This is a genomic window from Vibrio nigripulchritudo (assembly GCF_027924785.1).
Taxonomy (GTDB): domain Bacteria; phylum Pseudomonadota; class Gammaproteobacteria; order Enterobacterales; family Vibrionaceae; genus Vibrio; species Vibrio nigripulchritudo.
The window spans coordinates 3,457,975-3,688,660 of the sequence record NZ_AP027049.1; the positions used below are offsets into that span (position 1 = coordinate 3,457,975).

Sequence of the window (230,686 nt, forward strand, 5' to 3'; positions counted from 1 at the left end):
GCGCGCTCGACAAATTTCTCGACTACATCATCGGCATAATGACGGTAGCCCAGTAAGTTTTGACCACGCAATAGCATCTGCATTGGCGTATTTGGCATTGCCTTTTTTAGTTCGCGCAGGCGCTCCCAAGGATCTTCCCCTAAAAAGCGGATACACGCATCGAATGTTGCGCCACCCCAAGTTTCCAGTGACCAGTACCCAACTTTATCTAGTTCCGCCGCGATGGGTAACATATCTTCAATACGCATGCGCGTGGCAAACAAAGACTGGTGTGCGTCGCGCAGCACCACGTCAGTAAGAGCAAGTGGTTTAGACATGCTGATTAACTCCTTTTAATTTTTATCCGACATTACTTCGCAGCGGACGTACGATGCTGGTGAATTGCAGCGGAAATAGCAGCAACCACTTGCGGCTGTACGCCAGAAGTACAGGATTGAATTTTTTTTGCTTGTACTGGTGCAATATTCGGCTGGGGTGCTTCTTCAGGCACCAACTTGGACATTAGCCGAACAAGAAAAACGAGAATGGTTAGGAAGATAAATACCACGGCCATGCCAGTAAGCATAAGAACCGCTGCATCTCCTAGCAGGCTTCCAATATTAGTCATGTTGCTTCCTTTCTATGTCATCCTGACAATGCTTATGCTCACCTTCCCTCAATATGGTGGACATAAGTGGTCTAGGATTATCGCGATTGGTAAAATTTTGTCAATTTTGTTTAATAATGTAACCAAGATCCTGCACAAACATGCGACTTTTTTGAGTACTTATTACATACAAATACGCCACATATCCGGAATTTCACCATAGTTACTATGGCTTTTACCAAACATAATGAAATTCTGTATCGAATACTGAGAGGAAGTTAAAAAAATAATTTTTATTCTTTTAAAACAATAAGATGTAATAATAAAGATAAAAAAATGCTACAGAATTGTTAAAGAGACATAAAAAAAGCCTCGCGATTGCGAGGCTTAAGAAATGATGGCGCGCTCGGAAGGATTCGAACCTTCGACCGCCTGGTTCGTAGCCAGGTACTCTATCCAGCTGAGCTACGAGCGCGCTGTTTTCGATATCACATGAAGTAATATCAGGACTGTAAAGCCCTAAATAGTGGCGCGTCCTGGAGGATTCGAACCTCCGACCGCCTGGTTCGTAGCCAGGTACTCTATCCAGCTGAGCTAAGGACGCGAAGTTTGTATGACAGATTGTCAGACAATTAAATTAATGGCGCGCTCGGAAGGATTCGAACCTTCGACCGCCTGGTTCGTAGCCAGGTACTCTATCCAGCTGAGCTACGAGCGCGCTGTTTTCGATATCACATAAGCAATATCAGGACTGTAAAGCCCTAAATAGTGGCGCGTCCTGGAGGATTCGAACCTCCGACCGCCTGGTTCGTAGCCAGGTACTCTATCCAGCTGAGCTAAGGACGCGAAGTTTGTATGACAGACGTCAGACAATTAAATAATGGCGCGCTCGGAAGGATTCGAACCTTCGACCGCCTGGTTCGTAGCCAGGTACTCTATCCAGCTGAGCTACGAGCGCGCAGGTTGTGAACTATATCACATTTCATTTCATCAGAAACAAAAAAATTGACCTCAGGCCAATAAATGGCGGTGAGGGAGGGATTCGAACCCTCGATACGGCTACAAACCGTATACTCCCTTAGCAGGGGAGCGCCTTCAGCCTCTCGGCCACCTCACCGACGTAGTATTCCAAATAAGGAATAATGGCGCGCTCGGAAGGATTCGAACCTTCGACCGCCTGGTTCGTAGCCAGGTACTCTATCCAGCTGAGCTACGAGCGCGCTGATTCTTATTTTTGTGTTGAGAGTATCAACTTTATAAGAAATGCAAGAATGGCGGTGAGGGAGGGATTCGAACCCTCGATACGGCTACAAACCGTATACTCCCTTAGCAGGGGAGCGCCTTCAGCCTCTCGGCCACCTCACCGTCTTGCGGAGGCACATATTACGATTTACCGAAAATATGTCAAACATTTTCTTGGCAAAAATAGCAAAAAACAGCTTAAGCGTTGGGTATTTAATCAAAGTGGCGGGAAATCAAACTTTTCCCTGAACGCGTGATTTTGATGCCTATTAAAAAGGCCAGCTTCTGCTGACCTTCTTAGTGTTAGTAGTTACCAGAAACTGAACCACCGTTGCCCTTCTCGGCTTGTATACGCATGTAAATTTCTTCACGGTGTACAGATACTTCTTTAGGTGCATTAACACCGATTCGAACCTGGTTACCTTTAACACCAAGCACGGTGACAGTTACTTCATCACCGATCATAAGAGTTTCACCTACGCGGCGAGTCAAAATTAGCATTCTTGTGCTCCTTGAGTAATCTCTGAGTTATTTTTCTCTATGATGTCACCATCTTAGAAAATTAACAATTCCATAATCCCTTCTGACTATGAAACCATTAGCTTTTGATGACCATCAAGCTCTAAATGTCCAGCTACTATAAAACTGTGAAGAAGATTGGAAATCTCTTCTATTCTCTCAGGTTCAATAAAGTAAGTGCAAGAACGGACGTCCTTTACTTCACCTAAAAGTGGAATTTGGTGCTGTTCAAACACATCTGTCAATAAAGGTTGTGCTTGTTGCGCTTTGCAACCAACACAGCTTACCGCAGATACAGGTGTGGACTTAGCTATGCTATCGGCAGCAATCAGTGAAAGCTTAGCCAAAGATGAGTTTGGAATCACAATATCGGTTACACCGGATTCGTCCGCTGCTGCCCATACCTCAATACCAAGCATCTGACACTGATCCAGAATAGACTGCTTGGCACTGGATTTGACTTCCACTACCACCAAATCACGCTGGATCGCTAATCCACTGATTGGACTATCAGACTCTTCTCCAACCACCAAAGTTCCAGACTCTTCAGAAAATGAAGACAGGACTCTCAGAGGGACGCCATGTTTCCATGCATGTATCACAGATGGAAGATGAAGCACTTTCGCTCCTTTTCTTGCCATCTCTTCCATGCTTGGGAAATCAATCACATCCAGTTTTAACGCATCTTTAACGACACGAGGATCGCAGGTATAGATCCCATCCACATCTGTAAAGATTTGGCACTCGGACGCACGCAGTTCACCTGCCAGTGCTACCGCAGATGTATCCGATCCTCCCCGACCCAGGGTTGTGATATTTCCGCTTTCAGACATCCCCTGAAAACCAGCAACTATCACCACGTGATCTTTCTCTAAATAGTTCAGAATCGTTTCTGTTTCTATCGATTCAATTTTCGCATCATTGTGAACATTATTGGTTTTCACACCAGCTTGAGCACCTGTCAAAGAAACGGCATTAACACCTTTCTTATTCAGTGTCATGGCTAACAACGCCATCGAAACCTGTTCACCTGCTGACAACAGCACGTCTAACTCTCGGGCAGTTGGTACAGCATCAACCTGATGAGCCAACCCTAATAAGCGGTTTGTTTCGCCTGACATGGCCGAAACCACAACCACCAATTGTTTTCCCTCTTGCCTGGTTTTAATGATTCGATCCGCTACCGCTTCAATGCGCTCGATAGATCCAACTGAAGTTCCGCCGAACTTCTGAACTACTAGAGATTCACGTAATGACTGTGTCACCTTTCTTCACCTTCCTGGGGCTTAATCCCCGTTGTCGTTATACACAAATGCCACTGACTTTATCAGCCAGTGGCATTCAAAAAAATAAAAGTTACAAACGCTCTTCTAGCCAGGCATCAACTGAGTCTAGCGCTGCTGGAAGTGCATTGGCATCCGTACCACCGGCTTGTGCCATATCAGGACGACCGCCGCCTTTACCACCAACTTGCTGAGCAACCATGTTAACCAGTTCGCCCGCTTTCACTTTGCCAGTCAGATCTTTGGTCACGCCCGCGATCAAACCAACTTTGTCGCCAGCAACATTACCCAGCATGATAATGCCACTACCAAGCTGATTCTTAAGTTCGTCAACCATGCCACGCAGTGCTTTGTTGTCTGCACCGTCCAGTTTAGACACAAGTACTTTCACGCCAGCAATTTCTTTTACCTGACTAGTCAGGCTTGCACTAGCCTGAGAAGCCAGCTTGTCTTTCAGCTGTTGGATCTCTTTCTCAAGAGCTTTCGCTTTGCTTGCTGCTTCAGAAAGCTTCTCTTCGTATTTGTAGTTTTCAGCTTCGATCGCGTCCAGCGCACCTTCACCTGTCACAGCTTCAATACGGCGGATACCTGCTGCGATACCACCTTCTGAAGTAATCTTGAATAAACCAATATCACCCGTGCTTGATGCGTGAATACCACCACACAATTCAGTTGAGAATTCGCCCATGGTCAGAACACGCACTTGGTCGTCGTATTTCTCACCGAACAGAGCCATCGCACCTTTCGCTTTTGCGTCTTCGATGTTCATGATGTCTGTCTGGATATTATGGTTTCGGCGAACGTGAACGTTCACCAAGCGCTCAACTTCTTTGATTTCTGTAGGTGTCATTGCTTCAAGATGAGAGAAGTCAAATCGTAGACTTTCAGCTTTTACAAGTGAGCCTTTCTGAGCAACGTGGTCACCCAGTACATGGCGAAGCGCCGCGTGCAGTAGGTGAGTCGCTGAGTGGTTAAGGATAATCGCTGCACGGCGAACAGCATCAACGGTTGCAGCAACGCTATCACCTTTGGCAAAAACACCTTCAACCAACACACCGTGGTGCGCAATTGCGTTGTTTAGCTTTTGAGTATCTTCAACTTGGAAAAGACCAGCGTCAGTTTTCAATGTACCTGTGTCACCACACTGACCGCCTGACTCGCCATAAAATGGTGTTTCTTCAAGAATTACGATTGCTTTGTCGCCCGCGGACAATGCTTCGACTTCGTTACCTTCAACGAACAGTGCCGACACTGTGCTGCTGCCTTCGGTGCCCGTGTATCCACAAAACTCTGTAGACGCATCCACTTTGATGGCAGCATTGTAGTCTGTACCAAACTGACCTGCTTCACGTGCACGCTGACGCTGAGCTTCCATTGCTTTCTCGAAGCCTTCTTCGTCGATAGCAAAGTCACGCTCACGCGCTACGTCGTTGGTTAAATCTGCTGGGAAGCCGTAGGTGTCGTAAAGTTTGAATACTGTTTCGCCATCAAGTACTTTGCCTTCCAAACCATCTAACGCTTCGTTTAGGATAGACATGCCACGCTCTAGCGTGCGACCAAAGTTCTCTTCTTCAATGCGAAGTACTTTTTCAACCAGTGCTTGTTGCTTCTTAAGTTCAACACCCGCCGTACCCATCACCTCTGCCAGTACACCAGCCAGCTTATGGAAGAACGCACCTTGTGCACCCAGCTTGTTACCGTGGCGAACAGCGCGGCGGATAATACGGCGAAGCACGTAACCACGACCTTCGTTTGAAGGCATCACGCCATCAACGATTAGGAACGCACATGAACGGATGTGGTCAGCAACTACGCGAAGCGATTGGTTAGACAGATCTTCATGACCAGTCACCTCAGCAGCGGCTTTAATTAAGGTTTGGAAAACGTCGATTTCGTAGTTGGAATGCACGCCCTGCATGATGGCAGAAATACGCTCGATACCCATGCCCGTGTCTACCGATGGTTTTGGTAGAGGCTCCATCGTGCCATCGGCATGACGGTTAAATTGCATGAATACGTTGTTCCAAATCTCGATAAAACGGTCACCGTCTTCTTCTGGTGTGCCCGGACGACCACCCCAGATGTGATCGCCGTGATCGTAGAAGATTTCTGTACATGGACCACATGGACCTGTATCACCCATTTGCCAGAAGTTGTCTGATTCGTATGGCTTACCGCCTTCTTTGTCGCCAATGCGAACGATGCGGTCAGCTGGAACGCCTACTTTTTTGTTCCAGATATCAAAAGCTTCATCGTCGGTTTCGTATACAGTCACCAGCAGACGGTCTTTCGGAAGTTGAAGAACTTCTGTCAGAAATTCCCAGGCAAACGAGATCGCATCTTCTTTGAAGTAATCACCGAAGCTGAAGTTACCCAACATTTCGAAGAAGGTATGGTGGCGAGCTGTAAAGCCCACGTTTTCAAGGTCATTGTGCTTACCGCCAGCACGTACACAGCGTTGGGCCGTAGTCGCTCGAGTGTAGGCTCGTTTTTCTAAGCCTAAGAAACAATCTTTAAATTGGTTCATACCTGCGTTAGTAAATAGCAGGGTTGGATCGTTATGTGGTACTAACGATGAACTGTCTACGATTTGGTGTCCTTTGCTTTCAAAGAACTTGAGGAACGCGTTACGAACCTCATCTGTGCTCATGTACATGCAGCTCTTCCTGAAAATAGTCGAGTTAGAATTTTGCCACATTGTATACCCAACCGACCTCAAGATGCGAGATTCCACAAGAATTTATTCTTGTGTGAAATCGCTATTTATAAAAGAAACGTGAAAACAGGATCTTAGGCGGTTTGATTCAAAAGAAGATGGACAGAAAAATCCGTTTTTTCATGAGGGAAGAATAGAAAAAGATGGGGAAGCCAAAAAAGGCTCGTTTAACTCGGTAGTTCAAGGCTTAGATAAGACTATTCCTCATCACTTAAGGCGTAACTGATCTGGTCAAAGCTGTAGCCCCGATATTGTAAAAACCTGACTTGCTTGGCGTATTCTTTCTGATCTTTGGCTTTTATGCCTTTGAACTTTTTTTCCGCCGCCGCTTTGGCAAGTTCAAACCAGTCTTGTGGTTCTTCTTGCAACGCTTCTTCAATCACCGATTCTGATACACGTTTTTGGCTAAGTTCCTGGCGAATTCGACGTTCACCATGCCCTTTGTAGACATGTTGTCTGATCTGGCTTTTAGCATAACGAAGATCGTCTAAGTAATTATGATCAATACAGAAATTCACCGCATCTTGGATCTGCTCTTCATCGTATCCTTTAAAAGCCAGCTTTTGGTAAAGTTCGTACTCACCATGGTCACGTCGGCTGAGTAACTGAATCGCGGCTTCTTTACTTGAGAGGGCTGGAGGATTTTTCTTTGGATACATACTCAAAATTTCAATAAAAACAGTGGATATGGTTTTTAGCTAGATACGCAAAAGCCCTGCAATGCAGGGCTTTTGGTAATTGAATGAGTGATTAAAACTCTTCTTCTTTTGGCATTTCGCCTTGTTCTGGCTCTTCAGGCTGAGCCGTCGTAAGTAGCATCTCACGCAGTTTGCTATCGATTTCTAGTGCAATATTCGAGTTTTCACGAAGGAATTTGCCTGCGTTTGCTTTACCCTGACCAATTTTGTCGCCGTTGTAACTGTACCAAGCACCCGCCTTTTCAACCAGCTTGTGCTTCACACCCAGATCAATCAGTTCACCTTCACGGTTGAACCCCTGACCATACATGATTTGTGTTTCAGCTTGCTTGAACGGTGCAGCAATCTTGTTCTTAACGACTTTAATACGGGTTTCGTTACCAACAACTTCGTCACCATCTTTGATAGAACCCGTACGGCGGATATCAAGACGAACAGATGCGTAGAATTTCAGTGCGTTACCACCAGTGGTGGTTTCTGGGTTACCAAACATCACACCAATCTTCATACGGATCTGGTTGATGAAGATACACATACAGTTAGACTGCTTTAGGTTACCTGTTAGCTTACGCATAGCCTGAGAAAGCATACGTGCTTGCAAGCCCATGTGGCTGTCGCCCATTTCGCCTTCGATTTCCGCTTTTGGCGTTAGAGCTGCTACGGAGTCAACTACCATTACGTCGATAGCACCAGAACGTGCCAGCGCGTCACAGATTTCCAGCGCTTGTTCACCTGTATCAGGCTGGGAAACAAGCAGAGCTTCGATATCAACACCAAGCTTCTTCGCGTAGATAGGGTCTAGCGCGTGTTCTGCATCGATAAATGCACAGGTTTTACCTTCACGTTGTGCTGCTGCGATAAGCTCCAGAGTTAGCGTAGTTTTACCCGAACTCTCAGGACCGTAGATTTCTACGATACGTCCCATCGGCAAACCACCAGCACCCAAAGCGATATCCAGTGACAGAGAACCCGTTGAGATGGTTTCAACATCCATCGCGCGGTTGTCACCAAGGCGCATAATAGAGCCTTTACCGAATTGCTTTTCAATTTGACCAAGTGCTGCGGCTAACGCCTTTTGTTTGTTATCGTCCATCCGTATCTCCACACAACGTGTTCGTGATTATGCTGGCTATTATACTGTTGATTCATACAGTGTCTATACCTGTATGAAAAAATTTTTCGATTCTGGCTTTATCCGCCAAATTACTCTGTTAGGTACTGTAGCAAAACCTGAAGAGCATGAAGGACTGCTTGTCTGCGGACTTGAGCCCGATCACCCTCAAAGTAGCAAGTTTCAATTTTTTGCCAGCCCTGCTCCGATTGAAATCCGAAACACACTGTCCCAACTGGTTTCTCTTCGCTACCGCCACCCGGCCCTGCAACGCCACTAATAGAAACGCCTATTGAAGCTTGGGAATTCGCCAGTGCTCCTGTCACCATTTCGGTTACGACAGGTTCACTAACCGCACCGTGAGCCTCTAGTGTCAACGCATTTACGCCCAGCATCTCCATTTTGGCTTCATTGCTGTAGGTTACAAACGCTCTGTCAAACCAGGCGGAACTGCCCGCAATGTCCGTCACCGCCGTCGCAACGCCGCCGCCAGTACACGACTCAGCAGTGGTCATGACCAGCCCTTTATCGAGCAACGCTTCACCCAATTGCTGGCTTAATTGATTCATCAACGCCATGTTTTCTCTCCATAACCTGAACTCAGGTTCCATTAAAAAGCCGAGAACATCGGTTCGATATTCTCGGCTTTTAGGATATCAGCGACAAGCCTTAGCTTTCGAGAGTTTGCGACAGCGCGTCTTTCAGCTCTTGCTCTGCCTGCTCAATCACCGTCTGAGCATGCGCACGTTGTTCTCTGCCCTCTTTCACGCGAGATAACGTGTTATTCAGGGTTTCGATGGTCAGTTGGTTGACCGTTTCCAGAGATTCCAGATCCAGAATGCCACGCTGATAGTTTTCAGAAATTTGCTCTTCCAGCACTTTCAGCTTTTCAGCGTTCTTCACGTATTGCTCATTGGTGTAGTCTTTCACCGCACGCGTCACTTTTAGTGCTTTCTCTTTCTCGTAGTTGGAAATCGCAATCAGGAACTGGCGCTTCCACAATGGGAAGGTGTTGTGCACGATGTCCTGAATGTCTTCCATCAGCATCTTATTGCCTTCCTGAGAAAGACGAATCTGAGGAGCGGTTTGAATCGCCGCCATTCGAGTTAATTCAAGGTTGTGAATCCGTTTTTCCAAACGAGCGACTGCCTGAACGGCGTCACGGTGCTTTTGTGCATCCAGAGCATCTGCGGACTTTTCGGCTTCAGCCAGTAGCGAAGGCAATACGTCCGTATTCATCTGATTCAGTTTCCACTTACCCGCGGCGATGTAGTTGTCCAGCCCATTGAGCAGGTTCAGGTTCTCATCGTACAAGGTATCCAGACGATTGATGTCGTGTCCCAGTTTCAGTTCCTGCGCTTCCAGCTTATCGGAAAGCTGCTCCAAGCTGCTCTTTACGGAATCAAAGCTGTCAGAGAACTTTTTGAAGGAATCAAATAGCTCGCCGATAAGCGGCAGGCTCGCCAAAAAGCTTTTGTCTTTGAGATAATCAAATTCCGCACTGCTCATGGCGCTGACCATGGATTGCAGGATTTCTCCAGCTTCTCCGCTGTCTCGCACTCTTACTTGCTCAAGCACGCTATCAGAAAATGCGGTAATACTTTCCAGTGCTTCTTTACCGAAAGTGATGGTCGCTACCGTATCAAACGGGTCGAAATTTTGCGCCAGCTCCAGTACCTGAGGACTCAGGGCTTCTTCTTTTAACTCTTCGGTTTGAACCATGTCTGTCATTGTGAATTTTCCTTATGCTAGCTCAGGTTGATGGAACGGGAATTTCTGCCAAAGCTCTTCAAACTGCTTTTGGAAAGGCTGTACAAAACGCATGTCATCAGTCAGCGTGATGTCTTCCTCATTGTACTTAGACGCGCTTCGGGTCCAGTTAAAGCTACCGTTTAGCATGCGTACGCCGTCAAAAATCGCGAACTTATGATGCATGTGATAAGACGTGGTATCGACTTTAACCTCTACACCTTGTTCCACCAGATAATTCACGTCGTTGCCTTTATCGAAGATCTTATCGTTGTCGGTCACGACGCGCACTTTAACGCCACGTTTGTGTGCTTTCACGATGTGCGCCGTTAGGTTGTCGTCGGCTATGGTAAATACACAGATATCAATAGTGTGACGTGCCTGATTTAGCTGCTTAATGATGCCTTCTGCACAAGAGCGCCCCGGAGAGAACCAGCACCCAACCAGATCACCACCCGCATCTGATTTTGCGTTGTCCAACACTTTGATGGTTTTCTCTAACCAACGAACGATGTCACTGGCGTCCGCCCCCTCTTTGAGGGATTGTTGCGCCAGTTTGAAGCTCTGATTACGCAGAAATGAACGGTCTTCCTGTTTTAACTCAGCGTTGCTCAACTGGTCGTTAAGTTCGCGCCTTTCAGAATCATCCAGGCGATGGTCTTCAATGGAAGATTGAAGGAGTTGTTGCAGTTGTTCCCTATTCATTATTTTCTCCTAGCCCTTGAGTCACTCGACTCATGGTTTGGTTCAATGCCGCCAGTTGCTGGACAACCTGCCCTGCTCTGTCTTCTGAGTCACCCATCAACTGATTACGCTGATACCCTTCACGAATTTCATTCCAGCGAGCCTGCTGCTCATCAGTCATGTCCCCTCGAAGTTCAGCCAGTTTCAATAAGTTTTCTTCTGTACCATTGGTCAGTGTTTGCGCTTCACCCTGATAGTGATCTTGCAGAAGCGTTTGCAGCTCTTCTTCAGTCATGACAGACGAAATCTTCTCCGCCAGCTTATTCATGTTTCGATAAGAACCCTGAAGCTTAAACGGTGGTTCAACACGATACTGATCCGCAGTTGCCGCTGAGGCAATGTACTGTTGGTTAACTTTGAGTACGGTCTGCTGAACCGTCAGAAGCTTCTGCAAGGTCGAGACAATTTCGGAAGACTCGGTTGCTGAATACGAGTGAGACATGTCACTCAGCGGTATGCCTTCACCGTTAGCCATCCGAACGAAGCGATACAGATCGTTCAGGTCACGAGTCGCCAGCGGTGCCAGAACAGGATGCGACGTCAGGGAGTTCTCGACGAAGCTGAGCTCAAACGCGGCTTTCTGATCCGACAACATGTCACCCAAGTTGTAGATGTCGGCACGGTTTGCCAGCATGTCTGGGATTCGGAACATATCTCCCGATTCGGTGTACGGGTTACCCGCCATCACAACGGAGAACTTCTTGCCACGCATGTCGTAAGTTTTGGTTTCGCCACGCCATGTCCCTTCGATTCGACGAGTACCATCACACAGAGAAATGAATTTCTGTAAGAACTCGGGATGGGTATGCTGAATATCATCAAGATACAGCAAGACATTGTTACCCATCTCAAAGGCTAAGTTGATCTTCTCGATCTCACGAGCGGCATTCTGATCCGGCGCATCTTTTGGATCGAGCGATGTTACCTGATGGCCAATGGAAGGACCGTTGATCTTCATGAACACAAGACCAAGCTTGTGCGCCACGTATTCAATCAGAGTGGTTTTACCGTAACCCGGAGGTGAGATAAGCAAAAGCATACCCATCAAGTCGGTACGTTTGTTGTCGCCAACGGTACCCATCTGTTTGGCGAAGTTGTCACCAATGAGTGGTAAGTAGCTCTCGCTGATCAACTTGTTACGCACAAACGACGTTAGTGGACGTGGTTTGAATTCATTCAGACGGAAATTCGATTTCGCGTCTTGCAGCAGGTCTGCACGTTTATTGAGGTACGATTCAAACTGAGGAATCGTTACGCTTCGGTGCTGTTCACAACGCTGTAAAAATCCATCCAATACCAGATTCAGTTTACCCTGCTCAATATTGAGATGCTCCCCCAGTAGACCTTCCACTTCACAAGTGAGTGAGAAATCAACCGGGCTCAGAGGCGCATTGTCCTGCTCTTTCCATACTGCTATCGCAGCCGCTTCAGTCACAAACGCTTTGCCCAGCGATTTTTGCTGAGCGTACGCTGTTAGCCATTGAAGGTGATCTTGCATACTGACACTTGGAGAGTGTTGATTGCCAGACCAGCCAAGGCTTCGGCGGAACTGAAGGTAATCATCGCACAGCTCCATGGCATCACGGCTGACCTCGATTCGAGATTCACTTTTGGCGAGCAGCTGAATCAGGTAATCACTGGCGTCAGACAACAATCCACTGCCCGACTCGCCAAGTTCTTTTTCTAGCTCGGATTGCAGACTTTGGTATGCGTCTGGCGACTGAAGGTGCACTTTGAGCAGGTTGGCGTTGTTAGCTTTGCTCTTCCAATCTTCAAGCGATTTACCATCTTGGGCTATCAACCACATCCAAGCGGTGGCTCGCTCTTGCTGACCAAAGCGCAGCGACCCCGCCTGTTCAAAAACAGGGAGAAGCTGGTTCAGTATTTTCTCTGCATCGTGATCGTGAATACCTTTGATATAGCCTTCTTTGTACCTAGGCGAAGCAAAGCGTTGTACTAGGCTTAATAGCTCACCCGACTTTCGCGCGTGCAGCAAGGCTTCGGTATCGAAGTCATCACTGAGGTTCATGGCAGAATGCAGAATCAGATAAGCCAGGTATTCCGAGCGATAAATGTCGTCGGTTTCGGAAGCGATATCCAGCTTCGAAATGTTCTGAAGCGCCAGAAACGTTTCGTCTTCAATCGGCTGATAGAAATCGGTGCCTGAGATGTGGGTACAAAGCTCGTCATCGTGCTCAACCAGCGTCACATCCAAAGGCTGCTGGTTCACGCTGAATCGATGCTTACCCAGTCGCAGGATTTTACCGCCATCTTCGAAGATATCCTGATTATCACGAAGCGATCTCAGTGACTGGTCCTGAACGGATTTGAGTTTAGCGTCGACGCTGTCGGCCTTCACGCTGTCACCCAGTTCACGGATGGATTCCGACAACTGGCGCAGCTTCATCACCATGGCGTCGGTGGCAAAATAGCTGTTCAGAGATGCAACATCATCGAATCGTGCTACGCGCTTTTCGATGCTGTTAAAGGTAACATTTGCCGCTTGAAGCAAATTCTGAATGCGTCGTTGCTGAGCACTCACCAACTGCTGCTTGTGGTTTTCTAGTGTCGACTGAATTTCATCGCGCTTGGTGTAAATTTCTCCCAGAAACTCGTCGAAATCTGCAAAGCGAGACTCCAGCTTCTCTAGCTGTCCAATCAACTTCGCAAGCTGGTTATCACACTCATCGGGGGTGGTAGCCTGCTCCATCGCGCTGTTTACTGACTGAGCCAGCAGCTTAAACTGCGCCCCAAATTCTGCTTTCGCTTCGTCGCTGCGTAGCCCGCTGTTTTTGTTGCGCAGCTTGGCAGACACGGCATTCAGCATGGACGACACTTCGGTAGTCAAATCCAGAATACGGGTCGACTGTGTTGGATCTTCAGTTTCGATGTCAGTGACTTCTTCGGTCACCAATTGCAGCTCAGCACGAAGCTTTTCAATCTGCTCCTGAAGCTCCTGAATATCAGAAGTTTTCTCAACCGTTTCCAACTGCTCTTCTACGGTATGGATTTGCTTTTTGAATGGCTGATAGGCTTTTTCATCCTGCAGCAACTCAAGTAACTGCTGATTGAGATACTGGCGTTGTTCGTCCAGCGAACCAAGCAACTCATCGACTTTGGCAATATCGATGTAATGTTGCTGGCGCAGAGCCATGGTGTTGCCGACTTGCGTTTTCACTTCTGAAAGCAGAGTTAGCAAACTCGCCGCCTGATCTTTGGGCGCCAGTTTTACTTTGCCAATCAGAGTAGCGACGGATTCGGATTCTTCTTCAATCGCATGCTGAGCATGAGCCTGAAGCTGCTGAACTTTGGCGAATTCATCGATGATCTTGTCAGAAGTAGACATTACATCCTGAATCGCATCCCCCAGCCCCATCGCATAATCGTGAGCGAGCCAGTGGTAGTGATCAAGAGTCGCCTGACACTGTTTCAACAGCGCTTCATACGCGGCTTGCGTAACTTCTTCGGTTGAGGCGAAGTGGCAAATCGACAGTACGGAAGACAGTGCACGTACCAGCTCTGCATTGCCTAGATTAAACAAGGGGCTGGAGGCATCGCTTTTTGCACTGTGGCGGCTGTAGTGTTCCGGGGTGGAAAATGGCGTGTCCCAGATTCGCAGCGGATGAATGGTAGACGCTTCTGCGTTTTCAGACAGTTGGAATACCAGCATGCGACCATCTGGATACAAACTGTAACCGTGGCTGTCCATTGGGGCAGAAAACGACTTTTCTATCATGTTGTAGGTATAAACAACGTAATACCCTTTCACCATGTTAAAGAAGAAGTACATCAGGTCTTCGCCGTTTGGTGAGGCGATTTTCTGGAAAAACTTAAGATCTGCCCACGGCATATCAAAGTGTTTGGCTTCTCCATTCGCCAGTACGTAACCATGCGAATACAAAATTCCGTGCTCTTCAGGCAGCTCTTTGGCACTGACGCCAAGCGCATCGGCACGAGTCACGGTCTGATTTAATGGGTTGTACAGGAAGTAACGTTCTGTTTTTTCACGGTTCGGCAAAACTCGAAGGGCAATCAAATCACCGACAAATGCGTAGGCAATGCTGGCATCTGCCACACTTTGGTGTGGGTCTTCGACTTCTTCTCGGTAAACCCCTTTGCCTTCTTCGGTGTTGTCTTCCACCTTAATAGTCAGGTCACCACCGACACACTCGACAAATAGCTTGTCTTTGATAGACACATGGGGGTGCTTACCAAGCACGTGGTCTTCTCGTGTGGTTTCAATCCAGTCAAAGTCACGCTGAACCGCCGACTCCAACGACTTATGTCCGAGAGAATCTATGTACTCAATCGAATGCTCGTTCAGTTGAAAGCGAAATACTTTGCGGTCTTCGGCGCGCATGCCGATTTGAAATGCGATATAGAGGGTGCTTTCCTGACGAGAGATCTGAGAGAGCTTGGCATCCTGATAATAGGTAAACAGCTCGGTAAACTCGTGAACAAAACGAGTGTCTGACAGGAAGCTGCCTTCCAGGCTGACGGGTTCAATGCGGAAGGTGCCATCTTTTTCATGAAGTTGATACAGCCCGAATACGTCTTCTAAGGAAGGCTGGGCTTTCATTCCCACATGCACTTCGTAACCAAACAGAAGTTGCTCGTTGACCTGCGCCATGTCGACAGGCACACAACGCGCTTCGGTTTGCACATTGGCTTTACCGATAAGGGAAAGCTCCTGGCCACCGAAAACTTGCTGTCTTTCCTGATTGAACTGGTGGGAAATGTCTTTAAGTTTGCTGCCTTGTTGCGAAAGGCGTGACTTGAGTACCTCGTAGGCACCGCCTTCTGTGACAGCCTGCTGGGTTGATTCTGACATGCTTATACCTTTAAAACCCACACTTACGGGTGGTAAGTGTGGGTGTATGACTCAAGATGGGCGATTAAGACTCAGTAGAATCTGAGCTGCTGACGGACTGCTGAATTTTCTTCAGAAGTTCTGTCGCGCCACCTTGTGAATTCAGCAGGCTTGCCAAAGCTACGTTGCTTAGGTCACTGCTTTTCAGTTCGGTATTTTCAAGGATGTCCTTGATGTCTTGCGGTAGGCTGCGGTTTCCATTCACGTACTCAGACACCAGTGGGTTAAGGACTTTAGATTCCTCAAACTTGGTATCCATTGAAGCAGAATCAATAACCGTGCGGCGGATTTGCTCCATACCGTCGCCACCAAACAGTTTGATGTCTGCGGCTGCCAGTGCCTGTGCCAGTGCTTTCGCGTTTTCTGATGCCACGTCTTTTTGTGCATCGATACGCGCCAGATCCAGTTCTTTCTCTTGCTGCAACTGCATAACCCACTTATCGTGCTCACGCGTTTGGTCATCGTATTTCTGAGCTGCATCGAAACGAGCGGTTTGCGCTTCTGCTTCCGCCAAGCCTTTCGCACGTAGTGCCTGTGCTTCTGCTTCACCTGCGCTTTGCAATGTGTATGCTTCCGCTTCACCCGTTTCACGAATCGCTTGTGCACGCTCACGATCCACTTCCACTTGCGCCAGACCAGTCGCACTGATTTGTTCTTTCTCAGCGTGAGCCATGCGCTCTTTCGCTGCTGCTTCACGCTCTTTCAGCATGTATCGTGCTTCAGCTTCTTTGGCTGCCGCTTCTAGCTCTGCCTCAGCCTGACGCTGACGAACCACTTTCTCGGCATCCGCTTGCTTGGTCGCAACAATGTGCGCCGCTTCGGCTTCACGAGTTTTCACTGCCAGATCATTTTCAGCATCGCGCGTCTTCACTTTCAGTTCAGCGTCTTTCTCGATCAGCAGGCGCTCGGCTTTTTCTTTGGCTGCGTCTTTCTCGGCACGGGCTGCCACCAGAAGCTCCAGCTGTTTCGCTTCAGCTACCGCTTCGGCTTCTACCATGGACACGCGCTTCTTACGGTTCACTTGCTCGTTCACTCGAAGGTTTTCAGTTTCTTCTTCTTCACGAGCAATCTTACGTTCAATTTCAACACGTTGAGAACGCGTTTCTGCCACAGATTTCAGCGCTTCTTCAACCGTGGTTTCTTTTTCCATCTCTTTCTGAGCCACTTCAGAAGAAGTACGAACCTTCTCTGTCTCAACAGCACGGCTCAGTTCTTCCTCCTGAATCGCGACCTGACGCTTATTGGCAATACGCGTCATTTCGACTTCCATTTCTACGCTTTCACGCTTTTTCGCCACTTCTTCTTCGGTTTCCAGTTTCGCCAAAGAGGAAATACGCTCGTATTCCTGACGCTTTTCTTCAGACAGGGCATTCTCTTGCGCTTCGATGATTTCGATTTCGCGCTGAGTTCGGGCGATGCTTTCTTTCTCTTGCTTATCCAGTTGCAGACGATTCGCTTCCGCTTCTACGTCTTTCTTCTTAATGGTGGTGCGCTCATCCTGACGGATCGCGTTGGTTTCCGTGTTCTTCTGCGCTGTAATGGAAGAAATTTTACGGATACCTTCTACATCAAGAATGTTGTCTGGGTTGTGAGCTTCCAGGGAAGTCTGGTCAATTTTGTCGATTACCACGTCGTAGATTTTGAAGCCATCCATTTCGCTACCGATAACCTGAACAACAGCATCACGGAACGCGCGGCGGTTGGTCAACAGCTCTTCAAATTCGAACTGCTTCACTGCGGTTTTTAGTGCTTCGGAGAATTTAGGCTGGAAGTGCTCTTTCAGACGTTCAAGGTTTGATGCTTCAACTGCCGTAAACAGTTTTGCCACACGTACAATGTCGTCTTCTTCGTGATTTACACCGATGTAGAAGTCTACTTTTAAGTCCGCACGAATATTATCGCTGCAGTGAAGACCTTCATATTCTTCGCCTTCCTGATCTTTGCGACCACTGCGGATGACGGAAATCTTCTTACGAGTAATATCCATATACTCGAATCGGTTCACGACCGGCCATACAAAGGTACCGGTTAGCGACGCTCGGGTGCGATCCACACCGTTCACAATAAGCGCTTCACCTTCAATTCTTACCTTCTTGTAACGAGAGGTAAGAAAAATCAGAACCAATAAAAATAGTGCAACACCAGCTAAGATGAACATCATACTGGGGGATAAAGCCATGACCAACTCCTTGAGAGGTTTAATTGTATTTATGCTTTCGCGACGAAATAACGCTGCGATTCATTATCTTTAGAGACGATGACGACTTCGTCGCCGTATCGGATTTCCTGAGTGCTGTGTGACATCACGTCTAGAAGCACTTCATTGCCATTGTGTACGACAATGACTTCACCGCCCGCTTCCTGACTAACCTGACTGCTGTGCACTTTGGCACGCAAACCAACGTAATCGATTGAAGCAAACGCATTGTTCTTATTGAAAAATGGAGCCAGAGGCTTAAGCAAAATAGCGGCGATATACAAGGCTATGTACGCCACGACAGGAAGAGATATAACGCCTGAAATCAGTGACAGCGTTTCAGAGAGAGAAGACAGAAGATAGGTGTCGAGATAAAACTCAATAATAGTCGCGATAAACAGGCTAACGCACAGCGCAATAGGCAGTGGTACCTTGGTTAATATCGGCGGTAATATCAGGCTGCCACCGGTTATATTGTCTAAATCAACAATATCTAACTCACCCAAAAGACCTTCGAATACATCGAAGATCAGATCGATAAGCATGATGACAAAAAATATTATAAAAGGAATAAAGAATACGTTTGTCGGGAACGAAAGTAACACCGACAAAAACAGTTCAAAAGCCATGTCCCTATCCAACTTGTATTTCAGTCACAATCAAGCCGAATCGTGCTGAAATTTTTCTATCTATGATTTTAATATCAAAAAGATACAGAACGCTTTGGAAAAATAAAACCTGCTTTCAGGGTTTATTGATGCGCTTCAAAAAAATTAATGAAATTATTATCAATGAGAACTCAACATAAATAACTTAATAAGTATTTGCTGATGCATAATTTCAATAAAGTCCGCCATTCTGTTTGTAAAATCGAATTTTGGTAAAGCGTTTTTAACCCGTGAAGTACGACCTCTGTGCAAGATTGCGACCCACACCAAAACTCCATTGCTTTCTGACGGTCTGATTAATATCATTTGCCTTTGCTGAGAATTCACTTCAGCTCAGATATAACTAAAACAAGGATAATTCAGTGACCACCAGCACCGCGACGCAGAAACACACGCCGATGATGCAACAGTATCTTAAGCTCAAGGCGGAAAATCCCGATATCTTGCTTTTCTATCGTATGGGGGATTTTTACGAGTTATTTTACGACGACGCGAAACGTGCTTCTCAGTTACTGGATATCTCCTTAACCAAGCGTGGTTCTTCTGCCGGTGAGCCAATTCCAATGGCTGGCGTACCTTTTCATGCAGTAGAAGGTTACCTGGCGAAGCTGGTTCAGCTTGGTGAGTCTGTCGCGATTTGTGAACAAATTGGCGACCCAGCCACCAGCAAAGGTCCGGTGGAAAGAAAGGTTGTACGCATTGTCACCCCAGGTACAGTAACCGACGAAGCCTTACTGGCTGAGCGTGTTGATAACCTGATCGCAGCCATCTACAGCCACGATGGTAAATTTGGCTACGCCACGTTAGACATGACTTCGGGTCGCTTCCAGTTAATGGAACCAGAAACCGAAGAAGCGATGTCAGCAGAATTGCAGCGCACCTCTCCTAAAGAATTGTTATTCCCAGAAGATTTCGAAGCGGTGCATTTGATGGCAAGCCGAAATGGCAATCGCCGCCGCCCTGTCTGGGAATTTGAATTAGATACGGCGAAACAGCAGCTTAACCAGCAGTTTGGCACCAAAGATCTGGTCGGTTTTGGAGTAGAACACGCTGAACTTGGTCTGTGTGCCGCGGGCTGTTTGATTCAGTATGTCAAAGACACGCAACGCACGGCCTTGCCTCACATCCGCTCACTGACATACGACCGACAAGACCATTCGGTCATTTTAGATGCTGCCACGCGCCGCAATCTAGAAATTACGCAAAACTTAGCAGGCGGAACCGACAATACACTGGCAGAAGTGCTTGACCACACTGCAACGGCAATGGGCAGCCGGATGCTGAAGCGTTGGTTACACCAGCCAATGCGCCAGCTCGATACTCTTAACCAGCGCCTTGACGCCATTACCGAAATCAAAGACACCGCGCTGTTTGGCGACTTACATCCAGTGCTCAAACAAATCGGTGATATTGAGCGTATCTTAGCTCGCTTGGCAATTCGCAGCGCTCGCCCACGTGATTTGGCTCGCCTACGTCATGCCATGCAGCAGCTTCCTGAGCTTTCGGAGATTCTTGGTCAGGTTAACCACCCATACCTTGGCAAGCTTGCAGGTTTTACCGCGCCGCAAGATGAACTTTGCGACTTGCTAGAGCGTGCCATTAAAGAAAACCCACCTGTGGTGATTCGTGATGGCGGAGTGATTGCAGAGGGTTATAACGCCGAGCTGGACGAATGGCGAAAACTGGCTGACGGTGCAACTGAATACCTTGAAAAACTGGAAGCTGATGAGCGCGATCGCCACGGCATTGATACCCTAAAAGTGGGATACAACAATGTTCACGGTTTCTACATTCAGGTAAGCCGAGGTCAGAGCCACCTTGTTCCTCCTCATTATGTACGTCGCCAGACACTGAAAAATGCCGAACGCTACATCATCCCAGAACTGAAAGAACACGAAGATAAGGTCTTAAATTCTAAATCCAAAGCGCTGGCGATTGAAAAGCAGCTTTGGGAAGAACTGTTCGATCTTCTGCTTCCACATTTAGAATCGATGCAAAACCTAGCTTCTGCCCTGTCGCAACTGGATGTTCTACAAAACCTAGCGGAGCGCGCAGAGAGCTTAGATTACTGTAAGCCAACACTGAACGAAGACATTGGCGTTCGAATTCAGGCTGGTCGCCACCCGGTGGTAGAACAGGTTATGGAAGAGCCTTTCATTGCCAACCCTATCGAGTTGGGTGAACAGCGTAAAATGTTGATCATCACTGGACCAAATATGGGCGGTAAATCGACCTACATGCGTCAGACCGCACTGATTGCGTTGATGGCACATATTGGTTCTTACGTGCCTGCTGAGTCTGCCACCATCGGCTCTATTGATCGTATATTCACTCGTATTGGTGCATCGGACGATCTGGCATCTGGTCGCTCTACCTTTATGGTGGAGATGACCGAAACCGCGAATATTCTGCACAATGCCACAGATCGAAGCCTGGTTTTGATGGATGAAATTGGTCGTGGAACCAGTACTTACGATGGTTTATCACTGGCGTGGGCGAGTGCAGAGTGGCTGGCTAAACAGATCAGTGCGATGACCTTGTTTGCTACTCACTATTTTGAGTTAACCGAATTGCCAAGTCAGATCCCAACATTGGCGAATGTCCACTTAGATGCGGTTGAGCACGGTGATACCATCGCCTTTATGCATGCTGTACAGGAAGGGGCAGCAAGCAAATCTTATGGTCTGGCAGTGGCTGGGTTGGCAGGCGTACCTAAAACCGTGATCAAGAATGCACGGGCGAAGTTGAACCAGTTGGAACAACTTACTAACGATCAACCAACGACGCCAAACCAAGTGGATGTAGCCAATCAATTAAGCTTGATTCCGGAGCCGAGTGATATTGAGTTGGCGCTTGCGGATATCGATCCTGATGATCTCACACCAAGACAAGCACTGGATGCACTATACCGATTGAAAAGGATGCTTTGATTGAAGTAGCGGCAGTAATTTGACAAACAAAAAGGGCGAGATGTTTCTCGCCCTTCTTTATATATCAATGAACTAATTTTGTTGCTTTAGTCATTTTCAACGTTGAACAATGATTCCATGTTCAGACCCTGTTTCACCAGGATCTCACGAAGTCGACGAAGACCTTCTACTTGGATCTGACGTACACGCTCTCGAGTCAAATTGATCTCACGACCCACTTCTTCCAGTGTTGAAGGTTCATACCCCAGAAGACCAAAACGGCGTGCAAGTACTTCTTTCTGCTTAGGATTCAAATCATCCAGCCAGTCGATCAGAGAATGTTTGATGTCATCGTCTTGAGTACAGACTTCAGGATCAGAGTTGTTGACGTCTGGAATGATATCAAGAAGCGCTTTCTCGCTTTCACCACCGATTGGGGTGTCCACGGAACTGACTCTTTCATTCAGACGAAGCATTTTGCTGACATCATCAACGGGCTTATCAAGTTGCTGAGCAATTTCTTCTGCCGTTGGTTCATGATCCAGTTTTTGCGATAGCTCCCGAGCCGTTCTTAAATAGATATTCAGCTCTTTCACTACGTGTATGGGCAAACGAATAGTGCGAGTTTGGTTCATCAATGCACGTTCGATGGTTTGACGAATCCACCATGTTGCGTACGTTGAAAAACGGAAACCTCTTTCAGGATCAAATTTCTCAACTGCACGGATCAGTCCTAGGTTACCTTCTTCGATCAGATCGAGCAGTGCCAGCCCTCTGTTACCGTAACGGCGAGAGATTTTAACAACTAAACGAAGGTTACTTTCGATCATGCGTTTGCGTGCAGCTTCGTCTCCTCGAAGTGCGCGACGTGCATACAGGACTTCTTCTTCTGCTGTGAGAAGAGGTGAGAAACCGATCTCTCCGAGATACAGTTGAGTGGCGTCTAAACTTTTTGCACTTACCTCAAATTCTTCTTTCTGTTCAGACTGTTTTTCTTGAGTGAGAGTAGATTCTTCCCTGGTGGTTTGTTCCATACCTACCGCTTCGTAATCAAACTCTTCTTCGACTTTCGTTACTGCATTGCTGATACTCATAGTGCCTCCCCCTGGCGAGTTCGCAAGACATTACTACTATCAATGTCGTTGAAATGTTTTAGGGTAAGTAGCGCTTTGGATTCACTGACTTTCCCTGATAGCGAATTTCGAAGTGCAATCTCACACTGTTAGTACCAGACGATCCCATGGTAGCAATCTTCTGACCAGCTTTTACACTTTGTCCTTCTCTTACTAGCAAGCGTTCATTATGGGCATAAGCACTGAGGTAGTTGTCATTATGTTTGACGATGACAAGATTGCCATATCCGCGCAGCGCATTACCTGAATAAACGACTGTTCCTCCCGCAGTGGATACTATGGATTGACCTCGCTGTCCCGCAATGTCGATCCCTTTATTTCCTTGATCCCCTGTGGAAAAACCTTTAATGATCCGACCCTTTGTAGGCCATAACCATTTGGAAATTTTAGTATTATTCTTTTTTGTTGTTTGAGCAGGTTTGTTAACAACCTGTTTACTTTTATTTTCAACATACTCCTTTGATCTGGATTGATCAAGCTTCTTTGTTGATTCTTTTTTAGACGATGCTGATTCTTTCTTTTTCGGCTCAGAGCTTTTCGTTTTCGGTACAGAAGACGCTGTCGATGCCGTACTTGTTGCTGCTACTGCTGCCGTTGATGCTGTGGTTTTTGTGGCAGCCGTTGCGACGCCAGCACCTGTACCCGAAAAATCGGGTGCAGAATACGCAGGTCTCCAGAGACTGATTTTCTGACCGGGATGAATGGTATAAGGAGGAGAAAGTCGATTGTATTTAATCAGTTGGTTAACGTCTTTCCCTGTTACGTAAGCGATAAAGTAGAGCGTGTCACCTTTTTCCACTTCATAGTAGCTGCCACGATAGCTACCTCTTTCAACCTGATCATAGTTCTTCCCTAAGCTAGTAACGGGTGCGGGATTATGCGCAGCACATCCAACCAGCGTTGTAGCGAGAATAACTTGAACAAGAGACGCTTTTCGTTTCAGTGACACTCAATACCCTTAAGCCAAATCACCTGCGACCAAAGGTACAAATCTAACCATTTCAATCAGTTCTGTAACTACATTGCCATTCATTTTTTGTACTTTGATCAAAGTTTGTTCGGCTTCACCGACAGGGATCACCATGATCCCACCTTCATTTAGTTGATCTACCAATGCTTTTGGGATCTCACTGGCAGCTGCTGTAACAATAATGGCATCAAATGGGGCTTTCGCAGACCAGCCCTGCCATCCATCACCATGTTTTGTGGATATGTTGTAGATATCCAGTTGCTTCAGGCGACGTTTTGCATCCCATTGCAGAGATTTGATTCTCTCTACGGAGTATACATGGTCAACGATCTGCGCCAGCACCGCGGTTTGATAACCGGAACCTGTGCCAACCTCAAGCAACTTACTATCAGGTTTTAGCTGAAGCAGTTCTGTCATCTTCGCCACAATGTAGGGCTGAGAAATGGTCTGACCCGCCCCAATAGGCAATGCATTATTATCGTAGGCTTGGTGCATCATGGCTTCAGAAACAAAAGATTCCCGAGGCAAGCGCTTGATGGCTTCCAATACCTTGTGGTCTTGGATTCCCATTTCTTGCAGAAATTCAATTAATTTATGGGCTTGCGGATGGCTCATTCAATTGCTCCCTTTCAACCAATTCTCCATGCTTGGTAAAGATTCATGCGCCGTCAGGTCCACCTGTAATGGCGTCACTGAAACCAGACCACTGGTAATCGCATGGAAATCCGTCCCCTCTCCGGCGTCTTGCTCCTTACCCGGAGGACCAAGCCAATAGATATCAAGCCCTCTTGGATCTTTCTGCTTAATCATGTCTTCAGCATGATGACGTGCACCAAGGCGTGTCACCTTGTAAGGCTTTAATTCGGAAACTGGAATATCAGGCACGTTGACATTAATCAGGCGATTGGTCGGGATAGGATGAGAAAGATGTTGTTCGACCAACTGCTTAGCAACATGAGCTGCGGTTTTGAAATGTTGCTTGCCAGCTAGGGAGATGGCGATGGCCTGAACACCAAGAAAATGTCCTTCCATCGCGGCAGCCACGGTTCCTGAATACAGAACATCGTCGCCAAGGTTAGCACCGTGGTTAATGCCAGACACAACCAGATCAGGTTTATCGTCCTTCATGAGTTCATTCAGAGCGAAATGAACACAATCTGTTGGTGTACCCTGTACAGAAAAGACATTGGGCTCCAGTTCGATAACCCTTAGAGGACTTTCGAGTGTCAGGGAGTTCGAAGCCCCTGAACGATTTCGGTCCGGAGCCACCACTACAACTTCGGCGATGTCTTCCAAAGCTGATTTGAGTTCATGTATTCCTTGAGCATGAACACCATCATCATTGCTCAATAATATTTTCATCGGAATCTTTTCCTGACATTCAGAAGGTTAAAATTGTCGCTCATCTTCTACCGCATTGACTAATTCACGCATAATAGATGTAGCAAAACATCCCGAAGGTAACCAGAATTTGAGTACGATCTCATTATCCTGAACTTCCCACGCTAAATCTTTCGCAAAGAGTGTGGATGCACGGCGCTCATGACGCATTCGGTTCCCACGGATAAGCGCCATCAAATCAGGCTCTTTATCCAGACACGGCTGCTCCAATGCCAAAGCTTCACCGCTGGTTGGTAATGCGTTGTCGCCAGCCATCGCGATGCTGATATCTGCACTGCCGCCGAGTACCTGAGCCTGGCTCTGGTCTAAATTCTCGCTTGTGACTGTTAGCTGCTCACCCTGTGTTAACAGGATGTCGCCATCAACGGGAGTCGTCCAGAGCTGTTTTTCAATACGAGAAGACAGGATGTGATTGAAAATCCACGAACGGGCAGAAGACAAATACAGGCTGCGTTTGTTTTGGTTGCGAGTTCGAACGTTTTCTCTGCCCCAGCGACGCGCTTCATCAACATTGTTGCCATCGCGTCCAAATCGCTGAGCACCAAAGTAATTAGGCACACCTTGTTTTTCTACTTTCTCCAGACGAGATACAATGTCTTGAACCTCTGTCACTTCTGTTAGCGTGATTTCAAAGTAGTTACCACGGAGATCGCCAGGACGCAGTTTCTTGTTGTGTCGCTCTGTAGCCAGAACTTCAATACTTGGATACTGCGCTAGAAACTCGGAAAGATCAGGAGTTTCCCCTTTCGGTAGATGAACACTTAACCATTGCTCTGTTACCGCGTGCCTGTCTTTTAAGCCCGCCCAGCTTACGTCTTTTGATTTAACACCGCAGGCTTTTGCCAGTTCATTCGCTACAAAACTGGTGTTCTCACCCGTTTTGCGAATGCGCAGCATTAGGTGTTCGCCATCGCCTGAAAAATCAAACCCTAAGTCTTCTTTAACGATGAAATGCGCCGGCTGAGCTTTCAACTTGGCATCGGATTTTGGTTTGCCGTAGGCATACGCAAAGGGTGCGAGAATATCTGTCATGGTTTATTTCTTGATAATTAAGGCAACCGCTTCAGTCGCAATGCCTTCTTTTCTACCAGTAAAGCCCAAACGTTCAGATGTTGTGGCTTTTACGTTCACATTCGTGATGTCGGTTTCTAAATCTTCTGCAATGGTTTTGCACATGGCTTGAATGTGAGGAGCCATCTTTGGAGCCTGAGCAATGATGGTGACATCTACGTTACCGACGACATACCCTTTCTCTTTCACCAAACGGTAGACATCACGCAGAAGAGCTCGGCTGTCAGCACCTTTCCATTTATCGTCAGTATCCGGAAAGTGACGACCAATATCACCTTCCGCGATGGCACCTAAAAGGGCATCTGACAACGCATGCAAAGCAACGTCACCATCGGAGTGGGCAACCAGACCCTGTTCATAGGGAACGTTAACGCCACCTATGATAACCGGACCTTCTCCACCAAATTTATGTACGTCAAAACCGTGTCCAATTCGAATCATGTTGTTTCCTTAACCATTTCGGTTCAAATAGAACTCGGCAAGCGCCAAGTCTTCTGGTTGTGTGATTTTGATGTTGTCAGAACGACCTGCCACCAACAATGGCTGATGACCCAGCCATTCCATTGCCGACGCTTCATCGGTAATCGCAACGCCTTTTTCTAATGCGTCTTGCAGAGCATCTTTTAGATCCTGGCAGCGGAACATCTGGGGTGTCAGGGCATGCCACAAGTTTTCACGCTCTACCGTTTTTTGAATAGAATTTGTAGCGTCGCTGCGCTTCATTGTGTCTTTGACATGTGCTGCCAATATGCCCCCAACGGAATGACTGCGGCATTCGCTGATCAGCTTGTCGATGTCCTTATGGGTGACGCACGGCCTGGCGGCGTCATGTACTAATACCCATTCGGTACCGGCGAAATGTTCATTGACGTGTTTCAGGCCCGATAACACCGAATCCGCACGCTCTGTGCCACCCGCCACTTGCGTAATTTGAGGGTGATTTGCCACCTCTAGCTCAGAGAAATACTCGTCTCCCTCGCTAATGGCAACGACTACGTGCTCAATCTCTGAGTGCGACAATAAGAGTGTTAGCGTGTGTTCTAAGATCGTTTTTGAGCCAATGGTGAGATACTGCTTGGGGCAATCTGCCTGCATTCGGCTACCCACGCCTGCCGCAGGAACGATGGCAACAATGCCATTCTGATTAGAATCTGTTTTGTTCATTACTTCGTTTAGGGTCTGTTTTCATCACCGATGATTCGGTAGAAGGTTTCGTCGTCTTTGATCAGTCCGAGCTCATTGCGTGCCCGCTCTTCGATGGCATCGAGACCTTGTCGTAAATCATCGATTTCAGCGTACATTTCTTGGTTTCGCTGGCGCAGCTTCTCGTTTACTTCTTCCTGGATCTGAATATCTCGCTGAGTGGTTGCCAAATCGAGTTCTCCGTTTTTGCTGAACCAGACCGCGTATTGCAACGCAATCAACAATCCAACTAAAACTATGGCAAATATTCTCATGATGTCATCCAAGAAAAAAGAAAGGTGCATTGCCTGATGTCTTCGCATTCAGGTCAACGGGCTATATATACCATATTCAGACGCTTATCGCGAAGTCGGTCACATGAAAACAGAATACATCCGATACAAAAATGCCCTGCATTTGCAGGGCATTTTTTAAAGCATAAAAGCTAAGCTAATCATTCAATTCAGAATTAAGCTTGACCTTTTACTTCTTTAAGACCGTTGTAAGGAGCTTTCTCGCCTAGTGCTTCCTCGATACGGATAAGTTGGTTGTACTTAGCAACACGGTCAGAACGGCTCATAGAACCAGTCTTGATTTGACCTGCAGCAGTACCTACCGCTAGGTCAGCGATAGTTGCGTCTTCAGTTTCGCCAGAACGGTGAGAGATTACAGCTGTGTAACCTGCGTCTTTAGCCATCTTGATTGCAGCTAGAGTCTCAGTAAGAGAACCGATTTGGTTGAACTTGATAAGGATAGAGTTAGCTACGCCTTTCTCGATACCTTCAGCTAGGATCTTAGTGTTAGTAACGAATAGATCGTCACCTACTAGTTGAAGTTTGCTACCTAGTAGTTCAGTTTGGTGCTTGAAGCCATCCCAGTCAGACTCGTCTAGACCGTCTTCGATAGAAACGATTGGGAATTGGCTAGCTAGTTCAGCAAGGTAGTGGTTGAACTCTTCAGAAGAGAAAGTCTTACCTTCGCCTTTCATGTTGTAGATGCCAGCTTCTTTGTCGAAGAACTCAGATGCAGCACAGTCCATAGCTAGAGTTACGTCTTTACCTAGCTCGTAACCAGCATTAGCAACAGCTTCTGCGATAACTTCTAGAGCTTCAGCGTTAGACTTAAGGTTAGGAGCGAAACCACCTTCGTCACCAACTGCAGTGCTGTAGCCTTTAGACTTAAGAACTTTAGCTAGGTTGTGGAATACTTCAGCACCTACACGTAGAGCTTCTTTAAGAGTCTTAGCGCCAACTGGCTGGATCATGAACTCTTGGATGTCAACGTTGTTGTCTGCGTGCTCACCACCGTTGATGATGTTCATCATTGGAAGAGGCATAGAGAACTGACCAGCAGTACCGTTTAGCTCAGCGATGTGCTCGTATAGAGGCATGCCTTTCGCAGCTGCTGCTGCTTTAGCGTTCGCTAGAGAAACCGCTAGGATTGCGTTTGCACCGAAGTTAGATTTGTTCTCAGTACCGTCTAGGTCGATCATTACTGCGTCGATAGCAGCTTGGTCTTTCGCGTCTTTGCCAGTTAGAGCTTCAGCGATTGCACCGTTTACTGCTTCAACAGCTTTAAGAACACCTTTACCTAGGAAACGTGCTTTGTCGCCGTCACGTAGCTCAAGAGCTTCGCGAGAACCTGTAGATGCGCCAGATGGAGCTGCCGCCATACCTACGAAACCGCCTTCTAGGTGTACTTCAGCTTCTACAGTTGGGTTACCACGTGAGTCGATGATTTCACGACCTAGAACTTTAACGATCTTAGACATTAATGTTTCCTCTCGTTCAAATATAAATGTCAAATTTAAAGGGCAGTAGCACTACACTCGCTACTGCCCGTATCCTTTTACTTCTCTAATTCGTCGCGCTGATATTCACCAGCGGCTTTCACGAAACCCGCGAATAGTGGGTGACCATCGCGAGGTGTTGAAGTGAACTCTGGGTGGAATTGAGCCGCTACAAACCATGGGTGAGCTGGGTTCTCAATCACTTCGACCAACTTCTTGTCTGCTGACAAACCAGATACTTTCAGACCTGCTTTTTCGATTTGTGGACGAAGGTTGTTGTTCACTTCATAACGGTGACGGTGACGCTCATGAATCTTCGCGTTGCCGTACAGTTCACGAGCTTTCGTTCCTTTTTCAAGGTGACACAGCTGTGAACCAAGACGCATAGTACCACCAAGGTCTGAAGTTTCAGTACGCTCTTCGACTTTACCTTCACCATCAACCCATTCTGTGATCAAACCTACCACAGGGTACTTGGTCTCTTTGTTAAATTCTGTTGAATGCGCACCTTCCATACCCGCAACATTACGCGCGTATTCGATCAGTGCCACTTGCATCCCCAAACAGATACCCAGGTAAGGTACGTTATTTTCACGAGCGTATTGTGCTGCACGAATCTTACCTTCTACACCACGATCACCGAAACCACCAGGAACTAAGATTGCATCTAAACCTTCTAGTGCTTCTTCGCCTTTGCTTTCGACGTCCTGAGAATCAACGTACTTGATCTTAACACTCAGGCGGTTCTTAAGACCTGCGTGTTTCAGAGCTTCGTTCACCGATTTGTATGCGTCTGGCAGTTCAATGTACTTACCAACCATACCAATGGTCACTTCACCTGTTGGGTTTGCTTCTTCGTAGATTACCTGCTCCCACTCAGACAAGTCTGCTTCTGGCGCATCAATGCCAAAGCGAGTACATACAAGATCATCAAGACCTTGAGACTTAATAAGCTGAGGGATTTTGTAAATGGAATCTACGTCTTTCATTGAGATAACCGCTTTTTCTGACACGTTACAGAAAAGCGCGATCTTCTTACGCTCGTTCGCTGGGATCATGCGATCTGAGCGACAAACAAGGATGTCTGGCTGAATACCGATAGAAAGCAGCTCTTTAACAGAGTGCTGAGTCGGCTTAGTTTTCACTTCACCTGCTGCTGCCAGGTAAGGAACCAGAGTCAGGTGCATGAACATTGCACGCTCACGACCCAGCTCAACAGCTAACTGACGAATCGCTTCCATGAATGGCAGAGATTCGATATCACCAACCGTACCACCTACTTCAACGATAGCCACGTCGTGACCTTCAGAACCTGCGATTACACGGTCTTTGATGGAGTTAGTGATGTGCGGGATAACCTGAATAGTAGCGCCTAGGTAATCGCCACGACGTTCTTTACGTAGAACGTCAGCGTAAACACGACCTGCAGTAAAGTTGTTACGCTTAGTCATCTTGGTGCGAATGAAACGCTCATAGTGACCAAGGTCAAGGTCAGTCTCTGCGCCATCTTCTGTAACGAACACTTCACCGTGCTGAGTTGGGCTCATTGTGCCTGGATCAACGTTGATGTAAGGGTCAAGCTTCATCATAGTCACTTTAAGACCACGAGCTTCAAGAATGGCTGCTAGAGATGCTGCAGCAATACCTTTACCTAGAGAGGATACGACCCCGCCAGTAACAAAAATGTAATTTGTCGTCATGTTTAACCTGAAATTGGTTGAATGAGGGAAATGGATTTCTTCTGGACGGGATGTAAATATACCAGAAGCCAGTTACCGCCACAACGTGAAACTTATCACACTCAAAATTTTTATTTTTTGCTTCAAATCAAATCAGCAAAGTTCAACAAGTTAGTTAATTTCACGTGCTACTGCAAAAGAAATTTCCCTTTTGTGGCAATGGTAAAACCAGTATTTACGCTTAAGAGTTCTCAAGCGCCTAGGGTCACTTTTTATTTTTTTTCGGCGATTTTGACCTGATCCCAAATAGAATCAAGCTCTTCCAGCGAGCAGTCCTCCAGTACCTTGCCGTTTTGGCGCACCTGCTCTTCCACTTGTCTGAAGCGGCGCTCGAATTTGGTATTGGCTTTGCTGAGTGCCGATTCCGGATTGGTATTCAGGTGGCGGGAGAAATTTACTACCGCAAAAAGCAGATCACCCATTTCTTCTTCCACCAAATCCGAATTCGGTGAGACTTGCAGTGCTTCATCCATGACTTCATCGATCTCTTCACGCACTTTGTCTACAACAGGACCTAAGGTTTTCCAGTCAAAACCGTATTTGGCGCATTTCTTCTGAATTTTGTTGGCTTTGGCCATGGCGGGAAGCGCGACGGGAACCGCATCCAGAATACTGTTTTCGGTAATCCCTTTTTCTTCTTTCTCTTTGGCTTTTTCCTGCTCCCAGTTGGCATTGATTTCAGCGTCATTTTCAAACTCAGCATCGGAAAATACATGAGGGTGACGGCGGGTGAGTTTTTCATTGACCTCTTCCACGACCTCATCAAAATCGAACAGATCTTTTTCGTTTGCCAGCTGGCTGTAGAAAATCACATGAAACAACAAGTCACCCAACTCTTCTTTCAAATTGTTCCAGTCGCGCTTATTAATGGCATCCACCACCTCATAGGTTTCCTCAATGGTATGAGGCACGATGGTGTCAAAGTCCTGCTTCAGATCCCAAGGGCATCCACCATCAGGATTTCTTAGCTGCGCCATAATTTGCTTAAGCTGTTCAATTGGATGACTCATTTATTAACCCTTAATTCCTTTAATGCAAAAAGGTGAGTAGTCAGCCCACTCACCTTCAAATACAAATACGACGTGAAAATTAGCCTAAACGTTTCACCGTCATCACATCTTTGATCTGTTCAACACGCTTAGTAACTCGCGTAAACACTTCCACGTTAGTGACTTCCAAATCAAAATCCATCACCGACATCTGCTTTTTGTAGTCCACCCGGCTACGCATGCTGGTGACCTTGATTTTTTCGTTGGCAAACAAGGTGGTGATGTCTTTTAGCAGACCACCACGCTCTAATCCTTCCACTCGAACTGTAATGATGTAAGACCCAACAAAACCGCTGCCCCAGACGGTATCAATGATACGTTCTGGCGCATGGTGACGTAGCTCTTCAAGCTGTTCACAGTCGCTTCTGTGAACTGAGATACCACGCCCTTGAGTGATGTATCCGGAAATCTCATCTCCTGGGATAGGCTGACAACAACGCGCAAGGTGCGTCATCAGGTTATCGACCCCTTCGACGACAACGGCATCTTTCTTCGGTCGACTTTGCGCTGGCGTTTTGTTCTCGGTTTCTTGAAGGCGTTCAAGCGCTTGCTGATCTTCTTCTTCCGCCGTGGGTTTATTTACCAGTGCATTGATGTGGTTGACGATCTGGTTGATACGCAAATCACCGCTTCCCACACCGGCGTAAAGCTCGTCTGGCGTGTTTACGTTGAATCGTTTTAGCGCGTACTGGTCAGCGTCTTTCAACGATGCACCTATCTTGGCAAGTTCGGTTTCTAAGATCTCTCGACCCGCTTCTAAGTTCTTCTCGCGACTTTGCTTACGGAACCACGCGTTGATTTTTGCACGTGCTCTGCCTGATGTCACAAAGCCCATGGATGGGTTTAACCAGTCACGAGATGGATTCGGCACTTTCGAGGTGATGATTTCCACCTGATCGCCCATGGTCAGTTTATGGGTGAATGGAACAATTCTCCCTGCTACTTTGGCACCGATACAGCGATGACCCACTTCAGAGTGAATGTGGTAGGCGAAATCTAGTGGGGTTGCGCCCATCGGCAAATCGACGACATCGCCACGAGGGGTAAAGGCATACACACGATCATCGAATACCTGACTACGAAGCTCATCCAGCATTTCGCCAGAATCGGACATCTCTTCCTGCCAGTCGATTAGCTTGCGAAGCCATGTAATTTTTTCATCGTAACCGCTGCGACCGCTTGAAGAGCCTTCTTTGTATTTCCAGTGCGCCGCAACCCCTAGCTCCGAGTCTTCATGCATCTGCTTAGTTCGGATCTGGATTTCAATGGTTTTGCCTTCCGGACCAAGAATCACCGTATGGATCGACTGATACCCATTGGGTTTAGGATTCGCGACATAGTCATCAAACTCGCTCGGAAGATGTTTGTATTTGGTATGCACCACACCTAGTGCGGCGTAACAGTCTTGCAGTTTGTCGGCAATGATTCGCACAGCACGGACATCAAACAGTTCATCAAACGCGAGACTTTTCTTCTGCATTTTTCGCCAGATACTGTAGATGTGCTTAGGGCGACCACTCACTTCTGCGTTGATGTGTGAGGTCTTCATTTCACTAGCTAAGTCAGAAACGAAGTCTTCGATGTATTGCTCACGCACAATTCGGCGTTCAGAAAGCTGTTTGGCGATCTGTTTATAGGTTGTCGAGTGCTGGTAACGGAACGCGTAATCTTCGATTTCCCACTTTAACTGACCAATACCCAGACGGTTGGCAAGTGGTGCGTAGATATTGGCACACTCTTTTGCGGCAGCCTGACGCACTTCGTCGGATTCATCTTTGACTTCACGAAGGTTGCAGATTCGCTCTGAGAGTTTGATGACCACACAGCGGAAATCATCCACCATCGCCAGTAGCATACGACGAACATTATCCACCTGACTGGAAGCAGCTTCACCGTCGAGCGTGACATTCAGCTGCCCGATGGCAGCCATTTCTTCAACGCCATCAATCAGCTTGACGGTTTCTTTGCCATACTTTTCTTCAAGCGCTTCGCGTTCATAAAAGCCAGATGTCACAACAGGGAAAAGTTGAGCAGAAACTAAGGTCGCGGTATCCATGGACAGTGTGATCAGAATTTCGATCATTTCACGCCCACGCCACAGCAGTAGCTGAGCCTGTTCGTTTTCACCAAGCAAGTCTTCACAGTGACGATATACGTCCAGCAATTTTCGGCTGGTTTTGTCGTCCTGTTTCAGACTGGTAATCCAAGTGTCCAGTTCAAATTCTTCGGTATTTAAATGTGCACCGCGTACTGCGACCATGTTTTTTTCCTAATTTCTAGCAACAGACATACAAGCTTTTTTGCCCGTAAGTTCTTCTCTAGGGTCTGTTGACCTTTCGCGGTTAAATTTTGTTCGAGATAAAAGCGTTTTAATCGCGGCGAGAGGTTTTTCGCCTAGTCATTCTAAGCAAATACCTCTCAACAAAGAGTAAAACGCTTTTAGCCGAACCCTTTGGGCAGCATTTGTGGCTCCTTTCTACTGCGTTACCGCTTATTGATGTAGAGCGACTACACCGAATAAACGCTGCCTTGTATAAAGAACCCACAAATGGCTGCAAAAATCAGCTCGAAAGGCCAACAGACCCTAAGTTAGAGAAGTTAATCTTTTTCAAATAACGCCATACTTTCCAGATGGCTGGTGTGTGGAAACATATCAAGCATGCCCACTTTTTTTAATTTGTAGCCTTGATTCAGCAGGCTTTGGCTGTCACGTGCAAGCGTAGCAGGATTACAGGAAACATACACGACTGCTTTCGCTCCCAAGCGCGAAAATTGGTCGACGATACCTACTGCGCCAGCGCGAGCCGGGTCGAGCAAAATCTTATCAAACTGTTTCTTTGCCCAAGGTGAATGGGTCATGTCTTCTGCGAGGTTTGCCTGATAGAAACTCACATTTTCTATTCGGTTTAACTGAGCGTTTCTGGTCGCGACATCGACCATCTCCTGCACACCTTCAACACCAATCACGGAGCTTGCTTGTTTCGCCAGTGGCAAACTGAAATTCCCCAATCCACAAAAAAGATCGAGAATGTGTTCATCGGGTTTGGCGTTTAGCCACTCCAAAGCCTGCGCCACCATTTTCTGATTGACCTCTTCATTCACCTGAATAAAGTTGGTGGGTTCAAACGGCAATTCAACCCCTACTTCATCATAAATGGGTTGCTCGCCACGTACTCGCTCCAATTCATCGGCTGAAGGCATTAAATAGAGAGTCAGATCGTGCTCGTCCGCGAAAGTAAGAAGGCTCTGTTTGTCTTTATTTTTGAGTGCCGCGGTATGCCTTAAAAGCAGCACGCGAGTATTTGACGCTTTAACCAATTCGACATGACCCAGATTTTCCTGACCTGCAAAGTCAGCCAATAGCTGTTTAACAGGAACAAGTAAGACTTCCAGATCGGGATGTAGCACCGCGCAGTTGTCGATATTGGTGATCCGCTTGCTCATTTTTTCTCGAAAGCCAAATTGCAGTTCTCGGGACTTTTTATCGACAAATAAGCTGATTCGGGCACGACGTCGGTAACCGAGGTTGCTTGCAGTCACTTCTTTTTCAGCCGTTAATTCGCTACCGGAGAATTTCTTCATCAATTGCTGAAGAGTCTGATTTTTATGCTCGACCTGACTATGACGGGCTAAGTGTTGCAAATTACAGCCACCGCAGGTTTGATAATGCTGGCAGAAAGGCGTTACGCGTTGCTCACTTTCTTTTTGGATTTTAATGAGCTTTGCACGGGCAAACTTGCTTTTCTGCTCGGTAAACTGCCCAATGACAGATTCTCCGGGAAGCGCACCATCAATGAAAACGGGCTTCTTATTGTGATAGGCAATGCCTGCACCATGATGATCCAGTTTTTCGATATTGAAAATCTGATGCTTGGTATTCACTGCGGACTTTTTCTTCGGCTGATAAAAACGCGCCATATTTTATTTGCTCATTTTGCTTCAGTGTTTTCTCATTCAGGGTCACTATTTCACCCCAGAGAGATTGTCGAACATAGCAGACTTGATTAAGCTAGCCGCTTATTCGTTTATAATGTTAGTAATCAAGCCATTCACGCTTGTTAGAGCTCGCGGCTTGAATAATTTGCCGCTATTTTCCCATATCCAGACAGTAATGAGAACATGACACGATACGGCTTAAGAGCACGCGTAATAACTCTCACCCTAGCCCCTACTCTTATCGTTGGTTTGCTGCTCAGCGCCTTCTTTACTTCAAATCGTTATAACGATCTGGAATCTCAGTTGATTTCGACGGGTAAAAGCATCATCGAACCGATTGCGATTGCCAGTGAATATGGAATGACTCAGCAAAGCCGTGAAGCCGTGCGAAGGCTGATCAGTTACGCTCACAGAAAGAACTCAGACATCGTGCGCAGCATTGCAGTATTTAATGCCCGGCACGAACTGTTTGTAACGTCTAACTTTCACCCAAATTTCGAGTCTCTTACTTTTCCGAAAGACCAGCCAATCCCATTACTCAGTACAATAAAACTGGTGGATACCGATTTGGTCATCCGCACCCCCATTTTGGCAGAAGGGCAGTTCACCAATAACGTCGGGAACAAGACCGAGCTGAATCAGGCATTGGGTTACATTGCGATTGAGCTGGATTTATCCGCAGTACGCTTGCAGCAGTATCAGGAAATTTTTGCGGCACTTCTGGTATTGCTTCTTGGCTTAGGTTTATCTGCCCTTTTTGCTTATCGACTGATGCGCGATGTGACATTGCCGATCACTCATATGAAAAACATGGTGGACCGCATTCGCCGCGGTCATCTGGATGTCCGAATTGAAGGCAAAATGCACGGGGAACTGGATGCTCTGAAAAACGGCATCAACGCGATGGCGATGTCACTGTCTGAGTACCATGTGGAAATGCAGCACAGTATTGATCAGGCCACATCTGACTTGCGTGAAACCCTAGAGCAGCTTGAGATTCAAAACGTAGAACTGGATATCGCCAAGAAGCGCGCTCAAGAAGCGGCGCGGGTGAAATCAGAGTTCTTAGCAAACATGTCTCACGAGCTGCGTACGCCGCTTAATGGCGTGATTGGCTTTACCCGACAAATGCTGAAAACCCGTTTGTCTTCCAGCCAACAAGATTACCTGCAAACCATTGAGCGCAGTGCCAATAACCTGCTTAGCATCATCAATGACATTCTGGACTTCTCCAAACTGGAGGCTGGAAAACTGGCACTGGAAAACATTCCATTCGACTTCCAGGAATGTCTGGAAGAAGTCGCCAGCCTGCAAGCCACCAGCGCGCATGAAAAAGGTCTGGAACTGACACTTAAGATCGATCCTAAGATTCCGGCTGGCGTGGTGGGTGACCCGCTTCGAATTCAGCAGGTCTTGACCAACCTTGTTGGCAACTCCATCAAGTTTACTGAGCGAGGCAATATCGACATCAGCGTCGAGCTACGCACTCAGAAAGAAGATTTCATCGAGTTACAATTCATGGTTCGGGATACTGGCATCGGTATTTCTGAGCGCCAGCAGGCGCAATTGTTCCAGGCATTCAGTCAGGCGGATGCCAGCATTTCGAGACGCTATGGCGGTACCGGATTGGGTCTGGTTATCACTCAGAAGCTGGTCGGACAGATGGGAGGCGAAGTCAGCCTGACCAGTCGTCTGCATCAGGGATCGACCTTCTGGTTTACACTCAGACTGGCAACCAGCGATATGCCTGTAGCCAGCGATGTGGATACGCACCAGCTCAATGGCAAGAAGATCCTGCTGATAGAACCAAATATGCAGGCTGCCTCTGTGATTCAGCAGCAGTTGATCAACGAAGGGTTACTGGTGACCTATCGCTCAAACATGCCAGAACATATAGAACCTCACGAATTTGTGCTGCTTAACCTGCCGCCGAACCAACGCTTTGATATTACGTCTGTCGAGCAATGGATCAGCCGGGCTAAAGAGATTGCCAATAACATCGTTTTGGGTTTGCCAAGCACCGAGCTAGCCCTTTCTGAACAGCTGGTGTCTGAGCATCAGGTACAGTGCATCACCAAGCCTCTTTCTCGCAGAAAGCTGCTCCAGTCGCTAACCCAATGCCATATTACTGAAGACACTGCACTCCCTCTCATTGATCAGTTGGACTCTGAGAGCAAGCTGCCACTCAAAGTGATGGCAGTGGACGACAATCCTGCCAACCTGAAGCTGATTTCCGCACTATTACAGGAACGAGTTGAACAGGTCGTAACTTGCAGCAATGGTGAGCAAGCTGTCGCGGCTGCTCAGCAACAGGCTTTCGATATGATCCTAATGGACATTCAAATGCCCAAAATGGACGGCGTGACTGCGTGTCAGGAAGTGAAAAACACCAAACTCAACTCTCATACTCCGGTTATCGCCGTCACCGCTCACGCTATGGTGGGTGAACGCGACCGACTACTTAAAGCGGGTATGGACGATTATCTGACCAAACCGATTGAAGAGCACATTCTTCAGCAGGTTCTGGTGCACTGGAGCCCTCACACCGATGAACAGCAGGTCGACAAACTGGAGATCAGTGAGCAGGCGTCACCGGAAGTAACTCAGGACGAAAGCAATAACAACGTCATTATCGATTGGAACCTAGCCCTGAAACAGGCAGCGAATAAGGAAGACTTAGCCAAAGAAATGCTGCAGATGCTGGTGGATTACATTGGCGAGGTTGATCAATTTGTCGAAGGTGTTTTGAACGATGACAGTCAAGACAGCGATCAGCTTATTCATCACATCCATAAGCTGCACGGCAGTTGCTCCTACAGTGGCGTTCCCAGATTGAAGCAGGTTTGCGCAACCATTGAGAAAGCCCTTCGTTCTGGTTCAGATGTGGAGTCCATTGAACCGGAGTTGTTTGAACTTCAGGATGAAATGGAAAAAGTCACTGCCAGCGCGCAACACTATCTGGATAGCGAAACAAGCTAAGCGCGGCGAAGTTCCGGGTTATAAAACGCATAGCCATTTTTGCCGTTTTCCTTAACCTGGTACATGGCTTCGTCAGCTTGCTGAAGCAAGGCATCAAACTCAATATCATTCACTCCAGCGTAGGCGACACCTACGCTGCCGCCAATCCGAACGGTTGAACGGGAAGGTAGCTCAATCGGTCTGGCGCAAATCTCTACAATCTGCTCGGCAATGCCTGCCAGAACATCTGGATTGATCTGCTCCAAGGCGAGAATCACCAACAGTTCATCGCCCCCTATCCGCCCAATGACATCCTGCCCGCCACGCGCGACTTTCTTCAAACGCCTGGCAATGGTGCAAAGCACTTCGTCCCCTGCCGCATGTCCATGAGTATCATTAACATCCTTGAAGCCATCCAAATCCAGCATCATGGTCGCGATGTATGCGGCTTTTTTCTGACTTGCGAGAGTGGCAACGAATCGTTCGCATCCTCGACGGTTTTTGAGACCTGTCAGATTATCTTCTAACGCAAGCAGCAAAGTATCCCTCTCTTTCTGCACTCGCACCGTGATGTCATACATAATGCCTTCAATGAGCCATTCACCACTGTGCTCATCCTTATGAGCTGAGAGCAGTAGGTGCACCCATTGATCCGCACTGTAACGTTTGTTAATACGCAAATCACCCGACGCCATATCACCACTGGATATGGTCTGTTCTGACATTTGCCACGCAAGTTCGGGGTTCTGAAAAACGTGTTCAAAAAATGGCTGAGTTTCGAGAATAGCCGTCAGCTCAAAACTCTCTTTGATTAATCGACCAAACAGCGTTGGGTTGCTATGAATTAAATGCCCATTTTTATCGAGAACCAGAATTCCAACCTGCGTGGTTTCGAATATATGTCGATAGTGGCGCTCCATGCGTTCGATAGTGGCTCTGAGGTTGCGCTCGGTTTCTATAGCCTGATGCGAGGCTTCAACAAAACGGTTTACGCTGGCGGTAACCAACCCGATTTCGTTGTCGCGGTTTTCGTTATTATAAGGAAGTAATTCATCTTTACCCGGCTCCACTTTAGACAGGTTTTCAGCCAGCTTCTGAAGCGGAAAACCAATGACTTTTCGAACCGCAAACGCCGTCACAATCAGCAGCATCAGCAACTGGCTAATCAGCATCACTAGCTGGATGAAAACTTTCTCCTGAGTGACCGAATCCAGATACTCCTGATTCACATCCAGAATCAGATGACCAATCACTTCATCTTTCACCGGAGAAACCAACGGAAAACGTTCCAGGTTTTGCCATTGCTCTCGATTGCTGGTGAGCTTTGACAAGCTAAACTCAATACCATCGATTCCTTTGAGTTTTACCCCATTGAATTCATCGTGAAGAAGCAACGAGCTCATGACTTCGTCTGCAATTTCAGGGTTATCGACATATAAGGCGATAGAAGCCGAGTTGGATACCGTCAGGACCAGTTTCTCTTCCATATCACGAACATTCAGACTGGCTCTCTCAAAATAGAACAGAGTCAAAAAACTCGCTGCCAGTACCAGGTACATGAGTGAGAATATGACAACGGTAACTAAAAGCCGATTAGCAAGCGCTTGTTTATTCATCATTTTTAATCGTTAATATCACTCTTATATCTGAACCGACAGGTTTCTGAGTTACGTAACTGAGCGCGTTTTTGTCTACCCTTAAGCGCTCCACCAATTGCTCGTCGCTCTTCATCACCAAAGGTGCACGGACGCGACCAGAGAACTTCAACTTTGCCCAGTGTGCATTTACCTGACTGATTGAAAGCCCTGTCACCTGATCGAAAAAATCTTCTCTCAACGAACCGTCTCTATCCAATATAGTGATTCGCTGCTTTTTCATCCCACGGCTGTTTCCAAGGTAAAGCTTACCGAGCTGCTCTTTTGTAATACTTTGCAATTTACTGTTCGCCCCAACCACGACATAAATGTCTGCAAGGGCTGCAGGTGACATCAGCAGTAAAACAAAACTCAGTAATCTCATTTCACCACCTAGAATAAGAAGCTAGCAGACAACGAATAAACCTGTGCCCGCGTATCTGGTTTAGGCTCTAGTAATCGAGTTGCCCACAAACCGTGACCGTTTTCGCTTATGTGTACCCAATCCACCTGGGCTTTGAGGCTTATCTGATTGGTCACGTCCCAACGAGCACCTAAAGACCAGACCGATTGATCGATCCGGGTTGCATTGATTGAGGTAATCGCTGCATTCTGGAGTTGTGCTAACTGAGGGTCGGGCAAGACACTCCAGTCGTTTTGAGCTTGCAACGTGTCTGTACTTGGCTTGAACCAGGAACGGGTCAGATATGGCGTCACGGTATCAAAACGCTTGCCCACGGTAATGTATCCACCCTGACCCGCGGGTAGAACGGGCTTGTCGGTTTTTACTTTGACGAGTTCACTCAGAACCTGCCAGTTGCCGTCATTATATTCGAGTCCAATCTGACCGTAGCGCACCATGCTACCGATAATGTCCAAACCAGCATTCAGCTCATTTGCTTCACGGCTAATGGGACCCAACCCTGAGTTACCGACATTAGTTAGACCGTTTCGCATGACATTAACCTGTTCAGGGAATCCAGAGTCTACTCTGAGCTGTGCGTAAGAAATTCTTGTTCGCCATACATCCCAATTCGCTACAAGGCTCAGAGATAAAGCACTGTTGCTGTAAAAGCGATTGGGTTCATAACCTTCTTGCAAGTCGGTGGTCGCTTGAGTTGACCCGTACTGGAAAGCGGCTGAAAGACTGATGTCGTCGACATAAAACCGGTAAGTGATATCAGCACCATCGATATTTTGAAGTGGGATCCAACTGTAGATTTCCTGAGGCAGTCGGACCCATAAATGCCCGTAATCAACTCGCCGGGTTTCGGCAAACCAGAAAACATTGTACCCAAGACGACCGAGACGAATATCCAGATCCGGGTTTGGACGATAAGCGAGAAATGCCAGTTCAAGCCCATCTAGCGCATTATTTCCTGCCCGTTCGGCGATCACATATTGTGCAGATACATCCCATTCATAATTAATGTTGTAGTTGACCTGAGCACCAATTTTAGAATCCGGCAGGAAAGACCCATTGCTATCGGGGTCCGCTTTTTGGGTGAGATCACGCATATAGCCAAAGCTATCACTGGTGTCATAGCTATAGCCGACGTTACCAAACCCTGAAAAACTCCAGTCCTCAGAAAGAACCGGAAATGAAAGCAATGCGAATAGTAAACTTGTCCCTGTTAACCTCATACACTCTTCTCATGGCAATGTGTTTTCAGCTCAAGTGCTTAAGGAGCCACTAATATGAGTGTAGAACAGTGATGGAATTATCGCTCAAAGATTACGGTTGCTACCGCATAATGACGTTCATCGGAAATGGAAAGATGAACCTGAGTTACGCCGTTCTCATTGGCGTAAGTGAGAGCTTGGTTATGCAGTGATAAGAGGGGTTTACCATTTTCATCATTGGTAATGACAAAATCGTGGAAGGTTACGCCTTTGGCAATTCCAGTGCCAAGTGCTTTTGAGGCCGCTTCTTTGGCGGCAAAGCGCTTTGCCAGAAACCGGGCCTGTTGCTTGGTTGAATTGTATTGCGACAACTCTATTGTGGTCAGAATCCGCTTAGCGAAAGCTTCACCAAGCCGGGATAAGGATTTTTCAAATCGCTCAATTTCTGCGATGTCTGTCCCTAATCCAAATATGGACATCTTTACTCCGCTCCGCTTGTAAGTAGCCACCGTGTTTCCACAGTGGCTAAAAGTGCATTGCCTAACGGCGAGCTTCAACCATTACGGCTTTCATGTCGGCAACAGCTTTGTGTAAGCCATCAAACACTGCACGACCAATAATCGAGTGACCGATGTTCAACTCATAGATCTCTGGCAGTGCCGCGATAGGCGCAACGTTGTGATAGGTTAAGCCGTGACCCGCATTCACCTTGATGCCAATGCTGTCTGCGTAGCTTGCACCTGCGGCAATCTTTTTCAGCTCGTTAACCTGCTCGGCTTCAGATTCTGCATCCGCATAGTGACCGGTGTGTAGCTCAATGTAAGGCGCACCGCACGCTTTTGAAGCGTCAATCTGTTCGCGGTCAGCATCAATAAACAAAGACACTTTGATACCTGCTTCAGACAGCTTTTGTGTTGCCGCTTTTATTTTCTCAAGCTGACCAACTACATCCAGCCCGCCTTCTGTTGTGAGTTCTTCACGTTTTTCTGGTACCAGACAAACAAATTCCGGTTTCGTCTTTAGCGCGATTTCGACCATTTCGTCAGTCACCGCCATTTCCAGATTCATACGTGTTTGTAGTGTTTCACGCAGAATTCTAACATCGCGATCCACAATGTGACGGCGATCTTCACGCAGGTGAATGGTAATGCCATCTGCCCCCGCACGTTCTGCGATCTCTGCAGCATGAACGGGATCCGGGTATTTTGTGCCACGTGCGTTACGCAAAGTAGCAATGTGATCGATGTTTACCCCGAGTAAAATTGAGCTCATTTTTCAATACTCCGTGCTCCGGGAAAGCCTGTTCTTGGGAGAAACAGTTCCCTGCTTTTTAGTGGTTTGCCGCCAAGATAAGGCTTTAATGCCATGCGTGTAAAGCGTTTTGCGGCTTTTAGTTGTTCTTTGGTGGTGAAGCGTCTTTCACTAATGGCAATCAGTTCATTTCCAAGAAAAGTGAGGTTGTCTTTTCGCACGCTGGCGATGAAGCCTTTTTGCTCGCGATAGCGATAAGTCATATCAGGTTCGACCATTTCTCCGGTGCCCGCACAGTGGAGAAAATCGACGCCATACCCCATTGCTGACAACAGGGCCAATTCAAAACGACGCAGTGCTGGCTCGGGGTTATTGGCCTGAGCCAGCTCAGTCAGAGCAAAGAGATAATCATGAAACAATGCGGGATATGGTGTTTCGCTTTCCAGTACACGCCCGACCAATTCGTTGACGTACATGGCCGAATAGAGGTGAATACCTGCCAACGGAAGCCCCAGACTGATGGGTTCGGCCTGCCTTAACGTTCGCATACTACCTTTACCAGACCATTTCATCAGCAAAGGAGTAAAGGGCTGCAACGCACCTTTCAAATTAGAGCGTTTGCTACGGGCACCTTTCGCCATGATCGACATCCGACCATATTCTTCACTGAATACATCCAGTATCAGGCTGGTTTCACTGTAAGGTCGGCGATGCAATACAAAACACCGCTGTAACCCGTCAGACATACACGACTCTCTTCATTATTACTTTTAGTCGAATCCTTTTCGCCACGATCACATTATGTGAAATTCAGGTACAAAAAAGGGAGTGCAACACTCCCTTTAACTTACACCAGAATGGCGTTACAGGTCATCAATGTAACCTAAGCTGCGAAGCGCACGTTCGTCGTCTGCCCAGCCAGATTTCACTTTCACCCAAGTCTCTAAATAAACTTTACGCTCAAAAAGCGCTTCCATATCTAAACGAGCTTCACGACCAATGGTTTTGATCTTCTCGCCGCCTTTACCGATGACCATTTTCTTCTGACCATTGCGCTCAACCAAAATCAGCGCGTTGATGTGGAAGCCATCAGTCTCGGGGTTGTAGTCGAAACGTTCAATCTCAACCGTTACCGAGTAAGGCAGTTCTTCACCCGTAAAGCGCATCAGCTTTTCACGTACGATTTCAGACGCCATAAAGCGTTGAGAACGGTCAGTGACATACTCTTCAGGGAAGTGATGTGTTGCTTTGGGTAAGTGCTCACGTACGTGCTTGCGCAGCACATCAATGTTCTTGTCGTGCTTCGCAGAGATAGGAACGACGTCAACAAAATCCATCTTTTCAGACAGCGTTTGCATGTGAAGCATCACTTCATTGCGGTCTTTAACGTTGTCAACCTTGTTAACGCAAAGCACAACAGGGAAGTTCGACTTGTTCAGCTTGGTGAAAACCATCTCATCATCGCTGGTCCAGTGCGTGCCGTCTACCAGGAAGAAAACCAAGTTTACATCACTTAAAGAACTGTTCGCAGCACGGTTCATCAAACGGTTGATGGCGCGCTTCTCTTCAATATGAAGACCCGGCGTGTCCACGAATATCGCTTGATAATCGCCTTCGGTATCCACACCCATGATGCGGTGACGTGTCGTTTGTGGTTTGCGCGATGTGATGGAAATCTTCTGACCAAGAAGCTGATTAAGCAGTGTCGATTTACCCACGTTTGGACGACCAACAATGGCGACAAAACCACAGTGCTGGTTTTCAGTAGAGGTTTCCTGACCTTCTGACGCGAAATACGCGTCCAGGTCGAATTCTTTTTCATCAGACATTGGTAAGTTGTCCTAATGCCAGTTCAGCCGCTGCTTGCTCCGCTTTACGACGGCTGGTGCCTTTACCGATTACAGGCTTTTCCAGTCCTGCTACTTCACACGTGACAGTGAATTCCTGATTGTGTGCTTCACCCTTAATTTTAGTCACAGAATACGCTGGCAGAGGTTTTCTTCTGCCCTGCAAGAATTCCTGTAAACGAGTTTTCGGGTCTTTTTGCGATACGCCAGGCTGAATTGCATCCAAACGAGTCTGATACCAGCTCAGAACAATGCCACGCACCACTTCGATGTCACTATCCAGATAGATAGCGCCGATGATAGCTTCAACTGCATCCGCTAAGATCGAATCACGACGGAAACCGCCACTCTTCAGTTCACCTGGACCTAATTTTAAGTACTCTCCCAGGTCAAACTCGCGACCCAGTTCAGCAAGGGTATTGCCACGAACCAATGTTGCACGCATGCGGCTCATATCACCTTCGTTCACCTTAGGAAAACGATGATACAAATCATCAGCAATGACAAAACTTAAAATTGAATCGCCCAGAAATTCAAGACGCTCATTGTGCTTACTGTTGGCGCTGCGATGAGTCAGCGCCAAATGAATCAGCTCAGCATCCTGAAATTGGTAGCCGAGCTGTTTTTCTAACTTACTAATAGGAGTATTCATACTCTCTCGATTAATGTATACCACCGACGCGACTGAATCGTACGCCAGTTGGGATCCAAGACGGCAGAACGCTGTCTGAATCACGTTCAAATTCAAAGCTGATCCAAATACCGACCGCTTTGCCTACTAAATTGCCTTCAGGGACAAAGCCCCAAAAACGGCTATCAGCACTGTTGTCACGGTTATCGCCCATTACAAAGTACTGACCTTGAGGTACAACCCACTCACGAACACCTGGGCGAGGTTGGTAAGCTCTCACATCATCACGAGTCAGTGGGTGAACCAGAATCTGGTGAGTTTCCTCACCCAATTTTTCATCCATCTGAATCATCGGTACACCGATGCGCTCATCCTTGAAGATACTTTCTTGAACATTAGACAACTCAATTGCTTCACAGCTTGAGCCACCTTTACGTTGCACACAAAGCTCTTTCTTTTCGCTGTAGCGAACTACATCACCCGGTAGTCCGACAACACGTTTGATGTAATCAATACCCGGGTTAGGTGGGTATTTAAACACCACAATATCACCACGTTCTGGCTTACCTGTTTCCACTAACTGGGTACGCCAAACCGGGTCTTTTAAGCCATACGCGTATTTTTCCACCAAAATGAAATCACCTACCAGAAGGGTAGGCATCATTGAGCCCGATGGGATTTGAAATGGCTCGTAAATGAATGAGCGCAATACCAACACGAACGCAATAACAGGGAAAATGGAGACACTGTTTTCTACCCACCAAGGCTGAGCCGCGACTTTCGCTTGAAGAGAGGCGTCTAAACCTTCGTTTGTCTGACCTTCAATCGCACCAAGCTTTTCCTGACGTTTTTTTGCCAGAACCAACTTCTCAAGCGCCCATACAATGCCTGTTACCAAGGTAACAATCACAAGGATGAGTGAAAATGTATTTGCCATTTACTTCCCTTCGTATTCTTTAGTGGAAAAAGAAGAAAGGGTATCCGATACCCTTTCTGCCTAAGTCTTTGTTTGAGTGCAAAAGTACGAAAAAGTTTAGTCTTTTCCTACATGAAGAATGGCAAGGAATGCTTCCTGAGGCAGTTCCACGTTACCAATCTGCTTCATGCGCTTCTTACCTTCTTTCTGTTTCTTCAGAAGTTTCTTCTTACGGCTCACGTCACCACCGTAACATTTTGCGATTACGTTCTTACGCAACTGCTTAACCGTTGAACGAGCAATGATGTGGTTACCTATCGCAGCCTGAATCGCAATATCAAACATCTGACGAGGAATGAACTCTTTCATTTTCTCTACAAGCTGGCGACCACGAGTCTGAGAATGATCTTTGTGCGTAATCATCGCCAGTGCATCGACAGTATCGCCATTCAGCAATACGTCTACACGAACCATGTTCGATGCTTCAAAGCGCTGGAAGTTGTAATCCAGAGATGCGTATCCACGAGATGTCGACTTCAGACGGTCGAAGAAGTCCAGAACCACTTCTGCCATTGGAATATCGTAAACAACGGCAACTTGATTGCCGTGGTAAACCATATCTACCTGAACACCACGCTTCTCTACACATAGGGTAATCACGTTACCCAGGTAGTCCGAAGGCACAAGGATGTTACAGCGTGCAATAGGCTCACGAATTTCTTCGATGTCGTTCACCGCTGGCAGTTTCGCCGGGCTGTCAACATACAGCACACCGCCATCAGTTTTTTCAACTTCGTATACCACGGTTGGCGCAGTAGTAATCAGATCCAGGTCGTATTCACGCTCCAGACGTTCCTGAATGATTTCCATGTGCAGCATGCCAAGGAAGCCACAACGGAAACCAAAACCAAGTGCTGCTGAGTTCTCTGGCTCATAGAACAGAGACGCATCATTCAGGCTAAGTTTGCCCAATGCATCACGGAAGCTTTCATAATCGTCTGAAGAAACAGGGAACAGACCTGCGTATACCTGAGGCTTAACTTTCTGGAAACCCGGTAGTGCTTCTTCACAACCGTTTTTTGCTAGAGTCAGCGTATCACCAACAGGGGCACCAAGGATGTCCTTGATACCACACACTACCCAGCCTACTTCGCCAGTTCTGAGAACTTCAGTGTCAACCTGCTTAGGCGTGAAAATACCCAAACGGTCAACGCCCCAAACCTGACCAGTGCTCATTACTTTGATTTTGTCGTTCTTCTTCAGCTCGCCGTTTTTGATTCGAACCAAGGAAACAACACCAAGGTAGTTATCGAACCATGAATCAATGATAAGCGCTTGCAGAGCCCCTTCAGGATCACCTTCAGGTGCCGGGATTGAAGAAACGATATTTTCAAGAACATCATCAACACCGATACCGGTTTTCGCACTACAACGCGTTGCTTCCATCGCATCAATGCCGACGATTTCTTCGATTTCTTCTGATACACGCTCAGGATCGGCTGCTGGCAGGTCAATCTTGTTCAGGATTGGCACAACTTCCAGATCCATTTCTATAGCGGTGTAACAGTTTGCCAGGGTTTGTGCTTCTACACCTTGCCCGGCATCGACAACCAATAATGCGCCTTCACACGCAGCCAGAGAGCGAGATACTTCGTACGCGAAGTCGACGTGTCCTGGAGTGTCGATAAAGTTAAGTTGATACGTTTCACCATCTTTTGCTGTGTAGTTTAGGGTCACACTTTGAGATTTAATGGTGATGCCACGTTCACGTTCAAGATCCATGGAATCAAGAACCTGGGCTTCCATCTCGCGATCACTGAGTCCACCACATACTTGGATCAAACGATCAGATAGGGTCGACTTACCGTGGTCGATATGGGCGATAATCGAAAAGTTACGAATGTGCTTCATAGGTTGGTGTGACTAAACTCTTACAAAAATGGATGGGAGAAATACCGATCATTTGTTGGTATTTCGATCAAGTTGGCAGATTCTACCCAATTTCAGGGCTTGCCGCTATCCTGAAATGTACCAATTCCTGTCAAAGGCTTTCCCAGCACTCGAATCAACGATACTTTTTCTTCTGATTCTTGCTCAAGTTTGCCTATCCAGTGCTTAGCACAGAGGGTACCTATCCATGCAAACAACACAGACATGCCAATGACAGCAAGCTCACCAGCGCCAAGCAGTGGCTGAAGCCAGAAATGACCAAGCGCCGCACCAATAAATAGAAATGCGATGGGTGACAAATAAATCAATGCCGCAGATTGCAGCAGTTGCTTTTCAGGTAAGCCAATTTCAACAACCTGACCTGGAACAAGAGCTTTTTGGCTTTCTAGATACCAAGCGTGCGCTTTGTTTCCAAACGCTTTGCTCACCACACCTGTGCCGCAACTTTTTTGAGATGAACAACTGGAGCAACTGGTTTGTTGCTCACAGCTGAGTTGGATACGAAATCCTGATTTAGAGGGGTGACTTGCGACCACAGTCGCCAATGCCGTCATCATAGGAATTATTGGGTTGTCGTTGCCTTCATGGTGACAGATTGTGCCACACGTTTGGCGGTAGAGGGAGGAATATCCCCGACAACAGATATTTCAACGTTACCGTTTACAAAGCTGTGCAGAGTTCTGCGCCCCTGACGAACCAATTGCCCTTTCAGTGAAAGCTCATCTTTTTCAGAAATGTAAACGGAAAAGCTGAACAGACCATCGCTGAACATCTGGCTCTCAACCACTTTGTTGGTTCTCGCCATTCGATAACGATTCATCGGGTTAGCTTTAAACCCATTAGGTACCCAGCCAACCTGCCAGAAAGAATTGTCTGTATGATTTTCTGGAAGCGTGATGACATCAGGTAATTTGACATCGTTCAACCCCGCCAACAAATCAAAGATTTTATCGTTCACCGCATAAGAAATGGTGCGGTACTGCTCTAAAACTTCGCCATCGCGATCGACCAGATCGGCTCGCAATGGTAAGTGGCTACGTTCATCTACCCAAAGGACATAAGAGTAACGCTGACCATCTTTTGGCACGACACGAATCACCTGACAAGGAGTGCCCGCTTCACGAGCTCGCCCGAGTTTGACGAAATCATAGTGCTCTTCGAGTGTGGTTATCTGGGTGTTCAGCAGTGGAATCAGCGGTGCGACCATTTGCCCAGATTCGATAGAAAACGGATCTACATCTGGCTCGATATAGCTGATTTCATTGTTGCGCTTGATGACCTCCCGAGAAGGTCCACTTAAATACACTAAATGCGCGAGTTGCTGTTTGTCACGACGACCGTGACGATAAAGAAGGGGTTCAATACTGTTTTTTTTGATTTGAATATAAGACAGCTCATAGCTCAATTGCTGGCTTGCTTCGTTCATTTGATGCAACAACGCCTCAGCAGAGTCTTCTTCTGCAGAGGCGGCGTATCCATTCAAACTGAACAGTGCCAACACACTGATCAGGATTTTCTTCATTCTATATCCGACTTAGTTGGGTGTACGGCTTCTTCTATTTCTGCGCTGTTGAAGCGAAGCTGCATGTTGTAATCCTGCAGCAATGCATTAACGCGTTTACGTTGCTCCATAAGCTGAGCTTCGTTAGAAGAAGGGGTTGCAGATTCACGTGCTAAGCTTACTGGTTCTGCACTGCCAATCACTGGAATGGTTTGCAAAACAGGCAATTCACTTTGAGATTGATCGCCATTTTCACCGTTATATTGCTGGACACCAAGAATAACGACCAGCGACACACACGCCGCCATAGCAACCTGACCAAACTGATTTAACCAGCCAGGCATGCTGACACGTGCAACATCAGGTGTTGGCTGTGACTCAACCGCCGGCGTGACGACTTGTTCACTCACATGAACAGGAGAGTGAGCAGGCTCATTCTCTAACGCGAGTGCTACGCTGTTTGCAATGTCCCAATCAGTGCGCTCTGGGGCTTCCCCTCTCATCACATCACCAATTAAGTGATAGTTCTGCCAAGACTTCAGACCTTCCGCATCGTGTTCAAGCTCAGAAATTAAAGCCTGATCCACGCTTTCTCCATCCATGAGTGCTGAAAGTTGTTCTTTGTCAGCCATTATTTTCACCATTTAACTCATTGACCTAACGCTGTAAAAGTGGCTGAATTTTCTTTTCAACCGCTTCACGAGCTCGGAATATACGAGAACGAACCGTCCCGACTGGGCAATCCATAACCTCGGCTATTTCTTCATAGCTAAGACCATCCAGTTCTCGCAATGTCATTGCTGTTTTCAAATCTTCTGGTAGTGCTTCAATCGCATCAAAAACAACGCTTTTCAATTCTTTGGACAACGTAATGTTTTCTGGGTTCGATATTTCTTTTAATGCACTACCGGTTTCGTAATATTCTGCCTCTTCAGCATCCAAATCGGTTGCTGGCGGTCTGCGCCCTTGGGCAACAATATGATTTTTAGCTGTATTAACGGCGATCCGATATAACCAAGTATAAAAAGCACTTTCTCCCCGAAAATTCGGGATGGCTCTATACGCCTTAATAAAAGCCTCTTGTGCTACGTCTGCGACATCACCAGAGTTGTTTATGTATCGAGAAATCAAGTTGCAAACTTTGTTTTGGTATTTAATGACCAAAAGATTGAATGCTTGTTTATCTCCTCGTTGGACCCGCTCAATTAGTACTTGATCAGTTAACTGCTCGCTCATTCGAGCGTCCACTCCTATTGTTATTTGCACTTACCTTCGCAGGTATGAACATTAAGTTCTGTCAATTGTAGTATTGACACCACCGCCTACATGAGCACTATTGTGACTGATATAGTCAAAGAAAGTTCAACACGACGAATTTTTTTTGCCAAATTTATCTAGCAATGTGATGTAACCTTCATTGTATTTGCCCAAGCAGGTGCAGATAAAGATAATAAACACCACCAAGAAGAAATATTTAATCAGGGGATCGGCGTAGGCTGATTGCCGTAAGAGAGTCAATTTGGGCAGGCTCTAAGATAACCTGGGATTTTTAAAGTTATATGAACGATATCCGAGAACATGAGTGCGACGTGCTGGTGATTGGCAGCGGTGCAGCGGGTCTATCGCTTGCATTACGAGTGGCGCCACACGGGAAAGTCATCGTACTGAGTAAAGGACCGCGCAGCGAGGGAGCAACCTATTATGCTCAAGGTGGTATCGCTGCAGTATTTGATGAGTCCGATAGCATCGAATCACATGTTCAAGACACCCAAATTGCTGGCGGTGGCATTTGTGAAGAAGACACAGTCAAATTCATCGCCGAAAACGCAAAAGAGTGTGTGCAGTGGCTGATAGACGGTGGTGTTCCGTTTGACCGCGAAGAAGATGACTCCGATGAAAGCCCACGCTATCACCTAACCCGTGAAGGGGGTCATAGTCACCGACGCATTCTGCACGCTGCTGATGCGACAGGCATGGCAATGCAGACATCACTGCAAGATAACGCACACAGTCATCCGAACATTCAGGTTTTAGAGCGTCACAATGCGCTGGATTTGATTACCGAAGACAAAGTCGGCGGTGATAAGAAGAAAGTAATTGGTGCCTATATCTGGAATCGCAACCAAGAGCACGTTGAAACAGTGCGAGCTAAGTTTGTTGTGCTGGCTACAGGTGGAGCGTCCAAGGTATACCAATACACCTCTAATCCGGATGTTTCCTCGGGCGATGGTATTGCGATGGCCTGGCGTGCAGGTTGTCGGGTAGCCAATATGGAATTCAACCAGTTCCACCCAACTTGTCTGTTCCACCCGGAAGCGCGAAACTTCCTTTTAACCGAGGCTCTTCGCGGAGAAGGCGCTTATCTAAGACGCCCTGACGGTTCTCGCTTCATGAAAGATTTTGATGAGCGTGAAGAACTTGCGCCACGTGACGTGGTTGCTCGTGCCATCGACTTCGAAATGAAGCGTTTGGGTGCAGACTGCATGTACCTCGACATCAGCCATAAAGATCCTGAGTTCGTCACTAAGCACTTCCCGACTATCGATATGAGATTGAAAGATCTGGGTATCGATATGACCAAGGAGCCGATTCCTATCGTGCCAGCAGCCCATTACACCTGTGGTGGCGTGATGGTCAGCCAGCAGGGAGCAACGGATCTTACTCATCTTTATGCGATCGGAGAAGTCAGCTACACCGGGTTGCATGGCGCAAACCGTATGGCTTCTAACTCACTGTTAGAATGTGTGGTTTACGCTCGTTCAGCAGCAGACGACATTATCAGCAAGCTGGATGAGGCAGAATTAGCCGTTCGCTTACCAGCGTGGGATGAAAGCCAGGTCACATGCTCAGATGAAGAAGTCGTCATCCAGCACAACTGGCATGAACTGCGCCTGTTTATGTGGGACTACATGGGCATCGTTCGAACGGATAAACGTTTAGAGCGAGCACTACGTCGTATTCAGCTGCTTCAGCAAGAAACACACGAGTATTACAGTAACTTCCGCGTATCCAATAACCTTTTGGAATTGCGAAACCTGCTTCAGGTTGCGGAATTGATGGTTCGTTGTGCGATGGAACGCAAGGAAAGCCGTGGGCTCCATTACACTCTGGATTACCCGAATCTTGCCGAAAACAGCGGCCCGACGATTCTGGTTCCGGAAAAGTTTTAATCTGAATATAAAGAATTGCACTCAAAGAGCACTCCGGTGCTCTTTTTATTGCTCGTTAGGATTTGTTGTTCCCAATAATCCAAGGCTGCGTAACAGCGCTCGATATTCCTCATCGCTGCATGCATCTCGCCAGACAAATAGCCTTGATTTGTCTTCGAAAATCAAAAGCACGCCTACAAACGCTACCTCTGTCCAGGCATGGCTTAACACTCGTTTGTCGCGATTAACATAGAATGTTCGCTCATTCTCCCAGCGCAACAAACCGATCGGTTCACGAGCCGCAAGAACCCTTCGAAAATAAGGAAAAAGCGTTAAAAATACAAAACAGGTGAGGAGAAGTGGAGCAGGTGATGCAACAAATGCCCAGCTTAAGTATGCCAAAAAGGTCAGTTGGCAGAGCCGGGCATAAAATGAATACGAGAGGTTAACGGACTTTACTGAGGTTGTAAGCAACGACTTTGTCTACCATTGCTGCGTGACTCAAATTGTCACTCCTGCCATGCCCCATTATCCACGTAAACAGATCAGGATCATCGCACTCCAAAAGGGAGACGAAATCTTTTTGTTCTTGTTCTGATAGGCTTTCAAACTGCTCTTCATAAAAAGGCATGATCACCACGTCGAGTTCCAACATTCCACGTCGACACGCCCATTTAATCCGTGCTTTTTCTTCGGCGGTGTACATTATTATTCCTTAGCTGACTCCTTTGTGGGTGAAGTGTACCAATCTCATCAGGTCACAACTATTATGCGAGTCACAGAGTGTGATTTGCTTTGTTCATTTTGGAGGCTGACAAACCGTCACACTCCGATTACCATACTCTCATCAAACATCTTTTAAGGTTCTGAAACAATGGATTGGCTTGAAACGTTAACGCCCTTTACCCTCTCTTCACAATCCGAGCTGCCCGAGTTAGCCATTTGTCCGCTTTCTTCTTGGGGTACCATTACCATGGTCGGTGATGACAAGAAGTCGTACCTGCAGGGTCAGGTAACGTGTGATGTTGTCTCACTGGAAGCCAATGAGTCGACTTTCGGGGCACACTGTGATGCTAAGGGAAAAATGTGGAGCATTTTCCGTATTTTCCACCACAATGATGGTTATGCACTGATTCACCGAAAAAGCGCTTTGAAGACCGAGCTGCATGAAATAAAGAAGTATGCCGTGTTTTCAAAAGTCACGATTGAAGAAAGTGACGAGTGGCTTGTAGGCGTAACAGGCATTAATGCACAAAGCTGGATTGATGCTCGTACGGAATCTCGTGACGATGTTCGTACTATCGAAGGTGGAACCGCGGTAAAGGTCAGCGATGTCCGTTGGGTTCTTTTACTGAACCAAGATGCCGCGAAAGCAGTTTTCGATGCCGAGAAAGCACACTGCGTATCTGACACAATCTGGGACAAATACGATATTTCTGAGGCGCATCCTCGAGTCGATGAAGAAGAGCAGTCTCAACATATTCCTCAAGCAATGAACCTTCAGGCACTAGGCGGTATCAGCTTCACTAAGGGCTGTTACACAGGTCAGGAAATGGTTGCACGCGCAAAGTATCGCGGAACAAACAAACGGGCACTGTATAAAGTCTCTGGCAGCACCGAAGAAGCCTTACCAAAACACGCAGAACTAGAGCGTGCGGTAGGAGAAAACTGGCGTGGTGCTGGCAAGCTAATCGTACAATTTGAGTACGAAGACAACGCGGCTGAAGGCTTGCTGATATTGCCAAATAACTTGGAAGCAGACACTGTTCTCCGAGTTAAAGGTCAGGAAAACTCCAAATGGACCATTTCTGCACTGCCATACTCTCTTGATGACGAATAACTTCCACACTCAGGTTACCGAGTATCTAGATAGACAGCAGGTGAGCTTTCGCCTGCTGCCTCACCAGACTCCAGCCGTCAGCATTGAAGACGCAGCGCAGCAGCGTGGAATCGATCCTCGCATCATGGTCAAATGCATTCTGCTCAAAGACATGGGCGGGCAATTTGCTCTAGCTTGCGTTCCCGGAGATAAGCAAGCAGACCCCAAAAAAGTGCGAGCCGTTTTGAGCTCAAGACGAATGACATGTGCATCCGCTCCCGAAATTGAAAGCCTGACTGGCTATTCACTTGGATGTGTCACTCCCCTCTTACTCGCAACCCCCATGCCTATCATTTTTGACAGGCAAATCACTTCTTTAACACGTGTCACAATTAGCAGCGGCTCCAACATGGCAGGTATTGAATTGCTCACAAGCGATCTTTTGTCTCTTTTATCGCCAACTTTTGCTGAAATTACGCGCTAATTTCTTACTCAAAGTTAATAAACACGTTTCAGAAATCAAAAATAATTGACACAAGTCACATTTAGTAATTTTACTAAGTGAATTTTTATTTTATTTTTATGAATAAATAGTGATCTCAGCAATTATGATGTAGTGTAAATGTTACTTGTTAATATGAGTTCCCCTTGCTCATTTGAGCTTAAAGCCCTCATTTAACAAGGAAAGTGAATCCGCTGAATCAATCAGTTAAATCCACTTTTTGTGTAATGCATCTGTGACTATTCGCCCGATTTTCCTATCGGGCATTTTTTTGCCTGAAACTTTTTTATTTCTGACATGGTCTATTCTTATAAATGTCATAAAACTATGGCAAAGCAATGCAGTTCTTGCTGAAGGGGTTTGTGGCATAAAGTGAGGAGAGTGTCACAGATGAAAGGCATTTATATCATCGAAATGCCGACGGCGGCACAAAACGCTAAAAACATCGCATTAAGCTGTGTTTAACCCCTGTTCAGTCACAATACTGTCACACGAAGTTTCGTATAATTCGTGGCGCAACAAATAATAAGGATAAAAGTATGAGACTGTTTAAGCGCTATACACCTAGTATGATAGCTAAACACATAAGTCGGTTGTTTAAAGGTAGAATTTATATATATGGCGTAGGGAAATTTGAATTCGACAATGGCAAGTTGATTCTTCCTGAAAAAGCAGAAAAGCGTCATTTCCAGGCAGTAAAAGAAATCAATAAGGAAATCACGCGGTTAAGATGCGCTCATGCATAATTATTAAATGCATAACAGAGAATTTTAAAGGGTCGGATTACCGACCCTTTTTCATTGCTTTAACTTGGTGAGGTTATTTTTTAAGCTTAGTCGCTTCAGGCAAGTGCCCTTTCATTCCCATGGCGTGTTGTATCAGTTCATTTTTGACAACCGGAACCGCATTACTCACAGACAGCCCCACTCCACGGACAAACTTCTTAAGCGGATTGTCACCAGAAAATAGCTCTTTAAACCCTTGCATCGCTGCAATCATTTTTGCGGCTTCTGCTTTTCTCCATCGCTCGAACGGTCGAAGGTTGCGTTTCAGTCCAATATCTTCGCCCTTTTGCCATAGCTGCATGATCTCCTGCACCAGGCTAGCAGCGTCGAGTAAACCCAGGTTCACTCCCTGACCAGCAAGCGGGTGAATGGTGTGTGCAGCATCGCCAACCAGAACAATTCGATCACGTACAAAGTCGCGAGCGTAACGCATTTTAAGTGGATAAGCCTGACGCTCACCTTCTACCTGACATAAGCCAAGCTTGCCATCGAATGCACTGGTTAGAGCTTTGTTGAACTCTTCTTCCGCCATGTCCACCAGCAATTCGGCTTTGAGTGGGTCGATAGACCACACGATCGAACATAAATTGGCTTCCCCTAAAGGAAGGAACGCCAAAGGTCCATCGGGCGTGAAAACCTGCCTCGCTACCCCTTGATGTGGCTCTGCTGTGCGAATATTGGCAACGATGGCTGAATGACCATAATCCCAATGCGTCAGCGGAATGTCGATTTTGTTTCTCAACCAGGAATTCGCGCCATCCGCTCCTACCAGTAACTTGGTGGTCAGTGAGCTTCCTGACTCTAAGGTGACCCAAGCTTCGCTCTCACCCAGCACCACGTCTTTACAACGTTCAGGGGCAAACAGAGTAACGTTATCCTGTTTTTCAACCTGCTCTAGCAGAGCAAGTTGAATGACGCGGTTTTCAACGATGTGCCCTAAGTTTTTCTGATAAATATCAGCGGCATCAAACTCAATCTTGGCAAAGCTATCCTGTTCCCATACATTCATCGCTTCGTAAGGCGCAGCACGTCGGTTTTCAATACCCTGCCATGCTCCAACATTTCTTAAAATGTTTTCACTCGCCCTGCTTAAAGCGGAAACGCGCACATCCGGCAAATCATATAGCTTGGTATCTGGCAATCGACCTTCAATGACGGCGATTCTTAAATCTGTATCCTGCAACAGCGCGGCAACTGATAGGCCGACCATGCCACCACCAATGATGGTGATATCAAAACTTTGCATCATTATCTTTCTACCATTCCTAGCGCTCTGGCGAGCAAAGATGCTTTTGCCGCCCCTGAGGCTTCAAATGCCATTAATCCTAGATTACGACCGACACGCATCGGCACGTAGTCGTTAGAAAACAAGTGAACCAGCCCGGAAGTCAGATCCATGGTTTTGTTTCTGTCTTGTTCGCGTCGGGTCCGATAGGCGCTCAGCACCGAGTAGTGACCTGGGTCTTCCAAATGTTTGGTGATTTGTTCAGCCAGTGATGCCACATCACGGATACCGAGGTTAAAACCTTGTCCTGCGATTGGGTGAAGTGTCTGGGCAGCATTGCCGACAGCAGCAAAGCGATGGGATATGATTTGATCACGAGACCGCATCAACAACGGGTACGACGCCCTTTCCCCCACTTTGGTAAATTCGCCAAGTCGCCAGCCAAAGCTTTTTTGCAACGCAGTAAGAAACGCGTCATCAGGCATGCTCAATACTTCTTCGACCTTGTCTGGTCTGAGACACCAGACTAATGACATCCGATTGTCGGACATAGGTAACAAAGCGAGCGGTCCCGAGTCAGTGAATCGTTCAAATGCCTGACCCTGATGTGGCTGCGACAAGCTGATATTAGCGATCAAAGCCACCTGCTCAAAATCGTGCTCGCTGAGCGGCAAGTTCAAGCTTTGTGCCGACGGCGACAAAGCACCATCAGCCGCAACCAACAGTTTGGCTTCAATGTTTTCACCAGATGCCAGTGTAATGATGACTTTTTCGGTGTGCCTTTCGACAGCTTTGACCGATTCAGGGCATAAGAAATCTACATTTGGAGCGGCATCTAGCCTTGACTGATAAATACGACCAACATCAGCTAATTCAACCACATACCCTAAAGCAGGGAGGCTAACGTCGCTTTTGTCAATGTTCGCGATACCCGCATGGCTACGGTCAGAAACATGAATATGTTCGATCGGGGTCGCCTGAGGACGTACCTGTTCCCACAGGCTCATCTTTTCAAGTAAAAGTGAGGTGCCATGGGATAAGGCAATAGAGCGCGCATCGTAACCAGGATGGCTGGTATGCTCGACTTTATAGGGCTCAATAACAGCAATCGACAAAGATGAATCGCTGTGTTGCTCCAATGCCAGAGCCAGAGTGGCTCCCGCCATGGCTCCACCAGCGATAACAACATCATACTGCTTCATAACTAGTTCCGGTTAGTGGATCGTCGGCTTTTTCACTTCACTCGGTTTTACGCCAAATTCAGCGTGAACGGTCAATACACATGCTTTGACGTGTTCAATCACCTGTTCCAGCAAAATAGCTTGCTCATTCAAGTCGTCTTCTTCGTCAATACCAAGCTTGGAGATCTCTTCCAAATCACCCAGCGCTTCTTTTACGTCTGTGGGAACCTTTTGCAAAGCCTGATTTGCTAAACCAAAACCAGAGATGAAATGGTTGATCCAATCAGATAGACCGTCGGCAGTAGCAAACAAGTCACCCTCTTGATCAGCAAGCAGTAAAGTGAGTTCAAACTGATTAGCAGCAAGCTCTTTCAAGGTTGCTTTTAGCAGATTTTCAGCAGTACCAACCGTACTGATTGGCCAGCCCATACCGTCATTTGTGTAATCAAAAAGAAGCGGTTGCCAGCTATTGTCATTCGCCGTTAACCCACCACTTAGCATACCTGTTAACAAACCGTGCAATTCCGCAGGAGAAACCGCCAGTTGTGCCGACTTGAGCTCATTGGTGAGTTGTTGATAGGTTGGATGGGTCACGTCACTCATAAAGTATTCGCTATAATTAAGTTAATTGGGCTAATCGTATCACTTAAGCTGCTGAGCGAAAATGTAAAGCGTCAGGTATCTGGACATCCAGTCACCAAATTGACGATTTCGTGTGTAGTTAGTCCCGCAATCTGGGGAAACGATCATGGAAAGGCTTGAATCTTATAGTCGCTTTACCTATAGTTTCCTCCCTGACAGACGCGTTCAGTCGCGCTCTGTTTTTGGTTTGGTCGAGAGTGTACCGTAATGAGTAATCAGGCAGTTGAAGTTGAAATTCTGGGAAAGCTGACGCGAGTGAATTGTCCTCCGGGGCAAGAAGAGTCCTTGCTTAAAGCCGCTGAAGATCTGAATACGCGATTGAATGAAATGGCGGAAAGAACTAAGGTAACCAATACAGAAAAACTTCTCACTATTGCTGCATTGAACATCTGTTACGAACTTCAGCTCTCCAATCAGGAAAAGCAAGGTCAAGCCAGCGAAATTACAGAGCGAATGGAACTGCTCTCGGCGTCACTAGACGGTGCGCTCAAACAGCTAGGACGCGAATAACGATTTTACCCTGGGGTGTGCGTCAGCGGATTTAAGTCCCTGAGCCGATAAGCAATACTTAAGGGTTAGTACTTGATAGCTATTGAGCAAGCTCGGCTCGAACCGAGAAGCCTACGGTTACCATTGCTGATCCGCCTTGAACCAGCTGGTTCAAGGGCCACAATCCTCAACGGCACCCTGGGGTTCCTCAATGCAAAACTTCTCTCTTTCCGCTGAATCTGCGAAGCAAAGACAAACCATACGCAAAGAAATCCGTCAGAAAAGACGTAGCCTTTCGGCACAAGAACAACAACACGCCTCTGATGACCTTTTGTTCCAATTCCAACAACTTCCGATGGCAACATCAGCCAACACTGTCGCTTTATACCTTGCCGTTGACGGTGAGCTGGATTTATCGCCCGTCATTGAGTGGTATTGGCAGCAAAATAAAACGGTCTGTCTACCAGTTATCCACCCTTTCTCAAATGGTCACCTTTTATTTTTAGAATACACGCCAACAACCATTATGGTGCCAAATCAGTACAACATTGATGAACCAAAACTCAGAACTCAGGACATTATTCCTGCCTCTCAAATAGACGTGATTTTCACGCCGCTCGTTGCCTTTGACGACAGCGGACAACGTCTAGGCATGGGTGGTGGCTACTATGATCGCACCTTATCGACGTGGCAGTCCACATCCGGTAGCCATGCCATTGGTTTGGCACATAACTGCCAGCAGGTTGATGCCCTTCCTGTTGAGGCGTGGGACGTTCCTCTTCAAACCATCATCACCCCCGCTAAAACCTGGCACTGGCAACAGAACTAAGCTTTGAAATTTAAATGATCAAAAAGACAATATATTCGCGCTGATCACTGCATATCGCGTTGGAATGAGTATATAATCGCGCGGATTTCATTAGTTCACTAAATTCTGGAGATAGGCATGACTCAAGATGAAATGAAAAAAGCCGCGGGCTGGGCAGCACTTAAGTATGTTGAAAAAGGCAGTATTGTCGGTGTTGGTACTGGTTCGACCGTTAATCACTTCATCGATGCGCTAGGCACAATCAGAGAAGAAATCAAAGGTGCTGTATCTTCTTCAGAAGCGTCTACCCAGCGCCTGAAAGAACTCGAAATCGAAGTTTTTGAATGTAATGACGTTTTTGAGCTGGACATTTATGTCGACGGCGCAGACGAAATCAACCCAAACCGCGAAATGATCAAAGGTGGTGGCGCGGCGCTAACACGTGAGAAGATTGTCGCAGCCATCTCGAAAAAATTCATTTGCATCGTCGACGGTACGAAAGCGGTTGATACTCTAGGCGAATTCCCACTGCCTGTTGAAGTGATTCCAATGGCACGTTCTTACGTAGCTCGCGAATTGCTGAAGTTGGGTGGCGATCCGGTTTACCGAGAAGGTGTACTTACTGACAACGGTAACGTGATTTTGGATGTATACGGTATGAAAATACAAAATCCGAAAGAAATGGAAGATAAAATCAACAGCATTGCAGGTGTCGTCACCGTAGGTCTGTTCGCCCATCGCGGTGCTGATATTGTTATCACTGGCACTCCGGAAGGTGCAAGAATCGAAGAGTAAAAGTGCATACTTTGATTGGAGATATTTGCATTTTTATGCGCCCTCAATCATGCATTTCCGTCATTTGATTACAAACGGCACCAAAAGGTGCCGTTTTTGTTTCTTTTCATAGAAGAAATTATTCCTTATTCCGTAATTTTCTTACCCAAAGCGAATATTTTTTGTTACTTTATTGTTCAATACATACATAAGGAAAACGTTTGCGTCTCTCCTCTGTGTATCGCTTTTAGCCCGAAGTTTAAGGACGATAATCAATGGCCAAAGTTTCACTGCAAAAAGATAAGATTAAAATTCTCCTCCTTGAAGGTCTTCACCCTTCTTCTGTAGAAGTATTCCAAGCGGCTGGATACTCCAACATTGAATACATCAAAGGTTCTCTTGCCGAAGAAGACTTACTCGAAGCAGTAAAAGATGTACATTTCATTGGTATCCGTTCCCGTACTAACCTGTCAGAAAAGGTTTTTCAGGCTGCTGAAAAGCTAGTAGCAGTTGGCTGTTTCTGTATTGGTACAAACCAGGTTGATCTAAAAGCGGCTGCAAAACGCGGTATTCCAGTATTTAATGCCCCATTCTCCAACACGCGTAGTGTTGCGGAGCTTGTGCTTGGTCAGATTTTGCTTCTACTTCGTGGTATTCCAGAGAAGAATGCTCTTGCTCACCGCGGTATCTGGAAGAAGAGTGCAGACAGCTCTTACGAAGCTCGTGGTAAGCGTCTTGGTATTATTGGTTACGGGCACATTGGTACTCAGCTAGGTATCATTGCTGAAAACCTGGGTATGCGCGTTTACTTCTACGACATTGAAAACAAGCTGTCTTTGGGTAACGCAACCCAAGTTCACACAATGAGTGAACTGCTGAACAAGTGTGACGTGATTACACTGCATGTACCAGAAACAGATGGTACTAAGAACATGATGGGTGAAGCGGAATTTGCTCGCATGAAGCCAGGTTCAATCTTTATCAACGCCGCTCGTGGTACGGTAGTAGACATTCCAGCCTTGGCTTCAGCTCTGGATACGGGTCATCTTTCAGGTGCGGCCATCGACGTATTCCCTGTTGAGCCGAAAACTAACGCTGACCCGTTCGAATCTCCACTTATTCAGTTCGATAACTGTATTCTGACACCACACGTTGGTGGTTCGACTCAGGAAGCGCAGGAAAACATCGGTGTGGAAGTGGCAGGTAAGCTGGCGAAATACTCAGACAACGGTTCGACACTATCAAGTGTGAACTTCCCTGAGGTATCACTTCCTGAACATCTGGACGCATCTCGTCTGCTTCACATCCACGAGAACCGCCCGGGTATCCTGACTCAGATTAACACCATCTTCGCTGAAGAAGGCATCAACATCGTAGGTCAGTATCTACAAACCAACTCAGAAATGGGTTATGTAGTTATTGATGTTGAATCTGATCGTTCAGAAGAAGCTCTGAAAAAGCTGAAGAGCATTGAAGGCACAATCCGTGCCCGCATTCTTCACTAATTCAACTCGTATATAACTAAACGGGGACGCTTGATGCGTCCCCGTTTCTATCTCACTCGATTCACTTAAAGACGTCAGTTCAGTCTTTAAGCTTGTATACCACGTCCACTCTGTCACGAATGACAATACTGGAATCCTGATAACTGTTAGACGCTTTCTCGGCACCCAATGCCATGCTGCGCATCAAAGCCGGGCTATGAGAACTGTTGTTGTAACTGATTCGCCAGACGCTATCGACATCAAGTTCAAAACCTTCTGCCAGTGAGCGCGCTTTATCATTGGCATCTTTTATCGCAGCTAAACGGGCTTGCTGCTGATACTTAGACTCATCTTTTACTTTGAGCTGAATATCATCGACACGGTTAATTCCATCGCCCAAAGCGCCATCTAGATAGCTGTTGAGGTTCTCCAACACCTCAACAGTAACCGTCACACTGCGCGACGCCTGATAACCCACCAACTCCACTTTACCGCTTTTGGGATAGTGATATTGAGGTGCCAGATAGAGGTTAGTGCTGGAAATGTTGTCTCGCTTCACACCTGCCTGAGTTAGACGTTCAACAAACGAGCTGACTGCCTTATCTACTGCTTGCTTCGCCTGCTCCGCGGTCATCATGGTTTCCACTACCTGAACGGTAAATTCTGCCATATCAGGGACTGCCGTCACTTCTCCGTATCCCGATGTAGAAATATGTGGGAAAGAGAGCTCTTCTGCGTTGACGGGTGTCATTATCACGCCCATCAACAATACGCCGATCATCGATAGTTTTTTCATGCCGTTCTCCTCGGTTGCTTCGCTATAATAGACGCACAAGTGTTAATTTGATTCCACTCTGAATCATAATTGACACAAACTTTACTGAGGCAAATGCGTACGCGCATAGTCAATGATCGATTGAGACACTTCTTTTAACACCCCACTCTCTAATTGCCAGTGATGCCAGTACATTCTGTGAGACAGAAAGAACCCAGGCGTAATGTCTATCAGCACACCTTTCTCTAATTCGGCTTCAATTTGCTGCCTTGGAATTAAGCAATACGCTACGCCACTCAACGCTAACTTAACAAATGCCTCTGAGCTTCGGACTGTGTGCTTTAACACGCTACCCGTAGGCAAATTAAAGTGCTGGTGAACAAATCGCTCGTGCATGTCGTCATGCTGATCAAAAGCAACGGCGGGGGCACGTTTTAACGCTTCGCGATTGACGCCTTCTGGAAAATAGAGTGCGCAGAATTCTGGGCTTGCGACACAAAGATAATCGACACGTCCCAGATAATCGGCATCACAACCGGGAATAGGCTGAGCTTCCAAGCTGATGGCTCCGACCACTTCCCCACTTCGCAACTTGTCTATGGTTCTCCCCTCATCATCCACCACCAAATTCAGTTCCACACGCTTTTGCCTGAGCAAAGGAGAAAGACTTGGCAGTAACCAAGTTGCCAGGCTATCGGCATTCGTTGCTAACGCCACAGACAAGGGACGCTCACTGTTTTCGGTACTAAGTTCGGGCAGCAGCTCTTCTTCAAGCAGACAGACCCGCCTGTAGAGACCCAACAACTTCTTGCCAGCCTGAGTCGCTCTGGGCGGCTGCTCACGAACCAATACTGGCTGCGCTAGCCATTTCTCAAGTTGTTTAATTCGCTGTGATACCGCAGACTGAGAAATACAAAGCTGTTCAGCGGCTCTCTCAAATCCGCGCTGAGTAATCACACAGTCCAGTGCCTCAATCCATCGATAATCTAATCCGCGCATCACTTTTTCTCCTGGTCCTCTTCACTACATAAGTCTAACTTATCTATCATTAAAATTATTAGCTTAATTTATTTTGCGCAAACAATTATCCTCGCCACTCATTTTTGATATTTCTATTTTTTGGTAAGGGTAAAGCTGTGAACTTCTGGGTGTTATTACAAGGTTTTGGGTTGGGAGCAACGATGATCATTCCTATCGGTGCGCAAAATGCCTACGTACTAAACCAAGGCATTAAACGTAATCATCACCTGACAACAGCGACAATTTGCAGTTTGCTGGATGTCTTTTTTATCTCGCTGGGTATTTTTGGCGGCGGCGCCATTCTGTCACAAAATGAAGTATTGCTGACTTCAGTCACTCTTGGTGGTATCGCTTTCCTGACGGTCTATGGTTTAATGTCCCTGAAGAGCGCATTTGCACCTGCTGAGAAAAAAGAATCCACCGCACAAATTACGGCTCGCGGAAAACGTGCTGTCGTTTTGGGCGCATTGGCGGTAACTGTTTTAAACCCGCACTTGTATCTGGATACGGTTGTAATACTGGGCTCCATCGGTGGGCAATATGAAGGGCACGACCGCATTGCCTTCGCTATCGGTACTATTCTGGCGTCATTCGCCTGGTTCTACAGTTTATCGATGGGTGCAGCCAAATTGGGACCAACGCTATCAAAACCTAAGGTGAAAAAAGGCATTGATATTGGCGTCGCGGCTATGATGTTTACCATCGCCTTTATTCTTGCTAAAGGCTTGTGGCAACAATACATGATTTAACAGCACACGAATTGCACTCTCTGAAATCAAAAAGCGCTTAACTTTCGTTAAGCGCTTTTTTAGTTTTCGAGTAACCCTAAAATTGAGTTCGACAGCTAGTCGGCTTTGTTTAGGTTTACATCCATTTGTGGGAATGGAATTTCGATGCCAGCTTCATCAAGAGCTTCTTTGATTGCTTGCAGAGAATCGAAGTAAACATTCCAGTAGTCTGCGGTTTTCACCCATGGACGAACCACAAAGTTAACCGAAGAGTCAGCCAGCGCAACCACACCAATAGTCACACCTGGTTCTTTCAGGATACGCTCATCTTTTGCCAGAGTTTCAGCAATGATCTCTTTGGTTTTCTTCAAGTCAGAACCGTAAGAAACACCAATAACGTGGTCGATACGACGTGTCTGATGGCGAGAGTAGTTTGTGATTGGACCACCGATAACACCGCCATTAGGTACTACAACCATCTTGTTGTCTGGTGTAGTAAGAACGGTTTGGAAAATCTGAATGGAATCAACAGAACCAGATACGCCGCCAATTTCAACGTAATCGCCCGATTTGAATGGACGGAACGCTACAATAAGCACACCCGCAGCAAAGTTAGACAATGAGCCCTGAAGTGCAAGACCAACGGCCAAACCAGCCGCACCAATTACAGCAACAACTGAAGCGGTTTGTACACCAAGGCGACCTAACGCCGCAATAAGAACGATAACGAACAACAGGTAACGAACCAGCGCGTGGATAAACTCCACTACCGCTTTATCCATGTTCTTCTTCTTCATTACCTTAGCAACGCTGTTTGCGATTGCTTTAACAATGATGTTACCGATAAACAGTATCAGAACTGCTGAAAGAATATTCACACCGTACTGGATGATCAGATCCGAGTTATTTGTCAGCCAAGATTCCATTTCACTGACTCCTCCTGCTAAGTTTAAGTTATCAACCACTGATGGTTCGCTTGCCATTCCTATTTACCTCTAGGTTTTATTTTGATTTGTTGTGTTTCATTCCCCGTCAGCTATGAACTGCTAATTTAGGGAACGACGTCTCTGCGACAGAATTTCGACAAAATATCTTACAATTGAACGTATGAAAAGTCATAGTCTCGTTAATATTGAGACAGCGGCTTAAAAATTTGGTCTTTTTAAGAAAGACTTATGCAACCCTACAGATAAACCCTCATCAACTTTAGCTGGCTTTACCAAGATCGCAAGCATAAAAAAACCCGCTCGAAAGCGGGTTTTTGAAGTAAGTAAATGGCTATCTTATAGCACGTCTACAGCGTTAAGGTCTTTAAATGCCTGCTCTAGACGAGTAACCATTGAAGTTTGTGCTGCACGTAGCCATACACGTGGGTCGTAGTACTTCTTGTTAGGTGCATCTTCGCCCGTTGGGTTACCGATTTGACCTTGTAGGTAGTCGCGGTTTTCTGCTTCGTACGCGCGGATACCGTCCCAAGTTGCCCACTGAGTATCAGTATCGATGTTCATTTTGATAACACCGTAGCCGATTGACTCTTGGATTTCTTCTTGAGAAGAACCAGAACCACCGTGGAATACGAAGTTTAGAGCGTTTGGAGCAATACCAAACTTCTCTGCACAGTAAGCTTGAGAATCACGTAGGATAGTTGGAGTCAGTACAACGTTACCTGGCTTGTATACACCGTGTACGTTACCGAAAGAAGCAGCGATAGTGAAACGTGGGCTGATAGCGTTCAGTTTCTCGTAAGCGTACGCTACGTCTTCTGGAGAAGTGTAAAGCTCAGACGCATCCATGTGAGAGTTGTCTACGCCGTCTTCTTCACCACCAGTACAACCTAGTTCGATTTCTAGAGTCATGTCTAGCTTAGCCATGCGCTCTAGGTACTTAGCAGAGATTTCGATGTTCTCTTCTAGAGACTCTTCAGAAAGGTCAATCATGTGAGAAGAGAATAGAGGCTTACCAGTTTGCTCGTAGAACTCTTCACCAGCGTCCAGTAGACCGTCGATCCATGGAAGCAGTTTCTTAGCAGCGTGGTCAGTGTGTAGGATTACTGGTACACCGTAAGCTTCAGCTACAGCGTGCACGTATTTCGCACCAGCAACAGCACCAAGGATTTGAGCACCTTGACCTTCAAGTTTTACGCCTTTACCAGCGAAGAAAGCAGCACCGCCGTTCGAGAATTGAACGATAACAGGCGCTTTAACTTTAGCTGCTGCTTCTAGTACTGCGTTTACAGAGTCAGTACCAACACAGTTAACCGCTGGAAGTGCAAAGTTGTTTTCTTTAGCAACTTCAAAAACTTTCTGAACGTCATCACCAGTAATAACACCTGGTTTTACGAAGTCGAAGATCTTAGACATGGATGTAATCCTATTTATCTGTCGTTTTAAAAATAAAACTGGGTAAGTTTAAATTCTTGCAAACGTTTGCTCACAACGCGGGGTATTCTAACAGAGAACCATTCGGCATGCAGCAAACAAGAAAGCGGGAGAATGCTCCCCCGCTCTCGGTAATTCTTTACTTAGCGCGCTCTTCTAGCATCGCTACTGCAGGCAGAACTTTGCCTTCAACGAATTCAAGGAACGCACCGCCACCTGTAGAGATGTAAGAAACGTCGCCCTTGATACCGAACTTGTCGATAGCGGCTAGTGTGTCACCGCCACCTGCTACAGAGAAACCTGCAGATTCAGCGACTGCTTTAGAGATACCCGCTGTACCCGCTTCGAAGTTCTTGAACTCAAATACGCCAACAGGACCGTTCCAAAGGATGGTTTTCGCGTTACCGATGATTTCAGCAAGAGCAGCTGTTGAGTCTGGACCCAAGTCGAAGATCATGTCGTCGTCAGCTACTTCTGAAACTGGCTTGATTTCCGCTTCTGCATTTTCGTCAAACGCTTTTGCACATGCCACATCAGTCGCTACCGGGATAGAACACTCTTTCATTAGTTTCTGTGCAGTTTCAACCAGGTCTGCTTCGTATAGAGACTTACCTACGTTGTGACCATCAGCTGCGATAAAGGTGTTTGCGATACCGCCACCAACAACAAGTTGGTCTGCAACTTTAGACAGAGACTCAAGAACAGTCAGCTTAGTAGAAACTTTAGAACCACCAACGATAGCAACCAGAGGACGCTCTGGGTTATCCATCGCTTTACCTAGTGCTTCCAGTTCAGCAGCAAGAAGAGGACCTGCACATGCGATTGGCGCGTTCATGCCAACACCGTGAGTAGACGCTTGTGCACGGTGAGCTGTACCAAATGCATCCATTACGAAGATGTCACAAAGTGCCGCGTATTTCTTAGACAGTTCTTCTTCGTTTTTCTTTTCGCCTTTGTTGAAGCGAACGTTTTCCAGAACAACTAGCTCACCAGTGTTTAGCTCAAGACCGTCAAGGTAATCTTTTGCCAGTTTCACGTCGCAATCTAGTGCGTCGTTTAGGTAGTTAACTACAGGTTGTAGAGAGAACTCTTCAGCGTATTCACCTTCAGTTGGACGACCTAGGTGAGATGTCACCATTACTTTCGCGCCTGCTTCTAGGCAGTGCTTGATAGTAGGCAGAGAAGCAAGGATACGTGCATCAGAAGTCACTTTGCCTTCTTTTACCGGTACGTTTAGGTCAGCACGGATGAATACACGTTTACCTGCTAGTTCCAGGTCAGTCATCTTGATTACAGACATGATTTGTCCTCTCAACGTTCAATTTATAAAGTCTGAAAGCTCAGCTTCTTGCTAAGCCAATAAATTCTAAAACTGCTTGCATAAATTGGGGCGAATTGCATTTATTTCAAGCCCCAAAATTAAACTTTTACTGCGTTGTATAGCCCAATTTGTGCATGGTCAACGCCGTATCAAGCATCCTGTTAGCAAAACCCCATTCGTTATCACACCACACCAGCATCTTCACAAGATGTCCGTTGCTCACACGCGTTTGTGAGCCGTCTACAATGGCACTGTGGGAGTCGTGATTAAAGTCGATGGAAACTAACGGCGCCTCAGTATAGTCAACAATGTTGTGTAATGTACACCGAGATGCGTTAATAATGGTTTGATTTACGTCATTAACTTTCACATTCGTATTTATTGTTACACTTAAATCCATTGCGGTGACGTTTACTGTGGGAACACGCACCGAAATTGCTTCAAATTTGTTGGAAAATTTCGGAAATATACGTTCGATTCCCAAATGTAACTTAGTATCGACAGGAATGATAGATTGGCTCGCAGCCCGCGTACGACGTAGGTCCGAGTGGTACGCATCAATGACCTGCTGGTCATTCATAGAAGAGTGAATGGTAGTAATGGTGCCAGAGTCGATGCCAAAGGCTTCATCTAACACTTTGATAATTGGGACAATACAGTTCGTGGTACAAGAACCATTCGAAACCACATTGTGTTCTGCCACGAGAGATTCGTGGTTCACTCCATAGATAATGGTGTTGTCTAAATCACTTGCACCCGGGTGTGAAAACAGCACTTTTTTAGCACCTGCTGCAATGTGCTTCTGGCCATCTTCCTGAGAACCATATACGCCAGTACAGTCAAGCACGACATCGACCTCAAGATCACGCCACGGTAATAAGTTGATGTCTTCCAAGTGTAGGATTCGAATAGAGTCATGTTCACCACTTTCGTGATGAATAAACAGATGCTCTTGATCGTGAGAAACTTTTTTGAAAAACCGACCGTGAGAAGTGTCGTATTGAAGTAGGTGTGCCATGGCTTCAGGCTGAGCCAGTTCATTCACCGCAACCACTTTGATCTGCTGGTTCTTATTGCTTTCATAGACTGCACGCAAAACATTGCGTCCAATTCGACCAAATCCGTTGATCGCGACTTTTAGCATCACCGCTGTCCTCACATAAATTGCGTGGAACAGATAGTAACTGATATTACTAAAACTTCACAAGCTAACTGAGGTTAACCTTTGTCTGAACCTGCTTTCATCGCCCCAAAACCGCACCTGATGCCTTGCTGTGAATGGCACAAATAATAGGATTCAATTTTGACTTACTTGGAACTTGCAAAGCAACAAGTTAAAAACATGAAGTCACTCGCATCAAATCATCTAACCCTTTGAACATTAGAAACTTATTCTAGTACATTAATCACGTGCAACTTTTGGCGCTTTCTAAAATCATTTTTTCACCAAAAGGACACGCACATGACAGAATGGCCAGCCGAACAGTATTGTGATACCTGTAGGACGACCACCAGCCACAAAGAAATGATGGTACGTAAGCCAAGCCGCTACGATACCGACTATTCTATATCCGGCAGAATAAAGCTGTTTCTCCATTCATGGATAAACGCAGGTGAATACCACGATATGAATCGCTACGTCACCTGTAAAGCGTGTAACACCAAATCGCTGGACAATCGCGGAAACGAATTCGAGTGATAAAAAAACCGAGCCACTGGCTCGGTTTTGTCTTTTAGGCTACTCGATTAAGCCAGCAATTCGTTTGCCGTCTCAACCACGTTTTCTACAGTGAAACCGAACATCTTGAACAGTTCGCCTGCTGGTGCAGATTCACCGAATGTTGTCATACCAATGATACGACCGTCGAAACCTACGTACTTGTACCAGAAGTCAGCGATGCCCGCTTCAACAGCGATACGCGCCGTCACGTCTGATGGCAGTACGGATTCACGGTAAGCCGCGTCTTGCTTGTCGAATGCGTCCGTAGAAGGCATAGATACGACGCGAACTTTCTTGCCCGCTTCAGTCAGTTTCGCTGCTGCTTCTACAGTCAGCTCGACTTCTGAACCCGTTGCAATCAGGATAAGCTCAGGCTTGCCATCGCTGTCTTTCAGGATGTAACCGCCTTTTGCGATATCAGCAACCTGTGCTGCGTCACGCTCTTGCTGGTCAGGTTCTGACGAGAGAAGATAAGCGATGTTGGACCGTCTTTGCGCTCAATCGCCAGTTTCCATGCGACTGCAGATTCTACCTGGTCACATGGACGCCATGTGCTCATGTTTGGTGTCAGACGAAGAGACGCAATTTGCTCAACTGGCTGGTGAGTCGGACCGTCTTCACCCAGACCGATGGAGTCGTGCGTGTATACCTGAATGTTCTGCACTTTCATCAGTGCCGCCATACGCATTGCGTTACGCGCGTATTCCATGAACATCAGGAAGGTGGCACCGTAAGGAACGAAACCGCCATGTAGCGCGATACCGTTCATGATGGCGTCATACCGAACTCACGCACACCGTAGTGGATGTAGTTACCGGACGCGTCTTCTGCCGTCAGTGACTTAGAGCCAGACCACATGGTCAGGTTTGAAGGCGCAAGGTCAGCGGAGCCACCCATGAAGTCAGGCAGGATAGCGCCGAAGGCTTCCAGTGCGTTTTGAGACGCTTTACGTGATGCGATGTTGGCTGGGTTTGCCTGAAGGTCAGCAATGATTTGGTTCGCTTTCGCTTCCCATTCTGCTGGCAGGTCGCCGTTTACTCGACGCTTGAATTCAGCGGCAAGCTCTGGATACGCTGCTTCATAAGCTGCAAATTTCTCGTTCCACGCTGCTTCCTTAGCTGCGCCTGCTTCTTTCGCAGACCACTCTGCGTAGACTTCCTGCGGAATTTCAAAAGGACCGTGCTCCCAACCTAAAAACTCACGTGCTGCTGCAATTTCTTCATGACCCAATGGCGCACCGTGACAGTCGTGCGAACCGGATTTGTTTGGTGAACCGAAACCGATGATGGTCTTAGTACAAATCAATGTCGGGCGAGGGTCGGCTTTCGCGGCTTCAATCGCTGCATTAATGGCTTCAGCGTCGTGACCGTCGACCGCTGGAATCACATGCCAGCCGTACGCTTCAAAACGCTTAGGCGTGTCGTCAGAGAACCAGCCTTCCACTTCACCGTCGATAGAGATGCCGTTGTCATCCCAGAACGCAATCAGCTTGCCAAGACCCAATGTGCCTGCAAGAGAACACGCTTCGTGCGAGATGCCTTCCATCAGACAGCCGTCGCCCATGAAAGCGTAAGTGAAGTGGTCAACAATGTCGTGACCGTCTTTGTTGAACTGCGCCGCCAGAGATTTCTCTGCCAGTGCCATGCCTACAGCGTTGGTGATGCCCTGACCCAGAGGACCCGTCGTCGTCTCAACACCTGGTGCGTAACCGTATTCTGGGTGACCCGGCGTTTTAGAGTGCAGTTGACGGAAGTTCTTCAACTCTTCGATTGGCAAATCGTAACCCGCCAGATGAAGCAGAGAGTAAATCAGCATCGAGCCGTGACCGTTAGACAGCACAAAGCGGTCGCGGTCTGCCCACTCAGGGTTCGATGGGTTGTGGTTTAGGTGAGAGCGCCAAAGAACTTCAGCGATGTCTGCCATACCCATAGGTGCGCCTGGGTGACCGGAGTTCGCTGCTTGAACGCCATCCATGCTCAGAGCACGAATTGCGTTAGCCAGATGTTTACGAGAGGACATGTCTGCTCCTGAATGCATTAAGCGAATTGAAAGTAGAAATTGTGAGGGCGTATTGTCGCAAAGCACAATAGGTGCTGCAATCGATTTACCGACCATTTTCGTGACGTTCACTACTCTTTTTCTACAATCTGCGCCAACGTCTTCGAAAATACGCAACATTGCGCAATCGATTGGTTATGAGATATGTACAAAATTTGCTTGAAATCTGCCTTTTCGAAATTAGAATAGACGTCTAGATGTAGAAACACCTACAAAAAATACTGTATTTAAACGAGATGGGTTACATAAAACCGGTCTCTTCACCTTTTTTAGTGGAGCTATCATGGCAAAGCACCTATTCACTTCTGAGTCTGTTTCAGAAGGTCATCCAGATAAGATTGCAGACCAAATTTCTGATGCAGTTCTTGATGCGATTCTGGCACAAGACCCAAAAGCTCGCGTAGCGTGTGAAACCTATGTGAAGACGGGCATGGTAATGGTGGGTGGTGAAATCACCACTTCAGCATGGGTAGACATCGAAGAGCTGACACGCCAAACGGTTCGTGATATCGGTTACGTTCACTCAGACATGGGTTTCGATGCAGATTCCTGTGCAGTTCTGAACACCATCGGTAAGCAGTCTCCAGACATCAACCAGGGTGTTGATAAGTCTGACCCTAAAGAACAAGGTGCGGGCGATCAGGGCATCATGTTTGGTTACGCAACCAATGAAACTGATGTATTCATGCCAGCTCCAATCACTTACTCTCACCTACTGGTTCAAAAGCAAGCGGAAGTTCGTAAAAACGAAACACTTCCTTGGTTGCGCCCAGATGCAAAATCTCAGGTAACGTTCCAATACGATCAAGGTAAGATCGTAGGCATCGACGCAGTTGTACTTTCAACTCAGCACTGTGATTCGGTTTCAACGCCTGACCTTCGTGAAGCAGTAATGGAAGAAATCATCAAGCCAGTACTGCCTTCTGAGTGGCTGAACAAAGAGACTAAGTTCTTCATCAACCCAACCGGTCGTTTTGTTATCGGTGGTCCTATGGGTGACTGTGGTCTGACTGGTCGTAAGATCATCGTTGATACCTACGGCGGCGCAGCTCGTCACGGTGGCGGTGCATTCTCTGGTAAAGATCCATCAAAAGTTGACCGCAGTGCCGCTTACGCTGCACGTTACGTTGCTAAAAACATCGTTGCTGCAGGTCTGGCTGACCGTTGTGAGATTCAGCTTTCTTACGCTATCGGTGTTGCTGATCCAACGTCTATCATGGTGGAAACTTTCGGTACTGAGAAAGTGTCTCACGACATCATCATCGAAGCCGTTCGCCAGAACTTCGACCTACGCCCATACGGTCTTCAGGAAATGCTGAACCTGCTTCAGCCTATCTACCAGAAGACAGCAGCTTACGGTCACTTCGGTCGTGAAGAATTCCCATGGGAAGCAACAGATAAAGCCGTAATTCTGCGCGAGTTTGCTGGTCTGTAAGGTTCTTACCTTTCCAGACAAATAACGTATTCGAAAGCCTCTGATTCTCAGAGGCTTTTTTACATCTATTTCACCCCTCGAATACCTGCTACATCATTAATTTAATTTGAATTTGTGGGGATTTTACGTGCCTAGATCAAAGTCACGCAAACGTTAACCCGATAGATTGCAGAGACGCACTAAATAACTATCGTTCTCTGCTGCTCATGCTCCATTGCCACAACCTTTCTGTCCAGTTACAACAGGCACTTGTGCTTCATCCTTTGGATCTTGAAATTCAAAGAAATGAGCGCTGGGTGATCATCGGGCGTAATGGCTCTGGAAAAACTTCGTTACTGAAAGCCATCACCAATTTACTCCCGTTTACTGGTGACGTAACCTTTAATCAGAAGTCGCTCAGTCGCATGAAGCATGAGGAAAAAGCGAAACTCATCAGCTATGTCCCTCAACACAGTAATGTTGATGGTCGATTAACGTTGCGAGAGTACATTCGACTGACTTCCTCACCGCCACTCCCCTGCCAGTCAATCATCGAGACAGTGACCAGAGCACTGAAAATCGATTCCTTACTGGATAAGAGGCTCGGGCAATTATCGGGTGGTCAGAAGCAGCGGACACATATCGCCAGAGCGCTATGCCAGCAAACCGAATTTATGGTTTTGGATGAACCGCTTAATCACCTGGATCCATGCGCACAAGGTGAAGTGCTATCACTACTCAAACAAAAGAACACCACTCTGATTTGTTCACTCCACGACATTACCCTTGCCGCTAAATTTGCCACTCACATTGCCATACTGGAACGCGGTAGGCTTATCGCCAAAGGTCGCTCTGAAACCTTGCTTTCTCAACAGCAGCTTCAATCTATTTTTGATGTGGACGTCATCCATGCCACCAACACACGGACTTTAAACACCAGCCCTTTTCTTGATATAGAACTGGTCCAAGGAACGACTTAAGATGAAAAGAATCTTCGCCTCAGCGCTCTGCTTACTCTTTACTGCGCCCATTCACGCTCAAATCACCGTCGATAACTGCGGAACACCGCTTACTCTGGATACTCCTCCGAAAACCTTGATCACCCACGATATCAATATGTCGGAGATGGCGTTTGCGCTAGAGCTTAATGAACACATGATTGGCGTAACCGGCATCAGTGGGTACTACAAAACCACTCCAGCTTTTAAGCAGTTGCAAGGCAGTATTCCAGAGCTGGCGCCGAAGTACCCTTCCCTGGAAGTTTTGGTCAATGCCAAGCCCGATGTGTTTTTTGCTGGTTGGAATTATGGAATGAGACTTGGCGGCTCCGTAACACCTGAAGCACTGAAAGAGTTTGGCACCGATACCCTTATCCTGAATGAAAGCTGCAGCCACATTCTGAAAAACAAAAAGCCCGCCACCATGGAGCAGATGTTCGATGATGTGAGCCGCCTTGCCACCTTATTCGGTAAACAGGACAAAGCAACACAGTTGATCTCGGGCTGGAAAAGCCAGTTAACCAAGATTCAGAACAGCACCAAAGGACAAAAACCTCTCAAAGTCTTTCTTTACGATTCAGGCGAAGACAAGCCTTTTACCGCAGGCAAATACGCCATTGTCAGCGCCATGATTGAAGCAGCGGGTGGCGATAACATTATGAAAGATCTCGGCATCAGTTGGGGTTTAACCTCTTGGGAATCCGTGGCATTGCATAACCCAGATTTGATTATTCTTTTGGATTATCAAAATGGTACGGGAGCCAAAGGAATGCAGCGCTTCCTAGAAAAGCACCCGGCAATGAAAACCACAACTGCGGTGAAACTCGGTCAATACGTACCCTTGCGCTATGAGGAAATCACACCGGGACCAGCTAATCTAGATGCCATTGAAAAACTGGCGACTCGTATTCAGGCAATCAATGAACAGCCGTAGCCTTCTTTTCAATCCAGTCACGCTGAGCACCGCAATGTTCAGTGTACTGTTCATGGCGTTAGCCTTGCTTTCCCTGAGCCTGGGGAGCGTTAACCTTTCTCTGGCGCAGGTTATCGAGGTTGTCTCGAAAGCATTGGAATCCAATGCAGAAACGCCTATCGCACAAGTTGTGTTGCATTTGCGCCTTCCCAGAACTTTAGTAGCAATGATCTGTGGCGCGGGTCTGGGGGTTGTCGGGGCGCTGTTGCAAACCGTCACTAAAAACGATCTTGCCGACCCTTTTATCTTTGGCTTGTCATCTGGCGCAGCGACCGGAGCCGTATTTGTCATCACCGTTATCGGGAGCACTATAGGCGTCTGGACGCTTCCCCTCGCCTCATTTATCGGTGGCATAGTTTCCGCCACCGCAGTTCTGTTTCTGGTCAGAAAAGTACGTGGGCAAGTGTCATCTCAGATCGTTCTGGCAGGGCTAGCGATTTCGTTTCTGTTCACGGCACTCACGAATTTCTTAGTTTTTAATGGCGACCAACGTGCCGCTCACTCCATCCTTTTCTGGTCGCTGGGCGGTTTAGGCAGTGCACGTTGGGACAACCTTCTCATTGTGATTACCGGACTAGCAGTGTTGGGGATATTGGGGGTGCTCTGCTACCGCCAGCTCGACTGTTTACTTGCCGGAGATGACGTTGCTCAAACCATGGGCGTCAATACCAAAAAGCTGCAAACCGTGGTGTTTGTTGTCTGTGCTTTTGCGACGTCATGCTTCGTCTCAATCATCGGCGTCGTGGGGTTTATCGGTCTGATGGTGCCGCACATCGCAAAGAAAATAGCCGGACCATTACACAAAAAGCTGCTCATAACATCGGCACTGCTAGGTGCGCTGGTGATGCTGCTTAGTGACATTCTCGCCAGAACGCTTGTTGCACCACAAGAATTGCCTTTAGGCGTCGTCACCACCGCATTTGGTGCCTTGTTTATTATCTCGATTCTGATGGAGAAGCGAGATGGTAACTAGAAAACGGAGAAGACAGTAAAACGTAGACTTTAATGTAAACAACCCTCAGGGAATCAGGTGTAACTCCTGAACTGTACCCGCAGCTGTAAGCGATGAGCGTTTTACAAGCCACTGAATCAAAGGATTTGGGAAGGAGTAAACCGCGGCGAGTTCCTCGACATCGTAAGTCAGAATACCTGAACACACATGAATACCGAGCGGGATTACTCAAATACCTTTTACTTCCTTGTGACCTCAGGGGAGCGCTCTGTATTCAAAAAAGTTCGCTAGTTTAGATGAGAATACAGTGGTCACGAAAGTTAAACGCTCAAAAAACAAGTCAGAACTCCGAAGTGGATTTACCACAGGAGCTTGCGCCGCAGCGGCGAGCAGAGCAGCGGTTCAGACTCTGTTGACAAGCCACCAGCCTGACTACATTTCCATCACCTTACCTAACGGTGAACCCGCTACGTTTAAAGTGGCTTTTATCCACATAACGAAACAAACGGTAACCGCCAGTGTTATTAAAGACGCGGGTGACGACCCTGACTGTACTCATGAAGCGCACATTCAGTGTATTGCTCGATGGCAACCCACCCCTGGGTTCACCATAGAAGGAGGAGTTGGCGTAGCGCGGGTAACTCTGCCCGGTCTGGAGCTTCCAGTTGGAGAAGCTGCCATCAACCCGGTTCCACGCAAAAACATTCTGGATATGGTGATGCTGGAATGGAATCAGTCCACCTCATCGCAAAGACAAGCTGCGGGCATATCTCTGGAAATTTGTGTTCCAGATGGTGAAGAGCGGGCTAAGGAAACGATTGGTCCAAGGCTTGGGCTCATCGGGGGTATCTCCATTCTGGGCACTCGCGGCACGGTGAAGCCCTACTCAACGTCCGCGTTCTCGGCGTCTGTCCGTCAATCGGTTCAGATCGCTCGGCAGAATGGGCAGAACCATTTAGTGCTTACTACCGGGTCGCGAACGGAAAAATCAGCAATGACCATGCTCCCCGACTACCCTTCAATGTGTTTTATTCAGGCTGGGGACTTTGTCGGCGTGGGGCTTCGCTCTGCCAAACGCTATCAGGTGGATAAAGTGACCGTCGTTGCCATGATTGGCAAGCTAGGAAAAATGGTTGCAGGGCACATGATGACTCATGTTTCAGGCAAAGCGATCGATTTTTCACTGCTGGCTGATCTCGCCATTCAGGTTGGCGAATCGAGCGACTTTGCCAACCAGATCAGGCAAGCCAATACGGGAAGACATGTGCTTGAAATCTGGAAAGAAGCACAAAGCACTCGCTCAGTTCCCAACCCACTGTTTTTATCCGTTCTGTGCCAACAGGCGGCGGAACATGCCGCCATCTACGTGAAACACGCAGTGAGTATCGAATTCAAACTGATCGACTTTAATGGCGATTTGCTGGCGGAACACGCCTGTCCGAAAGGGGATATACCGAAAACCCCAGACTCATCAAATACCCATGCCACTCAACAGGAGGCTCAATGACCAACGATATGCGTCAAATGACCAAGCAAGGTCAGCAAATAGAAAGTGACTCGTTCTCGATCATCGACCATGAAATAGAGACGCTTCACGGAGGGCATTCATTTCAAAAGGGTGAGTGGAATGTCGTTCGTCGCGCCATTCATACCACAGGCGATTTCGAATACGCGCAGCTCTATCGATTCAGCGACAACGCCATCGAAACAGCCATTTCAGCACTTAAATCTGGCGCCAATATCATCACGGATGTCAGTATGATCGTCACAGGCCTGAATCAGACCCGACTAAAGGTTTATGGTAATCAGGCACACTGTTTTATCAGCCACCCCGATGTAATCCAAACCGCAAAAACGACTGGAGAGACACGTGCGATTCACACCATGCGTTATGCACGAGATAGTGGGCAACTTGACGGTGCCATTGTCGGGGTCGGGAACGCTCCAACTGCTTTGTTGGAACTGCTTCGAATGATAGAAGCTGGCGAGGCAAAGCCCGCATTAATCATTGGTATCCCCGTGGGTTTCGTTAAAGCCGATGAATCCAAACAGGCACTGACAGAGCAAAATCAGGTGCCTTACATTGCGAGCCTGGGTCGCAAGGGGGGCAGCCCGCTGGTGGTGTCCACCATCCACGCGCTGCTCGCGGAGTCGATACAATGACTTGCGCGACATTACCAAATGCCGCTGTCACGGTGGTTGGTGTGCCCGAAGACGGATGCCTGAGCTTAACCAGCCGAGCAGTGAATGCCGTGGAATCGGCAAGAGTCATCGCAGGTAACGACCGTCTTCTGGAGTGGTTCCCACAATTCAAAGGGGAACGTTTGTCCATGAATCAGGGCTACCAGCCTTGGTTTGCTCAGGTATTAGAAGAAAGTGAGGAAGGTGGCGTTGTTGTGCTTGCCTCTGGCGACCCGCTTTTCTTTGGTATCGGTCAGTCGATATTGAATAAGTTGCCTCATCACGAAGTGCGCTTTATTCCCTCCCCGTCATCCATGCAACTGGCCTGTAGTCGAGTCGGGCTCCCGTGGCAGAACATGAAAGCCATCTCGCTGCATGGTCGTAAACAGCATGACAACGTCATTCAGGGGCTCGCCAGCCAAATCCAGTGGGGAACAAGTTACTGCCTGTTAACTGATGCTCACAACCACCCCGCACGAATTGCAACACATCTAATCAACTACACCCAGCAAGGCTGGCTGGGTTGGGTTTGCGAGAATCTGGGTTCAACCGAAGAAAAAATCACGAAATGGTCGTTAGACGATCTTGCCAGATGCGCTTCAGGGGACTTTTCTTCGCTCAATGTACTGATTTTACACAGAGCAGAACCACATGCCTGGGGGATAGCCGGTCAGTACGCCAGTGATGATGATTTTATGAAGCGAACCCCCAAGCGTGGGCTAATCACTAAACAGCCCGTTCGCCATTTAGCTCTTGCGTCAATGCGCATACAGCCTCATTCCGTGGTATGGGATATCGGTACTGGTTCAGGTTCTGTCGCTATCGAAGTGGCGAAACAATGTTATTTGGGGCAGGTGTTCACCATCGAGTCCAACCCGGAATGTTACGAGTCGATCGAAGCCAACCTAAAAGCTCACGGCACGGACAATGTTAGGTTGATTAAGGATAAAGCGCCTAACCAGCTTGAACATCTCCCGGCACCCGACAGCATCTTTGTTGGCGGAAGCCGAGGCAATATGACGTCGATTCTGGATACCTGCTGGGAAGCATTGAAACCCGGAGGTGTCATTGTTGGCTCTGCCGTCACAGTCGACTCTACCTGCGAACTTCATCATTGGAGTAAAGGGAATCAAGCACCGACTCACGTTCAGTTGGTCAACGTTTCTAATGGAGTTCCTCTGGCGCATTACACACGTTATCAGGCAGAGAACCCTATTCACTTATTCACATTCACCAAACCGCTGGCTGAATAAATACTGCGGTCAGGAAAACACAACATAAAAATACAATAATGAGAAAGTCAAAATGAAATTAGGAACTATGTATGCGGTCGGTGTGGGTACCGGTGACCCGGAGCTATTAACGCTAAAAGCACACCGCATTTTAAGCCAGGCTGATGTTGTTGCCTTCCCAGAAAAAGACGCCGGGAGTCAGCAGTCCTTTGCTCAACACATTGTCGATGGCAGCCTGAGAAGAAGCGACATGCGAGGCGAAGTGATGTTTCTCCACTTCCCGATGACGCGAGATCCCAATGTCAATATTCCCGCCTGGCAAAAAGCCGCTGAGACTATAGCTTGCCTGCTAAGGCAAGGTAAATCCGTTGCGTTTGCGACCGAGGGCGATCCTTCCGTCTACAGCACCTGGGCTTATATTCAGGAAGAACTTTCTGAGATTTTGCCCGAGCTCGACCCAGTAATCATTCCGGGCATTACCTCGGTTACGGCAATCCCGTCTCAGACCAAAATCCCTCTGGCAGACGGTCAGGAGCGTTTCTGTGTGGTCCCCGCCACTTGGGGGCTGGAATGTCTTGAGAGGCTGGTACTGGATTTTGACACCATCATGCTCATCAAAGCCGGTCGGGTTATTCCTAAGCTCACTAAACAGCTTCAGGCGATGAACATGCTGGACTGCGCAACGTATGTTTCTCACGCCACCACCGAGCAGCAAGAGGTGTACACCAATCTCAATGATGTGCCGAATGAGCATCGTTATTTTTCTATGGTTCAGCTCTCTGTCCGCTCGCGTCGCGGAGTACTTCGAGGCACAACACAGTCACAACCCTGTGCCGTATTGGAAAGCAGGAGAGCCTGATGAAGATTGCGATTTACGCCATTACCTTGCACGGCGCAAGGCAAGCTCAAAGGCTGGCACAGACCTTTCCGTTTGCAGACGTGTTCGTCGCACCTGTGGGGAAAGAAGAATACCCAGATGCCAATAGTCTTACCCTGCCTTTATCCGGCTTCTTTACCGAAAAGTTCGCCGATTACGATCACCATATCTGCTTTTTCGCAGCAGGGATCGTTAGCCGAATGATAGGTCCCCTTCTTCGGGACAAGCGAACCGACCCGGGGGTGATTTGCATTGATGATCACGGGCAGTTTGTGATTCCAATGCTTTCAGGTCATCGAGGCGGAGCAAATGCCATTGCACTGCAAATATCACAAGCGCTTAGTGCCACGCCCGTGATTACTACCGCATCGGATGTCGCTGGCAGCCTGTCAGTTGATATGTTGGGAGCGCCCTTTGGCTGGACGCTCGATCCTGAATGTGAGCCAGCCATCACGGCAACCAGTGCCGCCGTCGTCAACGAGAAACGTGTATTGATTGTTCAGCATGCTGGTGAACAAAACTGGTGGCAGCACAAACGCTCTATGCCCCGACACATCATGACGCACCCGGATTTGTCTCAGACAGATCTCACAAAAGTGGAACCTGCTGAGTGGGATGGACTGGTGCTTATCTCAGATGAGGAGACCCCAAAGGGCTATGCGTTGTGGCAAAGCAAAACGGTACTGTGGCGACCTAAGTCATTAGTTCTCGGTATTGGATGCGATCGCAATACTCCGTTGCAGGTGCTTCTGGCAGGCATTCATCAATTTCTTGAAGAGCATAACCTGTCTAAATACAGTATTTCCGCACTGGCAAGCATCGCGTTAAAAGCCGACGAACAAGGTATTCTGGCGCTTTCTGAGCAGGATCAGATTCCATTTCATACTTATCCCGCCAGCGAGTTAGATTACGTGGAAGGCATTGAGAACCCTTCGGATTACGTAAAGAAAATTACAGGCGTTTCATCAGTGGCGGAAGCGTCTGCGCTCAAACATTCTGCCCGTACTCAACTCCTCGTCCCTAAATGGAAGTTCAAGCAGGATGGCTTCAACATGACTCTTGCGTGCTGTCGAATCACTTATGATGAACCTCTTGCCAAAAAGAAATGGAAAAACTGGCTCGACAAAGACGTCAAAATCAATCTGCATGGTAACGAAGTGGTTGATGGATTCCAGTGCAAACCCAAACACGTCGATCTCAACCGCCCCATGCTTTATCACCGCCACCACATTCTGCTCTGCGAGGGAGGGCGCTGCGCCAAAGAAGGCAGTAAGAACCTCGCCCATGACCTACGGCAAGTACTCAAATCAATTGGTTTTGCCAGTGGGGAGCAGCGAATCAAAATCAGCCGTACGCACTGCGCAGGCACCTGCCGAAACCGTGCTGCGATGGTGATCTACGAACGCCTTCAACCCAATGAAACACCCATCAACAACGGCTTATGGGTGAAAGGGATTGATCAGTTTACCGAGCAGACCTGGAAAGAACTTTTCACACACCTGGTCGAGCGTAAGCCACTCAAACAATGGCTCGATCCACAATACATCGCACCTATCGAAAGTGCCGATGACCAAAACACGCTATAAGACCAAAACAAAAAATAAGGATAGTTAACCCATGAAACGACTTCGTCATTACAATCAAGGCACCGCCATTGTTCTTAGCTGCTTTGGCAGTGTGATTGAACAGCAGCGGTATGAAGACTTGGCTGAGCGTGTTCGCGAGACCTACCCGGACACCCATGTTCGTGTCGCCACCAGCTCGAAAATGGTGGTCAAAAAGCTGGCGCGTAAAGACAATCAATGTTTTAGCCTTCCGCAAGTTCTGGCTGATCTCGATACACAAGGTTATGAGCGAATTCTAGTGGTTTCCGTGTACCTGTTCCCGACCGATGAACACCGATACCTGACATCCATTGTCGACGGATTCAAACAATTCTCCTTAGCCCGTATCGAACAGACACCAGCCATCATGCACCACAGTCAGCTCGCCACCCGACTGATTTCTGCCCTGCACGAACGTTTCATGCCTAGAGAGCATTTTAATGTGTTCATTCATCACGGTGCCCCTATGCTCGACAACCCGGGGCATCAGGCGATTCACTACAGCGCTGACTTTCTGAGTAGCCTGTCTGAACGCAACTTCGCCTGTTCACTCGAAGGAGCGTGGCCTTTCCAATTGCTGAAAGATGAAATGCTTCGCCGCATAAAAACGCTCCATACCGGCGGTGGCAAGCCAGTACTTAACTTAGTTCCGTTACTTTTGGTTTCCGGTAACCACTTTATTAATGATCTCAACGAGATCAAAGAGGCTTTGTCTCAAGATGCTGAAGTGAAAATTGCCGAACCTGTTCAAGGTGACAAATTCTGTATGCTGGACATGCCTGAGCTGCTGGATGTTCTCGACAGGCAGATTAAAGAAGGATTGATTCGTCTTAACGCTCCCGAAGGAGTGCTCTAGTCATGGCAAAATTAACCTTGGTTGGTCTTGGACCGGGCTCTATTGAACTTGTTACGCCAGCCGCGCAGCACGCCATTAAAACCGCTGATGTGGTCGCAGGTTACAAAGCGTATGTTGAGCTTATCGACGAACTGATTGTTGAGCAGGAAGTCATCCAAAGTGGGATGACACGCGAGTGGGATCGCGCGCAGGCGGCGGTAGAAGAGGCCGCCAAAGGCAAGCAAGTGGTTTTGGTGTGCTCAGGAGACTCGGGCATGTACGCCATGGCGCCACTGGTGCTGGAACTGCTTGAGCAAAACCCTCTGCTAAATCAGCAGATTGAGTTAGATATTATTCCCGGCATTACCGCAGCCAACGCGTGTGCATCATTGGTTGGTGCTCCGCTCGGTCACGACAGTTGCACCATCTCTTTGTCGGATCTGCTCACCCCTTGGGATGTGATCACCAAGCGCATTGAAGCCGCTGCTATCGCTGATTTTGCCATCACGTTTTATAACCCGAGATCCAAAAAGCGAACCCAACATATCGAAACTGCTCGTGAGATCTTGCTGAAACATAAAGATCCAAGTACACCCGTTGCCGTCGTCAATGCTGCCTACCGCGAAGATCAGCAAGTCACACTGACCACTCTGGCTGAGTTTACTCAGGTGGAGTTTGGTATGAATGCGGCAGTCGTGGTCGGCAATAGCAACAGCTATCGCTTTGGCCACTGGATCATTACACCCAGAGGCTACACCAATAAATATCAGCTTAAAGACGGTTCGGTACTCGACGGGCAGAAACGTGGACACTCACTGAAAATAAAAGATGAGGTGAACTGACATGACGGTTTATTTTATTGGTGCCGGTCCGGGCGATCCAGATTTGATCACCGTAAAAGGGGCTAAGCTTGTCGAAGAGTGCCCTGTCGTGGTTTACGCAGGTAGCCTGGTGCCCAGAGCGGTCATTGATCGCGCTAGACCTGATGCGCAGGTTTACAACTCTGCGGACATGGATCTGGATGATCTGACTCGCGTTTACCAGATCGCTCATGAGAAAGGGGAACATGTTGCCCGGGTTCAAACTGGTGATCTTTCTATTTACTCATCGTTAGCTGAACAAACTCGCCGCTTAAATGAGTTAGGAATCGACTGGAAGGTCGTACCTGGGGTGAGTTCATTTCAAGCCAGCGCCGCAGCACTCGGGCAAGAGCTGACGCTTCCTGAAAAGTGTCAGACCATTATCCTCAGCCGAGCATCAGGTCGTACTCCTGTTCCCGAGAAAGAGAACTTGCGGTCACTGGCGTCTCATGAGGCAACGTTATGTTTATTTCTCAGCGCCACACTCATTCGCAAAGTCGTGAGGGAACTGTCCGATGTCTACCCTCCTGACTGGCCCGTCGCAGTGGTCGAGAAAGCCAGCCATCCTGAACAACGCATTTTCCGTGGTACATTAAGCACCATTGCTCAAATCATGCATGATGAGGGGATTCGCTCAACCGCAATGATTATTGTCAGCAAAGTTCTGGGCGACAACAGCTTCGTCGATTCAAAGCTTTATGACCCCACTTTCTCACACGCCTGTCGACAGGCGCGCATCGTCACGAATGAATCTGAGTGATTTTGTGGCTGAAGATAAGGAAAAATATATGGGAACCGCTTATTGCTCTGCTTTGGTTGTTGGGGCACCGTCATCTGGAAGTGGCAAAACCACGGTTGTTGCTGCGCTGGCGCGAGCACTGACTCAGCAGGGAAAAAAGGTTCGTGTCTTTAAAACGGGTCCTGACTTTATCGATCCCCAGTTTCTGTCTATCGCTTCAGCGGCTCCGGTCTATCAACTGGACTTATGGATGTGCGGAGAAGCCGAGTGCCAGCATTTACTCTACAAAGCGGCGCAGGAAGCGGATGTCATTCTTATTGAAGGTGTCATGGGCATGTTCGATGGCAAGTGTTCCAGTGCAGACATTGCCGCCAAATTTCAGTTACCCATGCTCGCCGTGGTGGATGCTGGCGCAATGGCTCAAACCTTTGGTGCTTTGGTGCATGGCTTGTCGACTTACCGGGATGATGTTGATGTCTTTGGGGTAGTGGCAAATCGTGTGGGGTCAAAAAGACACTCTGAAATGCTGAAAGAAAGCCTGAAACCAGAAACGGCTTTTTGCGGTTGGTTACCGAAAGACATGGATCTTTCACTGCCCGAGCGTCACCTCGGACTGGTGCAGGCACAGGAACTGGATGACATTGAACAGCGGCTTGATCGCGCTGCCCAATTGATTAACGAGTTTGGTGACATTCCCTTACCTCCTCCCCAATCATTTCATCCACCAACTCAATCTAAACCAGACGTCACAGGTACACTGAAAGACCAGACAATTGCCATCGCCAACGACGCCAGCTTTGCTTTTTTGTATCAGGCGAACATTGACCTGCTGGAATCATTAGGCGCAACGCTGACATACTTTTCGCCCCTTGCGCAGGACGAGCTACCCCATTGTGATGCGCTATACCTGCCAGGTGGATACCCAGAACTCTATATGGAGAAACTAGCGAGCAACGAGCCTCTGAATCAACAGATCTTAGAGCACATCAAACAGGGTAAGCCTTGTCTGGCTGAATGTGGCGGCATGCTATATCTGAACAAAACACTGACGGATAAGAACGATCAGACGAAAAAGTTAGTGGGCGCTTTGAATGCCAACGCTTACATGCAAAACAAGCTGGCTGCCCTAGGCATTTTGGAAGCCAGTATCCATGGTCAACCGTTACGCGGACACACTTTTCACTACTCAAAGACCGTTAGCGAAGAAAAAATACTGACCGAACCACTCTCCCAATATGGAACTCCAACCGATCCTGTATGGGTAAAACACGCCACGGTAGCCTCATATGCTCACTGGTATTTTCCTTATAATCCTGATCTTATTGTAAAAATATTTCGAGGCACTTTATTCTGAAGTCAACCCATCTCTCTTGTGATCAATAACAAATCCCAGAATTGAGCCGAAAGAAGTTTGATATTTATCTCTGGATAGTTAATAGTTAACATAATGTTAACAACCTTTCTCAGAGAAAGGGTATTGTTAACGTTGTAAAGTCGATGCGCCGCTTACAAAAATTGATCGCCTGCGAGGCATCGAGCACCTATGGATGATGGGTGTGTGACCCCTGTTGAGAAAGTTGAACCACAAAAGGTCGGCACGCCCTGGGAAAATTCAAACTCGGTTTTGTGAGCAAGCTCCGTCAGCGTTGAGTACTCCGGAGTTCAAGCAGAATCGGTCATGGAGGGTCTATGCCTCGTACACTCAGTCCAAATGACGTCTCTGATAAAAAAGAACACGTCATTCCAGATTCAGAATACGCCAGAACCATACCTTGTAATAAAATCGGCATCACCGAGCCATTTCACTGGCTTGCCATGGCTGTAAACGACTTAATGCGAACACCTTTAATCAGCGCTTTTTATGGTCTCTGTTTTACCGCAGCGGCAATTGGCGTTGTGGGTCTGGTGTACTGGCAAGGTACGCACTTAGTGGTACTGCCAAGTCTTATCGTCTACATGCTTATTGGTCCGTTTCTCGCACTTGGCTTATACGATGCAGCGTGGGAACTCGAAAAAGGACACAAACCTAAGCTACTCCATTCCATGCACGCCATCGGACGCAATTCAGTATCACAGTGGGGATTTGCCCTGATGCTCAGCATCGCCATGATATTCTGGATGCGAATAGCAGCGTTACTACATGCGCTCTACCCTTCTGTAGAAGGTGCGCCTATCGCTGACTTCCTGCCGTTTCTGGTGATCGGTTCCCTTATCGGGCTTGTGCTCTCAACCATCATTTTCTGTATCTCTGTCTTTTCCATTCCAATGATGATGGAACGCAGAGTGGACATCATGACCGCTGTGTTCACCAGCTTTAACGCAGTGAAATCCAATATTCCAGCCATGATTGTTTGGGCATTCATCATTTGTGGTGGGCTTATCATCGGTTTTGCGACCTTTGGTCTGGGTATGATGATCGTCATGCCTATTCTGGGCTTTGGCACCTGGCATGGCTACGAGGCAACAATACAGCGTCGTCACCATTAACAAGCTCCGCATTTTCAGTACAATAGCAGCCTCGTCACAGAGGCTGCTTTTTTATGCTCAATCCAACCACCAGCTACATCATCGACCAGATCATTCGGCGCTGTATTCGACAGGCTGAAAACAAGTTCGGATGCTCCTTTCCCATCCCGGTCTGGAATTTCAAAGTGCGTGGGAAAGCGGCTGGAAAAGCGTATCTTCAAAGCTGGGAAATCCGGCTAAACCCCACCTTGTTTGCAGGCAATCAGGAAGCGTTTTACAAAGAGGTCATCCCACATGAGGTGGCACATCTCATCACTTACCAACAATTTGGACGTGTAAAACCGCATGGTACGGAATGGCGATATGTGATGGAAAAAGTGCTGGGGGTGAGAGCCAATACCACTCACCAGTTCGATGTAAAAGACGTACAAGGGAAAACTTTTGAGTACCGCTGCGAGTGTCAGGTTCATGCTCTGACGATACGCAGGCACAACAAAATACAACGCGGTCAGACGAGCTATCAATGTCGTTCCTGTAAGGGAGAGCTCAAATTTACAGGCACTCAACTGTCTTAGTTTTGTTAATTTAATACTTATCTATAGATAAAATTATCATCTCATTGCTAGACTTCATTTTATTAATAATCCTAATTATCAATAACTATGAAGCTCTACCCAATTTTAATCGCGCTTGCTGTTCTGCCCATTACCTTAAATGCTGCCCCTCCCTCTTCTTTTTCTAAAGCCAAAAAAGAAGCGGTGAAGATTTACGCCGACCACCCGATCAGTTTTTACTGCGGCTGCGATATTCAGTGGAAAGGAAAGAAGGGCATTCCCGACCTTAATGGCTGTGGTTATGAAGTAAGGAAACAACTCAAGCGTGCCTCGCGAATTGAGTGGGAACACGTGGTGCCAGCCTGGCAGTTCGGTCACCAGAGACAGTGCTGGCAGAATGGCGGCAGAAAGAACTGCACCCGAAACGACAAAACTTTCAAACTGATGGAAGCCGACTTACACAATCTGGCACCTGCGATTGGCGAAGTAAATGGCGATCGCTCTAACTACAATTTCAGTCAGTGGAATGGGATAGATGGAGCCACCTATGGTCAGTGTGAAGTTCAGGTTAACTTCAAGCAACGAAAAGTAATGCCGCCCGATCGCGCGAAAGGCTCCATTGCGCGCACCTATCTTTACATGAGTAAAGAGTACGGCTTTCGACTTTCAAAGCAGCAAACCAATCTGATGAATGCCTGGAATAAGCAATTCCCCGTGGACGAATGGGAATGCACGCGCGATGAGCGCATCTTCCGCATTCAGGGCAACCATAATCCTTTTGTTTATCAAGCCTGCCTAAATCGCTCTTAACTCAAACCAAAGGGGCATTCGCCCCTTGTTTTTTCCCTGCGTAGCATCCATGTTAGTCACTAATCACTTAGGGTCTGATGACCAATAGCACGCAGGAAAAAGTAGATGCGAATCCCTCGAATTTATCACCCCGAAAAGATTTCAGAACTGGGCTTGGTGAAATTAAGCGACGATGCCGCAGGTCATATAGGCAGAGTGCTTCGTATGGGCGAGGGTCAGGAAGTGCTATTGTTTGATGGTAGCGATGCAGAATTCCCCGCCGTTATCGTTGAGTCAAGTAAGAAAAACGTGACCGTCGAGGTACGTGAGCGCATTGAATCGAGTATCGAATCTCCACTGAATATTCACCTTGGACAGGTGATTTCTCGTGGCGAAAAAATGGAATTCACCATTCAAAAGTCGGTGGAATTGGGTGTAAATACCATTACCCCTTTAATTTCAGAGAGATGTGGCGTAAAACTAGACGCCAAGCGATTCGAGAAGAAACTGGCTCAGTGGCAGAAAATTGCAATAAGCGCTTGCGAACAATGCGGTCGTAATATGGTGCCAGAAATTCGCCCTATCATGCAGCTTGAAGAATGGTGCGCAGAACCCAGCGAGGCTTTAAAACTCAATCTGCACCCCAGAGCCAAATATTCCATCAATACCCTGCCAGAACCAATGACACGCGTGCGTTTGCTTATTGGTCCGGAAGGAGGTCTGTCTGCTGAGGAGATCGGCATGACAGAGAAATACAAATTTGAAGAAACGTTGCTAGGTCCTCGAGTACTAAGAACCGAAACTGCAGCGTTAACCGCAATTACAGCATTGCAAGTCCGCTTTGGCGACCTTGGATAAACGGAGACAAACGAATGATAAAAATCGGCATAGTCATGGATCCTATTTCTTCTATCAACATTAAGAAGGATTCCAGTTTCGCCATGATGTTAGAAGCTCAGCGCCGTGGCTGGGAAATCCACTACATGGAGATGAACGATCTTCATCTGGATCAAGGCACTCCAATTGCGGATACCAAAGTGGTCTCGTTAAAAGAAGATCCCACTGGCTGGTATGAATTCAAATCCGAACAGACTATCGAGCTATCCGAACTTGATGCGGTTTTGATGAGAAAAGATCCTCCGTTTGACACAGAGTTCATCTACGCGACGTACATTCTTGAGCGCGCTGAAGAAAAAGGCACGCTTATCGTCAACAAACCACAGAGCCTTCGTGACTGTAACGAGAAGCTGTTTACCGCATGGTTCCCAGAATTGACACCGACGACAATTGTTACACGCAAAGCGGAAAAAATCCGAGAGTTTCAGGAAAAACACGGTGACGTAATCCTTAAGCCGTTGGATGGTATGGGCGGCGCCTCTATCTTCCGTGTGAAACAAGGTGATCCAAACGTATCGGTGATCATTGAAACCCTGACCAACCACGCGCAGAACTACGCCATGGCACAAACTTTTGTACCGGACATCAGTAACGGCGACAAACGTATCTTGGTGGTGGATGGCGAGCCTATGCCTTACTGCTTAGCGCGTATTCCAGCGAAAGGCGAAACCCGCGGAAACCTTGCTGCAGGTGGCAGAGGGGAAGCGAGACCATTAAGTGAGACAGATTTACAGATAGCGAACACAGTAGCTCCTACACTTAAAGAGAAAGGGCTTATCTTTGTTGGCTTGGATGTGATTGGCGACAAACTGACTGAAATCAACGTCACCAGTCCAACCTGCATTCGTGAAATCGAAGCAGCGTTCGACATTTCTATCACAGGTAAGTTGATGGACGCCATCGAACGTCGAGTCCAAAAATAATTAAATAGGCTCACACTGGAGATATTATGAATTTAGCGAATCATTTTCTGGTCGCCATGCCCGGCATGAAAGACCCGTTTTTTAAGCGCACTGTCGTTTACTTATGTGAACACAGTGACGATGGCGCTATGGGCATTGTCATTAATGCTCCGATTGATATCTCCGTGGGCGGTATGTTGAAGCAGGTTGAAGTGGATCCAGTGCATCCTCAGCTCAATACCGACAGTTTAGAGAAACCCGTTCTCAATGGCGGTCCGGTTGCGGAAGATCGCGGATTTATACTTCATGAACCTAAAGATCATTACCAGTCCAGCATTCAGATGACCCAATCACTTGCGGTTACTACCTCTAAGGACATTTTAAGCGTTTTAGGTACTGAAGCGGAACCAGATAACTACGTAGTGGCTCTAGGCTATTCAGGCTGGGAAGCGGGTCAATTAGAAAGTGAGTTAGCGGATAACTCCTGGCTCACTATCGAAGCAGACCCAAATGTCATCTTTAACACGCCAATTCACGAGCGCTGGAAAAAAGCGGTTCAGATGTTAGGCATTGATGCCAGCCAGCTTTCTTCACAGGTTGGACACGCCTAGCTAATTCAAATAACCGAAAATACCAGCACTCGAACAGACCACCGAGATATTCATGACATCAAGAACCATCATGGCTTTCGACTATGGCACCAAAAGCATTGGCAGTGCCATTGGTCAGGAAGTCACAGGCACGGCCAGCCCGCTGAAAGCGTTTAAAGCCAACGATGGCATTCCAAACTGGGATGACATCGAAAAGCAGATCAAAGAATGGCAGCCAGATTTAATCGTTGTGGGTTTACCTGCCGACTTGCACGGTCGCGCACTTGAAACCATCACACCACGAGCCAAAAAGTTCGCCAACCGTCTGCATGGTCGATTTGGTTTACCTGTTGAATTGCACGACGAACGGCTTTCAACTACCGAAGCTCGCTCCGAGCTGTTTGCTATGGGCGGATACAAAGCGCTAAGCAAAGGCAATGTCGATTGCCAGTCGGCGGTGGTGATTTTGGAAAGCTGGTTTGAAGCTCAGTGGGGCTAAGCTTTTACCCGGAACTCAGGTTGAATATAAAAAGGGAAGGTATAAAAACCTTCCCTTTATTGTTTTTGGAGAAATCAGACATCTAGTTCATGTCTATTTTCACACCATCAAGCGCGCCGCCAGAGAAATCTCCGCCTTGCTTGGTTTTCATCATCAACCTCAAATCATTCGCAGAGTCAGCGCTGTGCATCGCATCTTGCTCGGTGATCTTGTCTGCCGACAGAAGCTCATACAGACACTGGTCGAAGGTTTTCATCCCCGCCTCGTTGGATTTCGCCATCGTTGCTTTCAGCTCGTGCAGCTCACCACGACGAATCAGGTCGGATACCCTTGGGGTGTTCAGAAGAATCTCAAATACACCATGCCGCCCTTGCCCGCTCTTATCGCGAATCAGTTGCTGCGCTATCACACCACGCAAGTTCATGGATAAATCAAACAGGAACTGCTCTTTCTGCTCTTTTGGCACTAGGTGAAGAATACGTTCCAATGCCTGGTTTGCGTTGTTAGCGTGCAGTGTTGCCATGCAGAGGTGACCGGTTTCCGCAAAAGTCATGGCATATTCCATGGTTTCTCGGGAGCGAATTTCACCAATCAGAATCATGTCTGGTGCTTGTCGAAGTGAATTCTTCAGTGCGACTTCATAGCTCTCGGTATCCAAACCCACTTCACGCTGGGTGATGATGCACTGGTTATGCTCGTGAACAAATTCAATCGGGTCTTCCACTGTCAGGATATGACCTGTGCGATTCTGATTTCGAAAGCCCGTCATTGCAGCCATGGTGGTGGACTTACCTGAGCCAGTCGCACCAACCACCAGCACTAAACCTCGCTTAGCGATGGCAAGATCCTGCAGAACATCCGGTAATTTGAGCTCTTCGAAGGTAGGGATTTGCGTCTCGATTCGGCGCAATACCGCACCAGGCAGTTCACGCTGAAAGAACGCACTCACACGAAAACGTCCAACATCTCGAACGATGGCAAAGTTGGACTCTCTTTCTTTTCGAAATTCCGCGCGACGCTCTTCATCCATCATTGTATCGAGTAGATGAAAGGCAGACTGCTCAGTCAGTGGTTCACCCAGTGGTTGCAGTTCTCCGTGAACACGTAACAGGACTGGCGCACCTACCGTGATGTAGATGTCTGATGCCTTCAGAGACACCATTTCTGATAAAACTTGATTCAGTTCCATGTCGCCACCTAAAAGCCCATAGAATCGGATTCAAGTTTGGTACGTACCTCGTCAGCATCGACCACCCCTTGAGCAATCAGCTGCTTGGCATGCTGCTCTGTGGTCTGCATCCCCATAGCTCCACCCGTCTGGATAACCGAATACATCTGAGCGACTTTGTCTTCACGAATCAAGTTTCGAATCGCTGGTGTTGCCAGCATGATTTCGTGACAGGCAGCACGACCACCACCCAAGCGCTTAAGCAGCTTTTGAGAAATCACCGCACGTAGCGATTCAGAGAGCATCGAGCGAACCATGTCTTTGTCGGTGCCAGGGAACACATCGATAATACGGTCGACGGTTTTGGCTGCACTGCTGGTGTGCAAGGTACCAAACACCAAGTGACCCGTTTCCGCAGCCGTCAATGCAAGGCTGATGGTTTCCTTATCACGAAGCTCACCCACCAGAATCACATCCGGGTCTTCACGCAGTGCGCTTCTAAGCGCCGCATTAAAGCTGTGCGTATCGCGATGAACTTCTCGTTGGTTGATCAAGCATTTATTACTTTGGTGTACAAACTCAATCGGATCTTCGATCGTAAGAATGTGTTTGTTGTGATTGCGGTTGATATGGTCAACCATGGCGGCAAGTGTGGTGGATTTACCCGAACCCGTCGGACCGGTAACCAATACTAACCCTTTCTCATAGTTGGAAATTTGAGTAAAAATATCAGGCGCACTGATTTGCTCCAGGCTTGGCACTTCGGTAGGAATGGTTCGAAATACCGCCGAGCACCCGCGTGACTGATTAAAAGCGTTCACACGGAAGCGACCAACATTAGGCAGTTCAAAAGAGAAGTCCGTTTCCAGTTTTTCTTCGAACTCAGCGCGTTGCGCGTCGTTCATAATATCGAAAACCAACCGGTGAACATCAGCATGAGTAAAAGCAGGCACGCCCAACTTACGTACATCGCCGTCTACGCGGACCATTGGAGGAACTCCAGCAGAAAGATGTAGATCTGATGCATTATGCTTTACACTAAAATCCAGTAACTCAGCGATATCCATAAAAATCCTTAATTAAGTCAATTATGTGTAGTATTCAACAAAACATTAAGCAGATCACCGCACAAATTCGCAGTCTCGAAGAAAAGTGTGGTAGAGCTTCTGGCTCGGTGCAACTTTTAGCCGTAAGTAAAACAAAACCTAACGCCGCCATTGCCGAGGCACTCGAAGCTGGGCAGGTTGCATTTGGGGAGAACTACGTACAAGAAGGTGTTGATAAAGTTCAGTATTTTACTGAACACTATAGCGACAAAGATATCGAATGGCACTTTATCGGTCCGATACAGTCCAACAAAACTCGACCTATCGCAGAAAATTTTGCATGGGTACACTCGGTCGACAGAGCCAAAATCGCACAACGTCTCAATGATCAACGCCCGGAAGGCATGGCACCGCTGAACGTGCTGATTCAAGTCAACACCAGTGGTGAAGCGTCCAAATCAGGAATTAATGAAGAAGAATTGTTTGAACTGGCAGCATTGATAAACGACCTTCCCAACCTCACATTAAAAGGGTTGATGTCAATTCCTGCCAATGTCAGCGACTACGACTCCCAACTTGCTGCTTTTAATCAGTTATCTGAACTCAAAACTAAGCTGGCAAATCTATATCCAGATGTAGATGTGTTATCCATGGGAATGAGTGGCGATATGGAAGCGGCTGTTGAGGCAGGCAGTACTATGGTTCGCATCGGCACCGCCATATTCGGGGCTCGGGACTACAGCAACAAACAATAAAGCATTTAAAGCGGACAGGATTAGCCTCTGAACGCCGATTAACATTTAGGATCTTTTGAACATGGAACACAGACACATTGCGTTCATTGGTGCGGGCAACATGGCGCGTTCCATTATTGCAGGCTTGGTTGCCAGTGGTTACCCGGCTGACTTTATTACTGCAACAGGCAGAACGGAGTCCAAGCTCGCCCTGTTGGCAGAGCAATACGGGGTGAACACTTCTTTGAATAACCTGCAAACCACGCGCAATGCCGATGTCATTGTGTTGGGGGTAAAGCCTCAAATGATGGCGGAAGTTTGTGAAGACCTGCGAGATGTGGATTACAGCAACAAACTGGTGATTTCGATTGCTGCTGGAATCTCGGCTGTGCGATTGGAAGAAATGCTGGGTTCTAAGCTCAATCTGGTTCGTGTGATGCCTAATACGCCTTCACTTGTTGGTAAGGGAATGAGCGGGCTTTTTGCGCTACCCTCAGTATCAGAAGACGACAAAAATTTTGCTCACGAACTTCTCGAAGCCGTTGGCAAAGCATGTTGGGTAGAAGAAGAAGCAGGCATCAACAATATCATTGCCGCAGCGGGCAGCGCACCAGCCTACTTCTTCCTGTTTATGGAAGCGATGCAAGCTGAAGCCATAGCGCAAGGCTTTGACGAAAATACCGCCAGGCTGCTCGTGCAGCAGTCGGCATTAGGTGCAGCAGAAATGGTTGTCGCGAATCCAGACACCGAATTGAGCACTCTGCGTGAACAAGTAACATCGAAAGGTGGTACCACCGCAGAAGCACTGCGCACCTTCAACGAACATCAATTGACTGATATTGTCTCTAAAGCAATGAAAGCGGCGGTAGCCCGCGCTGAAGAGATGGAAAGATTATTCTAACGCTAACTCTAAATCACTAAGGGTAAAGAATGAATTCTGTACATTTTCTGGTATCCACCCTGTTTGACCTATACATCATGGTGGTCATATTGCGCATCTGGCTTCAAATGGCTCGCGCAGATTTCTACAACCCGTTCTCACAATTTATCGTGAAAGCCACTCAGCCTGTTGTGGGTCCACTTCGTCGGATTATTCCTTCCATTGGCAGTATTGATGTCGCGACGATTCTGTTTGCGTACCTGCTGTGTGTGCTTAAGTTCGTCGCTATTGTTGCGATTTCCTCCAATGGCAATTTCGCATTTGGCGCAGAATTCCTATACCTGGGCGCACTTTCTTTAGTGAAAGCGGCTGGTGGATTGCTTTTCTGGGTTCTGCTGATTCGCGCCATCTTAAGCTGGGTCAGTCAGGGACGTAGCCCAATTGAGTATGTATTCCACCAACTGACAGAACCAATGCTGGCGCCGATTCGTCGTATCTTGCCTGAAATGGGTGGTTTCGACTTGAGCGTGCTGGTTCTCTTTATCCTTCTTCAGTTTGCCAACATCATGATGGGTGACGTGATCGGAGACATCTGGTTCCGCCTATAATGTCCAAGGCTGTAGAAATAGAAAATGATGAGGTTTTGTTGAGGCTGTACATTCAACCCAAAGCCAGCCGGGACAAAATTGTAGGCAAGCATGGCGATGAACTGAAAATCGCCATCACCGCACCACCAGTCGACGGTAAAGCAAACAGCCACCTCATCAAATATCTGGCGAAGCAATTTAAAGTTCCTAAAGGGCAAGTGACAATAGAGAAGGGAGAGCTCGGGCGACATAAACAAGTCCGAATCATTTCCCCACAAAACCTGCCCAACGAAATTCAAGCCCTCCTCTGAGGGCTTTTTTAGAGGAAGCAATCATGAGCAAATGGCTAACCGCCCTGTTGGCGCTGTGTCTCGTCGCACCAGCAACAGCAGGTCAGTTCAAAACTATCAAAGACGTCGAAGTTCATTACTCGGCATTTAACACCGCTTTTCTTACTCCAAAAATCGCAAGGCAGTACAACTTATCCCGAGATGGCTACCACGCTTTGCTGAACATCAGCATTCTGGATAACGCCCAGGTCGGCAAACCCGCTATTACTGCTGGAGTGAAAGGCAGCGCCAAAAACCTGCTTGGGCAAATGAAGGAGTTAACTTTTCATGAGGTTAAAGAAGGCAACGCCATCTATTATCTGGCGGAGTTTTCTATTTCCCATGAAGAAACCTTTACCTTCACCATAGACATTGATGCAGGCTTATCCGGTAAAGGACCGATACGATTCACTCAGAAGTTCTATGTAGAAGAATAATAGAGCGCATCCGCAGAAAAATGCTATCCTTGCGCCGCTTCCAATCAACCAGACAGGAAACTTCGAATGACTAAATTGGTACTAGCCACTGGCAATCAGGGCAAAGTAAAAGAAATGGCGAGCTTGCTGGCTGAATTTGGCTTTGATGTGGTTGCACAGAGCGACTACAACGTATCGTCGGTTGCCGAAACAGGTACAACTTTCATTGAAAATGCCATCATCAAGGCACGCCACGCCGCCAAGGAAACGGGTCTGCCAGCCATTGCAGACGATTCTGGCTTGGAAGTGGATTTTCTGAAAGGTGCTCCGGGCATTTACTCTGCGCGCTATGCTGGCGAAGATGCCAGCGACCAACAAAACCTTGAGAAACTGCTTGAAGCAATGGCAGATGTGCCTCAAGAACATCGCACTGCGCGTTTCCACTGTGTATTGGTTTTGATGCGCCACGAAAACGATCCAACTCCTATTGTGTGTCACGGTAAGTGGGAAGGTCGCATCCTGACGGAAGCGCATGGCGAAAACGGGTTTGGTTACGATCCAATCTTCCATGTACCGGAAGATAACTGTGCGTCTGCCGAGCTTGAGCCTAGCCGTAAGAAACAGCTTTCCCATCGCGGTAAAGCCCTCAGCCAGCTTTTTGACCAGCTTAAACAGCAAGGCATCTAAGGTTTTATGCTCCAGCCACCAGCGTTAAGTCTTTATGTACACATCCCGTGGTGTGTACAAAAGTGCCCCTATTGCGATTTCAACTCTCACGCTCTTAAAGCTGACATCCCTGAAGCGGAATACATTGCAGCCCTATTAGAAGACTTAGAGACAGATATTGAGCGTTACAAGCTCAATGAGAATCCAAGGTTACTGCATTCGATCTTTATCGGAGGTGGAACCCCCAGCCTCATTTCGGCTGAGGGCATTGGCGATCTACTTTCGGGTATCGAACAGAGACTGCCGTTCAAGCCTGATATAGAAATCACCATGGAAGCCAATCCTGGCACCATTGAAGCAAAGCGGTTTGCAGGGTATCGAAAAGTCGGTGTCACGCGCATTTCTGTTGGGGTGCAGAGTTTTGAACAGGAAAAACTCGACCGGCTCGGGCGTATCCACGGGCAGGACGAAGCCGTTAATGCCGCCAAACTTGCGCATAAGATCGGATTGAACAGTTTTAATCTGGATCTCATGCATGGCCTGCCTGATCAAAGCATTGATCAGGCGTTGGATGATCTTGATAAGGCGATCGCACTCGATCCGCCGCACCTCTCGTGGTATCAGCTGACGATCGAACCCAACACCATGTTTTACTACAAGCCGCCGACTCTGCCCGATGACGATGACTTATGGGACATCTTCGATTTAGGGCACAAGAAGTTAACCGACGCAGGTTATGTGCAATATGAGATTTCGGGCTACAGCAAACCGGGATTTCAATGCCAGCACAACCTGAATTACTGGCGTTTTGGTGACTACCTCGGCATTGGTTGTGGCTCGCACGGCAAAATCAGTTTTGCTGACGGGCGAATCGTTCGCACCACCAAAGTCAAACACCCTAGGGGCTACCTCGCGGCTTATCAGAACATGGTCAAACCTTACCTGGATAAAGAGCATCAGGTGGAAGACAGAGATCGACCATTCGAGTTCTTTATGAACCGCTTTCGGTTACTTGAAGCCTGTCCAAAGCAAGATTTCCCTGACACCACTGGGTTAGAGATTTCCTATATTCAGCAAACCATCAATGACGCACTGGAGCTGGGCTATTTGTCTGAAACCGACACTCACTGGCAGGTAACGGAGAAAGGAAAGCTGTTTCTCAACGATTTGCTTGAAGCCTTTATGGCAGAGGAAGACGAATAAGGCAGGAAAAACCTGCCTTATCTGTTTCTGATTGGCTTATTGCTAGAAGATTGAGCGTCCAATCCGCTCAGACAAGAGCTCTAACGCACGAGTCCCAGCGAGAGAGTTACCAGACGGGTCTAACTCTGGCGACCACACCGCGATGGTCATTTCCCCCGGAACAATCGCAATAATGCCGCCACCCACACCGGACTTACCCGGCATTCCTACACGGTAAGCAAACTCCCCTGCACCATCGTACAGCCCACATGTTGCCAGAAGTGCATTCAACTGTTTGGTTTGCGTAGGTGTGATCACTTGCTTACCCGTTTGAACTGATACACCTTTGTTCGCCAGATAACTGAAGGTTTTCACCAAATCCACACAACTCATCTTCACGGCACAAGCGTGGAAGTAATTGTTCAGCACAGGTATTACCTCGTTCTGGAAGTTGCCAAATGATCGCATTAGATACGCAATGGCTGCGTTTCGGTCGCTGTGCATCATTTCAGACGCCGCTACCACTTTGTCGTAAACAATATGAGTGTCGCCCGACAGCTGACGCACAAACTCCAAAAGACGCTGTCTGGGCGCGGACAGGCGGCTGTGAAGCAAATCGGCGACAACAATCGCACCAGCATTGATAAACGGGTTTCGCGGGATCCCATGCTCCATCTCAAGTTGGATCATTGAATTAAACGCCTGCCCAGAGGGCTCTTTTCCGACTCGCTCCCAAATTTCTTCCGGCTTGTAGAGCACCATTGCCAGCGTAAGGCTCAGCGCTTTTGAAATTGACTGAATCGAGAACGGTTCATCCGCATCACCGGACTGATATACCTTGCCATCGTTGGTGTACACCGCAATGGCAAGTTTGTCGTTCGGAACTTTTGCTAAGGCAGGAATATAGTCAGCAACTTTGCCCTGCCCAATGAGCGGGCGCACTTCATCTAAGATGTTAGCAAGCAACAAGTTTGTAGGTTTCATTTTTGACCTTTTATTGTTATTCCTCTGCAACAGAGGGCAAAAAAGCCAACATAACGTTGGCTTTTTATTGTTGAGCATCGATTTCCCGCTTAAAGCGGCAATGTGCTCTTAAAACTATTGGATTAAGAGTCGCTTAGCTTACACGCTTGAATTTAATATCCCAGACGCCATGTCCCAAACGGTGACCTCGAGCCTCAAATTTGGTTAGCGGGCGATCTTCTGGACGAGGAACAAAATCCCCATTTTCTGCTGTATTCTCAAAACCTGGCGCTTCGTTCATTACTTCGATCATGTGCTCAGCGTAGTTTTCCCAGTCTGTCGCCATGTGGAAAATACCTTCTTCCAGCTTCAGCTTCTGACGTACCATTTCAGCAAAATCTAACTGAACAATGCGGCGCTTGTGATGGCGCTTTTTATGCCATGGGTCAGGGAAGAAAAGTTGCAGAGTAGTCAGGCTACTATCAGGAATCATGTTCGCAAACACTTCTACCGCATCGTGACACATAACTCTCAGGTTGGTGACGCCTTCTTCACGCGCAGCCGCTAAACATGCACCAACACCTGGGCTGTGCACTTCAATACCAATGAAGTTCTTTTCAGGGGCATTTTTTGCCATCTCAACCAGAGAAGCACCCATACCAAAACCGATTTCCAGAACCACAGGGTTGTCGTTACCAAAGACTTCTTTCCAATCCAGAAGTTTTTCCTGGTAATCAATGCCCATTGTCGGCCAGCACTCGTTCATCGCGTTTTCCTGACCTTTAGTAAGGCGTCCTTCACGGCGAACAAAACTGCGAACTTTACGTACCAGTTTGCCGTCTTCTGTGTATTCGTTAGTGGTGACTTCACTCATTGATTATTGCCTGCGCATTAATTGATCAAAGCGGGGATTATCCAAAGAATTGGCTTTGGTGCAAGTGTTATTCGAAGAAAAACCACACTTCATTTCCACACATTTTGTCGGTTTTACATCCAGCCGTAAGTGTGGTGCAATTTTGCTCTTAATAAAAGCAAAAAGCAGAGCAAGTCGTGACCCCATTCGCAAAGGCAATTCTGACATGGTATGACGCTTACGGGCGGAAGAATTTACCCTGGCAGCAAAACAAAACCGCATACTCGGTTTGGCTATCAGAGATCATGCTTCAGCAGACTCAGGTAGCCACGGTAATCCCCTATTACGAGCGATTTCTGAAACGTTTTCCAACGGTGACTGATCTCGCCAACGCAGAACAGGATGAAGTCCTCCACCTATGGACAGGATTGGGTTATTACGCCCGAGCCCGTAACCTTCACAAAGCCGCCAAAGAGGTCGCTGATAAGTACAACGGAGAGTTCCCACAAGATCTGGAAAGCATGAACGCTTTGCCGGGAATTGGGCGTTCAACCGCCGCAGCTGTACTTTCTTCTGTCTATAAACTGCCCCACGCCATTTTGGATGGCAATGTGAAGCGCACACTGGCACGCAGTTTCGCTGTTGAAGGCTGGCCTGGGCAGAAAAAGGTGGAAAACCAACTTTGGGAATACGCGGAAGCACATACTCCATCGACCGATGTCGATAAGTACAACCAAGCAATGATGGATATGGGTGCAATGATCTGCACCCGAAGCAAGCCTAAATGCACGCTTTGCCCGGTTTCCACTCTTTGTGAGAGCAACAAAAACGGGAATCAGTTGGATTACCCGGGCAAAAAGCCGAAGAAAGAGAAACCAGTAAAAGAAACCTGGTTCGCTCTGCTCTACCATGACAACCACATTTGGTTAGAGCAGCGCCCGCAGAGTGGTATTTGGGGTGGACTCTTCTGCTTCCCACAAAGAGAAGATGCAGAACTGAAAGTTGAATTAGACAATCGCTCTGTTTCTGAATCCACAGTGGAAGATGAGAAAACCCTCATCGCATTCAGGCACACCTTTAGCCATTATCATCTAGATATCACTCCAGTGCTGTTCAAACTTTCCAAGCAACCCGATATGGTCATGGAAGGAACGAAAGGTCTCTGGTATAACTTGTCTCAACCTGAAGAAATTGGCTTAGCTGCTCCGGTAAAGCAGCTGATTGAAAGCCTACCTTTTGAAATTAATTAAGGAGCCGCTATGAGCCGCACTGTTTTTTGTGCTCGATTGCAGAAAGAAGCCGATGGACTTGATTTTCAGCTTTACCCTGGCGATCTGGGTAAACGTATTTTCGACAACATCTCTAAAGAAGCATGGGGAATGTGGCAGCACAAACAAACCATGCTGATCAACGAGAAAAAGCTGAACATGATGGACCCAGAGCATCGCAAAGAGCTCGAGGTGGAAATGGTTAACTTCCTGTTTGAAGGTAAAGACGTTCACATTGAAGGTTACACACCACCGAGTGAGTGATCACTTAAACGCATAACCTCACTTTACCTTTATGCTTTTAAAAGACATCATTGCTGAAAACAATGGTGTCTTTTTTTAGGGGAACGATGAAAAAACTCGTCTACTTTTTTACCGCTATGCTGCTGGTTGGCTGCAGCCGTGAATTCATCGAAAATATCTACGATATCGATTACGAGCCCACCAATCGATTTGCCAAAAATCTGGCTGAGCTGCCAGGACAATTTCAAAAAGACATCGCTGCCCTGGACGCTTTGATGAACAGCTTCTCTTTCAATATCGAAAAGAAATGGGGTAAAGCTGAAATTCGGATAGCGGGAAAAAGTAACTACGTAAAGTACATCGACAATTACCAGAGCCGCGCTGAGGTCGACTTTGCTAAGGGTAAAGTCACGATAAGTACCGTTTCATCAACAGAGCCCAAAAAACACCTGAAGAACGCCATCGTTACCACTTTGCTTACGCCGGACGACCCTGCCAGCGTCGACCTGTACTCTTCTTCAAGTATCAAACTGGAAGGCAGACCTTTCCTTTACCAACAGGTTGTCGATCAAGACAAGAAGCCCATTCAATGGTCATGGCGCGCCAACCGTTTTGCGGACTATTTAATTGCCAACCAATTGAAAACCCGCAATATCGATTTCAAAAAGTCTTACTACGTTGAAATCCCAATGGTGAAAGACCACTTCGAAAAACGTAGCTACAAGTACGCAGATATCGTCCAACGAGCCTCACGTAAATACGACATCCCTGAGGATCTCATCTACGCCATCATCAAAACCGAAAGCAGTTTCAATCCTTACGCAGTCAGCTGGGCAAATGCTTATGGCTTGATGCAGGTTGTGCCTAAAACTGCTGGTCGAGACGTATTTAAGCTCGTGAAAAAGAAACCCGGACAACCGACTCCCGAATACTTATTCGACCCGGAAAAGAACATTGATACAGGAACAGCTTATTTCTACATTTTGAAAAATCGTTACCTGAAAGACGTAAACCACCCCCTATCACTAGAATACAGTATGATTTCAGCTTACAACGGTGGAACTGGTGGCGTGCTCAAAACTTTTCATCGAAGCGACAGAAAACGCGCCATGCGAGACCTGAACTCATTGAAGCCTAATCAGGTTTACTGGGCACTTACCAAAAAACACCCAAACAGCGAAGCAAGGCGATACCTTGAAAAAGTGACGAATTTTAAGCGCGACTTTAATTCTGGTAAGGGGTAATGTGGCGTATCGTTTACTTTCTCGACAAAAACGCACTTTTTTGATTTTTTTTGCAAAAAGAAGTTGACGCTAAGGCGGAAAATCCGTTTAATAGCGCTCCGTCGCCCGGATAGCTCAGTCGGTAGAGCAGAGGATTGAAAATCCTCGTGTCGGTGGTTCGATTCCGCCTCCGGGCACCACAATTTAGATTGTTGGTGCTTAGCACGAACAGTTTTAGAAAGAATACAGTGTGCCGACTTAGCTCAGTAGGTAGAGCAACTGACTTGTAATCAGTAGGTCACCAGTTCGATTCCGGTAGTCGGCACCATTCTTTTGCCTCGATAGCTCAGTCGGTAGAGCAGAGGATTGAAAATCCTCGTGTCGGTGGTTCGATTCCGCCTCGAGGCACCATTATTTGGTGCTTATCTAAATAGATGACACAAATAATTCCCCCTTAGTTCAGTTGGTAGAACGGCGGACTGTTAATCCGTATGTCGCAGGTTCGAGTCCCGCAGGGGGAGCCACATTCAAGAAGCCAAGTCGAAAGACTTGGCTTTTTTCGTTTCTAATTGTCTTTCAGACGCAAACCTTTCGTCAGGCGGCATCAGTTTAAAGCAAAGACCATTCCAAAATACTCTCAGTTCAAAACATCTCTTCTATCTGAAATTCATGAAATTTTCTTTTTAAAATCAAAATGTAACCTCTTTGCTTTCTTAAAAAACAGAAAGACCATCATCCTAAAAGAAGTAAGTCATCTAACAATTAAGAGCTCGTTTCGTTCTACTGTAAGTTTTATTGATTCTCATCCAAAAGTTACGATTTTATTAATAACCATACCTTCTTATCAAAACAAAATAAGATAAGAGATCCTATGATTTATCTTTAGCCAAATAGAACAAAAGCTCAAATAATATATGCGTGCTGTATCATTCAATCTAATACGTATGCATGACTAATTAATAATCAAAAAGTCAATTATTTCGCGCTAAAAATTTAATCCAACTCATACTTTGATATTTAAGCATTATTAAATTATTAAACTCTACCCTAATATGCCGATACAGAGACAGCAGGCAGAAACCGCTCTTTGGTTTCGGCTGACTTTGATTAGGCACACTGCCGAGGGGACACCATGAAACTAAAAACTCAATCTTATTTGCTATCTGCGATCATTCTTGTATCGCTGCTAGCATTGACCGCGACAGGTCTATGGACGTTGCGAGTTGCCAGTAACCTGGATAATAAATCGCGCGTTACCGAGCTCTTTACTAGTACTTACAGTATCTTGAGCGAAATGGAAAAGATGGCGCAAGACGGCACCCTCACGGAAGAGCAGGCTAAAGCTATTGCAACGCGTGTATTGCGAAACAATATCTATAAAGATAACGAATACGTTTATGTTGCTGACGAAAATATGGACTTCATCGCAACGCCACTGGATCCACAACTTCACGGCACCAGTTTCCATGACTTTAAAGATGGAAATGGCGGCAGCGTAGGTAGCATTCTACAAGATGCAGTTGCAAAGAATCCTAACGGCATTGCCGAATACGTATGGACTCAGAAACAAGCAGACGGTTCTATTGAAGAAAAGCTATCCATTGCCGAAAAATCCAAAGTTTGGGGTTGGTATGTAGGTACAGGTATTGGCTTTAATGAAGTCAATGAGAGGTTCTGGTCTACAGCGAAGTGGCAGCTCACACTTTGTATCATCATTGGCGGTGCCATTTTTGCACTCCTTCTTTTTGCAATCCGCCGCATCATTTCACTTCTAGGAGGAGAACCACAAGAAGTACGTACCGCGGTTCAAGCCGTAGCAGCTGGTAAAATCCGGGCGAACTTTGAAGAAGAAGCCGAAGAAGGCAGTATTTATCATGCTGTTCAGCAAATGAGTCGATCTTTGGCACAGTTAGTGACCAACCTTGAAGCCTCAATGGTTGCACTGCGAGGTGAATTGTCTGATGTAGAGTCTCGTGCTGGTACAATTGCAGGGTTAACCGACACTCAGCAGCAATCTACAGAGATGATTGCAACAGCGATGACCGAAATGGCTTCGTCTGCGAACAACGTAGCGGAATCTGCACGTGATACGGCAGCGAATACTGATGAGGCAGACAAGCAAAGCCAGGTAACACAGCAGCTTATTCAGAGCACAGTAGGAAACATTGAAGGTCTGGCGACTCAGTTGGGTACCGCAAGCCAAGCCGTTTCGGATCTGGATAACGATGTAAACAATATCGCTAAAGTTCTGGATGTGATCGGTGATATTGCTGAACAGACCAACCTACTTGCACTTAACGCAGCTATCGAAGCAGCTCGAGCAGGTGAACAAGGTCGTGGCTTTGCGGTTGTAGCGGACGAAGTACGTAACCTTGCAGGAAGAACTCAAGGCAGTACTAAAGAGATCCAACAAATGATCTCCAACCTGCAGGAAGGCTCTCGAAACGCCATTAATACGATGGAAGTGTGTGCTGAAACCAGCCAAAACACCGTAGTTGAATCTCGCAACGCTTCAGAAGCTTTGCAGCACATTGTTGAAGCACTAGAGTCCATCACCTCAATGAGCCACCAAATCGCGACCGCAGCGGCTGAGCAAACTCAAGTGGGCGACGACATTTCTAAACGCATCAACATGATCGAGGAAAGTGGCAACCAGCTAAGTGGTGTTGTATCTGAGAGTCATAACAGCACTCAGACCCTCTCTTCTCTGTCGAATGAACTCGAAACTTGGGTAAACAAGTTCACCGTTCAAAAGTAGATAACTAGACGATAATAGCAAGGCTAAGAGTGTTTATTACATTCTTAGCCTTTTTTATATCCAATGCGAAGCTTTAGCTGGAAGATTTGATCTGGTTATTCTCACAAGCCACTCCCAAACCACCTTATATTTGATGGCATTTCCATCTCTAATGCCTAAAAACGTGCCACTAAGTACAGAAAAACATCAAACGATAGCTTTTTTACAATTTTATATTGACCTCTAAGCCGAAAAGCCTTTTAATACACCCCGTCGCCCGGATAGCTCAGTCGGTAGAGCAGAGGATTGAAAATCCTCGTGTCGGTGGTTCGATTCCGCCTCCGGGCACCACAATTTAGATTGTTGGTGCTTAGCACGAACAAACAATGAATAAAGTGTGCCGACTTAGCTCAGTAGGTAGAGCAACTGACTTGTAATCAGTAGGTCACCAGTTCGATTCCGGTAGTCGGCACCATTTATTGTTCCCCCTTAGTTCAGTTGGTAGAACGGCGGACTGTTAATCCGTATGTCGCAGGTTCGAGTCCCGCAGGGGGAGCCACTTTTCAAATTCAGATATAAATCTGGATTTATCGGAGCCGACTTAGCTCAGTAGGTAGAGCAACTGACTTGTAATCAGTAGGTCACCAGTTCGATTCCGGTAGTCGGCACCACTCTTGATAGAGTCTAAATAATCAATTCCCCCTTAGTTCAGTTGGTAGAACGGCGGACTGTTAATCCGTATGTCGCAGGTTCGAGTCCCGCAGGGGGAGCCACATTCAAGAAGCCAAGTCGAAAGACTTGGCTTTTTTCGTTCTATTCAGAAAAACCTGCCATTTTACTTCTTTCACTTACCACAAATTCATTATATATTTCATCAGGCGTTACCTGCGCCACCTGCTCGCGGAAAGAGTTATACTCAAGGTCTTACAACATTACCCTTATGGGAAAGCCACAATCCGGTTTTACCTTCTCTTCTGATAAGCGAGTACAGAAGCTATGAGACGGTGAATATATGAATCCTTTTTCTCTAAACCTTACATATCTAAAGAAGCAAGCCAAAACTCGCCTGAAGGCAATTAAAGCCGAGTCTAATGTCGACCTCGAATGGCTACATGAAAATCATCTATCTCAGTCGATTACTCAAGAAAGCGTAAAGCTTGCGGATGTACAGCTCGCTATGGCTCGAGAGTTAGGGCTTTCTAGCTGGAATAAGCTCAAACATCATGTAACTCAACTAGAAAGCAACAGAAGCTTATCTGGAAAGCCTTTACCTTCTTTAGACAACGATATAAGCACTCTCCATGTTCGCTGTGGCCATGATATTCAAAATACTTTGAAAGAATCTGGGTTCTCTGGAGACTTCCTCCCTTATATAGATCCATTCTGTGTTGGACCGCTAACTGATAATGAAGAATACTTCCTGACCCTGCGAGCCCGGTATGTCTGTAATAATCTGATATCTGAAATGAGTGAATTGGATAAATCGGTTGAACAGGTAAAGGAAGAAGAAACAAAAAACACTGAACAACTTCAAAGTGCGAAGTATCGAAGAGTCGTTATCTGGGTCGAGCATGATAACTACGATCAATTGATGTTGATTCGTGTACTTAGCTTGCTGTCATACCAGAATCTCACAAAAATTGAGATCATCGAAACCGATAAATTTCCAGGAAGCGAACGTTTCATAGGGCTTGGTCAACTTCCTCCTGAAGCATTACGTACCTTATGGGAAACACGTAAAGAGCTGACCATTGAGCACATCTCTGCAGCAAAGAAGATATGGCTGGCTTTTTGCTCATCCACCCCAATTCAACTTGTAGAAATATACAATGACTTAGATGAGTCATTATTTCCAAACATCAAACCGGTCATATTTAGGCACTTACAAGAGCTTCCTCAGACTGATTCTAAGCTTGGTTTGACTCAATCCATTGCAATTCAAACACTCAAAAAGAACAACAACGCTCTGGGCTTTAAAGCGCTTTTCAGGCTATACATGAAACAGGAACCACTGGTTTACCTGGGTGATGTCATGTTTTGGGCAGTTATCAAGCCTCTAAGCTTTGGTGTAGAGCCAATACTTACTATTAAGAGAGTTGAATCAAACGACTGGCAAGACGCAACGATTGAGTTAATAGATGCCAATTTCGAATCAGTATCTGCCGTCGAAGAAAAATGGATAGGTGGAATTCAGATAACTCAAGACAACTACTGGAGCTGGGATCATCAAGATCTTTCCACATTATCTTTGAATAGGCACTCATAACTCTCAATTAAGTGGTGAGTGTTGATACACTCACCACTTATAAATCAGTAGTTGAGAACCTTTCTATCGGAACCGATCCATTTCTTTCTAGGGTTAAATTCTCACCCGAGCCTGGTGCCTTGCTTACTCAGGTAGCTATACCCTTACTCCCCCTCCCTACGTAAATAAACCTTTCGGTTAGACTTCCTTAAATAGAGGACAACTAGGCTAGTATTGATCAACAGATCGTATATCGGCTTCTAACTCAGCATATCTACTAAGCTCTTTCATATAAAGACTCTCTTTACTAGGTCCAATACCTAGCACAAACCTACGATGAGACTGGCTTAAAAAGCGAAAAGTACCTCTTAGAGAAAAGATGCCAACCTCTATTAAGTTCATCTATTAGCTGATAAACACTAATTTCTACTGAGGCTTTGTAAAATAAGGGACAGGGAATCTAAGGACGTATGGCTGGATGAGGGTCTAAGTGGGATTCATTCGCCTATTGGGGGAATTAAATGGCAAACACGAAAAAGCCCTGGCATTACTGCTAGGGCTTCGTCTGAATAAATGGCGGAGTGGACGGGACTCGAACCCGCGACCCCCGGCGTGACAGGCCGGTATTCTAACCAACTGAACTACCACTCCGCAGTGGAATACCCGCTTATCATAAGCAGATGTTCAAATGTAAAGCCTGGCGATGTCCTACTCTCACATGGGGAAGCCCCACACTACCATCGGCGCTATTGCGTTTCACTTCTGAGTTCGGCATGGAATCAGGTGGGTCCACAACGCTATGGTCGCCAAGCAAATTCTTAATTCGGAAAGCTGTTTTTTTAGTTCTGATTCTTACACATTCAATGTTCTGTCTGAGCCCACAAAACCCCTTGGGTGTTGTATGGTTAAGCCTCACGGGCAATTAGTACAGGTTAGCTCAACGCCTCACAACGCTTACACACCCTGCCTATCAACGTTCTGGTCTCGAACAACCCTTTAGGATACTTAAAGTATCAGGGAAGACTCATCTCAGGGCTCGCTTCCCGCTTAGATGCTTTCAGCGGTTATCGATTCCGAACTTAGCTACCGGGCAATGCCATTGGCATGACAACCCGAACACCAGAGGTTCGTCCACTCCGGTCCTCTCGTACTAGGAGCAGCCCCCTTCAATCTTCCAACGCCCACGGCAGATAGGGACCGAACTGTCTCACGACGTTCTAAACCCAGCTCGCGTACCACTTTAAATGGCGAACAGCCATACCCTTGGGACCGACTTCAGCCCCAGGATGTGATGAGCCGACATCGAGGTGCCAAACACCGCCGTCGATATGAACTCTTGGGCGGTATCAGCCTGTTATCCCCGGAGTACCTTTTATCCGTTGAGCGATGGCCCTTCCATTCAGAACCACCGGATCACTATGACCTGCTTTCGCACCTGCTCGAATTGTCATTCTCGCAGTCAAGCGGGCTTATGCCATTGCACTAACCACACGATGTCCAACCGTGTTTAGCCCACCTTCGTGCTCCTCCGTTACTCTTTGGGAGGAGACCGCCCCAGTCAAACTACCCACCAGGCACTGTCCTCACTCCCGATAAGGGAGCCAAGTTAGAACATCAAAGCTACAAGGGTGGTATTTCAAGGACGGCTCCACGCAATCTGGCGACTGCGTTTCAAAGCCTCCCACCTATCCTACACATGTAGGTTCAATGTTCAGTGCCAAGCTGTAGTAAAGGTTCACGGGGTCTTTCCGTCTAGCCGCGGGTACACTGCATCTTCACAGCGATTTCAATTTCACTGAGTCTCGGGTGGAGACAGCGTGGTCATCATTACGCCATTCGTGCAGGTCGGAACTTACCCCGACAAGGAATTTCGCTACCTTAGGACCGTTATAGTTACCCGCCGTTTACCGGGGCTTCGATCAAGAGCTTCGTCCAAAGACTAACCCCATCAATTAACCTTCCGGCACCGGGCAGGCGTCACACCGTATACGTCATCTTACGATTTTGCACAGTGCTGTGTTTTTAATAAACAGTTGCAGCCACCTGGTATCTGCGACTCTCGTCAGCTCCATCCGCGAGGGACTTCACCGATAAGAGCGTACCTTCTCCCGAAGTTACGGTACCATTTTGCCTAGTTCCTTCACCCGAGTTCTCTCAAGCGCCTTGGTATTCTCTACCCGACCACCTGTGTCGGTTTGGGGTACGATTCCTTACAATCTGAAGCTTAGAGGCTTTTCCTGGAAGCATGGCATCAATGACTTCATCACCGTAGTGACTCGACATCGTGTCTCAGCCTTAAAGAGAGCCGGATTTACCTAACTCTCAAGCCTACGCACTTGAACCTGGACAACCGTCGCCAGCCACCTAGCCTTCTCCGTCCCCCCATCGCAATTGTAAGAAGTACGGGAATATTAACCCGTTTCCCATCGACTACGCTTTTCAGCCTCGCCTTAGGGGTCGACTTACCCTGCCCCGATTAACGTTGGACAGGAACCCTTGGTCTTCCGGCGAGGGAGTTTTTCACTCCCTTTATCGTTACTCATGTCAGCATTCGCACTTCTGATACCTCCAGCAGCCCTTACGAACCACCTTCAACGGCTTACAGAACGCTCCCCTACCCCGCATACAAAGTATGCAGCCGCAGCTTCGGTGTATTGCTTAGCCCCGTTACATCTTCCGCGCAGGCGACTCGACCAGTGAGCTATTACGCTTTCTTTAAATGATGGCTGCTTCTAAGCCAACATCCTGGCTGTCTGAGCCTTCCCACATCGTTTCCCACTTAGCAATACTTTGGGACCTTAGCTGGCGGTCTGGGTTGTTTCCCTCTCCACGACGGACGTTAGCACCCGCCGTGTGTCTCCCGGATAGTACTTACTGGTATTCGGAGTTTGCAAAGGGTTGGTAAGTCGGGATGACCCCCTAGCCTTAACAGTGCTCTACCCCCAGTAGTATTCGTCCGAGGCGCTACCTAAATAGCTTTCGGGGAGAACCAGCTATCTCCAGGTTTGATTGGCTTTCACCCCTAGCCACAAGTCATCCGCTAATTTTTCAACATTAGTCGGTTCGGTCCTCCAGTTGATGTTACTCAACCTTCAACCTGCCCATGGCTAGATCACCTGGTTTCGGGTCTATATCCAGAGACTGAACGCCCAGTTAAGACTCGGTTTCCCTACGGCTCCCCTAGATGGTTAACCTTGCCACTGAATATAAGTCGCTGACCCATTATACAAAAGGTACGCAGTCACCCCGAAGGGCTCCTACTGCTTGTACGTACACGGTTTCAGGTTCTATTTCACTCCCCTCACAGGGGTTCTTTTCGCCTTTCCCTCACGGTACTGGTTCACTATCGGTCAGTCAGTAGTATTTAGCCTTGGAGGATGGTCCCCCCATATTCAGACAGGATATCACGTGTCCCGCCTTACTCGATTTCACTTGAAATGCGCTGTCGGTTACGGGGCTATCACCCTGTATCGCGCTCCTTTCCAGAAGCTTCACCTGACGCATAAAAAGCTTAAGGGCTAATCCAATTTCGCTCGCCGCTACTTTCGGAATCTCGGTTGATTTCTCTTCCTTCGGGTACTTAGATGTTTCAGTTCCCCGAGTTCGCTTCACTGAGCTATGTATTCACTCAGCAATACTTACTTATGTAAGTGGGTTTCCCCATTCGGAAATCCCAGACTCAAATGACTCTTACTGTCTTATCTGGGCTTATCGCAAGTTAGTACGTCCTTCATCGCCTCTGACTGCCAAGGCATCCACCGTGTACGCTTAGTCACTTAACCATACAACCCCAAGAGGTCTTGTATGTTCAAACAACCAAGGTTTGTGTCTCTCATTATTGAATGAGCGAGAGACATTCGATTTTGCCGGACTCAAATATAAACATCGCAAGGATGTTTCCAAGAACACTTGAATGTGTGTTGGTACCTAAAACACAGTTTTAGGATTTGAGAACTTTTAATTGAATAACAACGCTTATCCGTAGATAAGGGGATGGTTGTTATTCGTCAGCTTTCCAAATTGTTAAAGAGCTAATCACTTCTTAAGGAAGTAACCATTTTTAAATATTCTGTATCAAGAAAATACTTAAAGATGGTGGAGCTAATCGGGATCGAACCGATGACCTCTTCGCTGCCAGCGAAGCGCTCTCCCAGCTGAGCTATAGCCCCATCTGGAAAAGTAGTTTTCCTTACTCTTAACGTTATAAACCGTACCAATCTGTGTGAACACTCATCGCGACTTATTCGTCTTCACTTTGAAAAGTAAAAACAAACTATCCGTATCGTATAAGGAGGTGATCCAGCCCCAGGTTCCCCTAGGGCTACCTTGTTACGACTTCACCCCAGTCATGAACCACAAAGTGGCAAGCGTCCTCCCGAAGGTTAAACTACCTGCTTCTTTTGCAGCCCACTCCCATGGTGTGACGGGCGGTGTGTACAAGCCGGGAACGTATTCACCGTGGCATTCTGATCCACGATTACTAGCGATTCCGACTTCATGGAGTCGAGTTGCAGACTCCAATCCGGACTACGACGCACTTTTTGGGATTCGCTCACTCTCGCAAGTTGTACCGCCCTCTGTATGCGCCATTGTAGCACGTGTGTAGCCCTACTCGTAAGGATGATGACTTGACGTCGTCCCCACCTTCCTCCGGTTTATCACCGGCAGTCTCCCTGGAGTTCCCACCCGAAGTGCTGGCAAACAAGGATAAGGGTTGCGCTCGTTGCGGGACTTAACCCAACATTTCACAACACGAGCTGACGACAGCCATGCAGCACCTGTCTCATAGTTCCCGAAGGCACCAAAGCATCTCTGCTAAGTTCTATGGATGTCAAGAGTAGGTAAGGTTCTTCGCGTTGCATCGAATTAAACCACATGCTCCACCGCTTGTGCGGGCCCCCGTCAATTCATTTGAGTTTTAATCTTGCGACCGTACTCCCCAGGCGGTCTACTTAACGCGTTAGCTCCGAAAGCCACGGCTCAAGGCCACAACCTCCAAGTAGACATCGTTTACGGCGTGGACTACCAGGGTATCTAATCCTGTTTGCTCCCCACGCTTTCGCATCTGAGTGTCAGTATCTGTCCAGGGGGCCGCCTTCGCCACCGGTATTCCTTCAGATCTCTACGCATTTCACCGCTACACCTGAAATTCTACCCCCCTCTACAGTACTCTAGCCTGCCAGTTTCAAATGCAGTTCCGAGGTTGAGCCCCGGGCTTTCACATCTGACTTAACAAACCACCTGCATGCGCTTTACGCCCAGTAATTCCGATTAACGCTCGCACCCTCCGTATTACCGCGGCTGCTGGCACGGAGTTAGCCGGTGCTTCTTCTGCAGCTAACGTCAAAATGCGCATCTATTAAATACACACCCTTCCTCACTGCTGAAAGTGCTTTACAACCCGAAGGCCTTCTTCACACACGCGGCATGGCTGCATCAGGCTTGCGCCCATTGTGCAATATTCCCCACTGCTGCCTCCCGTAGGAGTCTGGACCGTGTCTCAGTTCCAGTGTGGCTGATCATCCTCTCAGACCAGCTAGGGATCGTCGCCTTGGTGAGCCTTTACCTCACCAACTAGCTAATCCCACCTGGGCATATCCTGACGCGAGAGGCCCGAAGGTCCCCCTCTTTGAGCCGAAGCTATTATGCGGTATTAGCCATCGTTTCCAATGGTTATCCCCCACATCAGGGCAATTTCCCAGGCATTACTCACCCGTCCGCCGCTCGACGCCGTTGTCGTTCCCCGAAGGTTCAGACAACTCGTTTCCGCTCGACTTGCATGTGTTAGGCCTGCCGCCAGCGTTCAATCTGAGCCATGATCAAACTCTTCAATTTAAGATTTGGTCGGCTCAATGAATACTGATTACATTACATAGTAATGTTGAATTGACTGTGCCGGTATTGCTACCGATTGGTCACTCAGTTCATTGAAACCTAAATTGATACCGAAGTATCTATTTGGATTATCATCAACGAGTGCCCACACAGATTGATAGGTCTATATTGTTAAAGAGCTTTGCTTTCAGTGCGTTAGCACTTAGGCAGGACGCGTATATTACGCGATTGACTCTGTAAGTCAACATAAAATTCTAAACTTTTGTTTAAAACCTTATGGTGACTGAACTCTGTCGAGTTCAATCAGAATCAAAGCCTGGCGATGTCCTACTCTCACATGGGGAAGCCCCACACTACCATCGGCGCTATTGCGTTTCACTTCTGAGTTCGGCATGGAATCAGGTGGGTCCACAACGCTATGGTCGCCAAGCAAATTCTTAATTCGGAAAGCTGTTTTTTTAGTTCTGATTCTTACACATTCAATGTTCTTATCTGAGCCCACAAAACCCCTTGGGTGTTGTATGGTTAAGCCTCACGGGCAATTAGTACAGGTTAGCTCAACGCCTCACAACGCTTACACACCCTGCCTATCAACGTTCTGGTCTCGAACAACCCTTTAGGATACTTAAAGTATCAGGGAAGACTCATCTCAGGGCTCGCTTCCCGCTTAGATGCTTTCAGCGGTTATCGATTCCGAACTTAGCTACCGGGCAATGCCATTGGCATGACAACCCGAACACCAGAGGTTCGTCCACTCCGGTCCTCTCGTACTAGGAGCAGCCCCCTTCAATCTTCCAACGCCCACGGCAGATAGGGACCGAACTGTCTCACGACGTTCTAAACCCAGCTCGCGTACCACTTTAAATGGCGAACAGCCATACCCTTGGGACCGACTTCAGCCCCAGGATGTGATGAGCCGACATCGAGGTGCCAAACACCGCCGTCGATATGAACTCTTGGGCGGTATCAGCCTGTTATCCCCGGAGTACCTTTTATCCGTTGAGCGATGGCCCTTCCATTCAGAACCACCGGATCACTATGACCTGCTTTCGCACCTGCTCGAATTGTCATTCTCGCAGTCAAGCGGGCTTATGCCATTGCACTAACCACACGATGTCCAACCGTGTTTAGCCCACCTTCGTGCTCCTCCGTTACTCTTTGGGAGGAGACCGCCCCAGTCAAACTACCCACCAGGCACTGTCCTCACTCCCGATAAGGGAGCCAAGTTAGAACATCAAAGCTACAAGGGTGGTATTTCAAGGACGGCTCCACGCAATCTGGCGACTGCGTTTCAAAGCCTCCCACCTATCCTACACATGTAGGTTCAATGTTCAGTGCCAAGCTGTAGTAAAGGTTCACGGGGTCTTTCCGTCTAGCCGCGGGTACACTGCATCTTCACAGCGATTTCAATTTCACTGAGTCTCGGGTGGAGACAGCGTGTCATCATTACGCCATTCGTGCAGGTCGGAACTTACCCGACAAGGAATTTCGCTACCTTAGGACCGTTATAGTTACGGCCGCCGTTTACCGGGGCTTCGATCAAGAGCTTCGTCCAAAGACTAACCCCATCAATTAACCTTCCGGCACCGGGCAGGCGTCACACCGTATACGTCATCTTACGATTTTGCACAGTGCTGTGTTTTTAATAAACAGTTGCAGCCACCTGGTATCTGCGACTCTCGTCAGCTCCATCCGCGAGGGACTTCACCGATAAGAGCGTACCTTCTCCCGAAGTTACGGTACCATTTTGCCTAGTTCCTTCACCCGAGTTCTCTCAAGCGCCTTGGTATTCTCTACCCGACCACCTGTGTCGGTTTGGGGTACGATTCCTTACAATCTGAAGCTTAGAGGCTTTTCCTGGAAGCATGGCATCAATGACTTCATCACCGTAGTGACTCGACATCGTGTCTCAGCCTTAAAGAGAGCCGGATTTACCTAACTCTCAAGCCTACGCACTTGAACCTGGACAACCGTCGCCAGCCACCTAGCCTTCTCCGTCCCCCCATCGCAATTGTAAGAAGTACGGGAATATTAACCCGTTTCCCATCGACTACGCTTTTCAGCCTCGCCTTAGGGGTCGACTTACCCTGCCCCGATTAACGTTGGACAGGAACCCTTGGTCTTCCGGCGAGGGAGTTTTTCACTCCCTTTATCGTTACTCATGTCAGCATTCGCACTTCTGATACCTCCAGCAGCCCTTACGAACCACCTTCAACGGCTTACAGAACGCTCCCCTACCCCGCATACAAAGTATGCAGCCGCAGCTTCGGTGTATTGCTTAGCCCCGTTACATCTTCCGCGCAGGTCGACTCGACCAGTGAGCTATTACGCTTTCTTTAAATGATGGCTGCTTCTAAGCCAACATCCTGGCTGTCTGAGCCTTCCCACATCGTTTCCCACTTAGCAATACTTTGGGACCTTAGCTGGCGGTCTGGGTTGTTTCCCTCTCCACGACGGACGTTAGCACCCGCCGTGTGTCTCCCGGATAGTACTTACTGGTATTCGGAGTTTGCAAAGGGTTGGTAAGTCGGGATGACCCCCTAGCCTTAACAGTGCTCTACCCCCAGTAGTATTCGTCCGAGGCGCTACCTAAATAGCTTTCGGGGAGAACCAGCTATCTCCAGGTTTGATTGGCCTTTCACCCCTAGCCACAAGTCATCCGCTAATTTTTCAACATTAGTCGGTTCGGTCCTCCAGTTGATGTTACTCAACCTTCAACCTGCCCATGGCTAGATCACCTGGTTTCGGGTCTATATCCAGAGACTGAACGCCCAGTTAAGACTCGGTTTCCCTACGGCTCCCCTAGATGGTTAACCTTGCCACTGAATATAAGTCGCTGACCCATTATACAAAAGGTACGCAGTCACCCCGAAGGGCTCCTACTGCTTGTACGTACACGGTTTCAGGTTCTATTTCACTCCCCTCACAGGGGTTCTTTTCGCCTTTCCCTCACGGTACTGGTTCACTATCGGTCAGTCAGTAGTATTTAGCCTTGGAGGATGGTCCCCCCATATTCAGACAGGATATCACGTGTCCCGCCTTACTCGATTTCACTTGAAATGCGCTGTCGGTTACGGGGCTATCACCCTGTATCGCGCTCCTTTCCAGAAGCTTCACCTGACGCATAAAAAGCTTAAGGGCTAATCCAATTTCGCTCGCCGCTACTTTCGGAATCTCGGTTGATTTCTCTTCCTTCGGGTACTTAGATGTTTCAGTTCCCCGAGTTCGCTTCACTGAGCTATGTATTCACTCAGCAATACTTACTTATGTAAGTGGGTTTCCCCATTCGGAAATCCCAGACTCAAATGACTCTTACTGTCTTATCTGGGCTTATCGCAAGTTAGTACGTCCTTCATCGCCTCTGACTGCCAAGGCATCCACCGTGTACGCTTAGTCACTTAACCATACAACCCCAAGAGGTCTTGTATGTTCAAACAACCAAGGTTTGTGTCTCTCATTATTGAATGAGCGAGAGACATTCGATTTTGCCGGACTCAAATATAAACATCACAAGGATGTTTCCAAGAACACTTGAATGTGTGTTGGTACCTAAAACACAGTTTTAGGATTTGAGAACTTTTAATTGAATAACAACGCTTATCCGTAGATAAGGGGATGGTTGTTATTCGTCAGCTTTCCAAATTGTTAAAGAGCTAATCACTTCTCAAGGAAGTAACCATTTTTAAAGGCACTTAAGTCTTTCTGTTTCAAAAGAAATGCGCTTAAAGATGGTATCCCGTAGGGGAGTCGAACCCCTGTTACCGCCGTGAAAGGGCGGTGTCCTAGGCCTCTAGACGAACGGGACACTAGTTGTGAGTGTTTGGGAACACTCTGCTCTCTTACGTTATAAACCGTACCAATCTGTGTGAACACTCATCGCAATAATCATCGTATAAGGAGGTGATCCAGCCCCAGGTTCCCCTAGGGCTACCTTGTTACGACTTCACCCCAGTCATGAACCACAAAGTGGCAAGCGTCCTCCCGAAGGTTAAACTACCTGCTTCTTTTGCAGCCCACTCCCATGGTGTGACGGGCGGTGTGTACAAGGCCGGGAACGTATTCACCGTGGCATTCTGATCCACGATTACTAGCGATTCCGACTTCATGGAGTCGAGTTGCAGACTCCAATCCGGACTACGACGCACTTTTTGGGATTCGCTCACTCTCGCAAGTTGGTCGCCCTCTGTATGCGCCATTGTAGCACGTGTGTAGCCCTACTCGTAAGGATGATGACTTGACGTCGTCCCCACCTTCCTCCGGTTTATCACCGGCAGTCTCCCTGGAGTTCCCACCCGAAGTGCTGGCAAACAAGGATAAGGGTTGCGCTCGTTGCGGGACTTAACCCAACATTTCACAACACGAGCTGACGACAGCCATGCAGCACCTGTCTCATAGTTCCCGAAGGCACCAAAGCATCTCTGCTAAGTTCTATGGATGTCAAGAGTAGGTAAGGTTCTTCGCGTTGCATCGAATTAAACCACATGCTCCACCGCTTGTGCGGGCCCCCGTCAATTCATTTGAGTTTTAATCTTGCGACCGTACTCCCCAGGCGGTCTACTTAACGCGTTAGCTCCGAAAGCCACGGCTCAAGGCCACAACCTCCAAGTAGACATCGTTTACGGCGTGGACTACCAGGGTATCTAATCCTGTTTGCTCCCCACGCTTTCGCATCTGAGTGTCAGTATCTGTCCAGGGGTACGCCTTCGCCACCGGTATTCCTTCAGATCTCTACGCATTTCACCGCTACACCTGAAATTCTACCCCCTCTACAGTACTCTAGCCTGCCAGTTTCAAATGCAGTTCCGAGGTTGAGCCCCGGGCTTTCACATCTGACTTAACAAACCACCTGCATGCGCTTTACGCCCAGTAATTCCGATTAACGCTCGCACCCTCCGTATTACCGCGGCTGCTGGCACGGAGTTAGCCGGTGCTTCTTCTGCAGCTAACGTCAAAATGCGCATCTATTAAATACACACCCTTCCTCACTGCTGAAAGTGCTTTACAACCCGAAGGCCTTCTTCACACACGCGGCATGGCTGCATCAGGCTTGCGCCCATTGTGCAATATTCCCCACTGCTGCCTCCCGTAGGAGTCTGGACCGTGTCTCAGTTCCAGTGTGGCTGATCATCCTCTCAGACCAGCTAGGGATCGTCGCCTTGGTGAGCCTTTACCTCACCAACTAGCTAATCCCACCTGGGCATATCCTGACGCGAGAGGCCGAAGGTCCCCCTCTTTGAGCCGAAGCTATTATGCGGTATTAGCCATCGTTTCCAATGGTTATCCCCCACATCAGGGCAATTTCCCAGGCATTACTCACCCGTCCGCCGCTCGACGCCGTTGTCGTTCCCCGAAGGTTCAGACAACTCGTTTCCGCTCGACTTGCATGTGTTAGGCCTGCCGCCAGCGTTCAATCTGAGCCATGATCAAACTCTTCAATTTAAGATTTGGTCGGCTCAATGAATACTGATTACATTACATAAAGTAATGTTGAATTGACTGTGCTCTTATTGGTTTTCACTTTGAAAAAGTGAAATAAAACAGCTCAAGGCTGCTTCCCAATTCGAATGGTCACTCAGTTCATTGAAACCTAAATTGATACCGAAGTATCTATTTGGATTATCATCAACGAGTGCCCACACAGATTGATAGGTCTATATTGTTAAAGAACTTGGCTTTTCGAGAAGCTTTTCTCTCAAAGCGGAGGTGCATTCTAGCGAGATAATTTGAAGAGTCAAACACTTTTTCAAATTTATTTTCTCAGAAGTTTTTCACCTCTCTGATTCAGCTGAAGCCTTGTGGCGTCTGCCGTGTCAGTGAGGCGGCATTATAGAGACACGAATCACATTGGCAAGCCTTTTTTAGAAAAAAACCGAAAAAAATGCCTTTTTCTTCAAATCTTTTCTAAACGCCTTATTTATCCATATTTTGCCCCAGATTTAACACATGTTATCCACAAAGCTATTCATTTTGGTACAAAAAATGTTCAGCTCTATTTAGACTGAAAAAAGAAAAGCTGCCTAAGCAGCTTTCAATACGTCTATATAAAGGTGGAATTTAGATTCCTGAGCCGTCGCTCTCTCCTTCATCTTCATGGAGACCACATTCACGTTTGAGTCCAAAGAAGCGTGTTTCTTCTTCGCTCATACCAGGTTCCCATTTACGAGTAGTGTGAGTATCACCTACTGATAGGTAGCCTTCGTCCCAAAGTGGGTGGTAAGGCAGGTCGTTCTCTTTGAGGTAATAGTGAACGTCTTTATTTGTCCAGTCGATTACAGGCAAGAACTTAAATACGCCATTTTGAATCGCTAAGATAGGAAGATTGGCTCGCGAACTTGACTGTTCACGGCGTAAACCAGAGAACCAGGTCCCTACCTTTAATTCGTTAAAGGCACGACGCATGGGTTCCACTTTGTTTATCTTGTTGTACTTCTCTATACCTTCAACACCTTGTTCCCACAATTTTCCGTAGCGAGCTTCCTGCCAGTTAGGGCTGCTCTCTGCTCGGAAGATTTGTAGGTTGAGGTTAAGCTTTTCTGTCAATTCATCAATAAAGCGGTATGTTTCTGGAAACAAGTAACCGGTATCAGTCAGTATCACTGGTACATCCGGCTTTACCTGTGAAACAAGATGAAGCATTACAGCAGCTTGGATTCCGAAACTGGATGAAACCACATAGTTGCCTTCCAGATGCTCAATCGCCCAAGCCACTCTCTCTTGTGCCGTTAGTGTTTCTAAGTAGCCATTCAGTTCCGCAAGGCGCAGCGACTGCTCCGCCTTGGTCATGGACAGTAACTCAGAAAGCTGTGGCTTCTTAGTTGCTGTAGTATCAGGCATGCAAATCCCTCTTGGATACGAAGACTTCTTCTATAATGCCCGCACGGATCGTGAAGTCACCGAAGCATTCGCCTTCGTTACGCTCTTTCGCCCAGCGACCGACTAACTGATCGATCTCTTCTAGGATTTGAGCGTCGGTAATGTTCTCTTTATACATCTTAGGAATACGAGTACCTGCACGGTTACCGCCTAAGTGTAAGTTATATCGACCCGGAGCTTTACCAACCAGACCGATTTCCGCAAGCATGGCGCGACCACATCCGTTAGGACAACCTGTCACACGTAAGATGATGTTTTCATCTTCTGGCAGACCGTGCTTTTCCAGAATGTCTTCTACGTCGGTGACAAACTCTGGAAGGAAACGTTCTGCTTCTGCCATCGCCAATGGACACGTTGGGAATGCCACACATGCCATTGAGCTTTTGCGCTGCTCACTCACACTGTCGTCCATTAGACCGTGTTCACGAGCAATCTTTTCGATCTTCGCTTTCTGGCTCTTTGGAACACCAGCGACAATTAGGTTCTGGTTTGCGGTCATACGGAAATCGCCTTTGTGGATCTTCGCGATTTCTGCCATACCGGTTTTCAGTGGTTTACCTGGGTAGTCGAGTAGACGACCATTTTCAATAAAGATTGCCAGGTGGTATTTGCCATCTACACCTTCTGTCCAACCAATGCGATCGCCTCGGTCAGTGAATTCGTATGGACGACTCTCTTCAAACTTCACTCCAGCTCGTTTTTCAACTTCCGCTTTGAAAACATCAATACCTACACGATCAAGTGTGTACTTTGTTTTCGCATTTTTACGGTTAGAACGGTTACCCCAGTCTCGCTGAGTTGTCACTACTGCGGCAGCGACATCAAGCGTTTTGTCTAGGGAAACGAATCCGAAATCATCCGCACGACGTGCATAAGTAGAGGTGTCACCATGAGTCATAGCCAGACCACCACCCACAAGAACGTTAAAGCCTACTAACTGACCATCTTTTTCAATTGCTACGAAGTTTAGGTCGTTAGCATGCACGTCGACGTCGTTTTGCGGTGGAATAACCACTGTTGTTTTGAACTTACGAGGCAGATAGTTATTACCCAGAATCGGCTCTTCGTCTCGGTGCCCTTCAATTTTCTCGCCGTCTAGCCAGATCTCGGCATATGCTTTGGTCTTTGGCAGTAGGTGCTCAGAAATTTTGGTTGCCCAGTCGTAAGCCTGCTGGTGCAGTTCAGATTCTACAGGGTTGGACGTACACAGTACGTTTCGGTTTACGTCACCCGCCGTCGCGATGGAGTCGATGCCGTATTTATGCAGAGTCTGGTGCATCAATTTGATGTTTGGCTTCAATACACCGTGAAACTGGAAGGTTTGACGCGTTGTCAGACGAACACTTCCGTACATAGTGCTTTCATCAGCAAATCTGTCAATGGCAAGCCACTGTTCAGGCTTGATGATACCGCCAGGCATACGAGCACGTAACATCACATTATGCAAAGGTTCTAGCTTCTGCTTCGCACGCTCTGCACGAATATCGCGGTCATCCTGCTGATACATTCCGTGGAAACGGATAAGCTGGAAGTTGTCCGCAGTGAAGCCACCAGTTGTTTTGCCGCTAAGATCTTCGGTAATTGTACCTCGAAGGAAATCACTCTCACCCTTCAAGCGCTCGTTGTCAGATAATGGGCCAAGCTCTGTACCCAGTAGATTCTTATCGCTCATTAGTACACGTCCCTTTGATAACGTTTAGCTTTACGAAGATCGTTAACGAACTCTTCGGCTTTCTCTTGACTTAAACCGCCCTGATCTTGAGCCACTGTGATAAGTGCATCGTTCACGTCTTTCGCCATGCGCGTTGCATCACCACATACGTAGATGTAGGCACCATCCTGAATCCATTGCCATACTTGCTCTGCATGCTCAAGGATTCGGTGTTGTACGTAGACTTTCTCTTGCTGGTCACGGCTGAATGCCACATCAAGCTGAGTCAAAATGCCCGACTTGAGGTATTTCTGCCATTCGACCTGGTATAAGAAATCTTGTGTGAATGTGCGATCACCAAAGAACAGCCAGTTTTTGCCTTCCGCATCACGGTTATCACGCTCTTGAATAAAGCTGCGGAAAGGCGCAATACCAGTGCCTGGACCAATCATTATTACTGGTGTGTTGTCGTCTTGCGGTAACTTGAAGTTGTTGTTGTTCTCAACAAACACTTTTACTTCACCGCCTTCTTCTAAGCGGTGAGAAAGGAAGCTGGAAGCTCCGCCGTAACGAGTCTCTTCACCAACATCGTATTCCACAACACCTACCGTAAGATGCACTTCTTCATCCACCTCGCTTTGAGCAGATGCGATGGAATACAAACGAGGTGTCAGACGACGCAAAAGACCCACTAGCTCTTCCGCTGAAAGCTTGGTTTTCTTCTCACCAAGCACATCAACAACCTGAGTATTACCTGCGTATTCACGGAGCTTGTCTTTATCCACAACCAGCTTTTCAAGCTTTTTACTGCCAGACAGTTCTGCGTATTTCGTAACTAGCTGAGGGTTTGAAGTCGTGATTTCATACTTGCTGATTAGCGCCGTACGAATAGACAGGCTTTCGCCATCTACTTCTATTGTTTCAATGCCCGACAGACCAGCTTTTTCAAGAATGGCATCGACCAATTCAGCGCTGTTTTCATACCAGACACCTAATGCATCACCAGGTTGGTAAGTAATACCAGACTCATCAAGATCAATTTCAATATGACGAACGTCTTTACCAGAATCACGACCCGTGATTTTCTGGCTAACCAAAAGCGTTGCTGTGTATGGTTTCTGTTTGGTGTATTGGCTGTGCGCAGCGGCTGGCTGACCCGCAGCATGAAGCTGAACCACTTCTGCTTCTGCACCTGCAGAAAGCATGTCTTTGGCTTTTTCTAATGCGCTCTTACGCCAATCTGCTGCAGGTTCTTCATAATCAACATCACAGTCCAGGCGTTCGATAAACGACGTTGCGCCTAACTTAGACAGATACTCATCGAAGTCTTTAGCGGTTTGACAGAAAAACTCGTAGCTTGAATCACCCAAACCAATCACACCATATTGCAGGTTAGGCAGTTTCGGTGCTTTTTTCGATTGAAGGAACTCGTGAAGTTCCATCGCGTTATCTGGCGGCTCACCCTCGCCGTTTGTAGACGCTACCACAATAACGTGGGTTTCTTTTGCTAAGTTCTTACCTTTGTAATCACTTGCGTCGAATAGCTCTACTGCAATTCCTTCTGCTTGCGCTTCTTCTTTCAGCGCTTCAGCAACGCCTTTTGCGTTACCCGTTTGAGAGGCGAAAATGATGCTTAGTTTGCCCGCAGGTTTTGCGGCAACTGCTGCGGCGGCTTGATTAATTGGCGCTGCTGCACCAGCCGTCTGATTTTGACTTATACCCCAGAAATAACCACTTACCCACGCTAACTGCTGTGGAGATAGTTCAGAAATAGCTTGTTGTAATTGACCTATTTGCTGATCATTAAGTGGGCTTGCGAGGGCGGAAAGTTCCTTAAGTAACATGGTCACGACATCCCTATTCATTGCGTGATGATAGATTAACCACTCCCTCTAATAATAAAAAAGAATAGATGAGCATGTTTTATAACTTTTTGGAAGTAAGAAACGGGTCAGGAGGTAAGAGTTCAGTACTCTTCAATGCGAACTTGGCGAAATCCAACCGCCAAAGCAGACTTGGATGCTTTATCTAAGTCGATGTAATGACACTCTTCACCATGAGAATCTGTAAGGAGTATAAAGCCTCCCCGGGCGTGGCGAAATTCCACAATCCAGGTGCCTTCTTGAATGGAGGGTTCGATAATCGCTTCAACCAGCTGGTTATCTTGATACAGGCTTCGCAATTCAGAAATCGTCATCTGTCAATCCTTGCTAACAAGTATGTTATTAAGAATGACGGAAAACCATCGAATTGCAAATACAATGTTAATGCAAATAACAAAAAGGCATATCAGTTAATATCGATATGCCTTCTAGCTTCAGTATTATAGATCGATTTTTAAAAGCCGACTTCCAGACCGACAAACGCACCGTGCGTTAGATAAGTGTCACTCGGACCTGAGAATAAATTGAAGCGATAGTCCATCACTCGGTAGCCGGCGCGAATAGCAACATCAGCTTTATCAAGTTCGAATCGATAGCGCATACCTGCGGTCACGTCGGCTGTTTTGTCGCCATCGCTGTTCCCGAAATCGAATTCACCAATAATATCTAAGTTGGTATCTGGAACTGTAATGGCGGCATTCGCATACCAACTAAACAGCAATTTGCTGAAATCCTGAGTCGGGTCGACAGGGTTGGAGTAAACACCACTGGAATACTGAGACAACGTTAGACCCGCATCGAAATGCAGCAGTTCATGCTCAATCAGATCGTAATAAAAGGTGAAGTCCGTTTTATTGAAACTGATGTATTCCATCTCGACAGGGCTAAAACGAATACGGAAATCTGGCACGTAAGAGATGTCGTGTTTCAATGCTAATGAACCTGTGAACCTAGTATCTCTGTCACTGGAAAGAATCACATCGGCATCATGTTTGTAATCTGTTTTTGCTACCCAGGCGTCTGCTATGGCTGTTACTTCAAAGCCAGACTCAGCAAAACTAGGGAACGTACATAAAGCTATAGAAGAGGAGAATAAAGCCGCAAAAACGCGATTTTTCATTGAAGGAAACCCCACCCGTCAAACGTGAACACAGTGGGGATACTATCATACTTGCACTGCACGAAAAGCCATCTTGTACAGCGCTAACCCAAAATTAACGTGGGCAGTAGACTTTATTTCGGAAGAACCACCAGGCAACCGCCAGAACGATCAACCAAGGCAGTAACTTAAATACCATACCTACCATTCCGAGAACCAACATCACTGCGAACGCTACTGCACCCGCCGCAAAAATCGACACTAAGGTGACGCCGGTAAAAAACAACACACCCAGAAATACCAACACAAATAGCAGTTCAATCATTGTTTGCCTCTCTTTGCATTTCACTTTCAACTGTATGTCTTAGCTATTGCAGGAAGCAGACCAACTTTCAAAAAATAGCTTTTTTCTTTTTATAACAAGCAAATAAAAAGAAACCCTAAGGTTAAACCTCAGGGTTATAATTATTCTGTTTGGCAAAATACACCAACTGGTAGCGATTTTTACACACCTAGTTCTGATGGAATTTTCGCTAAAGCTGTTTCGACTACTTCTAAGCCAGATCCTTTCTTGTGCGCGTTCTCACTGATGTATCGACGCCACTGTCTAGCACCCGGCATACTTTGGAACAGCCCTAGCATATGGCGAGTCATATGCCCCAGATAAGTTCCTTTAGACAGCTCTTTCTCAATGTAAGGGTACATAGCACGAACGATATCAGAGCGCTTTTTAACTGGTTTATCTGATCCGAAAAGCTCTTGATCGACAGATGCCAGAATATAAGGGCTTTGATACGCTTCGCGTCCAATCATTACACCATCCAGATGCTGTAAATGCGCTTTGGCTTCTTTCAGAGTTTTAATACCACCGTTGATTGCAATGGTCAGGTTTGGAAAATCTTTCTTGATTTGATAAGCGCGAGGGTAATCCAGTGGCGGGATCTCTCGGTTTTCTTTTGGGCTAAGACCACTGAGCCAAGCTTTACGTGCATGAATAGTAAACTGCTCACAGCCACCTTTTTCAGACACGATGGACACGAAATCCGTCAGAAACTCATAGGAATCCTGATCATCGATGCCGATACGTGTCTTTACAGTAACAGGCACACCCACCACTTCGCGCATCGCCGCAACGCATTCGGCGACTAAGTCTGGCTCTGCCATCAGGCAGGCACCAAAACGACCGTTTTGAACACGATCAGACGGGCAGCCAACGTTCAGGTTAATCTCATCATAACCACGTTCCTGCGCAAGTTTGGCGCAAGTGGCTAAATCCGCTGGGTTAGAACCGCCAAGCTGCAAGGCTACGGGATGTTCTTCTTCGCTGTACGCCAAGAAATCGCCTTTGCCATGAATGATCGCCCCCGTTGTAACCATCTCGGTATACAACAATGCATTGTCAGACATTAAGCGGTGGAAGTAGCGGCAGTGTCTATCCGTCCAGTCGAGCATAGGAGCCACGCTAAAACGATTAGCCTTAAATTCACTGGGATTCGTTGCTATATCTATGTTCATAAAGGATTTCTTTAACTCTCAATTTACTGCAATTTACCATGATTTGCGTTATTTTGCCGCTCGTGGTACACCTTTAGTACACCTTTTTTAACCCCACTCGGTACGCCTTTTAGAGAGGTTGTAATGGCATCCTATAGTATTCAGACCCGTACATTAACCAATGGCGAAAAACGCTATAAAGCGACGATCACAGTCAAAAACAACGGGCGAATTGTACAACGATTTGCAAAAACTCATAAGAAAAAAACCATCGCTACCGCCTGGGCAAAAAAACAGGTTTCAGAGGTTGAAGAGAAAGGGATGAAATCTCAGCGTGTTACTACCATTTCTGAGTTACTTGACCTATACATGAGCGAGCGCGACTTATGGGATAACACGGGGCGTACCAAGCAGTTTGTCATAAAAATGCTCCGTGACTGCAATATCGCAAATGAGCGTACCAACGACCTCACTACTTCCGACCTCATCGCTCACTGCAAAGACAGAAAAGCCGCAGGGGCTCAACCCGTTACTATTTACCACGACATCGCTTATTTGCGCTCTGTGATGAAGAAAGCCAAGCCAGTATTTAACATAGATGCCAACTATGCCATTTTCGAAGAAGCCGTTCCGGTTCTGATTGACATGAAGCTGGTTGGCAAATCAAAAAGGCGTACCAGGCGACCCACTGAAGCGGAACTAGAAAAACTGCGTGAAGGGCTAAGAGCAAGGGAGAACTTTAGACCCAACGGTAAGAAGCGTATTCCATTCATCGACATTCTGGAATTTAGTATTCTGACCTGTATGCGTATTGGTGAAGTGTGCGCATTAAGATGGGAAGACTTGAACGAAGCAAACAAAACCGTATTGGTTCGTGATCGTAAAGACCCAAGGAAAAAGGAGGGCAACCACATGATTGTGCCGTTACTGGGTGACTCCATGAACATTGTGTTGCGGCAGGAACGAAAAGGTGATCTCATCTTCCCATACAACTCTCGCAGTGTAACGGCTGGGTTTCAAAGAGTCAGGAATTCACTCGGTATTGAAGATTTACGCTATCACGATTTAAGACGAGAAGGAGCCAGCAGGCTATTTGAGCTCGGTTACTCAATAGAAGAAGTCGCTCAGGTAACTGGACATCGAAACTTAAATATCTTGTGGCAGGTTTATACCCAGTTATTCCCACACAAACTACACAATAAACAATAAACAATAAACAATAAACAATAAAGATTAACGTTCAAAAGAGCTACTTATATGAATGAAAACTCCAACATTAGCGCTAGACTGTATATTTTTAGTTTATTCTGCACTTTTTTAGCTGGTTTATCTGGTTCATATTTCACATATAAATCAACATACCAAAGTACTGCATTAATAGATTTCACTGAGCGATTGAATCTTTCAAATAAACAGTTAACGGCTTTCTCAGAGTTGAAAGTTAAAGAAGTAATAGTTGCTGGTAAAGGATTTGCAGAAGCGGCTTCAACTATAGCTTTCATGAATACCGAGGATGATAACTTCCAAAAAGAGGCCACAAGTATTTTAATAGAAATGACCAGACATGGATTGCTAATTTCGATGTACACTGATAAGGAACTTTCCGACTTAACTTTAGCAATACTGAGCTACAGCTATGCTTATATTCATGGTAAAACTAATACAACTCAGTCAATATACCTTGAAAGAATTATGGCTTGGGGAGTAGCCTACAATGCGACATTCTATGAAGTGGCAGGAAGAGACTTCATGCATACTTTTGAATATATGTATGAAGTAGAATGTAAAATTGCTCCTCACCGTTGCATAGAGTAAGGGCTTGGAAGTAGTAAAAACTCAAACATTTAACTGTAGATTATACTGACTTGTCCTCTTATTGGTGGTCAAGTCAAGTTCAATTAGTCAATAGACCGAGTTTCACGAAGTATAGAGTCAAGGCTCACTTGAATTCGGCAGTGCTTCGCTCAAATAACCTATTTCTGTCTTATATTCTGGATAATAGTCTAGCAGCATATCAATTAGTCCTTTTTGATGCTCTTGAACCTTTGAATTATAGGTACCCAAATAGATATCACTAGTCTCCACTGTAGTTAAATGGTCGTATTTTACTGGGTGACCGAGGTAAGAACCAGTACCAATTCCCAGTGGAAGCCAAGAATCTCGCCCATTAAGATCGAGTTTAAATAAATCTACAGGTTCTCCTCTAGAATGTAGGTAATAATTTTTACTGTATTTGTTTGGATCCATTGTTAGATTTATAATGCTCGCGAGCGCTATCGTTTTCGCTTCAGGAGAACTGTCAATTGAGGAGTATCGTGTCGTGATCAGGATCTTTGAAGATGTATATGTGCTAGGACTTTTAATACTTTTTAGAACTGGTTCTAATAGTTCTATATATTCAAGTACATACTCATGAAGTTCGATATCATAGTAAAATAATTTGGTATCTCCGGGTTCTAGCATAAAAGCCTCGGTATTGTGAAAAATTGATTCACCCGAACGCCACCATTGACTCTGTTTTAAGTGTTTTATCCTTATGTTTACATGTTCGACAAATATTACACTGCTACCGGTATTGCTGTACGAATAGTTAACTATCAGATTACCATCTTCAAAAGCAACATTAGCAACTTTGAAAGTAAGTGAATCTTCGGAATTAAAATGCTCTAGATAAATATTTCCTGCGGAAAGTACGATGGCTAGTACAGCTGTTAATACAGTTACGATCTCAGTTTTTTTCATTCTGGCAACTCCTAATCAACAATACAATGCTCAAACTTCACATAGAATTATGAAATGGGTCTCTACGAATAACTTTATCATCCAAGATTCAGCGGGCAAAACAACTCCCCCAACATTCCAAAAATACGGAGGAGTTAGAATGCAAATTGAAGCATATCTAGTTTGTGCTTGTTTTATTTTGAACTTCCATTGCTGCCATACGCTTCGCGAGCATAGTGCTTCAAAGAGGCTTCGAGATTTAGAGATGCTTTTTTAAGAATTGTAGCTTTTTCTTTGGGGCAAACAGTTTCGCTCCACTCGATTTTCAACTCTTCTTTGAACTTTCCCAATTCGATATTTTTCATGTGAGCTCGAAATTTTTGTAGTTCGGGATTCAAAACAGAATCTAAACTAGACAAGACTGCAACAATTATTCCTAAAATGATCATTGAGTCATTCGATATGAAAGGGTCTCCGGTAGTGGAGATAGAAATGTTGGTTACAATTATTGTTGATATGAGAGGTATGGAAACTTTCGCTGTCAGATAGAGAATGATATTCCACGCCCGATAAGCTGCGGTCTCCAATCTCCATCTGTCGATACGTTGCAGCAATAGTGTATAAGTTGACTCCATCTTAATTCGCCCTCTTTATATGCAGCAAAGCTTATATATAACACAACCTTATGATACACAAAAGATATTTAACTCATACCATACATTTAGCCATCTTATGACTCAGCAGAAGTCTGGAGCTGTGTTCTCTCACTTTGTTCGTATCTGCTTAAATTTCAGTTTTTTCAGACGTAAAACAACGACGGCTATGTTGGATAAAATAATTCAATGACGAAACGCTACTGTATCAACTTCAATATCGAGTTTGTGGTATTCGATAGCTGTCTCGATGCGTTTTAAGTAGCGGGCTTTGGTGCGCTCTTTCACGATAAGAATGACCTTCCCTTTCTTGCCTGTCATGGCGGAATAAAACAAAGCCTGTCCTAACGAATCCGCCCACTTGTTAGCGAAGTCAAACTCAATCGCGTGGGTGTCAGTTAGGCAATCGATACGTGTTCTGTCCGGTAACACGTGTTCTATTTCACCTTTGCAATAGTGGTCAACGTAATCGGCTTCGTGCCATTTTGTTTCAGCCCGAGAAGCAAATGGCAGAAGCAACAACGCAATTATCACTCCCTTCATATTCGGATACCTAATATCTCAAACAACCCCTTGCGTTTATTGTTAACAAACTCGCGGATAGCTTCTGCACATTTCTTATGTTCGGATGTTTTCTTAGACATTGATATCATTAAAAAAGGCTTCTTGTATGAATGTAAATAAATCAAAGATGATTTACATTAAGTTAAATCAAAACAGAGATTTTGCCTATTTTTTAGAGTGATAGATAAATTCAAAAAGGAAAGTGAATGAAAAAGACAATACTAGGCTTAGCAATAACTCTCTTCTCAGCGTCAGCTTTTACTCAGACCACCCAGCAATGGTTGGGGGAATTCATCGTAAAAAGTGTTGCTGATTATCATGATGCTCAGACAGGGTTTCCAGTTTTAGAAATTACAGTTGAAGCAGTATCGGGAGAAATGACGACCGGATGCCCAGCGGCAGACTCAACTGGTGTTTTTTATCATACTCATTCCAATACTGATCGCGTCATAGAAATCAATGAAAACTGGGCTCGTTTAGCTCAAGAGGCATTAACAAGCGACAAAAGAGTTTACTTGCTTGGAGAAACATCGAAGTGTACCGAGAAAGGTTTAGGACTACATGGTGTGAAAGTGGTTCGCTGGTGAAAAGAAAAGCAAGTTGCCACAAACTTTAATTATCGGTGGGAGAAAAATATGCAAACACCTCAAGTTGTGGAGCAAGTTTTGGTCGACTATCGGCTGTTATTTGTAGCATTAATTTCTGGTGCTAGTTTTTGTCTAAGTTTTATCGCGTTTTTAGTAAGTCAGATGAAGGCTAGAAAAGAACTAAAACTATTAAAGGTTAAAACCGTCTTAGAGCTCAATGACCGTTGGTGGAGTAGCGATATATTCAAGATTCGCAGGGAGGTCGGGAAGCTGGTTTCTGAATGGAAAACAAGTCAAACGATACCCAAGTACTATTATTTACCCCAAGAAGACACTAACACTCTAGATTATCGGCGAAAAATTGGTAGGTTAGGCAATTTTTATGCTGATTTGAACTTGATGATTGATGAAGAACTCGTATGTGAAAAAACAGTCTATCGCTTGTTCGGTAAAAGCCAACTCTATTGGATTTTACCTTTCTTTCAAGCATTGGAAGAAGAACGCTATAAACATACGACTGAGGCTAAGCCAAGGTGGTACGCTGAAGTTGAACAACTGAAAATAAAACTTGATAAGTATCAGGAAAATTAATCTCATAATGGGGAACTACAAGCCCATGTGTATAAAGAAAGGCACCCAACCGGGTGCCTTTCTTTGCTAGACTAATTGAAAACCTTTTCGAACTTACCCATGCCAGCTATTCGATATAAACACAATTACCGAAATGTTGTACTTTCTGATCGCGGGGCTATTCATGGCTCTGGGGTATCGGGAGACAAGATACCCGCGTTAGCTAAAAATGGTGATTACATAAACAAGCGGTTTGGCGGGTTCCTGCCGTATGATTTAGAGACTAGACAGCATCAGCTAGTGAAGCTCGTCAACCTGTTCGCTTTTACACTTGATGATGACGGGCTAACGGACTGGCAGGATATTAAGAGCGATCACTACTGCGTCGGGTGTGTTATCCACGACACGTATTACCTACTTCTAGAGAACGATTTTCCGGTTACCCACCCCCTACCACCAAAAGCCGATAAAAAAGGGCAAGTGCTGCCCTTTCCAAAGAATAGTTGATGTTTATTCGTATCTAACGTCAATATCTGATAACTAAGCAAAACCCTGCAAATGCAGGGCTTAGTTTAAATTTCACCGCCAAACAACCAATAGACCAGCTTCACGAGAAGATACAAGCTGAGTAACGTTGATACTACTCCCGCTAATTCATACCTAATCATATAGAAAGAGGAAAAGCGATTTTGAATATGGTTGTGAAAAACCCGTTCAACATAATCAACGGCATCGTAGCATTTAGTCGTTAATAGTGGCTGACTCCCCTCATCAGTGTCGAAGGTAAATAAGTTTTTGAAATCTTCATGATCTGTCTTTATCAGGTCAGACTTGCAGATACCATTAAACTCTTTAGCTTTACTTTCAATTCTAGAGAACTTATGAGCAAATACTGCTTCCTTAATCAGTTGCTCATCTTTCCCTTTGTTCACCTCAAGTAGCGAGTACAATTCACTAATTAAATCATCTTTGGTGTTTGTTAAAGCCGTTCGTTTAAGTGTGTTCAAGTGTATGAAAATAGCAAGCAGCCAACTGACCGCATAAATCACATAGCTCATACTACCTCGCTACTCGATCTTGCTCTGCTCTTTCAATTCGCTCGTCAATGATTGCAACCACTGATGCTAGGTCGTTATGAACGTAGCTAAGTTTTTCATCCAACTGTGCTTTAGTGAACTTACTCTCACGAATTAGCCCTCCAAACGCCTCATCTAAAAAAGAACGTCCGTATCGATTAAAGCCAGTCAAATCGACGGTGACTTTATCAAATTCATGCAACGCTGGTGCAAGATGCTTGTCTCGAAAAGCTTGACCAGACGATAATTCACAGCCCGGCGCATCATTAGTGAGGCGTCCATACGGTCTGCTGTGGAAGTCATTGACAACTTCTATTGTTTTGTGACTCACCCTAAATACTCCATTGGATTAATGTCCCAGGTACAACGTGATCTGAGTTTTCTACACTTTTATCTGTATCAGATGTACCTTTACTATAACAATAAAAGCCTTTGTTACTGTACATCAGTAAGTAACTATTTTCGTCACTGGTAATCAACCCCTTAATACTTTTACTACCTTGTCCGTGCTTATCTAGCTCCGTTGACGTTACATCAATGTGCATGGCTGCTCGAATTAGCTGACCGTCACTTAGGTTCCTATTAAGCCAAGTTTTAAGCATCTCCAATTGACTTAAATTATCTACAGTAACCTCTTCCCCAATAACATCTACATACTTTTCTTTGTACAACATGTTAATACGCGAGAGAAATACTGCATTATTCTTTGACAGAGAACTAGGAATACCTATGCCTCTGTCGTAAATCGCAATATATAGATTATCGCCAATCCTATTGCAATCGAACCACCAACGTTTCTTTGTATGATCTTCCAAGCTTGGGTAAGCATGTCGACCAACATTATCTATTGTTTCTTGAATTGCAGATGCTATTTGCTGTTCTTTTTCTGCATCCGCATCGGGAAAGTGTTTCTCCAATATGCTATCGACAAACTTGTTACTTAGTTCATTGGCGCGTGCGTTACTTCCCATAATGACAGGAAATAAATCGCAATCTTTCATTTTACTTTCTCGTTCAGCAGCTGGAAGGAACTCACCACTCACACGGATATTGAAATTGACATCACGAGCTTTGTTTCCTTTAGCCCACATGATATTAATTTTTGTTGTAACACCTAGTTCCTCCCTCGCATCGTCAATGATTGAGTAGAGCACAAGGGTAGGCATTACCTTAAACACTTTCGTGTTCACAAAAGAAAGGTAAATACACTTAGGGCTCTTAACTAAAGTGTTCCTGAGAAGCTCAAAAAACGCATCAATTAAAGAACGATCGCCATCTCGTAAATCAAAACATCTTGGGACAGGAATGATCGGAGCCCCAAAAACGGTAGCTGACTGTGTTTGATGCTTTCTCTTTTGCTTAGGGCGCGACTTCTTCTTTTTCTTACGTAATCGCAAGCTTTTCTCACGAGAGTGAACTTGTTCTAATATCCGCATTTGTTTTTACTTTTCTCTTCTGAGGTTCACTTAAGCCAATACCAATTTACAGATCTTGAGTGAGCCCAAAATACATAAACGTTATAAATCGGTTTCATCACGGATAATCAATCCCGCCGAATGGCTGCTTACAGCGACCAATCCTTTTAAAAGACATGCGCCAACCCTTTATGAATCCGAACTTTCTCAATGCCAAGATTGCGTACTCAGAACATGTTGGCTCATACAAACATGCCCCTCTCAAACGCTGAGGAGCAAGTTTGCGATAAAGCAGGATTAGCTTTATGGATAAGTAAACCAGCATCAAACTTCTTTACGAAAAGATATTACGTAATAACTGGCACTTTCTGTTTTTTTGCCCTTTAACGCATCCATACAACCAGGTTGGACTTGAACACCAATTGTATCTACACGATGAAATTCCCAACCTTCTCTCGCATACTCATTTACAACATTTTCCAAGTATCTTGCAGCATCGTCGCCACGCGAATCTTTCATATTCACTGCAATGTTAGGTGGGATCTGAACCATCTTGTATTCGTACATACTTCTCTCTTATATTTTTATCAATAGCCAACAAAAAAGGCACCCTTTCGGATGCCTTCGTTCTTCTAAACCACCGCCTTCATAACGGTGGTCACCACTTTTCCTATTATTGCAAACTCTTCGAGCTTTCCTCCGTTCACAATAAATGGACCATATTCTTCTCTATTGTCTGATATGACTTCGTAGCCTTCTGCCATGATGTCGTATTTAAGCCGCTTGATGTAAACGTGTTTACCAATACGCACCACGTACACGCCGTGTTTTACCGGGTGTTCTAGCTCTCTTATGTCTACCAGTACTTCGTCGCCATCGCTCAGAGTGTCTTCCATTGAGTCGCCATGGCAAATGATGATTCGTGCCGATTCTTCATTTAACCCAAAACGCCTTAACCATAAACAAGGTAGGAATTCTTGCCTAAGTTGGTATTCGGCTTCGTTCTGAGCACCAAACCCGCACGAGGCATAAACGTTGTAAACCGGAACTGCGCACATGTCATTCATCTGCGATACGGTTTTTACTGCCTTAACGTTTGAGAGTTCGGTCACATTGTCAGGAATTAGCTCATCCCCAAATTTAACGCGCAATTCTTCTAAATCTTGATCATTAAAACTGGAAATGTGGTACTCAAGCGACCGGGACTGTCCCCTTGTTTTACGGGACTTCCAGCCCTCTCGTTTAGCTCTTTGAGAGATGCCTGAACTGCTACCTGGCATACCCGGCAAATCCATCAAATCAGAAGATAGAAACCATTCTTTCATAAATATGAGCACCATCCTCCATTGACAGATGAAGCCAATGGAAGCAATATTAAGTAAAACGAAGCTTAGGAATTGATACGCAGACAGATTCCGGACGCTTTAAGTTGCGAAAACTTACTTTATCACGCTTTAGGGCGTGTCTCTATGAGAGGGAATGTATGAATACAGAAATTGGGTTACTTGCCGCATTCGGTGATTCCATTATCCCGGTGTCTGACGTTTGTGAACCGTTCTTTAACTGTAAGAAGCAAACCGCTCATCAAAAAATTAAGGCGTACACATTTCCGATTCCGGCTTTCCGGATGGCAGATAGCAACAAGAATGAGTTTTTCGTTACAACGGAGGACTTGGCGACTTACATCGACCAAGAATTTGAAGATTCAACCAAGGCATTAGGTAAATGGATTGCTTATTTTTGCTTTAATTTACCGCAACTTGCATATATTTGCGGCGGCTATTGTAGTGAAGATGAACGTCTAATATCTTCAGAAAGCAAACAGTAATTCACTATTAACTCTTACCTAATTTGAAACGAGGTAAACCATGGAAATGTCACTTTTCAAAAAACGCGTTGCGCTAGTTGCGAATCAATACGGCGCTGAGATTCCTGTAAAAGATATTTGTCAGCGTTACTTTAACTGCTCGGTGAAAACGGCGAATGAGCGCATTAAATCTAATACGTTTCCTCTTCCTGCTTTCCGTACTACGGACACGAACAGCGGCGACTTCTTTGTTACAGCGGAGGACTTAGCGGCTTTGATTGTGAAGCAACATGCCAAAGCGAAAGCAGAGTGGGAAGCGGTGAACAAGCCTCATTAATAAAAACGGCATTGAAGCAGAGCTCCAATGCCGCGTATGAAAACCTTGTGCTTCGTTCCTATGTGCCTTCTTAGACTTTGGCGAGACTCAGAACACAAAAGAACGATTTGAGTGTACAGGATTCATAGGTGAACTTGCGTTCCTTTTTAGGATAGCCTTTCACTCCTTTTCTGTCATCCCGCATTTGGTTTTCGCTTCACTTTCTACAAGGTGAGTATCCGATATGGAAGCGAATCTAGCAATGTGCGAATTCTTGGATTCTGCACAACACAATTTTGATGAAGCCTGCGTTGCGTTTGCTCAGAAACACAACCTGAGCAACCTAGCCGATACCTTTGGCATTAAGCGCAATGTTCTGCGCAATATGCTTAACCCAGACCAATCGCGGCTTTTAACCCCACCTGTTCTGGTTGCCATTAGTAAAGAAACTGGCGACTACTCCATTGTTTATGCCCTGCTCCGCGATCTGGATATCGTGGCGGCTCATGTTCCTGCCGAGGAGCGCGGCACTCAGGAGACGTTCTTAAAACGCGTACTCGAAAACTCACTTTGTGCAGGAGAGTTTTCAAGTATGGCGTTGGAGCACTCTGGTGATCGCATTCTCTCTCGTTCTACTCGCAACAAAATCATTAGCAAAGCACACGATGGCATTAGCAACCTGGTGCTTTTAATCCATGACCTTGAAAAACGCACAGGCAGTGCTCAGCCCTTCTTTGCAATGGGTGTGGACTTTATTTCCAACGGTGCGCCGATTCCAGGTTTAACGTAAGGAGCCAACATGAGTCAGTTAGCTATCCAGAAAGAGAGTGAACAAACTCCGCCCCCTGCCCAGCAAAGTATTGAAGCGTGTAAGTCGTTGTTTAACGGTAGCGCGACCCGCAAGCAGCTTGAAGCGATGTGGAGAGGCTTTTCACCCCGTTTCCGCGGAATGATTTTGATTGCGGGTGATATGAAAGCTTCAGAGCACGTCCGTGAATTCAACAGTTTTGATGATTTGGAGATGCGCAAAATCCACGTTGGGATGCAGCAGCTAAAAGAAATCGTCATTCAGCTTGATAGAAATGTTGGCGACGTTAGACGCCTTAAGCACCACCACTTTAGCAGTACCCACTAAACACTTTCCATAGTGTCTCCCTTGCCCCTGTAACAGGGGGCTCTTTTTCATCGCAGCGCAGGAGCATAGATGATGAATACTGAAGTATTAGAAGAAATCAGAGATTCCTTGAAAAGAATTGAGTTACTGGCAAAGCCCGCCATGGTTGTTGATCTTTCCGCTCAGGATGTAAACGAGCTTCAAGAAAAGCTAAAACAAGAGATAGAACCTAATCAAGGCATGTTCCTAACACCTTGTTCAAAGAAAGCCGTTAGCGCTACCCGCGACGTTTACGACATTGTTCATGCGATCAATGTGCTGGCGATGTCGAACACGGATGTGATTCATATCTTTGTTAAATTTTCTGGTCACACAAGCAGTTTCCATGTTTATGCACACCCAGCAGATACGGTTTACACGAGTGAGTATGAACGTAACTGGCTAATATATGAGGATGTGGACCTAGGCGACGATAACGCCCTAGAACAACTCCTTTCAATCGAAAGCCAACTAACAGAACTGATCATCGAAGCCCGTGAAGAAGCCGCAGCAAAAGTGGGGGTGGAGGCATGAGTTCCACTAACGGCAATACCATCCCACGTGAGCTTTACCCAACACCACCAGAAGTTGTGGATGCACTTCTATCTAAACTGACGCTTCGACCAACCGACAAGTTTTTAGAACCTTGTTATGGCACTGGTGCGATCTTCGAAAAGGTTGATTTGCCAGAAAACCAAAAGTCATTTGCTGAAATCGAAAAAGGTATTGATTACCTGGCTACGGAGTTCAGCACTCAGGATGTGATCATCACTAACCCTCCGTTTTCACTAACGGAGGAATTCATTCGCAAAAGCCTTTCTGAGTTAGCGCCAGACGGAACAATGGCATATCTGCAACGTGTGAATTACTTGGGCAGTAAGAAACGCTTACCTTTCTGGTTTGAAATCGGCTTTCCACCTAAATGCCCAATCATTGTGCCGAGACCGCGTTTTGTTGGCGGCGGTTCTGATTCTTGTGAATACGCTTGGTTTATCTGGGACAACGGTAACCGCTTCGATATTCCTAAGGGGCTAAGCCATATCATTTCTGCTGGTCATGAGGTGGCAGCATGAAATTCCAGCACGAATACAAAGGCATCAAAGGGATTAGCGCTATCGCAAAACATGTTGGTATGGATGCTTCAACAATTTTCTATCGCATGTCTAAAAATGGTTTAACTCTTGAGCAAGCAGTAGAGATGCCAGCGAAAAAGCGTGGAGCTCGCATTAAGAAAGCGAAACCTCAAGCCCTGAAAAAGCCCTTAGATCTTCACCCTCTTTGGGCTCTGGCGTTGGATGTTAGGTTGTGACCTACTACCAACCAGTAGCACCGTTAAAGTTTAAATGGCGCACCCCTCTTGTGGCTGTAAACAAGAGGGACGCTTGCATCGCTACAAACTATCGTCCGAAAACTCAAGCAGAACCAAGCGAATTAAGTGTCGTTGAACGTCAATTGTTTGAAGCGAGCCCAAGCGACTTTGAGTGGGCTAAAGAGAAAATCAAAGACCTGCCGGATTATTTAACCAAGTACTTTGTTAATCGCTACATCTCGATACTCGAAAAAGTAGGACATAAACACGCAAATACCTTCCTGCGTACAAAGGTGGTGCCTGCTTCAGAGCGTGCCGCTTTGGTTCTTCAAAAATACAAAGCATTACCCACGTTACAAAAAATTTCGTTGCTGTCTAAAGAAACCGGAGAAGGTGAAGACCCATTTCACTCCGCTTTCTTTACAGAGCATCGCAATCCAGAGGATTACCAAAAAGACCAGATGTCTTTTGATTTTGACCAAGCAGAACAACATCGAAAACCAGTGACGAATCGCATTTTAGCCGAGCTAGAAATAGACGAACTAAAAGAGATGGCGTTTAAAATCTCAGTCATCGTCGATCGTTTTATTAGATTGGAAAGCGACAAGTATCATGCACAGACCGAGCTTGGTACCACTATGGCGGTGGTGTTCACCTATGAGCAAGTATCTAAGTTCGTGAGCAACGCTTTTGGCGTTAAACCTCCTCGCAAATACATAAAGCAAACCGAGCTTTCTGCACTTAACGATATCTCTCGCATGATCAGTGAGAAGTGGTGGCTTTGTCGTTTAGTTAAGTTACGCAAAATCATGCGCGAGCATCTGGCAATTGCAATGGGTCAGGTATCTTCTAAAGCTTCTGCGTATGCGAGTTGGGATTGCATTCGTGAACATGTAGAACAACAGAAAAAGAACTGGGAATACATTAAGCAATGTGAGCTGCTCGATGAAGAAACAGAAGAAACCGCCAGTTTAGAAGAGATGGTTTTAAAAAGCGTATCGAACCCAGCGATTCGCCGCCATGAATTGATGGTGCGTTGCCGTGGCTGCGAAGACATAGGCAATGAGCTTGGTTTACAAGGCTTGTTCTTAACGTTGACCACTCCATCTAAGTACCACAATTCATACAAGAAAGGTGGTTTTATTAACCACTGGAATGGGGCAAGCCCACGTGAATCTCAGGCTTATTTAAATAATGTTTGGCAGAAAATTCGAGCCAAGCTAGGGCGAGATGAAATCCGTTGGTTTGGTGTTCGAGTGGCAGAGCCTCACCATGATGGAACCCCACACTGGCATTTGCTGATTTGGGTTAAACCGGAAGATGTTGCCGCTGTTCGCGGTATTTTCATTGACTATGCCACGCAAGAAGACAGAGAAGAGCTAACTCCAAGCTTTGATCGCAACCCTAAGCGAGCAGAAAAGAAACAGTGCATTCAGGGACCAATCAACTATAAACCTCGTTGCGACTTTGGCTACATCGACCCAGCCAAAGGAACTGCAACGGGTTATATCGCCAAATACATTTCTAAGAACATAGATGGCTTTGCCATGGATAACGTTGTTTCAGACGAAACGGGCAAATCCATTAAAGATATGGCGAAAAACGTGAGTGCATGGAAAAGCCGCTGGAACATTCGCCAATTTCAGTTCTTTGGTGGTGCACCAGTAACAACTTACCGGGAGCTGCGCCGCTTTGCTAACCAGAACAAAAAAGCGTTTACGGAATATCTATTCCAGCAAAACCGTGTCGATTTACTCACGATTTATTCAATGCTTATGCGCGACTTGGTTGGACCTATCAAACCAAGCAAGCTACTCACCAATAAAGAGTTAATGAAGGTCATTGGAGATAGCTATCAAGCTCGCGGCAATCAAGAGCAAGCAAGTGTAAGCGGCATTCTAGCTGCGGCAGACCACGGTAACTGGCAAGGCTACATAAACGGGCAAGGTGGTCCTTTTGTTAAGCGAAAAGACTTGCTCATCATCAACGACTACGAAGTGTTGCCTTTCGCCTCTCCTCATGGTGAAGAGGTTCGCAAAATCCAAGGTTTTTCTACGGCAGAAACAACCGTTAAGACTCGCACAAAGGTTTGGACGATTCGCAGGAAAGACGAGGTGGACGACCAAGCAGAAGCGGAGGCTCTTGCTCCTGCTCTTGATCTTGCTCTTGATCTTGCTCTTGATCTTGCTCTTTCTGGAGCCTCTGGCTCATCTCGGAGTTCTGTCAATAACTGTACGCAGCCTCACGGAGTACAGGTCAGCGATCAGCTATCCAGGTTAATGGTTCCAAATAAAGAAGAAGTGAAGAAACGGCAGGAAATCGACGAATCGGCGGTGACTGCTCTGCTAAAAGGTAGCCACGTTCGGCTAGATGACGAAACCAGCCTGAGAATACGACCACCGACGTTAGACGAGAATGGAAATGTGCGTCCAGCTCAACTGATAGAAGTGAACCGAAAGGTGGAAAGTGACGGGAACTGGTTGAACTTTGATGGCTGGGAAAGTGCTCTCCAGCCAGAACAGAAAAATACAGAAAAAGATAATGAATATCAGCAGCCCGACCTTTCATTTTTCCCAGAGAGGGAAGATGACTGGCCGTTAATTTAGCTGCGTTAAAACTCATTTTGATAGATAGAAGGAAACAACATGCTAATCACTTGCCCTTGCTGCGGGAGCAAAGCCCGTATTGCTACATCAAGAGCGATGTCAAAAGAAACACGTGAAGCATATTGTCAGTGTCAGAATCTGAATTGCGGAAAAGTGTTTATTACGTTGACCACTGTTCACAAAATTATTGAGCCTACTGGTGACAAACCAGACCCAGAATTGCAACCAGAACTATGCAAGGGAGACGTCAACCAAATGGATATCTTCCAAGCTGAACAGCGGACACAACCAGAAGTCTAGACTACGGGAATTTTAAAGATAATGAACATTATCCCTGAAAAACGACTAATGGCTTTGCTCAGTATTATTCCTGATCGTGAGATGCCAGCGCCAACAAAAGAAGCCGCTCGCCTAGTGTTTATTTCTGGCTTTAACTATGAGCTGGCGTCGCTCAAAGCTGGCGTTTCGAGTAAGCGAATTTCGCTCGCGGTTAGAAAACTGAATGACATGGATGCCAAATTGCTTGAAGCGTATCGACTGTAAAAATAAAAGGATCGCGAAAGCAACTAAAAACGCATAAAAACGATCTTGGACGATCTCTAGATTCAGGATTTAAAAGAGCCCTTGATGTAGTTACAACGGGGCTTGTGGTCCAATAAACCTACCGAAATGAATTGCGCTTTTGATTGCGCGAAATTGTAATGCGGAATTTTGGTGTGGAGGGAGGGGTGAGTCCGAACGAGCGCTGAGCGCGGCACCCCGACACACAAATCTCACCAGATTGCGTTTCCGCTTTTTCTTCACCTTGTAGGTTTTGTTATGTGGGCTCGACAATACGAACATGCACGCTGGAATGGGCATAAGCTCAATATTCTGTCGACCTCAATTGAGGGCGGTCAGCGCTTACAAGTTAGTGAGATTCCATACGCCGACTTACCCCACATCAAAGTGATGGGAGGAAAGGCACGAGAGTTTACTTTTGAAGTTGTGTTTGTTGGTGCCAGCTCGTTAGCCGATGCCAACGCTTTTATAGAAAACCTAGAGGCAACGCCAAGAGGTGAACTTGAACACCCTTGGCTCGGCGAACTGCCATTGGTGTTCGAAGATGTTTCGCAAAACATCAATACTCGAAAGGGCTTGGTTACCCTAACACTCAAGTTTGTACGTTCTGGCAATCAGCCTTCCATCACCACTGAAACCACGGTACATACCAAAGCCCGTGCGGCTCGCGTTGAAGAGCTGTCTAAAGAGACGTTCTCAGAAAAGGTTCAAACGCTGAACGTGTCTGAAATCAACCGGACTCAGTTTGATGTAACTCGTGCATTGAACGTGTTGGTTGATATTACGAGCCGTTTGAACCTGCCAGATGAGTTTCTTCACGGCATCAATCATTCAATAAACGAAGGGTATTCAGCGGTAAGCAGTATCAGCACTCATCCTGCGGAGTTCGCTGATCTGTTTACTGCTGCTTTCGATACGGTCGCGAATGGTGTTCAGTCTGAAGTAAGCACACCCAGCGATGCAGTGGACAACTCACGCAGTAGCCAGGCGCTTGTACTGAAGCTCGTAACAGAAGACAGCCCTACCCAGCACTACAACATTCAGATGGTTACCGCAGCAATAAAGATGAGCCGCGACATTACCGAGCTTGAAAGAAACGAACGTTTTGATATCACTCGAACCTCAAAGCAACCTGACATTATTCGACGCGACCTTACTGCACTTTCTACGGCTGTTGAAAACAGAATTGCAGATGTTACTCAAGTCTCCACGATGGAAAGCATGGCTGTATTTGATGCTCTGCTGGGATTAAAAAGAAGCGTACAAACTCAGCACGACAAGGTTACTGCTGGTAGCTTGCCACACCGAACGGTGCAGTCACCTAGGTTCAAATCTGCTTTAAATATTGCTCATGACGAGTACACAAAAGAAGGCATGGTTACCTCGTTGAATGCTTTGCAGCACCCACTATTTATGCGCGGAGATGTCGCGCTAAGAGATGTGGAATGAAAAAGCTATCTATGTTCATTGACGGTGGCCGGCAGGAATTTTATCAGGCAGACCTGAATTATTCTGTCTCGCAACTTGCGCACACATTCAACTGCAAAATCGCCCCGATTCAGATTCACAAGCCTCTGCCTGTTGAGTTTAGGCTTGGTGAAACCGTCATCCTCTCTGGGCAGATTGATCAGGTTGCAAGTTCAACGGGCTCTAGTTCCCATGAGCTGACGGTGTCCGGTCGCTCTGTCAGTGCAAACATGATTGATTCACGTATCACGATGGATGCTCTTTACCATCAAGATGTCGAGAAGCTACTTCAGACAGTGGCAAAACCTTTCGGGCTACGAGTGAAAAGCTTGGTTGGTGGTATGCCAGCCATTCCTGAGTTTCAAATCAACGCTGAGAGCCCTGTTGAAAACATTGCGCAAATCATTCGTGAACAAGGTTACATGCTGATTGAGCGCAATGGCGTACTCACCGTTGAAAACACAGCACACGAAACGATTCCTAACATAGGCATCGAAACGGGCAACAACATTGAGAGCCTGGAAATCACTCGCTCATTCAATCAGGAGTTCTACACCATCGAGGTGCAGGGTGCCTGGGATGATGCAAGCGCTACGGTCACCAGCCCTCACGTGATCAAGTCCCGCACAAACGTGATCATCTGTGACCAACTGCAATCAGCAGAGGACTGCCTGTCGCGGGCAACCTATGAGCGCGACCTAGCAATAGCAGAAAGCTTAACAGCCTCTGCCTCTATCGCAGATGTATTCCCAGAGCTTGCAATAGACGGACTTAACCGAGTCATCCGAGTTATCGACAAGGACCAAGATTTCAGTGAAATGCTCATGATAAAAGCTTTGGGGTTATCGGTGACCGAAACCTCTGCAAGCACAACCATTGAATTATCTAGACCTTTTAGGGATCAGAGCCATGCGTAAGGAATGGGTGCAGCGCTTAATGAGTCGGATAAAGAACGTAGTTGGTACTGGCGTAGTAACTGGGGCAAGCACAGCAATGCTTCAGATAAGAACAGCAACGGGGCGTACTAACGACCGAATAAAACGCGTTCATAACTATGGCTTTATGAGCCGCCCACTACCCGGAGCAAAGACCTACAACCTGTTTATTGGTGGCGTTACCGCTCGCGGCGTAACCGTTAATGTCGAAGACGAACGCCATCAAATTGAGCTGCAACCGGGCGAGGTTGCCGTATTGGACGACAAAGGAAACCTAGTTCATTTCACTCAGAACGGCATAAAAATCAATGCAATGGCAAAGCTTGAAATCACATCTGCCAGCGAAACAACGGTAAATGCGACTCAGGTGAATGTCACCGCTTCAAAGAGCACCTTCTCTGGTGATGTCTCTGTCGGTGGCGACCTGATTGTTGCGAAAAGCGTGGGTGGTCAATCAGGAACATTTGGTGGCGTGCAGGTAGAAAAGCACACTCATAACTACGACGACGATGGCGCTTCTAAGACGACACAGGAGCCCAATCAATCATGAGCCACTTTCGCCTTAATGCTTTAACTGAGCCAGTAACATGCAAGAGCGGTATGACTCACGCGGTGCTGCAAAGCATTTACAACCACGGGGAATCAAACCAGAACGACCGCGCTCGAATGGGAAACAACGAGCGAGGTGGTACATGGAGCCAAGAGTTGATCGAGGTTGTTGGTTCACGTGACTGGACCTTAAAACGAGAAAAGCTCACAGACCAAACGTTGAGCCTAGCCAAAAGATTTTGTGAAGAAGCCCTCACCTGGCTTGTTAAAGAAGGGCACGCAAAACGAATTGACGTTTCAGTGTGGCGCGAGAAGCCAAACCAGATGGGCAGAAATATCACGATTACATTGAACTCAGGTGAGGAGCTGGAAATAACCCCATGAGCACTCAACGCAGCTTACACGAACTGATCGCCCGTGCTAAATCGACATTGGTTGCTCAAACCGGGCAGAACAACCCAGCAATAGACGCGATTGCCTCCGCCATTGCTGGCGCGAATTACGGGCAGTATGGCTACCAAGATTTGCTGTTTCGTGAATTACACCCAGAGACCTGTTCCGAGGCTTGGCTATACCTGCACGCCAATCGTCATAAGGTGCCGCGTTTGCTGCCTACGTTTGCCGCTGGCTTCGTGCAATTTGTCGAACTGGGTGGCACGGTCATTATCCCCAAGGGAACACGGTTAACAAGCTCCGGGAAAGACTACGAAACTACAAAAGAGCAGTACAGCAACGTCCCCGTTGAAGTGATCGCCCTCAAATCTGGTACACACAGCAATTTGCTATCTGGCGGAATCCTTACATTGAACGAAGGTTTAAGCGGTGTAGACCCAAGCAAAGTGAGAAGTCTCGGTGTTGAAGGCGGAGCTGATATTGAAGAACTAGAACACTGGCGTGAGCGGGTGATTGTTGCGTTCGAAAAGAATGAGCTGATCGGCAAATCCGAAGACTATGAGACGTGGGCAGTGTCTGCACATGCTGATGTGGATTTTGCCTGGGTACTGGATAACACACCTAAGCGCGGCATGGTTGAAGTGTATATAGGCACTCGCAAAAATGACCCTTCTGTTAGCACCGAAGTCGTCAACCTGGTTCAAAGCACCTTTGAACAGAATCGTTTGGCCGGTTGCCATCCATTCGCAAAGTTACCGCAAAAGCGCCCGCTCAATATCGAAATACAAGGTATTGATGACTTGGCTATTCGCAACGATGTCACAACCGCATTGGAAAAGCTGGTGATCGGTAAAATGGGCAAGGTTAACTCAAACACCAATACGCCAGAATCCATCACTAACACTGAAATCGTACTTGCTGTTTCTGCAGTGACGAACAACTTCATCGTTAAGACGCCAGTTGGCGAAGTTTCGATCGGTAATAACCAAATTCACACACTGGGGGGCATCACGTGGACACCTCCGGCGTAATCATCGAATACAGTGAAGGCGACTTTGAAGATGCTTTCAGGGCTTTACTGCCAAAGGGCGAATATTGGCAGGACACGGAAAACCAAGAACTCAACAACACCATTTTGGGGATTGCCAAAGAGCTAAAGCTCACTCATGACGAAATCGAACTTTCTCTGCTAACGGAGTTTGAAGCACAGCAATTCGGCTGGAAGGTTTCGGATTATCAAAGGTTATTAAACACCACTGTGGGAACAGGGTCAGGTGTTGTTTCTGATGATGTTAAGTCTCCCAACCTTATCACTGCATCCCTGAATGACTCTTTTCGACACATGTGTGAAATGGCATGGACAAGCTTTGAAAATAAGCGACTGCCGCATACAGAGATCGCCTGGATTTATCACTCTCACATCGATATGCATCACCAGGTTGCTAACTATCGACACATTAGGAATTTGCACAAATACGAGGTAACCCAATGAGCCTAGTTATTACCGATGCTGGTATTGCGGCATCAATTCGAGCGGGCACACTCGGCATTGAATACAAAATTGCTGAAATCAGTATCGGAACGGCGGGGTACATTCCCAGTAAAAACCAGACGGCACTTAAGAATGAAATTCTGAGAAAGCCCATTACCAAAGGTGAAGTCGTCGGGCTTGGTCAGATTCACTTGGAAACGGTATGGAATGGCAATGAAGAATTCCAAGGAAAAGAACTAGGGTACTGGCTAAATGACGGCACATTGTTCGCAGTCGACAGTCGCAACGGTGAGGTGATCACATATAAACAAAGAAACACCGTCGTCACTGAAGCTGTTGAGCTCAATCTTGCTGCGTCCAGCATCACGAATATCAGCGTAGAGCTAATTGGTACGCCCTCTGCAACTGATGAAGACATCGACAATAAAGCTGTTACTGGAAAGCTCATAAAGCTACCGCAATTTTGGCGAGCACTTAGCAACCTATTGAGCAACAGCTACACCGGAACTCGAACCGATAAAGCCGTTACAGAAAAAGCCCTCAAAGATGGCTTAGCGACAAAATGGAACTACACCACTGCGAAGATAAATCGGTGGGGTGCAACGCTACTCTCTAATAACTATCAAGGTACAAGCCAACACCGAGCCATTACAGAGATGGGAGTGAAGGACGGTCTTGAATGGCTGCAATACAAAATGGAATTGCTGATCAGTGGCAAGTCCGACGTGGGGCATTTGCATGATGAGCGGTATTTGAAGCTTACGGACGATGCGCCAAACGCGTTAAAGGTGGGCGATGCGACGTTATCCGAAATTTTACCGTATCAGTCAAAGAGTAATTTCATCCATGGGACTCTTGTAAAAACGAATATTGATGCGTCTGTAACTCACGGAGATTCGTTTTCGTTTGAACTGAGCGGAAAGGCTTACGGCTTTAACACTACGTATAAAGTTATCTTGGAGGGGTATATTTACGACAACAAGATAATCAAAACCGCCGCCGTTGCACTAAATGGAAAATTCACTGAAAGAATTCATATACTTGAAAACTCAGGAAAACTGGCTTTCTGGTTCCCGAGAATCGGGTATTGGCAGGCTTTCGGCATCAAAGTATGGACTACATTGAATGAAAGCAAGCCAATAAACAGGGTGACATCAATCGTTGATTCACCCAAGCCATCATCAAACCGTGAAGTGACGGTTACGGTCATAAACACTTACAACTCTGAAAACAAGCCAAGTGCTGCTGATGTTGGCGCATACTCAGTTGCTCAATCGGATGACCTATTTCTACGAAAAGACTGGTGCCCGGTCGGAATCGTTTTCCCATGGCCCTTAGATGTGGCTCCGCCAGGGTTTGGCATTATGAAAGGGCAGCAATATGACAAAAATCTATATCCTTTAACCGCGAAAGCTTTTCCGAGTGGCATTCTTGATGACATGCGGGGGCTGGGTATTGTTGGTAAAAAAGACGGCGAACACGTGTTGGCTTACGAAGAAGACCAGGTGAAAGCCCACGGGCACCCCAACTCACGCGTCACAAGCACAGATGTTGGCAGGAAATGGACTAATACAACGGGTGCTCATACACACGTATCAAACTATTTGCTCGGTAATACAGGCGACGGAAGTGGCAATGCTGCATTTGGTACCTTTAATAATCTATGGACACAATCCAGAACCACAAGCAGTTCAGGTTCCCACAATCACTATGTCGATATTGGCTCACATGCCCACGACATCGAAATTGCTGAATTTGGCGCAGCAGAGAACACAATTAAAAACCGTAAATTCAACTGGATCACGAGGCTGGCGTAATGACAATGTTTTTTGAAGAGTCTGGAGAAGTAAGCGTTTCAAGAATAACCCATGAGGGTTGGTGGGTAGAAAACACCATAGAACACGTCGTGGCAGGAACAGCTCTAGGCAAAGAGTTCACTCAAAATGTGTACACACCCAGCAAACCTGGGAAAACCGCCAAGTATGATGACAAGCTGGACACGTGGTCGTCAGAGATTGATGACCGTACGCATGAACCATTTTGGGATTCACGCGGGCAAAAATTTGTCGTAGGGTCTCCCGATGGCACACCCCCGAAATGGGCAGTCACTACATCCCCGCCGGAGTTTGATAGTGGTACTCATACAGTATTGTTTCACGAGAAAAGCGGCTGGACGCTGTATGAAATCTTGATTGGAAAACCGTATTTTGACGAGTTTGGTGTTGAATCTGTGGTCTCTGATTATTACTTCGTGCTTCCAGAAAGCCACACCTTTGAATCCCCCCCAGTCTGTGAAACAGGGTTTGCCCCTAAGCTGACATTGCCCAATAAGCACTGGGAAAAAGTGCCGGATCATCGCGGGCAAGTTGCGTACAGCAAAAACCGGGTAGAAGAAGATTTCGAAGTCACAGAAATCGGCGAACTTCCAAGCACACATACGCTGCTCAAGCCGACCGAATTGGATAAGTGGGATGATAAAACGAAGGGATGGATACCCGATACTGATAAGGTTAAACAAGCTAAAGCGGCAGAAGAAACTGCTTGGCAACAAGAACAATTTTCTAAAATAACCATCGCCCTAAAAGACCACGAGGAAGATCAAAAGATTGACGTGGCACAGCGTAGTTTACGCATTTATGATTTTTCGGAAGAGCAGCACATACAAGTGCTTACTGACAGGAAAAAACTGGCAGATTATCTGAAGCACCCAGATTTCCCCGACTGCCCTCGCCCTACTCTATCCGGGTTAGCGACCTAAATTACCCACCTCAAACCCAGCGATTGCGCTGGGTTTTCTACATGCTTCATTTAGAAATCCAACAAATATCGCCTCTCTCAGCCCCTCGGTACACTGGTTCTAGTGAAAAAGACAGAGGTTGGTATGGAACAACTTGCAAAAAGACTGCTTAAGAAACACGAGGGGTTACGCCTAAAACCCTATCGTTGCAGCGCGGGGAAACTCACTATCGGTTACGGGCGAAATCTGGCGGACAACGGCATTACAGAACAAGAAGCGGAAGCACTGCTAGACAACGACATCAACACCGCTATTGAACAGGCAAAGACACTGCCGTTCTTCGATGAACTAAACGAGCCGCGACAGGCAGTGATCGTGGACATGGTGTTTAACCTCGGCTTCCCTCGCTTCCTGATGTTCAAAAAAACGCTGATGGCAATTGAAGCCGGGCAGTGGAATGTTGCCTCAGTTGAAATGCTGAATAGCCGCTGGGCTCGTCAGGTTGGCAAGCGTGCAAACACCCTGAGCGAAATGATGCGCACAGGAACGGATTTATCACAATAAGGAAACAGTAACGCTATGAACTTTTTAACAGCGATCATTGGCAAAACGTTGTGGGAAGTGGTGAAAGGTCTATTTTTCCGCATTGCGTGGAAAGTTATCTTAGAGCGATTTGCTACCCGGTTAGTCATCTGGGGGTTGGAAAAAATCGCGAGCCTTTCTACTAATACGGTGACCACAGAAACCGTTAACGACATTATCCAATCACTAAAGGGTAACAAGCTAAAAGAGGTGGAGAAATGGGAGTAAATGTGGACCCGAACTGGTTAAATGCTGCTATCGCATTTTGCACCTTCGTCACTCTCATTCTCAGTCTCTTGATTGGATACCTGTTTCGCTTATCAAAAGAGCTGGGCGAGCACAAAACTCATGTTGCTGAAACTTACGCGACGAAAGACGATGTAAAAGAACTGGGCGACCGAATTGAACGCAGCATGGTGAAAGAGTTTGACCGTATCCACGCACTCCTTCAGGGGAGAGATGCCGCCTAGAGATAGGCGGCATCTCTATATAAAACACCCCATTTCACTTCAATTCATTTGATCTATCACACCGAAACCGCTACATTTGCGTTTGAGGCGTGAGAACCTCTTTCTAACAGTCGGATTACACCAACCCCGTAAGCGTTGGCTTTTTTATGCCTGACACCCACCAATGGGTACAGTCCTCAACAGATTTGAATGATCTGTGCAGAGATGAACACTGCCGTTGCAGTAAAGAAAGCCCAATAGGGCGAACCGCGAAAGCGATGAAAAATTCTTGGTTCAGAAACAGCACAGATCTACCCACCAAATAATGTTGGGAGGGCGACGAATACAATACCCGAAAGGGAAATAAGTCCGCAGTTACTGTTAGCTGTTCTCAACCTCCCGACACCAATTTTTGAGAAAAATTAACGGAGGCAGCTATGCCAAATCTGACTATCCTATCGAAAAAAATTCGAATTCGAGACGGGCTCTACTCTTTGAATGATCTGCATAAAGTGAGTGGGGGCAAATCTAAGCACGCTCCATTTCGCTTCATGAGGAATGAACTAACCAATGAGTTGGTGAAAGAAATTGAGCGATCACCAGATCTGGTGATCGCTAGTAAAGTTATCAAAGGCGGAGTAACTCAAGGTACTTGGGTTTGTAAAGAACTCGTCTACGCTTACGCAATGTGGATTAGTGCTAAATTCCATCTTCAAGTGATTCGTGCTTTTGACCTAATGGTCACATCTCAGCAGCTAGCGCCTGCCTACCCGCATAGCCACGTCCTGATCGCGAACGCCATCACCGCCGCAGAAAAAGCCTACAAGTTAGAAATCGAAAGACAAAAAGAACTGATAGCACTGAATGAAATGGTTGCTCAGCTAGAACGCGATGCGCGTCTGGCACGTCACAGGCTGGAAATCGCCATGCACTCTCACAGTAAACAACGCGATAACCTAGCCCACATCGACACCATGCTTTACCTGCAATAAAACAGCGCAGAGCCTAGGCAGCGTCTAGGCTCTTATACTCTTTTTCGGTGATCACTTCTAAGCCAACAAAATCATTCAGCTCTTGCAGCATATCTATCAGTGGTAAAAGCTCGTTCTTATGAAATAGCCAGTCCACCTTACTTAAGTCCAGTGAGGTAATGCTTTCACGGCGAACGCTCATCAATTCAATGGGCACTCTGTGCAATGCCAGAACGTCGTTCATCGTCTGGTTTTTCACATCACGGAACGAGTCTTTTGCTTCCACCTGCCCTATCGGTTTAAGCTCTGGCGGGTTGTTGTCTTTACCCTTTGCGTTCACAAACATATTTTTAAATGCCATACCTTCATTGGCTTGCAGCTTTCTCTTGATCTCTTCTTGCTGCTTGTCTGTCATCGTTGGGTCGTTCATATACAGCAAATAACCTGCGTGGTTACCGTTGCGGTAATACTGGCGGCGAAATAGTGTTGCATCATCATTTAACCAGATAGAGGTTAAGCCACTCACATGACCAGGTAAGCCATAAATTTCCTGTGCAATGTCGTAGTCAGCCAGGTGGAAGATTTGCCCGTGCTTAAAATCAATGCGCCCGTCATCGTCGTAAGCTTTGGGTTTATACGTGTACCCAAGGTCTTCACGGCGGCGCATATACAGAGCCGGAAGGTGCTTAAGCCCTACAACAGCGCCTCGCCCTCGAAACCCGCGAATGACCTGAAAATACCCGTTGCCGAAAGTTAAGTAGTCCTGAATAAAACGTTTTGCATCTTGCCGTGTTAGCAAGCCACTCAACGCAATCGCCAGTACTAAGGTGTTACGCTTAAACTCAATCGCACTTGAATGCATTGGGTTAACCCGCAATGCTTTGGCTAATGTATCCAGGGCAATCGGCGGCTCGTATAAACCGTCGACCAACGCGACTTCTAAATAACTCAGAATGTCACTGTTCATCACACTGACAGGGCTAGAAAATTCAATATCAATCACAGGTTTCTCCGGTGTAATTAGAAGATATCAACGGTTGTGTTGCTCTCTTCGTGAATATCAATAGGCTCCCAACGCATCACATGCATCGACGCCCAGGCAAGATCGGCATGCGAACCTATCTTGCTGCGGTTAGAGACAAACGTAACTTGGTTGCTGACTTTGGTGGTTTGCTGGCGAATCATCAGGAACGAGTGAACTAAGTCGTCCCACTCCGCATCAAACTGCAATCGCCCGTTGTTGATAACCTCACGCGACTTGTACGCCATCATTCGTTTCATCTCGGGTGAGTAGTCGAGCTCAATGAGAGCCGGGTAAAATTTCCGTACCAGTTCGGCAGTGGCAGAGCCCACGCCAGAGGTATCCATTGCCATGTAAACCACGTTGTATTTCTCGGTAATGCCCCGAATGGTTTCGGCTTGTTCTTCATAGCTGGAGCCTTTTAGCCTCAGCCGTTCAATAAAGCGGAATACCCCACCCTTCCGTTTTGGTTTCAGGGCAACGACCAAACCTGCATCGTCCGAGCCTTCACCCGTACCGCCACCGCGCGGGTCATACCCCACCAATACTTCAGCGTTGCCGACTGGACGCGGTTTTTCATGGTCGACGTCGCTCCATAAAGAGGAGTCGGCTTTACATGCCAGCAGCGCTTTGAGTGAGAAGAATGAGGCGCTATCGTCTAAGAATTTACAACGCAGCAGGTTGTCGAAAATCTCTTTAACCGGGTACTTACGCTTCAGTTTCTCCATGTTGAAGAACGTCGCGCCTTTGGCTATCGCATCATCAACGGTGATCATCTGGCGGAATATAAAGTCTTCACCAAGTGAGCCGTTTTTCAGTGCCTTGTGGCTAATGTCGATGCCGTGTTCTTTCTTGCCTTCCCATTTCGGGTAGGCTTCATGTGCCATTGTGGAAGGGGTAGAGATATAGGTCGTGCGGAATTTCGCCTGAATGGACATGCCGCCCGCATAGTCATCGAGCTCGGCAAAACGAGGAATCCAGAATACTTCATCCCAATACATGTGACCGTTGAAGCCCTGAGAGGTCGCCACGTTTGTCGACATAAAGCCGAGCTTCGCGCCGTTACCCAGTTCAATATCGTCCTTGCCTTTTAAGTCAACATCACCAATCTCAAGGGCAAATTTGCGAATGTAGTTTTTGAAAATGTATGACTGTTTTTTGGATGCAGAGATAAACACCTGGTTGTCGCCAGTGAGTACCGCATCTTCAAAGGCTTCAAACGCAAAGTAGAAGGTCAAACCTATCTGGCGAGATTTCAAATAGAAGCGTGTTTCGTTGATCTCTTCATTGTGTTTGTGAGCGTGAATCTCTTTCTGGTATTCAAAGAACGTCTTTTCACGATATTCGTCCAGCATCTCCTTAGTGATGTGGGAAACATCGTTCTTAACCTTGTTGCTTTTGCGTCCTCTGGTGCTCTTGCTGCCGTCCCCACCCGATGGCCGGTTACGTTTCTTATCCGCTTCTTCACGTTTGTAATGCTGGTCGAGCAGCATCTTTAGCTCGCGCTCTTGGCTTTCGAGCTTGTCATCAACCCACATTAAGTAAGCAATTCTCTGACGAAGTATCAATTCAACAGGTGCATCGTCTCGCAGTTCTTTCCAGCCAAACCGCGAAACCCATTGCTGAACGGTACGCGTTGCCACTCCGATCTTTTCTGCAATCTCAGCAGGTTTGTTCTGGCGCAGAAAAAGCCCCAGCGCTTGGGTTTGCGCTGCGGTGTATAGGGGTTCGTTGCTTTGATTCTTGTCCATGCTTGCATAGTGCTACAAGCAAGGTCATTACTCAGCTCAGAGGGTTTCTATATCGGGCATTTAGAATTCGGACAAATACAAAAGGTAGGCGGTATTCGATAGATTGGAATCATCGAATTTAGGAGAGTTCAGGCATGTTTCAATCACAGCCAATTTGTATTTTACAGGCAGGTACAACCGTCGATGGTCGCGTAGTTGAACAAAACATCATTGATGAAATTGCAGAGACGTACAGCACTGAAGTGTATACCGCTCGCATCAATGAAGAACACTACGACTGGAGCTATAAGTTTGGCTCTGTTCTATCTGTTGAAAAGCGAGATGACAAATTATTTGCTGTGCTGAAACCTAACTCAATGCTGTTGCGAGCAGTGGAGCAAGGGCAACTTCTTCACACCTCATGCGAGTACATTGAGAAATTCTCAGACACCGAAAAAGCCTACCTGACAGGCTTGGCACTTACGGATAAACCCGCCTCTTTGGGTACAACTCAAATCCATCTTTCTAGCAAAGAAGAAGGCAAGGTGATCGTTAGCTCAAACCTAACCATTCAGCCGGAACAGTTCTCCTTAGATGGTCCTGATGATGAGACCTCACTTTTCACAAAATTCAAAAGCTGGCTCAAAGGGGAACCCCCAGAGCAGCTCTCACAACAACAGGAAGAAGACATGGCAACGAAAACCGAAGAGCTGCTTGAGAAAAGCATTGAGCAGAACCAGGAGTTAAACAGCAACTTGGGCAAGCTGATCACCCAACTGTCGTCTCAACACACCACCGAAGGCGAAGGCACCTCTGAAGGTGACGAAAGTGGTGACAACAACCAAGAAGTAACCGAGCTGAAGGGACAGGTTGAAACGCTGTCTAGCCAGGTTGGGGAACTGAGTACCCAAATTGAAAAGCTAAGCAAGCTCACCGACGAAGACGAGCGAAAGCTGGCCGGTGAAGACGCCGAAGAAGCACCTTACCTGTAAGCCTTCTTTCTATTGAAACCATTTCTATTCTGTAGGTAAAGACATGCAAGAGAGTACAAAGAAAAAGTTGAGCGCATTCGTTAATGAAGTCGCAGAGCAGAACAACGTTAGTGACGCAACGGAAAAGTTCAATGTCACTCCGAATGGCACCCAGAAAATCATTGCCGCTATACGTGAGAGCAACTGGTTCCTCAGCCGAATCAATATTGTTTCGGTGAAAAACCAGAAAGGTGAATCCATCGGCTTGAGCGTAACAGGCATGATCGCCAGCCGTACGGATACTTCTGGTGATGGTGAACGTAAACCCAAAGACCACTCAAGCATGGGCGCGATGCCGTACATGTGTGAGCAAACCAACTTTGATACAGCGATTCGATATGCCAAGTTGGATGCATGGGCGCACCACAAAAACTTCAGTGTTCTGATAAGCAAAAACAACCGCGAACAAATCGACGCCAACAAAATTACCATCGGATGGTATGGCGAAAGCGTAGAGAAAAACACCAACCCAACCACTCACCCCAACGGGGAAGACGTGAACAAAGGCTGGTTTCAGGCAATGCGAGAACACAATACTGAACGCTTGATTACCCAAGGTAAAACAGCAAATGAAGTTCGCATTGGTGAAGGCGGTGATTTTACGAACCTTGACCTTGCAGTGCTTGAAACAAAAAACCTCCTTCACGATGCATGTGAAAACGATTCAAACCTAATCGCCATTATTGGTTCAGACCTGCTCGCGTATGACAAAGCCAAGTTCTACGAAGCACACGGCAATACGCCGAGCGAGAAAGCCAAAATCCAAGAGCTCCAGGTGATCGGCACCTACGGCGGCTTGCCTGCTGTAAAAGTACCGGGTTTCCCATCTACGGGCGTCATGGTCACCAGTTACGACAACCTTTCTATCTACATTCAGGAAGGTTCAGTACGTCGCTCTGTGGGTAAAAAGAACGATGCCAAAGACCAGATTGAAAACTTTGAGTCAATGAATATGGCTTACGTTATCGAAGAGCTAGGCAAAGCGGCGGCTATCGAGTTTAAGAACGTCAAACTCAAGATTGGCACGGCGTGGGTATAAACCTTTCACGCTAACAAACTAACACCCCCCAATGTGGGCTCTAATACTCAAACTGCTTAGCCTTGGCTGAAACAGTGTTCAGTATTTGTCTGCCCACATTCTCTAACACTAAGAGAATTAGCATGGAATTTGTCGGGAACAAAAACAAAACCTATACCGCTGAGCTGCCGAAATCAGGCAAGTATCCGGCGTTGTCAGTTTCAGAGTTCCAGTCTCTGTTTCATTTTCTAAGCAATGAAACAGAGGCAGGCATTCTGCATCAGGCGAAAATATCCCGCCTTAAGGTCCATTCAGAGTTAAAGGACACCCTAAAACCTTTTGCTGATTTAGCTGAATTGTCGCAGGCACGGTTTGATGATCTAGATTCTGGCGAGACTCTCTACAAGCAAGCCGTGTTTGCGCTTACCGCTGCCGAGCTGGTTGGCATTCAATTGAGTAATGATGCAACAGCCGAAGCCGCTGAAAGGCAAGAGGCATTAACCGATAAGAAACAACACTGCGAAGTACAGTACCGCCAGGCGGTTGATCTGCTGTGCAATGGCGAAGAAACCTACTGTTTCGAGGTGGTGTAATGAAAGCCCTTCAAAGCCTAACCGACCTATTCAAAGCGCACATCACTGATGAAAAACAACTGTCAGCCTGGGCGGAAGATGGTGCCATTTTCAGCACTCAAAGCAGTCATGTGGATGGCTTCGAAATTGAGTACACAGCAATCATTTTTGTACAAGACGCCAAGCTGAGCCCCGAAACCCTGTTTATGCATATCGTGAGTTGGTTAAACAGGTACGACCCACTCCGACAGGAGAAGGGTTTACCTATGCCGACATTCGCTGTAGAGCCGTTAGACAAAGGTAGATTCGACATAAAGCTGAAGTTGGACATTCTCGAAGAGTTCAGCCTTGAAGAAGATGACCAGGGAGACTGGAAGCAGTCGGGTAAGCGCTACCGCTGTGAAAACAAATTTGAAGCCGCTGTTGATGAAAACAAGCTCAATCAGTTGGGTGAGTTGGTTTACTTCGTTGGTCACCTGGATGACTTGCCATGTCAGAAATCACATTAAAAACACCGGAGCAGTTAACCCAGGTTATCGAAAACTTAACGCTCACTGCCAGCGAAAAGTTTGACCTGAACCGCCGCATGGCGAATCACGCACGTAACTTTTTCAGAGGGCAGATACGAGCTCAGCGAGACATTGATAACAACCCATATCAAGCACGCAATGCCCGTCGCGCCACCCTTGTTACTCGTGGAGTACGAGGAAAGCACGGTGCAAAACACCGACGTACCAGAGTGGCACTAAACACACTAAACAACAAAAACATGCTGCTCGGGTTTATCAGTGCTTTGAGAACGCATGTCGATGAAGACCAGTTCCAAGTGGGAATTAAGGGGCTAGCTGGAAAGGTTGCCCGAGAGCACAACGAAGGTTCACAGATTTCCTTCACCACACGTATGAATGGGTTCTATGACAGCAAAACAGGGAAATGGACAGGCGGCACGCTCACCAAGCGTAACTACACCATGCCGCAGCGTGCGTTTATCGGTTGGACGCCAGCGCTTGAACGGGAGTTACTGGCGATGGCAGCAGAATACTTTGCACTAGAGGATGCAGCGTAATGCGAACAATCAAAGTAAAGCCAGTGAAAGGGTTAGTCGTTCGTGATCCTGAAACCCGCATTCCACTTAAGGGAGCAGGTGAAGAGAAGCCACGAAACGCCTACTGGATACGTCGCCTCAATGACCAATCTGTTGTTGAGGTTAAGTCTAAAACCAACGCAAAACAGGAGTCGGAATCGTGAGTATCAGTTTCTCAGAAGTTCCTAAAAGTGCTCGCGTTCCGGGTATGTATGTCGAAATCGACAACAGCCTGGCAAACAGCGCGGAAGACCAGCAAATCTGCCTAGTGATCGGCAATGCCGTTATGGGCGCACCCGTCGGCGAAAATGTGGTAAAGCTTTGCATGGACGACAAAAAAGCCGCTGAGTACTTTGGCGCTAGCGACATTGTCAAAATGGTAGAGTTCTTCAGAAAGCAAGATGAAAGCATGCCTATCTATGCCGTTAGCGTGAAAAGCGGTGACACTATGTCTGCACTTGCCGCGCTGGGTGATAAGCAGTACCACCACATCGTTTGTTCACTCAACGACGACGTAACCATTCGTGATTTGGGCGAGTTTCTAGAGAAGCGCTACGATGCTCTCAATCAGATTCCAGGTATTGCTTATCTTCCCAAAAAGGGAAACCACGCTGAACTCGTGACATTTGGCACCAAAAGCAATTGCCCGCTGATCAGCTTTATGTCCATTGATAACCTCGGCAATTCATCCAATGACCCACTTTCCGACGCGGAAGCGATCGGCGCTTGGGCAGGTCAGATTGCGCCATCACTGGCAAATGACCCTTGCCGCCCACTTCAAACGCTGAAACTTAGCGGTGTTTACTCCACGGCTGAAAGTGAGTTCGACTGGGCAGAGCGTAACTTATTACTGCACGAAGGTATGGGGACTTATACCGTCACCGCCAGCAAGGAAGTTCAGGTTGAGCGCCCGGTTACGGCTTACACGGAAAACGCGGCGGGTATTGCGGATAACTCTTACCTCGATGTTATGACGCCAGCCACCGCGATGTATTTCCGTGAGAAGCAGCGTTCACGAATCTTAAGTAAATACGCTCGCCATAAAGTCGCGAAAGACGGCACCCAGTTTGCTCAGGGTCAAGCCATTGTTACCCCAAGTATTTTCAAGAGCGAGCTGTTGGCGCTATACCGTGAGCTCGAATATCAGGGCATCGTTCAAGACTTTGACGGCTATAAAAAGTCGCTCATCGTGGAGCTGGATGCCACAAACAAACAACGCATCAATTATCAGGATTCACCGCAGTTCGTGAACGGCTTGATCATCGTTGCAGGTAAAATTCAATTTAGGAAGTAAGCCATGAGTACAAAGATTACCAGCCGCGCCGTCCTAAACGCGGGTTCGTTAGGTCGCTTACCGCTTAAAGAAGGGGCGGAAATTGGTTTTGGCAACCTGAAGCGTGAAACAGTCATGGGTGATGATGGTGTGTTGGGATATTCCGAGCAATACACGGATGCCCCTTTTATCAAAGCCACCATTACTCATGCTAAAGAGACCGACGAAGAAGCAATTGCAAAGTTTGTCGGAGAAAACGTTACGTTAGAAACCAACAGCGGTAAAACCTACACGCTCAAAGATGCATGGACAGTCGACCCACTAACCTTAAATGTGAAAGATGGGCAGCTTGAAATACTTCTTAACGGCACTGAACTCATTCCCCAATAAGGTAGCGGCATGATATCCATATTGATGAAACGTGCAGCTAAAACGGTCTCTACCGCTTCAACTGCTGAAGTAGAGGAGACCAGCGCTGCTTCAACCGTGCTCTCAACTAACTTAGGGAAGCCGTGGGAAGAAATTCAATCGGCTTTAAAAGCAGACTTGAGCTACGTGAGAACGCTTGCTGGCTCCAAAGAAAAAGACCCGTTCAAAGTTGAATTGATTAAGAAGTACAGCCCGGTTGTACAGCAGCTACTGGAAACACATCAGGGTGACTACGGCAACTTAGAAATTATGTGGTGGTTCTATCTTTGGCACGTCGACTTAAACCAGCTTGAAAACATCCACGACGATTTTCGCGCAGCAATTGAAGGCGGGCTGGAAACACCGACTAACTGGAAAATGGATGGGCAAACAGCCTATTTGGGTTACGTCTTCAAATACTCGCATGATGCTCACAAGGCGAATAAAGAGTTTAAGCGAGAGTTCCTAATCAATGCCGTCAGAGACCTTCGCTTGGGCGAACTGGCAACCAATGCACCACTCAAGGTGAAAATGTTCCGTCTTGTTGGCGATTGGCATTTTGAAGCAGGTGAACGTGAACAGGCTTATGAGCTGTTCGAACTGGTAATGAAGCTCGACCCTGAAAAAGGTGGTCGGAAAAGCAAACTGAAAGAACTAAAGGACGAACTCGGCTATGGCGACCCCCATTAAAGACCAAAGCGAAATCAGAACCGCAAAGCTGGTTATTCCGCACGAAAAAGATGGCAAGTTCATTGAAGAGCTTGAGCTGAAAAAGCCCCACTCCGGCGACTTGCGTGGTTTGAACCTGATTCAGGTTTGTGAAATGCACTTCGATGCGGGGCAAAAGCTCGTGCCTCGAATCTCCTGTTTGGATGATCGTGACATGCTCAACTTTGCTCCGGAGAACTGGGCACCAGTGTTAACTGAAATCGCCTCTTTTTTCGTGAATACGGAACAGTAATAGAACACGTTGAAGACTATTACGCCGACATTGCGATGGTGTTTCATTGGCAACCCAGCGAGATAGACAGGCTAAGTTACTCCGATTTGTTGCTGTTCCGCGAGAAAGCCAGAGAACGACACGAACAAAAAGACCAAGAGAGCGACTAGCTCTCTTTTTTTGTACCAGAAAAGGATACCTCCATGAAAATGAATCTATCTGTGCTCATGAACCTCAAAGATAAAGTGAGCGCTCCCCTGAAAGGGATGAGTAGTGAATCTGATCACTACGCGAAGAAAATCAAGAAGGTTCAGAAAGCTCAGGCGGATGATTCTGCAGCAATGGGAATGATTGATTCCTACAAGCAACTTAAGACGGCTAAGAAAAAGAACAACATAGCCATCAAAGCTGAAATTGAAAAACTCAAACAGTTAAAAGAGAAAGCGCAAGGTTTAGAAAAGCCAAGTGCTCAACTCACAGAGAAAATAGCGAAACAAACCGCGAAGCTAAATGGGCTCATAAAAGCTCAGGATGCCAACAAAACGAAGTTGTCTAAGCTTCGAAAACACTTTAAGAAAACAGGGATTCAAGTTAGCTCGCTCGATGATGAATACGAACGCCTAAACAATCAGTATAAAAACCATGGTCAGGAGATCACCAAGCTTGAGAAAAGATACATTAAGCTTCTGCGAGTAATGAAGCCAATCAGTAAAATGAATGGAGCATTAAAGATGCCAACCATTCAGGGTGTGAAAAACGGTGCCATGGCAACAGGTGGCGTGCTGGCATCCATGACCGGATTTGGTTTCATAATTAGTGATACCGCAACCCGGCTTGATGAAATGGCAAGCGCCGCAAACGATGTAAAAATGCCAATCAGCGAACTTCAGGCAATCCGGTTACAAGCGAAACTCGCCGGAGCAGAGTCTGAAGACATGGATGCTGCTATCAGAGAAATGATGCTCCGTTGGGGTGAAATGAAATCATTTAAAAGCGGCGCCATGAATGATTACTTTAAGGACACAGGTAACCAGAAAGCCTATCAGGACTTAATGAACGCCAAGGATGTCTCTGAAGCCTACCAGGTATTGCTAAGGGAAATTGCCAACGAAAAGGACGTGGCAAAGCAGAACTTTATGGCAGATGAGTTCTTTGGCGGAGACAGTGAAAAAATGCTCGCTGCACTGCGTTCTGGGGTTGATGGTTACAACAACGCCAAACAGCTTCTACAGGATAGCGGTGGTCCTGTTACTGAGGAGTCATCCAAAAACGCTCAGATGTTCGCTGCATCTTTGAAAAAACTAAGCGCCATAGTGGAATCCCTCAAAATCAGCGCCCTAACACCCATCATGGCGGAGCTGTCTTTCATAATGGAAGACTTAGCGCTGAAGATGAAAAACATGGACTGGCGTGAAGGAGCTATAGCCAAACTTAGAGACATTGTTTCGGGCACTTTTAACACCTTCAAGTTTCTTGGTAGCGCAATTATGTTCGTTGCGGAAAACTTCAAAGGTATTGTTGCGGCAGTAGCAATATTCAAAGTAGCGCTGATTGGGTTGAATGCGGTGATCATGGCAAATCCCATTGGAATGATCGTCACCGCAGTAACCGCAGCGATCATAGCCATTACGTACTTGGTAGATAAATTTGTGGGGCTCGAAGTCGTTATCGCTTGGGTAGGTGAAAAAATTGAGTGGCTATGGAACGGATTTAAAAAACTCATCAATAAACTGCCCGATGCATTAATACCGGACGGCTGGAAAACTGGAACGGAAGAAGTCGCCAACGAGGTTGATAACCTGGCGAACAAACTTGATTCCGTTAAGGATAAAAATGTTGAGGTTGGTGTCACTAATCGCCTGGAAGAAACAAGGCGACTCACGCAACACACCCAGACTAACCACGTGTATGCAGCAAGCGGGCTAGATAGTGTATCCAATAAGCTTGATGCCATTGAAGACAAGAACGTAAGAATAGGTATTGCCAGCCATGAAGAGAAAACAGAAAGAATCACCCGACAAACTCAGGCTAACTATGCCTATGCTGCAAGTGGGTTAGACAACATTGCAACGAAGCTGGAATCAATCAAAGACAAGAATGTGAAGGTGGGTATTGTTAGCCATGAAGAAGAGACGAAGAGCCGCAGGGAGCACACTCAATTAACGCAAGAACATTATGCCTATGCAGCGGGTAAGCTGGCATCACAAACATCACCAGGTTATCAAATGCTGTCCAAGCAAAACTCAAGTGCCAAGTCTGAAATATCATTAACCATCAAGTCTGATAAGCCAGTCGCGGTTGATAGGGCAAAAGTGGACAAGCAAACCGAACTCAACATGGATGTTGGCAATATGGCGTTGTCATATTAAAGGGCTTTGGTAAGTGCAAGTAAATACACCAAATGCGCCTCTCTCAGCTCTTCAGGCAACTTACGAGCGAGAGAGGCAATCTCTCTATCAACTTCATAATTCCCTGTTTCTACCGCTATCAGCACATCCACATGCGAAATATCTAATGTATCTAGATAAGCTTCGTAATCATCCAGTGTCATCTTTCGGGTGCCACGTTCAATACGTTTGATCGTAGAGAATGAAATCCCTGTTTTTTCTGACATTTGTTTCTGTGTAATATTGCCCTGCTCTCTAAATCTTCTTAAAGCAGCAACAATATGTGACGCCTTTACCACTCAAATTCCCCCGCTCAAGGTGCCATAGCTGAAACATATCCGTTATAAATGATTCAGCTTTGAACCATAGTCTTTGCGATGTGACCAAAGTAACACCGCGTGTGCGCCAACTGAGCTTTAAAAGGAAGTACAATCATAAAGCGCAACAAGGCGCTTATAATCAATTGGTTAGGTTCAATGAACTGCTTATTACCTATTATAAAGTTTCACTGAGCCACAAAATAAACATAGGCTAGGATGTACTATAATGACAAATCTATCACAAAAAGTTAAAGAATTGGCTAGGTTGGTTTGCTCTTTGAGATTGCCTCAGAAACCCAATGAACATCAGAAGCATTTGGTCGGCTACGTGGATTTGCTGGAAAAGAAAGAAACGATGGCAACAGAGGACTTAGAGCAGTTACACGACAAATTGTCGATACTGCAAAACACTCAAGAGGAAATTCAGATTATCGTCAGCCGTCTTAATCGAAGTCACAACGTGAAGCTAGATATCTTGAGGCATACCGACATTCACAAAAGTTACCTCTGAATGAGGTCGTATTGATGTCACAAACCGTCTGATCATTCAGGCGGTTTTTTTAATTTTTCGCGGTGCGCCCATGGTTCGCCTCAAACCACAGAAAGCCTTATATAGGTTAAAAGTGAGTCCAGTCGAGCATGGGCGCAACACTGAAACGCTGCATTGAGAAATCGCTTGTATTTTCTGGCTTAGACACTGTTTTACCTCAACATTTACCAAAATCACCCCAATAAGGCTCTATCCACTCTAGGGCAAGGCTATAAAAACTGCCGGATTATACACTTTGAAATGGGATTTTTCAGGAAAAAGGTAGAGGCATAAATAACGGACAGGCAGGTTTAAGTGGCCACTCGTTGCTCTCAATTAACGACAATATCCGTAACTCAGTTTGTGTTGGTGTACCCAGCCTGTAATGTTTAACACTTTTCCATATTTTTATTGCGGGATCGTGTAGAAATCTGATAGAAAAGCCACCTTGAATTATTTACCGCACGCATGCCAAATATGTGACACTTTGTTGCATGGTGCACATTTCCTAGATAGGTAAGTGATTTACAATCACAAAACGTTTTTCGCCATCCATTCATTGCTTGATTGGTCGACATCTTTTGCTTAGGGTTAAAAAAAACGCCCTTTACTGCCTAACTTGCTAGATAAATGGTATATTATTAATAATGTGCACCAAAATAGGTGAGCCAATTGGAGCTGTCGTTGCTAGAACAAATTGAAGGCATCTGCCAGAGCCGTGGTGTAAGACTGACACCGCAGCGGAAAAGAGTGTTCGAACTTATCTACTCAAGCAAAAGTGCATCCAGCGCTTATGATTTGCTGGATAAGCTGAAAGTAAGTGAACCTCAGGCAAAACCACCAACGGTCTACAGGGCGTTGGATTTTTTATTGGAGCAAGGCTTCATCCACCGCGTCGAGTCCACGAACAGTTTTATTTCGTGTTGCTCATTTGGTGCTCACAAACACTTCTCTCATCTTCTCATATGCGACAAGTGCGGGAATGTTTCCGAACATCAGGATGACCAACTGGTAGCCTTGTTGGCAAAAAACAGTGAAAAGCAGGGGTTTAACGTAACCAATCACGTTATTGAAACCCACGGTACTTGCAAAAGTTGTTTTTCAGATTTTACGGATAAATAAAAGATAGAACGTTATGCGCGCTGAATTTGTAAACCCGTTTTTAGCTTCATTAATGAATGTACTGAAAACTATGGCTTCTCTGGAGCTTAAGCCCCAGAAACCTCGTGTAAAGAAAGATGAAATTGCTCGTGGTGATGTGTCTGGTTTGATTGGTATGGTCGGTGACCAAACCCGTGGTTCAATGTCGATTACCTTTGATGAGTCTCTGGCTTTGGAAATCATGCAGAACATGCTGGGCGAGCGACCAAATGGTTTGAACGAAGAAGTGACCGATATGGTGGGTGAAATCACCAACATGGTAACTGGCGGTGCAAAGCGTATTCTTTCAGAAAGCGGCTTTGACTTCGATATGGCAACGCCAGTTGTGGTTTCAGGTAAAGGTCACACCATCCGTCATAAGTGTGAAGGCGCAATCATTATCATGCCTTTCTCTTCTGAATGGGGTAACGCATTCATCGAGATCTGTTTCGAATAAGACAGAGACTCATACGTAAAGGCTGTTGCATGGCAACGGCCTTTTTTGTTGCCTGAGATTTTATTTTTAAACGCCTATAAAAAAGGTCAGCACTTTTGCTGACCTTTGTATTTTTAACGGGATTAAACTTAAGCTTTAAATGCTTTGAATGCGTTAATCAAACCGTTGGTAGAACTGTCGTGAGATGCGATTTCTGAATCGTCTGCCAATTCTGGTAGGATTTGGTTCGCTAGCTGCTTACCAAGCTCCACGCCCCACTGATCGAAGCTAAAGATATTCCAGATAACGCCTTGTACGAAGATTTTGTGCTCGTACATGGCAATCAGATTACCTAGCGTGCGAGGAGTAATCTGCTTAACCAGAATCGAGTTGGTTGGGCGGTTACCTTCAAACACTTTAAATGGAACCAGAGACGCCACTTCTTCTTCGGTTTTACCTGCTTTTGCAAATTCTGCTTTTACTGTTTCTTCAGCTTTACCAAATGCCAGTGCTTCTGTTTGAGCAAAGAAGTTCGACATCAGTTTTTGGTGGTGATCGCTTGCTGGGTTGTGGCTTAACGCCGGAGCAATAAAGTCACAAGGAATCAGTTTGGTACCCTGATGAATTAACTGATAGAAAGCATGCTGACCGTTAGTACCTGGCTCACCCCAGATGATTGGACCCGTTTGGTACGTCACTGCGTTACCATCGCGGTCCACGTATTTGCCGTTCGATTCCATGTTGCCCTGCTGGAAGTACGCAGCAAAGCGGTGCATGTATTGATCATAAGGCAAAATCGCTTCCGAATCCGCACCATGGAAGTTGTTGTACCAAACACCGATCAGCGCAAGAATCACTGGAATGTTGCTTTCCAGATCTGTGCTGGCGAAATGGTTATCCATCTCGTGCGCACCATCCAATAACTTAACAAAGTTATCGTAGCCAACAGACAGTGCAATCGACAAACCAATCGCAGACCACAATGAGTATCGACCGCCAACCCAGTCCCAGAATTCGAACATGTTGTCTGTATCGATACCAAACTCAGACACTGCTGTCGCGTTAGTTGAAAGAGCGGCAAAGTGTTTCGCTACGTGTGCTTCGTCACTTGCTGCTTCAAGGAACCAGTCACGCGCTGTGTGAGCATTCGTCATGGTTTCTTGAGTGGTAAATGTCTTAGACGCAATCAGGAACAAAGTTGTTTCTGGGTTCACTTTTTTCAACGTTTCAACGATGTGCGTGCCGTCTACGTTAGAAACGAAGTGTAGGTTCAGGTGATTTTTGTATGGCGCCAGCGCTTCCGTCACCATGTAAGGACCTAAATCTGAACCACCGATGCCAATGTTAACGATATCGGTAATGGCTTTACCTGTGAAGCCTTTCCATTCACCATCAATCACGCGGTTGGTGAAAGATTGCATTTTCTCAAGCACTGCATTTACTGCCGGCATCACATCTTCGTCATCAACCAATACAGGTTTGTTGCTGCGGTTGCGCAAAGCCGTGTGCAGCACTGCACGATCTTCAGTCTGGTTGATCGCTTCACCATTGAACATTGCATCAATGGCGGTTTTTAATTCGGTTTCTTTCGCCAGAGCAAACAGGTGCTTAAGCGTTTCCTCGTTGACGAGGTTTTTAGAGTAGTCTACAAGGATATCCGACCCAAAACGTGTAGATAGTTTCTCGAAGCGTTGGGCATCTTCCGCAAACAGCGCTTTCAGATCCATGTCTTGTGCTGATTCGAAGTGCGCAGTCAGCGCATTCCAAGCTTGGGTCTTGGTAGGGTCAATGTTTTTTAACATGGTTACTTTTCCAATGTTCGTTCGATTGTGTTCTCTTCAGCCAGATAAATTTATATGATGCTGAGTGAATTCCAGATTAAGCGAAATAAAGAATCGTCTGTTTTGTGTTTGTTATATCCTATCGACACAAAACAACGTAATAAATTTTCAGATTCCGGATTATGGCTCAACCCGTTGTTACTGACATTGAGGTTTATCACGTAAACTCAATTGTACCTAATCGGAATCAACTATTAATGCGATTGTTTATAACAATTAGTGATTAGAAACAACAAGGCACAACCTATGTGGTATCAAACTACCTTTTCTCTCACCGCGAAACGCCGAGGCTTTCATCTTGTTACTGATGAAATTGAACAACATTTACCACAAATTCGTCAGTACTCGGTAGGGCTTTTACATCTTTTCATACAACATACGTCTGCAAGCTTAACTTTGAATGAAAATGCAGATCCCACGGTTCGTGCCGATATGGAACAACACTTTAATAAATTTGTGCCAGAAAGAGCGCCATATTATCAGCACACCTATGAAGGGGATGACGATATGCCCGCGCATATTAAAGCTTCCACGCTAGGTTCAAGCGTCACCATTCCAATTACCAATGGAAGGTTAGCTGTGGGGACATGGCAGGGAATTTACCTAGGTGAACACCGAGATCACGGCGGAGCGCGAAGAATCGTGGCAACTATCCAGGGTACGACTGAATAATTAGTCGTAAATACAAAATAGAACAGGCGCTTAGAGCGCCTGTTTTTTGATTCGAATTGATTGATTTAGAACGGCTGATTGATCATCACACGGAACATGTTTTCTTCATCACCGAATGCCATTTCTGTTCTGACCACAATGCCCTCAACCTGGAATCGAACGCCGCCACCCAGATTGTATTTCATGTTGTTGTGAAGCTCGCGAAAGTCAAACTCATTGGCGACCCTACCCGCATCCACAAACGCAACCCACTGCCACCAAGGCACTTCGTACCAATTGAAAATCGGCCAGTTTTGAAGTGGCTGCCATTCCGGCATAACCCGATATTCCAGGCTGTAGTGTACGGCGCTACGACCATGGTATCGATTGGTAGAATAACCTCTTAGGTGATACAAACCGCCTAATGAAACACCAGCATACTCCGGTGGGCGCTCGCAAGTCCCAGATCCACATAACCCCCAGGTTGGCGTATCTGCAACGTACATATCAAACGCCAGAACCTGGCGAGAAAACACATCGTCCACTTTGCCTAGGCTAAAGAAATGGCTTTGTTCGACTTCAACTTTGGTCCATGGATTATCATTTCCTGAGTCCGGTGCGTGAGCTACATTGATTTTCAACTTCGCGCCCTGACTTGGGTTACGAACGTCATTGCGGTTATCCCATTCAAACCCAAGATTAATGCCCCATGTGGAATCCGGCGAAGTATCATTTGCAACACTCAGGCTGCGCTTGGAAAGGAAAGGTTCAATACGAACCGTCGATATTCCGCTGGTCGCTGGCGACGCCCCCTGAATGCGCCTTTTAGGTTCGTAGGCGGCTCTCGCTCCTTTGAACGCTGCTGCCCCCCACGGAATGATATAGCGCATAGTGAAATGGTATTGTGCTTCGTCTGCGTCGGTCACTGTCTTTTGAGAAAACTGCGAGTCATTACTTCCGGCGGCACCCAAATGGTATGGAAAGTCAGAATAGCTGGCATTGTATGCGTCAAAACCAAGCAACCATGCCTTCCCTACCTGATAGTTATTAAGCCCGATAAAAGTCATGTTACTGCCCTTATCGGAAATCAAACCCGCGCCAATTAAGCCCGTTTGAGGCTGACCTATACCTTTTAACAGGCCCGCGACACCAATGGTGTTGCCCAGTGTGCTGGATGAAAACGCAAAAGGTACTGCTGCTGTGTCTGGCATCCAGGGAGGCAGCCATTCATAAGCGGATACACAGCTTGACAAACTAAGTGAGGAAATGAGTAAGGTCTTCAATATGTGTCTAGACATTATTTAATTGCTGCACTCCAAGGTAACTCCTGAAATTAATTTGATCACAAATTCGTGCGTAATGGTACCAACATGATACGCCACTTTTTCAAATCACGTATCGCGACTCGGTTCGACTGAAAAGTCACGACCAGTCTTAAACCAAGTTCTCGAGTAATTTTGTCGGAGACAGATGACACACCATAGAGTGACTATTAAACGCACCAGTCCAAGAGGATTTCGTCATAGAACAGCACTCCTGAAGATACAGCCACCAAACGCTCAGCGTTATTTGAGAGCTCAGAGTCTCCTTCAAGCCATTTGTCTCGGCCCAATTATACCCCCTCAATTGGGGGGGATGTAATACCGTCGCGCAGCGATAGTCTTTGTTGTGAGTATGTTTCAGCTATGTCGCATAACCAGAAAAATGCCACTAGTTGTCAGGCTCAACTTCAATACAAATAGACAAATACGTTTAAGGAAGAACCTATGAGTAAGAGAGTGGCAGCTACTCTGGCAACAAGTATGTTTGTGCTAGCCGGGTGCTTTGGCGGTGACAATAGTAACAGTAGCAACAGCGATAATGGTGGTAAGGCTGTCTCGAGCAACCTGAGCGGACGCGTTGCTGATGGTTACCTAGCAGGGGCAACCGTCTGCTTGGATACCAACCTGAATATGATTTGTGACGCGCTTGAACCATCCGCTATATCAAATAGCGAAGGGCAATATAACCTCAAAATATCTAGTGAACAGGCGAGCAAACATCCTGTTATTGCAATCGTGACTCCGGATGTGACCGATAAAGACACCAACGACTTTGTCGCCAACGCTTACACTTTGGTTTCACCACCCGGTTATGCCCAATTTATTAGCCCTATTACGACACTGCTTGCCCTTTCAGCGCAGGATTACTCCACCGATTCATTGGCAACTAGCGCTTCCATTCTTCGTTCGCAGTTAGGAGTCTCCGATGAGGTCGACTTGTACAGTGACTTTATCGCCGCACAATCAAACAATGACAACCGCGATGGTTATAAAAAGGTACATAACGTCGCTCAGCTAGTGGCACGCAAGCTAGGGCAACACCTTAAAAGCTTCAACAATGGCGACAACGAAGGAGAAATTGATAAAACGAAACTGGTTGTTGCGGTTGATTCCGTTAGTAAATCCGTTTCTGAGCTGGCTGAACTTGGTGAGCTAAGTGGTTTTAATGCTGATGCTATTGCCCAATCCAAGTCTTCCGAATGGAATGATGATGTCAAAGACATTGTTCCTTCTGAGAAGTTTGCTCAAATCGAAAATGAAAGATCGCTTCCTAACGCGTTAAGTGGTGGCGTCTACCAGTTTATCGATACTGACGGCAACAAAACGGATTTCTTAACCATTAAGTTGAACGTGACAGACCAAGGCTACAACGACAGCAACGCCATCGTTGTCACCAACACCAATGGGGATACATATACCTTTGAGCCCACAGACAGAAGCGATGTTGATCTCGACTTCGATGGTCAGGTCGCGTTTGTGAAGACGTTAGCCGGAGACACTTTAGTCAGCGATACATACACTTTTTCTTTGACCAAAGGAGAAGGAGACTCCCTTGAGTTATTTACAGATAGTTACGTACAACCTGCGTTAGCCAGTTACAACAACAGCCTACTCAGTGCGGGCATCACACGTGCTTACACGCCTTTCGACGAGACATTTCTCTCCTTTCCCGTAGAAGATGATGAGCTGTTCTACCAAGCCTTGTTATTGGATGCAGAAGACAACGTTATTTACACTGGACGAGTAGAACAAGGGCGAAGTGTGGTTTGGAATGATGACCTCGCTGAGGTACAAGCAGCCGCCAAACTGTTGGTAAAAGCGTCCGACGGCTCTAATCACCGCGATAGCCACTATACAAGAGAACTGTTTAAAACCGCGTTGACAGCACCGGAAGACATACCCTTCATAGGATCTGCACGTACGTATTTCCGCAATGCTTATGACGTTTCTTCAAACAAATCCAAACAGCGTTATGTATTCCAGTTCAATGCTGAACCTGCCGCTGAGGAAAATGCGTCCACCTTAGTCAAAAAAGTCAATGCGTTCAAAATTGAGTACTTTAATCCTAATACATCGAGTTACGTAGAAGTGCTCAGTGCCAATGTGCAGGATTCAATATTTGAAGAACTAGGGAAAAGCGCTGAAGCTGAGCAGAATGATTACGATTTGTGGTACCAACTAGACAACGATGGATCTGTGATTTATTTGGATGCGTTTTTCCAAGGCGATACATCTACCGCTGAAATGGCAGTCGGTACTTACCGTTATTCTGTCACCGACACCAACGGAAAAACATTCTACAGATATGACTATTATGGCGGGCTATCAGCAGGGTTTCCTGAATTAGTCGCAAGCAGTTTTAATGCGAAGGAGCTCAATTCTGACTGGTATCAATTGTCTATCGATTCGGCTGAAGGAGGTGACGGTTCGCTAGTATACGAATTTCAGTTTAATGTCGTTTACCAAAGCGACGATGGAGAAGATCACAACTATCTGTTTGGTTTAGGTAGACAACGAGAGCCCATCGCTCTAGTGAAAAAACAAACTCTCGAAGATGCCATTGAGGAATTTGAATTAGACCGTGGGGTTGAAGTGAGCGAAATCTTGGTTGATGTATCCATATTCGACGGCACAAAATCTTACAAAATAGACAATAGATTTGAGTTAACCGACATTAACTTCGCACAAGCTCTTGCGGCTGAGAATCAATAGCTAACAACGTCATTTTACTTATGGCTAATTCAAGGCAGGTGAATACCTGCCTTTTCTTTTATTTAAAGGCTTTTGACTCTGTTAAGCACTTTTTTTGCGTCAAGCTGTACGATAAATAGGGCTGGTCAGCAAAGTCGCAATAAGATCAGACTGAGAGTGGCTGCCCGTTTTCAAAAACACCGATTTGATATGGTCCTTAACCGTATACGCGGATCGCTCAAGGATGGTGGCAATTTCGTTGCGATTATAACCGCTGACGATCAATTCGCAGATCGTGGTCTCTGTATCCGTAAGCCCAAAAATCGCTTTTAAAAACTCAGGATTCACATGAATTGGATGCTGACGATCATAAAGGTAGACAATCGCGCCAATCTCATAGCCTTTGAGCAACTGGTATTCGTCATTAGCAAGCGAATGATTAATGCCAATCGGAACCAGAAGAATCGTAATAGGTGATTGCTTATTGGTTAGATGGGTGACGCGGCACGCTTGTTTGATGTCGTCTCCCTGCTTTAGCACATTGAACAGATTCGAAATGTATTCGCGTTTTACAGAAACATCATTGATTGAAAACCGGTTCGCGTTTACCTCCAAATCACTGTACAACTCCCCAAGCTCTATTGCTTTCTGGTTGACACAAATTAGCTCTCCTTTGCTGTCATACAGTAGGGCACCGTGAGGTAATTGAGCAATAAGGTGGTGCAGATTCGACGTTTCATTTCGGATATTTTTAAACTGCTGATAGAGAGTAAACGCTCTCTGGATATGAGGAATGAGTTCATTGAATACGAGAACGTCATCGCTTGAGAAAGCGGGATTCGACGTATCGCGATGGACGGTGATCATCGCTACCTGATTTTCTAACCTGCCCACAATAGCAGATGACGCATCCAGAAACTCATTGCCATCAAACCACTGCTCAACCGCCAGTTGAATTGGTGTTAATGTTGAACTTTCAGGTCGCCCAATATCACTGAGTAATGTATAAAATTTACTAGGTGGTGCATGATCAATGTATTTGTACAAAACATCGCCCTTCTCCAATTTACTCTCAACAAATTGGATCAAAGCATCGGCTTTAGGTCCTGCAATCCATGCACCTTCGGTGACATTGCTAATAGTGTTTTGTATGTGGAGCACGGCATCACATAACTTAAATTCGATGGTGAGCAGTTCTAAAAAAGGCTGAAAACCTTGCTGATGGGTAGGAGCCTGATAGAGCAAATCGATTAAGTGGCTAAAGCGAAACAAAGAATCCTTTCTTATGGTCTCCGCCATACTTATTATTCCCCTATATTGGTATGGTAAACATTTCAATCATGTTTGAATCTTATTTACTGATAATGTACGCACTTATTTACCCTGAGCACAGTTTCATAAGTGAGATTTTCTGTATGTTGTTTTAACAATGTATAGAAATGACGGCACTGAGGGGGCAATGAAATTTGGAGATAGACAATCAGCCTATGCATCTGCTGAAAAATACAACAAGCTTATAGGTAAACGGTTCGGTTACATGGCGGCTAAAAGTGCTCAAGCCCATACAGAGCTCATTAGAAGTGCCGGAATGAAAGCTTAGCAATCAAACTAAGCCCTGCAGGAACGAAGAAATGGCATATCGCCTCGCCATAAGAGACGGCGAGGTTTATTTCTGTCAAATTATCAAGTCTAGTCGTCCCCGCCGACACCATGGCACTTATCGGAGCCTTGCGCCCAAAGTTCAATAGCCTCGGCCAATTCTGAATAACTAATGCTGGTATAAAAATCTATTTTTATACCATTACCTGCTTTTGATGGGGACAATATAGGAGATCTTAGGAGCAGTTAACTTGGATGGTTTTCCCCATCAATTATTTGAGGTACTCCATCTCAACTCGAGAGGTAAGCTTAGTCACCAACTCATACGCTATGGTGCCAATATGATGTGCGACTTCTTCAGAAGGTAAGTCTTGCCCCCAAAGGATTACTTCGTCTCCGACTTTGTCTTCACAGTCCGGTCCCAAATCGACCGTTAACATGTCCATCGAAACCCGACCAGCAACGGGGACTCGTCTGCCATTCACTAGAACAGGTGTTCCAGCAGGAGCCGTTCTTGGGTAACCATCGCCATAGCCAATGGCAATCACTCCGATCTTGGTGTCACGCTCACTGTGCCAGATAGCTCCGTAGCCGACTGGTTCACCTTTTTTCAGGTCTCGCACTGCAATCAGGTGCGATTTTAAGGTCATGACGGGTTTAAAGCCGAGTTCTTTGGCGCTCTTGTCAGAAAAAGGAGAAACGCCATACATAATGATACCTGGACGTACCCAATCCAGGTGGCTCTCTTTCCAGGCTAATAAACCAGAAGATGCCGCCAGTGAACGTTCACCTTTGCAACCTTCTGTCAGTGCAAGAAAGTTGTCAATTTGAGCTTGAGTAACCGGGTTATCCAGCTCGTCTGCACACCCAAAATGGCTGATATAACGCAATGGTTTGGCGACGTTTTCACACGCTTTCAAGCGCTCAACGAACTCAGAATACACTTCTGGGCGCACACCCAAACGGTGCATCCCGCTATCGACCTTAAGCCAGACTTTAACTGGGTTTTCCAGTGTTGCCTGTTCCAGAGCTTCAAGCTGCTCCCCACAATGCACCACGGTTTGAATATTGTTGGTAACCAGAATCGGTAAATCTCTTGGCGAGTAAAAGCCTTCGAGCAACAGAATAGGTTTGACGATTCCACCTGCTCGCAGTTGTAATGCTTCTTCAATACGTGCCACGCCAAATGCATCTGCGCCATCTGCTGCCTGAGCAATTTCGAGCAGACCATGCCCGTAAGCATTGGCTTTCACCACAGACATGACTTTGCTTTGCGGTGCGTGTTCTTTCACCATTCTGAGGTTGTGTTTCAGTGCAGAAAGGTCGATACACGCCGACGCGGCTTTCATATAACTCATGTTCGGCGATTACTCTTCATCAAACGCAGGACCTGCGTAGTTATCGAAACGGGAGAACTGCCCCTGGAAGGTGAGTCGAACCGAGCCGATAGGACCATTACGCTGCTTACCTATGATGATTTCTGCGATGCCCTTGAGTGAGCTGTCTGGGTTGTAAACTTCATCTCGATAAATAAACATGATCAAGTCGGCATCCTGCTCGATGGAGCCCGATTCTCGAAGGTCGGAGTTTACCGGGCGTTTGTCGGCACGTTGCTCTAGGGAACGGTTAAGCTGCGACAGCGCCACCACAGGCACGTTCAGCTCTTTTGCTAATGCTTTCAAGGAACGAGATATTTCGGCGATTTCCAGCGTACGGTTATCCGAAAGTGCTGGTACGCGCATAAGCTGAAGGTAGTCGACCATAATGAGTGACAGACCACCGTGCTCACGAGCGATACGACGAGCACGAGAACGCACTTCAGTTGGCGTCAGACCCGAGCTGTCATCGATGTACATGTTCTTCTTCTCCATAAGAATTCCCATGGTAGAAGAAATACGTGCCCAGTCCTCATCGTCCAGCTGACCGGTACGGATTTTGGTTTGGTCAACGCGAGACAGGGAGGCCAGCATACGCATCATGATCTGTTCCGAGGGCATCTCAAGAGAGAAAATCAGTACAGGTTTGTCCGACACCATGGCGGCGTTTTCACACAAGTTCATGGCAAATGTGGTTTTACCCATCGAAGGACGTGCCGCCACGATAATAAGGTCGGAACCCTGAAGACCTGCCGTTTTCTTGTTGAGGTCTGAGAAGCCGGTATCCACACCTGTCACACCGTTTTGCGGCGTTTTATACAGAATCTCGATACGCTCCAGAGTTTTCTCTAGGATGTTATCGACGTTTTGAGGACCTTCGTTCTCGTTGGTTCTGTCTTCTGCAATGGCGAAAACCTTACTTTCTGCCAAATCCAGAAGGTCTTCCGAACTGCGACCTTGTGGGTCATACCCCGCATCCGCGATCTCGTTAGCCACACCAATCAGGTTACGTACCAACGCCCGCTCTGCCACGATATCGGCATACGCATTGATGTTTGCAGCACTTGGTGTGTTTTTAGCCAGATCAGCGAGGTATGCAAAACCTCCGACGTCATCGAGTTGCTCTCGCTGTTCAAGGAATTCAGATAAGGTAATCAGATCAAGCGGTTTGCTTTCTTCAAGCAAGGTTCGAACACCATCGAAAATCATGCGGTGTGGGCGACTATAGAAGTCTTTTGCCACTACCCTTTCCGCTACCGAGTCCCAGCGTTCATTGTCCAATAGCAGACCACCGATCACAGACTGCTCTGCCTCAAGAGAGTGCGGCGGTACTTTGATAGCGTCTACCTGGCTATCCACTGGCTTCTTGTTACGATTATCTCGGTTTTCTGACATGGGTGTTCTCAACAGCTTATCTTGACCGTTCATTATAGCTAAGTTCTATCTGCAGGCTACTTCAAGATGCGCAGCACCGATAAGAAAATCAGAAATTAACAGTGACCTGACCCATAACCAAAAGGCTATGAATACAATTCCTTATCAAAAGAATCTGTAAGGGGTATTGGGTGTCGAAAAATTTGCTCGCGTTGAGCCTGGTAGTGGTCAGTGCCAGTCTGTATGCAGAGGAAAACTCAGACACGGATACGTCGAGCCCCTCCCCTCTGAAAACCGAGGTGGAATTTGGCTATCAGGCACACAGCGGTAACTCTGATTCAGAATCTTTAAATAGTCGTCTTGAAGGAGTTTATACAGAAGGGCGTCACCGGCATTCCGGTGAATGGAAGTTTTATAAGCTCAATAAGAATGGTAAGGAAGACAAACGTCAGTCCACCTACCAATTGCAAAGCGATTACAAGCTCGGTCCTCGCACTTACCTTTATGCTAACTTCAAAGGCATCGATTCCAAATACAGTGCTTATTTCAAAGATTACACTTGGTCGAGCGGGTTGGGTTATCAGTTTTCTTATACCGACGATTTGAAGCTTTCGATGGAATTAGGTCCCGGCTATCGTCACCAAAAGCCAAATCTTGATGAGCTGGATGACGATGATTTGATCTTTCCTCATAACGTGGATGAGTTCATTTTTCGTGGTCTGTTCAAGGGGGATTGGAAGATGCTTCCTTCACTCTCTTTAAGTGCGGAAATTTCAATCGTCAGCGGTCAATCCAATACGCGATTCGACAATGAAGTGAGTATTACCAACACTATTACGGAGAACATCGCGCTGAAACTGACTCACTCTCGCCAGTATCTGGATCGCGTCCCGAATAATTTGAGTAACACGGATACGGTTATCTCAGCCAACTTGTTGGTAAAGTTTTAGCTCCCCCTCCTTTCTTACAGGCATAAAAAAAGCTGGCATAAAGCCAGCTTTCTCAAATCGCTTGGTACTGAATTACTCAGCAGCAACAACTTGTAGGTCAACTTTAGCAAATACTTCAGAGTGAAGTTGGATGCTAATTTCGAACTCACCAGTGTTACGTAGAGCACCTTCAGGTAGGCGAACTTCGCTCTTAGCAACTTCAACACCTGCCGCTGTGATAGCGTCAGCGATGTCGCGAGTACCGATAGAACCGAACAGTTTACCTTCGTCACCAGCTTTAGATGCGATAACAACAGCCTCAAGAGCGTTTACTTTCTCAGCACGAGCTTCAGCAGCAGACAGTTGCTCAGCAACTTTTGCTTCTAGTTCAGCACGACGAGCTTCGAACATTTCAACGTTAGCTTTAGTAGCCATTACTGCCTTATTCTGAGGGATAAGGAAGTTACGAGCGTAACCAGATTTAACGTTAACAGTATCGCCAAGACCACCTAGGTTACCGATTTTATCAAGTAGAATAACTTGCATTGTTTAATCCTCTTTCTTAATAAAACGACCGATTACTGATGCTTATCAGTGTACGGTAGTAGTGCTAGGTAGCGAGCACGCTTGATAGCGCGAGCTAGTTGACGCTGGTATTTAGCGCTTGTACCAGTGATACGGCTAGGTACGATTTTACCAGCTTCAGTGATGTAGTTTTTAAGAGTTGCTACGTCTTTGTAATCAATCTCTTGTACGCCTTCTGCAGTGAAACGGCAGAATTTACGACGACGGAAGAAACGAGCCATGGGCTATCTCCTGATCTTAAATATGTATGATGTTGTCGGCATGTAACACTAATTTCCCGTTGCCATTTCGGCTGGTTTGATAAGCAACAAAACCGCTTACCTTAATGTGACTGCCTATAACGAGTTCTTGAGTTAATTCTTTTGACTTTTGCCCGCTGATGACGACCGGCATACGACAATACACTTGTCTCGGAAGGTCAGCTTCTAACACTGTGGAGCGATGTTCCAGCCAAAATCGGCAATGAGGAACGCCCGCAGGGCTTTGGCTTCGAATTGGTGCTTTCGCGACAGTGCCACTCAGCTCCATTCGATTGGTCATTGAATGAATTACTCAGCAGCTGCTTCTGGTTTAGCTTCTGTGCGCTCAGAACGCTCTGCACGCTCTTCACGACGAGGAGCACGCTCTGCACGCTCTTCTTTCTGCTTAAGCATGATAGATTGCTCAGTTACAGCAGCTTTAGTGCGCATGATCATGTTACGTAGAACTGCATCGTTAAAACGGAAAGCAGTTTCTAGCTCGTCGATCACTTCTTGACCAGCTTCAACGTTCATTAGAACGTAGTGAGCTTTGTGAAGCTTGTTGATTGGGTAAGCCATTTGACGACGACCCCAGTCTTCTAGACGGTGGATAGTACCGCCAGCTTCAGTGATTGAACCAGTGTAACGCTCGATCATGCCAGCAACTTGCTCGCTTTGATCAGGGTGCACCATGAATACGATTTCGTAATGACGCATTGGTTGCTCCTTACGGATTATTCAGCTTCCACAAATGGCTCGGTCGTCCAGAGGAAGCAAGGAACTAAAGAAAATTGACCGAGAATTAAGGACGGCAAATAGTATAGAAAAACACCGCTAAGAGCAAGGAGTATTTGAAGGTCTAAAATAGATATTTTCGAAGACAAAAGTAAGGCATCGACAGAGACTGACGATGCCATGTAAAAACAATAAGTAACAACGCTATGTTAACTGTCTGTGCTTTCGAAAATCTTGTCTGCTGATGCCGCAACAAATCCAGGATAAAGCTCGCCATTTGCCATTGGATAACGCTTGGCGAATTCATAAAAACCACCAGGAACGACTTCTGTGCCTTCAATGAAGGTCACGGGGACTTTGTCCGCCATGGTCGAGGACTGCTCTAGCAGTACATCTGGTGAGCCTTTCACTTCTCCACCAAATTCATTGATGGTGAAGCCCGAGTTGCGAAGGTGATCGTTCACCCCTTTCACTTCTTCAAAAGCATTCAGTTGGTTGACGCTAACGGTAAAGTGGTTAGCACCGTAACCGTGTGCCGCCAGCCAGGATGCGTATTCGCTTTCTTTAGCCAGCTCTTTATAGTCGATGTGGCTAATGTCCCACAGCCGACCACCGTACAGAAATTCGCTGCCTGTTAGCTTGGAACTGTCGACCTGTTTAACCAGGCTATTGACAATATCCTGAACGGTTTGAGAACACTTGTGAACTTCCAGTTCACTGATGAACACTTTTGGCTGTTTAGGATCCGGATGCTCAAAGTGTTTGGCCACCAGCTTCTTCGATTCAAAAACATAGTCACCGGCAGGTTTGTAACCGATCTCTAGCAAAGGTTTGGCTAGCGTTTCAATCCCTAATGGCTCGACACCAAAGGTGCGCAGTGCAATGTGATCGTTAATGAGTGGCTCGTCTTCTTGCAGTAACTCATGCACTTTGTGTGCAGAGGGGCAAAGACGAGTGATGTAGTCATTCCAAAGTGAAGCAAACAAATTGTCTGGCGACATAACGCCTCCTTGTTAAATCTACCAAGACAGGTAGGGGTTATTGGCAGTCACCTCAACCCGAGGTGACCTCAGCCTGTGACAGAGTTCTGGTTGACTTCCAGTTATTATTATTTTGGCTCGAATTGTTAGGGGCTAATTACCTATGTGGATAGCCCCGATATTATTTTGTTTACTATTTTAGCTCGACACCCGGGCTGAGCGTGGCTGGCAATACTGTCTCTTGCCCTTCCATAGATGCCATTGGGTACGCACAGTAATCTGCGGCGTAGTAAGCGCTCGGGCGTAAGTTGCCAGAGGCTCCCGGTCCGCCAAATGGGGCATCACCACTTGCGCCCGTTAGCTGACGGTTGCGGTTTACAATGCCTGCTCTGATGTGCTCGACAAAGTAGTCCCAGTCGCTATCCAGGGTAGAAACCAAACCAGCAGACAGACCAAATCGGGTGTCATTTGCCATGTCCACTGCGGACTCCAGCCCTTCATAACGAATCACCTGAAGCAGGGGACCGAAGTATTCTTCGTCTGGCAGGTTTTCAATCTCTGTGACATCAATGATGCCCGGAGTGACAAACGCTTCTCCTTTTGATGCTGCCTCAATCAGGCTCACACCGCCCAAACCTTGTAGGTTGGTTTGCGCTTCAAGAATACCGCTCGCAGCCTGAATAGAAATTTGAGGTCCCATGAAAGGAGCGGGATCTGCGAATGGTTCATCGACCCGGATGTTGGCAGTAGAAGCTACCAGCTTGTCGATCAGAGCATCGCCCTTTTCGCCGACAGGCACGTACAGACGACGAGCGCAGGTACAACGTTGACCCGCACTGATAAACGCAGATTGAATGATGGTATACACGGTCGCATCCACATCACCGTAATGATCTGCGATGACCATTGGGTTATTGCCGCCCATTTCAAGCGCCAGCATCTTATCTGGCTGACCAGCAAACTGGCGATGCAGAACATGACCTGTATTGGCGCTACCAGTGAAAAGAACACCATCGATTTTTCTGGCATTCGCCAGCGCAATCCCTGTTTCTTTCGCACCTTGTACTAGGTTAATCACACCATCAGGCAAGCCTGCCTGTTGCCATAGCTTCATCGCGAATTCACCAGTCCAGGGCGTTTGCTCTGAAGGTTTGAATACCACGGTGTTGCCTGCCAATAAAGCTGGAACAATGTGACCATTAGGCAAGTGACCCGGGAAGTTGTAAGGGCCAAATACTGCCATCACGCCGAGTGGGCGGTGGCGAAGTACAATTTGGTTGCCTGCAGCTTCGCGCTGCGCTTCGCCTGTGCGATCGTGGTAAGCGCGAACTGAGATGGCAATTTTGCCTGCCATTGCGCCCGCTTCAGTACGAGTTTCCCAGATGGGTTTACCCGTTTCTTTGGCAATGATGGTCGCGATTTCTTCGCTGTTCTCTTTCACCAGCTCGGCAAACTTTAAGACAACGGCTTCACGCTCAACGAATGGTAGTTTCTTCCATTGCAAAAACGCGGTGCGTGCGGCATCAACTGCCGATTCCACCTGCTCTTCCGTCGCGCCTTTGCCTTCCCAAATCGTCTCGCCATTGTATGGACTGGTTGAAGCCAGCGCTTCGCCTGCGCCTTCTACCCAAGATCCGTTTATCCAGTGCGTGCTCATACTGCTAATCCTTCTATCCTGTTCACGTTACTGTGCGAGCAAACGCACGTAATCACCGTCTTTAACTTCCAATGCATTCGCCACTTCCTGGCTCAGCATAACGGTGTCGGTTGCTTTGTCGTACGCAGCAGTCGCTGCGGTCGCTCTGAAGTTTTCGAACGATGAATTACACATCAAATAATGCTGTGCGCTTGAATGTTCCTGTACGCTGACTTGTGCCCGGAACGAGTGGCGTACCGATTCGATATTTCGAAGGTCACACTCCACCGACGGACCAGCGTCAAAAATGTCGACATAACCTCGGCACGAGAAGCCTTCCTGTTCGAGCAAACGAAGGGCAGGACGGGTGTTGTCGTGCACTTTGCCGATCACTGCCTGTGCTTCTGATGACAGTAAGTTGATGTAAATAGGCAATTTAGGCATGAGATCGGCAATAAAGCCTTTCTTACCAATACCCGTCAGGTAATCTGCCATGGTGAAATCAATCGAGAAGAAATGCTCCTGCAGCCATTGCCAGAATGGTGAGTTGCCTTCATCGTCTGACACCCCTCGCATCTCTGCAAATACGGTTTCTGAGAAGCGATGCGGGTGCTCTGCCATCATCAAGAAACGACATTTGGACATCAGGCGACCGTTTAACCCCTGACGAAATTGCGGGCGCAAGAACAGGGTACAGATCTCACTACACCCGGTGTAATTGTTACCAAAGGTCAGCAGTTTAACGACGTTATTCACGCCTAACTTGGGTGACGAATGCACCACTTTACTGATGTGGTAAGTGTAAAAAGGCACATCCCAGCCAATGGATGCTTCAATGCCCGTAGTGCCAGCTACTTCACCCGTTTCGCTGTCGAAACCGACCATTAAGTAGCCTTCATCTCCGGGTTCGGTGACTTCAGATTTGCCGAAACTGTAGACCGAGTGGTCAATGCGATTGGTTAATAATTCTTCGTTGACAGGAAGAGAAGTAAATCCATGTCCTGATTCTACGGCACAGGTATTCAGTGCCTCATAATCTAGTTTCGTAATAGGACGAACTACCAGCATCACAACTCCCTCCAGATGCTATTGCAGAATCTCGCGCCAAGAAAAAGGACGGGTACGTTCACACCCGACCAGTTCGATGTGCCGAGCTACTGCCTTAATCTAGGGTCTGCTAACCTTTCGAGGTAGAATTTTGTTCGAGATATAAGCGTTTTAATCGCGGCGCAAGGGATTTAGCTTAGTCATTCTAAGCAAAGCCATTGCAACAAAGAGTAAAACGCTTATAGCCGAACCCTTTGGGCAGCGTTTGTGGCTCCTTTCTACTGTGTTATCGCTTATTGATGTAGGATCGCTACACCGAATAAGCGCTGCCTTGTATAAAGAACCCACAACTCGCTGCAAAAATCAGCTCGAAAGGTCAGCAGCCCCTATGCTTGCGATGGCTTTTTCTAGTCTTGCCAGCCCTTCTTCGACTTCTTCTTTTGAAATCACAAGAGACGGGGTAAATCGAACGACGTTGGCACCAGCAACCAGAACCATCAGCCCTTCATTACCTGCTGCAACCAGGATGTCGCGAGCACGACCTTGCCACTCTTCATTCAGAGCTGCGCCTAGCAGCAGACCTTTACCGCGAATTTCAGAGAAAATCGGGTACTTATTGTTAATTCTAGACAATCCTTCACGGAACAGCGCTTCACGTTCTTTCACGCCTTCCAGAACGTCTGGCTGGCCTACAACATCAACCACAGCTTCTGCTACCGCACACGCCAGTGGGTTACCACCGTAGGTTGAACCATGAGTACCAATTTTCAGGTGCTGAGCCAGTTCTGTTGTGGTCAGCATGGCACCGACAGGGAAACCACCACCCAATGATTTTGCCGTGCTTAGAATATCTGGTGTGATACCAAGACCTTGGTATGCGTAGAAGTCGCCTGTACGACCATTACCTGTCTGAACTTCATCAAAAATCAGCAGCGCATTGTGTTTGTCACACAATTCACGTACCGCTTTTACGAATTCTGGAGTTGGGGAAACAATGCCGCCTTCCCCCTGAAGAGGTTCCATCATGATGGCGCAGGTGCGATCTGAGATGTGAGCTTCGAGCGCGTCGATGTCGTTATATGGAAGGTGAGTAACATCACCCGGCTTAGGACCGAAACCGTCTGAGTAAGCAGCTTGCCCACCCACAGTTACGGTAAAGAATGTGCGGCCGTGGAAGCCTTGTTGAAATGCGATGATTTCAGATTTCTCTTCGCCGTGCTTATCTGCTGCCCAGCGACGTGCCAGTTTCAATGCCGCTTCGTTTGCTTCTGCACCTGAGTTTGCAAAGAAGACTTTCTCAGCAAAGCTTACTTCGGTCAGCTTCTTCGCCAAACGTAGCGCTGGCTCATTGGTCATCACGTTACTCAGGTGCCAGATTTTGTTCGCCTGATCTGTAAGAGCAGATACCATCGCGGGATGACAATGTCCCAAGCAGCTCACAGCGATACCACCAGCAAAGTCGATGTATTCTTTACCAGCTTGATCCCATACTCGTGCACCTTCACCACGAACAGGAATGATCTCCATCGGGTTGTAACAAGGCACCATTACGTCATTAAACAGGCTGCGTTCTACTTTGTTTTCCATTGTCATCACATACTCCATTCCGATCCCAATGTATTTGAGCAATAGCCAGAATCCGATACCACGTGGTATTTTCTACTGCTCAAACATTGTATTTACATTAAATTAACTATTTCAATAGTGATTTGTTCTTTTTATAGAACAAACAACACGCTAGCTGCCAAGAGCCATGAGTATTTATGCACCAGCCAAATGCTTTTATGAAGCAATTTATACTTATATGTAAAATAAGCTGGGGTTAACCATATATAGATAGAAGGGTTACGAAGACAAGCGAATCGTATTGCGAATAGTTTTGCATAGAACGCTATTAAGAAAAAAAACGGAAAAAATGTTAAGAAAAGTGACCCGAAGCAGGCTTTAACGACGCAGAAAGTTGGCGAGCAACTCGTGCCCTTGCTCTGTTTTGATGGATTCAGGGTGAAATTGCACCCCTTCAATAGGCAAAGTGTTGTGCTGAAAGCCCATGATTTCGTCGAATTCACCGTCAGCGTCTTTTGTCCAGGCCGTCACTTCAAAGCAGTCTGGAAGTGTTTCTGCTTTGACCGTCAGAGAGTGATAACGCGTGACCGTCAACGGCATATTCAGCGCTTCAAACAGTCCTTGCTGCTCGTGCCAGATTGGTGAGGTTTTTCCGTGCATCACTTTCTTCGCACGAATCACATCTCCACCAAATACCTGAGCAATTGCCTGATGACCCAGACACACACCTAATATAGGCAATTTGCCAGCAAAGTGTTTTATAGCCTGCAGCGAGATCCCTGCTTCATTCGGAGTACACGGTCCGGGGGAAATAACTAAGTGGCTAGGTGCTAGTGCTTCTATACCTTCTATGGTTATTTCATCATTACGCACAACTTTGACATCCGCACCCAGCTCGCAGAAGTACTGATACAAGTTGTAGGTGAAAGAGTCGTAGTTATCGATGATTAACAACATAAAGGCAGTTTATAGACATGTTACTTAAGGGCGGTATTGTGCAGCAGAGTCACGGAAAGGCAAGTGAAAATTCAGGTTAGTTTGGGTCTGCTGACCTTTCTAGGTTAAATTTTACCCGAATGGGATGCTTGGTCAGATACGTTTTGATCGCGGTGCAAGATTTTAAATTTCGCCGATTTATCCGGTTATTTTTCCGAACATCATTCCAACACTTTAAACCCTTCGGTTGTCAACAGATTGAAATCAAAGTCGGTGAAAAGAAAGCGCTTTTTCACTTTGTTCTACGATCAATGTCTCCTATCAGCACCTTCCATAAACATCCAAGTTCGAGATATTAATAAATATGAATCTCATTGCTATGCGATTCGATTAATATTACTAACAATAAACATAGGATGTACGATGCATAAAAAACGGATTATCTCATTAGCAATTGGGGCAGCAATTGCTTATGCCGGCACAGCAGGCGCAACTGATAGATTCCACGCCGACCGTTGGCTAACACCAGGTGACCCTCTATTACAACATCAGTGGAACTTACTAAATACTGGTCAGGCGGCTTTCGCAGCACAGGGTGGTGTTGCAGGGCATGATTTGAACTTGTGGCAAACGCATTTGTTTGGATACGGCGGTCAGGGCGTGATTGTTGCCGTGGTTGATGACGGGCTTGAGATTGCTCATCCAGATCTGGCACCAAACATTAAACCGGGTTCCTGGAACTTGGTTACAAATACCAACGATCCTACGCCAACAAAAGCATCAGCCAGCCACGGTACGTCAGTAGCGGGTATTATTGCAGCGGCGGGTGGCAACAATGAAGGTGTTCGTGGTGTTGCTCCACAAGCCGGACTGAAGGGTTATAACTACCTAGACGAGCAGTCTATCGAAAGCTGGCTCATTACCCACGGTAAAGACCCAAGAACGGCTGATGTGCGCGTGTTCAACCAAAGCTATGGTTCTCAGCCTCTATTTAGTATCCCTTACGACTTAACCAATAATCTGAACCTGGCAGTTCAGGATGCGGTTCACCAAGAAGTCAGTACCACAGCACATCAGGGCAAAGGGGCACTGTTTGTTAAGTCTGCCGGTAATGGCTTCGGACGCACCAGTGTTCGATTCACCAGTGGCGCTACTTTCCGCATTCTTCCAAAAGACTACGATACTGCAGAAGTGCCTAATGAAGGGCTGCCATGGCAGAACAGTAACCTTTCTTTCAACAACGCCAACTACTGGAATATGACGATAAGTGCGATGAATGCCGATGGTAAGCTGTCTTCATACTCTTCCGTTGGTAGTAACGTCTTCCTGACTGCTCCTGCGGGTGAGTTTGGACGTGACAAACCAGCTCACGTTACCACTGACCTAATGGGTTGTGATCGTGGTTACAACACCATCGAGCGAGCAGATCGTAACGGCTTGCATGGCGGAACAGCGGACGATCCAAACTGTAACTACAACGGCGTTATGAACGGTACGTCTTCTTCCGCGCCGAACACATCTGGTGCCGCTGCTTTGCTTATGAGCGTACGCCCGGATTTATCTCAGCGTGACATTCGCCACCTATTGGCGACAACAGCAACCAAAATCGACGCAGAGCACGTGAATACTGACATTTCTTACACCACTTCATCCGGTGTATCACGAACTGTCACAGGGTTAGAAGGATGGTCTGCCAACGCTGCAGGTTATGACTACAGCCCATACTACGGCTTCGGTCTTATTGATGTAGATAAAGCGATGTTTGCCGCACGCACTGCGCAGCCTCTGCCACCATTACAGCTCACTGAATGGAAGACCACTACAGCAAACATCACTGTGCCAGACGCGGGTGATCAAGCCGTTACGGATACAGTAGCCATCAATGATGCGCTTAAAGTGGAGTCAGTTCAGGTTAAAGTTGATATTGACCACGAGCGTACCAGCGATCTGCTGATCGAATTAGTCTCTCCTTCCGGTACCAGCAGTGTTCTGATGTCTCCTCGTAACAGCCTGGTTGGACGTTCTCTACTGCAAGGTATTGGACAAGCGATTGGTGACGAAAGCCGCGGTTACCGCGATCATCTGTTACTGAGCCATAAGTTCTATGGTGAAGATGCTGCAGGTGAGTGGACATTGCGAGTGACAGATACCAGCGGTGAGCACAGCCACTGGATCCTGCGCAACCGCAATGACGAAACTCAGAGCTTCAACATCCCTCACTTCAACAACAGCGTACCGGGCACGATCAACCATTGGTCAATCCGTATTATTGGTCACCAAGGTTAATCAAGGAGATACCTATGAAATTTAAAGCGATTGTACTTGCCTCTGTATTGGTTTCTGCATCGGCAATGGCAAACTCAGACATTAAAAATGAGATTGGTATTTCTGCTGCGCCGGGTGAAAAAGTGCTTATCAACGGTCAAACCTTTTTCAAAGAGAAAGAGGAATCTTTCTCACTGCTTCGTTTCCTAGGCTTTGACAACCCTGTTGAAGTGTATGCAGGTGACGCACTTACTGATGAAACGGGCATCGAGACTCACAAAGCCAGTGGTGTCATTTTGGTAAGAGCAAGCCAGGATCAAGCGAAAGCTCTGGCGAAGGAGTACGGCTTAGAGGTGGTATCTCAGGCAGGTTCTATTTCTGTATTGAAAGCATCTACATCCACTGAACTGCTTAACTTAGCGTCTCAGTTGGAAGCTAAAGGTGTCACTTTACAAGTCGAGCTTGTGAACAGCGCTGAGCAACCAGAATAAATACAGCCACAGTAAACATACAAAGCCTTGGTACTCCACCAAGGCTTTCTTGTTTAAGCGTGACCAAATAGAAATAAAAAACCAGCAGAGGGCATCTGCTGGCTTTGTAATGATCTCAATCTCGTATAAGCGAGTTACTTACAAGAAATTTGGTCCCAGTTCCAACCAGAGTTCGGATTGCTGCCCGGAGTATCCCAGACACCTGGGTTATTTTTCGCGATATAGCACTTACCTGCATGAGTCACTTTGTCACCATTGGCAACCTGGCTAACACCTTCTTGCCACTCAATGAATCCATTTGGATTTGTTGGTGGAGGTGTTGGTGTTGTTGTGCCGTTAAACACTTCCCATGCACCGCCTAGCGCTGGGTCATCACCCTGAGTCCAGTTTTTCGCTTGGTAAACCACACCTTTACGTGCCGCTTTGTCGCCTTTGTTGTAAACCTTGTTCACATCCCAACCCGCAACGCCGTCTACCGGAGGCTCAGCGCCTGCACCTGGCTCTACTGGAATCGCTTTATCAACAATGCGAACTTCTGGCCAAATTGAGTGAGAGCCGTAGAAGTTAGTCACACACTTCTCGTAGTCACCCGGAACAAGAGCAGAATATGCCGTTTGGAAAGGTACCAGTTCACATTCAAACGATGCGCCTCCCGGACGTTCTGGGTAGTGCTTCCAGTTGCCATCCCAGTTGGTGTAAAGCACGTCTGTTGAACCTTTCAGGTTCAAGCTACCAAATGGCGTTTGCTGATAGCAAGTGTTCTTCTCATCTGCTTCAATTGGGATCTGGTAGTGAGCCGCTAATCCTTCCCAGTAGCTGATGCGGTTAACTGGCTGACCTTTTGTCTTATTGTGCTCACCACACTCAATACCACCGTTGATCACATTGATGGTAGTACCAAAGCCATAACCAATACCAGCTTCGATTTCACGCTGTGATGGTTTCCATGTACGGTCAATAACATGAAGCATGGCCGGTTTTGGTGCCTGAGGAGTCAGGAAGAACCAGATAGCAGAAGCCATGTTCAACCAGGAATCTGCCACCAAAGCAGGATTCTTAAGAAGCACAGTCGCATCACCATCGAACATCACTTCCGAGAATGCACCGTAGTTAAAGTGGTAAGACAGCTGCTTCGCACCACGACCAAAGTAACCTTGTCCAGGTTCGCACGGCCAGCGTCTGTTCTGCCAGTCATCAGAACCACACCCTGTTGTGTAGCCTTCCTGACCTTCAGCCCAGCCCATCTCTCTTACGTGGAATAGGGCTTGCTGCCACTTTTCCAGACCAAGAGGGTTATCTGAAACATTACTTACTTCAACGTGACCACCTGTTTCCTGCGCAAAGTGCGCAAAAGCCGTCACAATCGATTTCTTACAGATAGCATCTGAATCACGGCCGTCAGTGTATTCGCCACAGAACGCTGGGAATTTACCAATCGCGCGCAGGAAACGTGTGTAAGAGTATTCTGGTGCCGCCATGTGAGTTAAGAAATCCCACTCGGTTTGTGGGAAGACACGCTCAACACGTTTAACGTTTTCTGGGTTGGTCGTCAGCCCTGGCTGAATCGCTTCAACTATCGTGTTTGGACGAGTTTCGAGTGCTTTCGACCAGATGGCATACATAGGATCGGAAGTTTGAGACTTTTCTACGGCTTGAATATCTGCACGAGCAATGATGTAACCGTTTGGATTTGTAGGGTCCGGTTGGATGTTCATTGCAGCAAATGCATTTGCAGACAACAAACCACCAATCAATACTGAAAGGTAACGTTTTGTTTTCATTCCTATTCCTCTCGCTCCATAAAAATAAGGAAATTAGCAGAATGATAATTTAGTCAATGGATTATTCGCAGTGAATTCTATAAGCATAATGAATATCTCCGAGTCACTTCTACCAAATGAAAACCGAACACCAACTGGCTACATTTTTATTGAGCGATTTATCGAGGAAATAACAGGTTTAGTAAACAACTCTATTGATATGACAAGATCACACTTTGAGCCATAAAGAAAAACAGAAGCCAAAGGCTTCTGTTTTAAAGGGAAATGCAAGTTGATGTTAAATTCTGGCTTGTTCCAGTACATTTTCTGCGTAGTTTTTGAGGCTTGTGATCCCTATAGTTGGGATATACTCCTCAAGTACATCAATCGCTTCTGGGTACTGCACTGCCATGTTCCCTAGCAAATCAACCAGTTGCTTAATCACTTGCTGGTTGGTTTCAGCAAATAGGCGCTCTTTGTATACCTGAACAAACTCAGATCTCGGCGTGGTGAAACTCAGACCTGCTGATGCGATTTCTCGAACGCGTTCATCTTCAGCTTCCAATGAACCAAGCAATACAGACTGAGCTTCTGGTGTATTAACGAATCGGAGTGAATTGACGGCCGCATGGCGCACGGATTTATTCTCATGGCTTAAGAAGGGCGTCACCTTGTCTGTTTGGTTCGGTGAACCAATGTTACCAAGCACACTCAGTGAATCAGCAATATCACTCGCGTCTGAAGCCTGACTCAATTCAAGTTCAAACTGTTCATAGAGCTTATTCGCCCTGTCTTCATCTCTGTCCAGTAAGTTATTCGCCATGCTACCCAAAACCAATTTTGCCTGGACTTGATCTTCATGTTTAAAGAGCGTTCGAGACATTGTCTGAACCGCATCAACACTTGCCTGAGTCGGCTCTTTTAGGAACGCAAGCTTTAGCATGATTGCCTGTTGCTTCGATACCGACGAAGTATTGAGTACATCCAGCAAAATTTGCTGAGCTTCAGGTGAGCCAATATTGACCAAAAGTGCACTCAGCATTTGAAAAGACGGATGGCTGGCGTTGTACATCCTCATCCACTCTTCTATCTGAGCCAGCTTTGACGAGTCCAACGCAACCCAGGCACGAAGCTCGAAGAACAACTGAGAGCGCTCTTTATTCCCATAAGACGGCGTTGCGCGCAGACGACCTTTGAAAGTATCAGGATCAGCGTTAGACAAGGTATTCTCATACATTTGAGTCTTCAACAGCGTTTTCTGATAGTGACCAGCCAACGTATCCTTAACGACTTGCCCAACCAAAGCCGTTCTGGTGTCTGCTATTTTTGACTGAAAGAGGTAGTTCAGGCTGAGAGACATGCTCTCTTTAGCCATCAAACGGTTAGCGGAGAAGGTACTTCGCTCTCTGTTAGTTTGAATCTGCTCGATTCGTTTAAAGAACCGACTGATAACCACATTCGTGGATTGATTCATACGGACTTGCGGGTTAAGCGCAATGTATTCTTTTAAGATCGTCGTATCTAACGTTGGAGAGGAACCTTCCTGCAAGCGGTAACTCACATCGTAATCTGAGGTAAAGTCGCCTTCTACAGTCTGCCAGTTCGCTTTACCGTCGTTGGTAAGTGAAACCTGAAACTGCCCTATCCACTCTTTTAATACAGGAGAGAACTCAGCAAAGTAGCGTTCCTGAAACTCTAAGCCGGATAAATGACCATCTTTACTCAGGACGCCTGTTGCAACGATGTCCTTCGGCCATACCCAATTCACTTCTTCGTTGATACTGGCTTTAAAAGTGTCTGCATCAAATGAAAACTCCAATTGATAGCCCAATGCATTTTCCTCGATAACATGGATATGCATCTTACCTTTGAAGGCATAATCCACGTTTATCGAAGAGGCAATAAGGTTGGCAGCTTCGGCATACCCCGAAGCATGACCAGATGCATCACTGGTGTACTCTAACCCGTAAGTGTATGTCTTACCGGGCTCGAAACGGATCAAGTAGTTTTGCTCCGTTCCTTTGACATACCCAATCAAAATCAAAGCAACAACCGCTGCCATTGCAGCCAAGTACAGCGTTACCTTTTTTGTCATTCTTTACCAACCTAACTGTTTTTAGTGTAAGAAACCGTGCAGGCTTCTTAGCACATTTGCGTTATCAATTTTTTCTTGCTCAGTGACCGAAGTCGATGAGGTGCCACTAAGCGAACTTACAGGCACGGAATCACTGAAGCTCTCAGCTCCCATGTGCCAGTCGGCGGAGTTTCGAGCCATCACACCCTGAGCACGTGATTGCGCCGAGTTGTGATCAATTGTCGCCGCAAGCCAGGATTCATACTGCTCCAGGTTTTGCTTAGCCGATTGATTACTCAACTGAAACTCTGCTCGTTTTTGAGGAAGTAAGGTAACAGATGCACTTTCAAGTTCCTCTTTTAACTTCGCAAACGTATTTTGAATTCGAACCTGAGTCTTAGAGCTATAGTCATTCAGAGCAACGTGTCTTTGATACAGGTTCACTTTGCCTTTTAACGCATCCGCTTCACGTCGGTCGGTCTGGTCTATCAGAGAACCATTCATCTGAACACCATGATAGCCATAAACCAATTGCCAGTTCATGATCGGTTTCGACCATGCATAACCAGAGTAGCTATAAAGGTTTTTGGACTTTCTCTTACTTCGGATACATGGATACGGAATTTTTATAAATCCAATTTTCTTTTTACAGATCTTGATCCAAGGATACTCAACATACGCGCTGATACCACCGCTCATGGCTCTCAGCAGTACGTCAGAAGTCAGACCGAGTTTGAGGTAAGGTTCACCAGACTGAGCAAAGAACACTCCCGCTTTACCACGAAGTGGAGCAGACAAATTCAATACGTCAATGTTACCTCTTACACCTGCTGACAGGACTTTTTTGATGCCTACTGCCCCTTCACCAAATGCACCTGCTTTCGCCATTGGCTGAAGCTCTGCATACACTTGAGTCATATATAGACCCCAGCTTAGACGCGCATTTGAGCTCGCATACACCCCAACAGAGACATAAACCGGAATAGGACCTATCGCAAATTGCTGAGTGTAATCATAAGAGTAGCTGTATCCATCACCACCACCCAGAAGCTCTATGCTGTCTTTAATGATGCCTTCGTTTTTCAGCCAGTGACGCTTATAAAGCTGGTGTCCCAATACCTGAATATCGACATTGCCTTCCAGCTTCTGAGGACCTACCTCGGCTTGCGCATAAGCCCCGATAGCATTGTTCTCTTTGTTGAAGATGTAAACATCTGCTCGACCCACAGCGATCGCCCATTGAACTTCTTCTGAACCGCGAATTTCGTAATACGCAGACGCTTTAGTACCAGCAATGCTTCGCTTGCCAAGGTCAAAGCCCGTCCAGTCTTTACGCTTCTTAAGCACCAAATCTTCTCGAGTTGGCGGTTCAAAAGATTCATTAAAGCTGATGGTCGGCACATCTGGAATATCCCAGTTAGCCGGAATGGCGAGACCCAAATCTTCGATGGTTTGCTTGATGAACTCAGGAGACGGCATGGTTAACTTTATCTTTAACCCATCCAGTTCTAAGAATTCTGAACCCCACTCCATTGCTTTAACCAATGGAGACCAAGTCAGAATGCTATCGATAGCTGGCAAGTCAAAACCCATTCCAGCCAATGCACTGTTGATCTTATCTTCAATGTAAGAGATCACAGCCTGAGCAGTATTGCCTCCACTTCCGCCGCCGACCATTTGGATCAAGCGATCAACATCAACCTCTGTCACACCGTTCACGGTTTTCATTGGCAGATTCATGGCTTCGTAAACGCTGTAGCCAAGTGCACACAAGATCTTATTGGTGTTGTTTGCAGCTCGAATGTACTGATCGAATTTCGCTAAATCACCAGATTTCAGTCGATATGGTTCATCAAGGAATTCTTTTAACTTCTCGTCAGCATGGTCCGCGATATGTCCATTAACCTTTTCCACCAGCCTATCGACGTTTATTTGCGGGCAGCTTCCAGGATCAATGGCATCCAAACGACGCATTAACTCTTTGCGAGCATAAAGCTCTAACGCATCCAACAAGCGCTTCTGTAGCAATTCCGGATCGTTAAATAGCTCGTAGATATCTACGGGCAACTGTTCAAAGGATTCATCACGCATACTATACCCGTATGGCGTGATCTGCGCTTCCAGCTGGTTTGCTAACCCAATGTACTCGTTGATCTCAATACGCTCGGGCTGAGTTTCCGAAGTTACATGAAGCAGCAGGTAAGTCTTACCAGATTGAACATCCAGCTCCAGATCGTCATTCGGATCTTTGTTTGCCAACTCTCGAATTTCACTATCCGTAAACGGGACAAACTCTTTTGGCGTTCTGTCTCCAAGTACAAGTTTGATGATTTCTTCCCCTGCTGATGCTCCTGCGTTTTGTGCAAACACAGAAGGCACATTAAAGAAAGTGAATAGAGCAAAGAGACAAAGCAGTTTCTTCAATGTAGACATCATTGTGTCACCTCCGAGAAAGGTGCTTGAGGAACACGAGATAACTGAGCATGCAGATAACGTTGCTGATCAAGCGTCATTTTTTGAATAGCGGTACGATCCAACCCAATCAAACTTTTCAGTAATGCGCAGTTATATTTCTGGTGGTTTGCCGAAATTTTGCATTGCGGCGCATACGTTGACAGTGTTCTCCGATACACATCATAAAGGGTAATGTATGCCCTTCTTTGAGCCACACTCAGAGCACGTTTTGCATCGTTGTACTTTCTGTCCATAAAATTCAGACTCGGCTGCTTCAAGGAGGCTTCTAACGGACTGCTTATGATTCGAGCTCTGTCTTTTTGGTAAGTGGCTTCAAAGGTTTTGAAGTGAGCATCTGCAAGGAACCAGTCCCGGCGTGCTCGTGATGTGACAAACGACGCCGCTTTAGATGCATCATCAACAGGTTTGGACACCAGTGACTCAACCGCAAAGAGTTGCTTTAAGTTCTCTAACGACTGAGTTAATTCAGGGTATTGGAGCCTTGAAAGATTGATGATCGACGCCAGTACGTCACTGGTTAGCAACAGGGCACTCTCTAAACGAGACATCTGCTCAACTGTGAATGTTTTGCTGATATCGTCAAATGCACCATAAGTTGTGGTGACATTTGTATTCAAAGCAGGAATTGTTGCGCTGAACTCCTGGATGTAATCCGTCGGATATTGAGGTATGTCATTCAGCACCGCCATGCCTCGGATAGCCTGCTTGCGGATATGAGAAGATTCATCAATTGCTGTGTAGAGTTCATTGAGTAGCAGAGACATTTCACTTTTAAATGCACCTGCATCCGATTTAGCTAAGGTTTGATGATCACTTAAACGACGCCTTAAGTCGTTCATTTTATTCATCCAGACATTATGTTCGGCATACCATTTCGATACTTTGTCTGATACACCGTTTTGCCCTAAGTAATGCTCATCTCTTGCCAGTCTGTACTGACCTAATGATTGTAATATTTGATCAATTCGATAATTGATTTGATTGAGAGACTTTTGCTGGTTGTCCAACTGTTCAGAGGTCACGTTCGCTGCGATTGCATTTCCCTGAAATAGCGCCAATAGCAAAGCCGCTCCAACTAGCCTAACTTTCATGTTATACCCAGTAGAAGTAAATATAAGAGAATAAAAAAGCCACTTAAGTGAATTAACTTAAGTGGCTTGTTTGATTAGAGTTCAGCTAACTTAGCTTGAAGTGCTTTAAGCTTCTCTCGCTCGATACTGCTGGCGTTTCTTGCCACCGATAACGTGTGCTCAATAACATTCACAAGCGCCAGAACTTTTCGGCTATTTGTCGTTTTCATGCTTTCAATGATAGGACGCAGATCTGAACTATTGGTATCAGAATAGGATATATCGCCAGTTAACTGCGCTAGAGAGACTAAGAATTCCCAATGCGCGTAGTGGACAGTCTCGTATTTCTTATACCCAAACTCATCGTAGAGATAATCCAAGTCAAAATTGAATAAGTTCTCGATACCGCCAACGCCAGTTTGTTGCGCCAACTGATCTAACTTCTCAAAATTAGGCTTTGAGTTTACTGGGTCATGTAAGGACGTCTCCATGACCAGTGTCCATTCCATACTTGGGTCATCAAACTCTGAAGGAATATAACCCGAAGTGAAGAAATCAGACACAAATACCGTCGTCGCAATCGTGTCCCATATGGTTGTCATTTCTTGCGTAATCTGATGTTTCATGTCATTGCTTGAACGAAGTAAATTGTCCAGAGACTGTCTTTCCACAATCAAAGAATTCGCTTCAGCAACAAGAACGTCAGCCAGTCTTTCTAGCTCAGTGATGTATTCCGTTCCACCTGTAATATCCAGGTTCACACGCCAGTACGGTTCACTCAGGTCTTGACTGTTAACAACAGCAAACCTGACTGGGCTAGTGCCACATCGTTTCAAGAAGAGATCCAACGCTTTAGGCTCAAATCCTCCGATACCGGACTCAGATGCGACGCCAATTTTTGATAGATTGGAATCTTTATAGTGGAGCGGTACGTTGACTGAAGGCACGGTGGCATTATCCACACAGCTCAATTCATAATACGCAGATGGCAAAACTTCAGATTTGAAGCTTCCTGACCACGTAGACGTCACTCGTGTAGGTATCGGAGTCAAATTCGTCACTTCTGCCGGTATGAAGGTCGTAATGTCACCAACTCTGATTGGTACTAAGCCAAGGTTTTTAGAGATTCGGTTCTTCTTAACAATCTCTTTCAGTTCACCCCGGTAGTCTGCTCTCGGGACTTTGTACGTAAGATCAGCCTGAACAGGTGTCACCGTTAAGTTGTTGCTTACACAGGTTTCAATATTCCCTGCCACACTACAGTGAGAGCCACGGTGATAATATGCAGATTTATCAAACTGGTATGGTCCACTTTCACAGCTGATAACGTTAGCAAACTTGCCCGTACTAGTGTTAAACGCTTCATATACTGCTGCGCAATTTTGAAGCTTCTTACTTACCGAAAATTCGGGATTATTCTGCCTGACACTTAAGTCACCCGCTAAATCTAAGCTTTCCGGATACAGGACTACCGAAGTCTGGCTCGGCGACAAGGTTTTACGTTTGGTGGGTAACGTGTGCCCATTTACCCAATCTTCCAAGCTACAAGACCACTGAGCATGAGCTGGATATTCATTGGATTTAAGCGTACAGGTACTAGCAGCGCTGGTGAGTGAAACACCAGACAACACGGCACCTACGGTTAGGTATAAGTTAGATAGTTTCATAGAGCTGATCATCCCTTAATCATTTGATAACTCTGAACAACAGGACTGCCCTGCTCACACGCTTCAGATATATGAAATTTCACTTTGGTTTGCGTAAACATTGCAGACGCTAATACCGAAATAGTTTGCTGTTCAGAGGTAGAAACCAGTACCTGATTGCCTGCGCAGTCGCTTTCAATATTGAGTGCATTCGGTAATACAATTTCGCAATACTCGCTGTCCATAGCGCACTGTATATTGCTGATTTCACTGACATGAGTACCAGCGGCATTCACTCCCACGGAAAACAAAGCAAGACTGAGAAGAGTTTTGAGTCTCATACTCCCCCCTTACTTAACGCTTTTGCGCGCAAGTACATTGAAAGAAGCCAGTTCAGGCAGGGCGTTATAACAAGCGTTGGAAAGTTCGATCTCAACCTGATGGTTAGTCATCATGGCAGATGAAAGCAGCGCTACAGCTAGCTTTCCTTGCTCGCTATCAGATTCCCATGTGATTTGGTTGGCAGTACATTCAGCCGGACCCACCTGTTCTAAATTCAAGGTCAAAGAACAACGGTTAGTTGCCTGATCGCACCCCAGGCTTTGAATGGATGCTGGTGGAAGACTCTGAGCCATCGCGGCTGTTCCAAATAAGGACAACCCCAACGCGATAAATAACTTATGTTTCATTTCTAAACCTATGTACGTTGTTAATGAATTTCCATGAACGTCGAATTTGAGCCAGTGCTTAAAACCATCTGCCGAGCTTCTTTCGAAGTGTTCACGGATTTTTTAATAGGTAGGTACTGGCTAATTAAATGACATGCCAGTCAATATGCATATCAATCAATGTCTTATGCTAACTTATAATTCTTGGTCGATATATGGACACCAAACAGTGATTCATAGGATTCTGATGCATATCACTATTTTGAATATTCTCTTTTAGGCTTATAAATATCTTGTCTGTCATACAGACGTCGGAAATTAAATAAAGATAAATATTTGGTTATCACAGTGTTTAAAAATGAAAAAAGCCAGCGTTGCGCTGGCTTGCGTATTCAGACCTTTTAACCCTAACTGGCTCGGTTAAACTCAGCCATATTATGTGGCTGCCAAGGAGAGTTGACCGACTTCGGCTGAAGCTGCATTCGCCACAATTCGCGTTTTCCGATGAAGGGTTCCGCTCCCATCAGTGTTGAATGATTATTTACCAGTAACAGGTCGCCTTCTTGAATTTGATGTCGGGTTTGCAATCGTTCATCACCACATATCTGGTTCATACGATTTTCCAAAGGGGTTACCTGATCGTATGTTGGCGAAGCGACAATCTCTGCATTGATGGAAAAGAGAATTTCTGACTGAGCATGCTCCCCTTCACTTTGAGCCCAACGCACAACATCTTGTTTGCTCCATGGGCATTGAGTAACCAATGGGTAAACCATAGATTCCGGCTCTGGATGTTGGGTCTGTGGGGAATAACAAAGCGAGGTATTTCGAAGGGCTTCCCGCTCAAGACCGTGAACGCTGATCGCAGCAAGAGCAGCATCCACTGAAATGATGGCACCAACCCCATCGTGTTGTTGGTTTGAGTGACAACGGCAATACAAGATGAATTCGTCTGGAGTGTAATCTTCGTAACGGTATTTATCCTGATTCACTCCCATGTATGAAGGCGGGCACATCAAATTCCAGTGAAGCGGCAACGCAGCGTGCTCAGTATGTTGAGATGCCATAATTTGAACCTGTCCAAATTGCCAGGGAATGGCAGAGCCTCGCTCACAGTACCAGTTTTCCATTTCGGTAGGTTCACTGAATTCGTTGAACCCGCGCAACGTGACTGTGCCAAACTCTTTCATCAGGTGGCGTAGCTCTTTTTGATTGAGCGCACTCACAGGCAAGTCGGCTGTATTGCTTTCAAGGACTAAACCGGACTTTTCATGGTAAAGCGTGGCAGAAAACTGCTTGAGCTGATGAGCCATTTCCTCTGTTCTGGCAGTTAACTTCAGGTAACACCACGCTCTCTCTTGATGCATCACAGGAATGACCACCCCGCGACTGTTCAAATGTTTTTCTCGCGAATCAACCACGAACTTTCCTGTTGTCGAGTCAAACATCACGGTGCTGTGCCAGGGCGTTTTAAACTGCTTTTCTTCGAAAAGAAACAAGGAGTATTTTTTGCCTACCATTGGGTGTTCATGAATGCTCAAGCGTATGCAATCACCGAAATGCGCTTGCAGAAAACTATCCAGTGCTTTGCCTTGAACCATCATGCCTTTCGCTATTTCAGCCAAACGCTGACGACGAGATTTGTACGAGTATTTAGACAAAACATGCTTCTGGTCTTGGTTCATAAATTTCTTCAATCCCAGATAGGTGTTGTTCATTTTGTTGTTACGCAGTTTGAGTTCAGCAAAATTCTGCTCGTAGCTAGGGTCGCCAAATTTATCTTTCAGTCCTCTGAAATACTGGTCGTCTGTCAGCCCGTCAAAAGCTTCAAAATGCTCGAAATTGACGATCTTTAGATAGTCACTGCAATTCATGCTTTCGACCATCTTTCTTAACTCATCCGAGTATTCGTAATGATGCTCAAGGTCGACAGAGATGTAATCTGAAAACGTATGGTAATCAGAGAAGATGTAAAAAGTGACGCCAGGTTTATACACTGCTTGAATGTCGCGGATGGCTTTCACGAATTTTCGCAGTACTAAGTACTCCCCCATATCCGGTTTGTGCCCTAAAACTTTGTCCAGGTTGTTGGTTTTACACGGGAAAGCAGGAAGAAGCAGTTTTATCTGACCGTCATTCGCAACATAATCGCGTATCTGCTGTTTAAGCTTAACCAACCCCTGAAAGCTGGCATCGGTTTGTGCAAGTAATTGGTTGAGCAAAATAAAGGATATATTTTCCACGCATTGCTCACGTTGAATATCTAGCATAACTAACCCTTAAAATATATTTAAGACTTAAATTTGATGAGAATTTAATTTCAGATATATTCAACATTCAATAAATAACATGATAATAATTGGAATCTTTCTATTATTTACCAGTCATTAATTTAGATATGAATATATTTAGCTAATGGTTATTATTGAATAGTCAGATTGACAATTGTTCTAATAATATTTCGACGTTTTCTAATGGCGTTATAGATTCAATGTAACCATCCGGGCGAATAAGTATCGCATTACCTTGATAATGCGCGTCTCTAGCCCAAAATCTTCCATTGCCTTTTTGATTATGAATCGCTAAGACTTGAACCCAGGCAGGGATATTTTTTAGCTGCTCGTCGCTCTGCCCTATCAAGAGCAGGGTGAATTTGGTGTAGTCCAGCAGGCTGTACAACCGTGTTTTGCTCTCTCCATCAAAGACTTCAAAATCAAAGACACGTGAACCCTCGATCCCAGACTCCCCGTATCGAATTCCCATCCCGGTAATATTACCAGCACGCTTTTCGACAATTTTTACGTAGTCCTGCGCATGAGTTCCGGTGTCTGAGTATTTGGTGGAACGTACTAACTCCCCAGAACTGTCAATCACACTGCGAGCTACGGGCTGGCGTTCAATTTCGTAGCTTTTTAAGAGCTCTTCAGAAGTATGATGGTTAAGCACCATGTTAAGCTTCCACATTAGATTGAATGCATCCGCTAATCCGGTATTCAGCCCCTGTCCCCCATTGACCGAGTGAATGTGACTGGCATCGCCTGCCAGGAATACTCGCTCATTCACAATGAACTTCTCTGCTACCGATTCTTTCACCGTGAATTGCGAAAACCAGACAACTTCTTGAAAACTCAGCGTATGCGGTGACATCGCCCGGTTAATCTTGGCAATGGCTTCTTCCATAGTGAAGTCTTTGGTATCCATGCGAATATAGAATCGGTCAATGTCACCTTCTCTCGGGATCCAGGCTACATCCGACGTTTCAGCCTGAAATACGATAATCTCAGGTACTTTTGGAAAGTCTGTTTCCAGAACGCCGTCGATCACCGCCCAAATAATCTGTGGGCGCACAATTTCGAACGGCACTTTAAAGTGATTACGCACAAAGGATTGTGAACCATCGGCTCCAATCACATAACGAGACCGGATAGTTTCACCATTGGTGAGTGTGGTCAGGCAGCCATCTTCGTCTGTTTTGATGTTTTCAATCGACGTAGAGCGCATGACCTCTTGCTTCATTGCTGTCAGATTTTTATCTAAAAGCTGTTCCACAAAAGACTGCCCAAGCATTAAAAAATGCTTGTGAAAGCACCCTTCCAATTCTTCCCACCAAGAGGACTGGCGAGATACAAACTCACCATTCGCCCACACTGAACTGGTGTTACATGGCTTGCCTAATGGATACAGATCATCAAACAAGTTTACGATTTCCAGAAGTTGTAGCGTACGGGCATTCAATGCATCTGCACGGCCAACTTGAAGCGGCGCGTCAGACTTATCAACCACCACTGAGCTGAGCCCGCACTGCTGCGCCAGATAGTGACACATGAGCCCCACAGGTCCTGCGCCAACGATCATTATGTCAGTCTGTTTAGTCATTGATACGACTCCAGGCTTGGGTTATCAAACGGGGGATTGCTCAGTACCTGCACACGTCGAATGTGGCGTGGCGATTGAGAAATAAAGGCTTCACGACCATGCAGCAAGTTAAAATTATCGGTAATCACAATGTCACCGGTTTGCCATTCATGAGCATAGAAGTTTTGAGGATCGTAAAGGGTTTCTCGAAGAGTCTGATGGAAGTACTCGACTTCCTCTTGAGTAATACCAGTAAATTGGGTATCAGGCGGATTAAGGAGATCGCCTCTCTCTTCAAAATGCGGTTCGTTGTAGCGGATAACTAGGTGGTCTTGCAGCGGGTGTTTGGTAATGATCGGGGAAACGGTTCGGCTGTTGTAAAACTCCATTTTTCGTTCGTAATTACCGATGACTTTCTTCCAAAACTCGACGTGTTCTTCCGGTGCATTTTCAAGTGCCATAATGGTGTTCGTGAACGTTGTTCTGCCACCTTGTCCGGGCTTAGGTGCCTGCACACACTGAAAGATTTGATATTCAGGCACCTGTGGTCGATACATACCATCCCAGTGAAGCGGCATGTAACTGCTGTCAAAAATATGGTCGCCAGGATCATCTTTCTGAATCAAATCCAGCACTTTCCCGAATGGCCAGATGCTGATTTCCCCCCATCCTTCACAATAATCCGCAAAATCATCGGACTCTTCGAAGGTTTCAAAGCCTCTTAATAATACCAGTTGCCTTTGTTTGAACAAATCACGCATTTTTTCAATATTCAGATCTTTTACACTGGTATTTTTGCTTATGGGTTCAACGATGACACCAAATGGTTCGAGAGGAGTTATTTTGTAATTCATAATTATTTACCTTTGTAGGGTTCGGTTATCCATTTATTTATCTATGGAAAGTACCATTGGGAATTAATTACTAAATCCTAATTTACAGCGTGAAAATATTTACAAGAATTTTGATTTTGGATCGTTGACATTGCATGACATATATATAAGGAACAGAGAATAAGGAAGTAAGATCTCATTAATTAAAAATTCAATCTCTCCTTCGTCGATATTATTTATTTTTTTGAAACCAAAGGCGCTTCTCTATATCCAAATATCGTAATCATTATTTTCATAAATGTGGGTTTTGACTAGATAACAAAATAAGAACCAAAAGTTACCGATAAAGGAACAATCATGTTGAATGAATTAAAACGTATAGCGATATTCAACAAAGTCGTGGAGTGTGGCTCTTTTACGATGGCAGGCGAATCCCTCGGCTTAGCGAAATCCAAGGTCAGTGAGCAGATAACGTCTTTAGAGTCGACATTAAATGTCCGCTTATTGCATCGCACCACGCGCAAAATCAACCTCACTACCGAAGGCATTACATTTTATCAATACAGCAGCGGGCTGCTAAAAGTTGCGGAGGAGGCTTTTAGTTCAATTAATCACTTAGCTTCTGAAGTGTGTGGCACCATTCGAATTGGTACGACGATAGACGTTGGCTCTTTCGTGCTCACGCCCCTGCTTTCAAAGTTTTCGGAGCAATACCCCAACGTAGTGTTTGATATTCAGCTGGACGATGGTGTGCAAGATCCTGTGGAAGCCAATCTGGACATCGTACTCCGGATAGGCGAACTCACCGCTTCTTCATTAGTCGGCAGAGTGTTGGCTCCATTTGAGCTGGGTGTGTATGCCAGCCAGGATTATCTCAGCAAAGCGCCGCCGATTCGCCAATTGCAGGACATTGAAAAACACAATTGGGTCTGCCTGACCCGCTCGAATCTGCCTAATGACATACTTCCACTCACTAATGGTTCTGGCGACATTCACCGGGTTAAAACCCACCCCAAACACATCTGTAATGCCCCACTGGGATCGATGTCGATGGTGCAGCAGGGTATGGGAATAGGTCTGATTGCTAACTTCCTGGTCGAGGAAGTGAACGACCCAACGCTGGTGCGGCTGTTTCCGGACTTTTATCAAAAAGGTCCGACAATGAATATTCTGTATCCGAGCCGTAAAAATCTGGCTCCCAGAGTCAGGCTATTCATCGATTATCTGATCGAAAAAATACAGCCTCAATAACAAAAAAAGCCAGCATTCGCTGGCTTTTACATAAGAGGAACTCGGATTATTTACGACGACGCCATAATCCCAGACCAAACAGTGCCATCAAACCAGCAAAGCCGACAGAAGCGCCTCGCATGTTCAGATCCAAGACAGCTGGGTCATGATCTGAAGAGCGGAAGTGATCCTCATACTTAGGAAAATCACCTTTGAACTCATTGTTGTAATCAAACAATGTGGATTCACCGCCATTGATGTGCCAGTCGGTCGCATCAACTACTTTCCTCTTCAGGCTCTTACTGATCAGCAGATGATCTAGTGCGCCCACTTCGTCATTAAACGAGTAGCTCCAGCTGTTCGGATGCTTCATCTCTACTGCATTGATGTAACCATAGTTCTGGTTGATCACCGCACCAGCATCACCAAACTGCTCGCTGTCACCGATGAAGGTATTACGCGCGGCTTTGATCTCTTTGCCGTATTTCTCTTGCGAGTAATCCGTCAGCACCAATAGCGGATCTTCTTTACCGTAAGCGTTCAGATCGCCCAAGATCACTTTGTGTCCTTTGATCTCTTTCATCGCATCGCCAAGCGCGACCGCTGCCGCCACACGGAATGCTTCACAAGAACCTTGTTTGTCGACATCCACACCTCCCTGACCGCCTTGGTCTACCGGCGCAGCGTCTTCCCAGCATTTCGAACCTTTCGATTTGAAGTGGTTTACGGCAATGGTGATTTTCTCTTTCGTGCCTTTCACTTTAAAGGTCGGCGCGAAGCTGTCACGCTGGAAGTTTTTACCGTCTTCAATCACCTTGCCGTCATCATCCAGCACAGGTGGTGCATCCTGACGAGGCATAGGGATAACGCGAGTTTTCTTCAGTTTCACTTTCGCGCTGCGGTAAATCACACCGGTAGTGATGGCATCCGTACCTACGTAATCCATCTCGTCAATCGTGCCGTCGTCGTTAGTATCCAGAGAAACAAACTGGTACTGCTTGTGTTTCTTGTCGATGTTTTTATTCAACTCTTCAACAAGCTGACGAATCGCCGCACCCTGACCGAAGCCATTGTTTTCGATTTCCATCAAGCCGATGATATCCGCATCCAAACGCAGGATAGCGTCAACAATCTTGGCTTGCTGAACCTCAAACTCACCTGGTTTGTTGGCACCACGGTTTTGACCTCGTGGGTTTTGGTCACCACCTTGTGGGGAGTTGAAGTAGTTCAGTACATTGAACGTAGCAATGCGCAAATCACCGCCGCGTTTCAGCTTAGGTTTTTCCGTGCGTGGATCGTTGTGTACAAAGTTGTCATCGTTCAGTGTGTTGGTCGCGATAAGGCGATAATCACCGAAGCTGTAAGAGACCACCCCTTCCAGACCGACTACGGTATCATCAATACGGATGTAGTCTTCGGTAGAGCCATCCTGATCAACGTCTGTACGACCAAAATCTGGGTAATAAGGGATTACGCCATTTGGCGCTTTGGCATCTGACTCGACGAATAAGCGGCGATGAGCATTCTCTTCCGCCTGTGCTTTCGCTCCGTCAGAGCCTGCCGCGTTGTTCTGGTTTGGCTGCATATTTGGACGACCCTGCGCCAGTACCATGTTGTTGCGACGCGCGGCGTAATCAAAGCCAAAGGTGCGGGTGACGCGCATATCCAGCTCTTGCGAAGTTTTCACCAACATGCCTTCGTAACGCTCTAACGTTTCATCGAAGTTTGCGTCGGATTCGGCAATTTGCATCGCTACTGCTTCAGGCGCTGTCGTTTCACTTTGCTTAACGTAGTTGCCGTCTTCCACTTTCAGTTGGGTCAGATTGTAGAACTCTTGGACTTTACCGCGTGCACATACCACATCACCTGGTTGCAGGTTGATGCTGGTTTCGCCAGTGTAAACAAACAGACCTTCAGATGTATTCGGGTTGCTGTCGTCGGTTTCTGCCTGCAGGTAGAAGCCTTTGGTTAGCCCAGTCGTTACCGCACTGACAACACCACGGACAAAATACTCGTCGTCGGTGATGTATGGGTAACCATTAATGAATGGCGATGTCGCCCCTTCACCCTGAATTTCCTGAATTGAAGTAAAGCTTGGAGCGTGCCCGTCTACCGTACAGTTAAAGGCGACCGGAGGTGTACCTCCATCCAACTCGCCCAAGCCATCAATATTGTCTTTACCCAATACCGTCCACTGGCTTGCAACGTAAGTTGACGAAGGGGTTAAGCTGTCCGAATTTCGCACCAGGGTTTTGTCTTTGGCGAAGTCAACGTCCCCCATCACACCGATGATGTCATGAACGGAGTTGTCAGAATTCAGCAAGGCTACTGGGTCATCGCCATTGAAATTGACCACAGAACCGTTGCTCTCGTCGGTTACGGCTTGAATCGCCGCGTTAGCACTAGGGTGAGAGATTACCAGAACGTCATTGGCTGCGATGGTTTTCCCATCGAGCGACAGTGTCTGAGTCCACGAACCTCCACCATTTGTTGATTTAGCAAGTTGAAAGCCATTCAGGCTGACTTCCACATTACTCGTATTTGCAATCTCGATAGCTTTGTTAAAGCTACCACCTTCAACGTATTGGGAGAGCACGACATCTGCAAATGCGGGCGCAGAGAGAGCACCACTAATAGCAAGCGCAAGGAATGTCCTTGTTGTTTTGGTTTCCATTGTCCACCTCTTGTCACTAAGGATGTGTCGACCGCTTTCATCCGTAGCAGTTCTTTGTCACAAAATTGGAATGTTGCTGGCTCCAGCAACGTGCGAAGTGTTTACCTTTTATGTAACTGACAAAAGCGTTTACCCATTCAATCGAGACACCTATCGCATTGTTAGAGTAAATACTTGAATCAACCCCTAAATTTCAACAGAAACGGTAACTAGCCCATATGACAATTACAGGAATGATTGATGAAGTTTATGTGTGGACTTGAAAAAGAGTCAGAATAGAGAAACTGGAAGGGAAGAGTAGAGAACAAAGAGAATTGAAAGAACAGAAAATCGAGAGAGCAGACAACAAAAAGCCCTCGGAAATTTCCGAGGGCTTAGGGTAACCAGAGTATGGTTTAAAGGTCAGTTAACCCTATGGACGCGCTACAAAACCCACGGCTTTGTACACTTGCTTTAGTGTTTCTGCAGCACGGGCAGACGCTTTTTCAGCCCCTTGCTTCATTACGCTGTCCATGTAAGCGCGATCTTCACGAATGCGCTTGTATTCAGCTTGGATCGGTTCCAGCATCGCAACCAACGCTTCGCCCACATCTTTCTTGAACGGACCGTACATTTCAACGCCCTGATATTTCGCTTCAATCTCTTCGAAACTCATACCTGTTGCTGCAGAGTACAGCCCCATCAGGTTAGAAATACCCGCTTTGTTTTCAATGTCGTGCGCAATACGCGGCGGGGTTTCTGTGTCAGTTTGTGCTTTGTTGACCTTCTTCAGAATCGACTTCGGATCTTCTAGCAGAGTGATCACGTTCTTGCGGTTGTCGTCAGACTTAGACATCTTCTTCGTTGCATCCTGCAGGCTCATAACTCGTGCATTAACCTTAGGGATGTACGGCTCAGGAACAGTAAAGATTGGCTGCTCCGGGCTGTAGATGTTATTAAAACGAGTCGCGATGTCGCGCGCCAGCTCAAGGTGCTGCTTCTGGTCATTTCCTACTGGCACCTGATGTGCACCGTAAAGAAGAATGTCTGCTGCCATTAACACCGGGTAGCCAAACAAGCCCGCGTTAACATCGTTCGCATAGCGTTGGGACTTGTCCTTGAACTGAGTCATACGGCTCAGCTCGCCCATTTGAGTGTAACAGTTAAGAAGCCAACCCAGTTGAGCATGCTCAGGTACGTGTGACTGAACGAATAGCGTGCTCTTTTTCGGATCAACACCAACAGCCAGACAGATAGCCAGTGCGTCGAGTGTCGCTTCATGCAATGCTTTCGGGTCCTGACGAACCGTGATCGCATGAAGGTCTACTACGCAGTACTGACAATCGTACTCGTCTTGCATTTGTTGCCATTGACGTAGAGCACCCAAGTAGTTACCGATACTTAGTTCACCTGACGGTTGAACACCACTCAATACGATGGGTTTGCTCATGAGGATGGTTTCCTTGCTAAATTCAAATGGATATAAAAAGACGCATACCCTATCAGGGCATGCGTCTAAGCAGTGTACTCATTGATGAGTAATTTACTAGTGCAAACGCAGTATTTCGTTACGAATACTCGGTGACTGGCACAATATTCAAAATTTCGGCAATGTTGTCTGCAACAAAATCCGGATTCGCGTTCGAAATTGGCTCGCCATGATTGTAACCATAGGTTAGAGCAAACGAATGACATCCGGCGTTTTGCGCCGCAAGAATGTCATTTTTTGAGTCGCCCACCATCAGCATTTCCTCTGCCTTTACGCCATGCTTCTCAAGCAACCAGTTCAGCGCCACTGGGTTAGGTTTTTTCTCTGGGAAAGCATCGCCGCCTAACACGTCTGAGAACAACTCTGTCATCTGGTGTTGCTCCAACACTTCGGGCACGAATTTGGAAGGCTTATTAGTCACCAAAGCCAGTGTGTAGCCAGACTGCTTTAGTGCCACTAACGTTTCTCGAACATTATCGTAAAGGTGGCTGAGTTTATGACCGCCCTGCTCGTAGAAATCATCAAATTTGGCGCGTGCCTCCTGAATGGTTTCAGGAGCCAGGTTCGAATCGATTTTAATGTTCTGGGATAACGCGCGTGAGATAAGTACATCAGCGCCATTACCCACCCAGTCTCTGACTTGTTCTTCGGTCACTGAAGCGAAGCCCATCGCCTGTACCGCCTGATCAGCGGCGACTGCCAAATCCGGCACACTGTCTAGCAGCGTTCCATCTAAATCAAAGGCAATCAGCTTGATTCCATTTAAAGACATATTTTTCTCTATTCCTAAAAAAGTGATGCAGTGCCTGAGCACTGCATTCAATCTACGTAATCTGACCGCTTAACGGTTCACTTTGGCGAGCTCACCGCGCATTTCTTCAATCACAGCTTGGTAATCCGGCTTATCAAAGATGGCACTTCCCGCAACAAACATATCCGCACCGGCTTCTGCGATTTCTCGGATATTTTCGACTTTCACGCCGCCGTCAACTTCAAGGCGAATATCGCGACCAGAAGCATCAATGCGCTTGCGTACTTCGCGTAGCTTATCCAGAGTATTAGGAATGAAAGACTGACCACCAAAACCTGGGTTCACTGACATCAAAAGAATCAAGTCGACCTTGTCCATGATGTAATCCAGATGATGAAGAGGGGTGGCAGGGTTAAACACCACGCCTGCTTTACAGCCGTGCTCTTTGATCAACTGTAGAGAGCGATCAATGTGATTGGTTGCTTCGACATGGAAAGTAATCATCGATGCGCCCGCTTTCGCGAAATCTGGAACGAGTCGGTCGACTGGTGTACACATTAAATGTACGTCGATAGGCGCTGTAATGCCGTAATCGCGTAGCGCTTTACAAATAGGAGCACCGAAAGTCAGGTTTGGCACATAATGGTTATCCATTACGTCAAAATGGACCACATCCGCGCCTGCCGCGAGTACTTTTTCTACGTCCTCACCCAGACGAGCAAAGTCCGCAGAAAGAATGGAAGGAGCGATTAGAAAGTCTGACATACCTGACCTCAATATAAGAATTTCGAGTAATAATTGCTCGCAATTCTACCCAACAAGGCGTCGAGATCCCAGAATTTATTGGTTAGAAAGGTCTGTTGGCTCAAACAGTGCCAGAAGTTCGTCGACTTTGTTGCGACCCGCACCATTTCGGCTGATGGTTCGTTTCACTTTCACGACATTAAGCTTTGCCCCTTTGTATAAGCGGCGTGTCAATGGCGTGTCGTGATTAGAGATAAGGACAGGAATGTTTCTTTGTTTTGCAGTTTTTTCCGCAATTTCCCCCAGTTCCCCCTGATCATCCAGACTGAACCCGTTACCAGCATAGGAGGTGAAATTTGCCGTCGTCGACAGTGGCGCATAAGGCGGATCGCAGTACACCACGCTGCCCTTGCGTGCACGGCTAAATGTTTCAGCATAACCTTCACAAACGAACGTGGCTTTCTTTGCTTTTTCTGCAAAGAAAATCATTTCGTCTTCTGGGAAATACGGCTTTTTGTAAGAACCAAAAGGAACGTTGAAACCGCCTTTTTTGTTATATCGGCACAAGCCATTAAAGCCAAAGCGGTTCATATACAAAAAGGCAACAGATCGAAACAGCACATCATCTGTGTCATTGAATTGAGCGCGGATATCCAGATACACCTCTTTGCGATTGTGCTCAGGTGTAAAAAGGCGCTTCGCTTCTTCGATGTACTTTTCTGGGTGCTCTTTCAGCAGGTTGTACAGATTGATCAGGTCGGGGTTGATGTCGGCCAGCAGGTATTGTTCGTAGTCGGTGTTCAGAAACACTGATCCAGCCCCAACAAAAGGCTCAACCAGTTTTCGCGCAGGTGGCAGATGGCGCTGGATGTCTTCCACCAAGCCATATTTGCCACCAGCCCACTTTAGAAAGGCGCGTTGTTTCTTCATCGACCGTTCAATTCCAACTACTCAAAATAAGGCTGCGGAATGTAACATATTTTACGACAAACCTCAGCGTTATTTGCCACGTTCAATCTCTCGTTGAACCTGAACCATCGATTTTGCCCATGGACCCAGTGCCTGAATATCCAGAGACAATTCCGACACGGCATCCCTTGCCTGTTGAATGGTAGGAAAATCTTTATAAGTCACGATAAACCATTCCACACCATTGCGAATGGTTGGGTAAATTCGGACCTGCTCCTGAATCTGGTGCAAATCTATGAATCCCTGTACTTCTTCTTTGGAAGTCAGTGCAGCCAACTGAAGGGTGTAGTTCCGGCTAGAAACCGCTGCCAGTTCTTCACGGGCATAAGAGAAAGTCACCGCTTTCGGCGCTTCTTCGGCAGGCACGTCATCCTCTGCCAGCTGAACCTGTACCTGAGCCTGAGTTTCTTCCCGAGTAATGGCATCTTCTCTGGCATCATCAATCGCGGAATCAATCACGGTGATAGTCTGCGGTGGTCTTTCTTCCTGAAGCAACGCGTCGACAACATCCGAAGGTACGACAACACGTTTTCCTCCGTCGCTTTGCCCAACTTCAGCCGTTAAATCCGTAACCTGGGGTGGCAATGAAGCAAAATCATCTGTGCTTTCATCGTCAGCGGACGCTTCACCATTCCCTGAGGTGACGTCATCCAGTTTTGTGCCAGGAGCCAACTCGCTACCCGCATCGGCAACCGTCCCTGTCTGACTATCTGAGCTTTCGTTTCCAGCTTGTTCGGTGGCAGCTAAGTCGCGGTCATCAAGTAAATTGGGTTGGCTAAGATACCACCAGTATCCCCCGCCAATCAGAAGAAGCAGTAGCAAAATCACAATAGCTATACGAATCGGCGACTCTATGACCGAACGAATGATGATCCTTCTTTCCACTTTCTTATTCCCCAATTCCATTAGCTGCCCCGGAAATTTTTGCGTTTTAGCGACGGCTTTTCTGATCTTTTTCTTGGCGTCTTCTCCAACGGTATAACGCACCACCAGCGCTTCAGTAAAAGCGATGGCTTCGTCAGCAGAAAGCGGTTCGATCTCTAAATCTATCGGCTTAGTTTCCTGACCATAACTGATGCGAGTCAGTATGTGTTCCAGGCTGTCCCCTTTAGAAAACAGCACCACATTGACCGACCATTTGGGGTGATTTTGCGCCTCAATGACCAGCATCCACAATTCTGCTAGCAAATCTTCACTAAGAAGTTCGGCATCATCAACCACAAACACGACATCACAGGCTTCGTCGCCAACCAGGCGTGAAAAGCTATCGATAATGGCGTCGTGTTCGTTAAACAGAGGGTCGGACACAATCTGATTGAGCATCATCGCACGTTGCTGCTCATCGGTTTGTGTGGGGAAACAAAGAAGAAGAGACTGATTTTTTTCGGATGCCCAAGCTTCTAAATATCGCTGAGCAAGCCAGGTTTTGCCTGAACCACTGGCTCCGTTGATGTTAATCAGGTTGGAGCCAAAACGAGTCAGGAGCTGCAATCGATCCAGCAGCTCAGTTTGTGTTTCTAATTCCAGTACTCGCAGTTCATGAGCAAGACTCATTGACGTCACCTTAGGTAATTGGCAGACGTATTACTCACTCACACGACATGCGTCGATCGCCTGCTCAATAACATGATTTGGAACATCTGAGACAACTTTTGACGTCCCGATACCCGTTGGCAGCACCAATCGGAGCTTGCCAGAAAGTACTTTTTTATCACGCATCATGTGTTTGATAAAGTCTTCAAAACTCATACTGTTAGGCGTGTGCACTGGCAAACGGGATTTCTTAAGTATAGAAAGGATTCGCTCAAACTGTTGCTCATCAATCATTCCCTGTAACAGCGCGGTCTTTGCAGCCATTACGGTTCCTGAAGAAACAGCTTCACCATGCAACCAGTTCCCGTACCCAAGTTCTGCCTCGATGGCATGCCCAAATGTGTGACCTAAATTAAGCAACGCGCGAATACCAGACTCTTTTTCGTCCTGTTCAACAACGTCCGCTTTAATCTGGCAACAACGAGCAATGGCGTAAGTGAGCGCTTCTTCTTCCAGCGAATACAAACGCTCCAGGTTTTCTTCTAACCAGGCAAAAAATTCGCCATCGTAGATGATGCCGTATTTGATCACCTCGGCAATACCCGCAGCAAACTCACGCTCTGGAAGCGACTTCAAACAGTTGGTATCGATCACCACCGATTGAGGCTGGTAAAACGCGCCAACCATGTTCTTACCTAAGGCATGGTTCACGCCCGTTTTACCACCAACGGAAGAATCAACCTGAGAAAGCAAAGTCGTTGGAACCTGAATAAACTCAACACCACGTTGGTAACTGGCAGCAGCAAAGCCAACCACATCACCAATCACACCACCACCCAGCGCAACAATCGTCACATCGCGACCATAATTTCCTTCAAGCAGGAAGGTCATGATGGTATTGAAGGTATCGAGGTTCTTGTACTGTTCCCCATCCGGCAACTCTAACAACTTGGTTTCATGACCCAGTGATTCAAGCTTGCTTGTAATGGTTTCAGCATAAAGAGGAGCCACTGTTACATTACTGATAACAACGACTTTCTTTGAAGAGATGTTAGAAAAGTACGCCGAGTCATCAAATAACCCGGCGCCAATAGAAATTGGGTAGCTACGCTCACCAAGATCAACCGTAATCCGTTCCATGGTTTGCTCTCCGAAATTGAACTTAACGTTCTTCTAGCATTTTTACGATTTGGTTGGCTACTACTTTTGCACTTTGATCGTCGGTACGTACCACGTAATCAGCCACTTCTTCGTACAGACCGTTACGCTCGCCAGCCAAAGCTTCAAGTACGTCGCGAGGATTGTCAGTTTGCAGCAGAGGACGCTTTTTATCGCGGTTAGTGCGTGCAAGCTGTTTTTCAATAGTGGTTTCCAGATAAACCACCACACCGCGAGCCGACAGACGGTTGCGGTTTTCTTTACTTTTGACTGAGCCGCCACCTGTCGCCAGAACAATACCTTGTTGCTCTGTCAGATCATTGATGACCGCTTCTTCACGTTGGCGGAAGCCATCTTCACCTTCCACATCAAACACCCAAGCAATATCGGCGCCCGTGCGCTCTTCGATAACCGTGTCAGAATCAACAAACTCCATATGAAGTTGTTGAGCCAGGTGTCTACCAATTGTACTTTTGCCGGCGCCCATTGGGCCAACAAGAAAAATATTACGTTTTTCAGCCATGTTCAGCAGTTATTTACAACATTAATTCAATGACATCGCCTTGAAGTAAGCCGGATTGGCCACTGTATGAAAGCCTTCAAGGCACCTTTTCCTCACAGATAAATTCGTGATCAGACCCAAAATTATCTCAATTATGATGCCTCGAATGCAACCTTATTTTTTGTCGATGATTGAGAATTTACCCAAACCCTACTGTAGAACGACCTTTGGCGTAATGAAAATAAGGAGTTCGCTTTTTCCTAAATTTTCGTAGCTTCGACGGAAAAGTGCACCTAACAGAGGTAAATCACCCAAAAGTGGCACTTTATCGACCGTATTTGTCACACTTTGTTGATAAATACCCCCAAGAACCACCGTTTCTCCATTGTCTACCAACACCTGAGTACCAATTCTTTGAGTTTCAATGGCCAGGGCTTCACCATTGCCTGTTTTTACGACTTTGCCCGGTCTGTCCTGAGTAACACTCAAATCCAGCACCAGTTTGTTGTCTGGGGTAATCTGTGGCGTCACCTTTAAGCTCAGTACAGCCTTACGGAATGCGACCGTAGTTGCACCACTGGATGAAGCTTCAAGGTAAGGAATTTCAGTACCTTGCTCGATGTAGGCTGGCTTCTTGTTGGTGGTAATCAGTCTCGGGCTGGAGATGATTTCCGCTTTGTTTTCCGTTTGCAGAGCAGACAGTTCCAAATCCAACAGGGTGTCAGAGCCAAGTTTTGCCACTTGGAACGCGATACTGGCTGCATTGGCATTTGTCGCTCCCAGATTGACGGCAAGGAAGTCATCAATACTGGTGCTGCCTCCGCCGCCACCTTCACCGCCGTCTTCGCCTCCAGAATCACCACCTGAGCCACCAGCCTGATAAAGACCGACCGTCGCGAGGTTATTTTCAATGGTCGCGCCCACAGAGTTTGGTCCACTTGTTGAACTGAAGCCCCAGCGGACACCTAACTCTTCAAGTTCACCTTCCGTGACAGTCACAATACGAGCTTCTATCTGAACCTGTTTAACAGGAATATCGAGAGATTCCACAATATCTTCAATAACGCTGATGTTTTCCGGCAAGTCGCGTACCAGAAGGGAATTGGTACGTTCATCAATGGAAATACTTCCGCGCTCAGAAAGCATGGAAATTTCACCGTCGCCGCCGATCATTTCCGCAATGTCAGACGCTTTGGCAAACTTTACTTCAACGATTTTGGATTCCAGCGTACCGAGCTCTTGCGCCAAGCGTTCTTGTTCAAGATCTTGCTGCTCTCTTTGATCAAACTCTTCTTTTGGGGCAACCAGAATTACGTTACCTTCAACACGCTTATCCAACCCTTTTACTTTCAGGATGATGTCTAGCACTTGCTGCCACGGTACATCATCTACCTTCAGCGTTAAGTTGCCTGTGACTGAGTCAGAAACTACCAGATTGAACCCGTTATAGTCAGCGATAAGCTGTAATACGCTTCGAACAGGGATGTCCTGGAAGTTAATAGAAATAAGCTTGCCTTCTTTTTCTAGAATGCTCGCCTGCTCTGGTTCGTCTTTGGGTTTCGCAGAGACGGTGATTTCCAGAAAACGATCCCGTAGGCGGTAGTCGTAGTTATAAGCCGCGTTTGTGCTGGCAAATAAACGTGTGTTAGAGCCCTCACGGAACACTTCCACATTTTCTACGCTGGTTGCAAAATCGGATACGTCGACCACGAAAAGCTTTTCGTCCACCACGCTGGTTTCATGCAGGGAGATGTTTAAGCCATCGGGCATCGGCTGAATGTCTACCGCTGCCGCATTCGATGCTAACTCCACGACCAGCAGAGCATGTTTTTCTTTACTGAGCCTAAAATCGATACCAACAAATTCGTTGGACTGGGCATGAACCCCGGTTGTCGAAAACAACCCGATAAAGATAAGCAGAGCACAACGATATATATGCGCCCGACAAAACTCCGCCATAGTTACTTCTTCCCTTCTAATCTTAATTCCTAAAATCTATTTCAACGCGAGCTTAACGTTACGCTGCTGCCAGCACCCCAACCCATCAGGCAAGGTTTCCTGAATGGTGAGATGCTTAGGTGTTATCTTGATGATCTTGCCGTTGTTCAGCCCGAGGTAGTGTCCTTTTTTCACTTTGACGACCTGACCGGTAGGCACCTGAATGATGCCCGAAACAGAGTTCCCACTTCCCATTACGCCTTTCAACTGAAGCTGAGTGAGAGCAAAGCGTTCCAGCTTGCCGTTTTTGCGTCGTGAAGAGGGCTGCCAGCAATCTTTAACCAGTGAAGGCTGAGTTTGAACGACCGCAATCTTAGGCAACGCAAACGGTGCTCGTGTCGCCAACGGATTGAACTCACTGGCCTTAAAAGTTTGTTCTGCCTGCAGCTTTGATACTTGTGTCGAGGCACTTTGCTGCGTTTTTAAGATGAAATCCTGCAGCGGCTCCTGATTGGCGCGACATCCGGATAAAGCCACCACTACTATGATTCCCAATAGTGCTTTATTCATCGGTCACCTCCGGTTTGAACTGATAGGTGTACGCCCTTACCCTGAAGTGAAGGGTGCTGCTTTCCTGACTGACCCGCTGCCAGTCAACATCGTCGAAGTTTATGATCCGCGGTAGGTTGGCAATGGCCGCTGAGAACTTACCAATGTTTTCGTAAGTTCCGGTGAGTTCAATATTCAGAGGCAGACGATAAAGAAACTCCTGATTCTGCTTCTTACCCCAATCGATGCGGGTAAAAGTCAAACCATGCTGAATACCCAGCTCGTTTACAGAAGCCAGCATGCTTGCCAACTCTTTCTGTTCAGGAAGCTGTTTTAACAGATAGTCATAACGGCTATTGAGTTCATCCAGCTGCTCCTGCAATTTTGGCAGTGCCGCTACCTTATTGGTTTTGATAATCAGAGTGCTTTTGAGTGTCTGCTCTTTCTGCTTAAGCTGCTCAAGATCGGCTTTCATGGGAGAGAGATAAAACCAACTGCCCACCCCTTGAAGAATCAGAAACAACAGCGCCAGCACTAAAATCTGTGCAACAAGCGGCCATTCCGGTAAATCTTCGAAATCAAGTTCTTGCCAATCGATCATGATTTTTCTTCCTTGATAGGCGCAAAAATGAAGGATACTTTGAAGGTTTTGAATACTTTGCCAAACAGCTTCTTACCCGAAACAATGGAGTGCATTTCCACATCTGCCAGCTTGGCGGATCGCTCCATACTGTCGAGCATTGTGGTGATATTGGCAGTACTGTCACTGATGCCATTCACTTCAACTTCAAAATCGTTCATTTCAATTTTGTCGACGTAAACGCCTGGTGGAATGGTATCTGGCAGGTGGGACATAAAATCCGTGGTTTTGTTGCGCTTGATTTGAAGCGCCTCGACCGAGCGAAGTCGGGTAAGAATAGACTCGTGCTGATCGCGAACTTCACTCAAACCGCGTAGTTGCTGGTCTAAGTAGGAGATGTGACGAGTAAGCTCAGCATTGCGTTCTTCCTGAACACTCATTTGCTGTGAGAAATAAACACCAACACCCCACTGCACTCCGACTGCGGCGAGTATCGCGGCAGCCAGATAAGAAAAAAACTGGCGGCGGTATCTAGCGCGCATTTCATCACGCCAGGGCAGTAAGTTAACGCTATGCATGGTGATTTCCTTTCAGCCATTCTACTCCACTGATTGCCAGCCCCATGGCCACACCATACGCGGCAGAATCAGACAATTGCTTTATCGACTTCTTAGTGCCGTTTTCCACTAAACCAAACGGGTTCAGCTGTGCCACTTCAAGGGAAAGCTCGCTGCTCAGCATGTCCGCAATACCAACCAGATTGGCACCGCCGCCACTAAGCCAGATTCCGTCTACGTTTTGCTGAGGATTAACGGAGTTATAAAGGCTAATGTGGCGCTGAAGCTTTTCGCCTAGCTCTCGGACAAACCCTTGCGTAAGAGAGTCGCTGCTTAACGAGATGGATTCAGAAACTTCTTGTGACTGAGCCACGTTCTGGGTACCAAAAGGCACTTCTTTATAAAAAGGGGTTCTTCCCGCGGCAACCGTGCATAAAGACGTTTGATTCAATCCGATATCCACCAGCATCCATTGTCGGCGTTCCGGATGAACCTGGCTGGCAAGACGCCAGACTTTTAGCAGGCTGTTGGCGTGTACATCAACCGTCAACGGTTTTAACCCAGCCTTAGTTAATGCCGCAACTCGCGAATCAACCACTTCTTTGCGAGTGGCATAAACCTGAAAGGTAGATGTGGTGCTGCGCGTGGTGACTTTTTGATCCACTTCGAAGAAGTCTAAACTCAGCTCTTCCAGTGGAATGGGAGACTGCTGACCAAAAGCCTGATGAACGGCAAACTCTTGTTCTCTGCCATCCATATCCTGCTCAATTTGCAGAACTTTGCTGATAACAGCCTTGTCTGGTACGGAAACTGCGACTTGTTGACTAAAAAGAGGCAAGCCCTTTTTAAGTTCTTTGAGTTTCTTTACAATCTTCTGATAATCGAGCGTATGGTTTTCAGAGAAAATATCTTCGGGTACAGTAAGCTCATTATAACCAACAAGTTGCATTAGCTCGCCAATGGGTTTCATGGCGACAGCTTTGATACTGTGATGACCGAAATCGATGCCAACTACTAAAGATCTACCCATGGCGATTTGGCTCCTCAAAGAGTGTTACACTCGGCAAGTTGGAAAAAACGAGTTGATTAATACATATCCAAAAAATAATCCTGACGTTTTATCGCAGTAGCAATAGATATGTAACTAGATAGCCAAACTAAACAGGGATTCTCCGGTGAAGTTCATAAAGCATTTGTTAATATTTTCATTGGTTTGCACCATTTTGGGAGTGACCACAATTATTGGATTTTACTTTTACGTAAAGCCCGAACTCCCCGATGTGGCAACGTTGAAAGATGTAGAGCTGCAAACACCGATGCAAGTTTTCAGTGAAGATGGAAAGCTGATCTCACAATTTGGCGAAAAACGCCGTGTTCCTGTTGCTCATGATGACATTCCTCAAGAGCTCATTGATGCACTTATCGCGACCGAAGACAGCCGCTTTTATGATCACCCGGGTATTGACCCTATTGGTATTGTGCGTGCAGCCATTGTTGTAGCCACCACTGGCTCAGCAAAACAAGGGGCGAGTACCATTACTCAGCAGTTGGCAAGAAACTTCTTTCTGACCAACGAAAAGAAGATCATGCGAAAAATCAAAGAGATTTTTATCGCAATCCACATTGAGCAGCTTCTGACAAAAGAAGAAATTCTCGAACTTTACATCAACAAAATCTTCCTTGGTTACCGCTCTTACGGCTTCGGAGCGGCAGCGCAGGTGTATTTTGGTAAAGAATTGAATGAATTAAGTTTGAGTGAACTAGCGACATTGGCCGGTATGCCTAAAGCACCATCCAGCATTAACCCTATCCGCTCACTGGAACGTGCGACTAAACGTCGTAACGTTGTGCTGATGCGTATGCTGGAAGAAAAATACATCACCAGAGAGCAGTACGACAACGCTCGTGCAGAAACGATTGTCGCTAAGTATCACGGTGCTGAAATCCAGCTTAGCGCGCCTTATGCAGCAGAAATTGCGCGTGCCTGGGCTCTGGAAAACTACGGCGAAGACGCTTATACCTCTGGTATTCGTATCTACTTAACTGTTAATTCCAAGCTTCAGCAGGCGGCCAATGAGGCGGCGATCAGTAACCTGCTTGGTTACGATGAGCGCCATGGCTATCGCGGCGCAGAAAAAGTGTTGTGGGAGTCCGGTGAAGTGCCTTGGACCGAAGACAACATGCGCAAGCAGCTTAGAACGGTGCCGACTTACGGTAAATTGATCCCGGCAATCGTGACTGAAGTGGGTGAAAAGTCGGCGAAGGTATACATCAAAAATCAGAACTACGCTTCTTTGGACTGGGATGCCATGAAATGGGCGCGCTCGTTCAGAAGCGACAACCGTCAGGGCGCGGCACCAAAGAAAGCTTCAGACATTATGACTGCTGGCGAGCAAATCTGGGTACGTAAAATCTCTCTTCCTGCTACGGATGAACAGTTAGAACAACAGTCGACATGGAAGCTAGCTCAGGTGCCAGACGCAAACACTGCATTTGTTGCCATGAGCCCGAATGACGGCGCGGTTCTTTCGCTGGTGGGCGGATTTAACTTTGTGCACAGCAAGTTTAATCGCGCGACTCAGTCGGTGCGTCAGGTCGGTTCCAGTATTAAGCCTTTCATCTATTCTGCTGCTATCGATCAAGGTCTGACGCTGGCAAGTCTGGTCAATGATGCGCCAATCAATCAGTGGGATAAAAGCCAGGGCACAGCGTGGCGACCAAAGAACTCACCGCCTACTTACACCGGTCCGACTCGTCTTCGAATTGGTTTAGCGCAGTCTAAAAACGTCATGGCTGTGCGCGTATTAAGAAGAGTGGGTCTGGATAACACCATTGATTACCTCACTCGCTTTGGTTTTGAAAAAGATCAGCTTCCGCGTTCTGAAACCATCGCACTGGGTGCGGGCAGTTTGACTCCCGTAAAAGTTGCTCAGGGCTTCTCGGTATTTGCAAACGGCGGTTACTTCGTTGACCCGTATTACATTGCGAAGGTTGAAGATGCGTTTGGCAATCCGATTTTTGAAGCCACTCCGAAGGTGGTCTGCCACTCCGATTGTCAGCAGGCAAAAACGGAGAATGAATTCAATGAGCAAGACGTTGATTCACCTTACGCACCTCAGGTTATTTCCGAGCAAACCGCTTTCCTAATGCGTGAAATGTTGTACAGCAACGTATGGGGTGGTGGTAACTGGCGTCAGGGTACAGGCTGGAACGGCACAGGTTGGCGTGCACAAAAGCTGGGGCGTCGTGATATCGGAGGTAAAACCGGTACCACTAACGACTCTAAAGACACCTGGTATAACGGTTATGCGCCGGGTATGGTTGCGGTTGCCTGGGTTGGATTTGATAACCACCAGCGTGAACTGGGGCGCAGTGTCGCTAACCCGAATTTGGGTAAAGACCAAATCACTGGGGCTGAATCAGGAGCGAAAACCGCTCAGCCTGCATGGATTGAATTTATGAAGGTGGCACTGGAAGACATTCCGGTTGAAAGGAAGAAGCTGCCACCAAGTATTATTCGAACTCGGGTTGATCGTGAATCTGGCATGCTGACAAACAAATCGGACAGTTCAACCATGTTTGAATATTTCCGCCGGGGTACAGAGCCGCGTGAATACGCGCACGATCCAATCAGCGAAGCCATTTACAGTGAAGATGGTGAAGAGCTGTTTTAATCGACTCCATTCGATCTAAAAAGGCGCGTTAGCGCCTTTTTAATGTCTTTTCATCTACACCAGCTCTGCAATGCTGCCTGCCAGTTGCTCAAAGCGGTTGCGTAGCGGTGACCCAGGGCGATACACCAATACTATCTTTCGGCTGGGCTGCGGATTACTGGCGCGCACATAGCAAACGCCATCGCGTTTCTTTTCAGAAGGCACTGACAACTCTGGCAACAAAGTGATTCCGCCCCCTGCCGCGACCATGTTTCTTAGCGTTTCAAGGCTGGTAGCTTTAAATCTTTCATCGTCTCTGGCACCGGCAGCAAAACAGAAGCCCAGCGCCTGATCTCTTAAGCAGTGTCCATCACCCAGCGCAAGTACGGTTTTGCCGTTGAGTTCCAGCATATCGATTTCATCTCGCTCTGCCCATTCATGGTCACAAGGCACCGCAACACTCATCGGCTCATCGTATAAAGCGAGCTCTTTAAAAGGGGCGGTTTCAGCAACGGAAGCCAGTACCAAACAGTCTAATCGCCCCTCTTCAAGCTGACGTACCAACTGATGAGTCTGGGCTTCATGCAGAAATAACTCTAAGTCCGGAAACTGCTCTTTGAGGTTTGGGATGATTTTTGGCAGAAGATAAGGCCCGACTGTTGGAATGAATCCAATGTGCAGCGGTCCGCTCATCTCCTTGCCTTGCAGGGTGGCCATATCCGTGAATACCTTTACCTCGCCGAGTATCCTCTTTGCCTGCTCGACGAGCTGTAAGCCTGCTTCCGTAAACAGAACTCTTCGACTGCTGCGCTCTAAAAGAGCCGTGCCCAGTTCATCTTCCAGCTTTCGGATCTGCCCACTTAACGTAGGCTGACTTACAAAACACGCTTCCGCAGCTTTACGAAAATGTTTGTGTTCAGCCAAAGCGACCAGGTACTCGAAATCACGAATATTCATTTTTCCACCCTAAATAGAAAATATCTATCAATACCATAACAATAAACGATTAGAACTATCAACACGATCGTTGAATAATGGACTCAACAAAACGAAACAGGCTGAACGAACAAAGGCCAACTACGCTGATTAAAGTCGGCTCACAGTAAGAATTCAAAAATCCATAGAGGAAACCAACATGTTCGCACCAAAAGAAGGTCAAACTGTACCACAGGTCACTTTTCCAACTCGCAAAGGCGATGCTTGGGTAAATGTTACAACAGATGAGCTTTTCAAAGATAAAACGGTCATCGTGTTTAGCCTGCCAGGTGCGTTTACACCGACTTGTTCATCCAGCCATTTACCTCGCTACAACGAACTGTTTCCTGTGTTCAGAGAACACGGTGTAGACGAGATTTTGTGTCTGTCGGTAAACGACACTTTCGTTATGAACGCATGGAAAGAAGACCAGGAAGCAGAGCACATTTCTTTCATCCCAGATGGAAATGGTGAGTTTACTGACGGCATGGGCATGCTTGTAGACAAAAATGACCTTGGTTTCGGTAAGCGTTCATGGCGCTACAGCATGCTGGTGAAAAACGGCGTTGTAGAAAAAATGTTCATCGAACCAAACGAGCCAGGCGACCCGTTCAAAGTATCGGACGCCGATACCATGCTGAACTACATTGCACCGAATTACAAAACACAAGAATCCATCACGGTATTCACGAAACCAGGTTGCCCTTTCTGTGCGAAGGCGAAACAAAATCTGATTGATAACGGTCTTCAGTATGAAGAAGTGATTCTGGGTAAAGACGCAACCACGGTTAGCCTGCGCGCCATTTCTGGACGTGCGACTGTTCCTCAAGTGTTTATCGGTGGTAAGCATATCGGTGGCAGTGAAGAACTAGAGAGCTTCCTACTTAAATAAGTACTCACTACGTGTTTAAGCAATTTACCTAGTTTAAGCCCGGATTTTCCGGGCTTTTATTTCGATACCCGACCCAAACAATACGAGAACCCATTATGAAACAATTGAATGTTGATGTAGCAATCATTGGCGGCGGCACAGCGGGGCTTGGCGCTTATCGTACAGCGAAAGCACACACTGACAGTGTCGTTATGATTGAAGGCGGTCCTTATGGCACAACCTGTGCTCGCGTAGGTTGTATGCCATCTAAGTTGCTCATTGCTGCTGCAGAAAGTGTTCATCAGATCGAAAAAGCTCCGGGCTTTGGTATTCACCCTCAAGGTGAAATTGTGATCAATGGTCGTGAAGTGATGGATCGGGTAAAGCGCGAACGCGATCGCTTTGTTGGGTTTGTACTTGAAGGGGTAGACGAAATCCCTGCCGAAGACAAAATTGCAGGCTACGCTAAGTTTTCCGATAACAACACTCTGATCGTCGATGATCACACAGAAATTAAAGCTCAGCGTATTGTCATCGCAACTGGTTCTCGTCCGGCTTATCCACCAGTCTGGAATGAGCTTGGCGATCGACTGATCGTTAACGACGACGTCTTTGACTGGGATGATCTACCAGGCTCTGTAGCGGTTTTCGGACCGGGCGTCATTGGACTGGAACTGGGTCAGTCTCTGCATCGACTAGGTGTGGATGTGAAGCTATTTGGTCTGGGTGGACAGGTAGGACCGCTAACCGATCCAGAGGTAATGGCGTACGCAAATAAGGCTTTCAGCGAAGAGTTCTATCTGGATGCTGATGTCAAAGTCGAAAGCATGAAACGCGTGGATGACCATGTCGAGATCCAGTTCATAAATCACGATGGCGATCTGGAAACGTTCAAAGCGGATTACGTGCTTGCTGCAACGGGACGTCGCCCGAACGTCGATAAGTTGGATCTGCAAAATACATCGGTTGAACTGGATGATCGCGGCGTACCTAAAGCGGATCACTACACTCTACAAACTTCTGCAGAAAATATTTTCATTGCTGGCGACGCAAGCAATCAGATCCCACTGCTTCATGAAGCGGCGGATCAGGGTCGTATTGCAGGTGATAACGCAGGTCGATTCCCGGATATTCGTGCTGGTCTTCGTCGCTCCGCAATCTCCGCTGTGTTCTCTGACCCTCAAATTGCGATGGTAGGCGAAACATACAGCCAGATTACCAAGCGCTTGGGTGATTGCGGATGTTTTGCAACGGGTGAAGTGTCGTTTGAAAATCAAGGTCGTTCACGCGTTATGCTCCGCAATAAGGGCGTTCTGCATGTGTACGGTGAGCAGGGTACTGGTCGCTTCCTCGGCGCTGAAATGATGGGGCCGAATGCTGAACATCTGGCACACCTGCTGGCTTGGGCGCATCAAAACAAGATGACCATTTCAGACATGCTGGACATGCCTTTCTATCATCCGGTCATTGAAGAAGGGGTTCGTACCGCGCTACGTGACCTGAACGCCAAGCTGCATCTGGGTCCTGAGATGATTAAGCACTGTCTGGATTGCGGTCCGGGTTGTTAAGACTCCATTTCCAATAACAGCGATTACAATAATAACTTATCTCTAAGTCCCCTTTTCCCCTGACTTTTTTCTCCAGAGTCAGGGGCTTTTCACATTAATTTCATCTAAATATCGACTTTCATCTCTTCGATATACCATACGATTAGCTATACTAATTACAGGATTTGTTTAGTAAAAAATGGCAATTTATGGCTTGTCAGTCATGTCAGGAACACTGGTTCTGGAAAAAAATCGGTCGTTGCCAGCGATGCTTGGATCAGCTTACCGTTCTATCGGTTATTTGCTGGATTATCTGGTGGGTTGCATTCAGAGAATCCCCCAAAAGCATTGAGTCGCTCTCGTTGATTATGGCGGGATTCGCCTTTAACTTCTTGCTTGCATTGCATTTGTGGATGAGGTTTGTGATCTTCCCTTGGCAGGAACGCAGTAAAAAACCGCGCTAAATAGCGCGGTTTTCATTTTGACTGATTTTTATTTTGTCAGCTTCAAAGCTTCATCAATCACGTGGTAAATGTAATTTTGCTCAACCACTCCCTGGAATAGCCATGCTTGCGGCCCTCGAGCAAAGATAGCCACGTCTTCACCTGAGTGGGTTTCAGAGCTCAACTTCACCAGCGCCTGTTGCAAGTAGCCCAACTTCTGTACGTCTTTTTCTGTCAAATCGGTTCGACCACCTTCCACTGCACCCGGTCCATTACCATAAGCCAGTGTGGTGTAGTTCTTACCAAATTCGTCTTTGTTGAGCTTACCTTTAGAGCGGGACAAGCCAAGGATTGGGTTGCCGCGCTCGGCATAACCGTTAGAAATCAATGTGTGAGCGTGGTCAGCGGTCACAATGATCAAGGTATCTTTCGGATCCGTCATTTCCAGTGCCGCTTTGATAGCACGGTCATATTCCACCGTATCTTCCAAAGCACGAGCTGCATTACCTGCGTGGTGGGCATGGTCGATTCGTCCAGATTCCACCATCAACAAGTAGCCCTTGTCATTGTTTTTCAGAATCTCGATCGCTTTCGATGTCATTTCTGCCAGTGAAGGCTCTTTGTTTTCTTTGACACGATCCGCTTCGTACTGCATGTGACTGCTCTCAAATAACCCGAAAGCGCGCTGGGTGTTACCGCTCAGCTTATCGAATCCTGTGCGATCATAAACGTAGTTACCTTCCGGGTAGCGCTGTTGCCACTCATCAACCAAGTTACGACCATCTTTACGCTTACCTTTTTTACCTTCTGGATCCGTCATGGTGTTAGGTATGAATTCACGACGACCACCACCAAATGCCACCTGGAACCCATCACCGTAGCCGAAGTTAACGAACTGATGAGCGATGTCTGTACACCCGGTGTCTTTGGCAATGTTGGTCAGCTTTCCGTCGTTCTCCCAGTTACGATCTGCGCTGTGAGCGTAAGTGGTAGCGGGTGTGGCATGCGTTAAACGCGCTGTAGATACCACCCCCAACGACAACCCTTTTTCCGCTGCCATCTGGAACGCTGTTTTCACTTCATTGCCTTTCTGGGTGTTACAGAAACCGCGCTGCACATTGTCGTTCACATTAATGATGCCGGCTTTGGTTTTCACCCCGGACACCATGGCTGTTGCTGTACCCGCCGAGTCAGGAGTTTGCATGTCCGTATTGTAGGTTTTGGATAGCGCTGTGTGTGGCAATCGCTCCATAGCCAGAACGTACTCTTCACCCTTTTCACCTTGTTGCTGACCAGCATAGATGCGCGCCGCAGTGATTGTGCCGACACTCATGCCATCCCCTACAAACAGGATGACGTTTTTTGCCGGTCCATCAATGGGCTTGCGCTCTTTAGCAGCGGCAATGGCGCTTTTGGCATCTTTGTACCAAGAATCTGATTGCTGAGGAACATTAGCGTATGTCGTGCCCGCAGCGATTAAGCTTGCTGCCAGCAGTGAGATTTGAAGTCCTTTCACGGGAAGTCTCCGAAGTCTATGATTAGTAACGGGCTAACTTTAAATTCCGAAAAGAACGCGTAGGTATCAAACTGGTGAATGTTTCATGAAAGTTTCATGAAAATGTAATGTTATAACAACTCATTAAAAGTAGGATGATTTTGAGATTGAGCTGGAACAGAAAAAGAAAAAGCCCCTAAACCAAATTTGGTTAGGGGCTTTCTTAGATTCATCTAAGAAAAAGCAGTGGTATAAATATGACCGCGCTTTCTCTCAATAAGTTCCCAAAAAAGATCAATTTTCTTTAAAAAGATCTGAGCTGATTCAAAAACCGTTGCCAATCACAAAGTTATGCAACACTTGCCTTAGTGATCACTTGTTCTGTAAGGTTGATCTCTAGTGCAACTTCATCACAGGCATGCGTTCTTGGACATTGATCGCAATCCTTCAGTACTTTCTCTGGAAGCAGAGATTTGGACGTCGGAATGAAGTTGTACTTCATGAAGAATTCAGGCACACGAGTCAGAACAAAAACTTTCTTGATTGCCATCTGACGCGCTTTTTCAACTAAGTGAGCCACAATAGCACTGCCCTGCCCCTGACCTTGCCAGCCAGCCTCTACACCAAGAGTGCGAATTTCTGCCAGCCCGGAATCATAAACATAAAGTGATCCACAACCGGTGACTTCGCCCTGATGCTCGGCTACCGCAAACGAACCGATATCTCTGACCAGTTCATTTCGGTTGCGTGGCAAGTTTTCACCCAGCCCGGCCCAGTAAGCCACCATACCGTCTAACGCATCAATGTCAGTCAGACGCGCCGCACGCACCTTCACTCCAGAAGCATCGCGCTGAGACAAACGCTGCTGCGCCTGATCCACGGCATAAGCCACCTGAGTTGGAGAGACACCACCCAGGGCAGAGCGTTTTTCAAGGCAGGATTCGATGGTCAGAATGTCATAGACATCCTCTTCAATGACCTCGGAAAACTCTTTGAGCTCAGAAATAGACAGCTCTTCCAACGCACAACCTTTGGCAATGGCTGCAACCACAGCCACACCGACAATATGGTGCGCCTCACGGAACGGGATGTCTTTCGCGACCAGATAATCCGCAAGCTCTGTTGAATTGGCATAACCTTGTTTTGCCGCTTCAAGCGTGCGCTCACCGTTTACTTTGATACCGTCGAAACACAGTGCTGCCATTTCCATACACTCATTCCAGGTGTCTAGCGCGTCAAATAAGCCTTCTTTGTCTTCCTGCATGTCTTTGTTGTAAGCCAATGGAAGGGCTTTCACGGTCATCATCATGCCCGCCATGGAGCCGTATACACGACCACATTTACCACGGATCAATTCAAGTGCATCCGGGTTTTTCTTCTGCGGCATCAAAGAGGAGCCGGAAGTCACGGTGTCTGCTAACTCAATGAAATTCGATTCACCCGAGTTGTAGAAGATCATGTCTTCTGCCAGACGGGAAAGGTGCAGCATAGAAATGGACGCAACAGACATCAGTTCCATCACGTGGTCGCGATCAGACACAGAGTCGAGGCTGTTTCTGGTCGCACGGCGAAAACCTAAGCTATGAGCCAGTTTTTCACGGTCCATTGGGTAAGCCGTTCCTGCTAAAGCCCCCGAACCCAACGGGCAAGTATCCAAACGCTTAATGGCATCAGACAGACGAGAATAATCGCGCTCAAACATTTCGACATACGCAAGGCACCAGTGAGCAAAGGTCACAGGTTGTGCACGCTGAAGATGCGTATAGCCAGGAAGTACGGTGCCCTGATGCTCTTTCGCCACTTCGACCATTTGACCTTGCAAACGATCCAGCGCCATCAGAAGTTGATGACCTTGCTGGCGGCACCAAAGCTTAAGATCCGTTGCCACTTGGTCGTTACGAGAACGCCCAGTGTGCAGTTTCTTACCCAGGTCGCCCACTTTGCCAATCAACTGCTGTTCAACCCAGCTATGAATGTCTTCGGCATCAGAGCGCAAGATCTTCTCTGGGTTTTCCATAACTTCCAGCTTCAACTCGTTCAGAGCCAGCTCTAACTTCTGCTGTTCGCCTTCAGAAAGGACGCCAACGGAAAGCAGTGCTTTGGACCAAGCAATGGATCCAACAATGTCTTGCTCCGCCAATCGGTAATCGAATCGCAAGGAGTCATTGAACTGTTTGAATCTGGTGTCTGCTGCTTGGGTAAATCTCCCGCCCCATAATGCCATGGCGTCTCTCCTGAGTTGTGGCTCTGAGTGTTCTCAGAGCCGCATTGCTGCGTGTAATTAGCTAAAAATTAAATACTGTGAAAAAGTGGTGCTCGATTATTTTTTGTTTTCGTTCATTGCACGGATACGACTCGCCAGAGAGTACAGACGAATGAATCCGCCTGCGTGGCTTTGGTCGTACACTTCGTCTTCACCGAATGTCGCAAATTCTTCCGAGTACAAGCTGTTGTCTGAACGCTTCTGAGTTACCGTTGCCTGACCTTTGTACAGCTTGATCACCACTTCGCCGTTCACATCTTGAGCCAACTCTTCTGTTGCTGCAAGAAGGGACTTACATAGTGGTGTGAACCAGCGACCATCGTAAACAAGATGAGAAGCCTTCAAACCTAGCTCTTCACGGAATTCATAAGAGGCTTTGTCTAGCACCAGTTGTTCAACGGCACGCAGCGCTTCCATGATGATGGTGCCGCCCGGAGTTTCGTAACAACCACGCGATTTCATACCAACCAGACGGTTTTCTACGATATCGATACGACCAACACCATGCTTAGCACCTTTTTCATTCAGGTAAACCAGCGCGTTGTATGGCGTCATCGCTTCACCGTCAACGGCAACTACCGCGCCTTTCTCCACTTTCAGTGTCACGCTTTCAGATTCGTTTGGTGCTTGCTCTGGGTCTACCGTCCATACCCAGCAATCTTCGTTTGGTGCATTCCATGTGTCTTCAAGAACACCACCTTCGGTAGAAATGTGCCAAGCATTGGCATCACGAGAATAAATCTTGGTCAGAGAAGCAGTACATGGGATGTTGCGCTCTGCCAGATAATCCAGACACTCTTCACGACTTACCAAATCCCACTCACGCCATGGCGCAATCACATGCAGATCCGGTGCAAGTGCAGCAAACGCACCTTCAAAACGCACCTGGTCGTTACCTTTACCTGTACAGCCGTGACACAAAGCATCTGCGCCCACTTTACGTGCCACCTCAACCTGAGCCTTAGCAATGATTGGACGCGCCATAGACGTACCCAACAGGTATTTGCCTTCGTACACCGCACCCGTTTTCAGTGTCGGGTAGATGTAGTCAGCAACCATTTCTTCTTTCAGGTCAGCGATGTAACATTCAGATGCACCAGACGCTTTAGCTTTCTCTTCGATGCCTTCCAGCTCTTCTTCGCCCTGACCGACATCCGCAACGAATGCCACAACTTCACAGTCATAGTTTTCTTTCAACCATGGAATGATCACTGACGTGTCCAGACCGCCAGAGTACGCTACAACTACTTTATTTACGTTTACTTTGCTCATTTTACTTCTCCTAATCCCTGGGTCTGCACTTGGCGGTCAGCGCCCAAAAGGTCATACAATATTCGTTTTATTCGGGTAGAAACTGGGTACCAATGTTGGTGCCCGCAAATAATTCGGTGAGTTTTTCAGGGTAGCGCCACGTGGCTACCTGGATTGGACGCCCTAAGTCGTTCGCCGCTTGCAGCGCCGCATGCACTTTTACAATCATGCCATCGGTAATAACTTTGCCTTCAATTAACTGCTCGGCTTCGGTTTTATCCAAGCTGCTCAGTAGGTGTCCTTTACCATCCAGTACACCACTCACGTCTGACAGCAGAACCACTTCAGCATCCAAAGCACCAGCAACGGCAACAGCGGCTTGATCGGCGTTCACGTTCATGAGCTGACCTTCATTGGTCATGCCAATGGAACTGATGATGGCAATCGCACCCGTATTCATGACGGCTTGCAAAACCTCTGGGTTGCCCGGTGTGGCATTCCCTACTGCGCCCAGTTCTGGATCTAGCTCTGTTACGTCGCACAACCCGCCATCCGCCAAGCTTAAGCCAACGGCTTTCACGCCCGATTTAATGGCTTCGCCTTGCAGCAATTTATTGGCAG

The 230,686-nt window shown here is 46.7% G+C and carries 213 protein-coding genes, 20 tRNA genes, 6 rRNA genes, 1 other RNA gene, 1 pseudogene and 1 riboswitch (2 of these 242 running past the window's edge); of the genes and pseudogenes, 107 read left to right on the forward strand and 134 right to left on the reverse strand.

Annotation, left to right across the window (positions count from 1 at the left end):
• The 21 genes from oadA to QMG91_RS15805 form a co-directional block, all read right to left on the reverse strand.
• A protein-coding gene (gene oadA / locus QMG91_RS15705; protein WP_022599639.1) for a sodium-extruding oxaloacetate decarboxylase subunit alpha crosses the window boundary here: on the reverse strand, positions 1–317 show its start. The gene continues 1,468 nt to the left of window position 1, outside the view; only the first 317 of its 1,785 coding nucleotides appear in the window; it begins with the start codon at positions 315–317; its stop codon lies off the left edge, out of view.
• Positions 318–349: 32 nt separating this feature from the next.
• Positions 350–607, reverse strand: coding sequence for an oxaloacetate decarboxylase subunit gamma (locus QMG91_RS15710; protein WP_281827604.1), 258 nt, complete (start codon positions 605–607; stop codon positions 350–352).
• Positions 608–984: 377 nt separating this feature from the next.
• Positions 985–1,061: transfer RNA gene (locus QMG91_RS15715), tRNA-Arg, on the reverse strand.
• Positions 1,062–1,113: 52 nt separating this feature from the next.
• Positions 1,114–1,190: transfer RNA gene (locus QMG91_RS15720), tRNA-Arg, on the reverse strand.
• A gap of 37 nt (positions 1,191–1,227) precedes the next feature.
• Positions 1,228–1,304, reverse strand: a tRNA-Arg gene (locus tag QMG91_RS15725).
• Positions 1,305–1,355: 51 nt separating this feature from the next.
• Positions 1,356–1,432, reverse strand: a tRNA-Arg gene (locus QMG91_RS15730).
• Between the two features lie 35 nt (positions 1,433–1,467).
• A tRNA-Arg gene (locus QMG91_RS15735) sits at positions 1,468–1,544 on the reverse strand.
• Between the two features lie 66 nt (positions 1,545–1,610).
• Positions 1,611–1,703, reverse strand: a tRNA-Ser gene (locus QMG91_RS15740).
• A 26-nt stretch (positions 1,704–1,729) separates the two neighbouring features.
• Positions 1,730–1,806, reverse strand: a tRNA-Arg gene (locus QMG91_RS15745).
• Positions 1,807–1,858: 52 nt separating this feature from the next.
• A tRNA-Ser gene (locus QMG91_RS15750) sits at positions 1,859–1,951 on the reverse strand.
• A 180-nt stretch (positions 1,952–2,131) separates the two neighbouring features.
• Positions 2,132–2,329: a carbon storage regulator CsrA gene (gene csrA / locus QMG91_RS15755; RefSeq protein WP_004401290.1), complete on the reverse strand. Its 198-nt coding sequence runs from the start codon at positions 2,327–2,329 to the stop codon at positions 2,132–2,134.
• 86 nt (positions 2,330–2,415) lie between these two features.
• A complete protein-coding gene (locus QMG91_RS15760; protein ID WP_004401291.1) occupies positions 2,416–3,612 on the reverse strand; it encodes an aspartate kinase in 1,197 nt (398 codons plus the stop codon).
• A gap of 91 nt (positions 3,613–3,703) precedes the next feature.
• Positions 3,704–6,286, reverse strand: a complete 2,583-nt coding sequence (gene alaS / locus QMG91_RS15765) for an alanine--tRNA ligase (protein WP_281827605.1) — start codon at positions 6,284–6,286, stop codon at positions 3,704–3,706.
• Between the two features lie 257 nt (positions 6,287–6,543).
• Entirely contained in the window at positions 6,544–7,005 is a 462-nt protein-coding gene (gene recX / locus QMG91_RS15770; protein ID WP_004401293.1) for a recombination regulator RecX, read from the reverse strand.
• Positions 7,006–7,096: 91 nt separating this feature from the next.
• Positions 7,097–8,137 (reverse strand): recombinase RecA, encoded by a 1,041-nt coding sequence (gene recA, locus QMG91_RS15775; protein WP_004401294.1) that lies wholly within the window; start codon positions 8,135–8,137, stop codon positions 7,097–7,099.
• Between the two features lie 110 nt (positions 8,138–8,247).
• Complete coding sequence (gene pncC / locus QMG91_RS15780; RefSeq protein WP_281827606.1) at positions 8,248–8,733, reverse strand: nicotinamide-nucleotide amidase; 486 nt, start codon at positions 8,731–8,733, stop codon at positions 8,248–8,250.
• Between the two features lie 91 nt (positions 8,734–8,824).
• Positions 8,825–9,886: a toxic anion resistance protein gene (locus tag QMG91_RS15785; RefSeq protein ID WP_004401296.1), complete on the reverse strand. Its 1,062-nt coding sequence runs from the start codon at positions 9,884–9,886 to the stop codon at positions 8,825–8,827.
• Positions 9,887–9,898: 12 nt separating this feature from the next.
• A complete protein-coding gene (locus QMG91_RS15790; RefSeq protein WP_004401297.1) occupies positions 9,899–10,609 on the reverse strand; it encodes a phospholipase D-like domain-containing protein in 711 nt (236 codons plus the stop codon).
• Positions 10,602–15,479, reverse strand: coding sequence for a DNA repair ATPase (locus tag QMG91_RS15795; protein WP_281827607.1), 4,878 nt, complete (start codon positions 15,477–15,479; stop codon positions 10,602–10,604). Before QMG91_RS15795 ends, QMG91_RS15790 begins: the two co-directional genes overlap by 8 nt.
• Before the next feature lie 64 nt (positions 15,480–15,543).
• Positions 15,544–17,697: a flotillin family protein gene (locus tag QMG91_RS15800; RefSeq protein WP_004401299.1), complete on the reverse strand. Its 2,154-nt coding sequence runs from the start codon at positions 17,695–17,697 to the stop codon at positions 15,544–15,546.
• 29 nt (positions 17,698–17,726) lie between these two features.
• A complete protein-coding gene (locus tag QMG91_RS15805; RefSeq protein WP_022549552.1) occupies positions 17,727–18,344 on the reverse strand; it encodes a DUF1449 family protein in 618 nt (205 codons plus the stop codon).
• Between the two features lie 437 nt (positions 18,345–18,781).
• Here QMG91_RS15805 and mutS point away from each other — a divergent pair, with 437 nt between their 5' ends.
• Positions 18,782–21,313, forward strand: coding sequence for a DNA mismatch repair protein MutS (gene mutS / locus QMG91_RS15810; protein WP_281830475.1), 2,532 nt, complete (start codon positions 18,782–18,784; stop codon positions 21,311–21,313).
• An 86-nt stretch (positions 21,314–21,399) separates the two neighbouring features.
• On the opposite strand, the gene rpoS is transcribed toward mutS, so the two are convergent.
• The 13 genes from rpoS to rlmD all read right to left on the reverse strand — a co-directional run bounded on the left by rpoS (position 21,400) and on the right by rlmD (position 35,544).
• Complete coding sequence (gene rpoS / locus QMG91_RS15815) at positions 21,400–22,386, reverse strand: RNA polymerase sigma factor RpoS (protein WP_004401303.1); 987 nt, start codon at positions 22,384–22,386, stop codon at positions 21,400–21,402.
• 58 nt (positions 22,387–22,444) lie between these two features.
• Positions 22,445–23,374 (reverse strand): murein hydrolase activator NlpD, encoded by a 930-nt coding sequence (gene nlpD, locus QMG91_RS15820; protein ID WP_004401304.1) that lies wholly within the window; start codon positions 23,372–23,374, stop codon positions 22,445–22,447.
• Between the two features lie 9 nt (positions 23,375–23,383).
• Positions 23,384–24,010: a protein-L-isoaspartate(D-aspartate) O-methyltransferase gene (locus tag QMG91_RS15825; protein WP_022597716.1), complete on the reverse strand. Its 627-nt coding sequence runs from the start codon at positions 24,008–24,010 to the stop codon at positions 23,384–23,386.
• Complete coding sequence (surE, locus tag QMG91_RS15830) at positions 24,011–24,757, reverse strand: 5'/3'-nucleotidase SurE (RefSeq protein ID WP_004401306.1); 747 nt, start codon at positions 24,755–24,757, stop codon at positions 24,011–24,013. It abuts the gene before it with no gap.
• Positions 24,758–24,784: 27 nt separating this feature from the next.
• Positions 24,785–25,828 (reverse strand): tRNA pseudouridine(13) synthase TruD, encoded by a 1,044-nt coding sequence (truD, locus tag QMG91_RS15835; protein WP_281827611.1) that lies wholly within the window; start codon positions 25,826–25,828, stop codon positions 24,785–24,787.
• A 3-nt stretch (positions 25,829–25,831) separates the two neighbouring features.
• Positions 25,832–26,308 carry a 2-C-methyl-D-erythritol 2,4-cyclodiphosphate synthase gene (gene ispF, locus QMG91_RS15840; protein WP_004401308.1) on the reverse strand — a complete coding sequence of 159 codons (477 nt, stop codon included), beginning with the start codon at positions 26,306–26,308 and terminating at the stop codon, positions 25,832–25,834.
• Between the two features lie 9 nt (positions 26,309–26,317).
• Entirely contained in the window at positions 26,318–27,031 is a 714-nt protein-coding gene (gene ispD, locus QMG91_RS15845; protein ID WP_281827613.1) for a 2-C-methyl-D-erythritol 4-phosphate cytidylyltransferase, read from the reverse strand.
• Positions 27,032–27,039: 8 nt separating this feature from the next.
• Entirely contained in the window at positions 27,040–27,324 is a 285-nt protein-coding gene (gene ftsB, locus QMG91_RS15850) for a cell division protein FtsB (protein WP_004401310.1), read from the reverse strand.
• 194 nt (positions 27,325–27,518) lie between these two features.
• Positions 27,519–28,820, reverse strand: a complete 1,302-nt coding sequence (eno, locus tag QMG91_RS15855; RefSeq protein WP_004401311.1) for a phosphopyruvate hydratase — start codon at positions 28,818–28,820, stop codon at positions 27,519–27,521.
• Between the two features lie 77 nt (positions 28,821–28,897).
• Positions 28,898–30,538, reverse strand: a complete 1,641-nt coding sequence (locus tag QMG91_RS15860; RefSeq protein ID WP_281827616.1) for a CTP synthase — start codon at positions 30,536–30,538, stop codon at positions 28,898–28,900.
• 251 nt (positions 30,539–30,789) lie between these two features.
• Positions 30,790–31,587, reverse strand: coding sequence for a nucleoside triphosphate pyrophosphohydrolase (mazG, locus tag QMG91_RS15865; protein WP_281827618.1), 798 nt, complete (start codon positions 31,585–31,587; stop codon positions 30,790–30,792).
• A gap of 79 nt (positions 31,588–31,666) precedes the next feature.
• A complete protein-coding gene (gene relA / locus QMG91_RS15870; protein ID WP_022606011.1) occupies positions 31,667–33,886 on the reverse strand; it encodes a GTP diphosphokinase in 2,220 nt (739 codons plus the stop codon).
• Between the two features lie 338 nt (positions 33,887–34,224).
• Positions 34,225–35,544 (reverse strand): 23S rRNA (uracil(1939)-C(5))-methyltransferase RlmD, encoded by a 1,320-nt coding sequence (gene rlmD, locus QMG91_RS15875; RefSeq protein WP_281827620.1) that lies wholly within the window; start codon positions 35,542–35,544, stop codon positions 34,225–34,227.
• A 201-nt stretch (positions 35,545–35,745) separates the two neighbouring features.
• Between rlmD and barA the strand changes: the two genes are divergently transcribed.
• Positions 35,746–38,541, forward strand: a complete 2,796-nt coding sequence (barA, locus tag QMG91_RS15880) for a two-component sensor histidine kinase BarA (protein WP_045967168.1) — start codon at positions 35,746–35,748, stop codon at positions 38,539–38,541.
• Here the strand turns inward: barA and QMG91_RS15885 are convergent.
• The 14 genes from QMG91_RS15885 to rpoE form a co-directional block, all read right to left on the reverse strand.
• A complete protein-coding gene (locus QMG91_RS15885; RefSeq protein WP_022613415.1) occupies positions 38,538–40,139 on the reverse strand; it encodes a sensor domain-containing diguanylate cyclase in 1,602 nt (533 codons plus the stop codon). The genes barA and QMG91_RS15885 overlap by 4 nt on opposite strands.
• Entirely contained in the window at positions 40,129–40,539 is a 411-nt protein-coding gene (locus QMG91_RS15890) for a type 2 periplasmic-binding domain-containing protein (RefSeq protein WP_004401318.1), read from the reverse strand. Before QMG91_RS15890 ends, QMG91_RS15885 begins: the two co-directional genes overlap by 11 nt.
• 8 nt (positions 40,540–40,547) lie before the next feature.
• Complete coding sequence (locus QMG91_RS15895) at positions 40,548–41,798, reverse strand: hypothetical protein (protein ID WP_281827624.1); 1,251 nt, start codon at positions 41,796–41,798, stop codon at positions 40,548–40,550.
• Positions 41,799–41,875: 77 nt separating this feature from the next.
• A complete protein-coding gene (gene acpS, locus QMG91_RS15900) occupies positions 41,876–42,256 on the reverse strand; it encodes a holo-ACP synthase (protein ID WP_004401320.1) in 381 nt (126 codons plus the stop codon).
• A 61-nt stretch (positions 42,257–42,317) separates the two neighbouring features.
• Positions 42,318–43,049 (reverse strand): pyridoxine 5'-phosphate synthase, encoded by a 732-nt coding sequence (gene pdxJ / locus QMG91_RS15905; protein WP_004401321.1) that lies wholly within the window; start codon positions 43,047–43,049, stop codon positions 42,318–42,320.
• On the reverse strand, positions 43,046–43,774 hold the full coding sequence (gene recO, locus QMG91_RS15910; protein WP_004401322.1) for a DNA repair protein RecO: 729 nt from the start codon (positions 43,772–43,774) through the stop codon (positions 43,046–43,048). The genes pdxJ and recO overlap by 4 nt, the downstream gene beginning before the upstream one ends.
• A gap of 117 nt (positions 43,775–43,891) precedes the next feature.
• Positions 43,892–44,857, reverse strand: a complete 966-nt coding sequence (gene era / locus QMG91_RS15915; RefSeq protein WP_004401323.1) for a GTPase Era — start codon at positions 44,855–44,857, stop codon at positions 43,892–43,894.
• Positions 44,850–45,527 carry a ribonuclease III gene (gene rnc / locus QMG91_RS15920; RefSeq protein WP_004401324.1) on the reverse strand — a complete coding sequence of 226 codons (678 nt, stop codon included), beginning with the start codon at positions 45,525–45,527 and terminating at the stop codon, positions 44,850–44,852. The genes era and rnc overlap by 8 nt, the downstream gene beginning before the upstream one ends.
• 10 nt (positions 45,528–45,537) lie before the next feature.
• A complete protein-coding gene (gene lepB, locus QMG91_RS15925) occupies positions 45,538–46,443 on the reverse strand; it encodes a signal peptidase I (protein WP_200766180.1) in 906 nt (301 codons plus the stop codon).
• 96 nt (positions 46,444–46,539) lie between these two features.
• The gene (lepA, locus tag QMG91_RS15930) at positions 46,540–48,333 is read right to left on the reverse strand and encodes a translation elongation factor 4 (RefSeq protein ID WP_281827629.1); all 1,794 of its coding nucleotides are present in this window, start codon (positions 48,331–48,333) and stop codon (positions 46,540–46,542) included.
• 92 nt (positions 48,334–48,425) lie between these two features.
• Positions 48,426–48,929 (reverse strand): SoxR reducing system RseC family protein, encoded by a 504-nt coding sequence (locus QMG91_RS15935; protein ID WP_281827631.1) that lies wholly within the window; start codon positions 48,927–48,929, stop codon positions 48,426–48,428.
• Between the two features lie 5 nt (positions 48,930–48,934).
• Entirely contained in the window at positions 48,935–49,894 is a 960-nt protein-coding gene (gene rseB, locus QMG91_RS15940; protein ID WP_004401328.1) for a sigma-E factor regulatory protein RseB, read from the reverse strand.
• Positions 49,891–50,517 carry an RseA family anti-sigma factor gene (locus tag QMG91_RS15945; RefSeq protein WP_281827633.1) on the reverse strand — a complete coding sequence of 209 codons (627 nt, stop codon included), beginning with the start codon at positions 50,515–50,517 and terminating at the stop codon, positions 49,891–49,893. Before QMG91_RS15945 ends, rseB begins: the two co-directional genes overlap by 4 nt.
• Before the next feature lie 13 nt (positions 50,518–50,530).
• A complete protein-coding gene (rpoE, locus tag QMG91_RS15950) occupies positions 50,531–51,109 on the reverse strand; it encodes an RNA polymerase sigma factor RpoE (protein WP_004401330.1) in 579 nt (192 codons plus the stop codon).
• Positions 51,110–51,432: 323 nt separating this feature from the next.
• On the opposite strand from rpoE, the gene nadB reads away from it, so the two are divergent.
• On the forward strand, positions 51,433–53,043 hold the full coding sequence (nadB, locus tag QMG91_RS15955) for an L-aspartate oxidase (RefSeq protein ID WP_004401331.1): 1,611 nt from the start codon (positions 51,433–51,435) through the stop codon (positions 53,041–53,043).
• A 45-nt stretch (positions 53,044–53,088) separates the two neighbouring features.
• Here the strand turns inward: nadB and QMG91_RS28985 are convergent, their stop codons facing one another.
• Both QMG91_RS28985 and QMG91_RS15960 read right to left on the reverse strand, forming a co-directional pair.
• Complete coding sequence (locus tag QMG91_RS28985) at positions 53,089–53,496, reverse strand: protein YgfX (RefSeq protein WP_409351243.1); 408 nt, start codon at positions 53,494–53,496, stop codon at positions 53,089–53,091.
• Positions 53,468–53,728 carry an FAD assembly factor SdhE gene (locus tag QMG91_RS15960; protein WP_004401332.1) on the reverse strand — a complete coding sequence of 87 codons (261 nt, stop codon included), beginning with the start codon at positions 53,726–53,728 and terminating at the stop codon, positions 53,468–53,470. Before QMG91_RS15960 ends, QMG91_RS28985 begins: the two co-directional genes overlap by 29 nt.
• Before the next feature lie 168 nt (positions 53,729–53,896).
• On the opposite strand from QMG91_RS15960, the gene ygfZ reads away from it, so the two are divergent.
• The 3 genes from ygfZ to QMG91_RS15975 all read left to right on the forward strand — a co-directional run bounded on the left by ygfZ (position 53,897) and on the right by QMG91_RS15975 (position 56,089).
• Positions 53,897–54,862, forward strand: coding sequence for a tRNA-modifying protein YgfZ (gene ygfZ / locus QMG91_RS15965; RefSeq protein WP_281827634.1), 966 nt, complete (start codon positions 53,897–53,899; stop codon positions 54,860–54,862).
• A complete protein-coding gene (locus tag QMG91_RS15970) occupies positions 54,852–55,325 on the forward strand; it encodes an aminoacyl-tRNA deacylase (protein ID WP_281827635.1) in 474 nt (157 codons plus the stop codon). The genes ygfZ and QMG91_RS15970 overlap by 11 nt, the downstream gene beginning before the upstream one ends.
• Positions 55,326–55,882: 557 nt before the next feature.
• On the forward strand, positions 55,883–56,089 hold the full coding sequence (locus tag QMG91_RS15975) for a DUF1107 domain-containing protein (RefSeq protein WP_281827636.1): 207 nt from the start codon (positions 55,883–55,885) through the stop codon (positions 56,087–56,089).
• Between the two features lie 73 nt (positions 56,090–56,162).
• Here QMG91_RS15975 and QMG91_RS15980 read toward each other — a convergent pair whose 3' ends face one another.
• The 3 genes from QMG91_RS15980 to QMG91_RS15990 are packed head-to-tail and all read right to left on the reverse strand — an operon-like array spanning position 56,163 to position 59,137.
• On the reverse strand, positions 56,163–57,377 hold the full coding sequence (locus QMG91_RS15980; protein WP_004401336.1) for an FAD-dependent 2-octaprenylphenol hydroxylase: 1,215 nt from the start codon (positions 57,375–57,377) through the stop codon (positions 56,163–56,165).
• Positions 57,377–58,555: a 2-octaprenyl-6-methoxyphenyl hydroxylase gene (gene ubiH / locus QMG91_RS15985; protein WP_200766187.1), complete on the reverse strand. Its 1,179-nt coding sequence runs from the start codon at positions 58,553–58,555 to the stop codon at positions 57,377–57,379. The genes QMG91_RS15980 and ubiH overlap by 1 nt, the downstream gene beginning before the upstream one ends.
• Positions 58,556–58,567: 12 nt before the next feature.
• The gene (locus QMG91_RS15990) at positions 58,568–59,137 is read right to left on the reverse strand and encodes a YecA/YgfB family protein (protein WP_004401338.1); all 570 of its coding nucleotides are present in this window, start codon (positions 59,135–59,137) and stop codon (positions 58,568–58,570) included.
• A gap of 246 nt (positions 59,138–59,383) precedes the next feature.
• Between QMG91_RS15990 and zapA the strand changes: the two genes are divergently transcribed.
• From zapA to serA, 5 genes are all read left to right on the forward strand, one after another.
• A complete protein-coding gene (zapA, locus tag QMG91_RS15995; protein WP_004401339.1) occupies positions 59,384–59,686 on the forward strand; it encodes a cell division protein ZapA in 303 nt (100 codons plus the stop codon).
• Between the two features lie 4 nt (positions 59,687–59,690).
• Positions 59,691–59,874: non-coding RNA, 6S RNA (ssrS, locus tag QMG91_RS16000), on the forward strand.
• 2 nt (positions 59,875–59,876) lie between these two features.
• Positions 59,877–60,494 carry a 5-formyltetrahydrofolate cyclo-ligase gene (locus tag QMG91_RS16005; protein ID WP_281827637.1) on the forward strand — a complete coding sequence of 206 codons (618 nt, stop codon included), beginning with the start codon at positions 59,877–59,879 and terminating at the stop codon, positions 60,492–60,494.
• 117 nt (positions 60,495–60,611) lie between these two features.
• Positions 60,612–61,268, forward strand: coding sequence for a ribose-5-phosphate isomerase RpiA (gene rpiA / locus QMG91_RS16010; RefSeq protein ID WP_281827638.1), 657 nt, complete (start codon positions 60,612–60,614; stop codon positions 61,266–61,268).
• Between the two features lie 254 nt (positions 61,269–61,522).
• Positions 61,523–62,752 carry a phosphoglycerate dehydrogenase gene (gene serA, locus QMG91_RS16015; protein ID WP_004401342.1) on the forward strand — a complete coding sequence of 410 codons (1,230 nt, stop codon included), beginning with the start codon at positions 61,523–61,525 and terminating at the stop codon, positions 62,750–62,752.
• A 79-nt stretch (positions 62,753–62,831) separates the two neighbouring features.
• Here the strand turns inward: serA and QMG91_RS16020 are convergent, their stop codons facing one another.
• Together QMG91_RS16020 and QMG91_RS16025 are read right to left on the reverse strand one after the other, a co-directional pair.
• The gene (locus QMG91_RS16020; protein WP_004401343.1) at positions 62,832–63,527 is read right to left on the reverse strand and encodes an oxidative stress defense protein; all 696 of its coding nucleotides are present in this window, start codon (positions 63,525–63,527) and stop codon (positions 62,832–62,834) included.
• Positions 63,528–63,608: 81 nt separating this feature from the next.
• Positions 63,609–64,505: a LysR family transcriptional regulator ArgP gene (locus tag QMG91_RS16025; protein ID WP_281827639.1), complete on the reverse strand. Its 897-nt coding sequence runs from the start codon at positions 64,503–64,505 to the stop codon at positions 63,609–63,611.
• A 137-nt stretch (positions 64,506–64,642) separates the two neighbouring features.
• On the opposite strand from QMG91_RS16025, the gene QMG91_RS16030 reads away from it, so the two are divergent.
• Positions 64,643–65,275: a LysE/ArgO family amino acid transporter gene (locus QMG91_RS16030; protein ID WP_281827640.1), complete on the forward strand. Its 633-nt coding sequence runs from the start codon at positions 64,643–64,645 to the stop codon at positions 65,273–65,275.
• 95 nt (positions 65,276–65,370) lie between these two features.
• Here QMG91_RS16030 and mscS read toward each other — a convergent pair whose 3' ends face one another.
• The 4 genes from mscS to epd all read right to left on the reverse strand — a co-directional run bounded on the left by mscS (position 65,371) and on the right by epd (position 70,097).
• The gene (mscS, locus tag QMG91_RS16035; RefSeq protein ID WP_022600526.1) at positions 65,371–66,237 is read right to left on the reverse strand and encodes a small-conductance mechanosensitive channel MscS; all 867 of its coding nucleotides are present in this window, start codon (positions 66,235–66,237) and stop codon (positions 65,371–65,373) included.
• 300 nt (positions 66,238–66,537) lie between these two features.
• On the reverse strand, positions 66,538–67,614 hold the full coding sequence (fbaA, locus tag QMG91_RS16040) for a class II fructose-bisphosphate aldolase (protein ID WP_004401347.1): 1,077 nt from the start codon (positions 67,612–67,614) through the stop codon (positions 66,538–66,540).
• Positions 67,615–67,771: 157 nt separating this feature from the next.
• Positions 67,772–68,932, reverse strand: a complete 1,161-nt coding sequence (locus QMG91_RS16045) for a phosphoglycerate kinase (RefSeq protein WP_281827641.1) — start codon at positions 68,930–68,932, stop codon at positions 67,772–67,774.
• A gap of 127 nt (positions 68,933–69,059) precedes the next feature.
• Positions 69,060–70,097 carry an erythrose-4-phosphate dehydrogenase gene (epd, locus tag QMG91_RS16050; protein WP_004401349.1) on the reverse strand — a complete coding sequence of 346 codons (1,038 nt, stop codon included), beginning with the start codon at positions 70,095–70,097 and terminating at the stop codon, positions 69,060–69,062.
• A 318-nt stretch (positions 70,098–70,415) separates the two neighbouring features.
• On the opposite strand from epd, the gene QMG91_RS16055 reads away from it, so the two are divergent.
• Positions 70,416–70,652: a hypothetical protein gene (locus QMG91_RS16055; RefSeq protein ID WP_022549524.1), complete on the forward strand. Its 237-nt coding sequence runs from the start codon at positions 70,416–70,418 to the stop codon at positions 70,650–70,652.
• Between the two features lie 47 nt (positions 70,653–70,699).
• Here QMG91_RS16055 and tkt read toward each other — a convergent pair.
• Positions 70,700–72,692, reverse strand: a pseudogene (tkt, locus tag QMG91_RS16060) (transketolase).
• A 322-nt stretch (positions 72,693–73,014) separates the two neighbouring features.
• Between tkt and metK the strand changes: the two are divergent.
• The 20 genes from metK (at position 73,015) to ruvX (ending at position 92,093) form a co-directional block, all read left to right on the forward strand.
• Positions 73,015–74,166, forward strand: a complete 1,152-nt coding sequence (metK, locus tag QMG91_RS16065; RefSeq protein WP_004409338.1) for a methionine adenosyltransferase — start codon at positions 73,015–73,017, stop codon at positions 74,164–74,166.
• A gap of 206 nt (positions 74,167–74,372) precedes the next feature.
• Complete coding sequence (locus tag QMG91_RS16070; RefSeq protein WP_281827643.1) at positions 74,373–75,125, forward strand: ABC transporter ATP-binding protein; 753 nt, start codon at positions 74,373–74,375, stop codon at positions 75,123–75,125.
• A 1-nt stretch (position 75,126) separates the two neighbouring features.
• Complete coding sequence (locus QMG91_RS16075) at positions 75,127–76,077, forward strand: ABC transporter substrate-binding protein (RefSeq protein WP_281827644.1); 951 nt, start codon at positions 75,127–75,129, stop codon at positions 76,075–76,077.
• Positions 76,031–77,089, forward strand: a complete 1,059-nt coding sequence (locus tag QMG91_RS16080; protein ID WP_281830476.1) for a FecCD family ABC transporter permease — start codon at positions 76,031–76,033, stop codon at positions 77,087–77,089. The genes QMG91_RS16075 and QMG91_RS16080 overlap by 47 nt, the downstream gene beginning before the upstream one ends.
• A 47-nt stretch (positions 77,090–77,136) precedes the next feature.
• Positions 77,137–77,267, forward strand: a riboswitch (cobalamin riboswitch).
• 108 nt (positions 77,268–77,375) lie between these two features.
• Complete coding sequence (locus tag QMG91_RS16085) at positions 77,376–78,575, forward strand: cobalt-precorrin-5B (C(1))-methyltransferase (protein ID WP_281827645.1); 1,200 nt, start codon at positions 77,376–77,378, stop codon at positions 78,573–78,575.
• Complete coding sequence (locus QMG91_RS16090) at positions 78,572–79,231, forward strand: precorrin-8X methylmutase (RefSeq protein WP_281827646.1); 660 nt, start codon at positions 78,572–78,574, stop codon at positions 79,229–79,231. Before QMG91_RS16085 ends, QMG91_RS16090 begins: the two co-directional genes overlap by 4 nt.
• Positions 79,228–80,502, forward strand: coding sequence for a precorrin-6y C5,15-methyltransferase (decarboxylating) subunit CbiE (cbiE, locus tag QMG91_RS16095; protein ID WP_281827647.1), 1,275 nt, complete (start codon positions 79,228–79,230; stop codon positions 80,500–80,502). The genes QMG91_RS16090 and cbiE overlap by 4 nt, the downstream gene beginning before the upstream one ends.
• A gap of 52 nt (positions 80,503–80,554) precedes the next feature.
• Positions 80,555–81,340 (forward strand): precorrin-2 C(20)-methyltransferase, encoded by a 786-nt coding sequence (gene cobI, locus QMG91_RS16100; protein ID WP_281827648.1) that lies wholly within the window; start codon positions 80,555–80,557, stop codon positions 81,338–81,340.
• A complete protein-coding gene (locus QMG91_RS16105; RefSeq protein WP_281827649.1) occupies positions 81,340–82,944 on the forward strand; it encodes a cobalamin biosynthesis protein in 1,605 nt (534 codons plus the stop codon). The genes cobI and QMG91_RS16105 overlap by 1 nt, the downstream gene beginning before the upstream one ends.
• Positions 82,945–82,975: 31 nt before the next feature.
• Positions 82,976–83,818, forward strand: a complete 843-nt coding sequence (locus QMG91_RS16110) for a sirohydrochlorin cobaltochelatase (protein ID WP_281827650.1) — start codon at positions 82,976–82,978, stop codon at positions 83,816–83,818.
• A gap of 2 nt (positions 83,819–83,820) precedes the next feature.
• Positions 83,821–84,639 (forward strand): precorrin-3B C(17)-methyltransferase, encoded by an 819-nt coding sequence (cobJ, locus tag QMG91_RS16115; protein ID WP_281827651.1) that lies wholly within the window; start codon positions 83,821–83,823, stop codon positions 84,637–84,639.
• Position 84,640: 1 nt separating this feature from the next.
• Entirely contained in the window at positions 84,641–85,417 is a 777-nt protein-coding gene (cobM, locus tag QMG91_RS16120; RefSeq protein ID WP_281827652.1) for a precorrin-4 C(11)-methyltransferase, read from the forward strand.
• Between the two features lie 28 nt (positions 85,418–85,445).
• A complete protein-coding gene (locus QMG91_RS16125; RefSeq protein ID WP_281827653.1) occupies positions 85,446–86,750 on the forward strand; it encodes a cobyrinate a,c-diamide synthase in 1,305 nt (434 codons plus the stop codon).
• Positions 86,751–87,085: 335 nt separating this feature from the next.
• On the forward strand, positions 87,086–87,883 hold the full coding sequence (locus tag QMG91_RS16130; protein WP_004409309.1) for a DUF2189 domain-containing protein: 798 nt from the start codon (positions 87,086–87,088) through the stop codon (positions 87,881–87,883).
• 53 nt (positions 87,884–87,936) lie between these two features.
• The gene (locus tag QMG91_RS16135) at positions 87,937–88,437 is read left to right on the forward strand and encodes a SprT family zinc-dependent metalloprotease (protein ID WP_281827654.1); all 501 of its coding nucleotides are present in this window, start codon (positions 87,937–87,939) and stop codon (positions 88,435–88,437) included.
• 87 nt (positions 88,438–88,524) lie between these two features.
• Positions 88,525–89,226, forward strand: coding sequence for an endonuclease (locus QMG91_RS16140; protein WP_022549510.1), 702 nt, complete (start codon positions 88,525–88,527; stop codon positions 89,224–89,226).
• A 105-nt stretch (positions 89,227–89,331) separates the two neighbouring features.
• Positions 89,332–90,063 carry a 16S rRNA (uracil(1498)-N(3))-methyltransferase gene (gene rsmE, locus QMG91_RS16145; protein ID WP_281827655.1) on the forward strand — a complete coding sequence of 244 codons (732 nt, stop codon included), beginning with the start codon at positions 89,332–89,334 and terminating at the stop codon, positions 90,061–90,063.
• A 14-nt stretch (positions 90,064–90,077) separates the two neighbouring features.
• Positions 90,078–91,025, forward strand: a complete 948-nt coding sequence (gene gshB, locus QMG91_RS16150; RefSeq protein WP_281827656.1) for a glutathione synthase — start codon at positions 90,078–90,080, stop codon at positions 91,023–91,025.
• Between the two features lie 26 nt (positions 91,026–91,051).
• The gene (locus QMG91_RS16155) at positions 91,052–91,615 is read left to right on the forward strand and encodes a YqgE/AlgH family protein (protein WP_004409298.1); all 564 of its coding nucleotides are present in this window, start codon (positions 91,052–91,054) and stop codon (positions 91,613–91,615) included.
• A 52-nt stretch (positions 91,616–91,667) separates the two neighbouring features.
• A complete protein-coding gene (gene ruvX / locus QMG91_RS16160; protein WP_022549508.1) occupies positions 91,668–92,093 on the forward strand; it encodes a Holliday junction resolvase RuvX in 426 nt (141 codons plus the stop codon).
• A gap of 82 nt (positions 92,094–92,175) precedes the next feature.
• Here the strand turns inward: ruvX and QMG91_RS16165 are convergent, their stop codons facing one another.
• Positions 92,176–93,282: a PilT/PilU family type 4a pilus ATPase gene (locus QMG91_RS16165; RefSeq protein WP_004398310.1), complete on the reverse strand. Its 1,107-nt coding sequence runs from the start codon at positions 93,280–93,282 to the stop codon at positions 92,176–92,178.
• 8 nt (positions 93,283–93,290) lie between these two features.
• Positions 93,291–94,328 (reverse strand): type IV pilus twitching motility protein PilT, encoded by a 1,038-nt coding sequence (locus QMG91_RS16170; protein WP_004398311.1) that lies wholly within the window; start codon positions 94,326–94,328, stop codon positions 93,291–93,293.
• 23 nt (positions 94,329–94,351) lie between these two features.
• Here QMG91_RS16170 and QMG91_RS16175 point away from each other — a divergent pair, with 23 nt between their 5' ends.
• The 7 genes from QMG91_RS16175 to hemW all read left to right on the forward strand — a co-directional run bounded on the left by QMG91_RS16175 (position 94,352) and on the right by hemW (position 99,122).
• Positions 94,352–95,062, forward strand: a complete 711-nt coding sequence (locus QMG91_RS16175) for a YggS family pyridoxal phosphate-dependent enzyme (RefSeq protein WP_004398312.1) — start codon at positions 94,352–94,354, stop codon at positions 95,060–95,062.
• Between the two features lie 61 nt (positions 95,063–95,123).
• Complete coding sequence (gene proC, locus QMG91_RS16180; RefSeq protein ID WP_281827657.1) at positions 95,124–95,942, forward strand: pyrroline-5-carboxylate reductase; 819 nt, start codon at positions 95,124–95,126, stop codon at positions 95,940–95,942.
• A 29-nt stretch (positions 95,943–95,971) separates the two neighbouring features.
• Positions 95,972–96,529 carry a YggT family protein gene (locus QMG91_RS16185; protein WP_004398314.1) on the forward strand — a complete coding sequence of 186 codons (558 nt, stop codon included), beginning with the start codon at positions 95,972–95,974 and terminating at the stop codon, positions 96,527–96,529.
• Positions 96,529–96,819 carry a DUF167 family protein YggU gene (gene yggU, locus QMG91_RS16190; protein WP_022549505.1) on the forward strand — a complete coding sequence of 97 codons (291 nt, stop codon included), beginning with the start codon at positions 96,529–96,531 and terminating at the stop codon, positions 96,817–96,819. The genes QMG91_RS16185 and yggU overlap by 1 nt, the downstream gene beginning before the upstream one ends.
• 23 nt (positions 96,820–96,842) lie before the next feature.
• A complete protein-coding gene (locus tag QMG91_RS16195; protein WP_281827658.1) occupies positions 96,843–97,274 on the forward strand; it encodes a DUF4426 domain-containing protein in 432 nt (143 codons plus the stop codon).
• Between the two features lie 66 nt (positions 97,275–97,340).
• Complete coding sequence (locus QMG91_RS16200) at positions 97,341–97,940, forward strand: XTP/dITP diphosphatase (protein WP_022601627.1); 600 nt, start codon at positions 97,341–97,343, stop codon at positions 97,938–97,940.
• 6 nt (positions 97,941–97,946) lie between these two features.
• The gene (gene hemW / locus QMG91_RS16205) at positions 97,947–99,122 is read left to right on the forward strand and encodes a radical SAM family heme chaperone HemW (RefSeq protein WP_281827659.1); all 1,176 of its coding nucleotides are present in this window, start codon (positions 97,947–97,949) and stop codon (positions 99,120–99,122) included.
• A gap of 42 nt (positions 99,123–99,164) precedes the next feature.
• Here the strand turns inward: hemW and glsB are convergent, their stop codons facing one another.
• Positions 99,165–100,085: a glutaminase B gene (glsB, locus tag QMG91_RS16210; RefSeq protein ID WP_281827660.1), complete on the reverse strand. Its 921-nt coding sequence runs from the start codon at positions 100,083–100,085 to the stop codon at positions 99,165–99,167.
• Positions 100,086–100,218: 133 nt separating this feature from the next.
• Entirely contained in the window at positions 100,219–100,938 is a 720-nt protein-coding gene (trmB, locus tag QMG91_RS16215; RefSeq protein ID WP_022549502.1) for a tRNA (guanosine(46)-N7)-methyltransferase TrmB, read from the reverse strand.
• 176 nt (positions 100,939–101,114) lie between these two features.
• Between trmB and mutY the strand changes: the two genes are divergently transcribed.
• The 14 genes from mutY to QMG91_RS16285 all read left to right on the forward strand — a co-directional run bounded on the left by mutY (position 101,115) and on the right by QMG91_RS16285 (position 108,654).
• A complete protein-coding gene (gene mutY, locus QMG91_RS16220; protein WP_004398321.1) occupies positions 101,115–102,167 on the forward strand; it encodes an A/G-specific adenine glycosylase in 1,053 nt (350 codons plus the stop codon).
• A gap of 9 nt (positions 102,168–102,176) precedes the next feature.
• Entirely contained in the window at positions 102,177–102,449 is a 273-nt protein-coding gene (locus QMG91_RS16225) for an oxidative damage protection protein (protein WP_004398322.1), read from the forward strand.
• 86 nt (positions 102,450–102,535) lie between these two features.
• Positions 102,536–103,672: a membrane-bound lytic murein transglycosylase MltC gene (gene mltC, locus QMG91_RS16230; protein WP_004398323.1), complete on the forward strand. Its 1,137-nt coding sequence runs from the start codon at positions 102,536–102,538 to the stop codon at positions 103,670–103,672.
• Between the two features lie 103 nt (positions 103,673–103,775).
• A tRNA-Phe gene (locus QMG91_RS16235) sits at positions 103,776–103,851 on the forward strand.
• A 52-nt stretch (positions 103,852–103,903) separates the two neighbouring features.
• Positions 103,904–103,979: transfer RNA gene (locus QMG91_RS16240), tRNA-Thr, on the forward strand.
• A gap of 7 nt (positions 103,980–103,986) precedes the next feature.
• Positions 103,987–104,062: transfer RNA gene (locus QMG91_RS16245), tRNA-Phe, on the forward strand.
• A 37-nt stretch (positions 104,063–104,099) separates the two neighbouring features.
• Positions 104,100–104,175, forward strand: a tRNA-Asn gene (locus QMG91_RS16250).
• A 608-nt stretch (positions 104,176–104,783) separates the two neighbouring features.
• Entirely contained in the window at positions 104,784–106,409 is a 1,626-nt protein-coding gene (locus tag QMG91_RS16255; RefSeq protein ID WP_004398324.1) for a methyl-accepting chemotaxis protein, read from the forward strand.
• 254 nt (positions 106,410–106,663) lie between these two features.
• Positions 106,664–106,739: transfer RNA gene (locus tag QMG91_RS16260), tRNA-Phe, on the forward strand.
• A 48-nt stretch (positions 106,740–106,787) separates the two neighbouring features.
• A tRNA-Thr gene (locus QMG91_RS16265) sits at positions 106,788–106,863 on the forward strand.
• 8 nt (positions 106,864–106,871) lie between these two features.
• Positions 106,872–106,947: transfer RNA gene (locus tag QMG91_RS16270), tRNA-Asn, on the forward strand.
• A gap of 36 nt (positions 106,948–106,983) precedes the next feature.
• A tRNA-Thr gene (locus QMG91_RS16275) sits at positions 106,984–107,059 on the forward strand.
• Between the two features lie 26 nt (positions 107,060–107,085).
• A tRNA-Asn gene (locus tag QMG91_RS16280) sits at positions 107,086–107,161 on the forward strand.
• Positions 107,162–107,400: 239 nt separating this feature from the next.
• Entirely contained in the window at positions 107,401–108,654 is a 1,254-nt protein-coding gene (locus QMG91_RS16285; RefSeq protein WP_281827661.1) for a DUF1835 domain-containing protein, read from the forward strand.
• A 553-nt stretch (positions 108,655–109,207) separates the two neighbouring features.
• Here QMG91_RS16285 and QMG91_RS16290 read toward each other — a convergent pair.
• The 16 genes from QMG91_RS16290 to dusA all read right to left on the reverse strand — a co-directional run bounded on the left by QMG91_RS16290 (position 109,208) and on the right by dusA (position 127,489).
• Positions 109,208–109,284, reverse strand: a tRNA-Asp gene (locus tag QMG91_RS16290).
• A 44-nt stretch (positions 109,285–109,328) separates the two neighbouring features.
• A 5S ribosomal RNA gene (rrf, locus tag QMG91_RS16295) occupies positions 109,329–109,444 on the reverse strand.
• Between the two features lie 90 nt (positions 109,445–109,534).
• Positions 109,535–112,415 (reverse strand): 23S ribosomal RNA (locus tag QMG91_RS16300).
• A gap of 311 nt (positions 112,416–112,726) precedes the next feature.
• A tRNA-Ala gene (locus QMG91_RS16305) sits at positions 112,727–112,802 on the reverse strand.
• A gap of 118 nt (positions 112,803–112,920) precedes the next feature.
• A 16S ribosomal RNA gene (locus QMG91_RS16310) occupies positions 112,921–114,468 on the reverse strand.
• 314 nt (positions 114,469–114,782) lie between these two features.
• Positions 114,783–114,898, reverse strand: a 5S ribosomal RNA gene (gene rrf / locus QMG91_RS16315).
• A gap of 91 nt (positions 114,899–114,989) precedes the next feature.
• Positions 114,990–117,872, reverse strand: a 23S ribosomal RNA gene (locus QMG91_RS16320).
• A gap of 325 nt (positions 117,873–118,197) precedes the next feature.
• Positions 118,198–118,273: transfer RNA gene (locus QMG91_RS16325), tRNA-Glu, on the reverse strand.
• Between the two features lie 88 nt (positions 118,274–118,361).
• Positions 118,362–119,907 (reverse strand): 16S ribosomal RNA (locus QMG91_RS16330).
• Together the 16S, 23S and 5S rRNA genes with 3 tRNA genes alongside form the textbook arrangement of a ribosomal RNA operon.
• A gap of 615 nt (positions 119,908–120,522) precedes the next feature.
• A complete protein-coding gene (locus QMG91_RS16335; RefSeq protein WP_022593866.1) occupies positions 120,523–121,302 on the reverse strand; it encodes a phosphoadenylyl-sulfate reductase in 780 nt (259 codons plus the stop codon).
• Positions 121,295–123,013 (reverse strand): assimilatory sulfite reductase (NADPH) hemoprotein subunit, encoded by a 1,719-nt coding sequence (cysI, locus tag QMG91_RS16340; RefSeq protein ID WP_004405225.1) that lies wholly within the window; start codon positions 123,011–123,013, stop codon positions 121,295–121,297. The genes QMG91_RS16335 and cysI overlap by 8 nt, the downstream gene beginning before the upstream one ends.
• Entirely contained in the window at positions 123,013–124,836 is a 1,824-nt protein-coding gene (locus QMG91_RS16345; RefSeq protein ID WP_281827662.1) for an assimilatory sulfite reductase (NADPH) flavoprotein subunit, read from the reverse strand. The genes cysI and QMG91_RS16345 overlap by 1 nt, the downstream gene beginning before the upstream one ends.
• Positions 124,837–124,958: 122 nt before the next feature.
• A complete protein-coding gene (locus tag QMG91_RS16350) occupies positions 124,959–125,189 on the reverse strand; it encodes a hypothetical protein (RefSeq protein ID WP_004405228.1) in 231 nt (76 codons plus the stop codon).
• 140 nt (positions 125,190–125,329) lie between these two features.
• Positions 125,330–125,995 carry a TIGR04219 family outer membrane beta-barrel protein gene (locus QMG91_RS16355; RefSeq protein ID WP_281827663.1) on the reverse strand — a complete coding sequence of 222 codons (666 nt, stop codon included), beginning with the start codon at positions 125,993–125,995 and terminating at the stop codon, positions 125,330–125,332.
• Positions 125,996–126,089: 94 nt separating this feature from the next.
• Positions 126,090–126,299 (reverse strand): envelope stress response protein PspG, encoded by a 210-nt coding sequence (gene pspG / locus QMG91_RS16360; RefSeq protein WP_004405230.1) that lies wholly within the window; start codon positions 126,297–126,299, stop codon positions 126,090–126,092.
• A 179-nt stretch (positions 126,300–126,478) separates the two neighbouring features.
• Positions 126,479–127,489: a tRNA dihydrouridine(20/20a) synthase DusA gene (gene dusA / locus QMG91_RS16365; RefSeq protein WP_281827664.1), complete on the reverse strand. Its 1,011-nt coding sequence runs from the start codon at positions 127,487–127,489 to the stop codon at positions 126,479–126,481.
• A gap of 123 nt (positions 127,490–127,612) precedes the next feature.
• On the opposite strand from dusA, the gene QMG91_RS16370 reads away from it, so the two are divergent.
• Positions 127,613–128,677 (forward strand): tyrosine-type recombinase/integrase, encoded by a 1,065-nt coding sequence (locus QMG91_RS16370; RefSeq protein WP_281827665.1) that lies wholly within the window; start codon positions 127,613–127,615, stop codon positions 128,675–128,677.
• Between the two features lie 48 nt (positions 128,678–128,725).
• On the forward strand, positions 128,726–129,283 hold the full coding sequence (locus QMG91_RS16375) for a hypothetical protein (RefSeq protein ID WP_281827666.1): 558 nt from the start codon (positions 128,726–128,728) through the stop codon (positions 129,281–129,283).
• A 117-nt stretch (positions 129,284–129,400) separates the two neighbouring features.
• Here QMG91_RS16375 and QMG91_RS16380 read toward each other — a convergent pair whose 3' ends face one another.
• From QMG91_RS16380 to QMG91_RS16390, 3 genes are all read right to left on the reverse strand, one after another.
• On the reverse strand, positions 129,401–130,210 hold the full coding sequence (locus QMG91_RS16380; protein WP_281827667.1) for a hypothetical protein: 810 nt from the start codon (positions 130,208–130,210) through the stop codon (positions 129,401–129,403).
• A gap of 173 nt (positions 130,211–130,383) precedes the next feature.
• Positions 130,384–130,824, reverse strand: a complete 441-nt coding sequence (locus tag QMG91_RS16385; RefSeq protein ID WP_281827668.1) for a hypothetical protein — start codon at positions 130,822–130,824, stop codon at positions 130,384–130,386.
• A 204-nt stretch (positions 130,825–131,028) separates the two neighbouring features.
• Complete coding sequence (locus tag QMG91_RS16390; RefSeq protein WP_281827669.1) at positions 131,029–131,385, reverse strand: hypothetical protein; 357 nt, start codon at positions 131,383–131,385, stop codon at positions 131,029–131,031.
• A gap of 227 nt (positions 131,386–131,612) precedes the next feature.
• Between QMG91_RS16390 and QMG91_RS16395 the strand changes: the two genes are divergently transcribed.
• From QMG91_RS16395 to QMG91_RS16405, 3 genes are all read left to right on the forward strand, one after another.
• The gene (locus QMG91_RS16395; protein ID WP_281827670.1) at positions 131,613–131,993 is read left to right on the forward strand and encodes a hypothetical protein; all 381 of its coding nucleotides are present in this window, start codon (positions 131,613–131,615) and stop codon (positions 131,991–131,993) included.
• A gap of 48 nt (positions 131,994–132,041) precedes the next feature.
• The gene (locus tag QMG91_RS16400) at positions 132,042–132,584 is read left to right on the forward strand and encodes a hypothetical protein (protein ID WP_281827671.1); all 543 of its coding nucleotides are present in this window, start codon (positions 132,042–132,044) and stop codon (positions 132,582–132,584) included.
• Between the two features lie 99 nt (positions 132,585–132,683).
• Positions 132,684–133,070: a hypothetical protein gene (locus QMG91_RS16405; RefSeq protein WP_281827672.1), complete on the forward strand. Its 387-nt coding sequence runs from the start codon at positions 132,684–132,686 to the stop codon at positions 133,068–133,070.
• Between the two features lie 65 nt (positions 133,071–133,135).
• Here the strand turns inward: QMG91_RS16405 and QMG91_RS16410 are convergent, their stop codons facing one another.
• The 6 genes from QMG91_RS16410 to QMG91_RS16435 form a co-directional block, all read right to left on the reverse strand.
• Positions 133,136–133,621, reverse strand: a complete 486-nt coding sequence (locus tag QMG91_RS16410; RefSeq protein WP_281827673.1) for a hypothetical protein — start codon at positions 133,619–133,621, stop codon at positions 133,136–133,138.
• A gap of 1 nt (position 133,622) precedes the next feature.
• Entirely contained in the window at positions 133,623–133,970 is a 348-nt protein-coding gene (locus QMG91_RS16415; RefSeq protein ID WP_281827674.1) for an STAS-like domain-containing protein, read from the reverse strand.
• Between the two features lies 1 nt (position 133,971).
• Positions 133,972–135,075 (reverse strand): hypothetical protein, encoded by a 1,104-nt coding sequence (locus QMG91_RS16420; RefSeq protein ID WP_281827675.1) that lies wholly within the window; start codon positions 135,073–135,075, stop codon positions 133,972–133,974.
• A 97-nt stretch (positions 135,076–135,172) separates the two neighbouring features.
• Positions 135,173–135,379, reverse strand: a complete 207-nt coding sequence (gene yidD / locus QMG91_RS16425) for a membrane protein insertion efficiency factor YidD (protein ID WP_281827676.1) — start codon at positions 135,377–135,379, stop codon at positions 135,173–135,175.
• A complete protein-coding gene (locus tag QMG91_RS16430; RefSeq protein WP_281827677.1) occupies positions 135,379–135,621 on the reverse strand; it encodes a DUF4177 domain-containing protein in 243 nt (80 codons plus the stop codon). Before QMG91_RS16430 ends, yidD begins: the two co-directional genes overlap by 1 nt.
• Before the next feature lie 65 nt (positions 135,622–135,686).
• Positions 135,687–136,379 carry a helix-turn-helix domain-containing protein gene (locus QMG91_RS16435; RefSeq protein WP_045962896.1) on the reverse strand — a complete coding sequence of 231 codons (693 nt, stop codon included), beginning with the start codon at positions 136,377–136,379 and terminating at the stop codon, positions 135,687–135,689.
• A 158-nt stretch (positions 136,380–136,537) separates the two neighbouring features.
• Between QMG91_RS16435 and QMG91_RS16440 the strand changes: the two genes are divergently transcribed.
• The 22 genes from QMG91_RS16440 (at position 136,538) to QMG91_RS16545 (ending at position 152,402) form a co-directional block, all read left to right on the forward strand.
• A complete protein-coding gene (locus QMG91_RS16440; RefSeq protein WP_281827678.1) occupies positions 136,538–136,882 on the forward strand; it encodes a pyocin activator PrtN family protein in 345 nt (114 codons plus the stop codon).
• A gap of 40 nt (positions 136,883–136,922) precedes the next feature.
• Positions 136,923–137,198, forward strand: a complete 276-nt coding sequence (locus QMG91_RS16445) for a pyocin activator PrtN family protein (RefSeq protein ID WP_239445591.1) — start codon at positions 136,923–136,925, stop codon at positions 137,196–137,198.
• Between the two features lie 223 nt (positions 137,199–137,421).
• The gene (locus QMG91_RS16450; protein ID WP_045962898.1) at positions 137,422–137,967 is read left to right on the forward strand and encodes a phage regulatory CII family protein; all 546 of its coding nucleotides are present in this window, start codon (positions 137,422–137,424) and stop codon (positions 137,965–137,967) included.
• Positions 137,968–137,976: 9 nt separating this feature from the next.
• Positions 137,977–138,312, forward strand: a complete 336-nt coding sequence (locus tag QMG91_RS16455) for a hypothetical protein (RefSeq protein ID WP_281827679.1) — start codon at positions 137,977–137,979, stop codon at positions 138,310–138,312.
• A gap of 69 nt (positions 138,313–138,381) precedes the next feature.
• On the forward strand, positions 138,382–138,864 hold the full coding sequence (locus QMG91_RS16460) for a hypothetical protein (protein WP_281827680.1): 483 nt from the start codon (positions 138,382–138,384) through the stop codon (positions 138,862–138,864).
• The gene (locus tag QMG91_RS16465) at positions 138,861–139,403 is read left to right on the forward strand and encodes a DNA methyltransferase (RefSeq protein WP_281827681.1); all 543 of its coding nucleotides are present in this window, start codon (positions 138,861–138,863) and stop codon (positions 139,401–139,403) included. The genes QMG91_RS16460 and QMG91_RS16465 overlap by 4 nt, the downstream gene beginning before the upstream one ends.
• Positions 139,400–139,639, forward strand: a complete 240-nt coding sequence (locus tag QMG91_RS16470) for a hypothetical protein (RefSeq protein ID WP_281827682.1) — start codon at positions 139,400–139,402, stop codon at positions 139,637–139,639. Before QMG91_RS16465 ends, QMG91_RS16470 begins: the two co-directional genes overlap by 4 nt.
• Entirely contained in the window at positions 139,636–142,245 is a 2,610-nt protein-coding gene (locus QMG91_RS16475; RefSeq protein WP_409351244.1) for a replication endonuclease, read from the forward strand. Before QMG91_RS16470 ends, QMG91_RS16475 begins: the two co-directional genes overlap by 4 nt.
• Positions 142,246–142,284: 39 nt before the next feature.
• Positions 142,285–142,545: an Ogr/Delta-like zinc finger protein gene (locus QMG91_RS16480; RefSeq protein ID WP_281827683.1), complete on the forward strand. Its 261-nt coding sequence runs from the start codon at positions 142,285–142,287 to the stop codon at positions 142,543–142,545.
• 21 nt (positions 142,546–142,566) lie between these two features.
• On the forward strand, positions 142,567–142,788 hold the full coding sequence (locus tag QMG91_RS16485) for a hypothetical protein (protein ID WP_281827684.1): 222 nt from the start codon (positions 142,567–142,569) through the stop codon (positions 142,786–142,788).
• 276 nt (positions 142,789–143,064) lie between these two features.
• The gene (locus tag QMG91_RS16490) at positions 143,065–144,255 is read left to right on the forward strand and encodes a DNA circularization N-terminal domain-containing protein (RefSeq protein WP_281827685.1); all 1,191 of its coding nucleotides are present in this window, start codon (positions 143,065–143,067) and stop codon (positions 144,253–144,255) included.
• On the forward strand, positions 144,252–145,190 hold the full coding sequence (locus QMG91_RS16495) for a phage tail protein (protein ID WP_281827686.1): 939 nt from the start codon (positions 144,252–144,254) through the stop codon (positions 145,188–145,190). The genes QMG91_RS16490 and QMG91_RS16495 overlap by 4 nt, the downstream gene beginning before the upstream one ends.
• Complete coding sequence (locus tag QMG91_RS16500; protein ID WP_281827687.1) at positions 145,183–145,758, forward strand: phage baseplate assembly protein V; 576 nt, start codon at positions 145,183–145,185, stop codon at positions 145,756–145,758. The genes QMG91_RS16495 and QMG91_RS16500 overlap by 8 nt, the downstream gene beginning before the upstream one ends.
• Positions 145,755–146,141, forward strand: a complete 387-nt coding sequence (locus QMG91_RS16505) for a phage GP46 family protein (RefSeq protein WP_281827688.1) — start codon at positions 145,755–145,757, stop codon at positions 146,139–146,141. Before QMG91_RS16500 ends, QMG91_RS16505 begins: the two co-directional genes overlap by 4 nt.
• Positions 146,138–147,181 carry a baseplate J/gp47 family protein gene (locus tag QMG91_RS16510; RefSeq protein ID WP_281827689.1) on the forward strand — a complete coding sequence of 348 codons (1,044 nt, stop codon included), beginning with the start codon at positions 146,138–146,140 and terminating at the stop codon, positions 147,179–147,181. The genes QMG91_RS16505 and QMG91_RS16510 overlap by 4 nt, the downstream gene beginning before the upstream one ends.
• On the forward strand, positions 147,163–147,642 hold the full coding sequence (locus tag QMG91_RS16515; protein WP_281827690.1) for a hypothetical protein: 480 nt from the start codon (positions 147,163–147,165) through the stop codon (positions 147,640–147,642). Before QMG91_RS16510 ends, QMG91_RS16515 begins: the two co-directional genes overlap by 19 nt.
• Entirely contained in the window at positions 147,639–149,459 is a 1,821-nt protein-coding gene (locus tag QMG91_RS16520) for a hypothetical protein (protein ID WP_281827691.1), read from the forward strand. The genes QMG91_RS16515 and QMG91_RS16520 overlap by 4 nt, the downstream gene beginning before the upstream one ends.
• Positions 149,459–150,400, forward strand: coding sequence for a hypothetical protein (locus QMG91_RS16525; protein WP_281827692.1), 942 nt, complete (start codon positions 149,459–149,461; stop codon positions 150,398–150,400). The genes QMG91_RS16520 and QMG91_RS16525 overlap by 1 nt, the downstream gene beginning before the upstream one ends.
• A 123-nt stretch (positions 150,401–150,523) precedes the next feature.
• On the forward strand, positions 150,524–150,943 hold the full coding sequence (locus tag QMG91_RS16530) for a glycoside hydrolase family protein (protein ID WP_281827693.1): 420 nt from the start codon (positions 150,524–150,526) through the stop codon (positions 150,941–150,943).
• 15 nt (positions 150,944–150,958) lie between these two features.
• Positions 150,959–151,189, forward strand: a complete 231-nt coding sequence (locus tag QMG91_RS16535; protein ID WP_281827694.1) for a hypothetical protein — start codon at positions 150,959–150,961, stop codon at positions 151,187–151,189.
• Positions 151,180–151,431 carry a hypothetical protein gene (locus tag QMG91_RS16540; protein WP_281827695.1) on the forward strand — a complete coding sequence of 84 codons (252 nt, stop codon included), beginning with the start codon at positions 151,180–151,182 and terminating at the stop codon, positions 151,429–151,431. The genes QMG91_RS16535 and QMG91_RS16540 overlap by 10 nt, the downstream gene beginning before the upstream one ends.
• Before the next feature lie 416 nt (positions 151,432–151,847).
• Positions 151,848–152,402 carry a KilA-N domain-containing protein gene (locus QMG91_RS16545; RefSeq protein ID WP_281827696.1) on the forward strand — a complete coding sequence of 185 codons (555 nt, stop codon included), beginning with the start codon at positions 151,848–151,850 and terminating at the stop codon, positions 152,400–152,402.
• A gap of 13 nt (positions 152,403–152,415) precedes the next feature.
• Here the strand turns inward: QMG91_RS16545 and QMG91_RS16550 are convergent, their stop codons facing one another.
• Together QMG91_RS16550 and QMG91_RS16555 are read right to left on the reverse strand one after the other, a co-directional pair.
• Complete coding sequence (locus QMG91_RS16550; protein ID WP_281827697.1) at positions 152,416–153,384, reverse strand: phage portal protein; 969 nt, start codon at positions 153,382–153,384, stop codon at positions 152,416–152,418.
• Positions 153,385–153,401: 17 nt separating this feature from the next.
• Entirely contained in the window at positions 153,402–155,153 is a 1,752-nt protein-coding gene (locus QMG91_RS16555; RefSeq protein ID WP_281827698.1) for a terminase large subunit domain-containing protein, read from the reverse strand.
• A 134-nt stretch (positions 155,154–155,287) separates the two neighbouring features.
• Here QMG91_RS16555 and QMG91_RS16560 point away from each other — a divergent pair, with 134 nt between their 5' ends.
• The 12 genes from QMG91_RS16560 to QMG91_RS16615 all read left to right on the forward strand — a co-directional run bounded on the left by QMG91_RS16560 (position 155,288) and on the right by QMG91_RS16615 (position 163,827).
• Entirely contained in the window at positions 155,288–156,124 is an 837-nt protein-coding gene (locus QMG91_RS16560) for a GPO family capsid scaffolding protein (protein WP_281827699.1), read from the forward strand.
• A 43-nt stretch (positions 156,125–156,167) separates the two neighbouring features.
• Complete coding sequence (locus QMG91_RS16565) at positions 156,168–157,202, forward strand: phage major capsid protein, P2 family (protein WP_281827700.1); 1,035 nt, start codon at positions 156,168–156,170, stop codon at positions 157,200–157,202.
• Positions 157,203–157,324: 122 nt separating this feature from the next.
• Positions 157,325–157,774 carry a head completion/stabilization protein gene (locus QMG91_RS16570; RefSeq protein ID WP_045962935.1) on the forward strand — a complete coding sequence of 150 codons (450 nt, stop codon included), beginning with the start codon at positions 157,325–157,327 and terminating at the stop codon, positions 157,772–157,774.
• A complete protein-coding gene (locus QMG91_RS16575) occupies positions 157,774–158,262 on the forward strand; it encodes a phage tail protein (RefSeq protein WP_281827701.1) in 489 nt (162 codons plus the stop codon). Before QMG91_RS16570 ends, QMG91_RS16575 begins: the two co-directional genes overlap by 1 nt.
• The gene (locus QMG91_RS16580) at positions 158,244–158,819 is read left to right on the forward strand and encodes a phage virion morphogenesis protein (RefSeq protein ID WP_281827702.1); all 576 of its coding nucleotides are present in this window, start codon (positions 158,244–158,246) and stop codon (positions 158,817–158,819) included. Before QMG91_RS16575 ends, QMG91_RS16580 begins: the two co-directional genes overlap by 19 nt.
• A complete protein-coding gene (locus tag QMG91_RS16585) occupies positions 158,819–159,001 on the forward strand; it encodes a DUF2635 domain-containing protein (protein WP_045962941.1) in 183 nt (60 codons plus the stop codon). Before QMG91_RS16580 ends, QMG91_RS16585 begins: the two co-directional genes overlap by 1 nt.
• Positions 158,998–160,131, forward strand: a complete 1,134-nt coding sequence (locus QMG91_RS16590; RefSeq protein ID WP_281827703.1) for a phage tail sheath subtilisin-like domain-containing protein — start codon at positions 158,998–159,000, stop codon at positions 160,129–160,131. The genes QMG91_RS16585 and QMG91_RS16590 overlap by 4 nt, the downstream gene beginning before the upstream one ends.
• Before the next feature lie 3 nt (positions 160,132–160,134).
• Positions 160,135–160,500: a phage tail tube protein gene (locus QMG91_RS16595; RefSeq protein ID WP_045962944.1), complete on the forward strand. Its 366-nt coding sequence runs from the start codon at positions 160,135–160,137 to the stop codon at positions 160,498–160,500.
• Positions 160,501–160,509: 9 nt separating this feature from the next.
• Complete coding sequence (gene gpM / locus QMG91_RS16600; RefSeq protein WP_281827704.1) at positions 160,510–161,208, forward strand: phage terminase small subunit; 699 nt, start codon at positions 160,510–160,512, stop codon at positions 161,206–161,208.
• Positions 161,192–161,479, forward strand: coding sequence for a phage tail assembly protein (locus tag QMG91_RS16605; protein ID WP_281827705.1), 288 nt, complete (start codon positions 161,192–161,194; stop codon positions 161,477–161,479). The genes gpM and QMG91_RS16605 overlap by 17 nt, the downstream gene beginning before the upstream one ends.
• 35 nt (positions 161,480–161,514) lie before the next feature.
• The gene (locus QMG91_RS16610; protein ID WP_281827706.1) at positions 161,515–161,628 is read left to right on the forward strand and encodes a GpE family phage tail protein; all 114 of its coding nucleotides are present in this window, start codon (positions 161,515–161,517) and stop codon (positions 161,626–161,628) included.
• Positions 161,629–161,661: 33 nt separating this feature from the next.
• The gene (locus QMG91_RS16615) at positions 161,662–163,827 is read left to right on the forward strand and encodes a phage tail tape measure protein (RefSeq protein ID WP_281827707.1); all 2,166 of its coding nucleotides are present in this window, start codon (positions 161,662–161,664) and stop codon (positions 163,825–163,827) included.
• Here QMG91_RS16615 and QMG91_RS16620 read toward each other — a convergent pair.
• The gene (locus tag QMG91_RS16620) at positions 163,824–164,144 is read right to left on the reverse strand and encodes a helix-turn-helix domain-containing protein (RefSeq protein ID WP_281827708.1); all 321 of its coding nucleotides are present in this window, start codon (positions 164,142–164,144) and stop codon (positions 163,824–163,826) included. The two genes, QMG91_RS16615 and QMG91_RS16620, sit on opposite strands and share 4 nt — an antisense overlap.
• A 247-nt stretch (positions 164,145–164,391) precedes the next feature.
• Here QMG91_RS16620 and QMG91_RS16625 point away from each other — a divergent pair, with 247 nt between their 5' ends.
• The 3 genes from QMG91_RS16625 (at position 164,392) to QMG91_RS16635 (ending at position 166,291) form a co-directional block, all read left to right on the forward strand.
• On the forward strand, positions 164,392–164,676 hold the full coding sequence (locus QMG91_RS16625; protein WP_281827709.1) for a hypothetical protein: 285 nt from the start codon (positions 164,392–164,394) through the stop codon (positions 164,674–164,676).
• A 690-nt stretch (positions 164,677–165,366) separates the two neighbouring features.
• Positions 165,367–165,816, forward strand: coding sequence for a zinc uptake transcriptional repressor Zur (gene zur / locus QMG91_RS16630; RefSeq protein ID WP_004405239.1), 450 nt, complete (start codon positions 165,367–165,369; stop codon positions 165,814–165,816).
• A gap of 13 nt (positions 165,817–165,829) precedes the next feature.
• Positions 165,830–166,291 (forward strand): chemotaxis protein CheX, encoded by a 462-nt coding sequence (locus QMG91_RS16635; protein ID WP_004405240.1) that lies wholly within the window; start codon positions 165,830–165,832, stop codon positions 166,289–166,291.
• 128 nt (positions 166,292–166,419) lie between these two features.
• Here QMG91_RS16635 and pgi read toward each other — a convergent pair whose 3' ends face one another.
• Complete coding sequence (gene pgi / locus QMG91_RS16640; protein WP_281827710.1) at positions 166,420–168,072, reverse strand: glucose-6-phosphate isomerase; 1,653 nt, start codon at positions 168,070–168,072, stop codon at positions 166,420–166,422.
• Positions 168,073–168,357: 285 nt separating this feature from the next.
• Between pgi and QMG91_RS16645 the strand changes: the two genes are divergently transcribed.
• Positions 168,358–168,783: a secondary thiamine-phosphate synthase enzyme YjbQ gene (locus QMG91_RS16645; RefSeq protein WP_022593040.1), complete on the forward strand. Its 426-nt coding sequence runs from the start codon at positions 168,358–168,360 to the stop codon at positions 168,781–168,783.
• A gap of 65 nt (positions 168,784–168,848) precedes the next feature.
• Here the strand turns inward: QMG91_RS16645 and QMG91_RS16650 are convergent, their stop codons facing one another.
• Positions 168,849–170,060 (reverse strand): BamA/TamA family outer membrane protein, encoded by a 1,212-nt coding sequence (locus tag QMG91_RS16650; protein ID WP_281827711.1) that lies wholly within the window; start codon positions 170,058–170,060, stop codon positions 168,849–168,851.
• Between the two features lie 468 nt (positions 170,061–170,528).
• Here QMG91_RS16650 and QMG91_RS16655 point away from each other — a divergent pair, with 468 nt between their 5' ends.
• Positions 170,529–172,796, forward strand: coding sequence for a hypothetical protein (locus tag QMG91_RS16655; RefSeq protein WP_281827712.1), 2,268 nt, complete (start codon positions 170,529–170,531; stop codon positions 172,794–172,796).
• A gap of 99 nt (positions 172,797–172,895) precedes the next feature.
• On the opposite strand, the gene QMG91_RS16660 is transcribed toward QMG91_RS16655, so the two are convergent.
• Entirely contained in the window at positions 172,896–174,074 is a 1,179-nt protein-coding gene (locus QMG91_RS16660; protein WP_281827713.1) for a helix-turn-helix transcriptional regulator, read from the reverse strand.
• Positions 174,075–174,234: 160 nt separating this feature from the next.
• Between QMG91_RS16660 and QMG91_RS16665 the strand changes: the two genes are divergently transcribed.
• Positions 174,235–174,375, forward strand: coding sequence for a hypothetical protein (locus QMG91_RS16665; protein WP_281827714.1), 141 nt, complete (start codon positions 174,235–174,237; stop codon positions 174,373–174,375).
• A 271-nt stretch (positions 174,376–174,646) separates the two neighbouring features.
• On the opposite strand, the gene alr is transcribed toward QMG91_RS16665, so the two are convergent.
• Positions 174,647–175,723, reverse strand: coding sequence for an alanine racemase (gene alr, locus QMG91_RS16670; protein WP_281830478.1), 1,077 nt, complete (start codon positions 175,721–175,723; stop codon positions 174,647–174,649).
• Between the two features lie 18 nt (positions 175,724–175,741).
• Complete coding sequence (locus QMG91_RS16675; RefSeq protein ID WP_038124632.1) at positions 175,742–177,145, reverse strand: replicative DNA helicase; 1,404 nt, start codon at positions 177,143–177,145, stop codon at positions 175,742–175,744.
• Between the two features lie 170 nt (positions 177,146–177,315).
• Between QMG91_RS16675 and QMG91_RS16680 the strand changes: the two genes are divergently transcribed.
• Positions 177,316–178,074 (forward strand): DUF481 domain-containing protein, encoded by a 759-nt coding sequence (locus QMG91_RS16680; protein ID WP_281827715.1) that lies wholly within the window; start codon positions 177,316–177,318, stop codon positions 178,072–178,074.
• Between the two features lie 72 nt (positions 178,075–178,146).
• On the opposite strand, the gene rplI is transcribed toward QMG91_RS16680, so the two are convergent.
• The 9 genes from rplI to QMG91_RS16725 form a co-directional block, all read right to left on the reverse strand.
• Positions 178,147–178,599, reverse strand: a complete 453-nt coding sequence (gene rplI, locus QMG91_RS16685) for a 50S ribosomal protein L9 (RefSeq protein ID WP_004405255.1) — start codon at positions 178,597–178,599, stop codon at positions 178,147–178,149.
• A gap of 32 nt (positions 178,600–178,631) precedes the next feature.
• Complete coding sequence (gene rpsR, locus QMG91_RS16690; protein WP_000090471.1) at positions 178,632–178,859, reverse strand: 30S ribosomal protein S18; 228 nt, start codon at positions 178,857–178,859, stop codon at positions 178,632–178,634.
• Positions 178,860–178,875: 16 nt separating this feature from the next.
• Positions 178,876–179,178: a primosomal replication protein N gene (gene priB, locus QMG91_RS16695; protein ID WP_004405287.1), complete on the reverse strand. Its 303-nt coding sequence runs from the start codon at positions 179,176–179,178 to the stop codon at positions 178,876–178,878.
• 8 nt (positions 179,179–179,186) lie between these two features.
• On the reverse strand, positions 179,187–179,594 hold the full coding sequence (gene rpsF, locus QMG91_RS16700; RefSeq protein ID WP_004405288.1) for a 30S ribosomal protein S6: 408 nt from the start codon (positions 179,592–179,594) through the stop codon (positions 179,187–179,189).
• Positions 179,595–179,821: 227 nt separating this feature from the next.
• A complete protein-coding gene (locus QMG91_RS16705) occupies positions 179,822–180,613 on the reverse strand; it encodes a DUF1338 domain-containing protein (RefSeq protein WP_223095735.1) in 792 nt (263 codons plus the stop codon).
• 172 nt (positions 180,614–180,785) lie between these two features.
• Positions 180,786–182,249: a succinylglutamate-semialdehyde dehydrogenase gene (astD, locus tag QMG91_RS16710; protein WP_281827731.1), complete on the reverse strand. Its 1,464-nt coding sequence runs from the start codon at positions 182,247–182,249 to the stop codon at positions 180,786–180,788.
• Positions 182,250–182,276: 27 nt separating this feature from the next.
• Positions 182,277–183,296, reverse strand: coding sequence for an arginine N-succinyltransferase (astA, locus tag QMG91_RS16715; RefSeq protein ID WP_281827733.1), 1,020 nt, complete (start codon positions 183,294–183,296; stop codon positions 182,277–182,279).
• A 342-nt stretch (positions 183,297–183,638) separates the two neighbouring features.
• Complete coding sequence (locus tag QMG91_RS16720) at positions 183,639–184,868, reverse strand: aspartate aminotransferase family protein (RefSeq protein ID WP_281827735.1); 1,230 nt, start codon at positions 184,866–184,868, stop codon at positions 183,639–183,641.
• A 351-nt stretch (positions 184,869–185,219) separates the two neighbouring features.
• Positions 185,220–185,798 (reverse strand): aminodeoxychorismate/anthranilate synthase component II, encoded by a 579-nt coding sequence (locus tag QMG91_RS16725; protein ID WP_281827737.1) that lies wholly within the window; start codon positions 185,796–185,798, stop codon positions 185,220–185,222.
• A gap of 402 nt (positions 185,799–186,200) precedes the next feature.
• Between QMG91_RS16725 and QMG91_RS16730 the strand changes: the two genes are divergently transcribed.
• Positions 186,201–188,063, forward strand: coding sequence for a S8 family serine peptidase (locus QMG91_RS16730; protein ID WP_045962968.1), 1,863 nt, complete (start codon positions 186,201–186,203; stop codon positions 188,061–188,063).
• A 14-nt stretch (positions 188,064–188,077) separates the two neighbouring features.
• Positions 188,078–188,533 carry a hypothetical protein gene (locus tag QMG91_RS16735; protein WP_004405296.1) on the forward strand — a complete coding sequence of 152 codons (456 nt, stop codon included), beginning with the start codon at positions 188,078–188,080 and terminating at the stop codon, positions 188,531–188,533.
• Positions 188,534–188,667: 134 nt separating this feature from the next.
• Here QMG91_RS16735 and QMG91_RS16740 read toward each other — a convergent pair whose 3' ends face one another.
• From QMG91_RS16740 to QMG91_RS16785, 10 genes are all read right to left on the reverse strand, one after another.
• A complete protein-coding gene (locus QMG91_RS16740; RefSeq protein ID WP_022606457.1) occupies positions 188,668–190,314 on the reverse strand; it encodes a glycoside hydrolase family 19 protein in 1,647 nt (548 codons plus the stop codon).
• Positions 190,315–190,591: 277 nt separating this feature from the next.
• Positions 190,592–192,388, reverse strand: a complete 1,797-nt coding sequence (locus QMG91_RS16745) for a HEAT repeat domain-containing protein (protein WP_281827741.1) — start codon at positions 192,386–192,388, stop codon at positions 190,592–190,594.
• A gap of 21 nt (positions 192,389–192,409) precedes the next feature.
• Positions 192,410–194,803, reverse strand: a complete 2,394-nt coding sequence (locus QMG91_RS16750) for a hypothetical protein (RefSeq protein WP_281827744.1) — start codon at positions 194,801–194,803, stop codon at positions 192,410–192,412.
• Positions 194,800–195,933: a hypothetical protein gene (locus QMG91_RS16755; protein WP_281827746.1), complete on the reverse strand. Its 1,134-nt coding sequence runs from the start codon at positions 195,931–195,933 to the stop codon at positions 194,800–194,802. Before QMG91_RS16755 ends, QMG91_RS16750 begins: the two co-directional genes overlap by 4 nt.
• Before the next feature lie 74 nt (positions 195,934–196,007).
• Entirely contained in the window at positions 196,008–197,579 is a 1,572-nt protein-coding gene (locus QMG91_RS16760; RefSeq protein ID WP_281827748.1) for a hypothetical protein, read from the reverse strand.
• A gap of 8 nt (positions 197,580–197,587) precedes the next feature.
• Entirely contained in the window at positions 197,588–197,899 is a 312-nt protein-coding gene (locus QMG91_RS16765; RefSeq protein ID WP_281827750.1) for a hypothetical protein, read from the reverse strand.
• Positions 197,900–197,908: 9 nt separating this feature from the next.
• On the reverse strand, positions 197,909–198,247 hold the full coding sequence (locus tag QMG91_RS16770; RefSeq protein WP_022551963.1) for a hypothetical protein: 339 nt from the start codon (positions 198,245–198,247) through the stop codon (positions 197,909–197,911).
• A 386-nt stretch (positions 198,248–198,633) separates the two neighbouring features.
• Positions 198,634–200,496 (reverse strand): L-tyrosine/L-tryptophan isonitrile synthase family protein, encoded by a 1,863-nt coding sequence (locus QMG91_RS16775; RefSeq protein ID WP_281827755.1) that lies wholly within the window; start codon positions 200,494–200,496, stop codon positions 198,634–198,636.
• 163 nt (positions 200,497–200,659) lie between these two features.
• On the reverse strand, positions 200,660–202,102 hold the full coding sequence (locus tag QMG91_RS16780) for an FAD-binding protein (protein ID WP_281827757.1): 1,443 nt from the start codon (positions 202,100–202,102) through the stop codon (positions 200,660–200,662).
• A complete protein-coding gene (locus QMG91_RS16785) occupies positions 202,099–202,935 on the reverse strand; it encodes a TauD/TfdA dioxygenase family protein (RefSeq protein ID WP_022613084.1) in 837 nt (278 codons plus the stop codon). The genes QMG91_RS16780 and QMG91_RS16785 overlap by 4 nt, the downstream gene beginning before the upstream one ends.
• A gap of 336 nt (positions 202,936–203,271) precedes the next feature.
• On the opposite strand from QMG91_RS16785, the gene QMG91_RS16790 reads away from it, so the two are divergent.
• Complete coding sequence (locus QMG91_RS16790; RefSeq protein WP_022551967.1) at positions 203,272–204,165, forward strand: LysR family transcriptional regulator; 894 nt, start codon at positions 203,272–203,274, stop codon at positions 204,163–204,165.
• Positions 204,166–204,211: 46 nt separating this feature from the next.
• Here QMG91_RS16790 and QMG91_RS16795 read toward each other — a convergent pair whose 3' ends face one another.
• From QMG91_RS16795 to pilM, 13 genes are all read right to left on the reverse strand, one after another.
• Positions 204,212–206,818: an ExeM/NucH family extracellular endonuclease gene (locus QMG91_RS16795; protein WP_281827759.1), complete on the reverse strand. Its 2,607-nt coding sequence runs from the start codon at positions 206,816–206,818 to the stop codon at positions 204,212–204,214.
• 412 nt (positions 206,819–207,230) lie between these two features.
• A complete protein-coding gene (gene trpS / locus QMG91_RS16800; RefSeq protein ID WP_022593062.1) occupies positions 207,231–208,247 on the reverse strand; it encodes a tryptophan--tRNA ligase in 1,017 nt (338 codons plus the stop codon).
• 118 nt (positions 208,248–208,365) lie between these two features.
• Complete coding sequence (locus QMG91_RS16805) at positions 208,366–209,058, reverse strand: phosphoglycolate phosphatase (RefSeq protein ID WP_022593063.1); 693 nt, start codon at positions 209,056–209,058, stop codon at positions 208,366–208,368.
• Positions 209,059–209,127: 69 nt separating this feature from the next.
• Positions 209,128–209,802: a ribulose-phosphate 3-epimerase gene (gene rpe, locus QMG91_RS16810; protein WP_281827761.1), complete on the reverse strand. Its 675-nt coding sequence runs from the start codon at positions 209,800–209,802 to the stop codon at positions 209,128–209,130.
• A 75-nt stretch (positions 209,803–209,877) separates the two neighbouring features.
• Positions 209,878–210,711, reverse strand: a complete 834-nt coding sequence (locus QMG91_RS16815) for a Dam family site-specific DNA-(adenine-N6)-methyltransferase (protein ID WP_004405319.1) — start codon at positions 210,709–210,711, stop codon at positions 209,878–209,880.
• 69 nt (positions 210,712–210,780) lie between these two features.
• The gene (locus QMG91_RS16820; RefSeq protein ID WP_281827763.1) at positions 210,781–212,304 is read right to left on the reverse strand and encodes an AAA family ATPase; all 1,524 of its coding nucleotides are present in this window, start codon (positions 212,302–212,304) and stop codon (positions 210,781–210,783) included.
• 30 nt (positions 212,305–212,334) lie between these two features.
• Entirely contained in the window at positions 212,335–213,423 is a 1,089-nt protein-coding gene (gene aroB, locus QMG91_RS16825) for a 3-dehydroquinate synthase (RefSeq protein ID WP_281827765.1), read from the reverse strand.
• A 22-nt stretch (positions 213,424–213,445) separates the two neighbouring features.
• Positions 213,446–213,964 (reverse strand): shikimate kinase AroK, encoded by a 519-nt coding sequence (gene aroK, locus QMG91_RS16830; protein ID WP_004405322.1) that lies wholly within the window; start codon positions 213,962–213,964, stop codon positions 213,446–213,448.
• 189 nt (positions 213,965–214,153) lie between these two features.
• The gene (locus QMG91_RS16835) at positions 214,154–215,902 is read right to left on the reverse strand and encodes a type IV pilus secretin PilQ (protein WP_281827768.1); all 1,749 of its coding nucleotides are present in this window, start codon (positions 215,900–215,902) and stop codon (positions 214,154–214,156) included.
• Positions 215,903–215,938: 36 nt separating this feature from the next.
• Positions 215,939–216,451, reverse strand: a complete 513-nt coding sequence (locus QMG91_RS16840) for a pilus assembly protein PilP (RefSeq protein ID WP_022603536.1) — start codon at positions 216,449–216,451, stop codon at positions 215,939–215,941.
• Positions 216,444–217,031 carry a type IV pilus inner membrane component PilO gene (locus tag QMG91_RS16845; protein WP_004405328.1) on the reverse strand — a complete coding sequence of 196 codons (588 nt, stop codon included), beginning with the start codon at positions 217,029–217,031 and terminating at the stop codon, positions 216,444–216,446. The genes QMG91_RS16840 and QMG91_RS16845 overlap by 8 nt, the downstream gene beginning before the upstream one ends.
• Positions 217,028–217,588 (reverse strand): PilN domain-containing protein, encoded by a 561-nt coding sequence (locus QMG91_RS16850; RefSeq protein ID WP_004405329.1) that lies wholly within the window; start codon positions 217,586–217,588, stop codon positions 217,028–217,030. Before QMG91_RS16850 ends, QMG91_RS16845 begins: the two co-directional genes overlap by 4 nt.
• Positions 217,581–218,597 (reverse strand): type IV pilus assembly protein PilM, encoded by a 1,017-nt coding sequence (gene pilM, locus QMG91_RS16855; protein WP_004405331.1) that lies wholly within the window; start codon positions 218,595–218,597, stop codon positions 217,581–217,583. The genes QMG91_RS16850 and pilM overlap by 8 nt, the downstream gene beginning before the upstream one ends.
• Before the next feature lie 145 nt (positions 218,598–218,742).
• On the opposite strand from pilM, the gene QMG91_RS16860 reads away from it, so the two are divergent.
• Positions 218,743–221,241, forward strand: a complete 2,499-nt coding sequence (locus tag QMG91_RS16860) for a penicillin-binding protein 1A (RefSeq protein WP_281827772.1) — start codon at positions 218,743–218,745, stop codon at positions 221,239–221,241.
• 54 nt (positions 221,242–221,295) lie between these two features.
• On the opposite strand, the gene oxyR is transcribed toward QMG91_RS16860, so the two are convergent.
• A complete protein-coding gene (gene oxyR, locus QMG91_RS16865) occupies positions 221,296–222,177 on the reverse strand; it encodes a DNA-binding transcriptional regulator OxyR (RefSeq protein WP_004405335.1) in 882 nt (293 codons plus the stop codon).
• A 178-nt stretch (positions 222,178–222,355) separates the two neighbouring features.
• Here oxyR and QMG91_RS16870 point away from each other — a divergent pair, with 178 nt between their 5' ends.
• The 3 genes from QMG91_RS16870 (at position 222,356) to QMG91_RS16880 (ending at position 225,077) form a co-directional block, all read left to right on the forward strand.
• The gene (locus tag QMG91_RS16870; RefSeq protein ID WP_004405337.1) at positions 222,356–223,087 is read left to right on the forward strand and encodes a glutathione peroxidase; all 732 of its coding nucleotides are present in this window, start codon (positions 222,356–222,358) and stop codon (positions 223,085–223,087) included.
• Positions 223,088–223,182: 95 nt separating this feature from the next.
• Entirely contained in the window at positions 223,183–224,634 is a 1,452-nt protein-coding gene (locus tag QMG91_RS16875) for a dihydrolipoyl dehydrogenase (RefSeq protein ID WP_281827775.1), read from the forward strand.
• A gap of 188 nt (positions 224,635–224,822) precedes the next feature.
• Complete coding sequence (locus tag QMG91_RS16880; RefSeq protein WP_038123830.1) at positions 224,823–225,077, forward strand: DUF3624 domain-containing protein; 255 nt, start codon at positions 224,823–224,825, stop codon at positions 225,075–225,077.
• A gap of 28 nt (positions 225,078–225,105) precedes the next feature.
• Here the strand turns inward: QMG91_RS16880 and QMG91_RS16885 are convergent, their stop codons facing one another.
• The 4 genes from QMG91_RS16885 to argB all read right to left on the reverse strand — a co-directional run.
• Positions 225,106–226,572: an alkaline phosphatase gene (locus tag QMG91_RS16885; protein ID WP_281827778.1), complete on the reverse strand. Its 1,467-nt coding sequence runs from the start codon at positions 226,570–226,572 to the stop codon at positions 225,106–225,108.
• A 328-nt stretch (positions 226,573–226,900) separates the two neighbouring features.
• Complete coding sequence (argH, locus tag QMG91_RS16890) at positions 226,901–228,775, reverse strand: argininosuccinate lyase (RefSeq protein ID WP_281827780.1); 1,875 nt, start codon at positions 228,773–228,775, stop codon at positions 226,901–226,903.
• Positions 228,776–228,871: 96 nt separating this feature from the next.
• Complete coding sequence (locus tag QMG91_RS16895; protein WP_281827782.1) at positions 228,872–230,086, reverse strand: argininosuccinate synthase; 1,215 nt, start codon at positions 230,084–230,086, stop codon at positions 228,872–228,874.
• Positions 230,087–230,153: 67 nt separating this feature from the next.
• A protein-coding gene (gene argB / locus QMG91_RS16900) for an acetylglutamate kinase (RefSeq protein WP_281827784.1) crosses the window boundary here: on the reverse strand, positions 230,154–230,686 show its 3' portion. It continues 253 nt past the right edge of the window; 533 of the gene's 786 nt are visible here — the last part of the coding sequence; its start codon lies beyond the right edge, outside the window; it ends in the stop codon at positions 230,154–230,156.

What these genes read in the sequence shown, in the direction of transcription:
- QMG91_RS15710 (WP_281827604.1), bottom strand. Translation starts at nt 607, where the DNA reads ATGACTAATATTGGAAGCCTGCTAGGAGATGCAGCGGTTCTTATGCTT.
- csrA (WP_004401290.1), bottom strand. Translation starts at nt 2,329, where the DNA reads ATGCTAATTTTGACTCGCCGCGTAGGTGAAACTCTTATGATCGGTGAT.
- alaS (WP_281827605.1), bottom strand. Translation starts at nt 6,286, where the DNA reads ATGTACATGAGCACAGATGAGGTTCGTAACGCGTTCCTCAAGTTCTTT.
- recX (WP_004401293.1), bottom strand. Translation starts at nt 7,005, where the DNA reads ATGTATCCAAAGAAAAATCCTCCAGCCCTCTCAAGTAAAGAAGCCGCG.
- recA (WP_004401294.1), bottom strand. Translation starts at nt 8,137, where the DNA reads ATGGACGATAACAAACAAAAGGCGTTAGCCGCAGCACTTGGTCAAATT.
- pncC (WP_281827606.1), bottom strand. Translation starts at nt 8,733, where the DNA reads ATGGCGTTGATGAATCAATTAAGCCAGCAATTGGGTGAAGCGTTGCTC.
- QMG91_RS15785 (WP_004401296.1), bottom strand. Translation starts at nt 9,886, where the DNA reads ATGACAGACATGGTTCAAACCGAAGAGTTAAAAGAAGAAGCCCTGAGT.
- QMG91_RS15790 (WP_004401297.1), bottom strand. Translation starts at nt 10,609, where the DNA reads ATGAATAGGGAACAACTGCAACAACTCCTTCAATCTTCCATTGAAGAC.
- QMG91_RS15795 (WP_281827607.1), bottom strand. Translation starts at nt 15,479, where the DNA reads ATGTCAGAATCAACCCAGCAGGCTGTCACAGAAGGCGGTGCCTACGAG.
- QMG91_RS15800 (WP_004401299.1), bottom strand. Translation starts at nt 17,697, where the DNA reads ATGGCTTTATCCCCCAGTATGATGTTCATCTTAGCTGGTGTTGCACTA.
- QMG91_RS15805 (WP_022549552.1), bottom strand. Translation starts at nt 18,344, where the DNA reads ATGGCTTTTGAACTGTTTTTGTCGGTGTTACTTTCGTTCCCGACAAAC.
- mutS (WP_281830475.1), top strand. Translation starts at nt 18,782, where the DNA reads ATGATGCAACAGTATCTTAAGCTCAAGGCGGAAAATCCCGATATCTTG.
- rpoS (WP_004401303.1), bottom strand. Translation starts at nt 22,386, where the DNA reads ATGAGTATCAGCAATGCAGTAACGAAAGTCGAAGAAGAGTTTGATTAC.
- QMG91_RS15825 (WP_022597716.1), bottom strand. Translation starts at nt 24,010, where the DNA reads ATGAGCCATCCGCAAGCCCATAAATTAATTGAATTTCTGCAAGAAATG.
- surE (WP_004401306.1), bottom strand. Translation starts at nt 24,757, where the DNA reads ATGAAAATATTATTGAGCAATGATGATGGTGTTCATGCTCAAGGAATA.
- truD (WP_281827611.1), bottom strand. Translation starts at nt 25,828, where the DNA reads ATGACAGATATTCTCGCACCCTTTGCGTATGCCTACGGCAAACCAAAA.
- ispF (WP_004401308.1), bottom strand. Translation starts at nt 26,308, where the DNA reads ATGATTCGAATTGGACACGGTTTTGACGTACATAAATTTGGTGGAGAA.
- ispD (WP_281827613.1), bottom strand. Translation starts at nt 27,031, where the DNA reads ATGAACAAAACAGATTCTAATCAGAATGGCATTGTTGCCATCGTTCCT.
- ftsB (WP_004401310.1), bottom strand. Translation starts at nt 27,324, where the DNA reads ATGAGAATATTTGCCATAGTTTTAGTTGGATTGTTGATTGCGTTGCAA.
- eno (WP_004401311.1), bottom strand. Translation starts at nt 28,820, where the DNA reads ATGTCTAAGATCGTTAAAGTTCTAGGTCGTGAAATCATCGACTCACGT.
- QMG91_RS15860 (WP_281827616.1), bottom strand. Translation starts at nt 30,538, where the DNA reads ATGACGACAAATTACATTTTTGTTACTGGCGGGGTCGTATCCTCTCTA.
- mazG (WP_281827618.1), bottom strand. Translation starts at nt 31,587, where the DNA reads ATGAGTCATCCAATTGAACAGCTTAAGCAAATTATGGCGCAGCTAAGA.
- relA (WP_022606011.1), bottom strand. Translation starts at nt 33,886, where the DNA reads ATGGTCGCAGTACGCGGTGCACATTTAAATACCGAAGAATTTGAACTG.
- rlmD (WP_281827620.1), bottom strand. Translation starts at nt 35,544, where the DNA reads ATGGCGCGTTTTTATCAGCCGAAGAAAAAGTCCGCAGTGAATACCAAG.
- barA (WP_045967168.1), top strand. Translation starts at nt 35,746, where the DNA reads ATGACACGATACGGCTTAAGAGCACGCGTAATAACTCTCACCCTAGCC.
- QMG91_RS15885 (WP_022613415.1), bottom strand. Translation starts at nt 40,139, where the DNA reads ATGATGAATAAACAAGCGCTTGCTAATCGGCTTTTAGTTACCGTTGTC.
- QMG91_RS15890 (WP_004401318.1), bottom strand. Translation starts at nt 40,539, where the DNA reads ATGAGATTACTGAGTTTTGTTTTACTGCTGATGTCACCTGCAGCCCTT.
- QMG91_RS15895 (WP_281827624.1), bottom strand. Translation starts at nt 41,798, where the DNA reads ATGAGGTTAACAGGGACAAGTTTACTATTCGCATTGCTTTCATTTCCG.
- acpS (WP_004401320.1), bottom strand. Translation starts at nt 42,256, where the DNA reads ATGTCCATATTTGGATTAGGGACAGACATCGCAGAAATTGAGCGATTT.
- pdxJ (WP_004401321.1), bottom strand. Translation starts at nt 43,049, where the DNA reads ATGAGCTCAATTTTACTCGGGGTAAACATCGATCACATTGCTACTTTG.
- recO (WP_004401322.1), bottom strand. Translation starts at nt 43,774, where the DNA reads ATGTCTGACGGGTTACAGCGGTGTTTTGTATTGCATCGCCGACCTTAC.
- era (WP_004401323.1), bottom strand. Translation starts at nt 44,857, where the DNA reads ATGTCTGATGAAAAAGAATTCGACCTGGACGCGTATTTCGCGTCAGAA.
- rnc (WP_004401324.1), bottom strand. Translation starts at nt 45,527, where the DNA reads ATGAATACTCCTATTAGTAAGTTAGAAAAACAGCTCGGCTACCAATTT.
- lepB (WP_200766180.1), bottom strand. Translation starts at nt 46,443, where the DNA reads ATGGCAAATACATTTTCACTCATCCTTGTGATTGTTACCTTGGTAACA.
- lepA (WP_281827629.1), bottom strand. Translation starts at nt 48,333, where the DNA reads ATGAAGCACATTCGTAACTTTTCGATTATCGCCCATATCGACCACGGT.
- QMG91_RS15935 (WP_281827631.1), bottom strand. Translation starts at nt 48,929, where the DNA reads ATGATGACGGCATTGGCGACTGTGGTCGCAAGTCACCCCTCTAAATCA.
- rseB (WP_004401328.1), bottom strand. Translation starts at nt 49,894, where the DNA reads ATGAAGAAAATCCTGATCAGTGTGTTGGCACTGTTCAGTTTGAATGGA.
- QMG91_RS15945 (WP_281827633.1), bottom strand. Translation starts at nt 50,517, where the DNA reads ATGGTGAAAATAATGGCTGACAAAGAACAACTTTCAGCACTCATGGAT.
- rpoE (WP_004401330.1), bottom strand. Translation starts at nt 51,109, where the DNA reads ATGAGCGAGCAGTTAACTGATCAAGTACTAATTGAGCGGGTCCAACGA.
- nadB (WP_004401331.1), top strand. Translation starts at nt 51,433, where the DNA reads ATGAACGATATCCGAGAACATGAGTGCGACGTGCTGGTGATTGGCAGC.
- QMG91_RS15960 (WP_004401332.1), bottom strand. Translation starts at nt 53,728, where the DNA reads ATGTACACCGCCGAAGAAAAAGCACGGATTAAATGGGCGTGTCGACGT.
- ygfZ (WP_281827634.1), top strand. Translation starts at nt 53,897, where the DNA reads ATGGATTGGCTTGAAACGTTAACGCCCTTTACCCTCTCTTCACAATCC.
- QMG91_RS15970 (WP_281827635.1), top strand. Translation starts at nt 54,852, where the DNA reads ATGACGAATAACTTCCACACTCAGGTTACCGAGTATCTAGATAGACAG.
- QMG91_RS15975 (WP_281827636.1), top strand. Translation starts at nt 55,883, where the DNA reads ATGAGACTGTTTAAGCGCTATACACCTAGTATGATAGCTAAACACATA.
- QMG91_RS15980 (WP_004401336.1), bottom strand. Translation starts at nt 57,377, where the DNA reads ATGATGCAAAGTTTTGATATCACCATCATTGGTGGTGGCATGGTCGGC.
- ubiH (WP_200766187.1), bottom strand. Translation starts at nt 58,555, where the DNA reads ATGAAGCAGTATGATGTTGTTATCGCTGGTGGAGCCATGGCGGGAGCC.
- QMG91_RS15990 (WP_004401338.1), bottom strand. Translation starts at nt 59,137, where the DNA reads ATGAGTGACGTGACCCATCCAACCTATCAACAACTCACCAATGAGCTC.
- zapA (WP_004401339.1), top strand. Translation starts at nt 59,384, where the DNA reads ATGAGTAATCAGGCAGTTGAAGTTGAAATTCTGGGAAAGCTGACGCGA.
- QMG91_RS16005 (WP_281827637.1), top strand. Translation starts at nt 59,877, where the DNA reads ATGCAAAACTTCTCTCTTTCCGCTGAATCTGCGAAGCAAAGACAAACC.
- rpiA (WP_281827638.1), top strand. Translation starts at nt 60,612, where the DNA reads ATGACTCAAGATGAAATGAAAAAAGCCGCGGGCTGGGCAGCACTTAAG.
- serA (WP_004401342.1), top strand. Translation starts at nt 61,523, where the DNA reads ATGGCCAAAGTTTCACTGCAAAAAGATAAGATTAAAATTCTCCTCCTT.
- QMG91_RS16020 (WP_004401343.1), bottom strand. Translation starts at nt 63,527, where the DNA reads ATGAAAAAACTATCGATGATCGGCGTATTGTTGATGGGCGTGATAATG.
- QMG91_RS16025 (WP_281827639.1), bottom strand. Translation starts at nt 64,505, where the DNA reads ATGCGCGGATTAGATTATCGATGGATTGAGGCACTGGACTGTGTGATT.
- mscS (WP_022600526.1), bottom strand. Translation starts at nt 66,237, where the DNA reads ATGGCAAGCGAACCATCAGTGGTTGATAACTTAAACTTAGCAGGAGGA.
- fbaA (WP_004401347.1), bottom strand. Translation starts at nt 67,614, where the DNA reads ATGTCTAAGATCTTCGACTTCGTAAAACCAGGTGTTATTACTGGTGAT.
- QMG91_RS16045 (WP_281827641.1), bottom strand. Translation starts at nt 68,932, where the DNA reads ATGTCTGTAATCAAGATGACTGACCTGGAACTAGCAGGTAAACGTGTA.
- epd (WP_004401349.1), bottom strand. Translation starts at nt 70,097, where the DNA reads ATGCTAAAAGTCGCGATCAACGGATTTGGTCGAATTGGACGCAATGTT.
- QMG91_RS16055 (WP_022549524.1), top strand. Translation starts at nt 70,416, where the DNA reads ATGACAGAATGGCCAGCCGAACAGTATTGTGATACCTGTAGGACGACC.
- metK (WP_004409338.1), top strand. Translation starts at nt 73,015, where the DNA reads ATGGCAAAGCACCTATTCACTTCTGAGTCTGTTTCAGAAGGTCATCCA.
- QMG91_RS16070 (WP_281827643.1), top strand. Translation starts at nt 74,373, where the DNA reads ATGCTCCATTGCCACAACCTTTCTGTCCAGTTACAACAGGCACTTGTG.
- QMG91_RS16075 (WP_281827644.1), top strand. Translation starts at nt 75,127, where the DNA reads ATGAAAAGAATCTTCGCCTCAGCGCTCTGCTTACTCTTTACTGCGCCC.
- QMG91_RS16090 (WP_281827646.1), top strand. Translation starts at nt 78,572, where the DNA reads ATGACCAACGATATGCGTCAAATGACCAAGCAAGGTCAGCAAATAGAA.
- cbiE (WP_281827647.1), top strand. Translation starts at nt 79,228, where the DNA reads ATGACTTGCGCGACATTACCAAATGCCGCTGTCACGGTGGTTGGTGTG.
- cobI (WP_281827648.1), top strand. Translation starts at nt 80,555, where the DNA reads ATGAAATTAGGAACTATGTATGCGGTCGGTGTGGGTACCGGTGACCCG.
- QMG91_RS16105 (WP_281827649.1), top strand. Translation starts at nt 81,340, where the DNA reads ATGAAGATTGCGATTTACGCCATTACCTTGCACGGCGCAAGGCAAGCT.
- QMG91_RS16110 (WP_281827650.1), top strand. Translation starts at nt 82,976, where the DNA reads ATGAAACGACTTCGTCATTACAATCAAGGCACCGCCATTGTTCTTAGC.
- cobJ (WP_281827651.1), top strand. Translation starts at nt 83,821, where the DNA reads ATGGCAAAATTAACCTTGGTTGGTCTTGGACCGGGCTCTATTGAACTT.
- cobM (WP_281827652.1), top strand. Translation starts at nt 84,641, where the DNA reads ATGACGGTTTATTTTATTGGTGCCGGTCCGGGCGATCCAGATTTGATC.
- QMG91_RS16125 (WP_281827653.1), top strand. Translation starts at nt 85,446, where the DNA reads ATGGGAACCGCTTATTGCTCTGCTTTGGTTGTTGGGGCACCGTCATCT.
- QMG91_RS16130 (WP_004409309.1), top strand. Translation starts at nt 87,086, where the DNA reads ATGCCTCGTACACTCAGTCCAAATGACGTCTCTGATAAAAAAGAACAC.
- QMG91_RS16135 (WP_281827654.1), top strand. Translation starts at nt 87,937, where the DNA reads ATGCTCAATCCAACCACCAGCTACATCATCGACCAGATCATTCGGCGC.
- QMG91_RS16140 (WP_022549510.1), top strand. Translation starts at nt 88,525, where the DNA reads ATGAAGCTCTACCCAATTTTAATCGCGCTTGCTGTTCTGCCCATTACC.
- rsmE (WP_281827655.1), top strand. Translation starts at nt 89,332, where the DNA reads ATGCGAATCCCTCGAATTTATCACCCCGAAAAGATTTCAGAACTGGGC.
- gshB (WP_281827656.1), top strand. Translation starts at nt 90,078, where the DNA reads ATGATAAAAATCGGCATAGTCATGGATCCTATTTCTTCTATCAACATT.
- QMG91_RS16155 (WP_004409298.1), top strand. Translation starts at nt 91,052, where the DNA reads ATGAATTTAGCGAATCATTTTCTGGTCGCCATGCCCGGCATGAAAGAC.
- ruvX (WP_022549508.1), top strand. Translation starts at nt 91,668, where the DNA reads ATGACATCAAGAACCATCATGGCTTTCGACTATGGCACCAAAAGCATT.
- QMG91_RS16165 (WP_004398310.1), bottom strand. Translation starts at nt 93,282, where the DNA reads ATGGAACTGAATCAAGTTTTATCAGAAATGGTGTCTCTGAAGGCATCA.
- QMG91_RS16170 (WP_004398311.1), bottom strand. Translation starts at nt 94,328, where the DNA reads ATGGATATCGCTGAGTTACTGGATTTTAGTGTAAAGCATAATGCATCA.
- QMG91_RS16175 (WP_004398312.1), top strand. Translation starts at nt 94,352, where the DNA reads ATGTGTAGTATTCAACAAAACATTAAGCAGATCACCGCACAAATTCGC.
- proC (WP_281827657.1), top strand. Translation starts at nt 95,124, where the DNA reads ATGGAACACAGACACATTGCGTTCATTGGTGCGGGCAACATGGCGCGT.
- QMG91_RS16185 (WP_004398314.1), top strand. Translation starts at nt 95,972, where the DNA reads ATGAATTCTGTACATTTTCTGGTATCCACCCTGTTTGACCTATACATC.
- yggU (WP_022549505.1), top strand. Translation starts at nt 96,529, where the DNA reads ATGTCCAAGGCTGTAGAAATAGAAAATGATGAGGTTTTGTTGAGGCTG.
- QMG91_RS16195 (WP_281827658.1), top strand. Translation starts at nt 96,843, where the DNA reads ATGAGCAAATGGCTAACCGCCCTGTTGGCGCTGTGTCTCGTCGCACCA.
- QMG91_RS16200 (WP_022601627.1), top strand. Translation starts at nt 97,341, where the DNA reads ATGACTAAATTGGTACTAGCCACTGGCAATCAGGGCAAAGTAAAAGAA.
- hemW (WP_281827659.1), top strand. Translation starts at nt 97,947, where the DNA reads ATGCTCCAGCCACCAGCGTTAAGTCTTTATGTACACATCCCGTGGTGT.
- glsB (WP_281827660.1), bottom strand. Translation starts at nt 100,085, where the DNA reads ATGAAACCTACAAACTTGTTGCTTGCTAACATCTTAGATGAAGTGCGC.
- trmB (WP_022549502.1), bottom strand. Translation starts at nt 100,938, where the DNA reads ATGAGTGAAGTCACCACTAACGAATACACAGAAGACGGCAAACTGGTA.
- QMG91_RS16225 (WP_004398322.1), top strand. Translation starts at nt 102,177, where the DNA reads ATGAGCCGCACTGTTTTTTGTGCTCGATTGCAGAAAGAAGCCGATGGA.
- mltC (WP_004398323.1), top strand. Translation starts at nt 102,536, where the DNA reads ATGAAAAAACTCGTCTACTTTTTTACCGCTATGCTGCTGGTTGGCTGC.
- QMG91_RS16255 (WP_004398324.1), top strand. Translation starts at nt 104,784, where the DNA reads ATGAAACTAAAAACTCAATCTTATTTGCTATCTGCGATCATTCTTGTA.
- QMG91_RS16285 (WP_281827661.1), top strand. Translation starts at nt 107,401, where the DNA reads ATGAATCCTTTTTCTCTAAACCTTACATATCTAAAGAAGCAAGCCAAA.
- QMG91_RS16335 (WP_022593866.1), bottom strand. Translation starts at nt 121,302, where the DNA reads ATGCCTGATACTACAGCAACTAAGAAGCCACAGCTTTCTGAGTTACTG.
- cysI (WP_004405225.1), bottom strand. Translation starts at nt 123,013, where the DNA reads ATGAGCGATAAGAATCTACTGGGTACAGAGCTTGGCCCATTATCTGAC.
- QMG91_RS16345 (WP_281827662.1), bottom strand. Translation starts at nt 124,836, where the DNA reads ATGTTACTTAAGGAACTTTCCGCCCTCGCAAGCCCACTTAATGATCAG.
- QMG91_RS16350 (WP_004405228.1), bottom strand. Translation starts at nt 125,189, where the DNA reads ATGACGATTTCTGAATTGCGAAGCCTGTATCAAGATAACCAGCTGGTT.
- QMG91_RS16355 (WP_281827663.1), bottom strand. Translation starts at nt 125,995, where the DNA reads ATGAAAAATCGCGTTTTTGCGGCTTTATTCTCCTCTTCTATAGCTTTA.
- pspG (WP_004405230.1), bottom strand. Translation starts at nt 126,299, where the DNA reads ATGATTGAACTGCTATTTGTGTTGGTATTTCTGGGTGTGTTGTTTTTT.
- dusA (WP_281827664.1), bottom strand. Translation starts at nt 127,489, where the DNA reads ATGAACATAGATATAGCAACGAATCCCAGTGAATTTAAGGCTAATCGT.
- QMG91_RS16370 (WP_281827665.1), top strand. Translation starts at nt 127,613, where the DNA reads ATGGCATCCTATAGTATTCAGACCCGTACATTAACCAATGGCGAAAAA.
- QMG91_RS16375 (WP_281827666.1), top strand. Translation starts at nt 128,726, where the DNA reads ATGAATGAAAACTCCAACATTAGCGCTAGACTGTATATTTTTAGTTTA.
- QMG91_RS16380 (WP_281827667.1), bottom strand. Translation starts at nt 130,210, where the DNA reads ATGAAAAAAACTGAGATCGTAACTGTATTAACAGCTGTACTAGCCATC.
- QMG91_RS16385 (WP_281827668.1), bottom strand. Translation starts at nt 130,824, where the DNA reads ATGGAGTCAACTTATACACTATTGCTGCAACGTATCGACAGATGGAGA.
- QMG91_RS16390 (WP_281827669.1), bottom strand. Translation starts at nt 131,385, where the DNA reads ATGAAGGGAGTGATAATTGCGTTGTTGCTTCTGCCATTTGCTTCTCGG.
- QMG91_RS16395 (WP_281827670.1), top strand. Translation starts at nt 131,613, where the DNA reads ATGAAAAAGACAATACTAGGCTTAGCAATAACTCTCTTCTCAGCGTCA.
- QMG91_RS16400 (WP_281827671.1), top strand. Translation starts at nt 132,042, where the DNA reads ATGCAAACACCTCAAGTTGTGGAGCAAGTTTTGGTCGACTATCGGCTG.
- QMG91_RS16405 (WP_281827672.1), top strand. Translation starts at nt 132,684, where the DNA reads ATGCCAGCTATTCGATATAAACACAATTACCGAAATGTTGTACTTTCT.
- QMG91_RS16410 (WP_281827673.1), bottom strand. Translation starts at nt 133,621, where the DNA reads ATGAGCTATGTGATTTATGCGGTCAGTTGGCTGCTTGCTATTTTCATA.
- QMG91_RS16420 (WP_281827675.1), bottom strand. Translation starts at nt 135,075, where the DNA reads ATGCGGATATTAGAACAAGTTCACTCTCGTGAGAAAAGCTTGCGATTA.
- yidD (WP_281827676.1), bottom strand. Translation starts at nt 135,379, where the DNA reads ATGCTGGTTTACTTATCCATAAAGCTAATCCTGCTTTATCGCAAACTT.
- QMG91_RS16430 (WP_281827677.1), bottom strand. Translation starts at nt 135,621, where the DNA reads ATGTACGAATACAAGATGGTTCAGATCCCACCTAACATTGCAGTGAAT.
- QMG91_RS16435 (WP_045962896.1), bottom strand. Translation starts at nt 136,379, where the DNA reads ATGAAAGAATGGTTTCTATCTTCTGATTTGATGGATTTGCCGGGTATG.
- QMG91_RS16440 (WP_281827678.1), top strand. Translation starts at nt 136,538, where the DNA reads ATGAATACAGAAATTGGGTTACTTGCCGCATTCGGTGATTCCATTATC.
- QMG91_RS16445 (WP_239445591.1), top strand. Translation starts at nt 136,923, where the DNA reads ATGGAAATGTCACTTTTCAAAAAACGCGTTGCGCTAGTTGCGAATCAA.
- QMG91_RS16450 (WP_045962898.1), top strand. Translation starts at nt 137,422, where the DNA reads ATGGAAGCGAATCTAGCAATGTGCGAATTCTTGGATTCTGCACAACAC.
- QMG91_RS16455 (WP_281827679.1), top strand. Translation starts at nt 137,977, where the DNA reads ATGAGTCAGTTAGCTATCCAGAAAGAGAGTGAACAAACTCCGCCCCCT.
- QMG91_RS16460 (WP_281827680.1), top strand. Translation starts at nt 138,382, where the DNA reads ATGATGAATACTGAAGTATTAGAAGAAATCAGAGATTCCTTGAAAAGA.
- QMG91_RS16465 (WP_281827681.1), top strand. Translation starts at nt 138,861, where the DNA reads ATGAGTTCCACTAACGGCAATACCATCCCACGTGAGCTTTACCCAACA.
- QMG91_RS16470 (WP_281827682.1), top strand. Translation starts at nt 139,400, where the DNA reads ATGAAATTCCAGCACGAATACAAAGGCATCAAAGGGATTAGCGCTATC.
- QMG91_RS16480 (WP_281827683.1), top strand. Translation starts at nt 142,285, where the DNA reads ATGCTAATCACTTGCCCTTGCTGCGGGAGCAAAGCCCGTATTGCTACA.
- QMG91_RS16485 (WP_281827684.1), top strand. Translation starts at nt 142,567, where the DNA reads ATGAACATTATCCCTGAAAAACGACTAATGGCTTTGCTCAGTATTATT.
- QMG91_RS16490 (WP_281827685.1), top strand. Translation starts at nt 143,065, where the DNA reads ATGTGGGCTCGACAATACGAACATGCACGCTGGAATGGGCATAAGCTC.
- QMG91_RS16495 (WP_281827686.1), top strand. Translation starts at nt 144,252, where the DNA reads ATGAAAAAGCTATCTATGTTCATTGACGGTGGCCGGCAGGAATTTTAT.
- QMG91_RS16500 (WP_281827687.1), top strand. Translation starts at nt 145,183, where the DNA reads ATGCGTAAGGAATGGGTGCAGCGCTTAATGAGTCGGATAAAGAACGTA.
- QMG91_RS16505 (WP_281827688.1), top strand. Translation starts at nt 145,755, where the DNA reads ATGAGCCACTTTCGCCTTAATGCTTTAACTGAGCCAGTAACATGCAAG.
- QMG91_RS16510 (WP_281827689.1), top strand. Translation starts at nt 146,138, where the DNA reads ATGAGCACTCAACGCAGCTTACACGAACTGATCGCCCGTGCTAAATCG.
- QMG91_RS16520 (WP_281827691.1), top strand. Translation starts at nt 147,639, where the DNA reads ATGAGCCTAGTTATTACCGATGCTGGTATTGCGGCATCAATTCGAGCG.
- QMG91_RS16525 (WP_281827692.1), top strand. Translation starts at nt 149,459, where the DNA reads ATGACAATGTTTTTTGAAGAGTCTGGAGAAGTAAGCGTTTCAAGAATA.
- QMG91_RS16530 (WP_281827693.1), top strand. Translation starts at nt 150,524, where the DNA reads ATGGAACAACTTGCAAAAAGACTGCTTAAGAAACACGAGGGGTTACGC.
- QMG91_RS16535 (WP_281827694.1), top strand. Translation starts at nt 150,959, where the DNA reads ATGAACTTTTTAACAGCGATCATTGGCAAAACGTTGTGGGAAGTGGTG.
- QMG91_RS16540 (WP_281827695.1), top strand. Translation starts at nt 151,180, where the DNA reads ATGGGAGTAAATGTGGACCCGAACTGGTTAAATGCTGCTATCGCATTT.
- QMG91_RS16545 (WP_281827696.1), top strand. Translation starts at nt 151,848, where the DNA reads ATGCCAAATCTGACTATCCTATCGAAAAAAATTCGAATTCGAGACGGG.
- QMG91_RS16555 (WP_281827698.1), bottom strand. Translation starts at nt 155,153, where the DNA reads ATGGACAAGAATCAAAGCAACGAACCCCTATACACCGCAGCGCAAACC.
- QMG91_RS16560 (WP_281827699.1), top strand. Translation starts at nt 155,288, where the DNA reads ATGTTTCAATCACAGCCAATTTGTATTTTACAGGCAGGTACAACCGTC.
- QMG91_RS16565 (WP_281827700.1), top strand. Translation starts at nt 156,168, where the DNA reads ATGCAAGAGAGTACAAAGAAAAAGTTGAGCGCATTCGTTAATGAAGTC.
- QMG91_RS16570 (WP_045962935.1), top strand. Translation starts at nt 157,325, where the DNA reads ATGGAATTTGTCGGGAACAAAAACAAAACCTATACCGCTGAGCTGCCG.
- QMG91_RS16575 (WP_281827701.1), top strand. Translation starts at nt 157,774, where the DNA reads ATGAAAGCCCTTCAAAGCCTAACCGACCTATTCAAAGCGCACATCACT.
- QMG91_RS16580 (WP_281827702.1), top strand. Translation starts at nt 158,244, where the DNA reads ATGTCAGAAATCACATTAAAAACACCGGAGCAGTTAACCCAGGTTATC.
- QMG91_RS16585 (WP_045962941.1), top strand. Translation starts at nt 158,819, where the DNA reads ATGCGAACAATCAAAGTAAAGCCAGTGAAAGGGTTAGTCGTTCGTGAT.
- QMG91_RS16595 (WP_045962944.1), top strand. Translation starts at nt 160,135, where the DNA reads ATGAGTACAAAGATTACCAGCCGCGCCGTCCTAAACGCGGGTTCGTTA.
- gpM (WP_281827704.1), top strand. Translation starts at nt 160,510, where the DNA reads ATGATATCCATATTGATGAAACGTGCAGCTAAAACGGTCTCTACCGCT.
- QMG91_RS16605 (WP_281827705.1), top strand. Translation starts at nt 161,192, where the DNA reads ATGGCGACCCCCATTAAAGACCAAAGCGAAATCAGAACCGCAAAGCTG.
- QMG91_RS16610 (WP_281827706.1), top strand. Translation starts at nt 161,515, where the DNA reads ATGGTGTTTCATTGGCAACCCAGCGAGATAGACAGGCTAAGTTACTCC.
- QMG91_RS16615 (WP_281827707.1), top strand. Translation starts at nt 161,662, where the DNA reads ATGAAAATGAATCTATCTGTGCTCATGAACCTCAAAGATAAAGTGAGC.
- QMG91_RS16625 (WP_281827709.1), top strand. Translation starts at nt 164,392, where the DNA reads ATGACAAATCTATCACAAAAAGTTAAAGAATTGGCTAGGTTGGTTTGC.
- QMG91_RS16635 (WP_004405240.1), top strand. Translation starts at nt 165,830, where the DNA reads ATGCGCGCTGAATTTGTAAACCCGTTTTTAGCTTCATTAATGAATGTA.
- pgi (WP_281827710.1), bottom strand. Translation starts at nt 168,072, where the DNA reads ATGTTAAAAAACATTGACCCTACCAAGACCCAAGCTTGGAATGCGCTG.
- QMG91_RS16645 (WP_022593040.1), top strand. Translation starts at nt 168,358, where the DNA reads ATGTGGTATCAAACTACCTTTTCTCTCACCGCGAAACGCCGAGGCTTT.
- QMG91_RS16650 (WP_281827711.1), bottom strand. Translation starts at nt 170,060, where the DNA reads ATGTCTAGACACATATTGAAGACCTTACTCATTTCCTCACTTAGTTTG.
- QMG91_RS16655 (WP_281827712.1), top strand. Translation starts at nt 170,529, where the DNA reads ATGAGTAAGAGAGTGGCAGCTACTCTGGCAACAAGTATGTTTGTGCTA.
- QMG91_RS16660 (WP_281827713.1), bottom strand. Translation starts at nt 174,074, where the DNA reads ATGGCGGAGACCATAAGAAAGGATTCTTTGTTTCGCTTTAGCCACTTA.
- QMG91_RS16665 (WP_281827714.1), top strand. Translation starts at nt 174,235, where the DNA reads ATGAAATTTGGAGATAGACAATCAGCCTATGCATCTGCTGAAAAATAC.
- alr (WP_281830478.1), bottom strand. Translation starts at nt 175,723, where the DNA reads ATGAAAGCCGCGTCGGCGTGTATCGACCTTTCTGCACTGAAACACAAC.
- QMG91_RS16675 (WP_038124632.1), bottom strand. Translation starts at nt 177,145, where the DNA reads ATGTCAGAAAACCGAGATAATCGTAACAAGAAGCCAGTGGATAGCCAG.
- rplI (WP_004405255.1), bottom strand. Translation starts at nt 178,599, where the DNA reads ATGCAAGTTATTCTACTTGATAAAATCGGTAACCTAGGTGGTCTTGGC.
- rpsR (WP_000090471.1), bottom strand. Translation starts at nt 178,859, where the DNA reads ATGGCTCGTTTCTTCCGTCGTCGTAAATTCTGCCGTTTCACTGCAGAA.
- priB (WP_004405287.1), bottom strand. Translation starts at nt 179,178, where the DNA reads ATGACCAATCGAATGGAGCTGAGTGGCACTGTCGCGAAAGCACCAATT.
- rpsF (WP_004405288.1), bottom strand. Translation starts at nt 179,594, where the DNA reads ATGCGTCATTACGAAATCGTATTCATGGTGCACCCTGATCAAAGCGAG.
- QMG91_RS16705 (WP_223095735.1), bottom strand. Translation starts at nt 180,613, where the DNA reads ATGTCGCCAGACAATTTGTTTGCTTCACTTTGGAATGACTACATCACT.
- astD (WP_281827731.1), bottom strand. Translation starts at nt 182,249, where the DNA reads ATGAGCACGCACTGGATAAACGGATCTTGGGTAGAAGGCGCAGGCGAA.
- astA (WP_281827733.1), bottom strand. Translation starts at nt 183,296, where the DNA reads ATGCTGGTAGTTCGTCCTATTACGAAACTAGATTATGAGGCACTGAAT.
- QMG91_RS16720 (WP_281827735.1), bottom strand. Translation starts at nt 184,868, where the DNA reads ATGACAATGGAAAACAAAGTAGAACGCAGCCTGTTTAATGACGTAATG.
- QMG91_RS16725 (WP_281827737.1), bottom strand. Translation starts at nt 185,798, where the DNA reads ATGTTGTTAATCATCGATAACTACGACTCTTTCACCTACAACTTGTAT.
- QMG91_RS16730 (WP_045962968.1), top strand. Translation starts at nt 186,201, where the DNA reads ATGCATAAAAAACGGATTATCTCATTAGCAATTGGGGCAGCAATTGCT.
- QMG91_RS16735 (WP_004405296.1), top strand. Translation starts at nt 188,078, where the DNA reads ATGAAATTTAAAGCGATTGTACTTGCCTCTGTATTGGTTTCTGCATCG.
- QMG91_RS16740 (WP_022606457.1), bottom strand. Translation starts at nt 190,314, where the DNA reads ATGAAAACAAAACGTTACCTTTCAGTATTGATTGGTGGTTTGTTGTCT.
- QMG91_RS16745 (WP_281827741.1), bottom strand. Translation starts at nt 192,388, where the DNA reads ATGACAAAAAAGGTAACGCTGTACTTGGCTGCAATGGCAGCGGTTGTT.
- QMG91_RS16750 (WP_281827744.1), bottom strand. Translation starts at nt 194,803, where the DNA reads ATGATGTCTACATTGAAGAAACTGCTTTGTCTCTTTGCTCTATTCACT.
- QMG91_RS16755 (WP_281827746.1), bottom strand. Translation starts at nt 195,933, where the DNA reads ATGAAAGTTAGGCTAGTTGGAGCGGCTTTGCTATTGGCGCTATTTCAG.
- QMG91_RS16760 (WP_281827748.1), bottom strand. Translation starts at nt 197,579, where the DNA reads ATGAAACTATCTAACTTATACCTAACCGTAGGTGCCGTGTTGTCTGGT.
- QMG91_RS16765 (WP_281827750.1), bottom strand. Translation starts at nt 197,899, where the DNA reads ATGAGACTCAAAACTCTTCTCAGTCTTGCTTTGTTTTCCGTGGGAGTG.
- QMG91_RS16770 (WP_022551963.1), bottom strand. Translation starts at nt 198,247, where the DNA reads ATGAAACATAAGTTATTTATCGCGTTGGGGTTGTCCTTATTTGGAACA.
- QMG91_RS16775 (WP_281827755.1), bottom strand. Translation starts at nt 200,496, where the DNA reads ATGCTAGATATTCAACGTGAGCAATGCGTGGAAAATATATCCTTTATT.
- QMG91_RS16780 (WP_281827757.1), bottom strand. Translation starts at nt 202,102, where the DNA reads ATGACTAAACAGACTGACATAATGATCGTTGGCGCAGGACCTGTGGGG.
- QMG91_RS16785 (WP_022613084.1), bottom strand. Translation starts at nt 202,935, where the DNA reads ATGAATTACAAAATAACTCCTCTCGAACCATTTGGTGTCATCGTTGAA.
- QMG91_RS16790 (WP_022551967.1), top strand. Translation starts at nt 203,272, where the DNA reads ATGTTGAATGAATTAAAACGTATAGCGATATTCAACAAAGTCGTGGAG.
- QMG91_RS16795 (WP_281827759.1), bottom strand. Translation starts at nt 206,818, where the DNA reads ATGGAAACCAAAACAACAAGGACATTCCTTGCGCTTGCTATTAGTGGT.
- trpS (WP_022593062.1), bottom strand. Translation starts at nt 208,247, where the DNA reads ATGAGCAAACCCATCGTATTGAGTGGTGTTCAACCGTCAGGTGAACTA.
- QMG91_RS16805 (WP_022593063.1), bottom strand. Translation starts at nt 209,058, where the DNA reads ATGTCTTTAAATGGAATCAAGCTGATTGCCTTTGATTTAGATGGAACG.
- rpe (WP_281827761.1), bottom strand. Translation starts at nt 209,802, where the DNA reads ATGTCAGACTTTCTAATCGCTCCTTCCATTCTTTCTGCGGACTTTGCT.
- QMG91_RS16815 (WP_004405319.1), bottom strand. Translation starts at nt 210,711, where the DNA reads ATGAAGAAACAACGCGCCTTTCTAAAGTGGGCTGGTGGCAAATATGGC.
- QMG91_RS16820 (WP_281827763.1), bottom strand. Translation starts at nt 212,304, where the DNA reads ATGAGTCTTGCTCATGAACTGCGAGTACTGGAATTAGAAACACAAACT.
- aroB (WP_281827765.1), bottom strand. Translation starts at nt 213,423, where the DNA reads ATGGAACGGATTACGGTTGATCTTGGTGAGCGTAGCTACCCAATTTCT.
- aroK (WP_004405322.1), bottom strand. Translation starts at nt 213,964, where the DNA reads ATGGCTGAAAAACGTAATATTTTTCTTGTTGGCCCAATGGGCGCCGGC.
- QMG91_RS16835 (WP_281827768.1), bottom strand. Translation starts at nt 215,902, where the DNA reads ATGGCGGAGTTTTGTCGGGCGCATATATATCGTTGTGCTCTGCTTATC.
- QMG91_RS16840 (WP_022603536.1), bottom strand. Translation starts at nt 216,451, where the DNA reads ATGAATAAAGCACTATTGGGAATCATAGTAGTGGTGGCTTTATCCGGA.
- QMG91_RS16845 (WP_004405328.1), bottom strand. Translation starts at nt 217,031, where the DNA reads ATGATCGATTGGCAAGAACTTGATTTCGAAGATTTACCGGAATGGCCG.
- QMG91_RS16850 (WP_004405329.1), bottom strand. Translation starts at nt 217,588, where the DNA reads ATGCATAGCGTTAACTTACTGCCCTGGCGTGATGAAATGCGCGCTAGA.
- pilM (WP_004405331.1), bottom strand. Translation starts at nt 218,597, where the DNA reads ATGGGTAGATCTTTAGTAGTTGGCATCGATTTCGGTCATCACAGTATC.
- oxyR (WP_004405335.1), bottom strand. Translation starts at nt 222,177, where the DNA reads ATGAATATTCGTGATTTCGAGTACCTGGTCGCTTTGGCTGAACACAAA.
- QMG91_RS16870 (WP_004405337.1), top strand. Translation starts at nt 222,356, where the DNA reads ATGTTCGCACCAAAAGAAGGTCAAACTGTACCACAGGTCACTTTTCCA.
- QMG91_RS16875 (WP_281827775.1), top strand. Translation starts at nt 223,183, where the DNA reads ATGAAACAATTGAATGTTGATGTAGCAATCATTGGCGGCGGCACAGCG.
- QMG91_RS16880 (WP_038123830.1), top strand. Translation starts at nt 224,823, where the DNA reads ATGGCTTGTCAGTCATGTCAGGAACACTGGTTCTGGAAAAAAATCGGT.
- argH (WP_281827780.1), bottom strand. Translation starts at nt 228,775, where the DNA reads ATGGCATTATGGGGCGGGAGATTTACCCAAGCAGCAGACACCAGATTC.
- QMG91_RS16895 (WP_281827782.1), bottom strand. Translation starts at nt 230,086, where the DNA reads ATGAGCAAAGTAAACGTAAATAAAGTAGTTGTAGCGTACTCTGGCGGT.